The organism is Burkholderia anthina, assembly GCF_001547525.1.
In the GTDB taxonomy this organism is placed as follows: Bacteria; Pseudomonadota; Gammaproteobacteria; order Burkholderiales; family Burkholderiaceae; genus Burkholderia; species Burkholderia semiarida.
On the sequence record NZ_CM003768.1, the window covers coordinates 958,240 to 1,187,700 of the forward strand.

A 229,461-nucleotide genomic window follows, 5' to 3' on the forward strand; every position below is an offset into this window, starting at 1 on the left:
GCGTGGGCGTGTCGAGCACCGGGGCCAGGATCGCGTGCGCGGCGAGCTTGGAGATGCCGTCCGCGAGGCCGACCGCGAGCCGCACGGTCGGCCGGCTGGCCGCCGCGCGCACGTCGTCGGGAATCAGCCGGCCCATCTCGAAGATGACTTCCGCGCGCGCGAAGGCGGCCTGCCCGGCGTCGGTCATCGCGACGCCGCGCCCGGCAGGGCGCAGCAACTGGTGCCCGAGCGATTTCTCCAGCTCGCGCACCTGCGCGCTGATCGTCTGCACGGCCATGTCCAGCCGGCCGGCCGCACGCGCGAAACCGCCTTCCTTCACGACGACCCAGAAATAGTACAGATGGCGAAAATTCAGCATCGGAGCGCGATATATCGAAAAAAACGAACCTGAAGTCAGATTCTCTCTGATTTTTCCGAAGTACGGAGCGGCATATCATCGGGTTTTCCACTTTCGTATCCGCCCATCCCATGGACTATCTGCTGACGCTTGCCACCGACCCCGCCGTCTGGGCCGCGCTCCTGACGCTCGTCGTGATGGAAGTCGTGCTCGGCATCGACAACCTGATCTTCATCTCGATCCTCAGCAACAAGCTGCCCGAAGCGCAGCGCGCACGCACGCAGCGCCTCGGCATCGCGCTCGCGCTGGTGATGCGCCTCGCGCTGCTCGGCAGCGTCGCGTGGATCGCGAGCCTCACCGAACCCGTGTTCACGCTGTTCGACCATGCGTTCTCGTGGCGCGACATGATCCTGCTGTCGGGCGGCCTGTTCCTCGTGTGGAAGGCGACCACCGAGATCCATCACCACGTGTCGCATGACGGCGACGGCGCGGGCGGGGCCGCCGGCGCGGCCGGCCTGACGATGTGGGCCGCGATCGGCCAGATCGTGATGCTCGACATCGTGTTCTCGATCGACAGCATCGTGACCGCGATCGGCATGACCGAGCACGTCCCGATCATGTTCGTCGCCGTGATCGTCGCCGTGACCGTGATGCTGTTCGCCGCGCAGCCGCTCGCACGCTTCATCGACCGCAACCCGACGATCGTGATGCTCGCGCTGTCGTTCCTGGTCGTGATCGGCATGACGCTGATCGCCGAAGGGTTCGGTTCGCACGTGCCGAAGGGTTACATCTATGCGGCGATGGCCTTCTCGGCGTTCGTCGAGGGCATGAACATGCTCGCGCGGCGCGCGAAGGCGAAGCGGGCCGCGCACGCGGCGCGCGACTGACGCGGCACGCGGGATGCCGGCCGCCGCGGCGGCCGGCTCGCGCGCCTCATACGGAATCCGGATGAAATCGCACGGAAAGGAGAATCGCGATGAAATGTCCTGTCTGCAAGACGCCCGACCTGCTGATGGCCGAGCGCCAGTCGATCGAGATCGACTATTGTCCGACCTGCCGCGGCGTGTGGCTCGATCGCGGCGAACTCGACAAGCTGATCGCCCGCGAAACCGGTGACGCGCCGGTTCGCCGCGACGCCGCGCCGGCGCAACACGATGCGCCCGCGCCGCGCGGCCGCGACGACGGCTGGGGGCGCGACGGCCGCTCGCACGACGAGCGTTATCGGCACGACGGCCGGCGTCGCAAGAAGTCGGTGTTCGATCTGTTCGATTTCGATTGAAGCGGCGGTTCGCGTGCCCGAACGCGCGCGGCCCGATGTAAAAAATCCCCGCCCGGCATCGCGCCGGGGCGGGGATTTTTCTTGCGCGTCGCGTCAGCACACGCGCCGATGCTTACGCATGGCCGGCCGTCACGTCGATGCGGCGCGGACGCGTTTCCTCGCGGCGCGGAATCGTCAGCGTCAGCACGCCGTCGCGCAGGTTCGCGTCGATCCGCGACGTGTCGAGGTCGGCGCTCAGCACGAACGACCGTGCATAGCGCGTCGCGCGTACTTCCGCGTGCCGCATGCGCAGGTCGGCCGGCGCGTCGAATTGCGTCGCGGCTTCGATCGTCAGCGTATTGTCGTGCACCTTCACGTCGAGGTTGTCGCGCGGCACGCCGGGTAGGTCGGCCCGCAGCGTGACGCCGCGCGCGTCCTCGACGATGTCGACGGACGGCGTGATCGCGGGCCGGCGCGCGGCTTCGGCGGCGGCAGCGTGAACGGTGCTCGGGTGGCGTTCGGCCAGGGTCGGGTTCGTATTCATGTCGGTATCCTGAAGATTACTGAATCGTGATCGCACGCGGCTTCGATGCTTCGCGCCGGCCGACGCGAATCAGCAGGCAGCCGTTTTCGTAGCGGGCGCTGACCTGGTCGGGGTCCGCGTCGCGCGGCAATTCGACCACGCGGCGGAACGCGCCGTGAAAGCGCTCCTGCGCATACGTGCGCACGTCGTCGCCTTCGCGCGGCGCCGGCTTGCGCTCGCCGCTGATCGTCAGCAGATCCTTGTCGATCGACACGTCGAAGTCGCTCGCGGCCATGCCGGGTGCGAACGCGACGATCTCGATCGCATCGTCGGTGGCGCCGACGTTGAGTGCGGGAAACGCGCCGGCGCGCCCCGCACGGATGCCGGACGGGCGCTCGCCGAGCAGGCTCGCCATCTGCCGCTGCACGCGGGCGAATTCGTCGAACAGATCGTAGCCGTGATGGATACCGCTCATGTTGGTCCTCCTGAACAGGGAACGCGGGAGACGTGACCGCGCGACGCCTGCGGCGGGCGCGACGGGGGCTCCACGAGGTCGATAACGGGGGCGGTGCGTTGGATGCGGCACTGCCCGACGACGCTTAATTAGTGGCCGCCGCCGCGCATTTCAAGAGGGCATGGGCAATCCCCGCGTCGACGCATGCGCACGGGATTCGATGCGACAATCGCCGCGGCATATCCGCAGACCAACCACACGGGACAACCATGGACATTCGACGTATCGCGATCGTCGGCGCCGGCGTGATCGGCGCGAGCTGGGCCGCCTTCTACCTGACGCAGGGCTTCGACGTCGTCGCGACCGACCCGGCGCCGCAGGCCGACCAGCGGCTGCGCGACGCGCTCGCCGCCTTCCTCGGCGAGCGGGCCGCCGAACTTGCCGCGCGGCTGTCGTTCGACACCGATCTCGTGCGCGCGCTCGACGGCGTCGACTTCGTGCAGGAGAACGGCCCCGAGCGACTCGACCTGAAGCGCGCGCTCTATCGCCAGATGGACGACGTGCTGCCTGCGCACGTGCCGATCGCGTCGAGTTCGTCGGGCCTGAAGATGTCCGAGATCCAGACCGCGTGCGCGAAGCATCCGGAGCGCTGCCTGATCGCGCATCCGTTCAATCCGCCGCACCTGATCCCGCTCGTCGAGCTGGTCGGCGGCGATGCGACGGACCCCGACGTGATCGCGCGCGTGAAGCAGTTCTACGATGCGCTCGGCAAGCAGACGATCGTGCTGAACAAGGAGATGACCGGCCACGTCGCGAACCGGCTCGCGGCCGCGCTGTTCCGCGAGGTGTATCACCTCGTCGGCGAAGGCGTCGTGAGCGTCGCCGACGCGGACAAGGCCGTCGCGTGGGGCCCCGGCCTGCGCTGGGGGCTGATGGGGCAGTGCCTGACCTATCACCTCGGCGGCGGCGCGGGCGGGATCGCGCACTTCCTCGAACACCTGTCGGGGCCGATCGCGAGCTGGTGGGACGACCTCGGCACGCCGTCGTTCGATCCGGAGGTCGATCGCAAGCTGACCGACGAACTGCGCGCGATCCAGGGCGAGCGCTCGATGCAGGCGCTGGCGGCCGAGCGCGACCGGCTGCTCGTCGAGCTGATCGACGCGCGGCGCCGCAGCTTCCTGCCTTGATCCTGGTCCGGTCGTGCACGCGCGGCGGCGGTTATTGCTGCGACGTCGTCTGGCTGGCCGGCGGCACGTGGGCCAGCCACGCGGGGCTCACGGCCTGCACGAGTTCGCGGTTGCGTGCGCGCGTCGCGGCGTTCGGCGGATAGTTGCCGTCGTTGGTCGGCAGTTCGCCGTCGAGATAGGCCTGCTTGAGCTGCTCGATGACTTCCGCGCGCGTCAGGCCCTGTTGCGCGGGGGGCGACGCGTCGGTCTGGGCAAAGGCGGGGGACAGCAAGGCGGCTGCGGCGGTCGCGACGGCGAATCGCAGGGCGTTGTTCATGGCGGGCTCCGATCAAGGGGACGGGGTAGCGGATGCGCGCGGCGATGTGCGGTGCATTCCGTTGGGTCCCATTGTCGCGAGCGCGTGCTGCGCGGACGATGACGCGTTCCGGGCAACGCTGTCAGGTGCGGGCGCGACCGCGCCCCGTGCGGTGCCGCTACAACTCGGCCGCCGCCGCGATCAGCGTGGCTTCCAGCGCGAGCGTCGAGCGCGACGCGGCCGCCGGGCGGTCGATCACGTATTCGAGTTCGCCGAGCTCCGGCAGCCCCGCGTCGAGCCGCGCGAGCCCGGCCGGGATCACGTAGCCGGCGAACGCGCTGACGCCGAGCCCCGCGCTCGCGGCCGCCCGCAACACCGCGATGCTGCTGCTCACGACGGCGATCCGGTACGGCCGCCCGACGGCTTCGAGCGATTCGAGCACGCGCCGGCGCGACACGCTCGGCTCCGGATGCATCGCGAGCGGCAGCACGGCCTCGTGGCCGGTGATCCGCGAATCGGGGCCGGTGCACCAGTACAGCGGTTCGCTGCGGATCACGCGGCCGCGCCGGCTGCCGGCGATGCGCTTCGCGAACACGAGATCGTGCCGGCCTTCGTCGAGCGCGTCGAACAGGTCGCCGGACAGCCCGGTCGAGATCGCGAGCTCGACGTCCGGGTTGCGCTGCACGAAGCTCGCAAGCGCGGCCGTCAGGTGCGCCGACGCGAAATCCTCCGACATCGCGAGCCGCACCTTGCCCGACAGCGGCGGCCCGCATACCGACGTGACGGCCTCGTCCATCAGTTCGAGAATCCGCACCGCGTAGCGGAACAGCGCGTCGCCGTGCTGCGACAGGTGCACGTTGCGCGTGTCGCGCTCGAACAGCGGCCGGTCGAGCAGCTCCTCGAGGCGGCGGATATGCTGGCTGACGGTCGATTGCGACAGGTTCACGCGCTCGGACGCGGCGGTGAAGCTGCCGGACTGGGCGACGGCGACGAAGCTGCGCAGCAATTCGGGCGGTAACGGACGCATTGCTAAATCCACTGAATCGGTTTCGACAACTTCATAAATGGCCGGATTTTGCGGCGCTAGTATCGGATCACGCGCCCGTGCGGCCTCCGCGAAACGGGGGACACCGGACGCGTAGCCCGTGTCGCGCCGCCGGCTGCATCGATCAGTCTAAGCCATCCGGCGTCCGGCCCGAAACCGCATCATCCCATCGACCCCGAGAACGCGCTCGCACGACGAGCCGCCGGGCCGCGGCGCCCCGCCGCAGGAGACACACAGTCCGCCCGGGATCGGCGTGCGGGCCTGGCTCCCGCACGCGTCAGGCGCCCGTCACGAAGAGACTGGAGACGACTCATGATCATCTATGGAACCGCGCTGCTGGCGTTCTGCCACCTGGCCGGACTGTTCCTCGGCGACCTGCTCGGCAGCGCGATCGGCGTGAAGACCAACGTCGGCGGCGTCGGTATCGCGATGCTGCTGCTGATCTGCCTGCGCCTGTGGCTGCACCGGCGCGGCTGGCTGCCGAAGGAGACCGAGGCGGGCGTCGGCTTCTGGGGGGCGATGTACATCCCGGTCGTCGTCGCGATGGCCGCGAACCAGAACGTCGTCGCCGCGCTCAAGGGCGGGCCGGTCGCGCTGCTGGCCGCCGTCGGCGCGGTCGCGATCTGCGCATGCTGCATCGCGGTGCTCGCGCGCACGGGCCGCGACGACACGGCCTTCGCGGGCGTGCCGCAATTCGAAGAACGGTAACGGAGGCCGCCATGCTGCAGATGCTCGAAAAAACCGTCGCCCACAACGGGCTCGTCGCGTCGTTCGCGCTGGTCGGCCTGATCATGTGGCTGTCGTCGATCGCGTCGCGCAAGCTCACGTTCGGCCGCGTGCACGGCTCGGCGATCGCGATCGTGATCGGCCTCGTGCTCGCCTACGTCGGCGGCGCATTCACCGGAGGCGAGAAGGGGCTGGCCGACGTCAAGCTGTTCGCCGGCATCGGCCTGATGGGCGGCGCGATGCTGCGCGATTTCGCGATCGTCGCGACCGCGTTCGAAGTGCAGCCGACCGAGGCGCGCAAGGCCGGGCTCGTCGGCGTCGTGTCGCTGCTGCTCGGCACCGTGCTGCCGTTCATCGTCGGCGCGTGCGTCGCGCGTGCGTTCGGCTATACCGATGCGGTCAGCATGACGACGATCGGCGCGGGCGCCGTTACCTACATCGTCGGGCCCGTCACGGGCGCGGCGATCGGCGCGAGCTCCGACGTGATCGCGCTCAGCATCGCGACGGGTCTCGTGAAGGCGATCATCGTGATGGTCGGCACGCCGGTCGCGGCCAATTTCATGGGGCTGAAGACGCCGCGTTCCGCGATGATCTTCGGCGGGTTGGCCGGCACCGTCAGCGGCGTGAGCGCGGGCCTTGCCGCGACCGATCGCCGGCTCGTCCCGTACGGTGCGCTGGTCGCGACGTTCCATACCGGCGTCGGCTGCCTGCTCGGGCCGTCGGTTCTGTTCTTCACGACGCGCGCGCTGGTCGGCGCGTGAGGCCATGCGAGTGGCCCGTGCGCGCGCCGCATCCATCGCGGCGTCCTCTGAGTCGCATTCGGCAACATCATCAATCGACAGCGGCGCCAGGCTTAGAATGCCGCTGAACCCTCGAAGCGGAGAACTGTTCATGACCGGATGGAATCACGCGCGGCAAGCGCGCGATGCCCGGCTCGCGGCCGGCGCGGCTTACGCGCGGGGCAAGCGGGTCGACGCGCGCGACACCGTCGCGTTGCTCGAAGCGGTGCTGCGGCCGGGCGACCGCGTATGCCTCGAAGGCGACAACCAGAAGCAGGCCGACTTGCTCGCCGTCGCGCTCGCCGACGTCGACAGCGCGAAGATCCACGACCTGCACATGGTGCAGTCGGGCGTCGTGCTGCCCGAGCATCTCGACGTGTTCGAGCGCGGCATCGCGAAGCGGCTCGACTTCGCGTATTCGGGCCCGCAATCGCAGCGCATCGCGAAGCTGCTGTTCGGCGGCAAGATCGCGCTCGGCGCGGTGCATACCTATCTCGAACTGTTCGCCCGCTACTTCATCGATCTCACGCCGCAGGTTGCGCTGATCGCGGCCGTGAGCGCCGACGCCGACGGCAACCTGTACACCGGCCCGAATACCGAGGACACGCCGACCGTCGTCGAGGCGACCGCGTTCAAGGACGGCATCGTGATCGCGCAGGTCGACCGCATCGTCGACAAGGTGCCGCGCGTCGACATCCCGGGCGACCGCGTGCATTTCGTCGTCGAGGCCGGCCGGCCGTTCTACGTCGAGCCGCTGTTCACGCGCGACCCGGCCGCGATCACCGAGACGCAGATCCTGACCGCGATGCTCGCGATCAAGGGCCTCTACGAACCGTACGGGATCAAGCGCCTGAACCACGGGATCGGCTTCAACACGGCCGCGATCGAGCTGCTGCTGCCCACCTACGGCGCGAAGCTCGGGCTGAAGGGCAAGGTCTGCACGCACTGGGCGCTCAATCCGCATCCGACGCTGATCCCCGCGATCGAATCGGGCTGGGTCGAGCAGATCCACTGCTTCGGCTCCGAGGTCGGGATGGACGACTACATCCGTGCGCGCTCCGACGTGTGGTTCACGGGCCCCGACGGGTCGCTGCGCTCGAACCGCGCGTTCTGCCAGACGGCCGGCCTCTATGCGTGCGACATGTTCATCGGCTCGACGCTGCAGATCGACCTGTCCGGCCATTCGTCGACGGTCACGGCCGAGCGGATCGCCGGCTTCGGCGGCGCGCCGAACATGGGCAGCGACGCGCGCGGCCGGCGCCATCCGAGCGAGCCGTGGCTGAAGGCCGGCGCGGAAGCCGACCCGGACACGCCGGCGGCGCTGCGGCGCGGCCGCAAGCTGGTCGTGCAGATCGGCGAGACGTTCGGCGACAAGAACGTGCCGATGTTCGTCGAGAAGCTCGACGCGCTGAAGCTCGCCGACAAGCTGCAGCTCGACCTCGCGCCGATCATGGTCTACGGCGACGACGTCACGCACATCGTCACCGAGGAAGGGATCGCGAACCTGCTGATGTGCCGCGACAAGGACGAACGCGAGCATGCGATCCGCGGCGTCGCCGGCTACACGGACGTCGGCCGCGGCCGCGACCGGAAGCTGGTCGAGCGGCTGCGCGAGCGCGGCGTGATCCGCCGCCCGGAGGATCTCGGCATCGATCCGCTCGACGCCGACCGCCGCTGGCTCGCCGCGCGTTCGATCAAGGATCTCGTGCACTGGTCGGGCGGGCTCTATGCGCCGCCGGCCCGGTTCCGCAACTGGTGAGGAAGAGGGCATGGAACAGTTGAACTACCGCTTCACCGCGCGCGAACGCGCGAAGGGCGAGCAGGCCGCGGCGCTCGTCGGCGTGGTCGCGTCCGGCAACCTCGAGGTGCTCGTCGAGCGCGTGCTGCCGGGCAACGAATGCGAGATCGACATCCGCACCGCGGCCGTCGGCTTCGGCGCGGTCTGGCAGGCCGTCGTGTCGGATTTCGTCGAACGGCGCACGCCGGGCGGCCTGAAGCTGTCGATCAACGACGGCGGCGCGCGGCCCGACATGGTGTCGCTGCGGCTCGCGCAGGCCGTGCGCGCGATCGAGGGGGACGCATGATGAGCGACGCGATCCACGACGCGCCGGCGTTCGTCCCGAACGCGGCGAGCTGGTACGAAGCATCGGCGCGACAGCGCATCGACGGGCTGCTCGACGCGGGCACTTTCAGCGAATTCCTCGGGCCGGCCGAGCGCGTGACGAGTCCGCACCTGCCGCTGTTCGACCTGCCGCGGCAGTTCGACGACGGGATGGTGGTCGGCCATGGCCGGCTCGACGGCCGGCCGGTGTTCGTCGCCGCGCAGGAAGGCCGCTTCATGGGCGGCGCGTTCGGCGAAGTGCACGGCGCGAAGCTCGCCGGGCTGCTGCGCGCCGCACGCGACGTCGGCAAGCCGGTGCTGATCCTGTTCGATACCGGCGGCGTGCGGCTGCAGGAAGCGAACGCGGGCGAGCTCGCGATCGCCGAGATCATGCGCGCGCTCGTCGACGCGCGTGCGGCCGGCGTGCCGGTGATCGGGCTGATCGGCGGGCGCGCGGGCTGCTATGGCGGCGGCGGGCTGCTCGCCGCGTGCTGTTCGGCGCTCGCGGTGTCGGAACAGGGGCGCATCAGCGTGTCGGGCCCCGAAGTGATCGAGACCAACCGCGGCGTCGAGGAATTCGATTCGAAGGATCGCGCGCTGATCTGGCGCACGATGGGCGGCAAGCACCGGCGATTGATCGGCGGCGCCGATCGCTACGTGGCCGATACGCCGGACGCGTTTCGCGCGGCCGCGCTCGATTTGATCGGCCGCGCGCCGGCGTTCGATGCGGCAATGCTGCGCGCGGAACAGGCGCGTCTCGAAGCGCGGATCGAACGGTTCGGCGGCTGCGAGGACGCACTCGACGTGTGGCGTGCGCTCGGCGCCGACAAGCCGGAAGCGATTCCCGGCATGCCCGACGATGCATTCGCGAAGCTCGCCGACCAGTTACAGGAGGCCCGGCATGACGCTCGATGAAGTACTGAACGCGCTGTTTCCCGCTGGCCATTCGATTGCGCGTCATGGCGGCCTGCTCACGGGCCACGCGGAACTGGCCGGTACGCGCGTCGACGTGATCGGTGTGGCCGATCGCTTGCCGTTCGGCATCGACGAGGCGCTGACGCTGGCGTCGCGCGTGCTCGACACGGTCGCGCGCGGCGGCGAAACGCCGATCCTCGTGCTCGTCGACAGCGACAGCCAGCGGATGAGCAAGCGCGACGAACTGCTCGGCCTGAACGAAGGGCTGTCGCATCTCGCGAAGTGCCTGATGCACGCGGATCTCGCCGGACACCGGACGGTCGGCGTGCTGTACGGCCACACGGCGGCTGGCGCATTCATCGCGACCGCGCTCGCGACGCGCACGCTGCTCGCGGTGCCGGGCGCCGAGCCGGAGGTGATGGACCTGCCGTCGATGTCGCGCGTGACCAAGCTGCCGATCGACGTGCTGAAGGAGATGGCGCGTTCGACGCCGGTGTTCGCGCCGGGGCTCGACAACCTCGTGAAGATGGGCGCCGTCGACGCCGTGCTCGATCCGTCCCGCGCGCTCGACGCGCAGGTCGGCGAATGGCTCGGCAAGCCGGCCGAGCGCATCGATCGGCGCGCGGCGCGCGGCCGGCCGGTCGCGACCGACGTCGCCGCCCGCGTCGAGGCGCTCGCGCGTGCCGCACGCTGAGCTGCCGCTGCGCCGCCACACGCTCGTCACGCTGACGGCGGCCGGGTGGCGCGCGGCCTTTGCCCGCGACCCCGCGCTCGCGAGCGATCCGCTCGTGCGCGCCTGGGCCGAACACGGCCGACCGCTGATCGTGCGTCGCGCGTCGCCGGATGAAGCCGACGCCGGCCGCGTGCCGCTCGGCCTGCCGCTGCCGCCGTCGGCGGGCAAGCGGCGCATCGCGCTGAACGTGACCGCCGACGCGCTCGCGACGGTCGGCCCGCTTCCCACATTGACCGACGTGCTCGCCGCCGCGCCCGCGGCCTGGCATGCGCCGCTGCGCGAGCTCGATGCGCTCGGCGCGCGCTGCGGCGTGCAGGGGCGCGTGTTCGGCAGCCTTGCATGGCAGGCGCTGACGGGTGACCCTTACCTGAGCGCATCGTCCGATCTGGACATCGTGTTTCCGCTGCCGGATGCCGCGTCGCTCGCGCCGCTGCTCGACGGTCTCGCGGCGATCGACGCGCGTGCGCCGATGCGCATCGACGGCGAACTGCTGCGCGCCGACGGCGCGGGCGTCAATTGGCGCGAACTGCACGCGCGGATGCCCGACGTCGCAGTGAAGACGGCGATCGCCGTCGAACTGATGCGCGCCGACGCCTTCACCGGAGGCACGCGGTGAACGCACGAGCCGCCTGCCGCGTCGCCGCGCCGTCCGATGCCGAGCGTATCGCCGCGCTGGCCGAGCGCAGCCTCGTGCTCGAGATCGATACCTATCCGAAGCCGGGCCTCGTCAGTCACGTCGACACCGGCAGTCATACGGACATGGATGCTGCGACGTTCGCGCGCAGCGCCGCCGTGCTGCGGCCGTACTTCGCGGAACTCGCCGACGCCGGCGCACGCGATGCCGACATGGCCGTGCTGCGCAAGATCGGCCTGCGCGCCGAGCACGCGATGCTCGCCGCGACCGGCGGCGTCAATACGCATCGCGGCGCGATCTTCGGGCTCGGGCTGCTGTGCGCGGCCGCCGGCCGGCGCGCGATACCGGGCGCGGTGCCGGACGGGACGACGCTCGGCGCGTTCGTATCGCGTCGCTGGGGCGCCGAGATCCTTGGCGGCCCGCGTCTGCCGGACAGCCACGGCGAGCGCGCGAGCCGCCGCTACGGTGTCGGCGGTGCGCGTCGCGAGGCGGCCGACGGCTTCCCGACCGTGTACGCGGTCGGCTTGCCCGCGCTGCGCCGCGCCCGGCGCGACCTGCCGGACGATCCGGAAGCCGCGCGGGTCGCCGCATGCTTCGCGCTGATCGCCGCGCTCGACGACACGAATCTGCTGCACCGCGGCGGGCAGGACGGCCTCGATTTCGCCCGCGCGACAGCCCGTGCGTTCGTCGCGCGTGGCGGCGTGCGGGCGCGCGACTGGCGGCTGCGCGCGGCGGCCGCGCATCGGGCGTTCGTCGCGCGCCGGCTGAGCCCCGGCGGGGCAGCCGACCTGCTCGCGATGAGCGTGTTCGTCGATGTGCTCGAAGCCGAAGGGCACGTGCGATGACGCTGGCCATCCTGTGTTCGGGGCAAGGCGCACAGCGTGCCGACATGTTCGACCTGACCGGGGCGGCGCCGCAGGCCGACGCTTTGTTCGCGCATGCGGGCCGGCTGCTCGGCGACGATCCGCGCACGTGGGTCCGGCAGGCCGGGCCCGACGCGCTGACGGAAAACCGCGCCGCGCAGATTCTCTGCACGCTCCACGCGCTCGCGGCGGCTTCACTGCTCGACGCGGTGTGGCCGCGCCGGCGCTGTGTCGCCGGCTACAGCGTCGGCGAGGTCGGCTCGTGGAGTGTCGCGGGGATGATCGACCCGCACGACGCGCTCGATCTGGCTGATGCGCGTGCACGCGCGATGGATGCCGCGAGCGGCGGCGACGAGCGAATGGTGTTCGTGCGCGGCCTGACGCGCACACAGCTGGCGCGGCTGTGCGAGGGCCGCGACGCGGCCATCGCGATCGCGAACCCCGGCGATGCGTTCGTGGTCGCGGGGCGGCACGCCGATGTCGATGCCGTGGCCGACGCCGCGCTGCGAGCCGGTGCGCTGCGCGTCGCGCCCGTCTGCGTGCGGATCGCGTCGCACACGCGCCGGCTCGCGGCGGCCGTGCCGGCATTCCGCGCGACGCTGGCCGCGACGCGCGTGCGCCGGCCGCTGCCCGGCACGCGGCTGTTCTCGGGGATCGACGGCGCGTCGGTGCTCGACGTCGACACGGGCCTCGACAAGCTCGCGCGGCAGATCGCGGAGCCGGTCGAGTGGGCGGCCTGTCTGGCGGCGTGCGTCGAGGCCGGCGCAACCGCGTTTCTCGAACTCGGCCCGGGGCGCGCGCTGGCCGAGATGGCCGGCGGCGCATATCCCGCGCTGCCGGCGCGCAGCCTCGCGGATTTCCGTTCCGTCGACGGCGTGACGAGCTGGCTCGCGCGCGTCGCGGGCGGCTGACCGACGGGTCGACACCCGGTCGAAACCCGGCTTGAAACCCAGCCGTCGGGCACCGCTTTCGCACGGTGTGTTGCGCCGGCGCAGCAGCGTCGCGGCCGCCTCTTGCCACGCGAATTGGCGTCGCTACAATGGCGCCCGCCATGAGACCAGCCGCCATCCTGCTCGCCGCGTTCTGCTGCGCGACGAGCGTCCACGCCAGCCAGATTCCGTCCGACGCCGCATCGGTCGGCACGTACTTTTCGTATGACAACGCGGCGGCCGACGCGACCGTCGATCTGATCGAACAGGCGCAGCGCCGCGTGCTGCTGGCCGGCTACACGCAGGTGTCGCCGGCGGTCGCGAGCGCGCTGCGCGCGGCCCGCGCGCGCGGGATCGAGGTACGCGTCGTGCTGGTGCGCCCGCCCCGCGCGGGCAAGACCAGCGGCGCCGGCTATCTGAAATCCGCTGGCATCGACGTCGCGATCGATTCGCGGCACGGCGGCCCCGCGTCGCGCTTCGTGATCGTCGACGACAGCGTCGCGCTGACGACGCTGTCCGACGGCGCGGCCGAGCGGGCCGACACGGTGAACGTGTTCCGGCGCGCGCCCGACCTCGCGCAGTCCTACGCGCAGTCGTTCTGGCGGCTGTACCGGCAGGCCGCCGGCCTCTGACCTTCCTCCGGCGCGTCGCGCGCCGGTTTGACCCCGCTTGCGTCGGTGCGACCGATGAACCATGCTCGTGGACAGGCGCCGGCGCGGGGTGCGCGCATCCGGCGCAAGGGCAGGGAGCCGATCGTGACCGAACCCAGTTTTGCCGATCGCGCCGAGGCCGGCCGCCAGTTGGCCGACGCGTTGCGCGAATACGCGGGGCGCGGCGATGTCGTCGTGCTCGCGCTGCCGCGCGGCGGCGTGCCCGTCGCGTATCCGGTCGCATGCGCGCTGCGCGCGCCGCTCGACGTGCTGGTCGTGCGCAAGCTCGGCGTGCCGTTCGACCCCGAGCTCGCGATGGGCGCGATCGCGACGGGCGGCGCGACACATCTGCAACGCTCGACGATCCGCGCGATGGACGTATCGGACGCGCAACTCGCCGACGTGATCGCGCGCGAGACGGCCGAATTGCATCGCCGCGAAGCGCTGTATCGCGGCGCCGCGCCGCCGCTGGCGGTGGAAGGGCGCATCGCGATCGTCGTCGACGACGGTGTCGCGACCGGCGCATCGATGCGTGTCGCGCTGCAGGCGCTGCGCGAGCGCCACCCGGCGCGCATCGTCGCGGCGGTGCCGGTGGCGCCGGCGGGGGCCGCGCATGCGTTCGACGGTCTGGCCGACGCGTTCGTCGCGGTGTCGCAGCCGCTACGGTTCTTCGGGATCAGCCAGTTCTACGCGCGCTTCGATCAGACGAGCGACGACGAGGTGCGCGCGCTGCTCGACGCGGCGCGCCCCTGACACGGGGTCACGTCCGACGGCTTCGGCGCAGGCGCTGGCGCGGTCGGCGGGCTTCCGCCAGCGCGAACACGCGCTGCAGCGCCGGATGGACGTTGCCGTGCCAGCGAGGCCCCGTAAACAGCCCGTAGTGATCGCAATCGTCGATGTCGACGCGATGGCGCTCGTCGGCGCAGAGGCCGCTGCACAGGTCGAGCGCCGCATGCGTCTGGCCGGCGCCCGTGACCGCGTCGCAGGCGCCTTCGACGGTCAGCAGCGCGGCGTCGCGCAGCGTGGCCGGTTCGACGCGCCGGCCGCGCACGCGCCACGCGCCGGTCGCGAGCAGCATGCGCTGGAACACGACGTCGACCGTGTCGAGGAAATAGTCGGCCGGCATGTCGAGCAGCGCGGTGTATTCGCGTAGCGCCCGCCGTGCGTCGGCGAGTCCGGTCATGTCGAAGCGGGAAGCGGCGAGCGCGTAGGTCTCGATCAGCGTCAGGAAGCGTTGCGGATACAGCAGCGCGATCTCGCCCTGTTGCAGATAGGTCGGAAACACGTGGCGACCGTGCCCGGCGAAGCCGGGCGGCACGACGTCGATCAGGTGGCGCCGGCACCAGTCGAGCGAATGGGCGGCAGCCGCGGCGCCGAGCGCGCTCGGGTTCGGGCGCGCATCGATCGGGCCGCCGATCAGTGTGACGCTCGCGGGCGGCGCGAGCCCGCGCGCGGCACGCAGCGCGAGCGCGCCGAGCGCCGGCACGGTCGCCTGGCACACGGCGACGACGTGCAGCGGCCGAGCGTCGCGCTGGAGCATGCCGACGAAATCGTCGAGCATCGCGACGTACTCGTCGAGCCCGAAACGGCCCGCCGCGAGCGGCACGTCGCGCGCATTGCGCCAGTCGGTCACGCAGACGTCGCCGTCCGCGAGCAGCGTTTCCGCGGTTTCCCGCATCATCACGGCCGCGTGCCCGACGAGCGGCGCGCACAGCAGCACCGTGCGGCGCGCGTCGTCGTGCGCGAAGCGCCGCAGGTCGCAAAACGGCGTGTGCGCGACGACCTGCTCGCTGACGCCGGGCCACGCGAGGTCGAAGCCCGGTGGCGCGGCCTGGGGGCCGAGCAGCGGCTCGAACAGGTCGTCGTAGCACGACGAAGCGGCATGCGGCAGCGACGCCGCGGGCCATGCGTCGAACGCGTACCGCGTCGCCGCGCGCCATGCGCGCATCCATTCCCGCTGCTGCTCGACGACGGCATACCACATGGCGGACCCTGGGGCGGAAGGAGCGTGAATCTGCATTATGGTCACTGTGGCCGGGCAGCGGGAGCCGGATGTGCGGGCGGCTGATCTGCATCACGCGAACGGGCGCGCTAGGCGCCGCCGCGCGACGCTGCTACAGTCGCCGGTCCCATTCCCTCGAAACGGAGCGTTTGCGATGAAGCTGATCGGCATGCTGGATTCCCCGTTCGTGCGCCGTGTCGCCATTTCGGCGAAGCTGCTCGACCTGCCGTTCGAACACGAGTCGATCTCGGTGTTCCGTCATCTCGAACGGTTCAGGACGCTCAACCCGGCCGTCAAGGCGCCGACGCTCGTGACCGACGGCGGCGCGACGCTGCTCGACTCGTCGCTGATCGTCGACTATCTCGACCACCTGGCCGAGCCGGAGCGGCGCCTGTTGCCCGACGCCGTCGATGCCCGGCTGCGCGCGCTGGTGCCGATCGGGTTCGCGCTCGCCGCAGCCGAGAAAACCGTGCAGCTCGTCTACGAGCAGGCGCTGCGCCCGTCGGACAGGCAGCATGAGCCATGGATCGAACGCGTGCTGAGCCAGCTCGAAGGCGCGTACGGCGCGCTGGAGCCGCTGGCCGCCGCCACGGACGGCTGGTTCGGCGGCGCACGACCGTTGCAGTCGGACGTGACGGTCGCGGTGGCGTGGCGCTTCACGCAGTTCATGGCGGCCGACTACCCGGTGCTCGCGCGGATCGATTCGGCCCGTTATCCGGCGCTCGCCGCGCATTCCGCGCGCGCCGAAGCGCTGCCGGCTTTCGTCGAAACGCCGCTCGCATAGGGCCGGCGCAAGCCCGTTACTGGCGTGAACGGGCCCTCGGCTTCGAAGCGGCCCGCCGGGCGCTCGCATACCGCTGTCGGCCGCCGCGCGGCCTTGTCCGGCAAGCCGCTGCCGATTGTTCTCGACGGCTGACAAGTGACTTCGCATTCGCGCTGTTTATCCGGCGTCGACCGATCCCTAGAATCCACTCCATCAAATCACGCATTGCCAGATGGAGCCGATGATGAAAGCCCTGATCGAATCGAGCCTGTACCACCCGTCCGTCGTGTTGCCGCTTGCCGCGCTGACGCAACTGATGGTCGAGCGCGATTTCAATCTCGGCCAGGTCGGGCTGATCGTCGCGGCGCGCGGTGCGCAGGCGGCCGTGTCGCGGTCGCGCGCGCTGATCTTCTGCCGTGACTGCGAAGCGCGGGCATGAGCGCGTTCGCGTCGATCGAATGAAAGAAGCCCGGCCGGCGCAAGCCGGTCGGGCGGGATCGGTTTCGATCGGGCCCCGGCTTCGGCCGGGGCTTTTCATTGGGCGACGCTTACGCGCGGGCCGGCGTCGCGACGCCGTAGACCTCCGATTCGTCGTCCTCCTCGCGCAACTGGCGAGCGAGCTGATGCGCTTCGCGGCGCGTCGCGACGGCCGGCGGCGAGCCCTTCAGCGGCTGGCGCGCGGATTCGGCGAGCGCGACGACCGACACGATGCCGATCAACGCGGCGCCCATCATGTAATACGCGGGCATCATCAGGTTGTGCGTCACGTCGACGAGCCACGCGGTCACCAGCGGCGTCGTGCCGCCGAACAGCGACACCGACACGTTGAAGCCGATCGCGAGCGCGCCGTAACGGATCTCGGTCGGGAACAGCGCGGGCAGCGCCGACGGCATCACGCCGGTGAAGCACGACAGCAGCACGCCGAGGATCAGCAGGCCGCCGAACACCGACGCGGTGGTGCCCGCATGGATCAGCAGCAGCGACGGGATCGACAGCACCAGCAGGCCGACGCAGCCGGCGAGCATCACCGGCTTGCGGCCGACCTTGTCCGACAGGCGGCCGGCGTACAGCGTCATCGGCATCATCAGCACCATCACGAGCAGCACCAGCACGAGGCTGTGCGATTCGTCGAAGTGCAGCGTCGACGACATGAAGCTCGGCAGGTACGACAGCACCATGTAGTCGGTCACGTTGAAGATCAGCACGAGGCCGACGCACAGCAGCAGCGCGCGCCAGTTGGCGAACAGCGTCTCGCGAAAGCGCGCCTTCGGCACGGCCTTGTCCTGCGCTTCGCGCGCTTCGGCCTGGCGCTTGAACGCGGGCGTTTCCTCCAGCTTCATCCGGATGTAGAGACCGATCAGGCCGAGCGGGCCGGCGATCAGGAACGGCACGCGCCAGCCCCACGACAGCAGCGCTTCCTGCGACAGCGACGCGGTGAGCAGCGCGACGACGCCCGCGCCCAGCACATAGCCGATCAGCGTGCCGAACTCGAGAAAGCTGCCCATGAAGCCGCGGCGCTTGTCGGTCGAGAACTCGGCGATGAAGGTGGCGGCGCCGCCGTATTCGCCGCCGGTCGAGAAGCCCTGCACGAGGCGGGCGACGAGCAGCAGGATCGGCGCCATGATGCCGATCGACGCATAGCTCGGGATCAGGCCGATCGCGAAGGTGCCGACGGCCATCATGATCATCGTGGCGGCGAGCACGCGCTGGCGGCCGATGCGGTCGCCGAGCGGGCCGAACACCATGCCGCCGAGCGGGCGCACGAGGAACGCGGCCGCGAACGTGCCGAAGGTGGCGAGCAACTGCGCGGACGGGCTGCTGGACGGGAAGAACACCTTGCCGAGCGTGACGGCGATATAGCTGTAGACGCCGAAGTCGAACCATTCCATCGCATTGCCGATCGCCATCGCGCTGACGGCGCGCTTGAGCAGGCTCTGGTCGACGACGGTGATGTCGTCCGCGGTGAGCGGGGCGTCGCCGGACGGCGAAGCGGGGGAAGAGACAGCGGTCGGGCTGACGTGTGTTGCGGTCAAGGTCATGCACTCCTTTGACAGCGCCGGAACGGGCGGGCCGTCCGACACGGTTTGCCGGCGAGCGCGGTGTCGCATGCTGCGCGTCGGGGCAGACCATCGAGCAGTTGCTGCGCAGCGGGCAGCAAAGGGCCAAGGGGCTGCTTCGACGCGGGCCCGATGGGCCGTCGCGACAGTGCGCTCATGAAGAATGGGCCGCGTGATGCAAGCGGCGGATGCCGGTGCGGACGAGGAGTCCGGCTTCCGGCAACGCCCCGGAGGGGCAGCGAAACGAGAAAAGCGGGCCTGTCGGGCGGGCTTTCCTGTGGATGCAATTTCGATCGAGGCACCGGCCCGCGTCGTGCGGACGGACTTCTCTCAAAATCGAAAAGACAGAGATTGAATGTTGAAACGGGAGACATGATAGCACGATGACGGACGATCGTGCAAATTGCCGTGGGTCGCCCGCCTGGCGGGGCATCCGGCGCGGCCCGCTCGGGTATGATCGGCGGCGCGCGGCGCGGCCGTGCCGCCCGTCGCGACGGGGCTGATTCGCGAGGAACCGGATGACCGAACTGATGAGGATCGCGGCGCTGTTCGCCGCTACCGCGCTGGCCGAAATCGTCGGCTGCTACCTGCCGTGGCTCGTGCTGAAGGCCGGCCGCCCGGCCTGGCTGCTGGTGCCGGCCGCGCTGTCGCTCGCGCTGTTCGCGTGGCTGCTGACGCTGCACCCGAGCGCGGCGGGGCGCACGTATGCCGCGTACGGCGGCGTGTACATCGCGGTGGCGCTGATCTGGCTGCGGGTGGTCGACGGCGTCGCGCTGACCCGCTGGGACGTGGCCGGCGCGGTGCTCGCGCTCGGCGGGATGGCCGTCATCGCGCTGCAGCCGCGCGCGTGAGCGCGGCCGCGGCGCGGGCCGCGTGCGTCAGGCCGCTTCGGCGGTATCCGCGGCGGCGGACTGGCGCCATACGCAGGTGCCCTTGACCGACTTGTCGAGCTCGTCGAGCTGAGCCTGGTGCGCGGCAAGCTCGTCGTCGCTCGCGGCCACCACGGCCAGGTCGAGCGCGGCGAGCGAGACGCGCTGGCCGTTCGCGGCGCCGCCGTCGGCGCCCGCGTCGTCGAGCATGTCGATCACGAGGCTGTCCTGGCCGCGCGTCATCGCGAGATATACCTCGGCGAGCAGCTCCGAGTCGAGCAATGCGCCGTGCAGCGTGCGGTGCGCGTTGCTGATGCCGAAGCGGTCGCACAGCGCGTCGAGCGAGTTGCGCTTGCCGGGGAACATCTGCTTGGCCTGCACCAGCGTGTCGATCACGCCGCCGCAATGCTCGGAGAACGGCGGCAGGCCGAGCCGCGCGAATTCGGCATCGAGAAAGCCGAGGTCGAACGGCGCGTTGTGGATGATCAGCTCGGCGTCCTTCACGAAGTCGAGGATCTGGTGGGCGACTTCCGCGAATTTCGGCTTGTCGCTCAGGAATTCGGTCGTGAGGCCGTGCACCGCCAGTGCACCCGGATCGCTGTCGCGCTCGGGATTCACGTAGAAGTGCAGGTTGTTGCCGGTGAGCCGCCGGTTCAGCAGCTCGACGCAGCCGATTTCGATGAGGCGGTCGCCCGTGCGGGCGTTCAGGCCGGTGGTTTCGGTATCGAGAATGATCTGGCGCATGTCGGGAAAAGCAACAAAAACAGGAGAAGGCGGCCGGCCGTCAGGCGGCCAGCGATTCGACGCCGCGGTTCGCGAGCGCGTCCGCACGCTCGTTTTCGGGATGGCCGGCGTGGCCCTTGACCCAGCGCCACTCGATCTCGTGCTGCGCGACGAGCGCGTCGAGCCGCTTCCACAGGTCGGCATTCTTCACGGGCGTCTTCGCCGCGGTGACCCAGCCTTTTTTCTTCCACCCGTGAATCCATTCGCTGATGCCTTTCTGCACGTACTGCGAGTCGGTATGGACGACCACGTGGCACGGCCGCTTCAGCGCTTCGAGCGCGGCGATCACGCCCATCAGCTCCATGCGGTTGTTGGTCGTGTTCGGCTCGCCGCCGTACAGTTCCTTTTCCTTGTCGCCGTAGCGCAGCAGCGCGCCCCAGCCGCCGGGGCCGGGGTTGCCCTTGCAGGCGCCGTCGGTATAGATGTCGATGGTGTCGGTTGTCATGAACGTTCTTGATGAGTGGTCGGGGAGGCCGCCGGCGTCAGGCCCGGTGCGAGAACGGGCTTCTTCATCTTGATCGGGCCGACGAGGCGCATGCCGCGCACGCGCTTGACGGCCGTCACCATGTAGACGGCGCCGAAAATCGGCCACCAGCGGTCGCCGGCGGCCTCCATGAAGCCGTAGCGGGCCAGCCACTGGTCGGTGGCGAGCGGCGGCCGGTAGCAGCCGAAGCGGCCGCGTTCGAGGTCGAAACCGAGCAGCTTGATCCAGTCCTTCAGCCGGATGAATGCGATCTGGTCGCGCGTGGCCGGCACGAACGGGCGGTTCGCCATGCGCCCGAACGTCTGCCGCATGCCCCACAGGCTGAGCGAATTGAAGCCGGTGATCACGAGCTGGCCTTCCGGCATCAGCACGCGCTCGGCCTCGCGCAGCAGGCGGTGCGGGTCGGACGTGAATTCGAGCGTGTGCGGCATCACGATCAGGTCGACGCTTTGCGATTCGAACGGCAGGTCGAGCAGGTCGCACCACGTCGTGCTGCGATCGGCGGGCGCATGGCCCGCCGTGTGCGCTTCGCCCGCCCACGGATACTGGTACGGCGCGCTCGCGCCGCTCGCCGGGTCGAGCACCAGGCCGCGATACGGCATGCGGTTCTCGCGCAGTGCGTCGAGCTGCGGCAGGCCGAGCTGCAGCGCGTGGAATCCGAAGACGTCGGACACGATCCGGTCGAGCTGCGCCTGTTCCCAGCCCAGCACGTAGCGGCCGGGCGGCGAGTCGGTCCAGGCAGGCCAGTCTATAATTTGACGGTCAGACATAACGATGATTGCGCGCCCATGAACGAGCTGGAATACGTGCCGGTTCCGGCATTCGAAGACAACTATATCTGGCTCGTCTCGGACGGCCGCGATGCGATCGCCGTCGACCCGGGTGAAGCCGCCCCCGTACGCCGGGTTCTTGCCGAACGAGGCTGGCGGTTGACCGCTATTTTACTCACGCACCACCATGCCGACCACGTCGGCGGTGTCGAGGCGCTGCGCAATAGCCAACCGGACGATGCGCCGCTGCCCGTTTACGGCCCCGCGGCCGAAGCGATCGGCGTGGTCACGCGGCCCCTTGCAGGCGGCGATCGCGTGACGCTCGACGCGCCGGCCGTCGCGTTCGACGTGCTCGACGTGCCGGGCCATACGCGCGGTCACATCGCGTATTTTCAAGCGGCCGGCGAAGGCGCGGCAAGTCGACGCGCGGCCGGGCAGGGCAACGCGGTGCCGCACGTGTTCTGCGGCGACACGCTGTTCTCGTGCGGCTGCGGCCGCCTGTTCGAAGGCACGCCCGCGCAGATGCTCGCGTCGCTCGACGCGCTCGCGGCGCTGCCCGGCGACACCCGCGTGCACTGCGCACACGAATACACGCTGTCGAACATCCGCTTCGCGCTCGCGTGCGAGCCCGGCAATGCGGCACTGGCCGCGTGGCGCGACGACGCGCAGGCGCTGCGCGCGCGCGGCGTGCCGACGCTGCCGACCACGATCGCGCACGAGCGTGCCGTCAACCCGTTCATGCGGGCCGACAGCGCGGCGATCCACGCGACGCTCGAGGCCGAGCTGCACGAAACGGTGACGGATCGTCTGACGGCATTCACGCTGATGCGCGAATGGAAAAACCGGTTCCGATGACGTTTTCCGGAGGACGCCAAAGCTCAAGCGGTATCTGTAAAAATTGCTCCAAATGTAGGATTTCGCTGAGTTTTCGGTGTTTTTATTGACGTGAAGCACGCACTTCCGTAGTATCGCCTGCAATTTCCAGCCGTCGGAAGCCGAGATTTTCATGCGACTTATATTGAGTGCGATGGTGGTACTGCTACTCGCCGCTTGTGCGAGCCAGCCCCCTGTCGCCAACAACGCCGCCGATTCGCAGGCGACGTCCAACTACCTCCGTAAATCAGCCACCGCCAAAGAAACTGTCGACGTCGACAAGCAATCCGTCGGCGACCTGACCACTGCAGACTCCGATCTCTGGGCGCGCATCCGCCGCGGCTTCCAGATGCCCGACCTGCAGAGCGATCTCGTCGACATGCAGACGACCTGGTATACGCAGCGTCCCGATTACGTGCAGCGCATGACCGAGCGCTCGCAGAAGTACCTGTATCACATCGTCGAGGAGCTCGAGGCGCGTCACATGCCGACCGAGCTCGCGCTGCTGCCGTTCATCGAGTCCGCGTACAACCCGCAGGCGCTGTCGGTCGCGAAGGCGGCCGGCATGTGGCAGTTCATGCCCGGCACCGGCCGCACGTACAACTTGAAGCGCAACATGTGGCAGGACGAGCGCCGCGACGTGCTCGCGTCGACGAGCGCCGCGCTCGACTACCTGTCCCGCCTGCACGACATGTTCGGCGACTGGTATCTGGCGCTGGCCGCATACAACTGGGGCGAAGGCAACGTGCAGCGCGCGATCGCGCGCAACCAGGCGGCCGGCCTGCCGACCGACTACCAGAACCTGCGGATGCCGAACGAGACGCGCAACTACGTGCCGAAGCTGCAGGCGGTGAAGAACATCATCGCGAGCCCGCAGCAGTACGGCCTCGCGCTGCCGGATATTCCGAACCACCCGTATTTCGTGACGGTCACGACGTCGCGCGACATCGACGTGGCGGTGGCCGCGAAGCTCGCGAACCTGCCGCTCGACGAGTTCCGCTCGCTGAACCCGTCGTTCTCGAAGCCGGTGATGCTCGGCGCGACCGAGCCGCAGATCCTGCTGCCGTTCGACAACGCGTCCGCGTTCGAGAAGAACCTGAAAGCCTACAGCGGCCAGTTGTCGTCGTGGACCACCTACACGGTCAGCGAACGCGCGCGCCCGGCCGCGATCGCCGAGAAGATCGGCGTCGACGCCGATACGCTGATGTCGGTCAACAAGATTCCGGCCGGCATGCGCCTGAAGCCGGGCTCGACGATCGTCGTGCCGCGCGGCGATGACGATGACGAGGACATCAGCGCCGACGTCGCCGAAAACGGCGCGCTCGCGATGGAGCCGGACGTCCCCGACACGCGCAAGATGCTGATCCGCGTGCGCCGCAAGCAGTCGATGGCGGCGATCGCCGGCCGCTACGGCGTGTCGGTCGGCCAGTTGAAGGCGTGGAACCGTACGCACCGCGATCTCGCGATGCCGGGCCAGGCGCTCGTGCTGCACGTGCCGGTCGGCCGCGCGGTGCCGGCGGAACCCGGTCCGGAGCGGATCGCGACGTCGACGGGCGGTGCGCGCATCGAGCGCGCGAGCCTGGCGGTGGGCGGCAAGTCGCACGGCGGCAAGCGCGGCGGCGCCGCCAAGTCGTCGGCGAAGCCGGCGAAGGCCGCGCCCGCGAAAGCCGCGCCGGCCAAGGCCGCCGCGCACAAGGGCAAGAAGAAGTAAGCGAAGCGAGCGCGGCTGCCGCGCGACGTAACGGCCGGTGAGGCCCGCACGATTGCGCTATCATCCGACGAATTCGACGAAACGCCGTCACCGAGGTGACGGCGTTTTCGTTTGTGCGTTCGTTCGTTTGTGCGCGGCGCGGCGGCGCGGCGGCGCTGCGTCGCGCGTCTTCATATGACAAGGGGAAGCAATGTCGTCGGTGCAGGTGAGGGTGCTCGCGCTGTTTTCGGTCGGGTATTTCGTGTCGTATGTGTTTCGCGGCGTCAATCTGGGCTTCGCGCCGTTCGTCACGCACGAGCTCGGCCTGTCGGCCGCCGATCTCGGCCTGCTCACCAGTCTCTATTTCCTCGGCTTCGCGGGCGCGCAGATCCCGGCCGGCGTGATGCTCGACCACTACGGCCCGCGTCGCGTCACGGCCGGCATGCTGCTGTTCGCGGCGGCCGGCGCGGCCGTGTTCGGCACGGCGCACGGCATCGGCGCGATGATGGTCGGCCGCCTGCTGATCGGCGTCGGCGTATCGGTGTGTCTCGGCGCGGCGTTCAAGGCGCTCGCGCAGCATTTCCCGGTCGGCCGGCTGCCGCTCGTCAACGGCCTCGTGATGGCCGTGGGCGGCCTCGGCGGCGTGATGGTCGGCTCGCCGCTGACCTGGCTGCTCGGCTGGGCGAGCTGGCGTGCGATCTGTTTCGGCCTCGCGGTGCTGACGGTGGCCGTCGCGGCGTCGATCGGCATCGGCGCGCCCGACGCGCAGCAGGCGCGCCACCAGGGCGGGCTCGTCGGCCAGTTCAAGGGCACGTGGCATATCCTGGGCAGCCGCGCGTTCTGGAAGATTGCGTCGTTCTCCGTCGTCACGCAGGGCGTGTTCTACGCGATGCAGTCGCTGTGGGTCGGGCCGTATCTGCGCGATGTCGGCGGATTCGACGCGCCGCATGCCGCGCGTCTCGTGTCGGTGCTCGGCTTCGCGATGATGGCCGGCTGCGTCGGCTTCGGTGCGGCGGCGCGCGTGCTCGAGCGGCGCGGCGTGTCGGTCTACGCCACCTGCGGCATCGGCATGGCGCTGTTCGTCGCGACGCAGCTCGCGATCGTCGCGCGCGTGCCGTTGCCGCCGGCCGTGCTGTGGGCCGCCTACGGGATGTTCGGCGGCGTGGGCATCCTGACCTACGCGGTGATGGCCGGCCACTTTCCCGCTCACCTGATCGGCCGCGCGAACACGACGCTCACGCTGGTGATCTTCCTGCTGATCTTTGCGTTCCAGATCGGCGTCGGCGCCGTGCTGTCGCACTGGCCGGCCGTCGACGGCCGTTATCCGGCCGCCGCGCACTTCACCGCGTGGGGCGTGCTGCTCGCGCTGCAGCTCGCGAGCGCGGTCTGGTACGTGTGGCCCGCGCGCGGCGCTGGCCAAGCGCACTGATCCGGCGGTACGCTCACGGGTGGGGCGGCCGCGGAAACGGGACCGCAGCACGCCGCGCCGCGCCGCCGAGCGCGGCGCGGCCATGATCGGACGGCCATATCAATTGAAGATAGGCCCATTTTCAGGCTATAATTTGAAAGTTTGTGCTGATCAACCTCGCACCCTAGCGCCTACCTCATTCATCCCGTTCATCCGCCGCACGCCGCCAGCCGGGCGATGCCGCGAAGCCTCGTGCGCCACGCGCCGGGTTCGCGTCTCGACAACGCAGGCCGCGTCCAGCAAGCGACCGCGCGCGCCCACGCAGCGCGGCGCTCGCGCGGCAGGGTAAACAGGTCGGCAGCAGGGTGTTCCCCAAGGAGCCTCCCGTGTTGCCGTCTTTTTCTCCCGCCTTGCTTGCACTCGCCGACGGCACGGTCTTTCGTGGTTATTCGATCGGGGCCGAAGGCCATACGATCGGCGAAGTCGTGTTCAATACCGCGATCACCGGCTATCAGGAAATCCTGACTGATCCGAGCTACTCGCGCCAGATCGTCACGCTCACCTATCCGCATATCGGCAACGTCGGCGTCAACGCCGAAGACGTCGAAGCCACGAAAGTCCATGCCGCCGGCCTGATCATCCGCGATCTGCCGACGCTCGCATCGAACTTCCGCATGGACCGCACGCTCGGCGACTACCTGCGCGACGAAGGCGTCGTCGCGATCGCCGGCATCGACACCCGCAAGCTGACCCGCATCCTGCGCGACAAGGGCGCGCAGAACGGCTGCATCCTGACGGGTTCCGACGACGAAGCGAAGGCGATCGAGCTGGCGCGCTCGTTCCCGGGCCTCGCCGGCATGGATCTCGCGAAGGTCGTGTCAACCACCAAGCCGTTCGAGTGGAAGCAGACGGAATGGCGCCTCGAAGGCGGCTACGGCATGCAGGAAGCGCCGAAGTACCGCGTCGTCGCGTACGACTTCGGCGTCAAGTACAACATCCTGCGCATGCTCGCCGAGCGCGGCTGCCACGTGACGGTGCTGCCGGCCCAGGCCAGTGCGGAAGATGCGCTCGCGCTCAATCCGGACGGCATCTTCCTGTCGAACGGCCCCGGCGATCCGGAGCCGTGCGATTACGCGATCGCGGCCACGAAGGCCTTCATCGAGCGCGGCGTGCCGACCTTCGGCATCTGCCTCGGCCACCAGATCATGGGCCTCGCGGTCGGCGCGAAGACGCTGAAGATGAAGACGGGCCACCACGGCGCGAACCATCCGGTGAAGGATCTCGGCGACGGCCGCGTCGTGATCACGTCGCAGAACCACGGTTTCGCGGTCGACGCCGATTCGCTGCCGGCCAACGCGCGCGTGACGCACGTGTCGCTGTTCGACGGCACGCTGCAGGGCTTCGAGCTGACCGACAAGCCGGCATTCTGCTTCCAGGGTCACCCGGAAGCGTCGCCCGGCCCGCACGACATCGGCTACCTGTTCGACCGTTTCACCGCGCTGATGGACGCGGCGAAGCAGCGCACCGCTTAACGTCATCGACGCAACCGAAGGACGGGAGATTCGCATCATGTTCGGCCACGCACTCGGCATCACGGATATCTGGACCTACGTGTTCGGCGTGATCTTCATCATCCTGCTGCCGGGGCCGAACTCGATGTACGTGCTGTCGCTCGCCGCGCAGCGCGGCGTGAAGGCCGGCTATCGCGCGGCCTGCGGCGTGTTCGTCGGCGATACCGTGCTGATGGTGCTGTCCGCCGCGGGCGTCGCGTCGCTGCTGAAGGCGAACCCGCTGCTGTTCTCCGTCGTCAAGTACGGCGGCGCCGCGTACCTGCTGTACATCGGCGCCGGGATGCTGCGCAGCGCGTGGAGCAAGCTGCGCGCGCGCGGCGATGCGCCGGTCGAGGCCCGGCAGGCTGTCGACGGCGAGCGGTCTTTCGACAAACCGTTCCGGAAAGCGCTGATCGTGAGCCTGCTGAATCCGAAGGCGATCCTGTTCTTCATCTCGTTCTTCATCCAGTTCGTCGACCCGGCATTCCCGCATCCCGCGCTGTCGTTCGTCGTGCTCGGGGCGATCGCGCAATGCGCGAGCTTCCTGTACCTGAGCACGCTGATCTTCGCGGGCGCGCGGCTCGCCGAGCATTTCCGCCGCCGCCGCAAGCTCGCGGCAGGCGCGGCGAGCAGCGTGGGCGGCCTGTTCATCGGTTTCTCGGTGAAGCTGGCGCTCGCGACCATGAGCTGAGCGCCGCCGGCCGACCCACGACAACGATTACTTATTGAATTCACAAGCCATGCCAAAACGCACAGACATCAAGAGCATCCTCATCATCGGCGCCGGCCCGATCATCATCGGCCAGGCGTGCGAGTTCGACTATTCGGGCGCGCAGGCTTGCAAGGCGTTGCGTGAGGAGGGCTACAAGGTCGTTCTCGTCAACAGCAACCCGGCGACGATCATGACCGACCCGAACACGGCCGACGTGACCTACATCGAGCCGATCACGTGGGAAGTCGTCGCGCGCATCATCGAGAAGGAGCGCCCGGACGCGATCCTGCCGACGATGGGCGGCCAGACCGCGCTGAACTGCGCGCTCGACCTGCACCACCACGGCGTGCTCGAGAAGTTCGGCGTCGAGCTGATCGGCGCGTCGCCGGAAGCGATCGACAAGGCGGAGGACCGCCAGAAGTTCAAGGAGGCGATGACCAAGATCGGTCTCGGCTCCGCGAAGTCGGGCATCGCGCATTCGATGGAAGAAGCGATCCAGGTGCACGCGCAGATCATGGCGGAGACGGGCGGCAGCGGCTACCCGGTCGTGATCCGCCCGTCGTTCACGCTCGGCGGCTCGGGCGGCGGCATCGCATACAACCGCGAAGAGTTCGAGGAGATCTGCAAGCGCGGTCTCGACCTGTCGCCCACGCGCGAGCTGCTGATCGAAGAATCGCTGCTCGGCTGGAAGGAATACGAGATGGAAGTCGTGCGCGACCGCGCCGACAACTGCATCATCGTCTGCTCGATCGAGAACCTCGACCCGATGGGCGTGCACACCGGCGACTCGATCACGGTGGCTCCCGCGCAGACGCTCACCGACAAGGAATACCAGATCCTGCGTAACGCATCGCTCGCGGTGCTGCGCGAGATCGGCGTCGACACGGGCGGCTCGAACGTGCAGTTCTCGATCAACCCGAAGGACGGCCGCATGGTCGTCATCGAAATGAACCCGCGCGTGTCGCGTTCGTCGGCGCTCGCGTCGAAGGCCACCGGCTTCCCGATCGCGAAGGTCGCCGCGAAGCTGGCGGTCGGCTACACGCTCGACGAGCTGAAGAACGAAATCACCGGCGGCCAGACGCCGGCGTCGTTCGAGCCGACGATCGACTACGTCGTCACGAAGATCCCGCGTTTCGCGTTCGAGAAGTTCCGCGAAGCCGATTCGCGCCTGACCACGCAGATGAAGTCGGTCGGCGAAGTGATGGCGATCGGCCGCACGTTCCAGGAATCGTTCCAGAAGGCGCTGCGCGGCCTCGAGGTCGGCGTCGACGGGCTCGACGAGAAGTCGACCAACCGCGACGAGATCGCGATCGAGATCCACGAGCCGGGCCCGGACCGCATCTGGTACGTCGGCGATGCGTTCCGCATCGGCATGACGGCCGAGGAGATCTTCGCGGAAACCGCGATCGACCCGTGGTTCCTCGAGCAGATCGAGCAGATCATCCTAAAGGAAAAGGCGCTCGTGGGCCGCACGCTCGCGTCGCTGACGTTCGACGAGCTGCGCTACCTGAAGCAGAGCGGCTTCTCCGACCGCCGCCTCGCGAAGCTGCTCGGCGCGACGCCGGAAGACGTCCGCCGCCGCCGCGTCGAGCTGAACGTGCGCCCGGTCTACAAGCGCGTCGACACGTGCGCGGCCGAGTTCGCGACGAAAACGGCCTACATGTACTCGACCTACGAGGAAGAGTGCGAGGCGCAGCCGACCGCCAACAAGAAGATCATGGTGCTGGGCGGCGGCCCGAACCGGATCGGCCAGGGCATCGAGTTCGACTACTGCTGCGTGCACGCGGCGCTCGCGATGCGCGAGGACGGCTATGAAACGATCATGGTCAACTGCAACCCGGAAACGGTGTCGACCGACTACGACACGTCCGACCGCCTGTACTTCGAGCCGCTGACGCTCGAGGACGTGCTCGAGATCGTCGACAAGGAAAAGCCGGTCGGCGTGATCGTCCAGTACGGCGGCCAGACGCCGCTGAAGCTCGCGCTCGACCTCGAGGCGCACGGCGTGCCGATCGTCGGCACGTCGCCGGACATGATCGACGCGGCCGAAGACCGCGAACGCTTCCAGAAGCTGCTGCAGGACCTCGGCCTGCGCCAGCCGCCGAACCGCACCGCGCGCGCCGAGGACGAAGCGCTCGCGCTGGCCGACGAAATCGGCTATCCGCTGGTCGTGCGTCCGTCGTACGTGCTCGGCGGCCGCGCGATGGAAATCGTCCACGAGCCGCGCGACCTCGAGCGCTACATGCGCGAGGCCGTGAAGGTGTCGAACGATTCGCCGGTGCTGCTCGACCGCTTCCTGAACGACGCGATCGAATGCGACGTCGACTGCATCTGCGACGGCGAAGCCGTGTTCATCGGCGGCGTGATGGAGCACATCGAGCAGGCGGGCGTCCACTCGGGCGACTCGGCATGCTCGCTGCCGCCGTACTCGCTGTCGAAGGAAACCGTGGCCGAGCTGAAGCGGCAGACGGGCGCGATGGCGAAGGCGCTGAACGTGGTCGGCCTGATGAACGTGCAGTTCGCGATCCAGCAGGTGCCGCAGGCGGACGGCTCGAAGCAGGACATCATCTACGTGCTCGAAGTGAACCCGCGCGCGTCGCGCACGGTGCCGTACGTGTCGAAGGCGACCAGCCTGCCGCTCGCGAAGATCGCGGCGCGCGCGATGGTCGGCCAGAAGCTCGCGCAGCAGGGCGTGACGAAGGAAGTCGAGCCGCCGTACTTCAGCGTGAAGGAAGCGGTGTTCCCGTTCGTGAAGTTCCCGACCGTCGACCCGGTCCTCGGGCCTGAGATGCGTTCGACCGGCGAAGTGATGGGCGTCGGCCGCACGTTCGGCGAAGCGCTGTTCAAGTCGCAGCTCGCGGCCGGTTCGCGCCTGCCGGAGTCGGGCACGGTGCTGCTGACCGTGATGGACGCGGATAAACCGAAGGCCGTCGAAGTCGCGCGCATGCTGCACGACCTCGGCTACCCGATCGTCGCGACCAAGGGCACGGCTGCCGCGATCGAAGCGGCCGGCGTGCCGGTGAAGGTCGTGAACAAGGTGAAGGACGGCCGTCCGCACATCGTCGACATGATCAAGAACGGCGAGATCGCGCTCGTGTTCACGACGGTCGACGAGACGCGCCAGGCGATCGCCGATTCGCGTTCGATCCGCATGAGCGCGCAGGCGCACAAGGTCACGTACTACACGACGATGTCGGGCGCGCGCGCGGCCGTCGAGGGCTTGCGCTACCTGAAGGATCTGGAAGTCTATGATTTACAAGGTCTTCACGCTCGCCTAAACTAAGCGTTCAGTTACCTGTCGAAGCAACACGTGCCGCGATTAGGCGGTGTTTCCAGTGCATCGGAAGCGCGCTTAATCGCGGTGATTTTTTTTATAGCCGTTTTTAGCGATTGAGCCGTTTATGAGCACCATTCCGTTGACAAAGCGTGGCGCGGAGCAACTGCGCGATGAATTGCAGCGCCTCAAGTCCATCGAGCGGCCGGCCGTGATCAACGCGATCGCGGAGGCCCGCGCACAGGGCGATCTGTCCGAAAACGCCGAATACGACGCAGCGAAGGAAAAGCAGGGCTTTATCGAGGGCCGCATCGCGGAACTCGAATCCAAGCTGTCCGCCGCGCAAATCATCGATCCGACGGTGCTCGACGCCGATGGCCGCGTGGTGTTCGCCGCGACGGTCGAACTCGAGGATCTCGAGTCGGGCGACACGGTCAAGTACCAGATCGTTGGCGACGACGAAGCCGATATCGATCACGGCCTGATCTCGGTCAGCTCGCCGATCGCGCGCGCGCTGATCGGCAAGTCCGAAGGCGACGTCGCGGCCGTGCAGGCGCCAAGCGGCGTGCGCGAGTACGAAATCATCTCGGTCAGCTACATCTGAAGCGGGGCGACGTGATGCCGCATCGCGTGTTCCGTCTGCTGTCGGCCGTATGGGTCGGCAGCCTGCTGACGATCGGGTATGCGGTCGCGCCCGTCCTGTTCAAGACGCTGGAGCGGATGACGGCCGGTTCGGTCGCCGCCCAGCTGTTCCGCATCGAGGCGATCGTCGGCGTCGTGTGCGGCGTGCTGCTGCTCGCGTTGTCGAACCAGCAGGTGCGGCGCGGCAGCAACGAGTATCGCCGCGTGCGCTGGATCGTCGCCGCGATGGTCGTGTGCGTGCTCGTCGGGTATTTTGCGCTGCAGCCGTTCATGAACGCGCTGCGGGTGGCCGCGATGGACGCGGGCACCGATATCGCGAATTCGCCGTATGCGAGCCGCTTCGGGATGCTGCACGGCGTCTCGAGCGTGTTCTATCTCGTCGAGAGCGTGCTGGGGCTGATGCTGGTCTGGCGCCTGCCGGCGCGCGACGCCTGAGCGCTCGTCGTTGCGCGTTGCGCAACGACGGGGCAGGGCGGCACGGGCGTCCGTGCCGCGCAAGCGGTTTACTTGTCCTGGAACGGCCGCTTGGTGCTGGCCTGGCGCTTTTTCGCGCGCTTCACCGTGCCGCCCGCCGTCACGCGCTCGTTGCCGCGCACCGTGACCTTCACCGGCCGCGGGCGGCGCACGGGGCTCGCGTTCGGCGACACCTTGACGACCTTGACGGTGCGCGGCGCGCGGCCTTTCCTGTCGTCGGCGGCTTCCGCCGCGCTCGGCAGCGCGCCGGCACGGCGGCCGCGGGCCGGGGCCGGCGCGGCTTCCGGCCTCCAGATCACCAGCAGCTTGCCGATATGCTGAATCGGGGCCGCGTTCAGACGGTCGCAGATCTCGTCGTAGATTGCGATGCGTTCGTCGCGCTCGTCGCCGAACACGCGGATCTTGATCAACTGGTGCGCGTCGAGGTGCACCTTGATTTCCTTCAGCACGGCGTCGGTCAGCCCTTCGGCGCCGATCAGCACGACGGGCTTGAGCGCATGGGCCTGGGAGCGCAGCGCGGAGCGCTCGGCGGGAGAAAGCGAAAGGGCGGGCATGGAAATGTCCAAATCTAAATAAGGGCGCGCTGACTGAAAAGCGATCGCGGGGCGATACCGCGTCAGCCGTGCGCCGAAACCACGTAAAATCGCGGCTTGGGCCTGAAAAGGGGCCGCAGCCGCGCGAAGAAGACGCGTATTATCCGCTAAAAGCGCGGCTTCACGAAGCAATGGGCAGCAATCTCTCTCTCGAATGGCAAAAAACCGCTTCAACCAGCACTGGCTGCACGACCACATCAACGACCCGTACGTCAAAATGGCGCAGCGGGAGGGCTATCGCGCGCGCGCCGCGTACAAGCTGAAGGAAATCGACGAACAGGACAAGCTGATCCGTCCGGGCCAGGTGATCGTCGACCTCGGCGCCACGCCGGGCAGCTGGAGCCAGTATGCCCGCAACAAGCTCGCGCAGGGCAAGAAGCGCGACGCGGAGCGCGAGGGCGGCATCGACGGCACGATCGTTGCGCTCGACATCCTGCCGATGGAGCCGATCGCAGACGTCCACTTCCTGCAGGGCGACTTCCGCGAGGACGACGTCCTCCACCGGCTCGAGGAGGTACTCGAAGGCCGTGCGGTGGACCTTGTTATTTCCGACATGGCCCCCAACCTCTCAGGCGTGGCGTCGGCGGACGCGGCGCGTATCGAGCATCTCTGCGATCTGGCGCTCGAATTCGCGCAGAACCATCTGAAGCCGGACGGTGCACTGCTCGTGAAGTGTTTTCACGGCAGCGGCTACAGCCAGATCGTCGAGAAGTTCAAACAGCAGTTTAAGGTTGTCGCGCCGCGCAAGCCCAAGGCATCTCGCGACAAATCGTCCGAAACGTTCATTTTGGGTCGGCAGCTGAAGCATCCGCGCTGACGCGCAGGCGCTGCCGCAAACGGGCTCCGGCCCTTGCCGGACAAGCGAAGCGCTATCGCGGCGGTTGTCAATGCTTATGGCAGGGGTGGTCGGACTGGATTAGAATGACCGAGGGGCGCCGCAAGGAAAATGTAGGCGCTCGTCTACGAGTGAAGGAGTGGTGCTTTGAACAACAATATGTTTTCGAAGGCAGCGGTGTGGCTGGTGATCGCACTGGTGCTGTTTACGGTGTTCAAGCAGTTCGACAAGCCCCGCGTCCAGGAAGGCGTGTCCTATTCGCAGTTCATGGACGACGCCAAGAACGGCAAGGTCAAGAACGTCATCGTTCAGGGGCGCAACCTCACCGTCACTCCGGCTGATGGCCAGAAATACCAGATCGTGTCGCCCGGCGACATCTGGATGGTCGGCGATCTGATGAAGTACGGCGTGCAGGTCAGCGGCAAGGCCGACGACGAGCCGAACGCGCTGATGTCCGCGCTGTACTACCTCGGGCCGACGATCCTGATCATCGTGTTCTGGTTCTACATGATGAGGCAGATGCAGGGAGGCGGCAAAGGCGGCGCGTTCTCGTTCGGGAAATCGCGTGCGCGGCTGATCGACGAGAACAACAACGCGGTGAACTTCTCCGACGTCGCGGGCTGCGACGAAGCGAAGGAAGAAGTGTCCGAGCTCGTCGACTTCCTGCGCGATCCGCAGAAATTCCAGAAACTGGGCGGCCGCATTCCGCGCGGCGTGCTGCTGGTCGGCCCGCCGGGTACCGGCAAGACGCTGCTTGCCCGCGCGATCGCGGGTGAAGCGAAGGTGCCGTTCTTCAGCATCTCGGGTTCGGACTTCGTCGAAATGTTCGTCGGTGTCGGCGCGGCTCGTGTGCGCGACATGTTCGAGCAGGCGAAGAAGCATGCGCCGTGCATCGTGTTCATCGACGAAATCGACGCGGTCGGCCGTCATCGCGGCGCCGGCATGGGCGGCGGCAACGACGAGCGCGAACAGACGCTGAACCAGATGCTCGTCGAGATGGACGGCTTCGAGGCAAACTCGGGCGTGATCGTGATCGCCGCCACCAACCGTTCCGACGTGCTCGACAAGGCGCTGCTGCGTCCGGGCCGTTTCGACCGCCAAGTCTATGTCGGGCTGCCCGACATCCGCGGCCGCGAGCAGATCATGCGCGTGCACCTGCGCAAGGTGCCGATCGCGAACGACGTCGACGCGGCGGTCATCGCGCGCGGCACGCCGGGCTTCTCGGGCGCCGATCTCGCAAACCTCGTGAACGAGGCTGCGCTGTTCGCCGCCCGTCGCGGCAAGCGCATCGTCGAGATGCAGGATTTCGAGGACGCGAAGGACAAGATCTTCATGGGTCCGGAGCGCAAGTCGGCCGTGATCCGCGAGGAAGCGAAGCGCGCCACCGCGTATCACGAGTCGGGCCACGCGGTGATCGCGAAGCTGCTGCCGAAGGCCGACCCGGTGCACAAGGTCACGATCATCCCGCGCGGTCGCGCGCTGGGCGTCACGTGGCAGTTGCCGGAGCATGACAACGAGACGTATTCGAAGGATTACCTGCTCGACCGCCTCGCGATCCTGTTCGGTGGCCGGGTGGCCGAAGAGCTGTTCATGAACCTCGTCAGCACCGGCGCATCGGACGACTTCAACAAGGCCACGCAGACGGCGCGCGCGATGGTCGCCCGATTCGGCATGACCGACGCGCTCGGGCCGATGGTCTACGTCGACGACGAGAACGATGCGTCGCCGTTCGGCCGCGGCTTCACGCGCACGATCTCGGAAGCGACGCAGCAGAAGGTCGATTCCGAAATCCGCCGCGTGCTCGACGAACAGTACAACCTCGCGCGCCGCCTGCTCGAAGAGAACCGCGACAAGGTCGAAGCGATGACGGCCGCACTGATGGAGTGGGAGACGATCGACGCCGATCAGATCAACGACATCATGGAAGGTCGTCCGCCGCGCTCGCCGAAGAGCTCGCCGGCTGTCGGCGGCGATTCGTCGGGCGGCGGCAGCGCCGCCGCCGAGGTCAAGCCGGGCACCGCGCCGGCGCCGGCGTCGCCGGCGGCATAATCTCCGCTTTAGCGCCGTATACGGGCTGGTGTGGCTTCACACCGGCCCGTTTTGCATTCATCCACGTCCGTTGCTCGTGTCCGATTCCCCAGTGTCCCCGTTCATTCCCGCGCCGCTCCGGTGCGGCCGCTTCGAACTGACGTTCGAACGCCCGCTCGTGATGGGCATCCTCAACGCCACGCCCGATTCGTTTTCCGACGGCGGCCGCTTCCTCGCGCGCGACGATGCGCTGCGCCAGGCCGAGCGGATGATTGCCGAAGGCGCGGACCTGCTCGATATCGGCGGCGAATCGACGCGCCCCGGCGCACCACCCGTGCCGCTCGACGAGGAACTCGCGCGCGTGATTCCGCTCGTCGAGGCGCTGCGGCCGCTGAACGTGCCGCTGTCGATCGATACCTACAAGCCGGCCGTGATGCGTGCGGCGCTGGCCGCCGGCGCGGACCTGATCAACGACATCTGGGGGTTCCGCCAGCCGGGCGCGATCGACGCGGTGCGCGAGGGCAACAGCGGGCTGTGCGCGATGCACATGCTCGGCGAGCCGCAGACGATGCAGGCCGGCGAACCGGACTACGGCGACGTCGTGACCGACGTACGCGATTTTCTCGCCGCGCGCGCCCAGGCGCTGCGCGACGCGGGGGTGGCGGCGGAGCGCATCTGCGTCGATCCCGGCTTCGGGTTCGGCAAGGCGGTCGTCGACGACAACTATGCGCTGCTGGCCGCGTTGCCGGACACGGCGCCCGCGCGCCCCGACGGGCGCGCCTATCCGATTCTCGCGGGCATGTCGCGCAAGTCGATGCTCGGTGCGGTGATCGGCGGCAAGCCGCCGATGGAGCGCGTCGCGGCGAGCGTCGCGGCCGCGTTGTGCGCGGTCGAGCGCGGTGCCGCGATCGTGCGCGTGCACGACGTCGCGGCGACGGTCGATGCGCTCAAAGTCTGGAATGCCGTGCGCGTAGCCGCGCGGCAACGATAAGCAAGTCAGAAAAACGAAGGAGGAAGGACCCCATGGGACGTCGATATTTCGGCACGGACGGCATTCGCGGCACGGTGGGCGAAGCGCCCATCACGCCGGATTTCGTATTGCGTCTCGGCTATGCGGCCGGCAAGGTACTGGCCGGCTTGGCCGACGTCGCGGCGGGCTCGCGTCCGACGGTGCTGATCGGCAAGGACACGCGCGTGTCGGGCTACATGCTCGAAGCCGCGCTCGAGGCCGGATTCTCGGCGGCCGGCGTCGACGTGATGCTGGCCGGCCCGATGCCGACGCCCGGCGTCGCGTACCTGACGCGCGCGCTGCGTCTGTCGGCCGGCGTCGTGATCAGCGCGTCGCACAACCCGTATCACGACAACGGCATCAAGTTTTTCTCGGCGGACGGCAACAAGCTGCCCGACGACACTGAAGCCGCGATCGAAGCGTGGCTCGACAAGCCGCTCGAATGCGCGGCGTCCGACGGTCTCGGCAAGGCGCGCCGTCTCGACGACGCGGCCGGCCGCTACATCGAATTCTGCAAGAGCACGTTCCCGGCCGCGTTCGATCTGCGCGGGCTGAAGCTCGTGATCGATTGCGCGCATGGCGCCGCGTACCAGATCGCGCCGCACGTGTTCCACGAACTCGGCGCGGACGTCATTCCGATCGGCGTGGCGCCGAACGGCTTCAACATCAACGACGGCGTCGGCGCGACCGCGCCGGACGCGCTGGTGCGTGCGGTGCGGGCGAACCACGCCGATCTCGGCATCGCGCTCGACGGCGATGCCGACCGCCTGCAAGTGGTCGACGCGACCGGTCGGCTGTACAACGGCGACGAACTGCTCTACGTGCTCGTGAAGGATCGGATCGCGACCGACGGCAAGGTCGACGGCGCGGTCGGCACGCTGATGACGAATCTCGCCGTCGAAGTCGCGCTGCAGCGCGAGGGCGTGAAGTTCGTCCGTGCGGCGGTCGGCGACCGCTACGTGCTCGAGCAGTTGCGCGAGCACGGCTGGCAGCTCGGCGCGGAAGGGTCGGGCCACATCCTGTCGCTCGACCGGCATTCGACCGGCGACGGCATCGTGTCGGCGCTGCTCGTGCTGGCCGCGCTGAAGCGCAGCGGCCGCACGCTCGCACAGATGCTCGACGGCGTCACGCTATTCCCGCAGAAGCTGATCAACGTGCGGATGAAGCCGGGCGCCGACTGGAAGGGCAGCGCGTCGATTCGCGCCGCGATCGATGCCGCCGAAGCCGCGCTTGCCGGTAGCGGACGCGTGCTGATCCGCGCATCGGGCACGGAGCCCGTGCTGCGCGTGATGGTCGAAGCGCAGCAGGCGGCCGATGCGGCGCGCCATGCGGAGGCGATTGCCGACGCGGTGCGGGCGGCGACGACCTGATCCATGTCAGCGGCGCGCGGCGGTTCGACCGCCCGCGCGCCGGCTCTGACGAATTTGCGTGCGGCGCCTTCGGGCGCCGTGATTTTGTCGGACGCAAAGGTTTGCCGTACTGATAGAGGTGACCTTCCGCCCGCGCAGTCTTCCGCTCAAATCACGCATCCGACCCCGGAAGCCGGCCTGCCGCCGCGCCCGGCTTCCCGTCCGGCTGACGCCACGCCACGACGCGCCCGCACACCGGTGAAAACAGCGTCCGTCCCGCCCTCCGAGGCAGGCAATTCTTGCCGCCATCACCGCTGCTGCGCCGCCGGCGCGCCACCCCATACTCCCTTTCAACCAGTCATGTTACTGTCACGCCAGTTTCATCGATTGTCACATTACCGTCATGAGCAGCCCCTAACCTTCGCGGTGCCGTAGTCATCCGCTCACACACTGGAGGTCTCATGAAATTGATGCAAACCGCGATTGCCGGCCTGGCTGGCGCGCTTTTCGCCGTCGCCGCCCACGCTGCCGACATCACGGGCGCAGGTAGCACGTTCGCGATGCCGATCTATACGAAATGGGCTGCCGACTACCAGCAGTCCGGCGGTTCGAAGGTCAACTACCAGGGCATCGGTTCGTCGGGCGGCCTGAAGCAGATCGTCGCGAAGACGGTCGATTTTGCCGGTTCGGACGCTCCGCTGAAGGATGAAGAGCTCGCGAAGGAAGGCCTGTTCCAGTTCCCGACGGTGGTCGGCGGCGTGGTGCCGGTCGTCAACGTGCCGGGCGTGAAGGCCGGCGAACTGACGCTGTCGGGCCCGGTGCTCGGCGACATCTACCTCGGCAAGATCAAGAAGTGGAACGACCCGGCGATCGCCGCGCTGAACCCGAAGGTCAAGCTGCCGGATACGGACATCGCCGTGGTCCGCCGCGCCGACGGTTCGGGCACGAGCTTCATCTGGACGAACTACCTGTCGAAGGTCAACGACGAGTGGAAGTCGAAGATCGGCGAAGGCACGACGGTCAACTGGCCGACGGGCACGGGCGGCAAGGGCAACGACGGCGTCGCGGCCTTCGTGCAGCGCCTGCCGGGCGCGATCGGCTACGTCGAATGGGCGTACGCGAAGAAGAACAACATGGTCTACACGGCCCTGAAGAATTCGACGGGCACGGTGGTCGAGCCGAAGACGGAAACGTTCAAGGCCGCGGCGGCAGGCGCGAACTGGTCGAAGTCGTTCTACCAGATCCTGACGAACCAGCCGGGCAAGGAAGCCTGGCCGGTCGTCGGCGCGACGTTCGTGCTGCTGCACGCGAAGCAGGACAAGCCGGAGCAGGGCGCGGAAACGCTGAAGTTCTTCAGCTGGGCGTTCAAGAACGGCGAGAAGGCTGCCGACAGCCTCGACTACATCTCGCTGCCGGCGACGGTCGAGACGGAAATCCGCAAGCAATGGAAGACGAAGGTGACGGACGCCTCGGGCAAGCCGGTCGCCGCCGAGTAAGCGATCCAGCGGTTCGCTGCCCGGCCGCGCCGGTCGGGCAGTGTGTGCGGTAAGGCCGGGCGTCACGGCGCCCGGCGATCCAAAGCAGGCACCCATGTCTGATATTTCATACACGTCCTCACGATCGCCCGACACCGCGCAGCAGCGCGCGCCGAGCCGTCTCGGGGATGTCCTGTTCGGCGGCCTTGCGCGGCTCGCCGCGATCGTGACCCTGCTGCTGCTCGGCGGGATCATCGTTTCCCTGATCATTGCGTCGATGCCGACCATCCAGAAGTTCGGCCTCGGCTTCCTGTGGCAATCCGAGTGGGATCCCAACTCGGACGTTTACGGCGCACTCGTGCCGATCTACGGCACGCTCGTGACGTCGCTGATCGCACTCGTCATCGCGGTGCCCGTCAGCTTCGGCATCGCGCTGTTCCTCACCGAGCTGGCGCCCGTGTGGCTGCGCCGTCCGCTCGGCATCGCGATCGAGCTGCTCGCCGCGATTCCGTCGATCGTGTACGGCATGTGGGGCCTGCTCGTGTTCGCGCCGATCTTCGCCGAATACTTCCAGAAGCCGATCGGCCGCCTGCTCAAGGACGTGTGGGTGCTCGGCCCGCTGACGTCCGGCGCGCCGATCGGCATCGGCATCCTCGCGGCCGGCGTGATTCTCGCGATCATGATCATCCCGTACATCGCGTCGGTGATGCGCGACGTGTTCGAGGTCACGCCAGTGCTGCTGAAGGAATCGGCATACGGAATCGGCTGCACGACCTGGGAAGTGATGTGGAAGGTCGTGCTGCCCTATACGAAGACCGGCGTGATCGGCGGCGTGATGCTCGGCCTCGGCCGCGCGCTCGGCGAAACGATGGCTGTGACCTTCGTGATCGGCAACACGAACCTGCTCGACAGCGTATCGCTGTTCGCGCCGGGCAACAGCATCACGTCGGCGCTCGCGAACGAATTCGCGGAAGCGCAGCCGGGCCTGCATACGTCCGCGCTGATGGAACTCGGGCTGATCCTGTTCGTGATCACGTTCATCGTGCTGTCCATCTCCAAACTGCTGCTGCTTCGTCTCGAGAAGGGAGAGGGCAAGAAATGAGCGAGCCCATCATGAATTTCCCGGGGCCGGACGGCGCCGTGCTCGACGCGATGCGCAACCGCCTGCAGCGCAAGCGCAAGGCCATCAACGCGATCGCGCTCACCGCATCGCTCGCCGCGATGGCATTCGGCCTGCTGTGGCTCGTGTGGATTCTCTACACGACGGTGCACCTCGGCGTCGGCGGCCTGTCGCTGCAACTGTTCACCGAATCGACGCCGGCGCCGAACACGGAAGGCGGCGGTCTCGCGAACGCGATCGTCGGCAGCCTGCTGCTGTGCGGCTTCGGCACGCTGGTCGGCACGCCGATCGGCATCCTCGCGGGCGTCTATCTCGCCGAATACGGGCAGAAGAACCTGCTGGCGAGCACGATCCGCTTCATCAACGACATCCTGCTGTCGGCGCCGTCGATCGTCATCGGCCTGTTCGTGTACGCGATCGTCGTCGCGAAGTCGGGGCGCTTCTCGGGCTGGGCCGGCGTGATCGCGCTCGCGCTGCTGCAGATTCCGATCGTGATCCGCACGACCGAGAACATGCTGAAGCTCGTGCCGAACGCGCTGCGCGAAGCGGCCGTCGCGCTCGGCACGCCGAAGTGGCGGATGGTGCTGAAGATCACGCTGCGCGCGTCGGTCGGCGGGATCGTGACGGGCGTGCTGCTCGCGGTCGCGCGCATTGCCGGCGAAACGGCGCCGCTGCTGTTCACCGCGCTGTCGAACCAGTTCTTCTCGTGGGACATGAGCCAGCCGATGGCGAACCTGCCCGTCACGATCTACAAGTTCGCGATGAGCCCGTTCGCGGAGTGGCAGTCGCTCGCGTGGGCGGGCGTGTTCCTGATTACGCTCGGGGTGCTCGGACTGAACGTCCTGGCGCGCTCGATCTTCTCGAAAAAGTAACGGCGGAGCAATCCGATGAATATGGCAGAAAGCCACCTGAATCCCGTCGAGCGCACTGCTGCGCCCGCCGGCACGCAAGACGCGGCGCACGGCCGTCCGCTCGCGCCGCTGAACGCGAAGATCGAGGTCAACAACCTCAACTTCTTCTACAGCAAGTTCCACGCGCTGAAGAACATCAACCTGCGCATTCCCGAAGGGAAGGTGACGGCGTTCATCGGCCCGTCGGGCTGCGGCAAGTCGACGCTCCTGCGCACGTTCAACAAGATGTTCGCGCTCTATCCGGAGCAGCGCGCCGAAGGCGAAATCCTGATGGACGGCGAGAACCTGCTGACGACGAAGCGCGACATCTCGCTGCTGCGCGCGCGGATCGGCATGGTGTTCCAGAAGCCGACGCCGTTCCCGATGTCGATCTACGACAACATCGCGTTCGGCGTGAAGATGTTCGAAAAGCTCACGCGTTCGGAAATGGACGACCGCGTCGAGTGGGCGCTCACGAAGGCCGCGCTGTGGAACGAAGTGAAGGACAAGCTCGGCCAGAGCGGCTACGGGCTGTCGGGCGGCCAGCAGCAGCGCTTGTGCATCGCGCGCGGTATCGCGATCCGGCCGGAAGTGCTGCTGCTCGACGAGCCTTGCTCGGCGCTCGACCCGATCTCGACGGGCCGCATCGAGGAGCTGATCGCGGAGCTGAAGAGCGACTACACGGTCGTGATCGTCACGCACAACATGCAGCAGGCCGCGCGCTGCTCGGATTACACGGCCTACATGTACCTGGGCGAGCTGATCGAGTTCGGCGAAACCGAAAAGATCTTCATCAAGCCGGTGCGCAAGGAAACGGAAGACTACATCACCGGCCGTTTCGGCTGATGACGGAGAACAACAGTCATGTCGGATAAACATCTGTCGAGCCAGTTCGACGCGGACCTGAATGCCGTGTCGTCGAAAGTGCTGGAAATGGGCGGACTCGTGGAGTCGCAGATCGTCGGCGCGATGCACGCGCTGAACGAATTCGATCGCGAGCGGGCCGAGAAGGTGATCGCGGCCGAGGAAACGCTGAACGCGATGGAAGTGGAGATCGACCAGGAATGCGGCAACATCATCGCGCGGAGGCAGCCTGCCGCGCGTGACCTGCGTCTTTTGATGTCGATTTCGAAAACGATTACGAACCTCGAGCGCGCCGGCGACGAAGCGGAGAAGATCGCGAAACGCGTGCGCCGCCTGATCGACGAGCCGGCCGCGCGCACGGTCAACATCGCCGAGATCAAGGTGTCGGGCGAGATGGCCGTGACGATCCTGCGCCGTGCGCTCGACGCGTTCGCGCGCCTCGACACGGTGGCCGCCGCGCAGATCGTCAAGGACGACAAGGAGATCGACCAGGAATTCCGTGCGTTCGTGCGCAAGCTCGTGTCGTACATGCAGGAAGACCCGCGCACGATCTCGGTCGGCCTCGAATACCTGTTCATCGCGAAGGCGATCGAACGGATCGGCGATCACGCGAAGAACATCGCCGAATTCATCATCTACATCGTGAAGGGCACCGACGTGCGGCACCAGCCGCGCGACACGCTCGATCGCGAAGCCAACAGTTAATCGACTCCGTACAGGAAGAACAGAGGTGCCGATGCCCAGCAACATTCTCGTCGTTGAAGATGAGCCCGCGATTTCCGAACTGATCTCGGTGAATCTCCAGCACGCCGGTCACTGCCCGATCCGCGCGTACAACGCCGAACAGGCGCAGAACCTGATCAGCGACGTGCTGCCCGATCTCGTGCTGCTCGACTGGATGCTGCCGGGCAAGTCCGGTATCGCGTTCGCGCGCGACCTGCGCAACAACGAACGGACCAAGCACATCCCGATCATCATGCTCACCGCCCGCGGCGACGAGCAGGACAAGGTGCTCGGCCTCGAAATCGGCGCGGACGACTACGTGACGAAGCCGTTCTCGCCGAAGGAGCTGATGGCGCGCATCAAGGCCGTGCTGCGCCGCCGCGCGCCGCAGCTGACCGAGGACGTCGTGTCGATCAACGGGCTGCGGCTCGATCCGGCCACGCATCGCGTCGCCGCGCACGGGGACGGCAGCGAGATCAAGCTCGATCTCGGCCCGACCGAGTTCCGCCTGCTGCATTTCTTCATGACGCATCCGGAGCGCGTGCACAGCCGCACGCAATTGCTCGATCAGGTGTGGGGCGACCACGTGTTCGTCGAGGAGCGCACCGTCGACGTCCACATCAAGCGATTGCGCGCGGCCTTGAAACCGGCCGGCTGCGATGCGATGATCGAAACCGTGCGCGGCAGCGGCTACCGCCTCGCCAAGCACGCGTAACGTACTCGGGCGTGCCGTGTGCCGCGGCATGCCGTTCATTCTTTCGGACGCTGAATCATGAACATCATCTGGGCGCGCTTTCTGGTGTCGCTCGTGCTGCTCGTGCTGATCGGCGTATTGGTCGGCGTGTTCGCCGGCCCGACCGTGGGCCTCGTGTTCGTGGTCGTGATGCTGGTCGCGCAGGGCTTTTTCAGCACCTTCCATACGCAGCGTCTGTGGCGGCTGCTCGATGCGCCGGTCTACGGCGAAGTGCCGAGCGCGCCGGGCATCTGGGGCGAGATCTACTACCGGCTGCACAAGCTCGCGAAGCAATGGCATGCGCAGGTTCGGCAGGTCGAACAGCAGCACTCGCGCTTCATCCAGGCGATCCAGGCGTCGCCGAACGGCGTCGCGATGCTTGACGACCACGACCAGATCGAGTGGTGCAACGCGATCGCCGAAGTCCATTTCGGCCTCGATGCGAAGCGCGACCTGCGCCAGCACATCACGAACCTCGTGCGTCATCCCGATTTCGTCCGCTACCTGAATGCGCAGCACTACGAGGACACGCTGCTGATGCGCGGCATGGGCGACTCGCGGCAGAACGTGCTGGCCGTGCAGGTGTTTCCGTACGGCGAGAACCGCAAGCTGCTGCTCACGCAGGACATCACCGAGCTCGAGCGCACCGACGCGATGCGGCGCGACTTCGTCGCGAACGTGTCGCACGAGCTGAAGACGCCGCTTACCGTGCTGTCGGGCTTTCTGGAGACGATGCGCGAGCTGCCGCTGAACGAGGAGGATCGCGCGCGCTATCTCGACATGATGGAGCAGCAGGCGTCGCGGATGCGGCACATCGTGACCGACTTGCTGGTGCTCGCGAAGCTCGAAGGCGAGAGCAAGCCGCCGGTCGATCGCGCGATCGACATGCGGGCGGTGTTCGACCATCTGAAGGAAGACGCGCGGACGCTGTCGAACGGGCATCACGACATCACGTTCTCGATCGACGAGACGCTCGGGGTCACCGGTGCGCAGACGGAGCTGTTCAGCGCGTTCGCGAATCTCGTCACGAACGCGATCCGCTATACGCCGGACGGCGGCAAGATCGCCGTGTCGTGGCGGCGCGACGGCGCGCAGGGCGTGTTTTCCGTCACGGACAGCGGCTTCGGGATTCCGGCCGCCGATCTGCCGCGGCTCACCGAGCGCTTCTACCGGGTCGATCGCAGCCGTTCGCGCGATACGGGCGGCACGGGCCTCGGGCTCGCGATCGTCAAGCACGTGCTGCAGCGGCACGACGCGCATCTGTACGTGCAGAGCGAGGAAGGGCGCGGCAGTACGTTCACCGCGCGGTTCCCGGGCTCGCGCGTCATCGCGATCCGGCCGGCCGCTTACGAAGCATGATCGCGTAGCGGCCCGGCATTGAAAAAAGCAGCCCGCCGGCTGCTTTTTTCATTCCGGCGCGACGCGCGACCCGCATCGCGCGGGCGGCTCACGAACAGAACTTCGCGAGCAATCCGAGCTGCGCGTTGCGGATCGTCTTGCCGGTGCGGCGGCGGCGATAGTGACCGTCGCTGTGCATCTGCCATGCCGACTGGTTGTCGCCGAGGCACACCGATAGCCCTTCGGCGATCACGCGACGCTTGAGCCTGCGATCGCGGATCGGGAACGCGACTTCGACGCGGCGGAACAGGTTGCGGTCCATCCAGTCGGCGCTCGACAGATAGACGTCCTCGGCGCCGCCCGCGTGGAAATAGTAGATGCGGTGGTGCTCGAGGAAGCGGCCGACGATCGAGCGCACCGTGATGTTTTCCGACAGCCCCGGCACACCGGGCTTCAGCGCGCAGACGCCGCGCACGATCAGGTCGACCTTGACGCCGGCCTGCGACGCTTCGTACAGCGCGGCGATCACCGACGGCTCCAGCAGCGCGTTCATTTTCGCGACGATCCGCGCGCGCTTGCCGGCCTGCGCATTGTCGATCTCCGCGCGGATCGAATCGATGATGCGCGGATGCAGCGTAAACGGCGACTGCCACAGTTCGTGCAGCGTCAGTTCGCCGCCGATCCCGGTCAGTTGCTGGAATACGTGATGAACGTCCTCGCAGATCTTCTGGTCGGCCGTCATCAGCCCGAAGTCGGTGTACAGGCGTGCGGTGCGCGGATGGTAGTTGCCGGTGCCGAGGTGCACGTAGCGGCGCAGCGATGCCTTGCCGCCCTCGACGACGCGGCGCACGATCAGCATCATCTTCGCGTGGCACTTGTGACCGACCACGCCGTACACCACGTGCGCGCCGACCGCTTCGAGCTGCGATGCCCAGTTGATGTTGGTTTCCTCGTCGAAGCGCGCGAGCAGCTCGACGACCACGGTCACTTCCTTGCCGTTGCGCGCGGCTTCCATCAGCGCGTCCATCAGCGGCGAGTCGGTGCCGGTGCGGTAGATCGTCTGCTTGATCGCGACGACGCTCGGGTCTCTCGCGGCCTGCTGCAGCAGTTCGAGCACGGGCTGGAAGCTCTCGTACGGGTGGTGCAGCAGGATGTCGCCGGCGTCGATCGCGTCGAACATCGTCGGCGCGTTGGCGATTGCCGCGGGGGTCGACGCGGTGAACGGCGTGAACTTCAGGTCGGGACGATCGACGAGGTCGGGAATCTGCATCAGGCGCACGAGATTCACGGATCCCGCCACGCGATAGCAGTCCTTGTCGCCGAGCTCGCTTTCGTCGAGCAGGCGCCGCACGATGTGCGCCGGCGTGTCGGCCGACACTTCGAGGCGCACCGCATTGCCGAGGTGGCGTGCGGGCAATTCGCCCTGCAACGCGACACGCAGGTTCGTGATTTCGTCTTCGTCGACGAACAGCTCGCTGTTGCGCGTGATGCGGAACTGATTGCAGCTCTTCACGACGAGTTGCGGGAAGAGTTCGCCGACGAAGCGCTGCATGAACGAGCTCAGCAGCACGAAGCCGTGCTCGAAACCCGACAGCGCATGCGGCATGCGCACGACGCGCGGCAGCGCGCGCGGCGCCTGGACGATGCCCATCACGGCCTGGCGGCCGAACGCGTCGCGGCCTTCGAGCTCGACGACGAAGTTCAGGCTCTTGTTCAGCACGCGCGGGAATGGGTGGGCCGGATCGAGGCCGATCGGCGTCAGCACGGGCAGCAGTTCGTCGAGGAAGTAGCGCCGCGCCCATTCGAGCTGCTCGTCGTTCCACGTGTCGCTCGCGTGGAAGTAGATGCCTTCCTGTTCGAGCGCTGGCAGCACGGTTTCGTGCAGCATCGTGTACTGTCGATGGACGAGCCGCTGGGCGCGCTCGACGACGAGATCGTAAGCGTGCTGCAACGACATGCCGTCGGGCGTCAGCGCGCCGGGGTTGTCGCGAATCTGCTCCTGCAGGCCGGCCATCCGGACTTCGAAGAATTCGTCGAGATTGCTGCTGGTGATGCAGATGAAACGCAGGCGCTCGAGCAACGGGACATGCGGATCGGCAGCCTGGGCCAGCACGCGCTCGTTGAAACCGAGGATGCCGAGTTCACGATTGAGAAGCGGGTAACGGACGGACATCGGCAGGGTAGAGGGTAATTCAGGCGATGATTCGAACAGACGCTCGGAAACTCTCACGGTACGATGACGTGCTGATGACAATAATGCCTTTATATCCGGAAATTCTACGCCGTAACCCTTTCGTCGCATAAATGTTTCGGCTATATGGAATCGAGCGGCGTGCATGCCCGTCAAGCGTGGCAACGGCAAGCGTTCCACGCTTAAAATGTCGCCTTTGATTGATCGCCCTCGGTTGCCGGAACGGCTGCCGCGGAAGAACGCGCACGGAGCCCCTTCTGATGGTTACAACTCCCCACTTGCTGGCTGCCGTGGATCTCGGCTCGAACAGCTTCCGGCTGATCGTCGGGCGCGTCGAGGAAACGCCGGCCGGCAGCCAGATCTACCCCGTGGATGCGCTGCGCGAGCCGGTTCGGCTGGCCGCGGGGCTGTCGAGCGACAAGATGCTCGACCGCGCGTCGCAGGAGCGGGGCTGGGACGCGCTCAAGCGGTTCGGCGAGCGCCTGCGCGATTTCCATCCCGACCATGTGCGCGCGGTGGCGACCAACACGCTGCGCGTCGCGAAGAACGCCGCCGAATTTCTCGGCGAGGCCGAGGCGGCGCTCGGTTTCCCGATCGAAGTGATCGCGGGCCGCGAAGAAGCGCGCCTCATCTATGCGGGCGCCGCGCACTCGGTGCCGGCGAGCGCCGGCAAGCGGCTCGTCGTCGATATCGGCGGCGGCTCGACCGAATTCATCATCGGCTCGCACTACACGCCGATCGTGATGGAAAGCCTCTATATCGGCTGCGTGAGCCATAGCCGCACGTTCTTCCCGGCCGGCAACGTCGACGAATACACGATGCGGCAGGCCGAACTCGCGGCCAAGCGCGAGATCCAGATCATTTCGAGCGAGTACAAGAAGGCCGGCTGGGACCAGGCGATCGGCTCGTCCGGCACCGCGCGCGCGCTCGCGGAGCTCGTCGAGGCGAACGGCTTCAACGATCCGGGTATCACGCACGGCATTTCGCGCGGCGGCCTCGAGCGGCTCAAGCGTGCGCTGATCAAGGCGGAGAACGTCAACCGGCTGAAGCTGATCGCGCTGAAGCCCGACCGCGTGCCGGTGCTCGCGGGCGGCCTCGCGATCATGCTGGCGGTGTTCGAGGAGCTGGGTGTCGACTACGTCGATACGACCGACGGCGCGCTGCGCCTCGGCGTGCTGTACGACCTGCTTGGCCGGACGCAGCACGAGGACATGCGGGCGGTGACCGTCGAGGGTTTCACGCGCCGCTACGGCGTCGATCGCGCGCAGGCCGAGCGGATCGGTGCGCTCGCCGTGCGCTTCTACGACGAGCTGGAGGAAGGCGACGAGGAAGCGCGCGAGGAAGGGCGGATGTTCCTCGGCTGGGCGGCCGCGTTGCACGAAATCGGCCTGTCGATCTCGCACAGCGCGTATCACAAGCATTCGGCCTATATCGCGAGCAATGCGGACATGCCGGGTTTTTCGCGTACCGACCAGGCGCGGCTCGCGGCGCTCGTGCTCGGCCATGCGGGCAAGCTCGGCAAGCTGTCGCAGGCGCGCGAGGTCGAGTGGCCGCTGCTGTTCTGTCTGCGGCTCGCGGCGCTGCTGTGTCGGCGCCGGACCGATGCCGGGCTGCCCGACATCTCGGTTTCGCAGATGAAGAAGGGCGGGTACGAGGTGCGTTTGCCGAACGCATGGGTCGAGCAGAACCCGTTGACCGACTATAGCCTCAGCCAGGAGGCGGCGGAGTGGGAGAAGGTCGGTATTCCGTATCGGGTGGTGTATACCGGCGCGTGAGGGGGCGATAGCGAGCCCCGGAAGGCGCTCGAGGCCCGGTGGTCGTGGGTGATCCGCGGCGGCGCCCGTCAGGCGCGCCCGCGGGTTCGTGCTGCCGATTTGCTCAATCCGACGAGCAGACGATCGCGGTCAGGAACGGGAACGCCTGCTTGACGGTTGCGTCGCTGCCGGCCTTGCGTACGGCTTCCTCCACCGAACCCTTCGCGCCGCGCACAACGACGCCGTAGGCCCAGTCGCCGATCGGCGTGCCGTCGCCCGGACGGAAGATCGGGTCGTTCGCCTGGTAGCCGAGCACGACATAGACGCCGAAGCCGTACGCCGTCAGCGGGTGGTTCGTGCGGAATGCATTGACCGAATTCGACTCGACGTGCATCGGCTCCGACTGGATGTCGCCGGCGGCGAGCAGCGGCGCGACGAACTTGTGCCCGGTCGAATGGCAGTCGAGCGCGTCGTCGAGCGCTTTCGCCGACGCAGTGCCGGCGGTGGTCGCAAGCACGAGTAGCGACGCACACAGGGCGGTTTCGAGAATGTTGTTTTTCATGCGCGGTTGCGGGTTGTTCACACGTATTATCGCGTGTTCCAGCAAGTTCCGTGCGCGGGCCTGGGTGGGGAGGCGCGGGCGCGTCGATGCGGCGGGTGGTTCGTGCCGGGCCGTACCGCTGCGGACACGGAAAACAGGCGTGCGATTCGAGGGCCAGGAAAAAAGCGCCCGTAAACGTAAATGGGGCTACAGTGGTCAACCGGAACCCCTTGATTCCTTGGTCGGAGCGAAAGGGTTCGAACCTGCGGCTCTCTGATCCCCAATCCGGATATATGGGTGAATCCTTTTAGAATCGACCGCAGCGGTCGAGCCTGGAGGCGCACGAGTCCGTTCTTGAACGCATGCTCGCGTAGATACATGCCAGCGGGAATTCATTGCCGGGTGGCCGCACAAATTAACGGAATGGCCGATAGCTCCGTGAAGTCGAAGCCGGACGTAGCGACTGCTCGACGTTGTATTGCGATGGATAGATACAACGAGTGCGTTCGCATGTGACTGTCGGGCTTTGGAAGGCAGTGCCAACTCACGAATTTAATCTTGGTTAGCTTTTTGAAAGAAGTGCTTTTGTAAGGCCGCGAGTGAGCGCTTTTTTCACTGACGTTTGCTATGCTTTAATATCGAAATCGAATCGGTATTTATTCAAATTCGCTTTCTGATATTTTACATTAACATTATCGTCGAATTGTCTGAGAGCAATAGACGTGTTTCCCTAAACGGGGTTGTTGCATGGCATCGGACATGCTGGATAAGGTGCTGCGCGGCGGTTACGCGCAGTTTGATCGTATCGTCAAACTTGACACTCCACTCGGCGACAACTGGCTCACGCCACTGTACGTCAAGATTAAAGCGCGGCTTGGGCGCAATTTCGAGGTGACTGTCGATGCCTCATCGGTCGTCGGCGACAAGATCAAGCTCAGCGCCCTGATGCTGCAGCCCGTCACGCTCTGGATCCGCCAGACGGACGGCGGCTATCTGCCAATCCACGGCTACGTGCAACAGGCTCGCCGCTTAGGAAACGATGGCGCTTTGTCGTACTTTCAGCTCCATTTCGCTTCATGGTTAAGCTTCCTCAAGCTCAGTAGCGATCGGCGCGACTGGCAGGAGGCCAGCGGCTGGCAGATTCTCACCGACGTATTCGACAAGCATCCGCAGGCTTCCGGCAACTATGCACAGGAACTGCGCACGGCAATGCGCTCGTATTCGCACCGCGTGCAGTGGGAAACCGACTGGAATTTTGTTCACCGGAGTCTGGAGGAAGTCGGCGTATTTCCGCGCTTCGATTTCGCGAAGGATGGCAAGTCGCACAAGGTCGTCATGATGGACGACTTGTATTTCGGGCCGTCGCTGCCGAATTCGGAGATGAAGTTCAGCCACGCAGGTACCGACGAGGATTTCGACGGACTTACCCAGTTGAGTGAACAGCAGGACGCCCAAAGTGCGACGCTAACGCTGGGCACCTTTGACTACAAGAGGCCTGACCTCGACAAACAGGCGAGCACGCCAGCGGCTGACCTCGATGAATTACCCGGTCAGGGCGAAGAGTATCTCTATACCGGCTCACAGACGTGGGCCGAATCTGATGCTGGACAGCAACAGGCCCGCATCCGCACCGAGGAATGGGCTTCGCGAGCAAAACGCTATTTCGCGATCGGCAGTCCCCGCTATGCATTGCCCGGCTACTGGTTCAAGGTGTCGGGACATCCCCTCTTCGATGCATTGCCGGAGGAGGAGCGCGAGCTGTCGATCATCGCCAGCGACTGGTTGATCCAAAATAATTTGCCCGGCATGGACGCGCTCACGCGATTTCCGCGCAGCCTGCGCAGCGAGATCGAACAGGTCAAGGCGGCCGGGACCGGAGCGACCGTGAGCCACCGCGATGGCGGTGTCGGATTTTTTCACGTCGAGATCGAAGCGCAACGCCGCAAGACGCCGTTCCGCAGCCCGTTCGAGCATGAGAAGCCGGAAATGCATTTGCAGACGGCGATCGTCGTGACCGATAGTGACGAGGAAATCGTCACAGACGACAGCAATCGTGTGCGGGTCCGGACGTCGAACAGTCGAAAGGATCGAAATACGAAGTCCACGTCGTGGATTCGTGCAGCGATGCCGGACGCAGGCTCGAAGCGCGGCGGCTACTTCCCGTTACGCAAAGATGATCAGGTGCTCCTCGGGTTCGTCAATGGCGACTGCGACCGGCCGGTAATCATCTCGCGACTGCACGGTGGTGCGACGATGCCGGTGTGGCACACGCACGGCCTGCTGTCCGGCTTCCGTTCTCGCGAATACGGTGGTGATGGCTTCAACCAGCTCGTCATGGACGACGCTACCGGCCAGAACCGAGTCCACCTTTACTCGTCGAGCTACAGTTCTCACCTGCATTTGGGCTACTTGATCGAACAATCCGATAACACGCGCGGCTCGTTCGTCGGCAACGGATTCGACCTGAAGTCTGGCGCGTACGGCGCGGTACGCGCCGAGCAGGGACTCTATGTATCGACGCAGCCAGCCACCGCCCAGCCGCTGAACGTGACGGCCGCCACCGATCCGCTTGCCGGCGCGGAAGCCGTGCTCGAGACCGTGTCGAAGGCCAGTGAAACGAACCGTGCCGAAAGTCTCCAGGACGGTCAAGCCGCGCTGAAGTCGTTCACAGACGCAACGCAGCGCACCGTTGCTGGTTCTGCCAGCGGCGGCCGTACAGCCGGCGGCGGTACGGGTAATGCGAACGGTTTTGCGAAGCCGGTGATGCTGTTGTCGAGTCCTGATGGCATCGCCGCGTCGACGCAGCAATCGGTGCATGTCACGGCGAACCAGCACGCGAACGTCGTTGCGGGCAAGAACGTCAACTTGGCCGCCGGTAAGGCGTTACTGGTCAGCGTGCTCGACAAGATCAGCCTGTTCGCGCAAAACCTCGGCATCAAGATTTTCGCGTCAAAGGGATCGGTAGACATTCAGGCGCAAAGCGGCTCGGCCTCGCTGGTGGGGCTGCAGGACGTGAAAATCGAAAGCGCGGACGGGCGGCTGATTCTGACGGCCGCGAAGGAAGTGTGGATCGGCGCGGGCGGCTCATACATCAGCATCAAGGGCGGTTTGATCGAGAACGTGACGACTGGACAGATTCTCGAAAAATGCGGGAGCTGGGACAAACCGAGTGGTGGCAGCGGAATGAAGCTTGATCCGCTGAAGGCGACGCCAGTATCGACTGACGGCGGACGCGGTTCGCTCTTCTCCGGCTGACACGGAAACGTAACACGCCGACGCAACACGAAAGCAAAAACGAGAGATTCCGAGAAACATGAGCACGAACCATCATTCCGCGAAAGGTCACGCGCCCGCAAAACCGAAAGCTGCGCCAAACGCATCGGCGGCAACGCAGACGACCGCTGCACCGAGTTACAAGGCCCTCAAGTGGGCCTATCCGTTTACCCCGGTCGATACCGACGGGGCGGACAAACCAATGACGTATATGAAGGCGCTAGCGACGGCGGAGGACGGGTTTTACCCACTCGGCGCAAACGGTATGTGGCACGGAGGCGTCCACTTTGACCAGAACACAGCCGTCCAACTGAAGCAAGACGAAGGCTTCCGCGCGATCGCCGACGGCGAAGTCGTTGCATACCGGCTCGACAGCAAGTATCCGGAACAGGATTACCAGGACGGCCGACACGCGCTGTATTCGACCGGTTTCGTGCTGGTTCGCCATCGACTGCAACTACCGCCTCCGCCATCTCCGTCGCAACCGTCGAAGACGGATGCGACCACGAGCAAGAATTCGGCTGTCCAACCTGCATCGTCATCAAATTCTGCTCCGCCGCCGACGCCATCGCCAGTAGCGACTGCTCCAACGACCACAAATAAACCGGCACCAGACGAAGTATTGACCTTCTTCAGCCTGTACATGCACACGATGGATCACGACGGCTATCTATCGGCTAAAGAACAAGCGAAGGTCGCCCAAGTCGATCCGTCGAAGCTGAACATGGACGCGATGCCGTATTGGGAAGGCGATCGGTACTATCGTGTCGGTGACAAAGCCAAGGATCCGCAAGGCGTTCCACTTCCGAAAATTCCCATGCCTTCGCTGAAAGACACGATCAGTGAGGACGTGTTGGGTGATTTCATCAAGAGCAATTTCAAAACGCCACCACAACTCAAACCAGATCCCAAGGATACTCCCACCCCGACGTCTCAGCCTGCCCCGATCGTTGGCCTGCGCATCCGAGATCTGCCCAACGGCAAGGTCATCGGCATCTTGCCGAGGGGAACAGAATTAACCGTTTCAGCTACGGATGAGAAGGCAAAAGCAAGTCCTGGCTGGGTCAAGATCAGTGCGATCAAGTCGGGGAAGCCGGTGGCAGCGGTCGTCGGCGAATCCGTATCCCCGCATGCACCCTTCGGATACGTATTTGAGAAGGAGCTTGACCTCGTCGTCGATCCGAAGCCGCTGGATACGATCGTCGTGCTCAAAGAACCCAAGTGGGTGAACGCCGGCGATGTGATCGGCCGGCTCGGTCACTATCTGCGTTACCCAGACGCGAAGCTGTTGCCGGCGAAGCCAACGCGGCCGCTCCTGCACCTGGAGGTATTCGCGGGTCCTGAACTTGAGGCATTCATTGATAAAAGCCGCGAACGCGCCAAGCAGTTGCCCAAGTCCAAAGCGTTTCTGGGGATCTCACCAGGCGCTCGACTCATCGCAGATCTTCCTGATGCGGACCAAAAACTGCCGCCCGGTGTAAAGCTTGTCCCTCTCTCCCGCGACGCGAAGGGTAAATGGATCAAGGTGCAGCCTAAAACAGCCGCCCCCGTTCATGGCGGACGCCATACGAAACCCGTTTACAACGATGCCGGCGCCCCTGTTTGGGTCGAAAGTAATTTCGCCAACACGACGACCACGACAATCGTGCCTGGCTGGAAGGATTTCCCGCTGAACTTCTCAAATGCCAAAGGGCCTGGTGCGGACTTTCGCGCTGTGTTCCGCGTGAGCGAACTGGACAAGAGCGGCGCAACCAACTTCGCGAAAGATGACAAGGATCGCCGTTGGTACTATGTGAAGATTGGGGCGAAGGACGGCAGCCTTCGCGAAGGATGGGTATGTGAGCAGGACCACCCACTCGTGCAAATGTGCGGGCCGTGGGACTGGCCGGGCTTCGAACGTGTTGACAACAGCAGTATCAAGCCCGTGGACATGTTCAAACGTTACATCCACGTCGGAGAGCAGTTTCTTGCCGATGAGAGCAAGACGGAATTCGAAACAAGCGCGGCAACGGTCAATGCGAGCCCACTTATCGCAAAGCTTGAGAAGGCCCTCGATGCAAACCACGACGGCAAGGTGACTGCACAAGAATTGAAACATGCGCAAGCGGTAGATTGGTCGGCGGAAGCGCTTTCCCACCTCATCGTGCGTTGTGAAAGTGAATGGGGCGGCGGCTTGGGAAAATGGGAGGAGTTGTCACCATTAATGAAGAAGCTAATGTGGTTGTGGAAGGCCGAGATCGAACGCATCGGGAAGCTTCAATGGTGGGAGGAGATCGCTGCGAAAAAAGTGGACGGATTTCCTGACGATCCAAATCCGTGGCATTTCCATCCGATTGGGATTATCGGTAATTTCTGCGGCCTTAGCGGGATTGGCATTACTCTAGAAGAAGCCAGGGTGCGCGCATTTTTACGAATGCTTCGAGTCGGGGAAGGCACTGAGGGGCCAGAAGGATATGAGAGACTATATGGCGGCGAATCTTTCATAAAAGATTATCATCGAGATTTTAGCGACCATCCGAAGATATATATTACCCGAGAACATAACGGAAAGAGCATAACATCGTCGGCTGCCGGTGCCTATCAGATCATGGGATATAACTGGTTCCCGGAAGAGGGGCAAACCTACAGAAGATTGGCAAAGGTTAAAGATTTCTCTCCAATTTCTCAAGATAGATATATTGTTGCGATCATGAAATACAAAAGAAATTGTCTCGACGACGTGAAAAATGCTGATCTGGAGCGAGCAATCTTCACGCATCATGCTAATAACGAGTGGGCCAGCCTGCCAGGCGATCAGTATGGTCAAGGTGGCGTCAACATGAAGTCAGTGAAGGAGCATTTTGAAAAATATGTGGCGGACGAGCTAGCGGGAAATAGTGATCTTGCAGTTCCTGTTGGTGGTCTTGATGATTTGATTAAATAAAAAACGAACAATGAAGAGCGATATTTTATTGAAATTTGCCATTGTAGTTGCAGCAATGAGCCATGCCTTGTGCTGGGGGCAGGATGTCGATTTCGCAAATCATCCTTCCACTCTTTATCGAGGTGCCCTCCATATACCGAAGTATTACAAAAAAACCGATTCCGGCTGGCGGGATGATGATGGCAAGCTAGTGGGGCCTCCTGTAATAAATTTCGCGGGAAAATATCACATCGGGGTCCATAGTTGCGGCATGGAGTGTCGTTACTACACTTTATCAGACCTTTCGACGGGAAGGGATTTAAACTCCCTGGATATGTTTTCGTCAAACGGCAAAGCGCCTAACAAAACCCAGGATGGCAGATCATATATCACCGAATTGCTAAGCAAGGCAGAGAGCAAGATGCTTGTCGCAAAATACTATATCGACGCATCAAACGGAAGGCCTGCCGAGTGCCGGCAGCGGAAATTCATTCTCGACGACAATATTAAGATAGTCGCCATCCCAAATTCATTCTCCTCTTGCAAAACAGAAAATTAGAGCCATTTCTTCGTCACGACGAAATATCATGATAAATTTAATCCGCCTTCACGATGACACTGATCACGAAGGCAAGGTCATTACAGCCTCTTCGACAATGTCTTTTGACGGCCGTTACGTCGCGCGAAAAGGCGACTATGTGTCGTGCCCTCGGCATCCTGACGTATCACCCAACGTCATCGAAGAGGGTGACGGATCGATGATGGATGACGGCCTTCCAATCGCGCGTCACGGCCATCGCGCCACGTGTGGCTGCCATCTGATATCGAGTCTCGTATGACCGCTACTGCACAAGGCACGGATCCATTGGAGGTATCTCCGGGATGTGCGCGAACTAGGTAGCGCCGGGCGAGGATCCGGGCCAGAGCGATCAAGATCGACAGTTTTCGGGGTCCGTACCACCGGACGCCGTGGAAGCCGCAGATCCGTCAGGACTACGACGTGCCGATCGTCGGCTACGTAGACGACCAGTTCAAGCCGCTGATCGCCAACTTCGGCTTCCTGCCGCGCGCGATCCAGAAGGAGCGGATTGAAGCGGCCAGGGCGGCCGGCAAGACGCCAGGCGTCATGCGCACCGTGATGAACGTGCGGGACGACAACGTGGGGAAGTCGCGGCTATTCGCTCCAGCGTGGCGAGCCGGGGGCCGTCGTTTAATCCCAGCCAAGTACGTCGGCGAGCCGTCGTATCCGCAGGCGTATCAAGAGGAGAATGGTGAAGGGGCGCTCGGGCAATGCGTGTGGCGGCACATCGGCATGATCTGCGGTCAGTATCTTGGCGTCGCAGCCCCCGGACTGCACTCTGGCGGCAACCGGAGTTTCCGGCCCCATAAACGCTGGAATCGCATCGAAAACTTGGCTGGATCGTTCCGAGAGGAGGAGAGCAGGGAGGAAATTGGCCGGGCCGAAATGGATCAATGTAGATTGACCTAGGCTGGATCGGGTTACCTAGCGTGGACCGAGTAAAGAAAAAGGGGTTAGCATCAGCTAACCCCTTGATTCCTTGGTCGGAGCGAAAGGATTCGAACCTTCGACCCTCTGATCCCAAATCAGATGCGCTACCAGGCTGCGCTACGCTCCGACGAGCCAGAGATAATAACGTCGAACGGCCGATTCGGTCAATCACGATATGCGGGTAAATGCCGCGGCGGCGAATCTGCCACGATTTGCGACAATTCCCTTGATGATCGGCCGCCCCGCAGGCATTCGCGTGCGGCCGCCTGCCGATGCAAGGAGAACATCATGATGAACCTGATCCTGTGGCGCCACGCCGAAGCCGAAGACTACGCGACGAGCGATCTCGCGCGCCAGTTGACCGTGCGCGGCCGCAAGGACGCGCAGGCGATGGCCAAATGGCTGCGCGGCCGCCTCGAGACGAATACCGTGATTCTCGCGAGCCCTGCGGCGCGCACCGTGCAGACCGTCGAGGCGCTGACCGACCAGTACCGGACCGTCGACGCGCTCGCGCCGGGCGGCAGCGTCGACGACGTGCTCACGGCGGCCGGCTGGCCGGAAGGCATCGCGCCGACGGTCGTGATCGTCGGCCACCAGCCGACGCTCGGCAGCGTCGCCGCGCAGCTCGTCGCCGGCGGCGACGACGGCTGGAGCGTCAGGAAGGGCGGAATCGTGTGGCTGGCGAGCCGCACGCGCGACGGCAGCCCGCAGGCCGTGCTGCGGGCAGTACTGACGCCCGAACTGGTGTAAAGCCCGACTGAGCAGGTTTGAAGGGATTGGTCATACGGTTTTGCAAGCTTTCTGCTAAAGTCAATTCGGCGACACGTCATTGAAAGGACACGGTCGTGCCACATAACGGTCACGGCCGGTTACTACATTGGCGGGCATGTCGTCCTATTCCTTACGATCAGGAAAGCCTAATGCGAGAACTGCCGACGCCTACGCTCCCTTTTGCCTCGCTGCCCCTCGACACGTCGCGGCGCCATCTGCCGCGCGCCAGTGAAACCGTCACATCGGAGTATCGCCTGCGCGCCGCATGGGCGCGTACGGAAGACGAATTGCGCGAAGCCCAGCGCCTTCGCTACAGCGTGTTCGCCGAAGAGATGGGCGCGCAGGTCAGCGGCCCGTCCGGTCTCGACGTCGATCCGTTCGACGCGTATTGCGATCACCTGCTGGTCCGCGATCTCGACACGCTGAAAGTCGTCGGCACGTACCGCGTGCTGCCGCCGCACCAGGCGGCGCGTGTCGGCCGTTTGTACGCGGAAGGCGAATTCGACCTGTCGCGCCTTACGCATCTGCGCGGCAAGATGGTCGAGGTCGGCCGCTCGTGCGTGCACACCGACTACCGGAGCGGCGCCGTCATCATGGCGCTGTGGGGCGGCCTGGGCGCATACATGATGCAGAACGGCTACGAGACGATGCTCGGCTGCGCGAGCGTGTCGATGGCCGATGGCGGCCACTATGCGGCGAACCTGTACCAGTCGCTGTCGGCAGGCGCGCTGACGGCGCCCGAGTATCGCGCGTTCCCGCACACGGCGTTGCCGGTCGACGAACTGCAGACGGGCACCGTCGTCGCGCCGCCGCCGCTGATCAAGGGTTATCTGCGTCTCGGCGCGAAGATCTGCGGCGCCCCGGCCTGGGATCCCGACTTCAACTGCGCGGATTTCCTGACGCTGTTCCGTCTGTCGGACATCAACGCGCGCTACGCCCGCCACTTCCTGGGCTGAACGGTCCGAATCGCGTCGCGCCCGTCAGGTGCGGCGCACGCAAGCGAACGCCGTCGCACGTTAGCCGCGCGACGGCGTTCGTGTATCCGGTCCATGCATGCATGTCCGGCCCCGATAATTTCGGCGACACGCAACGATCACCGCGCCGCAGAAACCGGCACGTTCGCAACGGCCCGACGCGGGACCGGACGGCAGCGGCGCGCTCAGTGCTTGCGCCGCCAGTCGAGCAGGTGGTGTTCCGTCATCCAGTGGTGGATCATCCCTTCGCCTCCGTGGCTGCGCTTGTATTCGCGCGATTCGAAGTACGACAGGGCGACCAGCACCATCAGACCGATGATCAGGCCGATCAGGCCCGCAATTTCCTCAGACGACATGGCAGCCTCCTTTCGACGGCACAGCGCCATGCGTACATAGTAGGACATGCGCGGCGCAACCCCGAAACCGGATTTCCGCTAGACTCGGCGCGGTTCCGGCGCGCGATGGGCGCGCCGTTTTCCGGAGCCCTCCCTGATGACCCGTTTCCTGCTGGCCGTGCTGGCCGCATCCCTCCTTGCCGCCTGCAGCAGCGATCCTCGCCAGGCGCGCCGCGGCCACCCGCCGGAAGACCCGGCCGACTATCACGGCGTGCCGACCGACATGACGCCGCCCTCGATGCTCGACGCGCCGCCGCCGAAGCCGGTGCAGTAACGGCCGGCGGCCCCGCCGTCACGCACGGGCCGCGGAAGCGACCGGCGGGTCGGCGCCAATGCGCCGCACCAGCGCCGGCAGGTGGCGCGCGAGCGTCGCACCGCGCGCCGCCATGAACAACAGTAGCGCGAACCACAGGCCGTGATTGCCGAACGGTCCGACGGCGGCGAGCGTGGCCACGATGAAGATCGACAAGGACACGACCATCGCGCGCATCAGCGATTGCGTCTGCGTGGCGCCGATGAACACGCCATCGAGCAGGAAGCCCCAGACCGACACGATCGGCGAGATCGCGGCCCACGGCAGGTAGCGCAGTGCGACGGTGCGGATCTCGGCCTGATCGGTCAGGCGCGCGACGATCCAGCCGCCCGCCGCCCAGTAAACGAGCGCGAACAGCAGCGCGCCGAGTGCCGACCAGAACAGTGTGACGCGTACGGCTTGCCGAAATGCGCGGCGGTCGCGCGCGCCGGCCGCCGCGCCGACGAGCGCCTCGGCCGCATGCGCGAAGCCGTCGAGGCCATACGCCATGAACGTCTGGAAATTCAGCAGCAACGCGTTCGCGGCGAGCGTCGCGTCGCCCTGTTTCGCGCCGAGATGCGCGAACCACCCGAAGGCGCCGAGCAGGCACAGCGTGCGCAGGAAGATGTCGCGGTTGAGCGCGATCAGCCGCTTGAGCGCGACGCGGTCGGCAAGCGCGCGCATCGCGAGCGGCGCAAGGCCGCTCGGCCGCAGCCGCCACAGCATCCACGCGCCGAGCGCGAAGCCGCATGCGTCCGCGGTGGCGGTCGCGGCGCCGATGCCGGCGATACCCCAGCCGAAACCGTACACGTAGAGCAGCACGGCGCCGATGTTCACCGCGTTGATGAACACCTGCGCGACGAGCGCGAGCCGCACGCGCTGCACGCCGAGCAGGTAGCCGAGCACCACGTAGTTCGCGAGCGCGAACGGCGCGCTCCAGATCCGCGCGTGGCTGTATGCGAGCGCCGTCGCGCGGACGGCATCGCTGCCGCCGAGCGCGGACAGCGCGAACGACAGCAGCGGCACCTGCAGCGCAAGCACCGCGGCGCCGAGCGCGAACGCGACGATCAGCGCGCGCAGCAGGTTCAGGCGGATCCCGGCGGCGTCACCGGCGCCATGCGCCTGCGCGACGAGCCCGGTCGTCCCCATCCGCAGGAAGCCGAAGCCCCAGAACACGAAATTGAAGAAGAGCCCGCCGAGCGCGACGCCGCCGAGATACTGCGCGCCGTCGAGGTGGCCGGCGACGGCCGTGTCGACGGCGCCGAGGATCGGCTGGGTCAGGTTCGCGACGACGATCGGGAACGCGAGCGCGAGGACGCGTCGATGCGTGACGGCGGCCGACGCGCTGCCGGCCCCGTGCGGTACCGCGGATCCGGACATGGCGGACGCGTCAGGCGCGTTCCTGCACGCACACCCACGGCGAGACGACGACCGCCCACAGCTCCGGATTGCGCGCGGCGTAGTCGGCAGCCGTTTCGGCCGGCATGCGCGCGACGAGGCCGGACGACAGCCAGCGCGTGACCTGTTCGGCATCGTCGTTGGCGACTGCTTCGGCGACGCTCACGAGATCGAGGTCGCGCGCGATCGACAGCAGCTTGCCCTGCGCGAAGAAGCGTTCGAGATCGCACCAGTCGATCTTGGCGGTTTCGCCGAGGAGTTTGGCGTAGAGCGGGCTGTGCGACGCGCCCGTGGCGGGGTGTTGATCAGAGGACATCGGTTTCTTGGAAAGACTGCGTGGCGCCACTATAAACCATCCGGTCGGAGGGCCGAGCGCGGCCGGGCGGCTCATGCGTCGCGCAGCGCGCGGCGCACGATCTTGCCGGTCGCGGTCATCGGCAGGCTGTCGACGAACGCGATCGCGCGCGGATACTCGTGCGCGGCGAGCCGCGTGCGCACATGTGCCTGCAGCGCGCTCACGAGGGCGTCGTCGCCGACGTGGCCAGGGTTCAGCACGACGAACGCCTTGACGATCTCGGTACGCGTCGCATCGGGCACGCCGACGACGGCCGCCATTCGCACCGCCGGATGCGTGAGCAGGCAGTCCTCGATCGGCCCCGGGCCGATCCGGTAACCGGCGCTCGTGATCACGTCGTCGTCGCGGCCGACGAAGCGCACGAACCCGTCGGCGCCGATGGTGCCCGTATCGCCGGTGAGAAGGTAGTCGCCCGCGAACTTGTCGCGCGTCGCGGCGGGATTGCGCCAGTATTCGAGAAACATCACCGGGTCGGGGCGGCGCACCGCGATGCGGCCCTCGACGCCCGGAGGCAGCGGCGTGCCGTCCGCATCGACGATCGCGACCGTGTGACCCGGCACCGCCTTGCCGATCGCGCCGGGCTGCGCATCGAACAGCGCCGCGCACGACGACAGCACCATGTTGCACTCGGTTTGCCCGTAGAACTCGTTGATCGTCACGCCGAGCGCGTCGCGGCCCCACGCCGTCAGTTCGGTGCCGAGCGATTCGCCGCCGCTTGCGACCGATTTCAGCGACAGCGCGTAGCGTTCGCGCGGCGCCGCGACGGCGCGCATCAGCTTCAGCGCGGTGGGCGGCAGGAACGCATGGGTGACGCCGTGCCGCGCCATCAGCGCGAACGCCGCTTCGCCGTCGAATTTCTCGAAGCGACGTGCGAGCACCGGCACGCCGTGATGCCATGACGGCAGCAGCACGTCGAGCAGCCCGCCGATCCATGCCCAGTCGGCGGGCGTCCAGAACAGGCGTGCGTCGCGCGGGAAGCACTGCTGCGACATCTCGACGCCCGGCAAGTGGCCGAGCAGCACGCGATGCGCGTGCAGCGCGCCTTTCGGTTTGCCGGTCGTGCCGGACGTGTAGATGATCACGGCCGGATCGTCGGCGGCCGTATCCGCCGGCACGAAATCCGGCGCTTCGGCGGCGAGCGCCGCGTCGTAGCGGAGCACGCCGGGCGTGTCGGGCGCGTCGTCGCCGATGCAGTAGACGGTATGCAGCGCCGGCAGCTGCGCGCGCAGCGGCGCGATCTTCGCGTAGCCGGCCGCGTCGGTGACGAGCGCGGCCGCCTCGCTGTTCGCGAGCCGGTACTCCAGCGCGTCGACGCCGAACAGCGTGAAGAGCGGTACCGCGATCGCGCCGAACTTGTACGCGGCGAGATGGGCGACGGCCGTTTCAGGGCCTTGCGCGAGAAAGATGCCGATCCGGTCGCCGCGCCGCAGGCCCGCGCGCGCAAAACTGTTCGCGAGCCGATTAGAAGCATGCTTCAGTTCGTCGAACGTGATGCGTGAAACGTCGCCTTGCGCCGTTTCGTGGATCAGCGCGATGCGTCCGCTGCCGTCGGCCCATTTGTCGCACACGTCCACGCCGATGTTGTAGCGCGCCGGAATGTCCCACCGGAAGCGGGAGAGGAGCAGGTCGTAGCGGTCGGTGGCGGGCAGCATCGCATGGTCTCCTGGGTGTCGAACGTGGCGTTGGGTGAACGGCTTACATCAGGATTTCACTCGGACGCATCCACAATGGTGTTTGCTGATAGGGAATGTTCGGACTCGTCCAATAGGCGGGGCTCAGTGCACGATTCCACAATGACGCATAAGATCAAGACAAAACAGTGGTGTGATCATGGATTTGCTTCTGATAGCTGCGGGGTTCAGCCTGATTGGAATCGGCGGGCTGGTGGCGTTTGCCCGCCACGTCGATCCGTTGTCCGGCCGTTTCACCGGACGTCTGCGCAAGCGCTGACTCGATTTTTTCCGTTTTCGTCGTGACGACACGCGATGCGCACCGGCATCGTGTGTCGTCTGTCGTGCGCTCAACGCGGCGGCAGGTAGCGTGACGGATCGATCGAGCGGCCGCCATAGCGCAGTTCGAAATGCAGCGCGACGCGATCGCTGTCGCTGTTGCCCATCTCCGCGATCGATTGCCCTTGCGTGACCGACTGGCCTTCCTTCACCAGCAGCGCGCGGTTGTGCGCGTAGGCCGTCAGGTAATCGGCGTTGTGCTTCAGGATGATCAGGTTGCCGTAGCCGCGCAGCCCGTTACCGGCGTAGACCACGACGCCCGGCGCGGCCGCCACCACCGGCGTGCCCGGCGAGTTCGCGATGTCGATGCCCTTCGATTTCGAGCCATCGAACGTACGCACCACGTTGCCGGCTGCCGGCCAGATCAGCGCAATGCTCGTGGCCGGCTTCACCGCCGATTCGACCGGCGCGGACGGAGCCGGCCGCGCGCGGCCCGCGCTGCCGGTGCCGGTGGTCGACGGCGTCGATGCGGTGGCCGAGCCGGGCGGCGGCGCGACGCGCAGCACCTGCCCGACTTCGATCGCATCGGGGTTCGTCATCTGGTTCCAGCGCACGATGCTCTGGACCGACGTGCGGTTCGCGCGCGCGATCTTGTACAGCGTGTCGCCACGCTCGACGCGATAGAACCCGGGGCCGACGGGTGCGGAGCCGCACGCGACGAGCAGGGCGGCGCAGGCGGCTGCGAAGAGTCGCTTCGTTGTTGTTCCGAACATTGAACCTCGCAAAACCCTGCCGCGCGTGACGCGGCAGGCAACACAAAACGTCCGATTTTAACGGGTTCGACCCGCACGCCGCAGTTTCGGCTGCGGGCGCGGCCGTAGCGGCCCCGGTCCGATGCGTGTCGAATCAGCCGGCGAACGGGATCACGCGGATCCGCAGCGTCGCCGTTTCCGTCGCGCCCGGCGCGAGCAAGCGCAGCCCGCGGCCGTTGTGGATCGCGTCGGGCAGTCCGAGCCACGGCTCGACGCAATAGAAGTCCGAATCCGGCTTTTCGGTCCACGTCGTGACCGCGTACCACGGGATCGAGCCCGGCAGGTCCAGCGCGATCTCGACCGTGCGGCGGCGGCCCGGCATCACGATGCGCACCGGCGTGGACGGTTCGCCGTCGAGGCAGTGGAAGCGGTCGAGGATGTCCGCATCGTCGAGACGGTAACGGGCCTTGCCCGGTTCGAGCGGGCTGATCGAGCCGTCCGCACGCTGGTGGCAACGGTGGGTGGGCGGCAATTCGAGGAGGGTCTCGGCCCGCTCGCCGTGCGGCAGCGCAAAGTAGAAATGGTGGCCGGCGTAGTAAGGCAGCGGCGTGTCGCCGCGATTGGTCGTCGTCAGCGCGACGTCGAGCGTATGTGCGTCGGCCAGCCGGTAGGTGGTTTCGAAGCGGAAATCGAACGGGTAGCTCGCGCGCAGCGCGTCATTCGCGTCGAGCGTCATCGACAGCGCGGCGCCGTCGGCCGACGGGTGTGCATCGAACGGCAGATCGCGCGCGAAACCGTGCATCGGCAGGTCGCGGACCACGCCGGCGGCATCGCGCCAGCGGCCGATTTCACCGTCGACGCGGTGGCGGCCGAGGAACGGGAACAGCAGCGGATTGCCGCCTCGCACGCGGGCGAGATTGCTCCAGTCGGCGGTTTCCGGCCAGAAGATCACCGGCTCCCCATCGACGTGCCAGGACAGCAGGCGGCCGCCGAATTGTGGGGCGACCCGGACGAGCGACGGGCCGGCATGAAGTTCGTGAATGTCGTGTTGCTGGAAGATCGGCATGGCGAATCGGGTTGGGCGGGTGAGGGGAGCAACGTGCATTCCATTATCGGGCCGCGGGCGGTCCGGGAAAACCCTTCTCGGGAAATTGCGAGTTTTTAACGCTGTCAACCGTCGGGATAATGCCTCTAAACCGGTGATGTTGCCGGGTCATGACACTTCGTGGAGGGGGCCATGGATCTGGCAATGGCAATGGGAATCGCACTGTTCGGCATGTTTACCGGCAGCACCGTATTATTTTTCTATCAGCTCGGCCGCTGACGGCAATTTCTGCCGAAACCGACAGGCCCGCCATGCAAATGGCGGGCTTTTTGCTTTCTGAGTGCTTACAAATTGCAAGCGTTTGTGTGCATTGCCGCAATATCCTGCCAAATGCCTTGGCGCGGTAATCCTGGCTCGGCATAATCGGGGCGCGTTTTTCAGGACGCGCATCGCGTCGTCCACCTTCCTTCCCGCTTAATCTTCACTGAAAGGACCGACGCGTGAGCCTCTGGTTTCTGGTATTCCTGAGCGTCCTGCAGGGCGTCACCGAACTCTTCCCCGTCAGCAGCCTCGGCCATACGCTGCTCGTGCCGGCGCTGTTCGGCATGCACATCGACAAGCATGCGCCGCAGCTGTTGCCATTCCTCGTCGCGCTCCACCTCGGTACCGCGTTGGCGCTGCTGTGGTACTTCCGCGCGCGGTGGATCGCGCTGATCGGCGGTTTCTTCGCGCAGCTCGGCGGTCGCAAGAACGACGACGGGCACCTGATGTGGGCGCTGATCATCGGCACGATCCCGACCGGCATCGTCGGGCTGCTGCTCGAGAAGCGCATCGAACGCGTGTTTCACGACCTGCGGATCGTTGCGATCGCGCTGATCGTCAACGGCGTGTTGCTGTGGCTCGGCGATCGCATCCAGCGTAGCCGCGCGCACCAGCCGCCCGAGAAGATGACGTTCAAGCAGGCGTTCTTCGTCGGGCTCGCGCAGATCGGCGCGCTGATTCCGGGCTTCTCGCGCAGCGGGCTGACGATGATCGCCGGCAACGCGGCCGGGCTGACGGCGGAGAAGGCGGCGGAATTCTCGTTCCTGCTCGGCACGCCGATCATCTTTGCCGCGGGCGTGCTCGAACTGCCGAAGCTGTTCCATGCGCGCGACCAGCTCGCCGATGCGCTGCTCGGCGGGGTGCTGACGGCGATCGCCGCGTACCTGAGCGTGCGGTTCCTGATGCGCTATTTCGAAGGGCGCGGCCGGCTCGCGTCGTTCGGCGTGTATTGCGTGATCGCCGGGGTGGTCTGCCTCGGCTGGTTCATGCTGCATCCGCAGCCGGTTTGATGCGGCGGGCGCCGGTATCGCGTGATCCGGCGCGATGATCGGGTATAATTTCGGGCTCGGCTTCGTGCCGGGCCCGTTTTGTTTCGGGGGTTTGAGTTGTCGTGGGGTAGTGGGCGGTGTTGCTGCTGCTTCGTTACTCAAAAGCCCGATGCCGAATGCCGGTCCGTGTCCGGCCGTGTCTTTTCTCCCCGACCGCCCTTAGCTCAGTTGGATAGAGCAACGGCCTTCTAAGCCGTAGGTCACACGTTCGAATCGTGTAGGGCGGGCCAGAATTCTTCGTTTTTCAAGCACTTCCAATTTCGCATCAACCGCGTGGTTACAGATACGCGTGGCCGACGTGTCCGGTACTGTACCGTAGCGATCGTTTTGACACTGGTTAGCGCGGGATTTGACACTGGGCGGCCATGAGGAAGAAAAGACGCATTGCGGGCGATTCTGAAACAATCCGCGTCGAATGAGCACCCTCAACGAGATTATTGAAGATCGAACCATGCCTCCTATCCGGAGGGTGGAAACCCTGGCGGCGTTGATTCACAAATTTGGGACCCTACAAGTGCTGACCGATCCCCGCAACACCAAAAATTATCATTGACCGGGAAAATGCTTTGGTCGGATCAACAGCAACGGCGCTCTAACGAGCGCTTTTTTTGTGCGATTGCATCAATATTTGCAGCAATCGCGAAAGGACTGGGTTTCCGGTTGCTTTCGGTCTGCGCAAAGGATGTCGCGGGCCGTATGTGAGGCTTTTTCCTTTCTAATCATGAGCTTGCAATAAATACGAAAGCGAATGTGTCCATGCACAACATGCTTTCGTTTTCCCTCGTGAATCCCTCAAGCTGCCTCCTTCCTCGAATGCCCAATATAATGACACCCGGGTAGAACCTTGCGTACTCCCGCGGAATCCAGCACTGGCCCAGATATCAACGCTCGAACGCTGATGGGCGCGGTAGCCAACCGCCCATTGCGCGTCGGCGCGACGGCTTTCCAGACCTCTGGCATTTTCTGCCACTTCCCTTGACAAAACCCTCGCAAAATCCGTGCATTTCGCACAAGAATTTTGCAAACGTTTCGCGCGGCTTCTTTAATGTGCGCCGCCCCGAGTCCCGCCACCGTCGAGGCTTTCGGGACTTGTCCACACCCTCTCATCGTTGTGTCAAATCGAGCGCCTCCCCACAGGTATCGCCGGAGCGTGGTCGAGCGAGCACCTGACGGACGAGGGCAGCCAGTTCACCGCGAACGCATCAGCCGAGGCAAGGCAATGCGTTTTGTTGTGAATCAAATGCTGCTCGATTCTATTTTTGTGATTTTTGATGTCACAATTGTTTGAATAATTTCTTCAACTATTCCATAAAATTCGACTGTCATAAGTATCAGCTTTCGGTGCCGATGTTCGCGTTCTATGTTTGAAATGCATTGCGGGGTATGCATTCAAAAACGGCTGCGATGCGTAATCACACTTTATTGTGGATAGCGAAATGTCCGCACGAAGCACTGTTGTGAAGCTGCAAAACAACTCGGGCAGCACGTTGTTTCTGGACTCGGCATCGATCAATCTGCTGCATGGCGAATGGGTCACGTACCCGCCGGAGAAGATCCCGAATGGACAAATGGGGGAATGGGAGAGCGATTCCGACGGCTTCACGACCGGAACCGAGGGGAAGCTTCAATATCAATTTGCCGACGGTGGCGGTATCGAAAACTTGCGGATCTACTGGGACAACCCGTATTACGGCGGAAACGGATACTCGATAACCGTGAGCGCTGCCGGTTACAAAGTCGGTTACGACGGAGGCTCAGGAGACAATGCGACGGTCACTTTCTACATCAAGCAGGCTTGACTTGGTGTGATCGGCTCGCGCCCATTCCGATGGGCGCGAATGATGGCCAGGAGTCTGTATCCCAGGAGTAGGCCGACGAAGTGTAAGCGAGTCTCCAGCACCGTCTCGACGGCCTGACCAGAAATTGCCAAAGTAGTCCCCACCACTTCAAGTAGCGGGGACTACTTTGACAACAGAAGCACCAAAGAGGATTGGCCGCAAAGGCATCCCGAATCACCCGCTCGAATTCCGGCGCGAGGTGGCCAGGCTGGCATGCGAGCCCGGCGTGTCGGTCGCGCGCCTGGCAATGGAGCACGGCCTGAATGCGAATCTGGTGTTCAAATGGCGCCGTTCGTTGCGGGCCGGCGAATACGATTCGGCTGGACTGCTACCGGTGAAAGTGGAGACGCCGCTTGCCGAGACTACGCCGCTGGTGCCGGTGTCGCCGCGGACCACGATACCGACCGGCGCGATTGAGATCAACGTAGGCAACGCCCATGTCCGCATCGAAGGCGCTCCGAACGAGAGTACGTTGACGCTGGTGCTGCACATGTTGCGCGGCATGCCGGGGATGGCAGCGTGATCGGTTTGCCGAGTCGAACTCGCGTCTGGTTGGCTGCAGGCGTGACCGACATGCGCTGCGGGTTCAACACCCTGGCGGCTAAGGTCCAGACCGTGCTGGAGCGAGATCCGTTCAGCGGGCACGTGTTCGTGTTTCGTGGCCGGCGGGGCGATCTGGTCAAAGTGCTGGGGTGGAGCGGCGACGGCATGTGTCTGCTGATGAAACGCCTGGAGCGTGGGCGCTTCATCTGGCCGCGCGCCGATGGCGGCGTGGTCTGCCTGAGTCAGGCCCAGTTATCGATGCTGCTCGAAGGCATCGACTGGCGGCAGCCGGTGCGTACGACCGAGCCGAGTTCGGCGTTGTAAACCTACCGGCGCCCGCGTAAACTGCGGGCATGACCACGGCCAACGCTTATCCGGATGACATCGAAGCGCTCAAAGCCTTGTTGCTTGAGCGCGATGCGCGCATCGGTCATCTGGAAGATCTGGTCCAATCACACGAAGCCGTGGTGGCCACGGGCAAGGCCGAGATCGAGCACCTGAAGCTGTTGATCGCGAAGCTGCGCCGTATGGCATTCGGGCGCAGCTCCGAGAAACTGGATCGCCAGATCGAGCAGCTCGAACTGAAACTGGAAGATCTCGAAGCCGACGAAGGCGCTGCGCCCATCGAGATTCCCAAGGCACCGCGCACGGTACCGGAACAGATACAACGCAAGCCGCTGCCGGAGTATCTGCCGCGCGACATACGAACGTACCTGCCGGAGTCCGACGAAACCTGCAAGGCGTGCGGTGGCGCGATGACGCCGCTCGGCGAAGACGTGTCCGAGCAACTGGAGTACGTGGCGGCCAGCTTCCGCGTGATTCGCCATGTTCGACCGAAACTGGCCTGCACCTGTTGCGATCAGATCGCACAGGCGGCAGCGCCAAGCCGCCCCATCGAACGGGGTCAGGCCGGCCCGGGACTACTTGCGCATGTGCTCGTGGCGAAGTTCAACGATCACCTGCCGTTGTACCGCCAGTCGGCGATCTACGCCCGAGAAGGCGTGGAACTGGATCGCTCGTTGCTGGCGAAATGGGTGGGGCACAGTGCCAAGCTACTGCAACCGCTGGTCGATGCGCTGCGCCTGCATGTAATGGCAGCCACGAAGCTGCACGCCGACGATACGCCAGTTCCGGTGCTCGCGCCGGGCAATGGCAAGACGAAAACCTCCGCGCGGACTTACGCCGCTCGCTCGCGCCTGTGCGCCCCCGTGCGCGGGGAGGGGCCGTATCGATAGGGGGCGAAACGGAATGTCGTTTTAAAAACAGAACGACGCCGATGCTAATGAGAATTAGCACAATGGCATTGCCAATGGCAAAGGCAAGCGTGGGGTGCATGGAACCTCCTGAGCGAAGTGCGCCGATGCGGAAGTGCATCGGCGGAGCGGCCGTAGCGGGCCGTGCTCGTGGAGGTGATATGTGGGTGAATCTTTTTAGAATCGATTGCAGCGGTCGAACCAAGGGGGCGCACAAGTAGGCGACCGATGTGGTGTGACACGAGATCGTACTCTTAATCCATGTGTTGTCGGCGCTGATGGGCAGTTGGATCGGGAGATTCGGGTGCGAATTCTGTGACGCTCCCGTGGTCCACGTGATATACACGGTCTGCGACATGCAATAGCGCCTCGCGGTGCGTGACTGCGATGATTGTACGTACGCGTTGACGTATTTGTTCGAAGACTCTGATTTCACGAAGGGGATCAAGAGATGACGTGGGCTCATCAAGAACAATGATGGGTGTCCTGCGTGCAAGTGCACGACCAAGTGCAACTCGCTGCTTTTCTCCCCCAGAAAGTTCTCTGCCTTGGACGCCGAGCGTGGCATCCAGTATATTGCCCGTGCTGCTTTTGGTTAAGCTTCGCAGTTCAAGTGCGTCGACTAGGTCGAGCAACTGATCATCGCTCGGTGGTTCTTTGCAACCGAATGCGAGATTGTCCCGGAGCGTACCACTGACAATTAACGGATTCTGCGGCGCCACTGCCACGATCTTAGATATTGCGGGGGGAGACAGCGTTGAGATATCTACGCCATTCAGCCGGACATGTCCCTCGGACGGACGCAGTAGTCCTAGCATCAAATTGATGACGGTCGACTTGCCATTTCCTGACGGGCCTATTAGTACTGTCACTTCGCCGTCGTAAGCATGGAGATTGACTTTGTGAAAAATCTCGCGACCTTCTAATGTCATGGCTACATCGCAGAACTCAAAAACAGGGCTCTTCCCTGTGCTTTCTGCTATTTCCGAAAAATCTGACTCTCGTGGAAGATTGAGAATATTGAAGCCTTCACAAAGGGCGAGATGATTCCGACGTAGATCGGAGAGCGATGCAGCAAGATTGGTGAATGGTGCTGTAAGCGCAACAATATATCCGGTAACCATGACGAAATCACCGACGCTAAATTTACCCCGAGTTACTGCTGCTGCTGCGATCACGGTAAAGACCGTGAGAGCGATACCGGTGAGCAGAGCCTGTAGAGCTAGCAACAACGAGAGCCGTGCGTTACCTTGCGACACCTGAGTAACATATCTCCCTAGGATGCGATCTAATGAACGTTCTTCACGACCGTATGCGTCATTCACCTTAATGTCCGTCATGAAGCCGAGTTTTTCGATCAAGTGACTGGACAGAAGATTAGACGCACCAAATATTTCGGCGTGAGCACTTTTGGTTCTCGCGGCCAAGCTCCACGTGGCTGCGAAGAGTACAAGCATTGAAAGTACAAAGGCGAGCGCGAAGTATAGGCTTGTTAGTCGCCAAAGTACGGTCGTAGTAAATACGAGCTGAAAAATGGTCGGTGCAATGATCCAAAACAGAGTAAAAGTGAGTGCGCTGAAGGCTGCGCGACTTCGGGATATTATTGAGGCTATCGTGCCAGGGTCTAATTTTGATAATTTTGAATACTCTACGCGAATCAGGTGTGAGTAGTAAGATTTCTGAAATGCTGCGTCACATCTGGCTAGCATGGCCGCCGAAAAAGCTGTTTTTATCCATTCAGTGATTCGTGCGACTGTCCAAGAGACCCCGTACGCAGCAGCGAAAATCAAGGCTGATTGTTTGGAAAATCCATAATCTGGATGAGAGAGCGCATTGGTGCTTTCTCTCAGAAAATACGGTATCGAAGTCCCGAGCGCGGAAATTACTAGCATTCCGATCGTCGCAAAAATGAAATGAATCGGAAGGGCCTTGTAGCTGGAAATTGCGACACGGTGTGCCGAAATATAATCTCTAATTATTTCTCGCACAAACGACATTTTTCCCTCTTGAGAAATGGTGATTCACTGATGCTCGCTCGTATCTCTACTGGAAGGACTGAGCGGTACGTGCTATGCCTCTGTGTGCAGTGTGGGCCATGTTCTGCCGACTGAACATTCCCCGAACAAACGTTTCCGTCGCGTAGATACGCGTGATTTCGGCAAGACCGACAGGAAATCCATCGGCGGCACGTTTGAGTAGCTTCTCTAGACCATCTCGACGTACCATTCGTTCCGCTATACAAAATCCGTCCAGACAAACTTCTCGTACATGGTCGTAGTGCACATAAAGGCCTCGTAAGGCTGAGTGTGTTGTGTCGCCTTTGTCGGTCCGCCATAGATTTGGCAAATTCGACGAATCGAAGGCCGCTTGTCGGACGATTAGGCGGTTGTGATAACCCGTGAACAAGTCTTCTAAACGAGCGCCGAGGGCGAGTTCAACCATTGGCTGCGCGAGAAATGGCAAGATGGGGCGGCGTATGGTGGGGCGGACCTGGATCACGGTTTCGTCCAGTGTCGCCGCCAGTGCTGCCATTTGATATCTTCTTCCTGGCCGTGCCAACAATCTCCAATTGTTTAGCAAGTCGTCGTATAGACCCGCAGGCATCGCCCTCGGGCACCCATGCACGACACTCGGATCAGCGCTTTGCCCAAGCCCGCCGCGAAAGTACTGCCGCGTGTCGTGCATTAACCGTTTGAGCGCAGCCCAAATCGGTATCCGATAGTAAATCGCGAGATCCCGCAAGGCGGTGATCGCGCGTACAAATCGAAGTTTGGCCATAGCATCGACAGGTACTCCGAAGGGCGGGGGGGCCAAGAAGAGTGCATCGCCGCCGTGCCCGTTTATGAGTGTGTCGTTCCGCCCTGGAACACCAGCGTGAGCCAAATTTGCGGTCTGAGCGAGGAAGCATAGTTGTGTCGACGGCCGCGCAGTCAATGGCACTTCGTGGACCGGTGCGAATGGTAGTTGGCTTAGTAGTGGGTAAGTTTCATGTCGCAGCCGACATTTTTCTGCGACGGCGCGAGCAACCGACACTTCGTTTGATGAAGCCCGATCAGGATCGAAATGGGTTACAGCCGTAATTTGCTCGGACAGTCCTGCGCGGTGTGCGGCGATCGCCAGGGCAGTCGACTCTAAACCACCCGACAATTCGAGAACTGCGGGTCGGTCGGGCTCTATAAGCGAGTGTAGGACTGTCGACAATATCGCAATCGGATTACGATCGACTGATCGTTTCCGCCATACATTGGGAGCCCACATCCGGGACAGTGAAATATTTCCCTGTTGATAGGTAAGGAACATTCCCGGAGGCAAAAGCGAGACATTCTCGATTCCCGTCTCGTCTGCATTGCCATATCCATGTGCGAGGTAACAGTGAAGGTACGAATTATTCGGCTTCGCGTGACCTTGTTCGATGGGAGGAAGGTCGTTTACGTCTGAAGCGATATGAAGATCGCCAGATCGATCGAGTGAATAATAAATTGGAAATTGACCGCAAGAATCGCAAAGAACAATAAATGTCGAATTTATCCGGTCAAATATAATTGCAGCAAAAGGCCCCCAGAATTGAGCTGCCGCCTCACTGATATCTCGCAGAAATGCCGCGACGAAATCGCCTTGCGGCGCTGCCTTGCCGCTGTCGCGAGACAATACGCGACCTGCGATACACCAGAGCGCAATGCTGTTCTCGCCGAATATAAGAGGGGGATTGATGGTTTGGGAAGATAGTTTGAACCTTGCGAGATAGCGAGAGGCGGTCCGCCAAAATTTTTCCCGAGCGAGGCCATTAGAATTACATTGACTGGAATGGTTGAAGAGTGTTGCATTAACCATTTTTAGGAAACTCGTAGATTACCGCGAGTTGCGTACGGCGATCGGGGTGATCGCCCACGACAAATCCATTGGATTCGACCCATGCGTGTGCAAAGAAAGGGCGGCTTTGAACTCCAATGACGAGATTAAAATCGAATCCATAGCGATACCCGACAATAATGAGAGTCACGGCCCATTCCAAGCATTTTGTTTTTCGGGTATATGCCATGCAAGCCAGGTTGACCGACGCGATAAGATCTTCTTTGCTCACATTTGTTTGGAGGGGCTTGATTTTAGTTCGCTCGTTATTGATTGCTTCTATAAGACCTAACATTCGCTTTTCTCTTGAGATGCGATGAACCTGGTGGAGTGTGGTGAGCAATTTGATCCAGTCAAAGGCTGGTATGCCTAATCGCAACTGGCCTGGTGTGAGTTTCCAACAGTTAAATGGAACGCCAGTGTGTTTAGGAGTTGGGTGGCTGCGCCGGTGGTCTTTTAGGTTATATTTCGAAACTGTTGCTAGTTTTTTGGATTGTGTCGGCGATAGTACGGTGTAGCGATCTGATGTGAGATCGAGCGCGATTATCTGATCGTCGAACCACGTTATGTGAGCTTGATTGTCTCGTGCGTGCATGGTCATTCCGCCCCGTTTTTTTGACGGGGCGGTCATAAAGCTATCGATCTCGTCGATTATTCCATATAGACCCACGAAATTCCTTCGAGGATCGCGCCACCGGCGGCGCCCATCGTGCTGTCGGTCGCATTCACCGACTCAGCGTCAGTAATTTCCAGGATGTCGGTCAGATTGATTTCGAAACTCATCGGAATCTCCTTGATGTGCAGCGGAATTGCTGCCTCGTAAGGCTAGTAATTAAGAGTTTAAAAATCAACATACTTAAATGAAACGGAATGTAAAAAAGAGGGCCGTTAGCAATGTCGATAATTGTTTATTCGAATGAAATTATCAATTTTTGTTCCACTGGGTAGTCTGGTGCGAGTCAGGTGGCGGCGGAGAACTCCTTCCTGCTGGTTGAAATCATGCTTAGTCACATACGCGCGGGATGGCGGTCGGGTGGCGCAGTCAGGCTACCCCGATGCAGATGACGGCAAAACGAGGGCGGTGTCCGGCGCAAATAAAAAGCAGTCGAGATCATTCGACGTTTGCCAGTCGGATTTGGGGAAGAACAGGATTTATCTAGATCGACGGGCCACACGTCACCAATTCGAATGGCCCGTGCCTGTGAGGGCGCATCTCGAACGACGACGCATGTCGAGACGGGGTCCGTCCAACTGAATCGCGTGCAGCGCGTGACCGGGATAGGGCGCATGAGCTCGCCATCCGTCGTCGAGCGGACAGCGAACCGGAGGCGTGATGAGCGTCGGCATTGGTGCGCCAGGCGGTTAGAGAGAGGGGGCATCCCACTGAATGTCTGGCGTGAAACGAAGAAGCTTCCCGCGATACCCAATGAGAGCCTACGTGACGGCCGCACGGGCCGTGCTAGTGGAGCTGATATAGATTTGAAAGAAACTAGATCCTCGATGCGAGAAAGCGCATGTCGGAGATCGTAAGAAATCGATTGATGCGTCCGTTGGGCGTCGAGGCAGCGAATTGGCCAATCGAATTTGCAGTATCGTACTAGCGGCATGGACCGTCGCTTGCGGTGTGCTGACCCTGAACCAGAATTAGTCCCGGTCGGAAGTGGAGATTTCCGGCTTGTGACCCTGAACCAGAATTAGTCCCGGTCGGAAGTGGAGATTTCCGGCTTGTGACCCTGAACCAGAATTAGTCCCGGTCGGAAGTGGAGATTTCCGGCTTGGTTGAGTTGTCAGGCGAGGCGGATTCCCTTGCCTGACGGGCGAATTCGGCGGGCGTCATCCACTGCAATGCAGAGTGGGGGCGCACCTCGTTATAGTACGTGCGCCAGTCGTCGATTTTGCTCTGCGCGTCGGCCAATGACAAGAACCAATGTGCGTTCAGACATTCCTGCCGGAAACGCCCGTTGAAGCTTTCGACCTTGGCATTGTCAGTGGGCGTGCCCGGCCGACTGAAATCCAATTCAACGCCATGTTCGTAGGCCCAGCGATCCATTGCCTTCGAGATGAACTCGCTGCCATTGTCGACCTTGATCGTGGCGGGGTGCCCACGTGTTGCAGTAATACGCATCAGCGCTTTGACCACATGCTCTCCCTTCAGACTTTGTCCGACCTCGATGGCCAAACATTCCCGTGTGTAGTTGTCGACGACGGTCAGAGTCCGAAGGCGTCGCCCATCGAACAGGGCATCTGCAACGAAATCCATGCTCCAGATTTCGTTGATCGCGGTCACGATGTGCTTGGGCTGTCGCAGCCGAGCCGATTTGTTACGTCGTGGTCGCTTATGCCGCAGTGACAGGCCCTCCGCACGATACAGCCTGTAGACGCGCTTGCAATTATCTCGCCAGCCTTCCCGTCGCAGGACCACATGAACGCGTCGATACCCGTAGTGCACGCGCGTGGCGGTGATTTCCTTGATACGCATGAGCAGCGCCGACGAATCGCGCGCAACCGACTGATACCGATACAGCGAACGAGACATGCCAAACAACGCGCATGTCTTCGTCAAGCTGGTTCGATAGCGATCACGCAACTCATCGATCAACATGCGCCGACGGGAAGGCTTCAGAGCTTTTTTGCGAGTACGTCCTGCAGCATGGCCTTGTCCAGGCTCAGGTCTGCTACGAGCCGCTTCAACTTCGCGTTTTCCTCTTCGAGCTGGCGCAAGCGGCGCAACTCAGAAGGTCCCAGACCTCCGAATTTCTTCTTCCAGTTGTAGAAAGTCGCCTCGCTTATTCCGAGCTTGCGGCAGATCTCTTCGACCTTCGTCCCCAACTCGGCTTGCTTCAGTGCAAATGCGATCTGCTCTTCCGTAAACTTGCTTGTCTTCATGGCATGGCCTTCGTGTCCGCTTGGACACATCATGCCGAATTTCTCTACTTTTGAACCGGACTATTTCTTGGGTCAGGGTCACAAGTGCTGTGCCACCTTCCAGACACCGGTACAGATTCGGGAAACAATCATTCTTGAAAGGAAGCGCAGTGGCTGCGTTCTTCCGGCTTCAACTCATCTGAAAATCCCCATGAGAATGCGCGATGCGCCCCCTTCGTTGCCGTGGTCCCAAAGTTACTTGGCTGAGGTACCGCTATTGGGCCGGCTTGGTCGCCGGTATCCGGGCAACCTGCTCGATCCGGTTCTTAACCTACGGTAGGACAACTTGCTCATCCTGGTGGGCGACGCCTGCCGCCCGCTTGACAGAAATTGAGTACGTGAGCCCAGGCCCGTCATTGCTGGCCGTCTCCGCGCGCGTCTTTAGGCGCCTAAGAAATCACCGACCCGCCGGGCCGGGTGGTGTGTCCTTTCGATAGACGGCAAACATGGCGAGCGGAGGCGTGTGCGGTTGGAAGGCCTCGAGCCGCACCGGCAGCGTCTGCGCGAACGCGGCACCACGCCCTTGCTTGCCAAAATCGGCTCGCCTCATGGCAGTGGCCTCGGTCAACACGTAGAGGCGCGGCTCCCCGGTGAACGTGGGAGCGCTCCATCGGATTAAAGCTGCGCTGCTTCCTCGCTGACCGCCGTCGACTGGAAATGCCGCAGACGCCAGTCGTCGCCGCACAGGCGCCACGTTTCGCTCACATAGCTGTACGTGCACAGCTCGCGCGGCGGCTCCGTTTGCAACCGCGCGTGCATGCGCTGAAACAGACTGACGCACGCCATGTCGCCGCCATGCGCGAAGTGCGCGATACGGGTGTGGATGTCCAGCACGTGCAGCTTTCGTGTGAAGAAGGCGATCAGCTCGGCTTTGCCCTGTACGAGACCCGTCGAGTGCACGTAAACCAGATCGTCGTCCAGCAGGTCGGCGAGGCCGGCGAGGTCACCGGCGGCAAGCCGCCGGATGCGCTCGCCGTGCCGCTCGAGTACGGCATGCGGGGGGAGCGCCACCGGCTTCACGCGGCCTCCACGGTGAGCGCGGGCACGTCGCGCTTCCAGGCGGCCATGAGACCGTCGACGAGCATCGGCGCGTCGCCGCTGCCGAATACATAGAAGTCCGGCCGGACGAGCACGGCGCTCGTGCCCAGTTGCTCGAACCACCGTGTGTAAGTTCCGTCGACGTCGCGCGCCGCGCACGATCCGCCGATGCCGATCACCGTTGCGCCGATGCCGACGAGAAAGCGGCACTGCTCGGCGGTGAGTGAATCCGATGGATCGTGCCCGCGCCCGATCAACATGAAGCCCGCGCCGATGAGGTCGTCGAGCCGGCCGGTCCGGTCGCCAAGCTGTACGCGTCCCTGCACGCCGAGCCATCCAGCGCTCGGGTCGTCGTCGCGCACGAGCGGCGAACGGCCCAGGCGCGGGGCGGGCCATTTCTGCTCGCCGCGGCCGGTGTCATTGCGCAGTTGCTGGTCGCGTTCTTCCGCTTTTGCGGGATCGAGTACGCAGATGATCTTGCCGAGCATCACGGCGAACTCGATGAGCGCGGTGGCATGCGCCTGCCGTTCCGGCCCATAGCTGTCGAGCAGCCTCTCTTCGGCCTCGCCGCGTAACACGGCGTCGAGCCGCCACGCGAGTGCAATCACGTCGCGCAGCCCCGCACAGAGACCTTGCGCGGCGAATGGCGGCGTAAGGTGGGCGGCGTCGCCGGCAATCATCAACCGCCCGCGCCGCCACCGGTCGGCCACGGCGGCGCGGAACGTATAGACCGCATGGCGCTCCAGGATTGCGTTGGCAGGCGTCCATCCCCACCGTTCCAGCCGGGCCCAGGCGGCCTGCGGGTTGTTCTGCTCGTCCTTGTGTTCGCCCTCGAGCATCATGAATTCGAAGCGGCGGCGCCCGGGGCCGCCGGGTACCATCGTCGTCGGGCATTGCGGGTCGCATACCTGGATGACGTCCGCGCCCCAGTGCGAAGGGTCGCGTGGCTGCACGTCCACCACGAGCCAGTCCGCAACGAAGCCCAGGTCCACCAGCGAGGCGCCCATTGCGTTCCGCACGAAGCTGCCGGCGCCATCGCATCCCACCACGTAGCGTGCAGCGATCGGGCGGAGCGCCCCCTCGATCGCGCCGGTAGGCCGGGTTTGAAGCACGACCTTGTCGGGATGCTCGGCGGCGCCCACCACGGTGAGATTGCGATGCACGGTGACGCGATCCGAGTAAGCGCCGCTGATGCGCTCGTCGAGAAGGCGTTCGAGCGCGGGCTGGCTGAATCCGAATTGCCTCGGCCAGCCGGACTCCGCTGTTTCGTCGAGTCCAGGGAACGCGGCCAGCAGTTCGCCTTTGCCGTTGCGCCATTCGTAGACGTGGCTCAGGCACGTGTGAGGTTCGAATTCATCGACGATGCCGAGCGACTGCAGGATGCGCATCGCCTCGTGATCGAGGCCGACGGCTCGCGGCAGGCCGTACAGCTGCGGCCAGCGTTCGATCACCACCACGCGGTGCCCGGCCAGCGCGAGCTTCAAGGCGAGCGCTTGGCCAACCGGGCCGTAGCCGACGATCGCCACGTCAGCGACGTTGTCCGGCGCGCCGTCGTCAATGTGCTGCGATACGAATGTCACTTCGTGTCTCCAATGGAAGGTCGTGAATCGGGTGAGGGCGTTGTCTCGTGGTGGTCGCTGCTTCAGAGCAGCGTGTTGGCCGGATGCTCGTCGGCGTGTGCCGACTGGCCGGGCTCGCGCACGCCGAACGCCACGATGGCGGTGCCCACGGCGGTTGCGACGAGCGCGATGACGGGAATCACCGCGATGCCCATGGCGTGAGCCAGCGCGCCTGCGGCGGCGGGCGCGAGTGCACCGCCCGCAATTTCACCGACGCCCACCACGAGACCGGTGGCCGATGCGGCGAGGCGGGCGGGAACCGCGGCGCTGGTAAGCGGCCCCACCGTGATCGCGATCGCACCCGAGTTCATGAACGTGATGACGAACAAGGCCGCGAACAGCTTGACCGGCTCGGCGCCGATCGTGCGCAGCACCCAGAGCGCCACGAGCTGGGCGAGCAGTGCCGCGATCAGCATCGGCTTGCGCCCGAGCCGGTCGGACAGCGCGGGAATGATCACCATGCCGACCAGGCTCCCCACGCCTTGGCCCGTCAGCACCATGCCCATCTGGTCCAGATTCAGCCGGAGGTAGTCGGTGAGGTAATTGGGCATGAACGCGGAAAGCGTAATCACGCACGTGAGATAGCAAAGCATGGCTGCCGTATTCACGCGCACGGCACCGTGCAGGGCGAGCGCCCGCCACTCGTGCGCGTCGTGGCGCGGCGTTCCGGCGACACGGGCCGGGTCGCGCAACACTTTCGCCATCACGGCGGCCAGCAGCAGGCCGGGCACCGCGACCGCGGCGAACACGAAATGCCAGCTGGGCAGCACCTTGAGCAGCCCGACGGCCACGATAGGCCCCAGGCCCAGACCCACCAACGGCTGAGCCATCTGTTGCAGGCCGATGTTGAGCCCGACGCGCGAGGGCTTCGAAGCGTTCACGGTCGCCACGATGCTGGCTGGTACGTAGGCGCCTTCGGCGAGGCCCATGACCGAGCGGATCACGAGCAGGCTGCCGAGACCTGTCGCAAAGCCGGTCGTCGCCACCAGCAGCGAAAAGATGGCCATCGCGGCGATCAACACCCGGCGCGGACCCACGCGGTCCGCAAGGCGTCCGCTGACGATCGACGCCACGCCCCACGTCAGCGCCAGCGAGGCCGAAATCAGGCCGAGATCCTGGTAGCCGAGCCCGAGTTCCTTCTGCATCACGGGGAACAGCGGATTGATGATGAAGCGGTCGAGCCCGACCATGCCGAGGCCGAGCGCCAGCAGGCTGACGGCCTTGAACTCGGATGCCCGGTCGCGGACCGGCGGGGTGTGAGGTCGCATTGTGTTGTCTCCTTTTGTTCGTGAGCGGTTTGCTACGGCAAAGTCCACCCCTGCCACGTCGTACGCAGCATCTGCATCGTGATCTGGAAACGGTGCGGGCAGCGCCCGCCGCGTCAGCGGGGCGGGCTCATGCGCGCCCCGTCATGTTTCATCGCGACCGCGCGGTTTGCGGCCAGGGCCTCGTGTGGACGGGCGCGAGGTTGCGTCGTCGTTGAACACGGCCTTCAGGATGATGCCGGTGGTCTCCCAGAAGTGCCCCGCAAGCAACTGAACCGCGAGATCGGCGTCGCGCGCCATGGCGGCTTCCATCAACTCGCGATGTTCCTTCGCCGCGTCGCGGTTCTTCTCCGACGTGTACTGCTCGGCCAGGTTGCGATAGCGCTCCGACTGGTCGTACAGCAGCCGGCACAGCCGCAGCATCCACGGCGATGCGCATCCCGCGACGAGCGCCTCATGGAACTGCCGGTGCACGGCCGCCCACGGCTCGTGCAACTCGGGGGAGCTGGGCGCGGGTGTGCGTTGCAGCCGATGAAAGGCCGACAGCACGTTGGACTCCCAGTCGATGTCGCCGTGCTTGAGCGCAAGCCGCAACGCGCTGCCTTCCACTTCCACACGCGTTTGCGTGAGGTCCGTCAGGTCTTCACGCGAAACCGGGGTGACGCAGAAGCCGCGCTGGTCTTCCGAATCGACGAGACCGTCGGTCACGAGGCGCGACAGCGCTTCGCGGATGGCCGTGGCGCCGATGCCATACCGCTCGCTGAGGGCCTGGATGCGCAGCCGTTCCGCAGGGCGCAACTGCCCGGCAAGGATGTCGCCGCGCAGGCGTTCCACCGCGAGCGACGTCAGGCTCTTCGCGCCTGGAGAGATGAGGGTCGTGTCCATTCGAGCAAGCATTCGTACATGGGGGAGCTTGCTGCGATTCTCGCTTCCGCCATCCACGTTCGTCAAGATTATGGAATTCCCTATGTTTTATCGATTTTTTAGAGGTTAATCTGTTATCGTTAAATTTGTGGATTTATCAGGACGCGACGCCATGCTCGCCTGCGACGACTCGCATAACGACTGGCACAACACAAGGAGACGCTTTTGTGATGACAGTGCAAGACATCGCCTTCGTGCGGTATCAGGTCACCGACCTCGACCGCATGGAAACCTTTCTGCTGGACTTCGGCCTGCATCGCGCGGCCCGCAGCGAGCACGCGTTGTACATGCGGGCTGCGGACACCGCGCACCACGTGCATGTAAGCGAACTCGGTCCCGACAATTCCACCGTGGGGTTCGGCCTTCACGCGGCCGGCGACGCGGATCTCGAGCGGCTCGCCGCGCATCTCGGCGTTCAGGTGGAGGACAACCCGGAGCCGGGCGGCGGGCGGCGTGTGCGCTTTCGCGACCCGGACGGCTTCCTCGTGGACGTCGTGCATGGCGCGGCGCGGCACGCGCCGTTGCCGCTGCGCGAGCCGGTCGCCATGAACTGCGGCGACGCGCGCCGGCGTCTGGGCAAGACCGTGCGCCTCGAGCCCGGCCCCAGCGGCGTGCTGCGGCTGGGCCACGTTGCGCTCCAGGTGCGCGACTTCCCCGCCATGCTGGCCTTCTATCGCGACGTATTGGGCTTTCGTGTATCGGACACGTATTGGGCCGGCAGCGAGCAGAACACCATCGCCGCCTTCTTGCACTGCGGGCTGGGCGAACAATGGACCGACCACCACACGGTTGCGCTGATCTCGGCACAGGACGGCCGCCCGCGTTTCGATCACGCGGCGTTCGAAGTGCTGGACCTGGACGACGTCGTGCTGGGCGGGGAGCACTTGAAGTCGTGCGGCTACGAGCACGCGTGGGGCGTCGGACGCCACGTGCAGGGCAGCCAGATCTTCGACTACTGGCGCGACCCGTTCGGCAACAAGATCGAGCACTGGACCGACGGCGATCGGGTTAACGACGACACGCCGGCCGGGCACGCACCCATGTCGGCCGACGAACTCCGCCAATGGGCGCCGCCGCTCACGCCCGAATTCTTCGCCTGAACCGATTCCATTTTTTGCGCAGGAGCGCTCTGTATGAAACTTGCCCGCTATACCTATGACGGTACGACCACCGTCGGCGCCGTGGATGGCAATCGCGTTGTTGCGTTGAAGGCGCTCGATCCTTCGGCGCCCGCTTCGATCCGCGAGGTGCTGGCCGCCGGTCCCGCGTTGCTGAGCCGCCTCGAACAGACGCTTCGCGACGTGAAAGACGGCGTGCCGCTCGAGCACGTGAAGCTCGAAGCGCCCATTCCTGATGCGCAGAAGTACCTCGCGATCGGCATGAACTATCAGGACCACGCCGACGAAGCGGCGCGCGCCGGCATTACCGCACCGCCCCATCAATTGTGGTTCAACAAGCAGGTGAGCTGCATCACGGGGCCGTTCGATCCGATCGTCAAGCCGCGCGTGTCGGACAAGATGGACTACGAGGCCGAAATGGGCGTGGTGATCGGCAAGCGCTGCCGCTACGTCAGCGTGGAGGACGCGCCGTCCGTGGTGGGCGGCTACTTCGTCTCGAACGACGTGACTGCGCGCGACTGGCAGTTCAAGAGCCCGACGTTTACGCTCGGCAAGTCGTTCGACACGCATGGGCCTATCGGCCCGTGGATCACCACGGCCAACGACATTGCCGATCCGCACGCGCTGCAAATGAAGCTGTGGGTGAACGGCGAGCTGCGCCAGAGCGCGAGCACGGGCGGAATGATTTACAGCATCTGGGAGCAGATCCACGAGCTTTCGCAGGTGATGACGCTCGAGCCGGGCGACCTGATCGCCACGGGCACCTGCGCGAACGTCGGTATTGCGCTCGGCAAATTCCTCCAGCCGGGTGACGTGGTGAAGGTGGAGATCGAGGGCCTTGGCCATATCGAGAACACCGTCACGGCCGAACCCGCGTGAGCACGGCGCCCGGCATCGTTCGCAGTAGGCAGGAGGTCCATCCGTACGGCTGGCGAACTCAACCTGCTCGTCGGTGGAAAGGGCGTGCCGGCCGCGGCCGGCGCGACCCTCGAGCGACGCGATCCGTTCCTGGCTCCGTCCGCGGCCACGCGGGCGTACACGAATTGGCGGACCCGCGCCGGCTTACGGTGCAGACCACGCCGCGCCGCTCCCCGATCTGAATCCTTCAACCCAAACAGGAACACTGAATCATGACCGTCGAATTCAAACCAGGCGTGCGCTACCGCATGCCTGCCGTGTTCGGACCCGCGCCGGGTCCGCGTCAAAAGGCCGATGGCACGCTGTGGACGCCCGAGGAAGCGGGCACCATGAACGCCACGTGGATGACCGTCAAATACCGCACTCGCCGCGAGCAACTGGAGCGCATCCTGCCGCCCGGCTTTGAACTGCGAGGCGAGCCCGAAGTCCACGCGTCGCTCGCATTCTTCAGCGACCTGTACTGGCTGGCGGGCCGAGGGTACGGCATCGCCATGATCGAGATCCCCACGACCTATCACGGCCGAACGGAGACCATCGATGGCGCGTTCTGCCCGGTGCTTTGGGAAGGTGTTCCCGACGCGATCATGACGGGGCGCGAGGAACTCGGGTTCCCGAAGCTGTTCGCGGACATCCCGGCGCTCGACATCGACCATTCGCGCGGCACGGCCGGTGGGTCGGCATCGTGGTTCGACTTCAAGTTCTTCGAGATCGCGCTCGACGGGCTGGTTGAAGTGCACGAAGAACCCAAGCTGCCGGGCCCGGGCGGAGCGTCGCTCTTCTACAAGTACATGCCGCGCACGGGCCGCTTCGGCAGCGGCGGCTGTGACGTGGCCTACGCGACCACCTCGCAGCCCGAGGCCAGTGTGGCGGATGACACGTCGCCGATCAAGTTCGACGGTGCGCGCTTCAGGAAGTGGAAAGCCTCGGGCGGTTCGGTGAAGTGGCATCGCGCGACGTTCGAGCAGTTGCCGACGACGTTCCACGTCGTCAACGGTGTGTCGGACCTCGACATCCTCGAATACCTGGGCGCCGAAATGGTGCAGTTTTCCGCCCCGGGCCAGGCGGTGTCCGCCAACGTCATTCGCCCGGTGGAACCCGCGCTGTAAGGCAAGCCAGATCGATGCCGCGGCGGGCTCGGAGCAACGGCCCGCCGCCGTATGCAACACCGCAGTATCCATAACTCATTCATTACAACAACAGCCGGCACGTGCCGGCATGTTTGGAGACACGCATGATAATTTGCATAACGAAGTGTATTGCGAGGGCCGGGTGGCGGCTATGGGTGGCGGCATGTCTGGCGAGCACGGCTCCGGCATTCGCGCAGACAGCGCAGGGGCGCGTGCCCGCGATTTCGGAGCCGCAGGGCATCAATCTCGGCTCCACCAGCTTCTTCGACGGATATTCGGGCCCGGCCGGCTGGTCGTATCTCGGCCAAGTGCGCTACACGACGGCGGATTCGATCAAGAACGCGGACGGCAGCACGAACAGCGCATTTCGTCATCCCCGTGTCGATTCGTTTACATGGGTCAATCACCTGGCCTACGCATCTCCGTGGCAACTGGCGGGCGGGACGTTGGGTTTCAACGTGATCGTGCCGCTCACATGGCTGCATGGCAGTTTCGATCGGCCCGGGGCGAGTTTGTCGGGCGGCGGAACGGCATTGGGAGATGTGACGTTCGGACCGCAACTTCAGTACGCGCCCATTCTGGGCGCTTCGGGACAGCCTCTGTTCGTGCAGCGTTTCGAGTTCGATGTCATTGCGCCGACGGGGCAGTACAAGCACCATGCGGATCTGAATCAGAGTTCCGGTTACTTTTCCCTGAATCCGTACTGGGCGGCCTCGCTGTTTCCGCTTCCGAAGATCGAGATCAGCTGGCGGCTGCATTACCTGTACAACTTCAAGAATCACGATCCGGCGGCGAGCTATCCCCTCGCATTCGAGGGTCGGCCCGTGAGCGACACGCAAGCCGGCCAGGCCGCCTGGATCAACTTCACCACCTCGTATGCGCTCACTCCGCAATTGCACGTGGGCGTGAATGGCTATTACTTCCGCCAGCTTGCGGACAACCGCATCAACGGCACGCCGGTGGCCGGCCGTGAACAGGTGCTCGGCATCGGCCCCGGACTCTTCTGGCAGATCACTCGAACGCGCGCGCTGTGGCTCAACGCATACACGGAAACCGCGGTGCGAAACCGCACGCGCAACAGCCTCGTTCTTCAGGCGCAGCTCGCCACGTCGTTTTGATAACGGAGTGATCGCTGCGCCACCGCGCTCGTCTCCCGCCAGCCGCCGCCCAGCACCTTGTACGGCGTGATCAGGTTGGACTGCTTGGCGAGCATGTCCGTGACCCGTTGCCGTTGTGCGGCGTAGAGCGTGCGCTGCGCGTCGAGCAGGGTCAGGAAGCGGTCGGTGCCGCCGCGGTAGCGTGCCTGCGCGAGGTCGTAATACTGCTCGCTGATCGCTGCGATTTTCTTGATCAGCGGCATCGGCAAGCTGGCTGCCCCCGGCGCAACGATGGCCTATATCGCCTCGCTGGTGCTTCCGGCACCGGCGCTCGGAACGATCGGCGCGCTCGTGCTGGAACTAGCAGGCGCCGCGGCCACGTGCGCGGAAAAGTCGTCCTCGATGCGACCGCATAGAACACGGCCTACGTACCGAAGCGAACCGCCGGCGAAAGGGTGAAGGACTCGCGCATGTCGCGAGCCTCCTCGATCGGCGTTCTTCCGAACAGGCGCTTGAACTCCCGGCTGAACTGCGACGTGCTTTCGTAGCCGACGCGCCCTGCCGCAGCCGCAGCGGTGACGCCGTCGCGAATCATCATCAGGCGAGCCTGGTGAAGGCGTGTGGACTTGATGTACTGAATCGGCGACGTCCGCGTCACCGCGCGGAAGTTGGCGTGGAATGCCGGCACGCTCATGCCGGCTTCTTCGGCAAGGCGGGTCACGTTGAGCGGGGAAGCATAGTCGGCGTGAATGCGCTTGAGCGCTTTCGCCACGCGACCGAACCGACCGTGGTGCCCAAGTGCGGCACGCAGCGCGCCTCCTTGCGCACCCGACAGAACGCGGTAACAGATCTCCCGAACGAGGCTGGGTCCAAGAATCTGCGCATCCATCGGTACCGTCAATGCCTCGAGTAGACGCACGGTTGCATCGGCGAGCCGGTCGTCGAGCGGTGTGGACACGATGCCGTTTGGTGCGGCGTTCGGTAGACGTCCCAACTCACCGATCTGCGTGATCAAGTCGCTGAGCTCCAGGAGGTCGAGCCGGATGGACACCGCGAGCATCGGTTCCGCGCGCGATGCGTGCGTTTCGGTCGAGAAGGGCAGCGGTACGGAGAGTACGAGGTAGTGCTGCGCGTCGTAGATATAGACGTCGTTGCCAAGGAAGCCCAGTTTACGGCCTTGGCAAACAATCACGATGCTCGGCTCGTACAGCACTGGCGTGCGCCCGAGCGGTCGATCGGAACGCATCAGCCGCACGCTGTCCAGCGCCGACTGTGTATATCCCTCGCTCGGTGCCAGCCTCTCGATGAGGCGGACCATCTCGATGGACGCGGGAGAGCGAATCTTCGACACGTCAGTCTCCTGTTGCTCGCTATACGCGCCATTCTAACGTCGCGCCGGAAGCGCCGCCAGGTCGATCGATAGAAATAGGCAATAACTGAATCGATACGTGTATTCGCGCGACGGCACCCCGTTCCTATCATTCCATCACCGGCCGACGATCCATATCGCTTCATCCGATGCAGCAACGAACGGCGGTCGTTCGACGGATGAAAGCGAAAAGCGAAGGCCAGTTCATAGCCAACGATAGGAGTATGCAACATGGTACACATCTCCAACGAGTCGAAAATCATCCTGATTACCGGCGCGAGCAGCGGCATTGGCGAAGGCGCGGCGCGTTTGCTCGCCGCACGGGGGCACCGCGTCGTGATCGGTGCTCGCCGTACCGACAGGCTCGCTCAGCTCGCGGAATCCATCGAAGCGTCGGGCGGCGTCGTTCGCTACCGCGAACTCGACGTGACCTCGGCCGACGACGTGGCGGGGTTCGCCCGCTTCGCGCTCGACGCGTTCGGCCGCATCGACGTGCTGATCAACAATGCGGGCGTGATGCCGCTTTCGCCGCTCAACGCGCTGAAAGTCGACGAATGGAATCGGATGATCGACGTGAACATCCGTGGAGTCCTGCACGGCATCGCCGCCGTGCTGCCGACGATGGAAGCGCAAGGGCATGGCCAGATTGTCAATATCTCGTCGATCGGCGGCCTTTCCGTTTCCCCGACTGCCGCCGTTTACTGCGCGACGAAGTTCGCCGTGCGCGCCATCTCGGATGGCCTGCGCCAGGAAACCGACAAGATCCGCGTGACTGTGATTTGCCCGGGCGTCGTGGAGTCCGAGCTGGCCGACTCGATCTCGGACGGCACCGCACGCACGGCCATGCAGACGTTCCGTCGCATCGCGATCACGCCCGACGCCATCGCACGTGCGATCGCTTACGCGGTCGAGCAGCCAATTGACGTCGACGTCAGCGAGATCGTTGTCCGGCCGACGGCCAGCCCGTTCTGATCGGACCGGCACGCCACACGCAACGCATACGCATCCACATCCAGGAGAACACCATGACATCAAACAGCACTGCAAACGGCGCCTTCGCAGGCAAGGTGGCCATTGTTACAGGCGCAGCCAGCGGCATTGGCCTCGCCACGACCGAACTGCTCCATGCCGAGGGCGCAAACGTGATTGCCGTCGGCCGCGGAAGCAACGTGGAAGCGCTGGCTCGTCCCGGCATCGTACCGCTCGTCGCCGACGTGTCGCGCGAAGAGAGCGCCGTGCGCGCGGTGGCAACGGCGATGGACCGGTTCGGCAAGCTCGACGTGCTGGTCAACAACGCAGCGATCATCATCAACAAGCCGCTGATCGACATGTCGCTCGAAGACTGGAACGGGATTCAGGCCGTCAATGCGACGGGCGCGTTTCTGTTCTCGCGCGAGGCCATGCGGGCAATGGTGCCGGCAAAGAGCGGGGCCATCGTAAATGTGGGCTCCTACGCGTGCTATCAGGCGTTCCCACTGATCTCCGCGTATGCGGCATCGAAAGGGGCGCTCGCGCAGTTGACGCGTTCGCTGTCGCTCGAGGCGATCGAGCACGGCATCCGCGTCAATGCGGTCGGCTCCGGCGACGTCATTACCAACATTACCAATCATATTCATGCGGACGGGCAGGCGTTCCTTGCGGAGCACGGAAAGAAGGCACCGATCCGTCGCGCCGCGCAGCCGAAGGAAATTGCCGAGGTGATCGCGTTCCTCGCTTCGGAGAAGGCGAGTTTTATCGTCGGCGCCGTCGTCATGGCCGACGGCGGCATGAGCGTCGCACTGCCCTGAAGCAGCAATCCATCCCGCACCCTACTTGCAAATGAAGGAGGTTCATCATGAAATCGGTCTCTCGCACATGGTTTGTCACCGGAGCATCGAAAGGGCTCGGCCGGAAGCTTGTCACGCACTTGCTCGAGCAAGGCCACCGGGTCGCCGCCACCTCGCGCGCCGCGGCATCGCTGACTGATGCTTTCGGTCAGGCGTCCGACCGCTTTTTACCGCTGGAGGTCGCTCTGACGAACGATCACAGCGTCCAGCAGGCGATCGACAAGACCGTGCAACAGTTCGGCGCTCTCGACGTCGTCGTCAACAATGCAGGATATGCGCAGCAAGGGACGGTCGAGGCACTGTCCGACGAAGAGCTGCGGAGGAATTTCGACGTCAATTTCTTCGCGCCGATGACCGTCATGCGTCATGCATTGCCGCATCTTCGTCGGCAGCGAAGTGGGCACATCATCAACATCTCGTCCATCGTCGGCTACCACGGCGGATATGCGGGATGGGGAAGCTACGTCGCAAGCAAATTCGCGCTGTCGGGCGTGACTGAATCCCTGGCTGCGGAAGTTGCCGAACTGGGTATCCGCGCGACAGTCGTCTACCCTGGGCCGGTGCGCACTGATTTCCTGTCGAGCGATGCGCTCGCAGTTGCAAAACGGCAGATCGACGACTATTCGGAAGCAAAGGCCTCGCTGGACTTGCATCTCGACACCCTGCACGGCCATCAGGCCGGGGACCCCGACAAACTGGCGCTCATGATCATTCAAGCCGCAAGCGTCGAATCGGCGCCGCTGCACTTGTTCGCCGGCAAGATCGCGAACGAACTCGCCTTGGTCAAGGCCAGCGGGGTCGCAAAGGATCTCGATGCGTGGAAGGGTTCGTCCGAAGCCACCGATTTCGCAGAGTGACCCGAGCGTGAGAGCGTCCCGGCTTGGCCGGGACGCTCTTTGCGGTAGGGAACGACAAGGCCACGACGTTCACGATGCTCGCAACGAGCGAGATGATCGCCGCGCCGTGCCCTGGCGCATCGATTTCCGCAACAAATCGCCGCACTGGCGACCGGATCGAAATTCCGGAAGGCGATCCCGCCCGATCGCGTCTGCCCGCATTCCGTCGCCACAGCGAAACGATTCTCGACAAACGGCGTCGATCCGCTCCTCCGGCTTGCAGTCGCAAGGGATGCCACCTATATATATGACTAATTGACTCGTACCACGGCAGCGGTGGGGCATGCGGCGGGGCGCACCATCGAATCAGAACAACCGGTGCCGAACGGGAGCCCAACATGGACGAGGGTGTGTCAGTCGCACGGATGTGTTCCGGCATCTGGTTCTCGAACGTACTGCACGCGCTCGCGCGTCCCGGCGGCCGGCGCGTGCTGGTGCTGTTCGCGTGCTGCACCGCACTGAGCGGCCAGGGCGCCGGCTTTGCAGCGGAACCCGGCGTGACCGACGACACGATCCGCCTGGGCATGGTCAACGCGCAATCGGGCAATTCCGCCGGCCTCGGGCGCGGGCTGTTGATCGGTGCGCAAGCCGTATTCGACGACGTGAACGCTCGCGGCGGCGTGCACGGGCGGAAAATCGACCTCGTCGTCACCGACGACCGCTACGAACCCGACCGGACGGTCGACAACACGCTGGAAATGATCGAGCGGGGCAACGTCCTCGCGCTGTTCGGCTACGTCGGCACGCCGACAACCACCGCGGTGCTGCCGATGATCCGGGACGCCGGCATCCCGCTCGTCGGTACGTTCAGCGGCGCGATGGCGCTGCGCAGGCCGGTGATTCCGGAGGTCTTCAACATTCGGGCGAGCTATGACGACGAAACGCGCGCGCTGGTCGACCATTTGATCGCGCACGACCGCGCAAAGCGTTTCGCGGTGTTCTACCAGGACGACGGCTTCGGGCTCGCGGTGCTGGCCGGCACGCAACTGGCCCTGCGTCGCCATGGCCTCGACGTCGTCGCCACCGGCACGTTTCGCCGCGGCACGACGGCGGTCGACACGGGGCTCGCTGCCGTACTCGACGCGCGGCCCGACGTCGTCGTCATGGTCGGCCCGTATACGCCGGTCGCCGCATTCATTCGCGCGGCGCACCGCGAAGGCTTCGCGGCCCGTCTCGCGGCGGTGTCGTTCGTCGGCACCGACGACCTGTTGCGCCTGATCGGCGACGAAGCGAACGGCACGGTGATCTCGCAGGTCGTGCCGCTGCCGCAGAGCGAGCGCCCCGTGATCCGGGACTGTGCACGGCTGATCGCGCGGCGCTTTCCGGACGAGCACATCGGCGTGGTGCACATCGAGGGTTGTCTCGACGCGAAGGTCGCGCTGATCGGGCTGGAACGCGCGGGGCCGGCACCCACCCGGGCGACGCTGAAGCAGGCGCTCGAGTCGATCCGGCATCTCGATCTCGGCGGTCTGGTGGCCAATCTGAGCACCGACGATCACCAGGCGCTGAACGACGTGTTCCTCACCGAAATCGCGAACGGCCGCGTCACGCCGCTCGTCGTGCCGGCGCAATGAGCGGACGGATGGCCGCCGAGCCATCCCGATCCTGGAGGGCTGCATGGACATCAAGGCGAAACTCGTCACCAGCACCAGCCTGATGCTGCTGGGGGCGGTGGCGATTTCGGTGACCAGCCTGATCGCGGTGCACGGCATCGCGTCCGGCGTGCGCACGCTGACGACGGAATCGCTGCCGCTGCAGATGCGCAGCAACGAACTCCAGCGCGCCTATGCGGAACTTGCGGTGGAGTTCGGCCGGCTCCAGCACGCGCAGGATGCGTCGGAGCGACAGCAGTCGTCGTCGGAGATCGAAACGCAATTGCAGCGGATTGCCGGCATCACGGCCGCCGTGCGCGCGATCGACGGGCACGGCATCGCCGAACCGTCCACCGACCTGCGGACGATGTTCCGTTCGATGAACGAAGGGATCGACAAGCGCCTGCGCGGCGATGCGCAGCTCGTCGCCGAGCGCCGGCTGATCGAACGCCTGCAGGCACGGGGCGCCACGCTGCTGACCGAGATCGGCAAGGAAATCGAGCGGCTGGACGACGATGCCGATGCGGCGGTGAGCGGCGCGCTCGCGGCCAACACCGCCTACAACCGGACGATTCATGCACTGGATCAGGTCCGCACGAACGTCAAGGACATCATGACGATCGCCGGCCGCGTCGACGTCGCGCCGAACCGGTACCGGCTCGCGCCGCTGCGCGAGCGCATGCAGGCGTCGCTCGACGGCGCACGCAATGCGCTCGCGATCGCGGCGCCGAACCTCGATGCCGCCACCGCACAGGGGGTGACGAGCGCGCTGGGGCGCGTGGCGGCCGACATCCTCGACGGTCAGGACGGCCTCGTCGCGCTGCGCGGCGCCATGTTCGCCGAATCCTCCGTCGCGCCCCGCTACCGCGCGAAGGAGGACAGGGTGCTGCAGTCGCTCGATGCGCTGGACGCGAAGCTCGCGGAGATCGCGGACCCGTTCGCGTTGCAGATCGTCAAGGCGCGACGGCGCCTCGACGACGCGATCGAATTCCGGCGGCGAGCCGCGCGGGTTGCGTCGCTGTCGGCGGTCGTGAGCGGCGGCATCAATGCATTGGCGTTCGACTTGCGCATGATCGCGCAAAGCGACAGCGCCGACCGTCTGAAGCGCGCCGACGACGAACTGCGCAAGAGTATCGGCGCGCTGACCGCATCCGCCGGCGCGCTGCGCGAGGCGCTCGCCGCGGACGGCCCGGGCAACGCGAAGCGCGCCCAGGATGTCGTCGGGCTGACCGCGGCGCTCGGTGGATCCGCGCGCCGCATCCTCGCCGTGAAGTCCGACATGCTGTCCAACGACGTGGCCATGCAGCGCATCGTCGCGGACGTCGATACGACGGCCAATCGCCTCGCGGCCTACACGGAGCAGGAAGCCGTGCGCGTCGATCTTCAGCAGCGCGGCATCGTATCGGACGTCTACCGGGCCGTGGCGACCGCGATCCTGATGATCGTGGGCGTATCGTTCCTGCTCGCGATCGGCGGGCTGGTGATCAGCCATCGGCTCGGCACGTCGATCTCGCGGCCGCTGTCGAACCTGACGCGCACGATGGCCCGCATTCGCAGCGGCAGCGACCTGTCGTTGCGCATGACGCACAAAGGCAGCGACGAAGTCGCCGTGCTGATTGCCGGCTTCAACATGATGCTCGACGAAATCGAGCGCCGCGACGTCGCGTTGCAGGCGGCGATCGCCACGGCCGAAGCCGCGAATTCGGCGAAATCGGAGTTTCTCGCGCGGATGAGTCACGAGATCCGCACGCCGATGAACGGCGTGCTCGGCATGACCGAACTGCTGCAGCGCACGCGGCTGACGTCGAAGCAGCGCAAGTTCGTCGACACCGTGTATCGATCGGGCCAGACGCTGCTCGTCCTCATCGACGACATTCTGGATTTCTCGAAGATCGAGGCGGGCAAGCTGACGCTGGAGCGCATCGATTTCAATCTGCATCAATTGCTCGACGATGTCGTCGCGCTGCTGGAGCCCAACGCGCAACGCAAGGCGCTTGCGCTCGAGTTCCGGCGCGGCGACACCGTTCCGGAGTGGATGCGCGGCGACCCGGTGCGGTTGCGCCAGGTGCTCACGAACCTGCTGGGCAACGCGATCAAGTTCACCGAGCACGGGCACGTCGCGCTCGGCGCATCGTATTCGGACGACGGTCGCATCGTGTTCACGATCGCCGACAGCGGCATCGGCATCGCGCCCGAGGTGGCCGCGCAGTTGTTCCGGCCGTTCCAGCAGGCCGACAACTCGATCGCGCGCAAATACGGCGGAACCGGGCTCGGTCTGGTGATTTCCCGCCAGCTGGCCGAGATGATGGGCGGCGAGCTCACGCTCGAATCGACGCCCGGCAAGGGTTCGGTGTTTACCGTGACGACCCGGTTCGAGCCGGCATCCGGCGAGGTCGGCGTGGCAGCCGATGCACGACCGTCGCTCGCGGGCCTGAAGGTGCTGATCGTGGACGACAGCGAGACCGATCGCAGCGTGCTGCTCGAACACGCGATCGAATGGCAGCTGTGCGTCGCCACGGCGATCGGCGGCGACGACGCACTGTCGCAGTTGCGCGCGGCGGTCGCCGACGGCGCGCCGTTCGATCTGGCGATCGTCGACGTGCGGATGCCGGGCATGGATGGCATCTCGCTCGTGCAGCACATCCGCCGCGATCCGTCGTTGCGCGCGCTCAGGATCATCACGCTGACCGCGTTCGAGATGATGGACAGCGTCCTGGTCGCGCACGAACTCGACATCGCCGCCCGGCTGACGAAGCCGCTTCGTGGCGCCGATCTCCATACGGCCATCGCGTCGGCGATGCATGTGATGCCGCCGCGGCTGAATTCGCCGGAACCGCTATCCGACGATGCCGGCGCCGGCCCGGGCCGGCCGCTCGATGCGATTGCGGCGCGCGTGCTGCTGGTGGAGGACAACGTCGTGAATCAGCAGATCGCGCTCGCGATGCTGGAGGACACCGCCTATCAGGTGGCGGTGGCCGACGACGGCGAGCAGGCGCTGAATCGGCTGGCCGACGACGTATTCGACGTCGTGCTGATGGACTGCCAGATGCCGCGGCTCGACGGCTTCGAGGCGACGCGGCAGTTGCGCCGTCGCGAAGCCGAAGCCGGCGCGCCGCGCATGCCGGTCATCGCGTTGACGGCCAATGCGCTCAGCGGCGACCGCGAGCGCTGTCTGGCCGCCGGCATGGACGACTATCTCGGCAAGCCGTTTCGCCGCGATGCGTTGCTGCAGATGCTCGCGCGCCATGTCGGCGGCGCGGCGTGCGCGCCGGCTACCGGAACCGGTGCGGCAACGACGGGCGGCGGCGTCGAAGCGAAGCCGGAAGCGACGGGGGGCGCCGCCGTCGATCCGGATGACGAAGCAAGCGTGATCGACCATAAGGCGCTCGATGCGTTGCGCGCGCTGCAGCGGCCGGGCCGCCCGGATGTCCTGACGCGGATCATCGATCAATTCACGGCGGATGCGCCGCGGCTGATCCGCGACATGCAGGCGGCGGTCGAAGCGGGCGACGCCGATGCGCTGAAGCTGGCCGCTCATACGCTGAAATCGAGCAGCGCGAACGTCGGCGCGCACTTGCTGTCGGCGCGTTGCCGCGAGATCGAGCGGCTCGCGCGCGCCGCCGACGTGGACGCGGCGGTGGAACTGGTCGCCGGCACGGAAGCGGAATTCGGGCACGCGCATGCGGCGTTGATCGCGGAGCGCGTGGACGGTTGAAGGGACGCCGGCCGATCGCCATGGCGATCGCGCGGCAGTACAACAGGAGGACGGTCGTGAACGACGAGCATGCCGATGTACCGACGATTCTGATCATCGACGACGATGCGATGACGCGCCTGCTGGTCGTGGAAACGCTCGAACCGGAAGGCTTTCGCGTCGAGGAAGCGACGGGTCCGCAGGCGGGTATCGATGCGTTCCTGCGCCATCGTCCGGTCGTCGTGCTGCTCGACGTCGAAATGCCCGGCGGCGACGGATTCGACTGTTGCCGGGCGCTGCGCGCGTTGCCCGAGGGCCGCCGCGTGCCGATCGTCATGCTCACGGGCAACGACGACGACGCGTCGATCGCCAGCGCGTTCGACGCCGGCGCGACCGACTTCGTGTCCAAGCCGATGCGGTGGAAACTGCTCGGCTACCGGATCCGCTATCTGCTGCGCGCGGCCGCGGCGGTCGAAAAGCTGGCGACGACCGAAGTCAGCCTCACGCATGCGCAGGCGCTCGCGCACCTCGGCAACTGGGAATACCAGGCCGGGCGGACGGACGGCTACTGGTCGCCGGAGCTGTACCGGATTCTCGGGCTCGACGCCGCCCACACGCCGCCGACGTTCGAACGGCTCGTGCAGGCCGTTCCGCCCGACGAGCAGCCGCTGCTCGTGCAGTCCTACGCGAGCCTGCGCACCGAAGGCGTCGCGTTCTCGATCGAGCATCGGCTGATCCACGCGGACGGCACCGAGCGCTACGTGCTGCATCAGGCGGAGTCCGGCCGCGATCCGAATCACGCGATCATCCTGCGCGGCATCGTCCAGGACATCACCGAGCGCAAGATGCAGCAGGGCCGCATCGAATACCTCGCCAATCACGACGCGCTGACCGGCCTGCCGAACCGCAACCTGCTCGGCGACCGGATGGAGCAGGCGATGTCGCAGGCGCGGCGCACCGGGCAACTGATCGCGGTGATGGTGCTCGACCTGGACCGCTTCAAGCATATCAACGACAGCTTCGGCCACTCGGCGGGCGACGCGCTGCTGCGGGTCGTCGCCGCGCGGCTCAAGAGTTCGGTGCGCGACGGGGACACGGTCGCGCGGCTTGGCGGCGACGAGTTCGTCGTGATGCTGGTCAACCTGTCGACGGCGTCGGACGCGGACGCGATCGCCCGCAAGATCCTGGACACCTTCGTCGCGCCGTTCGTGCTCGACGGCCACGACCTGCACGTGACGACGAGCGTCGGCGTCAGCCTTTACCCGACCGACGGCACCGACGCGGAGACGCTGCTGAAGACGGCCGATGCCGCGCTGTATTGCGCGAAGGAACACGGACGCAACTGCTATAGCTTCTATACGCGCGAACTGGGCGCGCGCGTCGAGGAGCACGCCATCCTCGAAAACGCGCTGCATCAGGCCGTGTCGAATGGCGAACTCGAGCTGTACTACCAGCCGAAGGTCGATCTCAAGACCGGCCAGATCAGCGGCGTCGAAGCGCTGATTCGCTGGCGACGCCCGGGAATCGGCGTGATTCCGCCCGACCGCTTCATCCCGATCGCCGAAGAAACCGGGCTGATTCTGCCGATCGGAGAATGGGTGCTGCGCACCGCGTGCGCCCAGGCCGTCGCGTGGCGCCGGGAAGGGCATCCGCCGATCCGGATTGCCGTCAACCTGTCCGCGCGCCAGTTCCGGCAGCAGGACGTGGCCCACCTGGTGCGCACCGCGCTCGCGGAAACCGGTCTCGAGCCGGATTCGCTCGAACTGGAGCTGACCGAAAGCGTGTTGATGGAGGACTCCAATGCGATCGCCCATACGCTGCGCGAACTGAAGGCGCTCGGCGTCGTGCTGTCGCTGGACGATTTCGGCACCGGCTATTCGAGCCTGTCCTACCTGAAGGACTTGCCGATCGACGTCGTCAAGATCGATCGTTCGTTCCTCAGCGACGTCACCACCAGCGCGGAAGGCGCGTCGCTGACGCGCTCGATCATCGCGATGGCGGAGTCGCTGCACATGGAGACGGTGGCCGAGGGCGTGGAGACGGAAGCCCAGCTGTCGTTCCTGAACCGGCATCGCTGCCATGCGATGCAGGGCTACTACTTCAGCCATCCGGTCACCGGCGACGAGATCGCCGACATGCTGTCCGCCGGCTCGGAGCTGCCCGAGCACTGCCGGCAGCGCGAACTGCTGCACCGCACGCTGCTGCTGGTGGACGACGACCGCGCGGTGCTGCAGATGCTCCGGCAGGCGCTCGGCCGCGACGGCTACGAGATTCTCGACACCACTGATCCCGACGAAGCGCTCGACCTGCTGGCCCAGCATCGCGTCGGCGTGATCGTGTCGGACTTCCGGATGCCGAGCGTGTCCGGGCTCGACCTGCTGCAGCGGGTCAAGGCGCTGTACCCGGACATCGTGCGCATCCTGCTGTCCAGCTACGGCGACGGCGCGTCGATCGCCGACGCGTCCGGCAACGGGTCCGTTCAGAAGCTGCTGATCAAGCCATGGGACGTCGCGCTGCTGCGCAAGCACATTGCCGAGTCGTTCCAGCGGTTCGAGCACACGTCGCTGAGCGGCGGGGATCTCGGGGTGGCGCGTCTCGGCATTCGCCGGACTCCGCCGCGGTCGCTCGACGTGGCGGAACCGCACAACCGCCCTTGACCGGAAGGCGCCGCCGCGCGTCATTGTCCGCAGTCATGACGGCACATGAATGGACCTGGAAAGTGCAATCGTGAATCACGCCGCGCGACGCCGATCGAGCGGCACGTCGTGCCCGGATCGATCGCCAAGGATCGATACCCAGGTAATAAGGAGAATTGCGCGGCGGTCAAAAATTGAACAAATGCGTAAATTGTTCCCGATTCCGGAAATCGCCCATCCGAAGCAGTAAGGATTCTTAATCGGGCTCGCAATGACATCATGGAGGGCGCAGTAATTACCCCGCGCGTCGAGTTCCGGATTTACTTGTGCACGGGCATTTTCATAAATACATTTCGACGCTAAATTATTTGAAAACGCCGAAAAAATTGTCTATACCCTAGACGAATCAGGCTGATCCGCATCGTGCCGATGCGGGCACGCAACAAGCGGGCGCTGGCAATGGCCGACGCCAGCAACCGCGCGTTGCAGCGATCGAATGGATTCCGGGGGATGCGAACGGCCCGTTGCCCGGGCTGCCGCATGAGTCGTGAATGGGCGAACGCAGTGCGCGCCACCGAAGCAACACCGCGTCTTTACATTCAACGGTCGATCAACGACCCCGTCACACGGAGGTTGTCATGCTGCACTACGTCAAATCCCTGCTGCGTGATGAACGCGGCGTCAGCTCGCTCGAATACGCGGTTCTCGCCGGCATCGTGGTCGTCGCGCTGGCGGCGGTCGGGGTGATCCTGAGCAGCAACACCGGTGGCCTGCCGGCCGTGTTCACGTCGCTGATCAACAAGGTCACCGCGCTGATCTGACCTCCCTCAACCCGCGCGCCGCCGACGAATACACGGATCCGCAGCGGTACGACGTATCCAGCCGGGGCGCGCCGACGGACGGCTCTCCGATGCTCCATCTCGTACAGTCGGCGGCGACGCTCGTGCTGATGTCGCTCGTGCTGCAGGACGTGCGCACGCGGCGCCTGTCGAACCGCACGGTGCTCGCGTTCGCGATGCTGTATTTCGTCGCGGCCGCGCTCGCGCGCGAAGGGCTCGCGCAGTTCGCCGCTCACGTGGGGACCGCGGCGGCGATGCTGCTGCTGTTCGCCGGACTGCGTCACGCCGGCTGGGTCGGCGGCGGCGACGTGAAGCTGGCGGCGGCCGTCTTCCTGTGGGCCGGGCCGGGCCTCGCGCTGCCGGTGCTGACGATCGTCGGCGCGAGCGGCGCGGCGTGCGGCCTCGCCGTGCTCGCGGCCGTCGCATGGCAGCGCTGGCGCATCGCACCGGCGCGCACGATCGACACGCGCGGCGTGCCGTACGGCGTCGCGCTTTCGCTCGGCGGCGCACTGGCCGTCTGGGCGCCGTTTCCTCACGCGGTTTCGCTCACCTAGCGGGGACGCACGCCGCCATGCCCAAACCTCTGAGAATGGCCGTGCTGATCATCGCTGCCGCCGTCGGTGCGTTCGTCCTGCGCCAGCTCTATGTCGCCGCGTCGACGCCGGCGGCGCCCGGCGCGGCGAGCGACGTCAACGTGCGCGTCGCGGCGGCCGACCTGCCCGAAGGGCTGCTGCTGCGCGACAACGATCTCGCGTGGAAGCGCATCCCGAGTGCGCAGGTGCCGGCCGGCGCATTCGTCGAGTCCCAGCCGGGCGCGGACCTCAAGGGTGCGCTGCTGCGCAACCGCGTCGACGCCGGTACGCCGATCCGTGCGGACAACGTGATTCCGGCCGGCGCGCCGGACTTTCTCGCGGCCGCGCTGCAACCGGGCATGCGCGCGATCTCGGTGCCGGTCGACGACGTGTCGGGCAACGCAGGGCTGATCCAGCCGGGCGACTTCGTCGACGTCGTGCTCACGCAGCAGATCGGTGGCTCCGCGACGACACCCGGCACGTTCGAAGCGGAGACGGTCGTGCGCCGTGCTCGCGTGCTCGCCGTCGGCTCGGAATTCCAGCGCGCGAAGGCGCCCGCGAGCGCGCCCGATGCGCCGGTGCGCGCGCGCACGGTCACGCTCGAGGTCGCGCCGCGCACGGCGCAGGTCGTGCTGGTCGCGACGCGCCTCGGTTCGCTGTCGCTCGCGCTGCGCAGCTTCGCGACGAGCGACCGCCGCGATGCGGCGGGCGGCGCCGAACAGGAGCCCGATACGCCGCCGGTGTGGGCCGGCGACGTATCGCGCGCGTTCCGCGACGCGGCGCGCTCCCCGTCCGCGAAAGCCGACACGGGCGCGCGGCCGGCACCGCAGGGCAATACGGTGGTGATCTATCGCGGTTCGTCGGTGGATGACGGCTCGCGTGGCGGCGGCGGTGGTGTGGGTACGCCGGGCCTTCCGCCGCTGCCATCCGGCTGGCCGGGCACGCCGGTTGCGCCGGTTGTGCCGGCCGCGCCCGCAGCGGGCACTGCTGCCGCCGACGCGACGGCGCAGGTGCCGCGGGCGGCGGTCGCGCAGTGACGCGATGACGAGGTGTCGATTCGGAACCGGCCGCCCGGCGGCCGGCATTTGACGGGAACACGAATGGTGCGCATGGTTCGTTGGATCGCTTTCTGGTGCGTGGCCTGCGTCGTCGCGCCGGGCGTCGCGCTCGCGCAGCGCGCGCAGGCCGCGGACGCCGGCGCGGCGCTGTCGATCGCGACCGGCAAGGGCGAGATGCTGTCGCTGCCGGAACCGGCGACCGCGATGTTCGTCGCGGACCCGAGCATCGCGGACATCCAGGTGCCGTCGCCGCGCACCGTGTTCGTGTTCGGCAAGAAGGCCGGCACGACCTCGCTGATCGCGCTCGGCGCGAATCATCGGCCGATCCTGCGCCGGACCGTGATCGTGCAGGTCGATACCGCATCGCTGCAGACGGTGCTCGACAGCCGTTTCCCGCAATTGAAGCTGTCGGTGACCGGCGCGCCCGGCTCGCTGATGGTGTCGGGCAAGGTGCCGAGCGCGGCCGACGCGGACGCCGTGATGCAGTCGCTCGCGCCTTATGTGAGCGACAAGGAAAAGATCGTCAACCGGCTCACGCTGTCGCGCCCGATCCAGGTGAACCTGCGCGTGCGCGTGACGGAAGTGAGCCGCAACATCACGCAGCAGCTCGGCATCAACTGGAGTTCGCTCGGCGCGGCAGGCAATTTCGTCGGCGGGCTGTTCAACGGACGCACGCTGTTCGATCCGACGAACAATCTGTTCAACCTGTCGCCGAGCGGCGCGTATTCGGTACGTGGCGGCTTCCATACGGGGCGCTGGTCGATCGACGTCGTGCTCGATGCGCTCGACCAGGAAGGGCTGATCACGATGCTCGCGGAGCCGAACCTTACCGCGATGTCCGGCCAGACCGCGAGCTTCCTCGCGGGCGGCGAGATTCCGATTCCGGTCGCGCAGGCCGGCAACACGACCGGCGCGATCACGGTCGAGTACAAGCCGTTCGGCGTGTCGCTCGACTTCACGCCGACCGTGCTCGCCGACAACCGGATCAGCCTGAAGGTGCGCCCGGAAGTGAGCGAGGTCGATACGAGCAACAGCGTGACGACTGGCAGCATCACGGTGCCGGGGCTCTCCGTGCGGCGCGTGGAGACGACGGTCGAGCTGTCGAGCGGGCAGAGCTTCGCGATCGGCGGCCTGCTGCAGAGCCAGACCGCGGATACCGTGTCGCAGGTTCCGGGGCTCGGCCGGCTGCCGATCATCGGCCGGCTGTTTTCATCGAAGAACTTCCAGGACCACAAGACCGAAGTCGTCGTGATCGTGACGCCGTACATCGTGCAGCCGACGGGGCCTGGCCAGCTCGAGCAGGCGCTCGACACCGTCGCGCGGCCGAGCAGCGACCTCGAGTTCGCGATCCAGCGCAATCTCGGGCTGGACCTGTTGTCGGGCGACACGCCGCGTCTCGTCGGCGCCGCGGGCTTCGTGTACTGAGCCAAGGAGCGCGCATGCGAGTTCGAACCCTGTTCACCGCACCGTTGCCGCTGGCGCTCGCGGCGTGCCTGTCGGCGCCGCCGCCGATCAACCTGCCCGATGCGCGCGCGGTCGGCTTCGACGGCGTGCGCGCGGTGCCGCCCGATTGCGCGAAGCTGATGCAGCCGTCGCATCTCGTCGATGCAGGGTTCGGGCGGCCCGGCGTGCCGTTCGGCTGCGCGACCTACACGAATCTCGCGACGATGCTCGCGCGCCCGGAAGACCTCGTCGCGCCCGTGCCGTACGGCGGCGCCGATGCGCAAGTGGCGGCCGACGCGGTGCGCCGCTACGTCGAGGACCGCGTGAAGCAGCCCCCGCCGGGCAAGACGCTGACGACGACCGGCTCGTCCGGTCATTGACCCACTGACGATGCGATCGCGATGCCGCCCATGAACGTCCTCGACCGCCAGAACGCCAAGCGCGCCGCCTCCGCCGGAGCGGCGGATCTCCTCGCGGTCGTGTCCGATGCCGGCAGCGAGGACGTGATCCGCCGTGTCGCGCAGGATCTGTCGATCGCGCGCGCCCACGTGCATCCGGGCGACTGCGACGACGCGATCCGGTTGCTGCAGCAGCAAGAGCGCTCGCCGCGGCAACTGATCGTCGACGTGTCGGATTCGGTGCTGCCGGTGTCGGACCTGATGCGGCTCGCGGACGTGTGCGATCCGTCGGTGAGGGTCGTCGCGATCGGCACGCAGAACGACGTCGGGCTGTTCCGCAACCTGCTCGGCATCGGCGTGCAGGACTACATCGTGAAGCCGCTGACCGTCGAGCTGATGCGGCGCGCGCTGACCACGACGGAGTCGGTCGTGCAGGTGCGTACCGGCAAGATCGTGAGCTTCGTCGGCGCGCGCGGCGGCGTCGGCACGACGACGATCGCGGTCAGCCTCGCGCGCTGCCTGGCGGGGGAGAAGCGGCGGCGCGTCGCGTACGTCGATCTGAACCTGCATGGCGGCGCCGCGAACTCGATGCTCGGGCTGTCGAGCAACAACGGGCTGATCGAATTGCTGAACATGGAACGGCGCCCCGACGACGCGTTGTTCGACCGCATGTTCGTCACGAAGGGCGACCGCCTGCACGTGCTGTCGGCCGAACTCGCATACGGCGAAGACGCGCTGCTGCGCGACGATGCGATCGCGCAGCTCGTCGACATGCTGAAGGATCGTTTCCATTACGTGCTGTTCGACGTCGGCTACCGCGCCGGCAAGCTGTTCGAGGATGCACTGACGGCGTCCGATCTCGTCTATATCGTCGCCGACCGGTCGGTGCACGCCGCGTACGAGGCCGCGCGGCTTGCGCGCTTCGTGAAGGAAATGCCGGGCGAGCGGCTGCTGTCGATGGTGCTGAACAATCCGCTTGAGCCGGTCAAGGGGCGCGTCGCGCAGTCGGATTTCGAGGATGCGTTCGGCGGTGTGCAACTGCGCGAGCTGCCGCACGAGGCACAGTCGCTCGCGATCGCCGAGAACCTGGGCGAGCCGATCGAACGCTCGAAACGCCGCGGCTTCCTGGACGAGATCCGGCTGCTCGCGAACGGCATCACCGGCGAATCGATGGCCGTCGCCGAGCCGTGGTATGCGCGCTTCATCAAATGGAGGAAGGGATCGTGACGTTCGGTACCCGCAAGCAGCCGACACCGGACTCTGCGCCGGCGGGTTCTCGCACCGCGCCGCACGACACCGCGCCCGCGCCGGGGCCGGCTGTAAGCCCGGTGCCTGCGTCCATGTCGACGTCGGCGCGTGCGGCCGCGGCGGCCGATACCCAGGAGGCGCTCATCCGCTCCGGGAAGTTCGACGCGATCCGCTCGGCGGTGTTCGCGTCGATGAACATGTCGGCCGCGCTGATGAAGACGCGCGACGAAGTGCGGGCCGGCATCGAACAGGTGGCCGCGCACACGGTCGAGCGCGAGCGCCTGAAGATCACCACGGGCGAGCAGGTGCTGATCGTCGACGCGATCCTGAACGACATGTTCGGCGTCGGGCCGATCGAGCCGCTGCTTGCCGACGACACCGTGTCCGACATCCTCGTGAACGGCCCCGACCAGGTGTACGTCGAACGCGCGGGCCGGCTCGAGCTCACGCCGCTGAAGTTTCGCGACAACGCGCACGTGACGAGCGTCGCGCAGCGGATCGCGGCGGCGGTCGGGCGCCGCGTCGACGAGAGCAGCCCGATGGTCGATGCGCGTCTTGCCGACGGCAGCCGCGTGAACGTGGTGCTGCCGCCGATCGCGATGCGCGGCGCGTCGATCTCGATCCGCAAGTTCGCGAAGCGCGACATCACGCTCGCGCGGATGGCGCATCAGGGCAACATCTCGCACGGGATGCTGCAGGTCCTGAAGATCGCGTGCGCGTGCCGGCTGAACATCGTGATCTCGGGCGGCACCGGGTCGGGCAAGACGACGCTGCTCAACGCGCTGTCGCAGCACATCGAGGAGCACGAGCGGATCGTGACGATCGAGGACGCGGCCGAGCTGCAACTGCTGCAGCCGCACGTGGTGAGCCTCGAGACGCGGCCCGAGAACACGGAAGGGCTCGGCGGCATCTCGCAGCGCGATCTCGTGCGCAACGCGCTGCGGATGCGGCCCGACCGCATCATCCTCGGCGAAATCCGCGGCGCGGAGGCGTTCGACGTGTTGCAGGCGATGAACACGGGCCACGACGGCTCGATGACGACGATCCACGCGAACTCGCCGCGCGACGCGATCAGCCGGCTCGAAAGCATGGTCATGATGGCGAACGCGAACCTGCAGCTGCTGTCGATCCGGCGCCAGATCGCGAGCGCCGTGCATCTGTTCGTGCAGGTCGAGCGGATGCGCGACGGCGTGCGCCGCGTGACGCGGATCACCGAGATCGTCGGGATGGAAGGCGAAGTCGTGATCACGCAGGACCTGTTCGCGTTCCGCCAGGAAGGCGACACGACGCGCGACGCGGTGAAGGGCGTGTTCGAGGCGTCGTCGCTGCGGCCCGCCTTCGCGCCGCGCGCTGCGTATTACGGCGTCGAGGACGCGCTTAACGAGGCGTTCCGGCAATGAGGACCGCGGACCTGTTCGCGCTCGGCGCCTTCGTCGTGATCCTCGCGGTGGGGCTCGGCCTGTCGGCGTTGCTGGACCGTGCGCGCCAGACGCCGGAGCAGCGCATTCGCGCGCGGATGCAGCGCATTGCGCCATCGCTGACGGGCCGGGCCGCCGGTGCGGCAGCCGGGGCCGGTGTCGCGCTGTTCAACCTGCCGCGCCGGCAGACCCGCGTGCGGGCATGGGTGCAGCGCTACGTGACGCGCGTGCGCGCGGTCGGCGGCGAGCGCGGGCTGCGGATCGTCGTCGCGAGCACGATCGCCGGCGCGATCGCGGGGATCGTCGTGGTGAAGCTCGTGGCGCTGCCGCGCGTGGTGCATCCGGCGATTTACGTCGGACTGCCGCTGATCGCGATGCGCGCGAGCTATCGCGCGCTGGTCGAGCGCTTCCGGCTGCGCTTTCTGGAGGCGTTTCCCGACGCGATCGACCTGATCGTGCGGGCGGTGCGCGCGGGCATTCCGGTCACGCAGGCGATCAGCACGGTCGGCGACAGCGCCGCCGAGCCGGTGCGCTCGACCTTCCGCACGATGGGCGACAGCCTGCGCGTCGGCGCGGATCTGAAGGACGTGCTGACGCACGCGGCGGACCGGCTGATGATCGCGGATTTCTCGTTCTTCACCGTCTACCTGCTGCTGCAGCGCGAGACCGGCGGCAGCCTCGGCGAGACGCTCGACGAGTTGTCGAGCATCATCCGCACGCGCCGCGACATCCGCCTGAAGACGCGCGCGCTGACCGCCGAGGGGCGGATCACGACGAAGATCATCTCGGCGGTGCCGTTCGTGATGATCGGCGCGTTGTTCCTCGTGAACCGCGCATACGTGATGCTGCTGTTCGATACGCATGCCGGACGCGTGATGCTGACGATCGCCGCGACGCTGCTGACGATCGGACTGCTGACGATTCGCAAGATCTCGAAACTGGATACTGCACGATGACGATGTCGATGCTGGCCGCCCGCGGCCTCGAACTGTTGCTGCTGCTCGCGTGCGTCGCGGCGGCGCTCGCGACGCCGGGCGGCGGCACGCGCCGGCGCATCGCCATGCGCGTGCAGCAGGCCGCCGGACAGCGGTCGCCCGCGCTGGGCGCGGGGCGCCTGCAGCCGGGCGACGTGCGTCGTGACCTGACGCGGCGGCTCGCGCAGCTCGGCGAGCGGCTGCCCGTGCTCGATCCGATGCAGCGCGCGAAGCTCGCGCTGCAGCTGGCGCGCGCGGGCTTTCGCGAACGGCGCGCGGTGTCGTCGATGATCGGCATCAAGCTCAGTTGCGGCGTGTTGCTCGCCGGCGTCGCGATGGTGTTCAGCCCGTATATTCCGCGCTTCGGCGAATACTTCGTGATCCGGGCGGTGGCGATGGTCGCCGCGTTCGTGGTCGGCGTGATCGTGCCGGAATACGTGCTCGGCGCGATGATCCGGCGGCGCCGGCGGATCATCGCCGCATGCTTTCCGGATGCGCTCGACCTGCTCGTGATCTGCACGATGGCCGGCAACAGCCTGGTATCGGGCGTGCGGCGCGTCGCGCGCGAACTCAGGCGCATCTGCCCGCCGCTCGCCGACGAGCTGACGGTGTGCGCGGACGAGCTGACGCTGAGCGGCAACGTGTCCGAAGCGCTCACGCATTTCGCGATCCGCGTCGACTTCGCGTCGGCGCGCTCGCTGGCCACGACGCTCACGCAATCGCAGCGGTTCGGCACGCCGATCACGCAGGCGCTGCGAACGCTGTCGCGCAGCGAGCGCACCGAGCAGATCGTCGCGCTCGAGGAGCAGGCCGCGAAGCTCGCGCCGAAGATCACGCTGCCGATGATGCTGTTCATCCTGCCGACGGTCGGCCTGATCGCGGCAGGCCCGGCGGCCATCCGTTTGCTCGAGGTGTTCAAATGACAGGCCCCGCGCTCCGTGCGTTCGCCTTCGCGGCCGTGCTGCCGCTGCTCGCCGGCGGCTGCGCGCCGGGTATCCAGACGCGGCCGGCGCTGTCGCACAAGAGCGACGACCCGCAGGCCGAATTGCGCATCGCCGACAGCGCGCTGGCCGGCGGCAACGTCGATCTCGCGTCGACGCTGTACGCGAAGGTGCTGGCGCGGCATCCCGATTCGCTCGCCGCGCAACTGGGGCTTGCCGACGTGAACTATCGCGCCGGCGATCTGGAGCGCGCGCGTATTCTGTACGAGCAGGCGCGGCAGCTTGCGCCGGCCGAACTCGGGCCGCAGGTCGGGCTCGCGCGCGTCGCGTTGCGACAGCGGCGACTCGACGAGGCCGCGCGCCGCTATCGCGACTTGCTCGCCGCGCAGCCGAACCTGCCGCTCGCCGCCCAGGGGCTCGGCACCGTGCTTGATCTTCAGGGCCGCCACGAGGACGCACAGGCCGTGTACCGCGAAGCGCTGCGCGCGCATCCGGACGCGCAGGGGCTGCGGGTCGACCTCGGGCTCTCGCTCGTGCTGGGCAATCGTCCGCGCGAAGGCGTGAACGTGCTGCTCGACGTGGCCGGGCTGCCCGATGCGCCGTGGCAGGCGCGCCAGAACCTCGCGTTCGCGTACGGCGTGCTCGGCAACACCGATTCGGCGAAGAAGCTGCTGTCCGCGGACCTGCCCGCGTCGGCGGTGGCCGACAATCTGCGCGTGTACCAGGCGGTGCGTACGCAGCTCGCGGCGCGCCCGCTCGCCGATGCGTCGCGGCCGTCGAAGGGCGCCGCGCTCGAGCCGCGCGCCGTGCCGCCTGCCGCGGGGGCCGCAAAATGACACGCGGGGCGACGGGCGCCCGCCACGCGCGCGGCGTCGTATCCCTCGAATTCGTATTGATGCTGCCGTTCCTGCTGATGGTGCTGATCGGCATCATCGACACGAGCCTGCTGCTGTGCGACAAGGCCGTGATCACGAACGCGAGCCGCGAAGCCGCACGGGCCGGCGTCGTGCTGCGCGTGCCGATGCTGACCCCGACGCAGATCGCCAACGTCGCGCTGAGCTATACGCAGAACAGCCTGATCACCGGCGGCACGCCGACGACGCCGACCGTGACCGTGACGCAGGCGAACGGCACGACGGCGGGCACCGCGCTGACGGTCACGGTGACCTACACGTATGCGGGGCTGGTGCTCGGTTCGGCGTTCAGCGCGCTGACCGGCCCCGTGACGATCTCGGCTACCTCGGTGATGCTCTATGAATGACGCGGCCGGCACGCGATGCATCGGCGCCGCGCGCGAACGCGGTTCCGTCGCGCTGTTCTTCCTGATGTTCCTGATCCCGCTGCTGTCGTTCGGCGCGCTGGCGATCGACATCGCGTGGATCGCCACGGTGCGCAACCAGTTGCAGAATGCGGCGGACGCAGCCGCGCTCGCCGCGGCCGACGCGATGATGTCGCCGACCGGCGGGCCGCTGAACTGGTCGCAGGCCGCGCCGGCGGCGAACGGCGTGATCGCGCTGAATTCGGCGGCGGGCGCGCGGCTCGCGAGCGGCACCGTGACGACCGGCTACTGGAACGTGACGCGCACGCCCGCGTCGATGCAGCCGACCACGATCACGCCCGGCCCGTACGACGTGCCGGCGGTGCAGGTGACCGTGTCGCGCGCGCCGGGCATCAACGGCGGCTCGATTCCGCTGCTGCTCGGCGGTTTGCTCGGCATCCCCGGCGCATCCGGCGGCGCGACCGCGATCGCGGTGCTCGCCGCGCCGGGCGGCGTCGCGGCGGGCGGGCTTTTCCCGATCGCGATCGACCAGTGCGTGTACAACCAGTACTGGAACGCGCAGACCAACCAGCCGCTGATCAATCCGCTCACGGGTCTGCCGTTCCAGTTTTCGATCACGAACGGCCAGACGTATGGCGCGCTGTGCATGGGCGGTCAGTGGACGTCGTTCCAGTCGACCGCGACCGACACGACGACGATGGGCGGCCTGATGGTGACCGGCAACCCGACGACGCTCAATATCGGCGACAGCATCTATCTCGCGACCGGCGTGAAGGCGACGCTCTACACGTCGGTGCCGGTCGGCGCGACGGTCGTGCTGCCGGTCGTCACGCAGACGTCGAGCAGCACCTACGTGCCGATCGTCGCATTTGCCGCGTTCCACATCGACGTGTCGCTCGGCGGCACGTACAAGTACATCCAGGGGCACTTCGTCGCCGGGGTGAAGATGACCGGCGTCGCGACGGGCGTCGGGCCGTACTACGGCGTGTACGTGCCGCCGCGGCTTGCGTTGTGACTGTTGCGAGCATCGTGGCGGGCGCGGCGCAGCAGCACCAGCAGCGCGAAGAGCGTCACGGCCGGGCCGATCTGCGGCAGTTGCAGCCACAGGTTCAGGTATTCGACGATCGGCAGCGCCCACATCAGCGCGATCGCGGCCTGTTCGCCGCGCAGCCAGCCGTCGCGCCAGCCGATCGACAGCATGCACGCGATCGCGATGGCGAGCCATGCGAGTTCGTAGTGCCACACGTACGGGTTCGCCACGAGCGTCGCGACCGCCAGTACGGCCGCACGCACGCGAGTGTCGCGCGACTGCATCCATACGATGCAAGCGGCGGAGATCGCGATCGCGGCGATGCACGCATGCGCGGCGTACGCGGCGCCGAGCGGCACGTCCGCGAGACGAAACGCCGCGAACGGCGTGGGCGACGCGAGCCAGAACCCGACGCCATGCTCGAGGACGATCGAGCGGGCGATGCCGGCGCTGGCGACGAACAGGCGCGGCGACTCGACGCCGCAGACGAGCACGCTCGACGCGGCGAACGCGCCGGTCGCGAGCGCGGCCCACATGATCGTGCGCCATGCGCGCGCGGCGACCAGCACGAACGGGAACAGCAGCGCCAGCTGCGGCTTGACCGACAGCAGCGCGATGCAGAGGCCGGCATATATCGGCCGCCGATCGGCCCAGTAAACGGCCAGCGCCGCGCACGAGGCGGTCAGGAACGTGTTCTGCCCGAGCGTCGCGGTGACGAACACGCATGGCGCGGCAACCAGCGCGAATGCGCCGGCGTGCGATGCGCCGGGTATCGTACGGAGGCCGGATACGCGCCACGCGGCGAGGCCGAGCATGAGCACGCCGAACGCGACGAACAGCGGATAAGCAAGCGCGAACGGCAGCAGCGCCAGCGGTGTCACGAGCAGCAGATACGTGGGCGGGTACAGCCACGGTGCGAAGACGTCGCGGGGAAGGTTCGGAAACAGCCCGGTCGTCAGCCGCGAGAATGCGGAAAAATCGTATGCGTGCGAGGGCGTGCCGTGCAGCATCACGTACGACGCGGACCAGAACACCGAGAAGTCCGCCCCCGGGCGGGGTATGACGCCGCCGTTGCCGGACGCGTGACGAACGACCGCGATCCAGATCGACATGAACAGCGCGTACGACACCAGCATCAGCGCGCTGTACAGGACGACGCGTCGCGACGTGAGCCACGCGACGACGGGCCGCGCCGTCGGCCGTGTCGATTGCCGGAGGATATCCAATTCACGTGGCCCGGGCTTACTTGAACGACGCCTTGCGAGCGGCGATGCCCGCGGCCGCCGGCGTCGCGCCCCGGCGACGTGCCGGGTGCGTGCGCTTGAGCGGGAACTGCAGCAGCTTCGATGCCGGTCGCGCGGCCGCATCGCGCTCGGCGCGGTAGCGCCGCCGCACGAGATAGACGGGGCGTTGCTTGGACTCGTGATAGATGCGGCCGAGATATTCGCCGATCACGCCGATGCCGATCAACTGGATGCCGCCGACGAACAGCACGACGGAAATCAGCGACGGGTAGCCGTGCACCGGATTGCCGTACAGCAGCGTGCGCATCACGATGTACGCGCCGTAGACGAACGACAGCGCGGCGAACGCGAGGCCGACGTAGGTCCACACGCGCAGCGGCACCGTGCTGAAGCTCGTGATGCCCTCGAGCGCGAAATTCCAGCGCCGCCAGCCGGAGAATTTCGAGCGGCCGCCGCTGCGCGGCGCACGCGTGTATTCGACGATTTCGGTACGAAAGCCGACCCACGCGAAGAGCCCCTTCATGAAGCGCCGCCGCTCGGGCAGCGCGCGCAGCGCGTCGACGACTTCGCGGTCCATCAGCCGGAAATCGCCGACGTTCTCGGGCATCTCGACTTCGGAGAGCCGGTTGTGCACGCGGTAGTAGAGCGAGGCCGCCACGCGTTGCATCAGCGGATCGCACATCCGGTCGGTGCGCTTCGCGGCGACGACCTCGGCGCCCGCGTGCCAGCGTTCGAGCATCGCGGGAATCAGCGCGGGCGGGTCCTGCAGGTCGGCATCGATCAGGATCACGGCCGCGCCGGCCGCCTCGTCGATGCCGGCGGTGAGCGCCGCCTCCTTGCCGAAGCGGCGGGTGAGATCCACGACGTGCACGCGCGCGTCGCCGGCGGCGACCGAGAGCAGCCGGTCCAGCGTGCGATCGCGGCTGCCGTCGTTGACGCAGACGATCTCGAAGCGCACCGAGCCGACCGACTCCAGAACCGGCAGCGTTTCGGCAAAGAATGCGTCGATCGTTTCTTCTTCGTCGTGAAAAGGCACGACGAGCGATATCAGCGGCTTCCTGGCATGCGTCGACACGTTGCGGCCCCCGGAGAGATTCGGCCTGCGTTGCGCGGTAGGTTTCCGTTGTCGTTCGCCGGGCGGGCGTTACCCGATTCGGGCGTTATCCGATTCGGGGCGAAGGCGGTCCTGGCCAGCCTCCCCACCGTGGACGGGACGACATAGGGTTTAAGTATTGTACGAAGTATTCGGGATTCGACAAGGCGCGAATCGACGGCGAATCGTGCAGGGCGGGCCGGCTCGATCGGTTGACGATCTTCACCGGCCCGCGCGCGTCGAGCAACCGCCCGTCACTCCACCGTCACCGATTTCGCCAGATTCCTCGGCTTGTCGATATCCGCGCCCCGCAAGCACGCCGCGTGATACGCGAGCAACTGCAACGGCACGACGTGCAGAATCGGCGACAACAGCCCGTAGTAATCCGGCATCCGAAGCACCGACACGCCTTCGCCGTTGTCGATCCGCGTATCGGCATCCGCGAACACGTAGAGTTGCCCGCCGCGCGCGCGCACTTCCTGCATGTTCGACTTGAGCTTTTCGAGCAGCGCATCGTTCGGCGCGATCGTCGCAACGGGCATCGTATGCGTGACGAGCGCGAGCGGCCCGTGTTTCAGCTCGCCGGCCGGATACGCTTCCGCGTGGATATACGAGATCTCCTTCAGCTTCAACGCGCCTTCGAGCGCGATCGGGTAGTGCAGCCCGCGCCCGAGAAACAGCGCGTTTTCATGCTGCGAGAATTCCGCTGCCCAGCGCGCGATCTGCGGCTCCAGCCCGAGCACGTCTTCTAGTGCGCCAGGCAGGCGCCGCAACTGCAGCGCATAGCGCGCGAGCTGCGCGTCGTCGACGTAGCCGCGCAGCCGCCCGAGCGTCACGGCGAGGATGAACAGCGCGACGAGCTGCGTCGTGAACGCCTTGGTCGACGCGACGCCGATCTCCGGGCCCGCTCGAGTCAGGAAGCGCAGGCCGGTCTGGCGCATCATCGCGCTGGTCGGCACGTTGCAGATCGCCAGCGTGTCGACGTGGCCGAGCGCCTGCGCGTACTTCAGCGCGGCGAGCGTGTCGGCGGTCTCGCCGGATTGCGACACGCTGACCACCAGCGTGTTCGGCGTCGCGAGCGCGTCGCTGTAGCGGTATTCGCTCGCGATCTCGACCTGCGCGGGGATGCGCGCGATCGTCTCGAGCCAGCGGCGTGCGGTCAGGCCCGAGTAGTGGCTCGTGCCGCACGCGAGAATCAGCACGTTGTCGATCTGTTCGAACGCGCGCGCGGCGTCCGGGCCGAATACGGCGGGGTCGAACAGCCCGGCATCGGGAATGGTCGCGGCCACGGCCTGCGGCTGCTCGAAGATCTCCTTCTGCATGAAGTGCCGGTACGGCCCGAGCTCGACCACGCCCTGCGTGGACGAAACGGTCTGGATCGCGCGTTCGATCGGCGCGCCGTTGCGATCGAGCACTCGTACGCCGCCCGGCGTCAGCTCGACGATGTCGCCTTCCTCGAGGAAGATGAAGCGGTCGGTGATGCCGGCGAGCGCGAGCGCGTCGGACGCGAGAAAGCATTCGCCGTCCTTCACGCCGACGACGAGCGGCGAGCCGGCCCGCGCGCCGATCAGCCGCTGCGGCTCGTGCTTGCTGAACACCGCGATCGCATACGCGCCGTGCAGTTGCGAGGTCGCGTCGCGCACGGCGGCGAGCAGGTCGCCGCGATACTTGCTGTGGATCAGGTGCGCGACCACCTCGGTGTCGGTCTGTCCGTCGAACTCGTAGTGTTCATCGGCCAGTTGCCTGCGCAACGTTTCGTGGTTCTCGATGATGCCGTTGTGTACCAGCGCGATCTCGTCGCGCGAGAAGATCGGATGCGCGTTGCAGGTGGCCGGCGCGCCGTGCGTCGCCCAGCGCGTGTGCGCGATGCCGGTGCTGCCGGCCAGGCCGGCGCTGCGCACGTGGGCGTCGAGGTCGGCGACGCGCGACACGCTGCGCTCGCGGCGTGCCTGGCCGTTGACGACGGTCGCCACCCCGCATGAATCGTAGCCGCGATATTCAAGGCGGCGCAAACCTTCGATCAGAATCGGGACGATGTCCCGTTGCGCGACCGCGCCGACGATGCCACACATGACACGTCTCCTTCCCTGTAGATTCCCCCGGACCGTGCGCACGCGTGGATCAGCGTGACGCGGTCTCCGTTGTCGCCGCCGTCGTGAAGCCGCATTGAGCGGGCGCGACCGGGTCGGCCATCCGGCTTTCGAATGCCAGGTAAAGTGCTTCCTCCAGTACGTTCCAGTGTGCGCCGTGCCGGTACGGGCCCGATCGCGCATGCCAGCACGCGACCGTGTTCCTGTCGTTCATCTTGAGTGCGACCAGTGCGATCAAGCCCCATGGATAATCGGAGCCGGCGAGTTGCAGCCAAGTCTTGCCGTACTTCTGCATCCACTGCGCGTAGATCGTGTCGTTCGATTGTTCGGGAACCTGAATGCCGGACAGCAGTGGAAAGATCTGCGCGACTTTCGCGGGGTAGAACGTCGTGTCGCTGATGCGCTGCGTGCTCGCGCGAAAGCCGGACTGCGTGCCGCGCCAGAACACCTTCAGGATCGCGGACGCGAGCCGGTCGGCGCGCTGGCTCCACGGGCCGGCGTGCGTGGAGTCGGCATGCCGGACGTAGTACGCCGCGAGCGCCTGGAACGCGCTGTGCACCTCGACGTTGTCCATCAGCAGCGCGACGCGCAGCGTGGACGAGATCTGATAGACGCCCGTGGGCTTGGCGAGCAGCGTGTCCAGATGCGCACTTGCGCGATTCAGGCTGAGCTCCCATGCGGCGGGCAGGCCGTCGGGCGGCGCGAAGCGGGCGAGCAGTTCGATCCAGGTCGCCATCATCGCGTCGTCGGCATCGGCTTCGGCGCATGCGCTGTACTGGCCGCTTTTCATGCAGTAGCGATCGAAGCCGCCGTCCGGACGCTGGCGCGGCAACAGCCACGCGATCCACGCGAGCGCGGCCTGATGGGCGTCGAGCCCGGCGTCGGCGGCGGCGAGCAGCGCCTTCGACGCGAAGTAAGGATCGATGCCGGCGCCGTTCAGGCGCACGGTGATCGCGCCGTCCGGGCGTTGGTAGAGCCCGTTGAGCTGGAGTTCGGCGGCGCTCGCGTGCGGCGCGACGCCGCACGCGGCGACACAGCATGCGACGCACCACAGGCGGCATAGCCGGGCGATGGCCGTCACGCGTGCGCGTGCGGCCGGGAACAGCGCGGGCCGGTTCATGATGGGGGGCTCCTGCGCGGTGGTCCTGCGCAAATCCCGCCGGGCGCGGCGTTGGCCGCGTCGCGCGCCGGCGGGTATGTCGATGTCGCGGCTCAGTGCACCTTGGCGCTGGTGAACTTGAGACTGGTGCCGCTGTTCGCGGTCACGAGCCAGTACGTCGAGTCGGTGATGACGACGCTGCCGAAGCCTTGCGTGATGACCGGCAGCGCGAAGGTTTTCTTCGGCAGCAGCCACGTCATGTTCGCGAGGCTCGTCGGGTGGCTGGCGGCGAACGCCCAGCCGCTGCCGGTGTCGGTGGCCGACCACGTGACGTTCAGGCGTGCACGATCGAAGGTCGTGATGTCACTCATCGTGTACCACTTGAACTGACCGAGCAGCTTCAGCGTATTGGCTTGCGAGAAGATCGCGGACAGCGTCGACGTATAGGACGACGCGCCGAGCGGGTGCGCATAGATCAGCCGGCTCGTGCGGTTCGCGACGACGAAGTTCATCAGCGATGCATACCAGTTGTTCACGTCGGCCGTCGGCACCGCGAACTGCTGGAACTCCTCGAAGGTCGCGTACTTGCCGAACGGCATCACCGGGTAAGCCCACAGGCCCGGGTTCAGCATCGCGCCGTTGCGGTATGCGCGGGTCGGCGCCGAGCCGGTGTGCCCGGTGAAGTAGTAGCCGTTGAAGCCGTTGCTTTCGAGCCAGTTGACCGACCAGGTCGGCGTGTTGCCTTCCGGCGCCGCGTACTCGACATCCGGCACGGCCGTCACGGCCTGAACGGCCTGGTGATTCATCACCAGGTACTGCGTGAACGTGCTCGCGTTCGTTTCGCTCGCATTCGCGCCCCAGTAGTCGTGAATCCAGCCGCCGTGGCTGCCGACGCGATGGCCCTTGCTCACGAAATACTTGAGGAGATTCTGCGCGGGCGGGTTGTTGGCGAGATTGAGGCCGCCACCGTCGCCGAACGCCGCTTCATCGGGGCCGGCCGTGACCACGAGCGAGAACGGCCCGTTGTTCCACACGCCGAGGCTCTTCAGGTAGAGCGCCGGCTGGAGCTGATCGCCAGCGCAGAAGTGCCAGTTGAATACGAGGCCGGCCATCGCTTTCGGCAGCGGCGACAGCGACGGCAGGTTCAGCATCTGCGTGCCGAAATAATGCAGGTAGCCGTGGATCAGCATGCCGTCGGTCTGGCCGTCGAGGTAGGCGAGCGGCAGGTTGACGAACAGCACGCCGCCGTTGCCGTACGTGTTGTAGCCGGACACCAGCCCGAAGGTCGGCGAGGTCAGGATGGTCGTGCCGGTATACGTGCCTTGCGTGACGAAGCTCGGATAGGTGAGGAAGCCGTACACGTAGCCGGAGATGCCTTCGAGCGTGTCGGTGGTGGTGGCCAGCGTCGACGCGAGCGTGTTGGCCGTGTTGCCGGTCGATGTGCTCAGCAGCGAATTGGCGGTGTACGTCGTGGTCTTCTTCAGCTTGCCGGTCACGGTGCCGGTCAGCTTGGGGGCCGTCTGGTTCAGCACGCCGCTGCCCTTGGTCGACGTCGCGTACTGGAACCATGCGCCGTGGTTGTAGTTGGCGAGTCCGCCCGGGTTCGACGGGCTGGCGGCCAGAAACTGTGCCGTGCCCGACGTCGATGTCGTCGTCGTGCCCGAGGTGGCCGTCGACGCGAGTGCAGTCGCGGTCGTGGTGCTCGACGAAGCGGTGGTCCACGGCATCGACTTGCCGGGGGGCACCTGAAGCGTGCGCAGCCAGCTGCTCATGCCGGTCACATTGCCGAGGCCGATCATGTTGCCGCCATATTGGTCATACAACACGTAGTCCACCCCGACCATGCTGCTGAAGCGCGATTTCGGGCTGACGTAGAAGCCGGCCGAATTCAGCACGCCGAAATCGTAGACGAGCATCACCTTGCCGCCGTTCAGCGCATAGTTCTGGATCGCCGTTACCAGCGAGTCGGCCGCCGTCGTATGCACCTGATCGGGCAGGATCAGGCCCGGATACTGCGACAGCGACGCGCCGGCCGCCATGAACTGGCTGTCGGTCATCACCTTGATCTGCAGCCCTTCCTCCTGCGCACTGTCGAGCCATGCGGATACGCGCGGATCGGGCAGCGTCAGCGTGTCGGGCACCAACAGCAGAAGCTGGTTGGTGGCCGCCTGAGCGCCGCCCGGACTGAATGCGAACGCGAGCGCGAACAGCGCGAACAGGATCCGCAAGAACTTGCCTGACTTTGCCAACATGGTGTGCTCCTCGCTCAAGGAATGGGGGCGTGCGGCAGCGTGATCCGCGTGCCGCCAGGTCGACCAATCCAGCCCCGTAGGTGTGTGCGGCTGTCCGGTTCGTCGGGTATCGAGCGGTGCGTGTCGACGGCAGCCGGTCGCGCACATGCGGCGGTGCGCGGCGCTGCCTTCGCCGACGAGAGGACTCGATGCGACGCATTGAAAGAAGCGAACAACGTGCCATTGGCGCAGGAGGCCCGGTCCTGCTGGCTTCCTGCGACGCACGTCGCACGGCGCGGTCGCAAACGCGGCGGATTCGTTTCATCGCTGATACGGCGCGTTTGACGGCGCTATCAGCAGACGGAATCGCGATCGCGCGTCAGTGCGCCGGGCCAGCTCGCGCAGTAGGTATAGAGCGTGACGAGCAGCCCGATCAGCAGCGGCCCGCCGAGCAGGAAATAGCAGAACGGCAGAAACAGCAGCGAGCCGTGATGGATGATCGTCGCATGCAGCAGCATCACGAACGGCAGCGCGACCACGAAGTAGCCGAGCACCAGCAGCGATGCGGCGGCCTTTTGCAGCAGCGAGAAATCGAGCGGGTAGTACAGCGCGGCCATCACCAGCGGGATCAGCGCGATCGCCGCGCCGTGCAGCACGAACATGTCGCGCAGATGCAGTTGCGGGACATACGGGAACGTGCCCGGCGCGAGCCAGAAGTACGCGCAAATCAGCAACTGGGTGAAGCTCGCGATACGTAACAGATATGCAACAGGCAGCCAGTTCGCGCGCCGGATGAACGATGCGGCGAAACCGATCGCACAGAGCGCGGCGGTGGCGGCCAGCAGCATGTCGCCCGGCAGGCGGGCCGCGACGTCGATCGACAGCAGCGGCACGCGGGGCGCGTCGGGCGGATAACCGATCACGATCACGTGAAGCGCCGGATCGATCTCGCGCGCGCCCCACGCCATGACCGCGCGCCAGTAGCGCCACGCCAGCGGCAATCCGAACCACAGCGACGCGTACAGCGCGGGCGTCAGCAGCGCGATCGACCACAGCCAGCGCTGCGGATGCGCGTGGATGCGCAGCGAACGATCGACGGGAGGACGGACGGGATGCGTGTGCACGGCGTCCGCCCGCCTACCAGCGATAGAACACGCTGAGCTCGCCGCCGATCCGCGAGTAGTACGGGTTGTGGTAGTAGGCGAATTCGAGCTGCGTTCCCCACTTGCGCGTGAACCAGTAGCGCCATTTCGCGGTGATCTCGTGGCTGCGGAAATCCGCGATCTGCGTGCCTGAGCCGGTGACCTGATACGCCTCGCGGCCGACCCCGCCGCGCAGCACGATCACGCTCTTGCCGGCTTCGCCGTAGGTGACGGCGCCGTAGTAGCCGGGCGCCTTCACCGATCCGGGCGAATCGACCGTATAGTTCGCGCCCGCCTCGAAAATCCACTTCGGCAATGCGTACCAGATCACGCCGGCGTGATAGAGCTGATCGCGGTGTCCGCTGCGGTTCCATGCGTAGCCTGCGCCGAGCGATACGACCAGCGAACGATCGGGCAACAGCTTGCGGTTGATCGACGCGTCGATGCGCGCACTCGGCAGGATCGTGCCCGACGTGGTGCCCGAAAAGCCGATCCCGCCGAACCAGTCCGGCCCGAGATCCTGCACGTAGGTCAGCGCGCCGAGCTGCGTGTTCTCGCCGAAGCGGTGCAGTTGCGCCAGTTCGCCGAGGATGGTGCGGCCGCCATCCTGATAGACGCCGCGCAGGTGGACGCCGTACCAGTCGCCGTAGCCGTGCGTCAGGTGCGCGCTCGAATAGCCGAGCGTCAGTTCGGTATGCGTTTCCCGCGGCGCCTGCACATGCGCGACGACGGCATCGGGCAGCGGCGGCCGGTTCGTATCCTCGGGCGTGAATTCGGCGAGCGGCACGCCGTCCGGCAGGCCTTCCGCGTCCACACGCACAAACATCGACTCGTCGCGCATGCGTGGCGTGATGACGGTCGCGGGGGGCGGAGGCTGCACGGCGGGCACGGCGGCGGCATCGTCCGGCTGCTCCGCCAGCGCCGCAGGCGCGCCGAAGGCGACGCCGCACAGCATCGCGAGGGTGGCAACCGGCACGCGCGGGCCGCGATGGCTGGGGCGATCAGACATGAGGCGCTCCTTGACGGGATGTATGGAACCAGCCGCTGCGCCACGCGACGAGGTCACCATGCACGCAGGCATGATTGACGATCGACACGTCGCGCGCGCACGCGCTGACCGGATGACCGGCGACACCGATGCGCGCGCCCGTGAGCCGCAGCAGGCCGCCGGCCGACACGACGCCGTCGATGCAGCTCGCGCTGGCGAGCAACACGTCGTCGCGCGCGAATACCGCGCCGTGCAGCAGCGCGTGACGTTCGAGCTCGACGCGATGCGCCTTGACGCTGCCGCGCAGCACGCAACCTTCGCCGAGGACGAGCGTCCCGTCGACGATCAGGTTGCCTTGCACGACCGTATGCGCGGGCAGACGAACGTCGCACGGCAGCAGGTAACGACCGTGCAGGAAGCGATGCGGCAGCGACGCGAAGTGGCGGGTGAGCGAGATCGCGCGGCGCGGAGCGGCCGCCGTGTCCGCGGGCCGCGCGTCCGGCGCCGCGCCGAAGACGATCGGCTCGCCGTACAGGCACGCGAAGCCGCCGGCGCCGCGCAGGCGCACCGTGCCGCCGACCACGACGCCGCGCAGCACCGCGCCGTCGACGTCCACCAGCGGCGCATGCGCGAGCGTGCCGATCGTCGCGCCGGCGTGGATGTCGATGCGCTCGTCGGCGAATGCGTACGCGGCCCGCGCGCCGTCGTCGAGCGTGATCGTGCGATCGGCGTGGAGCACGTCGTCGCGATGCGCGTCGCGTGCGACGTGAATCGCTTCCGCATGCTGCACGGCCAGCCCGAGCGCTTGCCACGGTGGGGCGAAGGACGCATCCGCCGGCGGCGCGCCGGCCGCGTGCGCGCGCAGCGCGTCGTGCCAGCGCGCGGCGAGCAGCGCCTGATCGACGAACGGCCCGTCGCCGATCGGCAGCGCCGCGACGTCGCTGCGCCGGATCAGTTCATGCAGCAGCGGCAGGAACGGCAGGGTGAGCACGCCGGCCACCGGCACCATCACGTTGAAGGTCGTCATCGCTCATCGCTCCGGTTTCAGTTGCCGGCGGAAACGCTCGGTCTTGTCCCATTTCAGTTCGCGGCGCAACGCGGCGTCGAGCAGGAGCCCCCAGAGCGCGGAGACGACCGCCGCAATCGTCACGCAAAAGCCGACGACGTTGACCGGCACGAGCCGCAGGCGCGTCGCGCGGCCGTCGAGCCGCGCGGCGACGACGATCTCGAAGAACACGCCGAAGTTGCCGAAGGTGCTGAACGAGAACAGCGCGAACAGCGACAGCAGCAAACCGAGCGCGGTCGAGTTGACGCCGTTGAACAGGTAGAGCGCGAGCGCGGCGCTCCAGGCGATCGCGAGCAGCGCGGGCATCGCGAATACGCCGAGCAGCAGCGCGCCGTCGAGCCGGCAGCGCCGCGAAATCAGCGGATTGCGCAGCACCGGCAGCAGATAGCGCAGCATCGTCTGGTTGTGGCCCTTCGCCCAGCGCGTCAGTTGCCGGGCGCGGACGGCCCAGCGCTCCGGCACTTCCTCGTAACATTCCGCGTGGTTCAGATAGACCGTGCGCCAGTCGCTGAGCAGCAGGCGGTAGGTCATGTCGGTGTCTTCGGCGAGCGTGTCGTCGCACCAGCCGCCCACGGCGTCGAGCGCGCTCTTGCGGATGCCGCCGACCGTGCCGCCGTATTGCGGCACCAGGTCGAGATTGTTGCGGGCTTGCTGGTTGACCTGGTAGCCGCCCGCGCGCTCGAGATCGAGCAGCCGCGCGAGCAGGTTGCTGTCGGCGTTCTGCGGCACGACGCGGCCCATCACCGCGCCGACTTCCGGGTCGAAGAACGGCGCGACGAGTTCCTTCAGCAGCCCGGGGCGCGGCAGGTAGTCGGCGTCGAATACCACCATGATGTCGCCGCGGATGAAGCGCAGCGCATCCTTCAGCGCGGCCGCCTTGCCCGGCTTGCCGGTCTCGCGGTGAAACGGCTGGATCAGCTCGGGCGCGAGCGCCCGGACTTCCTCGATCAGCGCGCGCGTGTTGTCGGTCGAGCGGTCGTTGACCGGAATGATCGTCAGCCGGTCGCGCGGGTAGGTCGTGGCCAGCAGCGCCATCAGGCAATCGACGATGACGGTTTCCTCGTTGTGGGCGGCGACGAAGACCGTGAGCCGCGGCCAATCGCCGTGGGTCATCGTCCGGTAGGGCGCATGCTGCGGCTTGAACAGGCGGTCGATGCTGAATACGTAGTGTCGCCCGGCGTACACGCACGTCAGCAGCGTGAACAGCCACAGGTAGGCAACGCACGGCATCAGCAGCAACTCGGGATCGAACGTGAGGTCCGGCGGGGTGGCGGGCGGCGGCGCGAGCGACGCATCCGGATCGGGCGACGCCTGCGCGGAGCGGGACAGCGTCACGCTGTCGAGCGCGGCGCGCTCCACCGCGATCGCGATGTGTGCGGCGTTCGCGGCGTTGACAGCGGGCGCGCCGAACCGGGCGGGTTCGGCAATTGTCTGCGATGCGGTGTCGGTGTCGCGCACGATCAGCGAGCAGGCAAGCACGATTAGCAGCAGGATGCCTTGCTCGCAGAGTGACGCCGTGCGCGTTTTCTTCATGTCTGGTCCCCGGTCCCGCAACGACGACCGGTGAGCGCCGAAGCGCTGCGTGGATCGCGCGGATGTCAATGGAAAGCGGTGGCGCGTCCGTCGCGCAGGGGCCGTGGTCGGGTGCCCCGGACGGACGCGTTGCGTCGCCTCCCGGCTTCGTTGCCTTGGCGTCCCCGTCCGTCTGCTGCCGTGCGAGTGCTTCGGGACACCTGTCCGACATCAAGCAAGGCGTGAGCCATCTGCCCGGATGCCCCGTGCGGCAAGGCGCCGTGCCGGGGAAGCGGATCCGGGACGCGCGTGGGCGGCGCGTTTTGATTCACTGACGAATCAGCGTGCACGGATCGCATTCGGCCCGCGCGGCGCCGGCGGCAAGCGTTTCCCACTTCGCGTGGCGGCCGGTTCGTCCCGTCCGTTGGGGCGTGGGCGGCGGTATGGCGGTCGAAACGCGCGCCGGTTTCGCATGAGGAAAAAGGAACGCACTCCGATGTATTTGCCGGATTCGGCGTCGCGTTACACATTCGCAACATTTCCCGCGCACCGATTCGTGTGACGCAAGCACCGTCTTGCGCCGGAGAAATTCCGTACGCGCGACGGCGGCCGACGGCCGCGTGCGCGCCACGCGCTGCACCGACGAAAGGGGCGAATCGAGACGACGCAACGCGCGTCGAAAGATGCGCGCGCTTCGATGCGTCACGCGTGACGACAGGCATGCGCGATTCGTCGGACGACGTCGTGTGACGGATCGCGCGCGCGTCCCGCTGTTTGTCGTTGTTGCGGGGGGCGGCGATGCGGGCGCCCGTAGCAGTTGTGAAACATTCCGCAACGCGCCGCGTGCACACGATCGCCGTGAAACGAAGCGGGCCGGGATGCGGGCCGGCTGGTTTGAATATTGCTGTAGCAGGAGGACCTGACGCTCGACACGGCGAGGAGCTGCTCATGACGTGATGGATCCACCGCAACCGGCCGGTAGTACGACGATTCGCGCGGCCCGGACCGCGCGGACGAGGTGGCCCGCTCGCCCCGCAGCACCACGGCATGTCGATCGCGCGCGAGTACGGGGTGCGCCGCCCGAATACATGCTTCGCGCCACGTGCAGGATCGCCACGCGCGAAGCGGCTAAACGAGGACAACGATGAAGAAGATCTTGCTTGTGTTCGGGACTCGGCCGGAGGCCATCAAGATGGCGCCGCTGGTGCGCGCGCTGAAGGCGCAGGCGGGTGTCGACGCCCGGGTATGCGTGACCGCGCAGCATCGGCAAATGCTCGACCAGGTGCTGACGCTGTTCGACATCAAGCCCGACTACGATCTCAACCTGATGCGGCAGGGCCAGACGCTGACCGACGTGACGACCGGCATTCTTCAGGCGATCGGCATGGTCTTCGACGAATTGCGTCCGGACGTCGTGCTGGTGCACGGCGATACGACGACCACGCTCGCGGTGAGCCTCGCGGCGTTCTATCGCTATCTGCCGGTCGGACACGTGGAGGCCGGCCTGCGCAGCGGCGACATCTGGTCGCCGTGGCCGGAGGAACTGAATCGCCGCGTGACCGATGCGGTGTCGTCATGGCACTTCGCGCCGACCGGGCAGGCACGCGACAACCTGCTGAGCGAGGGCGTGCCGGGCGGGGCGGTCTCGCTGACCGGCAATACCGTGATCGACGCGCTGCACGAGGTCAAGCGCATGCTCGATCGCACCGCCGCGCTAACGGACCGGATCGCCGCGTACTTCCCGTTTCTCGAACCGTCGCGGCGCGTCGTGCTGATCACCGGCCATCGCCGCGAAAGTTTCGGCGAACCGTTCCGGAATTTCTGCGACGCGCTCTGCACGCTGGCGAAACGCTATCCGGATGCGCAGTTCGTCTATCCGCTGCACCTGAATCCTAACGTGCGGGAACCGGCGCGCGCGCGGCTCGGCGGCGTGCCCAACATCTACCTGATCGAGCCGCAGGAATATCTTTCGTTCGTATTCCTGATGTCGCGCGCGTATTTCATCATCACGGATTCGGGCGGCATTCAGGAGGAAGGGCCGGCGCTCGGCAAGCCGGTGCTCGTCACGCGCGAGACGACCGAACGGCCCGAGGCGATTCAGGCCGGCACCGCGCGGCTCGTCGGGACCGACCAGGACAGGATCGTGTGGGAGGCGTCGCGGCTGTTCGACAGCGAGAGCGCTTACGAGGAAATGTCGCGCGCGAGCAATCCGTATGGCGACGGCCATGCGAGCGAGCGGATCGTGCACGCGTTGATGCGTACGCCCGGCGTGCCCACGAAGACGACGAGTTTCGCGATGGGCGCCGCCGAAATGCCGTTCAACGCGCTCACGCTCGGGTTGCAGGCGTTGCGCTCGCCGTGAGGAAAACCATGCGGTAGCGCGTTCCGACGCGTTCGCGCGCATCCATCGAGCATCCGGTCCGGCCGCGAGGTCGGCCGGATGTTTGCACGTGTGCGCCCCGGCACGAATCGTCCCGTTGCATTCGCCAGTCATGCCGCCGACACGCCCCGTTCCCGGCCGTGTTTTCTTCCCGCTTGCCTAAAACTCCCGAATCGCCCCGATCCGACGTCGAATCCGAAATGGTTCGATAATGCCGACGGCGATCCATGCGGACGAGCGGCCGGCCGGCGTTCGGTTGAAAGGTTGCACGGGCAACCGGCCGACAGCATCGTTCGCGGCATCCGCCCGGCCGTGCCTGCACGCGACACGGCCGACGAAACGGCGCCACGCCTGCCTGATCGTTCGGAATGTGCGCCGCGCCGTTCGAATCCCCACCCGATGCCTGCCCGGCGGGCATCGCAACCAGGAGGTGAACGATGATCACGCTGACCGTCAACGGTAGCGAGCAGCACTTCGACGGCAATCCCGACATGCCGTTGCTCTGGTATCTGCGCGATGTCCTCGGCCACACCGGCACCAAGTTCGGCTGCGGCATGGCGCTGTGCGGTGCGTGCACCGTCCATCTCGACGGCGTGGCGATCCGGTCTTGCATCACGCCGGTCGCGGCGGCTTCCGGCAAACGCGTGACGACGATCGAGGGGCTGTCGACGGACCTCACGCACCCGCTGCAGCAGGCGTGGCAGGAACTGAACGTCGCGCAGTGCGGCTACTGCCAGTCCGGGCAGATCATGCAGGCCGCGTCGCTGTTGAAGACGAATCCGCATCCGAGCGACGCCGACATCGACGATGCGATGTCCGGCAACATCTGCCGCTGCGGCACCTATACGCGCATTCGCGCGGCGATCCGGCTGGCCGTGCGCCGCGGAGGTGCCGCATGAGCGCATCCGAACTCTCCGTCCACAACGAAAGCCGCCGCGCGCTGCTGCTCGGCTTCGCGTCAGGCGGGCTGCTGCTCGCGTTCGGCGTGCCGTCGCTCGCGCAGACGGCCGCGCCCGTGCAGCCGCCCGTCAGCGCGAATCCGCGGTACGGCGGCGCGGGCATGCCGCACGGCTTGCGCGACGATCCGAACCTGTTCGTTGCGATCGCAACGGACGGCACCGTCACGGTGACCTGCATCCGCTCCGAGATGGGGCAGGGCGTGCGCACGAGCGTCGCGCTCGTGGTGGCCGACGAGCTGGGCGCGGACTGGGCGCGCGTGAAGGTCGCGCAAGCGGTCGGCGACGAGCCGCGTTACGGCAACCAGAACACCGATGGGTCGCGCAGCTTGCGCCAGAGCTTCGCCGCGCTGCGCCGCGCGGGCGCGGCCGCGCGCACGATGCTCGCGCAGGCGGCCGCTGCGGAGTGGGGCGTCGACGCGCGCCAGGTCAAGGTGACGGTGCACGAGGTCGTCAACCCGAAGACCGGACGCACGCTCGGCTTCGGCGAGTTGGCGGCGAAAGCGGCCGCGCTGCCGGTGCCGGATGCGACGACGCTCGCGTTGAAGGCGCCGGCCGAATTCCGCTATATCGGCAAGGGCAGGACGGCGCTGATCGACGGACGCGACATCGTCGGCGGCCGGGCACAGTACGGGATCGATACGCGGCTCGACGGCATGCTGTATGCGGTCGTCGCGCGACCGCCGGCCTACGGCGACACGGTCGCGTCGTTCGATGCGTCGGCCGCCGAGAAGCTGCCGGGCGTCGTCAAGGTCGTGCAGCTGGCGTCGACGCCGCTGCCGTCCGGCTTCCAGCCGCTCGGCGGCGTGGCCGTCGTCGCGCGCGATACGTGGACGGCCATCCAGGCACGCGCGCAGTTGAAGATCGACTGGAAGCGCGGGCCGCATGCGGGCTACGACTCGGCCGCCTATCGCAAGACGCTCGAAGCGGCCGCCGCGCAGCCGGGCGACGTGATCCGCAACGACGGCGACGCGGCGGCCGCGCTCGCCGGCGCCGCGAAACGCGTGCGTGCGACGTACTACGTCCCGCATCTCGCGCACGCGACGATGGAGCCGCCCGCGGCCGTCGCGCGCGTGGCCGACGGCCGTTGCGAAGTGTGGACCTGCACGCAGGCGCCGCAGACCACGCGCGACGAGATCGCGAAGGCGCTCGGCTTGCCGGCCGAGCGCGTGACGGTCAACGTGACGCTGCTCGGCGGCGGCTTCGGGCGCAAGTCGAAGCCCGATTACGTGGTGGAAGCCGCGCTGCTGTCGAAGTCGGTCGGCGCGCCCGTGAAGCTGACCTTCACGCGCGAGGACGACATCGCGCACGACTACTTCCACGCGGTGTCGCTCGAGGCGTTCGACGGCGGGATCGATGCGTCGGGGAAGGTCGTCGCGTGGCAGCATCGCACGGTCGCGCCGTCGATCCAGTCGACGTTCCGGGCCGGCGTCGTGCACGAGCAGCCGGGCGAGCTCGCGCAGGGCATCGCGGATCTGCCGTTCGCGATTCCGAACGTGCGGATCGAGAATCCGGCCGCCGAAGCGCACACGCGGATCGGCTGGTTCCGTTCGGTGTACAACATCCCGCATGCGTTCGGCATCCAGAGTTTCGTGTCGGAGCTCGCGCATGCGGCCGGCCGCGATCCGAAGGATTTCCTGCTCGAACTGATCGGGCCCGCGCGGCGTTTCGAACCGCACATCACGGTGAAGAACGTGAACTACGGCGAGGATCCCGCGCTGTATCCGGTCGATACGGGGCGGCTGCGGCGCGTGGTCGAGACGGTCGCGCGCGAAGCCGGCTGGGGGCGCAAGCTGCCGAAGGGGCACGGGCTCGGGATCGCCGCGCATCGCAGCTTCGTGTCGTACACGGCCGCCGTGTGCGAGGTTCAGGTCGGCGCGGACGGCGGGATCTCGGTGCCGCGCGTCGACATCGCGATCGACTGCGGGCCGCAGGTCAATCCGGAGCGCGTGCGCTCGCAGCTCGAGGGCGCGGTGGTGATGGGGCTCGGCATCGCGCTGCACGGGGAGATCACGTTCAAGGACGGCCACCCGGAGCAGAGCAACTTCAATGGCTTCCAGGTGCTGAGGATGAACGAGGCGCCGCGCGAGATCCGCGTGCATCTCGTCGCGCCGGACGACTACTCGACGCCGCTCGGCGGCGTCGGCGAACCGGGCCTGCCGCCCGTCGCGCCGGCGCTGACCAACGCGATCTTCGCGGCGACCGGCACGCGTATCCGCAGCCTGCCGGTTGCCGATCAGCTCGCGAAACCGCGGGCGGGTTGACGCAACCACCGTTCGTGGCGGCGGCGCCGGGCCGCATCGCGCGGCCCGGCGCGCCTCCCGGTGCGCGGACTCGCGTCTGCATCGTTGTCGGTTGCGAACGACCGTGCTAAATTTCCGCCAGCCGGAATGCTGACGATCGTGCCGACGCCGAAGGCCATCGTGCGTGCGTCGCGAACCGGCCGAGCGGGCGGATCCCGCGGACCATACCGATGCCCGGCCACGCCGCGCAAGGAGAGAGAAGCGCATGAAAGCCCTGTTGTGTACCGCATTCGGCCCGATCGACCGCTTGCGCATCGAGGACGTCGCGATTCCCGAACCGGCTGCCGGGCAGGTCCGGATCCAGGTGAAGGCGGCGTCGCTCAATTTTCCCGACGCGCTGATCGTCCAGGGGCGCTATCAGGTGAAACCGGCGTTGCCGTTTTCGCCGGGTGCCGAGTTTGCCGGCGTGATCGACGCGGTCGGCGAGGGCGTCACCGCCTGGCGGCCCGGCGATTCCGTGATGGCGTTCACCGGGCACGGCGGGTTCGCGCAGCAGTGCGTGGCCGATGCGCACCAGCTCGCCGCGCTGCCGGCGGGCATGACGTTCGAGCAGGGCGCGGCGCTGGTGCTCGCGTACGGTACGTCGCTGCACGCGTTGCAGCAGCGGGCGCGGTTGCAGGCGGGCGAGACGCTGCTCGTGCTGGGCGCGGCCGGCGGCGTCGGGCTCGCCGCGATCGAGATCGCGAAAGCGCTCGGTGCGCGCGTGATCGCGGCGGCGTCGAGCGCGGACAAGCTCGCGCTGTGCCGCGAAGCGGGCGCCGACGAGACGATCGACTATGCGACCGAGGATCTGCGCCGCCGCGTGGACGAACTGACCGGCGGGCGCGGCGCCGACGTCGTCTACGATCCGGTGGGCGGCGCATGCAGCGAAGCGGCGCTGCGTGCGACCGCGTGGCGCGGCCGGTTTCTCGTGGTCGGCTTCGCGGCCGGCGAGATTCCGAAGATCGCGCTGAACCTCGCGCTGCTGAAGGAGCGCGACATTCTCGGCGTGTTCTGGGGCGATGCGGTGCGGCGCGATCCGGCGCAGCATGCCGCGAACATGCGGCTGCTCGCCGAATGGTTCGCGGCCGGCAAGGTGCGGCCCGCGATCACCGAGCGCGTGTCGCTGGACGGTGCGGCCGACGCGATCGCGCGGATGGCGAACCGGCAGGTGAAGGGCAAGGTGGTGATTTTCCCGGACGCGTGATCCGGTTTCGCCGCGCGGCGATTCAACGCGGGCCGCGCGGCGGGTTCTTCGTGACGACGGGCGCGGGGCGACCGTTGTAAAGGCATCGTCGCCATGTAGTCAGACGCACGATGTCGAGCGGCGGTGAAGCGAATCGCCGCCGCGGCTTCAATCCTTCGGCAGACGCAGCGTATCGAGCGCGTGCTGCGAAAACTCGACCCAGAACCGCTCGTTCGCGATGCCGGCCTGCAGCACCAGATGCTGCAGGCGCTTCGTGCGTGACTCGCCGGCCGCCGGAGCGCCGGCCGCCGGGTCGCCGGCCGCCGGATCGCCGGCCGCCAAAAAATCACGCGCCTCGATTTGCAGATACAGGTCGAGCTTTTCCTGATGCAGCGCGATGCGCCGCCGGATCTCGTCCTCGAGGCCGGCCGGCCCGAGCACGGCTTCCGCGCGCAGGCGCACCATCAACGCTTCGCGCAACGGCGTCGGATCTTCCGGTTCGGCGATCCAGCGCCGCAATTCCTTCTTGCCGGCCGGCAGGATCCGGTACGCGCGCTTGCGGCCGCGACCGGATTCGGCCGGCAGCGATTCGATCCAGCCCGCTTGCTCGAGACGCCCGAGTTCGCGATAGATCTGCTGATGCGTCGCCTGCCAGAAGTAGCCGATCGAGCGATCGAAACGATCGGCGAGCTCGGACCCCGAACCGGGACGTTCGGCGAGGGCGGTGAGAAGCGCGTGAGGCAGGGACATGTCGGATCGAAGGAGGCTGCGCAATGGCCTGCATCTTGCCATATCGGGGCCACGGCACAAACGACGGGACTCTGTTTATGCAACATGTTGCATAAACGAGGGCGGCGAGCTACCATCCATGCAACTTGTTGCATAAAAATTGGAGACGCTCCCGATGACCTCCCGTTATCCGCATTTGACGACCCCGCTCGAACTCGGCTTCACGTCGCTCCGGAACCGCGTGCTGATGGGGTCGATGCACGTCGGCCTCGAGGAAGCGCCGAACGGCTTCGAGCGGATGGCGGCGTTCTATGCGGAGCGCGCACGGGGCGAGGCCGGCCTGATCGTCACGGGCGGCTTCGCGCCGAACGAGCGTGGCCGCCCGGCGCCCGGCGGCGCGATGCTGACGACCGAAGCGGACGCCGAACGCCATCGCGTCGTGACGCGCGCGGTGCACGCGGAAGGCGGCAGGATCGCGTTGCAGATCCTGCATTTCGGGCGCTATGCGTATCACCCGGCGCTCGCGGCGCCCAGCGCGCTGAAGGCGCCGATCAACCGGTTCACGCCGCATGCGTTGACGAGCGACGAGGTCGACGAGACGATCGCCGATTTCGTGCGATGCGCGGCGCTCGCGCAGCATGCGGGCTACGACGGCGTCGAGATCATGGGCTCCGAGGGCTACCTGATCAACGAATTCATCGCCGCGCGCACGAACCATCGCGACGATGCGTGGGGCGGTGCGTACGACAACCGCGTCCGCTTCGCGGTCGAGATCGTGCGGCGCGTGCGCGAGCGCGTCGGCGCGAAGTTCATCGTCATCTACCGGCTGTCGATGCTCGATCTCGTCGAAGGCGGCTCGACGCTCGACGAGGTGATCCGGCTCGCGCGGGCGATCGAGGCGGCCGGCGCGACGATCCTCAACACCGGTATCGGCTGGCATGAGGCGCGCATTCCGACCATCGCGACCAAGGTGCCGCGCGCCGCGTATGCGTGGGTGACGCGGCAACTGATGGGCCAGGTCGGCATTCCGCTCGTCGCGACCAACCGGATCAACACGCCGGAAGTCGCCGAGCAACTGCTCGCCGACGGCTATTGCGACATGGTGTCGATGGCGCGGCCGTTCCTTGCCGATGCCGAATTCGTCCGCAAGGCGCGGGAAGGGCGCGCGGACGAGATCAACACGTGCATCGGCTGCAACCAGGCGTGTCTCGACCATACGTTCAGCGGCAGGATCACGTCGTGCCTCGTGAACCCGCGTGCGTGCCATGAAACCGAGCTCGTGATTCGTCCCGCGCCGCGGCGCAAGCGGATCGCGGTGGTCGGCGCGGGGCCGGCGGGCCTCGGCTTCGCGGTCACGGCGGCCGAACGCGGTCACGCGGTCACGCTGTACGAGGCCGGCGCCGAGATCGGCGGCCAGTTCAACCTCGCGAAGAAGGTGCCCGGCAAGGAAGAGTTCAACGAGACGCTGCGCTACTTCCGCCGGCAGATCGAGCTGCGCGGCATCACGCTGCACGTCAATACGCGTGCGAGCGCCGAGATGCTGTTGCAACGCGAATTCGACGAAGTGGTGATCGCGACGGGCATCGTGCCGCGTACACCGCCGATCGAAGGCATCGACCATCCGAAGGCGCTCGGCTATCTCGACGTGCTGCGCGACGGCAAGGCCGTCGGCCACAGCGTCGCGATCGTCGGCGCGGGCGGGATCGGCTTCGACGTCGCCGAATATCTCGTTCATCGCGACGGCGGCGAGCGCGTCGATGCCGACCGTTTCTTCAGCGAATGGGGTGTCGACAGTACGTATGCGACCGCGGGCGGGCTCGGCGCCGCGCGGCCCGAGCCGGCGGCGCGGCACGTGCACCTGCTGCAGCGCAAGGCGTCGAAAGTCGGCGACGGGCTCGGCAAGACCACCGGATGGATTCACCGCGCGGCGCTGAAGGCGCGCGGCGTCGGGATGTCGTCGGCGGTCACGTACCGCCGCATCGACGACGACGGTTTCCACGTGACGATCGACGGCGTCGAGCAGACGCTGCCGGTGGACAACGTCGTGATCTGCGCGGGGCAGGAGCCGTCGCGCGAGCTGGCGGAGCAACTGCAAGCCGCCGGATGCCGCGTGCATCTGATCGGCGGCGCATACGAGGCCGCCGAGCTCGATGCGAAGCGCGCGATTCACCAGGGCACGACGCTGGCCGCGACGCTTTGATACCGACTCGTTTCCATTCGATCCAACTACGTTACTGGAGACCGCGATGACGCACTCACTGCTGAATGTTCATCCCGCCGTCGCGAAATCGCTCGACGCGTGGCACGCGATGGTCGAGCGCAAGGATTTCGGCGCGCTGGAATCGATCGTCCATCCGGACGCCGTGTTCCGTTCGCCGATGGCGTTCAAGCCGTACGGGCCGGCGCCCGCGCTGCTGATGGCGCTGCGCACGGTGATCACGATCCTCGAGAATTTCACGTATTGCCGCCAGTTCTCGACCGACGACGGCAAGAGCGTCGTGCTCGAGTTCGACGCGACCGTCGGCGACAAGGCGCTGAAGGGGATCGACATGATCCGCTTCGACGACGAAGGGCGGATCGTCGAATTCGAGGTGATGATCCGGCCGTTCAATGCGCTGCAGGCGCTCGGCGCGGAAATGGGCGTACGGCTCGGGCAGCAGTTGCCGGCGTTCAAGACCGGCGGGTGAGCGGGAACACGCGCTAGCGTGCAACGGGCCGCAGGCCGACAAGCCGCGGATGCCGTTCGGTTTCCCGCCACAGACGCGCGGAGCGGCAACCCAAGCTGTCAAAATCCTGACGAATCAAGTTGATATATTGTATCATCCGAGGTTTTCGTCGCCGGCCGGGCGGGCTGCCCGGGCCGCTCGCGTGCGACGACATCCTGCGAAGATCGATACGACGTGACGAGAATCGGACACACCCCGGCGCGCGGGGCGCGGCGCCATGCCGCGCCGCGCCGGAACGCGAGCGCCTGGCGCACGCGCGCGGCACGCGGTTGCACGACCTTGGTCGGCTGCGCGATCGCGACCACCGGCGCGCTGGCCGCCGAAGCCGCCGCATCGGCGCCGGACGACCGGCACGCGCTGCCGGCGATCAGCGTCACGGCTTCGTCCGCACCGGCCGACCCGCTGACGCAACCGCTCGAAACGGGCTCGCGGCTCGGGCTCGCGAGCCTCGACACGCCCGCGAGCGTCGAAACCGTCACGGCCGATACGATCGAAGCACGCGGCGATCGCACCGTGCTCGACGCGGTCACGCGCACGGCCGGCTTTGCGAGCGCGATCGCACCGGGCACCGGTGGCACCGCATCGAGCGTGCGCGGCTTCAGCGGGCAGGAATCGGTGACGATGTTGCTCGACGGCGTGCGGCTGATGCCGGCGGCCGGCACGATCACGTTTCCGTTCGACACGTGGTCGGTCGCGCGCATCGAGGTGCTGCGCGGGCCGGCATCGGTGCTGTACGGCGAAGGGGCGATCGGCGGGGTCGTGAACGTGGTGCCGAAGCGGCCTCGGCGCGCGCGCGAGACGACGCTGCAGGCCGGCGTCGGCCCCGACGGCGCGAAGCGCTTCGCGTTCGATACGACGGGTGCGCTCGGCCCGCGGCTGTCGTACCGCTTCTACGCGAGCGATGCGCGCGCGAACGGTCTCGCCGAGCGGGCCGATACGCATACGACGGCCATCGGCGGCGCGCTGACAGTCGACGTGAGCCCCCGGCTCACGCTGACGCTCGAGTACGACTACGGGCGCCAGATGCCCGCGACGTACTATGGCGTGCCCGCGCCGAACGGCGTGCTCGATCCGTCGCTGCGCAAGCTGAACTACACGGTCGGTGACGCGACGATTTCGTACTACGACCAGTGGACGCGCCTGTCGGCCAGCTACCGGCCCGCGGCCGGCGTGACGATCGACAACCAGCTCTACTACCTGACCTCGAACCGCCACTGGCGCAATGCCGAATCGTATGTGCTGGACCGCGCGACGGGACGTGTCACGCGCGGCGACTATCTCGACATCGGCCACCATCAGCGACAGATCGGCGACCGGCTGAGCGCGCGCTTCGACGGCATGTTGTTCGGTCGCGCGAACCGTTTCGTCGTCGGCACGGAGTTCAGCCAGACCACGTTCAGCGGCATCAACAATTCGCCGTACGGCGGCGAAACGACGGTACCGGCGCACGGCTTCGATCCCGGCGTATTCACGAGCCCGGACCCGACCGTGCCGCAGTTCGGCACCAGCGCGCGGCAGGCGGCGGTATTCGCCGAGAACCGGCTCGAGGTGCTGCCGCGGCTCGCGTGGGTGAGCGGCCTGCGCTACGACCACATCGCGTTCAGCCGCGAGCAGGCCGCGACCGGCGCGCGCTTCGACAAGCGATTCGCGAACGTCGGCTGGCGCACCGGTTTCGTGTTCGACATCGCACCGACGTTCAGCGCGTATGCGCAGTACACGACGGGCGCGGAGGGTGTCGGCTCGCTGTTGACGCTGTCGGCGTCGCAGGCGGGCTACCGGCTCGCGACCGGCGAACAGTGGGAAGCCGGCCTCAAGCAGACGCTGCTCGACGGTCGCGCGTACTGGACGTTCGCCGTGTACGACATCACGAAGCGCAACCTGCTCAGCACCGATCCGTTCAATCCGGCGCTGCGCCAGCAGGTTGGCCGGCAATCGTCGCGCGGCGTCGAGCTGACGGGCGGCGCGCGGCTGCCGCACGGCTGGACGGTCGATGCGAACGTCGCGCTGCTGCGTGCGCGCTACGACGCATTCAACCAGACGGCCGGCGGCGCGACGGTGTCGCGGGCCGGCAACGTGCCGACCGGCGTGCCGCAGCGGACCGCGAACTTGTGGCTCGGCTGGGCGTTCGCCGAGCGCTGGCAGGCGAATGCGGGCGTGCGCTACGTCGGCCCGACCTACGGCGACGACGCCAATCGCATACAGGTGCCGTCGTATACGGTGTTCGATGCGTCGCTGCGCTGGCAGCCGACGTCGCGCACCGAGCTCGCGCTGACGCTGCGCAATCTCGCGAACCGCACGTACGCGGTGACGACGTCGAACGGCGGCGAGCAATGGCTGCTCGGCCCGTCGCGCTCGGCGGAGCTCGTCGCGACGATGCGCTTCTAGGCCGGCACGACATGCGTGCCGTCACCCACATGCTCGACATCGAACGCGTGCGCTGGTCTCCCGGCGGCGCGGTCGACGTGCTCGATTCGGTGACGCTGACGGTGGCCGAAGGCGAATTCGTCGGGCTGGTCGGCCCGAACGGCAGCGGCAAGACGAGCCTGCTGCGCTGCGTGTTCCGCTACGCGCGGCCCGACGCGGGTCGCGTCGCGCTCGACGCCGAGGACGTGTGGCGCATGCGGCCGCGCGCGGTCGCGCGGCGCATCGCGGTGCTGCAGCAGGAAACGCCGGACGATTTCGGGCTGACGGTCGACGAACTGGTCGGCATGGGCCGCACGCCGCACAAGCGGGCGTTCGATGCGGAATCGGCCGACGATCGCCGGATCGTCGACTCCGCGCTGCACGACGTCGGCCTCGTCGAGCGTCGCGCCCAGCGCTTCGCGTCGCTGTCGGGCGGCGAGAAGCAGCGCGCGCTGCTGGCTCGCGCGCTCGCGCAGCAGCCCGAACTGCTGTTGCTCGACGAACCGACCAACCATCTCGACCTGCGTCACCAGCTCGAACTGCTCGCGCGCGTGCGCCGCCTCGGCATCGCGACGCTCGCGACGATTCATGACCTCAATCTCGCGGCCGCGTATTGCGACCGGCTCCATGTGCTCGCGCACGGCCGCGTCGTCGCGTCCGGCGCGCCGGACGACGTGCTCACCGAAGCGCTGCTGCGCGACGTGTTCGGCGTCGCCGCGCTCGTCGATCGCCATCCCGTCACGGGCCGCCCGCGCATCACGCCGCTTCATCCGGAATGACCGCCATGCCGTTTCCCCTCTTATCCTTGGTGTCCCGCCGGCTGCTTGCCGCCGCCGTGCTCGGCTGCGCGGCCGCTCACGCGCTCGCCTATCCGGTCACCGTGCGCAGTTGCGACCGCGACGTGACGTTCGAGCGCGCGCCACGGCGTGCGGTGAGCAACGACGTGAACCTGACCGAGATGATGCTCGTGCTTGGCCTGAAGGACCGGCTCGTCGGCTATACGGGCATCGGCGGCTGGAAGACGGGCACCGCGCGCGTACGCGACGCATTGCGCGGCGTGCCCGAACTGGCGAGCCAGTATCCGTCGCTGGAAGTGCTGGCCGCCGCGCGCGCCGACTTCTATCTCGCCGGCTGGAACTACGGGATGCATGTCGGCGGGCCGGTGACGCCGGCGACGCTCGCGCCGTTCGGTATCCGCACGTACGAACTGACCGAATCGTGTTCGCACGTGATGAAGCAGTCGGCCGCATCGTTCGACGACGTGTTCCGCGACCTGACCAATCTCGGCCGGATCTTCGGCGTCGATGCGCGCGCCGCGCAGGTCGTCGCCGCGATGCGCGCGCGGCTCGCGGCGGTGTCGCGTGCGATCGGGCGCCCGGCGCCAGTGCGCGTGTTCGTGTACGACAGCGGCACCGACAAGCCGATGACGGCAGGCGGGCTCGCGATGCCGACCGCGCTGCTCGCGGCGGCGGGCGCACGCAACGTGATGGACGACCTGCCGCGCAGCTGGACGCAGGTGAGCTGGGAAAGCGTGGTCGCGCGCGATCCGCAGGTGATCGTGATCGTCGACTATTCGGCGGTCACGGCCGCGCAGAAGCAGCAGTTCCTGTCGAGCCAGCCGGCGCTCGCGCGCGTGGCCGCGATCCGCGACCGGCGCTTCGTCGTGATTCCGTACGATGCCGCGACGCCGGGCCCCGAGAACGTCGCGGCCGTCGAGACGCTCGCACGCGCGCTGTATCCGGCCGCATTTGCCGGAGCGGCGCGATGAGCGTGCGCGGGCGGGCGGCGCGGCCTCGCATGCGCATGGTGCTGCCGGCGCTGGCCGTGCTGCTGATCGCGTCGATCGTCCTGTCGGCCGCGTTCGGCCCGGCGCCGATCGCAATGCCGGCCGCGGTGCGGATCGTCGCCGCGCACGTCGCGTCGGCGTTCGGCGGCGCCGACGCGTTCGCCGCGGCAGCGGGCGACGACAGCATCGTGTGGCTGATCCGGATGCCGCGTGCGCTGCTGGCCGCGATCGTCGGCGCGACGCTGGCGACGGTCGGCGTCGCGTTGCAGGCGGCGACCGCGAACCGCCTGGCCGATCCGCATCTGCTCGGCGTGAGCGCGGGCGCGATGCTCGGCGCGGTCGCGGTCACGGTGGTGGCCGGCGCGGCGTTCGGCCCGTTCACGCTGTCGGCCGCCGCCTTTGCGGGGGCGCTCGCGGCCACCGCGTGCGTGGTCGCGCTCGCTTACCGGAGCGGCCGGCTCGAATCGGACCGGCTGCTGCTCGCGGGCGTGTCGGTGTCGTTCATGATGGCCGCGTTCGGCAACCTGCTGTTGTATCTCGGCGACCAGCGCGCCGCTTCGTCGGTGCTGTTCTGGATGCTCGGCGGCGTCGGGCTCGCGCGCTGGGACCTGCTGCCGGTGCCGGCCGTGTGCGCGGTGCTCGCCGTCGGCGCGCTCCATGCGCGCCGGCGCGAACTGAATGCGCTGATGTCGGGCGACGTCGCCGCCGCGTCGCTCGGCGTGCCGAGCGCACGGATGCGGCGCGAGGTGTTCGTCGTCGCGTCGTTCGCGACGGGCGCGATGGTCGCGGTGAGCGGCGCGATCGGCTTCGTCGGGCTCGTGACGCCGCATCTGTGCCGTCGCGTCGTCGGCGCCGAGCACGGCCGGCTGCTGCCGGTCGCCGCGCTCGCGGGCGCGATTCTGCTCGTGTGGGCCGATGTCGCCGCGCGCACGCTCGCGGCGCCGGAGGATCTGCCGATCGGCATCGTGACCGCGCTGTTCGGCAGTCTGTTCTTCGTCGCGCTGCTGCGTCAGCGCTGAGCGGCGGCGCGGTCGGGCGGGGCAGGCCGACCGCGCCGCGTGTTTTATCGAAGCGGGATGACCGCACCCGCGCCGCTGCGGCGCCGCGCGTCGGCGTGCGTGCTCGCCGCGCCCTGCGCGACGTCGAAGAGCGTGTCAGGCAGCGCGCGCACGGGCAGCGTGATCACGAAGCGCGCGCCGCCGAGCGGCGAATCCTCGAGCCGCACGTCGCCGCCGTGCACCTGCGCGACGCGCCGCACGATCGCGAGCCCGAGCCCGAAGCCGCCGGTCTGCCGGTCGCGGCTCGAGTCCAGCCGCTGGAACGGCTCGAACACGCGGGCACGTTCGGCGGCCGGAATGCCGGGGCCGTCGTCGTCGACGCTCAGCACGAGCGCGCCGGACCGGTCTCGCGTGGCGGCCAGCACGACCTTGCGCGACGCATAGCGCGCGCCGTTGCGAATCAGGTTCAGCAGCGCGCGGGCGACGAGCTTTGGATCGCAGACATGGGTCGCGGGCGCATCGAGCGTCGACACGTCGAGCGCGATGCCGCGATCGGCGATGTCGTCCGCGACGTTGCCGGCGACGCTGTCGATCAGCGCGTCGACGTCGACTTCCATCGGCGTGAGTTCGCTCGCCCCCTGTTCGAGCCGGCCGATCGTCAGCAGCTCGGTGACGAGCTCGTCGAGTTCGCGCACGTCGCGCCGCAGCGCGTCGCGGCGCTCGCGCATCCGGCCCGTTTCGTCGGCGTCGGCGAGCAGCGCGAGCCCGAATTCGAGTCGGGCGAGCGGCGTTTTCAGTTCATGCGAGATGCCGTGCATCATTTCGCGCTGCTGCTTGATCGACGCCTCGATGCGCGCGGCCATGTCGTTGAACTGCTGCGACAGCTCGTAGATGTTCGAGCGACTCGACAGCTTCACGCGCGTCGCGAGGTCGCCCGCGCCGAACGCACGTGCGGCATTCTGCAGCCGGCGCAGGTCGCGCCAGTGATACGACGTCCAGAGCGCGACCGCGAACAGCGCCGCGAGCGCGACCACTGCGTATGCGTAAATCCTGATGTCGAGGTCGGCGGGCGGGGTCGGGCTCGCATGCAGGACCGAGCCATCCCCCATCGGCATGTAGTAATGCATGCGATCGTAGCTGATCGCTATCCTGCCCGCATCGAGATCGCGTAGCGGCGCGCCGCTCAACTGGCTGCGCGCATCGGCCATCGTCACGAAACCGAATCGCTCGTTGCCGTGCTGCGCGAGTTCACGCAGCGCGAGCGTGCGTTTCGCTCCGGGATGGCGTTCGAGGTAGTCGTTCAGCACGAACGCATACGTGGTCAACGAATCGCGCTGCGCCTGGGCCACACGCTCGTAGAAGATTCGGTTGAACGAGTATTGAATCAACATGATCGATGCGGCGCAGCACACGATCACGATGAGATACAGCTTGATCAACGGGCGCAGCATTTACTCGTCCCACGCGGAAGGACTGAACAGATAGCCGCGGCCCCAGATCGTCTTGATCCGGTGCGGCTCCGACGAGGCGTCCTCGAAGCGCCGGCGCAGCTTCGAGATGCCGGAGTCGACCGAGCGGTCGAGCCCGTCGAATTCGATGCCGCGCAGCTGCTTCAGGATGTCGTCGCGGCTCAGCACGGTGCCTGCCGCTCGCGCGAGGATCAGCAGCAGGTTGAACTCGGTGGTCTTCAGGTCGACGAGTTCGCCGCGCCACGTGACCGTGCGGTTCGGCGGCGAGATCGTGAGCTCGCCGAACACGAGGGCGTGCGGCTGCGTGTCGGCCGCCGGTTCGGCCGCGGCGGGCTGTGCGCGGCGCAACAGCGCACGGGCGCGGGCGACGAGCACGCGCGGCTCGATCGGCTTGGTCACGTAGTCGTCGGCGCCGGTTTCGAGGCCCGCGACCTGGTCGTACACGTCGGCGCGCGCGGTGAGGATCAGCACGGGCACGTTGGTGAACGCGCGAATGCGCCGGCAGACCTCCATCCCGTCGAGGTTCGGCAGCATCAGGTCGAGTATCACGAGGGCCGGCCGGTGCTCGCGCACCGCCGCGACCGCGAGGTCGCCGCGCCGCACGACCGTCACCGCGAATTCATAACCGTCGAGGTATTCGCGCACGAGCTGCGCGAGGCGGTCGTCGTCCTCGATCAGAAGGACACGGTATTTAAGCGGATTGTCATTCATGGTCTCGTCGGATGCGCGCGTTCAGCGTTTTCATGCTGATGAACGCGGTCCGCGAATTCTATCCGGCGTTGCCGCCGCCGGGGCCGCGATACGACAATCGGGAACAAACGATCACAATTGAGCACACATTTGCCGCAGATTCAGGACAGTGCCGCCGCGCCGTCGTATCTAGACTTCGGGCTCCGTCACTCTTGTATCGACATCGTGAGTCCATCCCTCCGCTCGCTGCGCTCGTTGCGCTATTGCATGCCGCTTGCCGGCCTGACCCTGGCTGCCGTTGCCCACGCCGAAAACCAGTACGCGATATCGCTTGGCGGCGGTTTTTCCCCGCGCTACCAGGGCAGCAACCAGTATCGCGCCGTCGTCGCGCCGTCGTTCTCCGCGATGTTCGGCAACGGCTTCTTCATCGACACGGCGGCCGGTGCCGGCTACCGGTTGAACCTGCCGAACGGGGCGTTCGTGTCGGCGGCGCTCGGCTATTCCGCTGGCCGTTCCGACGAAAACCGTTTCGACCTGGCGGGTTCGGATCACCTGAAGGGGATGGGCCGGATCCCCGGTTCGGTGCTTGTCGGCATGCGTGCGGGCGTGCAACTGCTCGATGGCGGCGAACTGAGCGTCACTATCGATGCACCGGTCACGCATACGTCGCGCGGCTTGTCCGGCCATGTCGATCTCGCGGTGCCGGTGTTCAAGGCCGGTCGTCACGATATTGTCGTGACCGGCAGCGTGCATGCCGGCACGGGGCGCTACATGCAGACGTTCTATGGCGTGACCGACGCGCAGTCGGCGGCGAGCGGCTTCAGCCCGTATTCGACGAGCGGCGGGGTCGATAGCGCAACGCTGTCGCTCGCGTGGAACTGGAGCGTGTCGCGACACTGGTCCGCGCATGCGACCAGCGGCTTCACGCGGCTGCTCGGACGCTACGGCGACAGCCCGATCGTGCAGACGCGCAGCAACTACTACGGATTGGCCGGCGTGACGTACAAGTTCTGACCGGCCCATGATTCGCCTGCTCCCGGTACGGGCAGCATGACTGCGCCGCGGATCGGTGCGGTAACATGAAGGCGGCTTCGGCTTCGGCTTCGGCTTCGGCTTCGGCTACGGTCGAGGCGGTGGCGCGGAGCCGGTTCGACTCGAATGGGTCGCGCAATACAATGCTTGACTGGCGCGATGGCGCGCACAACCAATCATGAATCCAACGCCCGGTATGTTCGCGCATCCTGCACCTGCTGCGCCGGGCCGAGACAGGGAGAAACCGATGAAGAACACGATCGCGATGCTCGTTGCACTCGTTGCGAGCGCAACTTTTGCAGGATGTGCAGACATGAACACGCAGCACCGCAACGCCACCGCCGGCGGCGCGGCGACGATTCCCGCGCAGCCGGGCGGCGCGCCGGCGTGCAAGGCGGACGCCACGCCGGATGACGCGCTGGTCGGCAAGACCGAAACCGATGCGGCCGCGCTGCTCGACGGTTGCCTGTGGCGCGTGCTCGAGCGCGACGGCAAGTCGTTGCCGGGCACGATGGACTATCGCGAGGAGCGCCGCAATCTCGGCATTCGCGACGGCAAGGTGATCTGGGTGCGGCGCGGGTGAGGGCGTGTGACGATTCCGCAGCCGGAATCGTCGACGTCGCGTTATCTGCGCGTGTATTTCAGGCAGAACGGCACGGCCGAGCTGCAATGGGTGGACGGCATGAACGCGCCCGAACCGCGGCCGACCGCGAGCCCATGATCGCCGCGATGCGCGTGCGGTCGGACGCGCGTCACTTCGAGATGTACCACAGCGCGTCCGCGCTGGCGCGCGACGGCTGAGCGGCCGGTGCCTGAGCCGGCGCGGGCGGCGGCGTGTTCGACGTGATGGCCGTCGGCAGCGTGGCGGGAATATTCGCGGTCGAAGGCGAGGCTGCCGCCGTGCCCGACGTCGACGGCGTATTCACGTACCACAGCGCATCCGCCGAGGCCGTGCGTTTCGCGGCCGTATTGGGCGCCGCGTTCGTCGCCGCGTTCGCGGCCGCACTGGCCGATTTCTTCGATGCCCCGCCCGTTGCCGTGCCCGCCGTCCCGGCCTGCGCGGTCATGCCGGCGGCCGCCGCCCCTCGCTGCGCGCGCGCTTCGAACGGCCCGAGCTGGAAGATCAACGTTTGCGCCGGACGCGTCACGACGGCATACGGAAACTGCAGCTCCCACGACATCAGCACGCGCCCGGCCGACGTTTCGGTGAAGATCGCAGGCACGTGTTTCATGTCGCTGAACTGCACGTAGACCCGTGCGCCGTCGTCGAACACCTGGGTCGGCTTGGCCTGGTCGGCGCCGGTGACCGTCCATCCGAAGTTGTACGTACCGGCCGGGCCGGCGGGGCCGCCCTGCGGCGGCGGAGGCGGCGAGGCCGGCGATATCGTGCGTGCGCGCGTGACGGGCGGCGCCGACACGCTCAGGCTCGCGAACGGGTTGTACGTCTGCGCCTGTTGCGGCGGCGTGAAGGACGGTGGAAGGATGGGCATGGGAGTATCCGGCGAATCCGGCATGGTCCGGATTGCATCATAGACCTTGCGCGCATACGCGAGGCGCTTGTCGGGCGACGCGGAGTTGTACGCGCCGATCGCGTTCCAGTTGGGGCCGAGCTGGCGGATGTTCTGCGACAGGATCCACGCGCCGACATACGCGTTCGTGCACGCATCGAACAGGCTTTCCCGCGTGATGCCTTCGCGCGCGAGCGTCGGCAGCCACGTGCTGTTGATCTGCATCAGCCCGATGTCGACCGTGCCGTTGGTATTGGTGTTGACCGCGTTCGGATTCATTCCCGATTCGACCTGCGCGATGCCGCGCATCAGGCTGACGCTCACGTGCTGGAACGCGGCCGCGTCGTCCAGGCAGTCGGCCCGCGCGACGCCGCAGAGCGCGCAGGAGAGCGCGATCGTCGAGGCGATGGTCGGCGTGGCGCGACCGAGCGGGCGAGAAGTATGACGCGGCATGGCAGGATGGGGCGGAATCCGGCCGCCCGGTGCAAGGAAATTACGCAGACGCGAAGTGTGCCATAGCAGGCGGGCAAATGGTTCGCGTCAAACTTTCCTTTGCATTTGCCCGCGCGTTCGCCGGGCATTTTTATCGCGCCGGATCAGCGGCCGGGACGATGCATGATCGGTAAAAATGGCCGGAAATTGTGCGAATGCGTGCGCGAATGCGAATGCAACGGCGGCGATGGAAACCTGACGTGCTGCGTGAGCGCGTGGTAAAGCCGGCGATAAGCGGCGCGACAGGGACAATCGGCCGGCGGCCGTGCGATGGAAAGCGATAAAAAATTGGCGGCCGAAGCCGCCGTTTGCGCAATGCGGATTCGGCCGGTCGCGCCGCGCGCGGCCGGCCGTCCTGCCGTATCGCGATCAGAAACGGTGACGCAGGCCGAGGTTGACCATCGTCTGCGAGCTCGTGCCCGCATAACCGTACGAGCCGATCGATGCCTGCGCGGCCATCGAGCCGCCCTTGCCGTCGCCGGTCTGGCCGCTCGCGTGCTGGTACGCGGCGGTCAGGTAGACGTCGGTGCGCTTCGACAGGTTGTAGTCGGCTCCGGCCGATACCTGGTGATAGGTCGCCGACGTGTCGCCGCCCGAGCGCGTGTAGCTGTAGCCGACGCCGACGAGCAGCGCATTCGTCGCCTGGTAGTTCACGAAGCCTTGCCCCGTGTTGTAGTGCTCGTTCGAGCCGAACACCGAGCTGGCGTCGCGGCGGTACTGCGCGTTGCTGTAGCCGAGGCCGAACGTGAACGGGCCGGCGACGTACTGGCCCGCGATGCGCGCGATGCCGATCGAATGGGCGCTCGCGTAGCCGTTGTTGATCGGGCCGTCGAACGTGCCGTCCGACGAGCTCGTCCAGCCGTTGCGCACGCCGCTCGACGCGGGGCTGTTGGTCGCGTGGAAGTAGCCGCCCGCGACGCTGAACGGCCCGTTGTTGTACGACACGGCGGCCGAGTACGACTGCGCGGCGCCGGTGCTGCCGGCGATGCCGCCGAACGAATACATCGCCGCGAACTGCAGGCCCGAATAGACGGCCGACGTGTACTTCACCGCGTTGTCGACGCGGAAGCTGTTGTCGTAGTTGTCGACGTCGCCCGGCGTCGCGAACGCGCTGCCCAGATAGTTGTCGGCGGTGATGCCCTGCACGAGATCGATGAGCGGGTCGTACTGGCGGCCGAACGTGAGCGTGCCGTAGCGGTCGCTCGCCAGCCCGACGAAGGCCTGCCGGCCGAACAGGCGGTTGCCCTGGCCCAGCCGGCCGTTGCTCGGGTCGAAGCCGTTCTCGAGCTGGAACAGCGCCTTCAGCCCGCCGCCGAGATCCTCGGTGCCTTTCACGCCCCAGCGGCTGCCGGCGAGGTTGCCCGCGCTGCTGTTGCCGAGCATCCACGCGTTGTCCTTGCCTTGTGCATGGTTCACATAGGTGATCGACGTGTCGATCACGCCGTACAGCGTGACGCTCGACTGTGCATGCGCGACGGGCATCGCCGCGAACGATGCGAGCGAAATCAGCGAGAGGGTCGTGCGTTTCATTTCATTCTCCTTGCGCATTGGTGTGGGTTCGTGATCCGGAATGGCAGGAGACTACAGAGCCGCGATAAAACCGCAAAAATGAAATTCTCTATTGTGGCCTGGTGAAGACATGGCTTTTCCAGGAAATTCACCATTGAGGGATTTGGATTATTGACCGTTGTGTATCAATAGGCGGCGAATTTCGGGCGTTCGTCATTGCGTTTTGCGTGTCTCGTGATAATTCGACGCGCTTTTCGGTTGAATTTCCCCGTTGCCGACATTGTTATTTTTTCGTCAAATCGTTATTTAACGGATTGAATTGGCGTGGCCGGAATGAATGTGATAAAGGCGGGCAATTCGCGCCGGGCGGACGACATCGCGGCTTGCCCATTCGCCGCCGGGCCGCCACGCGTCGATCATGCGGCTTGCGGCGGCGAGCGTCGCCGCGACGCCGCCTCGATCAGTTGCGCCAGCGTTTGCGCGGGTTCCGACATCGTGCGCCGCGCGCGATGCACGAGGCCGATGTCGCGATGGAACGTGTGATGCCCGAGGTCGATCGCGCGCACGCCGGCCGGCCAGCGGCGATACACGGCGGTTTGCGGCACGATCGCGACGCCGATGCCGTTCTCGACCAGCTTGACGATCGCGTCGAGCTCGTCGAGTTCGCAGGTGTCGCGCACCGCGATGTGCATCTTGCGCAGAAAGCGGTCGACCTGGCGGCCGCCGAACGACGCGCGATCGTAGCGCACGAACGGCTCGCTCGCGAGCAGGGCGGCCCAGTCCTTGCCCTTCACGCCGCGCGGCACGATCAGCCGGAACGGTTCCTGTGCGAGCGTCGTCCAGTGCAGGTCGCTCTGCAGCGCAAACGGCGGCCGGATGATCGCGGCCATGTCGATCTCGCCCGCGTCGACCCGGTTGACCAGCTCGATCGACAGCCCCGGTATCACGCGCGTCCGGCATGTGGGGTGCCGGCGATGGAAATCGGCCAGCGCGGCCGGCAGCAGCGCGCTCTGCACCGATGCGATCGCGCCGATCGTCACGCGCACGGCGGCCGGCGAGCCGGGCGCGGTCGAACTCAGGTTCTCGTACAGGCCGATCAGCGTCTGCGCCTGGTCCAGCACGTGATGACCCATTTCGTTGAGCCGCGCCGATCGCCCTTGCCGGTCGAACAACGCGAAGCCGAGTTCGGCTTCGAGGCGCTGCATCTGCGCGCTCACGGCCGCCTGCGTGAGCCCGATACGGTTGCCGGCGGCGGCAAAGGTGCCTTCCCGGGCGACGGCGACGAGGGTTTTCAGTTCGCGGATCATTCATCAATTCCGTTTGTGAATCAGCCAATTTTATATTGATTTAATTTTTGTCCGGGCTTGTCTACCATGGTGCCGTCCTCGCGCCCCGCGAGCGCTCCTTCACGAGGCCATCATGAGTCTTTCCCCGTTTCACCTGGCGATTCCCGTCCACGACCTGCCGGCCGCGCGCGATTTCTACGGCCGCGTGTTCGGGCTGGAAGAGGGGCGCTCGAGCGCGCAGTGGGTCGACTTCAACTTCTACGGCCATCAGCTCGTGATCCACGAACATCCGAAAACCGCGTCGCAGGAAAGCGCGCATACGAATGCGGTCGACGGCCACGACGTGCCGGTGCCGCATTTCGGGATCGTGCTCGACTGGGCAAGCTGGGAGGCGCTGGCCCAGCGGCTGCGTTCGTTCGGCGTGACGTTCGTGATCGAGCCGTATGTGCGGTTCCAGGGGCAGGTCGGCGAACAGGCGACGATGTTCCTGTTCGATCCGTGCGGCAATGCGCTCGAGTTCAAGGCGTTTCGCGACATCGGCCAACTGTTCGCGAAGTGACCTGCCGCGGCGCCTGCGCCGACCGAAATCGGGTGCGAGAATGCGGCCTCGGATCCGGCCGCGCGCAGGTGCGACGGCCGGCGCCGCGCCGCACGGCCTCCGTCCGTGCGCGCCGTTCTCCAGGGAGCCCGTATGAACAGTCACATCGCGCCGGTGGCGCTGAACAAAGCCTACCGTCTCCTCAATCACGGCCCGACCGTGCTCGTGTCGGCCCGCCACGACGGCGTCGACAACGTGATGGCCGCCGCGTGGGCGTGCGCGCTGGACTTCCTGCCGCCGAAGCTGACGGTCGTGCTCGACAAATCCGCGAAGACACGCGAGCTCGTCGAGCGCAGCGGCACGTTCGTGATCCAGGTGCCGACGGCCGCGCAACTGCGGCTCACGCATGCGGTCGGCAGCCACAGCCTTGCCGAGCGGCCCGACAAGCTGCGCGAGGCGGGCGTCACGCTGTTCGACGTCGACGGCCACGACCTGCCGTTCGTCGCCGGCTGCTCGGGCTGGCTCGCGTGCAGGCTGATTCCGGAGCCGCACAACCAGCAGACCTACGACCTGTTCATCGGCGAGGTGGTCGCCGCGTGGTCCGACACGCGCGTGTTCCGCGACGGCCACTGGTATTTCGAATCGGCCGATCCCGCGCTGCGCAGCCTGCACTACATCGCGGGCGGCAATTTCTATGCGATCGGCGAATCGCTGCACGTCGACCCGGACGCGCGGTAAGTAAGCGACGCGCGAACCGTCCCGATGTGGGAACCGCGCGTCACGCGCGTTTTTTCAATTCCGCCAGCATGAGGTCGGCGAACGCCTGCGCGACGCGCGGCAGCGTGCGCCCGCGCTTGACGACGAGCGCGATCGGCCGCACGAACGCGGGATCGTCGATCGGCTTCGCGACCAGATCGGGCTCGGCGCGCACCTCGCGGGCGGTCGCGGGCAGGATCGTCACGCCGAGGCCGCCGCGCACCATCGCGACGGCCGTCATCATGTAGGTCGGCTCGCACGCGATGTCGGCCGTGCAGCCGGCCGCTTCCAGCGCGGCATCGACCACGCTGCGCACGCTCGTGCCCTGCGCGGTGAGCACGAGCGGCACGCCGGCGACGTCGGCGGTGCCGACGCGGCGCTTGCGCGCGAGCGGATGATCCTTCGGGCACACGGCGACGAGCCGGTCCGCGCCCACATACAGCACTTCCAACGACGCATCGAACGTGTCGCCGCCGGTCAGCCCGAGATCGGCATCCTCGTTGCGCACGAGCGCGGTGACGAGGCTCGCGACGCCGTCGCGGATCTCGAAGCCCGCGCGCGGCACGTCGCGCCGGAACGACTGGATCAGCTCCGGCAGCATGCTCGATGCGAAGGTCGGCAGGCACGCGAGCCGCACCGTGCCGCTCGCGCCTTCGCCGAGCGCGCGCGCATCGCGCAGCACGCGCTCCATGTCGTCGAGCGAGCGTTGCAACAGCGGCAGCAACTCGCGCCCGGTCTGCGTGAGCGCGACGCTGCGGCTGTTGCGGTCGAACAGGCGCGCGCCGACGATTTCCTCGAGCCGGCGGATCTGCACGGTCAGCGCCGGCTGCGACAGGTGCAGCCGCGCGGCCGCGCGCGTGAAGTTGCCGGCGTGCGCGACGGTGACGAACGCGCGAATGTCCCGAAGATTCAGATCCATAACGATTCGTGATTGCTACGATCAAATCATTTCAATTGTGCTATCGCTGCGCCGACCTTACGCTCGTCTCCAACAAAAGACAAGGTAGGAGACACGGATGCTGCCGTTACTCGGGCTTGGCACGATCGTCGTGCTGCTGGCCGCGATTCTGTCGAAGCGGATGTCACCGCTCGTCGCGCTGATCATCGTGCCGATCGCCGCGTCGCTGATCGGCGGCTTCGGGCTGCACACCAGCAAGTTCGTCATCGACGGGCTGAAGGGCCTCGCGCCCGTGGTCGGGATGTTCGTGTTCGCGATCCTCTATTTCGGGACGATCACCGATGCCGGCACGCTCGACCCGATCATCGACCGGATCCTGCGCGCGGTCGGCACGCGGCCGACGCGCATCGTGATGGGCACGACGCTGCTCGCGCTGCTGATCCACCTCGACGGCTCGGGCGCCGTCTGCTTTCTCGTGACGATTCCGGCCGTGCTGCCGCTGTACGACCGGCTGAAGATGGACCGGCGCGTGCTGGCCGCCGCCGTGTCGATGGCCGCGGGCATCAACTTCCTGCCGTGGACGGGGCCGATGATCCGCGCGTCCGCGTCGCTGCACCTGCCGGTGTCGGCGCTGTTCAATCCGCTGATTCCGGTGCAGGCGATCGGGCTCGTGTTCGTGTTCGGCGTCGCGTACTGGCTCGGGCGGCGCGAGGAGAAGCGGCTCGGCCTGTCGCGCGACGATGCGTCGATCCCGCTGCCCAGGCGCGAATTGACGGCCGACGAGCAGGCGCTGCGCCGGCCGCATCTGTTCTGGTTCAACGTCGTGCTGACGCTCGTCGTGCTCGGCACGATGGTCGTGATGGGCGAGAAGATTCCGCCCGCGATCATGTTCATGGTCGGGCTGTGCATCGCGCTGATGGTGAATTACCCCGACGTCGACATGCAGCGGAAGCGCATCGACGCACATGCGCGGGCGGCGTTGATGATGGCCGGCATCCTGCTCGCGGCCGGCGTGTTCACCGGGATCATGCAGGGCAGCGGGATGCTGAAGGCGATGGCGCAGGCGGCGGTTGGCTTCGTGCCGCCGTCGATGGCCGGCCACATTCCGGTCGCGCTCGGCCTCGCGTCGATGCCGCTCAGCATGCTGTTCGATCCCGATTCGTTCTACTTCGGCGTGCTGCCCGTGATCGCGGAAGTGGCCGGCCAGCTCGGCGTGCCGGCCGTGCAGGTCGGGCAGGCCGCGCTGCTCGGCCAGATGACGACGGGGTTCCCGGTCAGCCCGCTCACGCCGGCGACGTTCCTCGTCGTCGGCCTGTGCGGGATCGAGCTCGCCGAGCACCAGAAATTCACGTTTCCGCTGTTGTTCGGCGCGTCGATCGTGATGACGATCGCCTGCGTCGTGCTCGGCGTCTTTTGATTCTTCCCGGCGGCGTGCTCCGCCGGACGACGGTACGGACATGACAGCAAAGCCTTCACATGAACGGCGCGTGCGCATCGGCGCGGGCGCCGGCTACTCGGGCGACCGGATCGAGCCCGCGGTCGAGCTGGCCGAACACGGGCAACTCGACTACCTGGTCTTCGAATGCCTCGCCGAGCGCACGATCGCAATCGCGCAGCAGGCGCGGCGCAACGATCCGGCGCTCGGCTACGATCCGCTGCTCGACGCGCGCATGCAGGCGGTGCTGCCGGTCGCGGCGGCCAAGCGCGTGCGGATCGTGTCGAACATGGGTGCGGCGAACCCGCGCGCGGCCGCACGGCGTACCGCGCGGATCGCGCAGTCGCTCGGCATCGCGGGGCTGAAGGTCGCGGCGGTCGAAGGCGACGACGTGCTCGACGTCGTGCTGCGCGGCGCGTTCCGTTTCGAGGAATCGGGCGACGAGGTCGCCGCGTATCGCGACCGTATCGTATCCGCGAACGCGTATCTCGGCGCCGCGCCGATCGTCGACGCGCTCGCGGCCGGCGCGGACGTCGTGCTGACCGGGCGCGTCGCCGATCCGTCGCTGTTCGCCGCGCCGCTGATCCACGCATTCGGCTGGCGGATGGACGACTGGGACACGCTCGGGCAGGCGACCGTCGTCGGCCATCTGCTCGAATGCGCGGGGCAGGTGACGGGCGGCTATTTCGCCGATCCCGGCTACAAGGACGTGCCGAATCTGGCGCGGCTCGGGTTCCCGATCGGCGAGGTCGCGGCCGACGGCTCGGTCGTGATCACGAAGGTGCCGCACGCGGGCGGCCGCGTGAGCGCGGCGACCTGCAAGGAACAATTGCTCTACGAGATTCACGACCCGGCGCGGTATCTGCAGCCCGACGTCGTGGCCGATTTCACGCGCGTGGCGGTCGCGGAGGAGGCGACCGATCGCGTGCGCGTGACGGGCGGGCGCGGCGCCGCGCGGCCCGACACGCTGAAGGTGTCGGTCGCGTATGTCGACGGCTGGATCGGCGAAGGGCAGATCTCGTACGGCGGGCCGGGTGCGCTCGCGCGGGCGCGTCTTGCGCTCGACATCGTTCGCGAGCGGCTCGCGCTGACCGGTGTCGCGGCGAGCGAGTTGCGCTTCGACCTGATCGGCGTCGATGCGCTGTACGGCGACGCGACGCCGGCCGTGCGCGGCGAGCCGGCCGAGGTGCGCGTGCGGGTGGCCGGCCGCGCGGCGAACGCCGCCGAGGCCGCGCGAATCGGCAACGAAGTCGAGACGCTCTATACGAACGGGCCGGCCGGCGGCGGCGGCGCGTTCAAGTCGACGCGCGAGGTGATCGCCGTGCAGTCGGTGCTGCTGCCGCGCTCGGCCGTGACGCCGTCGTTTTCATTCGTGGAGGGCTGATGCAACTGCGTGAACTCGCGCATGCGCGCACCGGCGACAAGGGCAATACGCTGAACGTGTCGGTCATCTGCCGCGATCCGCGTCATTACGATCATCTGCGCACCCACCTCGATGCGCAGGCGGTGAAGGCATGGCTCGCGGGCATCGTGCACGGCGACGTCGTGCGCTACGAATTGCCGGCGCTCGGTGCGTTCAACTTCGTGCTGAGCGATGCGCTCGGCGGTGGCGTGACGCGCTCGCTCGCGCTCGATGCGCACGGCAAGTCGGTCAGTTCGGCGCTGCTGGCGATCGAGGTGCCGGATCCGGCGTGATGGCGGGCGTCGCGGTCGGGACGCGGCCGGGCGCGCACGGAATCGGCAGTTCGCGGCCCGTGCGCGTGCTCGATGCGCGCGCCGGCGATGTGCGCAGGCACGAGGCGATGACGTGATGGGCAACGATGCAGGGCGCGTCGTCGTCGGCAACGGGCGGTCGCCATTCTTTTCCGCCCCGGACGACGTGTGAAGGATCGACGGGGACCCGCCGATTCTGCAACAATCCGCCGCACACCCATCCGACCTGATCTCGTCATGACTGCCCAGAACCCGACCATACGTCTCAAGCCGCTCTTGGCTTCGCTCGCCGCCCTTGGCGCGCTCGCGGGACTCACGGCGCTCGCCGCACCGTCGCCCGTTCATGCCGCCGAGCCGGCCCAGCCCGACCGTCAACTGAAAACCTTCATCCACGACACGTACGGCAACTGGCGCGCGAGCCGCAAGGGCTGGCAGGCGGACGGCGACGATTTCATCCATTCGCCGTGCGGCGTGCTGCGCGTGGCGACCGCGGACGGCCCGCGCACGCTGCTCGCGATGTGCGGCGAGACCGAGGCGGCGGTGCAGAACGGGATGCCGGGCATGGATTCGGACGCGACGCCGGGCGCGATCGACCTGTACGTGCTGAAGCCTTCGCCGGACGGCAGGACGCTCGAGCCGGTCGCGAAGAAAACGGAGATCGCATCGGGCGGGCGCGGCGAACCGGGCACGGTGCACATCGAGCGGCTCGGGCCGCACCTGTTCGGGTTCGTGATCGGCGAAAGCGACACGCGGCAAGGCTATACGCAACGCTTCCGTTCTATCTGGCTGCCGGTCGGTAATGCGCTGGTGCATGCGGCGGCACGCATCGACGAGGCGCTCGACAACGCGGAGTCGACGGAATGCGCGAACGCCCGCGCGCGCTGCGAGGAACGCCGCTTCGAGATCGCGCCGGACACGGCCGGCACGGGCGACGTCTATCCGCTGACGGTCACGGAAACGGGTACGCGCGGCGACAAGGCCATCCATGCACGCTACACGGTGAAGTTCGACGCCGCGCGCGGCCGCTACGTCGTGCCGAAGGCGTTGCGCGACGGGTACTGATCCTCCGCGCGGGAACGGGCGACGTTGCACCGCCCGCGCATTCACGCGTACAGGTAGCGCACCAGGTGGAAGAACACCGGCGCGGCGAAGCAGATCGAATCGACGCGATCGAGCATGCCGCCGTGGCCGGCGATCATCGAGCCCCAGTCCTTCGTGCCGAGCGAGCGCTTGACGGCCGACAGCACGAGCCCGCCGACGAAGCCCGCGATCACGATCGCGAGCGAGATCCCGAACGCCGCGCCGAAGCCGAACGGCGTCACGCGATACAGCGACGCGCCGCACAGCGTGGCGAGCAGCCCGCCGCCGACGAAGCCCTCGACCGTCTTCGACGGCGACAACTGCGGCGCGATCTTGCGGCGTCCGAACAGTTTGCCGACGACGTATTGCAGCACGTCGCTGATCTGCACGACGAACAGGAAGAAGAACAGCAGCAGCGCGTTCTGCCCCGCGTAGCGCGGAATGTCGAGGATCAGCACGGCCGGCGCGTGGCTCAGCCCGTACACGCACACCATCAGCGCCCAGTTGATCTTCGCGTTGCGGCTCAGGAAGTCGCGCGTGTCCTGCGTGAGCGCCGACACGAGCGACATCGCGAAGAACAGGTGCACGGGCACGAAGATCGAGTACATCCCGTACCAGTTGATGCCGAGCAGCAGGTACTGCACGGGAATCGCGATGAAGAACGCGATGAAGAGCGTCGTATGGTCGCTCGCGGTGGTCGGCGTGAGCGTGATGAACTCGCGCAGCGTCAGGTACGACAGCAGCGCGAACACCAGGTACGTGACGTTGTTGCCGAGGCCGATCGCGACGGCCATGATCGCGATCATCGCCCACCATGCGCGGATGCGCTGGTTCAGGTTGACGATGGTCGGGCTCGCGCCGCCGCTGCGCGCGCCGAGGATCGCGCCGATCACGGTCGCGACGACGAGCACGCCCGTGACGCCCGCGACCAGTTCCCAGAAGAGGGTTCGCATGGTTGGTATCCGGAAAAGGGAGAAGGGGGCGCGCTCAGCCGGCCGGCCGCTGCGGCGGCGCGAGCGCGACGACCGCGGCGCGCATGCGGGCGAGGAACGTCGGCTTGTCTTCCTGCGCGCCGAGCGCTTCGTTCGCGCCGAAATGCACCTTGCAGATCAGCGGGACGGGCCAGATCGCGCCCTTCGGCATGATGCGCTGCAGGTTCTCGAGGTAGACGGGCGCGAGCGCGACGTCGGGGAATTCGGTCGCGAGATGGAACAGCCCGCTCTTGAACGGCTGCGGCAGCACGTCGGCGCCGCGCGTGCCTTCCGGGAAGATGATGATCGAGTGGCCCTGCCGCAGCGCGTCGCGCACCGGCTCCAGCGGGTCGCCGCCCGATTCGCGATGACGGTCGATCAGCACGACGTTCAGCAGCTTCTGCGCGATGTGACGCTTCAGGTCGCTGCTGTCCCAGTAGTCGCGCGCGGCGACCGGCCGCACGACCGCGCGCACGTCGCGCGGCAGCGCGGCGAGGATCGCGAGCGTGTCGATATGGCTCGTATGGTTCGAGAAATAGATCTTCTGCGTCGGGGACGGCGGCGCCTGATGCCAGACCGGATACGCGCCGGCGACGAGCCGCACGATGGACAGCAGGAAATCGCGCTGCCAGACGTTGAGGATGTTCATCGGCGCGCGGCCTCCTGCGTGCATGCCCGGCCCGCCGCGCACGCGCGGTGGGCGGAACCCCGGAATGCCGGCGCGGCAGGATGCGCGCCGGACGGCTCTTGTTTAAATTTTTTCAAAGTTCGTGGCTGCCTGTCGCAGGTCCGCGATAATCGGACGATTCGCCGTCGCACGCTGGTGCGTCGCGGCGAATGCGCCGGTCGGCGGCGTGATAATCGGCTGTTGCACGAGTGCCCGCTGCCGCTCGAATGGATCTCGCCGCGATCGGGCCAGCGGATTATCGCGAGTTTCGCCGAAAAACGCCAGATTGCCGCCGCGCGGGCGGTTCGCGCCGCCATGCTTGACGCATGGAGGCCGCTCGGCGACGATGAGGGCCGTTCAATCCAGGCCGACGAAGGCCGTTTCGCCGCCCGGGGCATGGCGGCGGGAAACTATCCGACCGTGCCGCGCGAATAATACGAATACGAAACGATGAGCCTCTACGCACTCAAACCCAAATTCCAGAACCGTCTGCGCCCGTTCGCGAATTCGCTCGCCGAACGTGGCGTCACGGCCAACCAGGTCACGCTGTTCGCGGCCGGCGGCTCGATCGTCGTCGGCGCGCTCGCCGGGCTCGGCGTGTTCGCCCGCGCGCTGTTCCTGCTGATTCCGCTGTGGCTGTTCGCGCGGATGGCGCTCAACGCGATCGACGGGATGCTCGCGCGCGAGCACGGGCAGAAGAGCACGCTCGGCGCATACCTGAACGAGCTGGGCGACATCGTGTCCGACGTCGCGCTCGTGCTGCCGTTCCTCGCCATTCCTGCGTTCGCGCCGGCGGACGTCTGGCTGTTCGCGCTGACGGCGGTGATCGTCGAATGCGCGGGGCTGATCGGCCCGCTCGTCGGCGCGACGCGCCGCTACGACGGCCCGTTCGGCAAGAGCGACCGGGCGCTGGCCCTCGGCGCGTTCGCGCTGTGGATCGGCCTCGGCTTGCCGGTCGGCGGCGCCGCCGCGTGGCTGTGGCGGCTGCTGATCGTGCTGTCGATCGTGACGGCGGTGCGGCGCGTGCAGGCCGGGATCGCCGAAGCGGGCGGCTGATCGGCCGCCGACGCGGGGGGCGGGACCGGCGCCGGAGGGCGGCGCCGCATGATTCGAATAACGAAACGAGAGAGATCGCATGAACGCACGCACGGCCCGCGAGGCCGACTTCATCACGCACGACGGCGCAACGCTGTTCTACCGCCACTGGCCCGCGACGGGCGCACGCTGCCGCGGCGCGATCGTGCTGCTGCATCGCGGGCACGAACATTCGGCGCGCGTCGCGCACCTCGTCGACGAGCTCGACCTGCCGGATTTCGCGTTCTTTGCGTGGGACGCACGCGGCCACGGCCGCTCGCCGGGCGCGCGCGGCTACAGCCCGAGCGCGGCCGCGTCGGTGCGCGACCTGCAGACCTTCGTCGAGCATATCCGCGACACGCACGGCATCGCGATCGAGGAGATGGCGGTCGTCGGCCAGAGCGTCGGCGCGGTGCTCGCGGCGGCCTGGGTGCACGACTACGCGCCGCCGATCCGCGCGCTGGTCGTCGCGTCGCCGGCATTCCACATCAAGCTCTACGTGCCGTTCGCGCGGCCGGGGCTGCGGCTGATGCACAAGCTGCGCGGGCTGTTCTACGTGAACAGCTACGTGAAGCCGAAATTCCTCACGCACGATCCCGAACGGATCGCGAGCTACGCGTCCGATCCGCTGATCACGCGGCCGATCGCGGTCAACATGCTGCTCGACCTGCACGATACCGCGCAGCGGATCGTCGCCGACGCGGCCGCGATCACCGTACCGACGCAGTTGCTGATCTCGGGCGCCGACTGGGTCGTGCATCGCGGCCCGCAGGACCGCTTCTTCGAACGGCTCGGCTCGGCGCGCAAGGAGCGTATCGTGCTGCCGGGCTTCTACCACGACACGCTCGGCGAGCGCGATCGGGCCCAGGCGCTCGCGCCGCTGCGCGCGTTCGTGCTGCGCGAGTTCGATGCGCCGAGCGCGCGCGTGTCGCTCGCCGATGCCGACCGGCGCGGCGCGTTCCACGACGAATACGCGGCGCTCGGCCGGCCGCCGGCCAACGTGTTCGCCCGGGCGTACTGGGCGCTCACGCGCGCCGGGCTGAAAGCCGGCGGCGCGCTGTCGGACGGCATCGCGCTCGGGCTGCGGCTCGGCTTCGATTCGGGCTCGACGCTCGACTACGTGTACCGCAACCGCGCGCAGGGGCGGTTCGGCATCGGCGCGCTGATCGACCGCACGTATCTCGATTCGCCGGGCTGGGTCGGCATCCGCCAGCGCAAGGTGCATCTGCAGGAACTGATCGGCGCGGCGATCGGCCGGCTGCGCGCGCACGGCACGCCGGTGCGGATCGTCGACATCGCGGCCGGTCACGGGCGCTACGTGCTCGACGCGATCGCGATGGCCGCCGAGCGCGACGGCGCGGCGCCCGACGACATCACGCTGCGCGACTACAGCCCGCCGAACGTCGAGGCCGGGCGCGTGCTGATCGCGCAGCGCGGCCTCGAGCCGATCGCGCGCTTCGAGCGCGGCGACGCGTTCGACGAGGCGTCGCTCGCAACGCTGGAGCCGCGGCCGACGCTCGCGATCGTGTCGGGCCTGTACGAGCTGTTCGGCGAGAACGCGCTGATCGAGCGCTCGCTGCGCGGGCTCGCGCAGGCCGTGCCGCCGGGCGGCTATCTCGTCTACACGGGGCAGCCGTGGCATCCGCAGCTCGAATTCATCGCGCGCGCGCTGAACAATCACCGCGGCGAGTCGACGTGGGTGATGCGCCGCCGTTCGCAGGCCGAAATGGACGAGCTCGTCGCGCGGGCGGGCTTCCGCAAGCTCGACCAGCGGATCGACGAGATGGGCATCTTCACGGTCAGTCTCGCGCAGCGGGTCGACGCGTCATGAGCGCGCTCGGCAGCGGCGCGGGTGCGGGCGGCGAGCTGGCCGAGCCGGCGGCCGGTGCGCGCGGCGCGTCGTTCGCGCTGCGTTTCGGCTGGCTCGCGGCGATGGGCACCGTGTTCTTCTCGACGTACGGCTTCGCGAACTGGCTTGCCGCGCGCCGCGCCGCGGTGCCGACGTTCGCGTTCGGCTGGGAGCATGCGATCCCGTTCGTGCCGTGGACGATCGTGCCGTACTGGTCGATCGATCTGCTGTATGCGCTGTCGTTCTTCTTCTGGACGCGCCGCGACGATCTGCTCGATCACGTGAAACGGCTGCTGACGGTGCAACTGGTGTCGGTCGCATGCTTCATCGCGTGGCCGCTGCGCTTCGGCTTCGAGCGGCCCGACGCGGGCGGCGTGGCCGGCGCGCTGTTCACGCTGCTGATGGGCTTCGACAAGCCGTTCAACCAGGCGCCGTCGCTGCATATCGGGTTGCTCGTCGTGCTGTGGGCCGTCTATGCGAAGCACCTGCGCGGCACGTTCGCGCGCGGTGTGCTGCACCTGTGGTTCGCGGCGATCGGCGTGTCGGTGCTGACGACGTACCAGCATCACGCGATCGACGTGCCGACCGGGGCGGCCGTCGGCTGTCTCGCGCTGTTCCTGTTTCCGCTGCGCGACGCCGCGGGCCGGTTGCCGGGCGCCGATGCATCGCCGAGCCAGGCCGGCCGAACGCTCGCGCGCCGCTATGCGTTCGGCGCCGCGCTGGTCGCATGCGCGGCGCTGGCCTGCGTGCCGCGTGCGCCGGCCGGGGCGCTGGCGGCGGGGTGGGGCGCGCTGGCGCTCGCCTGCGTCGCGTGGGCTTACCGGCGCGGCGCGCCCGGCGCGTTCCAGAAGGACGCGCACGGGCGGTTTCCGGTCTTCATCGGCGCGCTGCTCGCGCCGACGATCGCCGGCGCGTTCGTCAATTCGCGGCTGTGGACGTTCCGCCAGCCGGCGCCGGTGCGGATCGACGAACGCGTGTCGATCGGCCGGACGCCGACGACGCGCGACATCCGGCGCCACGGCTTCTCCGCGCTGGTCGACCTGACTGCCGAGATGCCGCGCTGGGCGGTGGCCGACGCATCGCTCGCGTATGCGTGCGTGCCGCAGCTCGACCTCGTCGCGCCGACGGCGGCGCAGCTCGCGCAGGCCGTCGCGGCGCTCGAGCGCCTGCACGGCGAAGGGCGCGACGTGCTGGTCTGCTGTGCGCTCGGCTACGGGCGCAGCGTGCTGTGCGCGGCGGCGTGGCTCGCCGCGCGGCGCGGGTTCACCGATGCGCGCGACGCGTTGGCCGCAGTGCGCGCCGTGCGGCCGCGCGCGGTTTGGTCGGATGACGGCGTGGCCGTGCTGCAGCAGTGGATCGATCGCCGGCGCGACGCGGGGCGCGTGTGATGCGCGATCCGTCCGCGCCGTTCAGGATCGCCGCCGCACGCGGCGCGCTCGATGCGGGTGCATGGGCGCTCGCGGCCGCGCTGGCCGCGGCCGGCGCGGGCGGGTGGATCGCGGCGGGCTGGGCGCCCGCGACGCTCGCCCGGGTACTGCTGGCCCTCGTCAGCACGGGATCGGGGATCGCGGCGCTGTGGTACGCGGTGCGCATCGAGATCGATCGGCGGCTGTTTGCCGCGCTGGCGCGGGCGGCGCAAGGCGACGGGGCGGTCGGCGACGGGCTCGCGGCGCTCGACCGTGCGCTTGCCGATCTGGGCTGGATCGACGCGGCGAAGGCCGGGCGCACGCTCGACGCACGCGTGCGCGGCGCGGTCGGGCTGTGCCGGGCCGCGGTGCTCGTCGCGATCGTGCAGTGGCTCGTCGTCGGGCTCGCGATCGCGGTGTCGCCAATCGGTTAGGGCCAGCGCAAGCGCGCTATCGGCGGGAACGGCCCGTCCGGCGCATGCGAGGCGTCATGCTTGCGCGGAGCGCCGCGATCGCGTGCGCTTGGCCGCGTACATCGCGTGGTCCGCGTGCTCGATCAGCGCATTCATGTCGGTGCCGTCGTCCGGCAGCACCGCGATGCCGACGCTGACGCCGAGCTGCAGCGCATGCCCGTCGAATTCGAACGGCTCGCCCACCCGCCGCGCGAGCCGCGTGCTTTGCGCATGGGCATCGTCGCGTGTGCCGATATTCGGCAGGATCACCGCGAATTCGTCGCCGCCGATGCGCGCGACCGTATCCGAGCGCCGCACCGCGGCTTGCATCCGCGTGGCGACCTCGCGCAGCGCGGCGTCGCCCGCGCGGTGGCCGAACCCGTCGTTGATCGGCTTCAGCCCGTCCATGTCGATGTTGAGAATGCCGAGCCGGCCACTTGCGCGTAGCGCCGAGTGCATCGACTGGCGCAGGCGGTCGTAGAACAGCGCGCGGTTCGGCAGGCCCGTGAGCGCGTCGTGGGTCGCGCGCAGGTAGAGCTCGTTCGCTTCGTTGCGCGCCGCGTGGAACATCGCGGCGGCGATCAGGTCGGCCATCAGCCGCAGGGTGGCCGAGTCGGCCGGCGAGAAGCCGTCGACGTCCGGCGACATCACCTTCAGCACGCCGACCGTCGTGTCGGCATGCGCGAGCGGCATCACGAGCATCGAGCGCAGGCCGACCCGGCGGCACGCATCGCGATCGACGCGCGGGTCGGTTTCGGAATCGATGCAGTGCAGCAACTCGCCTTGCTGCACGCACAGCCCCGACAGGCTGCCCGAGCGTCGCAACCGCAGGCCGAGCATGCCGGCCGCCGTGCCCGACGCGGCGCGGTACACCATGTCGTCGCCTTCGGCGAATTCGACCGCGGCGGCGCTCGCGCCGGTGAGCTTCGGCATCTGTTCGGCCACGTACGCGATCACGCTGCCGAGGTCCATGCCGAGTTTCGCGATTTCGGCTTGTGCCGCGATGATGCGCAGCAACGTGTCGGCGGACGGGGTGGCGGAGTCGGCGGTTTGATTCAAGTCAGTTTTCCATGAAGAAAGTACGTCGCGCGACACGTACTTGCGGTAGCATACGCGCCGCCTGCGGCAGCGCGCGTGGCGGGGCGGTCCGCCACGGACCGCGGCCGGTGCCCGGCCCCCGGCCAGCCGTATCGCGCCGGCAGTATGCCGTTCCAGCCGTCCCGCTGGCAACGGCGCAATTCTTGCCATTCCCTCTTCCCGCGCGGCATTTCCGACCGAATTGAGGTTTTTTCGCTTCACAGTCGCGAATCACGGTAAGTTTTGTTCTATTTTTGAGATAGTGTGACGAATGAGCGGGCGCCGGTGCCAGGCGCGCCGCAACGCGACGAACCGGCCGCTGAAGCATCCGCCGCGTCGTACCGACAAATGCAATCAGGTCATATAGATGAGAGGAAGCAGAGGGGATGTGCACTCACGGGCATAGCTGCTTTGTGCGCGTCCGTTTCGACGCGCGGATGGACCGGACGATCGTGACGATGGAGAGCGGCGCATGAGGCCGGCCGTGTCGCTGTTCGTCCTCGCGGCCGCGATGACCGGGGCTTTCCACGCGGCTGCGCTGTCGGCCGCGCCGATGCCGGCGGTGCCGGCCGTCGCTTCGACGTCCGCTGCCGATCGCGCGGCGGCGACCGATGCAGCGCCGGCCGCGACGCCCGCTACCGCGCCGACGGCGGCCAGCGCGCCGGCCGCCGGCCTGCCGGCCACGACCGTGCGCATGCCGTTCGCGTCGCTCGGCGCGTTCGATCCGCTGCGCCTGCGCGGCGCCGACGACGCGCGCACGATCAACGCCGGCGTGCGGCTCGACCGCGTGATCACGGGCGCGCGATTGCGCCTGACCTACGCGTATTCGCCGTCGCTGGTCTTTCCGCTGTCGCACCTGAAGGTGTCGGTGAACGGCGAGGTGATCGCGACCGTTCCGTTCGATGCGGCGCGCGCCGGGCGCACGGTCACGCAGGAGATCCCGATCGATCCGCGCTACTTTTCCGATTTCAACCAGATCGGCCTGCGCCTGATCGCGCACTACACGCTCGACCATTGCGAGGATCCGGCGAACTCGGCGCTGTGGGCCGACGTGAGCCCGACGAGCGAGCTGATCCTCGACGAATCGCCGGTGCGCCTGCCGAACGATCTCGCGCTGCTGCCCGCGCCGTTCTTCGACCGGCGCGACAACGGCCGCCTGCGGCTGCCGTTCGTGCTGCCGGCCACGCCCGATTCGGCGACGCTGCGCAGCGCGGGCGTGCTCGCGTCGTGGTTCGGCGCGCTGGCCGACTACCGGCATGCGCGCTTCCCGGTATCGGCCGCGCTGCCGGCCGACGACCAGGCCGTCGTGGTCGGCACGGCCGCGACGCTGCCGGCCGGTCCCGCGCTGCCCCCCATCAACGGTCCGCTGCTCGCGGTCGCCGACAATCCGGCCGCGCCGGGGCGCAAGCTGCTGATCGTCACGGGCCGCACGGCGGCCGAGGTCGACGACGCGGTCGCGACGCTCGTGCTCGGCCGCGCGGCGCTGTCCGGGCCGGCCGCGACGGTCGCGCACGTCGATCTCGGCGCGCCGCGCAAGCCGTACGACGCGCCGCGCTGGCTGCCGGTGAACCGGCCGATCGCGTTCCGCGAACTCGTGAACGACCCGCGCCAGCTCGAAGTGCGCGGCACGACGCCCGACGCGATCCGGCTGAACCTGCGCGTGCCGGCCGATCTGCATTCGTGGAACGGCGCGGGCGTGCCGATCACGCTGCGCTACCGCTACACGGCGCCGACCGTGCAGGACAATTCGACGCTCGCCGTCGAGATCAACGACCAGCTCGTGAAGTCGTACCGGCTCGGGCCGGCCCACGCGGAGGACGCGCACGGGCGCATGCAATTGCCGCTGCTGTCGGTGCCGGAAGGGCGCGTGACGAGCGACGTCGACATTCCCGCGTTTCGCGTCGGCAGCGGCAACCAGCTGCAATTCCGCTTCACGCTCGATTCGCAGAAGACGGGCCTGTGCTCGAGCACGGCCACCGAGCCGCAGCGCGCGGCGATCGATCCGGATTCGACGATCGACTTCTCGCATTTCGTCCATTACGCGCAATTGCCGAACCTCGCGTTCTTCGCGAACAGCGGCTTTCCGTTCACGCGCTTCGCGGACCTGTCGCAGACGGCCGTCGTGCTGCCCGAGCGGCCCTCGCCGCAGGAGCTCGAGGCGTACCTGACGATGCTCGGCCACATGGGGGAATGGACCGGCTTCCCGGCGCTGCGCGTGCAGGTCGCGCGGCCCGGCGACGTCGCCGCGCTGTCCGGGCACAAGGATGTGCTCGTGATCGACGGCTCCCCGGCGTCGCCGCTGCTCGCGAACTGGCGTGCGTCGCTGCCGCTCGCGATCGGCGAGCCGGGCGGCGCGGGCGGCGCGGGCGGCGGCGGCGCGACACGCGTCGCGTTCACGGTGAAGGAGCGCTGGCGCAACGGCGTGGGCGTCGCCGACGGCGGCGCGCACATCGAACAGACGGGCCCGCTCGCCGCGCTCGCCGGTTTCGAGCTGCCGGGCAGCCGCGGCCGCAGCGTCGTCGCGCTGACGGCGACCGACCAGCCGCGCCTCGGCGATCTGCTCGACGTGTTCGAGAACGCCGGGCTCGTGTCGCAACTGCAGGGCGACCTCGCGCTGGTGCGGCCGGGGCAGGTCGACAGCCTGCGGGTCGGCGAGCCTTACGTGGTCGGCTTCGTGCCGTGGTATGCGCGCGTGTGGACGGAGGCGGCGCGGCATCCGGTCGTGCTCGGCGCGGTGGGCGTCGTCGCGGGGCTGCTGCTCGCGCTCGGCGTGTTCAGCGTGCTGCAACGAATCGCCGCGCGTCGACGGGGGATGTAACGGATGGCGCGGGCAATGACGAAGCGACGGGCGACGCAGCCGGCGCGGCGTGTCGGCGCGACGCTCGCGCTGGCGGTGGCGGTGACGTGCGCGGCGGCCGGCATGGCCATGCACGCGCGGGCCGCGCCGGCCAGTGCAGCCGATGCCGCCGCCGCGGGATGCAGCGCCGCGTGGCCGCGCTGGGACGCGTTCAAGCGCGATTTCATCTCGGCCGACGGCCGCGTGATCGACGTCGGCTCGGCCGATTCCCGCACGGTATCGGAGGGGCAGGCGTATGGGCTGTTCTTCGCGCTGGTCGCGAACGACCGGCGCATGTTCGACACGATCCTCGCGTGGACCGAGAACAATCTCGCGCAGGGCGACCTGAGCGCACGCTTGCCGGCGTGGCTGTGGGGCCGCGCGCCCGACGGCGCATGGCGCGTGCTCGACGCGAACGCGGCGTCGGACGCCGACCTGTGGATCGCCTATGCGCTCGTCGAGGCCGGGCGGCTGTGGCACGAGCGCAGCTATACGGCGCGCGGCGCGCTGCTCGCGAAACGCGTGCTCGACGACGAGACGGCGACCGTGCCGGGCCTTGGCCTCACGCTGCTGCCCGGGCCGACCGGGTTCAAGCTGGCCAACGGCCAATGGCGCGTGAATCCGAGCTATTCGCCGCCGCAGGTGATTCGCGCGCTCGCGGCGCGGCTGCCCGACGACCGGCGCTGGGCCGCGCTCGCATCCAGCACCGCTCGCGTGCTGCTCGACACCGCGCCGAAGGGCTTCTCGCCCGACTGGGCGCTGTATCGCGCGGGCAAGGGGTTCGGGCCCGATCCGGATACGCACGCGGAGAGCGCGTACAACGCGATTCGCGTGTACCTGTGGGCCGGCATGCTTGACCGCGCCGATCCGCTCGCCGCGCCGCTGCTCGCGAAGTTCGCGCCGTTTGCCGACCATATCGCCGCGCATGGCGCGCCGCCGGAGAAGGTCGATACGACGACGGGCGTCGCGGGCCCGAACGACGGCAACGGCGGCTTCTCCGCGGCGGCCGTGCCGTTCCTCGACGCGCGCGGCCAGCACGCGCTCGCGGATGCGCAGGCGGCGCGCGTCGAGACGCTCGCGCGCCAGTCGGCGCCCGGCTATTACTCCAGCGTGCTGACGCTGTTCGGGCTCGGCTGGCGGGACGGCCGCTACCGGTTCGAAGCGGACGGCACGCTCGACACCCGTTGGGGAGGCCGTTCGTGCGCCGCCCGTTGAAGCGCGCCGCGCCGCACGTCGCGGGATTCGCGTGGCTCGCGTCGTCGGTGTGCGCGGCGGCGCCGGGCGCCGCTTCGGGCGCCGCGGCGGCGATCGCCGCGGTTCCGTCGACCTCGGCTGCGGCCGATGCGCGGCGCGAGCTCGACACCGCGCGGATGTGGGGCATCAAGCATCGCGACGATCTCGCGCGCGATGCGTTGCGCAAGGGCCTGCTGATCGCGCCGGGAGACACCGAGCTGCTGGCCGAACAGGTGCGCGTGCTGCTGCGGCTCGGCGACGCGAAAGGTGCGCAGGCGTCGCTGGCGCGGCTGCAGGCGCAGTCGCCGAATGCGCCGGCCACGCGGCGGGTGGCCGACGAATACCGCGTCGCGACGAGCGCGCGCGGCGAGATGGCGCAGATCCGGCTGCTCGCGCGCAGCGGCCGCGCCGACGAGGCCGCCCGGCGGATCGTCGCGCTGTTTCCGAACGGCGCGCCGTCGGGTGCGCTCGGCGCCGAGTATTACCAGATCGTGTCGAATGCGCCGGGCGGGCGCGAGCCGGCGATCGCCGCGCTGCGCCGCGCGATCGCCGCCGATCCGCGCGACACGAGCGCGTCGATCGCGCTCGCGCGGCTGTTGAACCAGCGCGACGACACGCGCGCGGAAGCGAACCGGATCGCGTCGTCGCTCGCGACGCGCGCCGACGCGGACCATACGGAAGCGATGGCGCTGTGGCGGCGCGTGCTGCAGTCGGCCGGCAGCGATCCCGCGTATCTCGATGCGCTGCACGCATATCTCGCGCTCGCGCCGGACGATACGGAATTCCGCGATCGCGCGGCCGGCCTCGATCGGCAGCGCGATGCGCAGCGCCGGCTCGAGCGCGATCCCGACTACATCGCGCAGCAGCGCGGGCTGCAGGCGCTGGCGCGCGGCGACCTGGCCGCCGCCGACCCGCTGCTCGCGCGCGCCGCGCGGGCGCGGGCGGACGACGCCGATGCGCTGGGCGGGCTCGGCCTGCTGCGCCTGCGCGAAGGCCGGCATGACGAAGCGCGCGCGCTGTTCGCACGGGCCGCGACGCGTGCGACCGACCAGCGCGGCAAATGGCAAGGCCTCGCGCGCACCGCGCAATTCTGGGGGCTGCTCGCCCAGGGCCGCGAGGCGGCCAGTGCGGGCCGCCCGCGCGATGCCGAGCGCGCCGCGCGCGCGGCGCTCGCGATGCAGCCGGACAACCCGGACGCGAAGCTTCAGCTTGCCGATGCGCTGCTCGCGCAGCGCGACTGGGCGCAGGCGGAGCCATTGCTGCGCGGTTTGCTCGCCGCGCGCTCGCCGAGCGTGTCGGCCGTGCGCGACACGGCCACGCTGTATGAAAACACCGGCCGCGCGGACCGGATCGGCCCGTTGCTCGACGCGCTGCAAGGGCGCGTGACGGGCGCCGACGATCGGCGCGCGCTCGACGGCCTGCGCGGCGACCTGCTCGCGAAGGAAGCGCGCGCGCTGGCCGACAAGGGGGCACGCGGGCCGGCCGCGCAACGCTACGAGGCGGCCGTGCGCGCGACGCCCGACGCGCCGTGGACGCGCTTCGCGCTCGCGCGCCTCTATCGCGACATGGGGCTGCCGCAGCTCGGCCGCACGGTGATGGACGACGGGCTCGCGCTGAGCGATACCCCCGAGATGCGCTACGCGAACGCGCTGTACCGCAACTCGCTCGACGATGTCGCGGGCGCGCAGGCCGCACTGGCGCCGGTCGACGATGCGCACCGTTCGGACGGGATGCGTGCGCTCGCGCGCAAGCTCGATGCCGAAAATGCGCTCGCCGACGCGCGCGGCGCGCATGCACGCGGCGACCGCGCGGCATTCGCCGCCACGCTCGCGCACGCGCAGGCGAGCGCGCCGGACGATCCCGACATGCTCGCCGCGATCGGCGCGCAGTGGATCGACGCGGGCGAACCCGAGCGCGGCCTCGCGCCGCTCCACGACTGGATCGCCGCGCATCCGCGCGAAGCCGATGCGGACGTGCGCCTGCGCTACGGTGACCTGCTCGGCCGCGCGGGGCGCGACGACGCGCTCGCCGCGTGGCTCGACACGCTGCGCCGCGACCCGGCGCTGACGCCCGCGCAGACGGCGCGACTGGAGGACCAGTCGCTGCGGCTCGTGCTGCGGCAGACCGACGACGCGATCGCGCGACAGGATTATGCGCAGGCGCGCACGCTGCTCGATCGCGCGAGCCCGGCCGGCCGCGCGGACAAGCGCCATGCGCTCGAACTCGCCGATCTCGAACGCGCGCAGGGGCATTACGACGCGGCGCGCGAGGCGCTCGCGCCGGTCGTGGCGCGCACGCCCGACGACGCCGATACGCAACTCGCGCTCGCCCGGATCGACGAGGACAGCGGCAACCGTGCGGCCGCCCGCGAGCGCGTGCAGGCGGTGCTGGCGCGCACGCCGGACGACGACGTCGACACGCAGTTGTCGGCCGTGCGCCGCCTGAACGCGCTGCGCCGGCCGGACGAAGCCGCGCAGGTGACCGGGCGGCTGCAGGCCGCGTATCCGGCGCGCGCCGACGTGACGGTCGCGGCCGGCCGCGTGGCCGAGGCGCAGGGCCGCTACGACGACGCGGCGTCGCTGTACCGGCTGTCGCAGTCGCAGGAGCGCGCGACGGGGGTAGGCCCGGGCCGCGACGGGCTGACACCCGCGCAGGCCGCGTTCGCGGAGCTGGCGCAGCGGCGCAATCCCGAGATCGAGACCGGCTGGATACCCGCGTACAAATCGGGCGACGAAGGCATCTCGTCGTATCGCGCGCAGCAGGTGCCGATCTACATGCAGATGCCGGTCCGCTACGACGGGCACGTATTCGCGCAGATCGACACCGTGCATCTCGACCCGGGCACGCTCGATACGAGCGACCCGAACGCGTATTCGCTGAAGACGTTCGGCACGTACGCGGGGCTCCGGGGGCCGAACGGGCTGCCGCCGCCATTCCAGCCGAATCCGCAGGCCGCCGCGCTGCTCGCGAATCCGTCGGGCTCGCTGCACCAGTCGGTGACGGGCGTCGCGCTCGGCGCCGGTTACCTGTCCGATGCATGGCGCTTCGATCTCGGCACGTCGCCGCTCGGCTTTCCGGTGCATTACCTGGTCGGCGGCGTGCGTTATCGCTTCGACGCCGGCCCCGCGAGCTTCTCCGTGAATGCGTCGCGCCGGCCGGAAACGAGCAGCGTGCTGTCGTACGCGGGGATGCGCGACCCGTGGACGGGCGCGGTGTGGGGCGGCGTGCGCCGCGACGGCGTGAACCTGCGCGCGTCGGTCGACGTCGGCCGCACGAACCTGTTCGCGGAACTCGGCGCGGGCGTGCTGTCCGGCCGCAACGTCGAACGCAATGCGGAAGTCACGCTGCGCACCGGCTTCACGGTGCCCGTGTACGAGCGCGCGACGATGAAGGTCAGCACCGGGCTCGTCGGCAATGCGTGGCACTACGCGCAGAACCTGCGTTACTACACGTACGGGCAGGGCGGTTACTACAGCCCGCAGCGCTACCTGTCGCTCGGCGTGCCGATCGAATGGGCGGGGCGGCACGATGCGCTGTCGTGGGACCTGACCGTCACGGGCGGGATCTCGAACAGCTACGAGAAGGATTCGCTGTATTACCCGACGCTCTCCGGACAGCGGGCCGCGCAGGTGGCGGCCGGGTTCGTGTACGCGGGCAGTTCGACGCGCGGCGTGTCGTTCTCGTACGGCGTGAACGGCATCGTCGAGTATCGCGTGAACCCGCACCTGAGCGTCGGCGCGCAGTTGCACATCGACCGGTCGCACGACTATGCGCCGAGCTCGGCGCTCGTCTACCTGCGCTATGCGTTCGATGCGCGCGCGCCGCGCAGCTGGCTCGTGACACCCACGCCCGTGCGGCTTTATTCGGATTACTAGGGGAACGCGTGACTACGGAATTCGATGCTACCCGCCTCGCGCCCGGCGCCACTGGCCTGGTCGATCGCGTGCGCGCGCTGTTGCGCATGGGGCCGGCGGGCGGCCGTGCCGGCGCATCGAGCCGGCTCGCGATCGACGGCCTGCCCGACGCCTGGACGCAACTGGACGCCGGCGGCCTTTACGCGATCTACGCGGCCGGCGGCACGCCGGGGTGCGACGCGCTCGTGTGGGAAAGCGCGCGGCAGGCGCGCACACGCGACGTCACGATCGTGCTGGCGCGCGATCCGTCGAGCGTCGCCGCGCAGATGGCGTCGCTCGGCTTCGCGGACGGCGCGCAGCCGGCCGGCTGGCCGCGCAACCTGAACGTGCTGGCGATGCCGCCGGCGGCCGAGCCGGCCGACGCCGGCGCCGATGCCGGCGTGGCCGGCAGCGCGTCGGGCCGCGCGGCGCCCGGCCCGTTCGCGCGGCTGACGGGAGGTTTGCGCGCGATGAAGCGCTACGGGCTGCATGCCCGGTCGCTGTATTTCGTCGAAGGCGCGCAGCGCTGGTTCAGCTGGGACGATCCGGTCGCGCTCGCGGAGGAAGCGCACGCGCTAGCCGGCTGGTGCCGCACCCGCCGGATCGCGCTCGTGCTGCTGCTCGACCCGGAAGCCGCCCGGGCAGGCGGCGACACGCGTGCCGACGATGCGCCGCTCGTGCGCGATGCGCAGCGCGCGCCGCGCAGCGCCTTCCACGGAATCTGCTCGGGTGTCGCGCAGTTGCAGCGCACGCACGGCGAATTGCTGTGGGTCGTCGATTTCTGGCGCGCGGGCGACACGCTCGCGGCCGGCGAGGTGCGGCCGCTGCGTTTCGCGCCCGGCGGCCGGTTGACCGCCAGCGTCGATGGCGGCCCGACCGAACCGGCGCACCGGATGAAGCTCGCGAGCGACGAGGATCGCGTGGTGGTCAGCCGCGCGGTGCTCGACGGCGCGAGCCGCGTGCCGGACGGCTGGGAGATCGTCGACGACAACGCGGCCGTCGTCGCCGCGTGCGCGAACGCGCAGGCCGCGACCGCGGTGCTGGTGTTCCGCTCGCATGCGCAGCTCGAAGCGCTGTGCGCGGACGTGCACACGTTGCGCCGGCAGTGCGGCGGCGCGCTGAAGATCGCGGTCGTCGAGCGCGGCGAGGTGCTGCGCCAGCAGTTCGAGATGCTCGTGCTGAGCGTCGGCGCGAACCGCGTCGTCGCGCGCGACCTGCCCGTGTCGCGGATGCAGGCCGCCGTGCACGCGCTGCACGGCCAGCTCTACGCGCGGCCCGTCGCGGCCGACTATCGCGCGGCGCTCGCGGCCGCGCTCGGCGATTCGGTGCTCGGCTACCTGCCGGTCGGCGCGTTCTGCCAGCGGATTCGCGCGGTGCTCGATCGCGGCGCGGTGCTCGCGCTGCCGCATACGCTCGCGAAGCTCACGCTGCTGCCGGGCGTGTCGCACGTCGACGCGTTGCGGCATTGCCGGCCGCGTCGCGCGGGCGACGTCGTGACGGCCGATGCCGGGCACCTGTTCGTGTTCCTGTTCGCGTGCGAGCCGGTTGATGCCGAAGACGCGCTCGCGCGGATCTTCGACGTGCCGGTCGATACGCTGTCCGATCGCGTCGTGTGCCTGGGGCAGGGCAGCATCGACACCGAGCTCGACGCGCTGAAGGCCGAGAACCGGCGCGCGCCGATCGCCGATTACAGCGACCTGTTCGCGGCGGCGCGGCCGCCGGGCGCCGCGCGCGCAGCGGCCACGCCCGTCGCGCCCGGCGCGGCATTGCCCGACGCGAGCGAGGTGAGCGACGCGATCGACGCGATCGATGCGATCGATACCGTCGTCGCGCTCGACGCGATCGGCGTGCCGCAGGCGTCCGCGCCGGCTGCCGACGCCGCCGCGGCGCCGGACCCCGTCATTCCCGCCGTGCGTGCGCGCGGCGCCATTCGCAGCGCGATGCCGCTGCGCAAGCAGGAGGACGCATGATCGCCGAACTCGTCATCGGCTTCATCGTCGGTATCGTGATCGCGGTGCCGGTGTGGATCGTCGCGCAGCACCTCGGCATCGGCCGCGGCTTTCATGCACCGCGCGGCATCGACCGGCGCGACGCGGTGCCGTGCGAACTCGTGCCCGTCGCGCTGCGCGGCCGCCTGCTGCCGGGCGCGGGCGGCGACGAAGGCGATGAAGGCAATGAAGGCGACCAGTGCGGCAAGCGCGACAGCAAGGCGGCACGATGAAGACGATCGCCCTCACGTCGACGACGGGCGGCGCGGGCCGCACGACGCTCGCCGCCGCGCTCGCGGTGCTGCTCGCACGCCGCGGCCGGCCGGTCGTCGCCGTCGAATTCGATGCACAGAACCTGATGGGCGCGGCGCTCGGCCTCGATACGCTGGCCGAACACGGTCTCGCGCACGGCCTGCTGGGCGGCGCCGAACCGTGGCACACGCATACGTGGGGCAACGCCGACGGCGTGCTGTTCGTGCCGTACGGGCAGGTCGACGCGGCCGGCGCGGCCGCGTGCGATGCGCGGCTCGTGGCCGATCCGGCGTGGCTCGCGCGCGCGCTCGACGAGATCGCGCTGCCGGCCGATGGCGTCGTGCTGATCGACACCGCCCGCTATCCGTCGCCGCAGGCCGATCAGGCGATCCGGTGCGCGGACCTGACGCTCGTCGTCGTGCCGCCGGAGCCGGTCGCCTGCGCGACGACGGCCGCGCGGCTCGGCGCGCTGCGGGCCGGCGGCGGCGACCTGCGGATCGTCGTGAACCGGCTGAACCCGGCGCGCGACATGCAGCGCGACGCGCTGGCGATGCTGCGCGCGGTCGCGGGGCCGGCGTCGATGCTCGAGCAGCGCATTCACGTCGACGCGGCCGTGCCCGAAGCGCTCGCGCGCGGCAGCTGGATCTTCGACGACGCGCCGTATTCGCAGGCGTCGCACGACCTGAACGGCGTCGCGAACTGGGTCGATACGTGGCTGAAGGCGGTCGTCGCCGGCCGCGCGGGAGCCATGCGATGAAGGCCGCGTTCGCGTCGCGACTGCGCGCGTTCGGCCGTCGAGCGGCCGACTGGTGCGCGCGCGGCATCGGGCTGCCGGCGCAACGCACGCGGCTGGACTGGCTCGTGCGGCTGTTCTTCCACGCGCCGCCGCCCGGGCGGCCCGATCATGTGCGCCGCTGGGTGCGCGTCGCGTTCCTGCAGCTCGCGCACGACTGGGGCGTGCTGCAGCCGCTCAGCGTGCGCGAATGGCTGTGGCGCGCGATCGTGCGCGCGCCGCGCGCGGCCGACGGCCGGCCCGCGCGCGATCCGCTCGCGTGGTTCGACAGGTTCGTGGTGCCCGTCTACGTGGCCGGGCGCGCGGTCGGCCGGCGCATCAACGCGATGCTCGAACGTCTGCCGTGGGCGCGCTGGGGCGGCTGGCTCGACGCGCGCGCGAACGGCGTCGGCCGGCGCCGCTGGCTCGCGCCGCTGCTGCTCGTGGCCGGCGCGGTGCTGTGGGCCGCGGCCGGGATGTCGCCGCTGATGCCCGGCGCGCAGTTCGCGTTCTTCGCGATCGTCGCGGTGCTCGCGCTCGCGCTGCGCCGCCTGCCGGGCCATCTGCCGACCCTCGCGCTCGCGTCGCTCGCGCTGCTCGCGGCCGTGCGTTACGTATGGTGGCGCACGACGCAGACGCTCGATTTCCGCAGCCCGATCGAGGCCGTCGCCGGCTACCTGCTGTATGGCGCCGAAGCCTATACGTGGATGATCCTGCTGCTCGGCTTCGTGCAGACCGCGTGGCCGCTCGACCGGCCGATCGTGCCGCTGCCCGACGATCCGGACACCTGGCCGAGCGTCGACGTCTATATCCCGACCTACAACGAACCGCTGTCGGTCGTGAAGCCGACCGTGTTCGCCGCGCAGAGCATCGACTGGCCCGCCGCGAAGCTGCGCGTGTACCTGCTCGACGACGGCCGGCGCCCGGAGTTCGCGGCATTCGCGGCCGAGGCCGGCATCGACTACCTGACGCGCGACGACAATCTCCACGCGAAGGCCGGCAACATCAACCGCGCGTTGCCGAAGACGCACGGCGAGTACATCGCGATCTTCGACTGCGATCACGTGCCGACGCGCTCGTTCCTGCAGACGACGATGGGCGTGTTCCTGCGCGACCCGAAGTGCGCGCTCGTGCAGACGCCGCACCATTTCTTCTCGCCCGATCCGTTCGAGCGCAACCTCGGCACGTTCCGCGAGGTGCCGAACGAGGGCAACCTGTTCTACGGCCTCGTGCAGTCGGGCAACGACCTGTGGAACGCGACGTTCTTCTGCGGATCGTGCGCGGTGCTCAAGCGCAGTGCGCTGGAGGAGGTCGGCGGCGTCGCGGTCGAGACCGTGACCGAGGATGCGCACACGGCGCTCAAGCTGCATCGGCGCGGCTATACGTCGGCGTACCTGCCGACCGTGCAGGCGGCAGGCCTCGCGACCGAAAGCCTCGCCGGCCACGTGAAGCAGCGCACGCGCTGGGCGCGCGGGATGGCGCAGATCTTCCGCATCGACAACCCGTTCCTCGGGCGCGGGCTCGGTTTCATCCAGCGGATCTGCTACGGCAACGCGATGCTGCACTTCTTCTACGGGATTCCGCGCCTGGTATTCCTGACGATCCCGCTCGCGTACCTGTTCTTCCACCTGTATTTCATCAACGCGTCGTCGCTCGCGCTCGCGAGCTACGTGATCCCGTACCTCGTGCTCGCGAACATCGCGAACTCGCGGATGCAGGGGCGCTACCGGCATTCGTTCTGGGCCGAGGTCTACGAATCGGTGCTCGCGTGGTACATCGCGCTGCCGACCACCGTCGCGTTCTTCAGCCCGAAGCACGGCAAGTTCAACGTGACCGACAAGGGCGGCAAGATCGACGAGGGCTACGTCGACTGGTCGACGTCGAAGCCGTATCTCGTGCTGTTCGCGCTGAACGTGCTCGCGATCGTCGCCGGACTGTGGCGGCTCGTGGCCGACCAGGGCGACGAGGCGTCGACGATCCTGATCACGCTCGGCTGGACCGTATACAACCTCGCGATGCTCGGCGCGGCGCTGGCCGTCGCGCGCGAAACGAAGCAGGTGCGCGTCACGCACCGGATCGCGATGCGCGTGCCGGCGATGCTGCTGCTCGCCGATGGCTCGACCGCCGCGTGCTTCACGAGCGACTACTCGACCGGCGGCCTCGGTCTTGAAGCCGTGCCGGGGCTGCCGCTCGCGGTCGGCGACACGCTGACGGTGTGCGTGACGCGCGGCGACCGCGCGTTTCCGTTCCCGGTGCGCGTGACCCGTGTGACGCCGACCCACGTCGGCGTGAGCTTCGAGGCGCTGACGCTCGAACAGGAGCGTCAGCTCGTGCAATGCACGTTCGGCCGCGCGGATGCGTGGCTCGACTGGCACGAAGGCGCGCGGCCCGACACGCCGCTCGGCGGGCTCAAGGAAGTGCTGCGGATCGGGTTGGACGGTTACGTACGAATGTGGAAGGGTGCGGCGCGCGGCGTGCAGGCCATGCTCGCGCCGAAACTCGATCGCGCGCGCGACTGACGCGGCGCGCATCATGGAGTGGGTTAGATGACGTTCTGGAATCTGTATTTCATCCTGAAGTTCGCGCTGTTCGCGACCGGGCGCCTGCAGCCGTTCTGGCTCGCGAATCTCGCGTTCGCGGTGGCGCTGGTGGCGAGCGCGCCGATCCGGTCGCGCGCGTGGCGCATCGTCCGGCAGGTCGTGGCGATCGCGATCGCGGTGCCGCTGCTCGCGCGCGAGCTGCATGCGCCGCCGCTCGCCCGTCTCGCGGAGGCCGCGCGCGAAGTCAGCACGTTCCGGCTCGACTACTGGATGGAGCTGCTGCCGCGCCTGTTGCCGCCCGTGCTCGCGCTGACGATCGTCGGCGTACTGATCGTCTATTTCATCGTCAATCGCTGGCTGCGCGTCGCAACGTTCGTGGTGGCCGTGCTCGTTGTCATGCCGTTGTGGCAGGCCGGCAGCGGGCTGATGGCGCGCGTCGTCGCGCCGGCCCAGCCGCAGGCGAACGCGGCGGGCGCCACGCGCGTCGACGCACCCGAGGATCACAACGCGGCGCTCGCGACGTTCCGCGCGCAGGAATCGCAGCGCCAGGTCGCGTTCGGTCATCTCGGCAGCGACCCGGCCGCGCAGTTCGACGTGATCGTGCTGCACGTCTGTTCGCTGTCGTGGGACGACCTCGATGCGGCGAAGGTGCGCAACCATCCGATGCTGAGCCACTTCGACTACCTGTTCACGAACTTCAGCACGGCCGCGAGCTACAGCGGCCCGGCGGCGATCCGCGTGCTGCGCGCGAGCTGCGGGCAGGAGGCGCATGCGGACCTGTACAAACCCGCGCCGCAGCAGTGCCACCTGTTCTCGCAACTGGCCGGCGCCGGCTACACGGTGCAGTCGCTGCTGAACCACGACGGCCATTTCGACAACTTCCTGCAGGTGATCCACGACAACATCGGCGTGGCCGATGCGCCGATGATCTCGAACGCGGCCGCGCCCGTTGCGATGCATGCATTCGACGGCTCGGGGATCAAGGACGACTATGCGACGCTCGCGAACTGGTACGCGCAGCGCGCGTCGGTGCCGGGGCCGGTCGCGCTGTACTACAACACGATCAGCCTGCACGACGGCAACCGCGTCGTCGGCAGCGCGCTGACGAGCATCGACTCGTATCCGCAGCGCGCGACGAAACTGATGACCGACTTCGACCGGCTCGCCGACCTGATCGCGCAATCGGGCCGCCGCGCGGTGATCGTGTTCGTGCCCGAGCACGGCGCCGCGTTGCGCGGCGACAAGAACCAGATCGCGGGGCTGCGCGAGATTCCGACGCCGCGCATCGTGCACGGGCCGGTCGGCGTGCGGCTCGTCGGCTTCACCGGCAACCACGGCGCGACGACCGTGATCGAGCAGCCGACCAGCTTCCTCGCGCTCGCGCAGTTGCTGTCGAATCTCGTGTCGAACAGTCCGTTCAAGCCGGGCGCGACGCTCGCGCAATACGCGGCCGATTTGCCGCGCACGCGGATGATCGGCGAGAACGAGGGCACGGTGACGATGCAGACGGCCGCGGGTTACGCGGTGAAAACTCCGGATGGCGTATGGATCGACGAACAGTGACGATTACCGGCGAAGGCGACGACGATCGCCTGTCGCAACCGAACGACGTGATCGGCCTCGCGCGGCATCTGCCCGCGCTCGATCCCGAGCGCTACGTCGACGAGCAGGCGCGCCGCGCGTTCGACGCGTCGCTCGATCGCTGGCCGGTGCTCGCGAAGTTGATGGGGCTGAAGCGGTAAACGCGCGACGGCCGGCATGATGGCCGGCCGTCGTCGCCTTGTCGGGGCAGGCTGCCTACTGCGCTTTGCGTTCCGGCTGCCGCGTCCATTCGTTTTCTTCGCCCGGCACCTTGCCGAAGGTCTGATCGGCCCACGCGGCCCGCGCCGCGTCGATCTTCGCGCGTTCGCTCGACACGAAGTTCCATTCGATGAATCGCTCGCCCGGCAGGTGCGCACCGCCGAGCAACATCACGCGTGCGCCGTTCGCGCTGGCGAGCGCCACGGTCGCGCCCGGTTCGAGCACGGCCATCGTCGCCGGGGCGAGCGGCGTGCCGTCGACGGTGAGGTCGCCGTCGACGAGATACACGCCGCGTTCTTCATGTTCCGCATCGAGCGTGAGCGTACCGCCCGACGCGAACTCCGCAACCGCATAGAGCGTCGGCGAGAATACGGCGACCGGCGACACGAGCCCGAACGCGGTGCCCGCGATCACGCGTACGCTCACGCCGTCGCGCGTGAACGACGGCAGCGTGTCGGCCGCATGGTGAACGAACGCGGGTGCGGTGTCTTCATGCTCGACCGGCAGTGCGACCCAGGTCTGGATTCCGTGCACCGGCTGCTCGCGCGGCCGATCCTCGTCGGGCGAGCGCTCCGAATGCACGATGCCGCGGCCGGCCGTCATCCAGTTCACGTCGCCCGGCACGATCTTCTGCCGGAAGCCGAGGCTGTCGTGATGCATCAGCGAGCCGTCGAACAGGTAGGTGACGGTCGCGAGCCCGATGTGCGGATGCGGGAGCACGTCGATGCCGCGCCCGGCCGGCAGCACGGCCGGGCCCATCTCGTCGAAGAAGATGAACGGGCCGACGAGGCGCGCGGCGCGCGCGGGCAGCACGCGGCGCACGACGAGGTTGCCGATGTCGCTTTCGCGCGGCGTGAGCAGGGTCTTGATCGAGGCGGACATGACGGGAATCTCGTGACGGGGGCGGGAATACTCAAGCGATCGCCGTGTCGATCGCGATCGGGTGCGTGAGGATCTTGTGCACCGGGCATGCATTCGCGATCTGCAGCAGGCGTTCGCGCTGTTCGTCGGTCAGCTCGCCGTCGAGCGTGATGCGGCGCACGATCGTGCTGCCCGCGCTGCCCGATTCGTGCGCGAGCTTCACGTGCACTTCGTCGAGCGGCCAGCTTTTTCGTTGCGCATACATCTTCAGCGTGATCGCGGTACACGCGCCAAGGCTCGACAGCAGCAGCGCGACGGGCGTCGGCGCCGTATCGCCGCCGCCGAGCGACGCGGGTTCGTCGGCGCGCCACTGGTGGACGCCATCGGTGAAGTGGACGAGGTAATCGACCGGGCCGATGCTCGCTTCGACGGTGAGTTCGCTCATTGCAATTCCAGGTGGGGAAAGGGGCCGGGCCGGCCGGGCATGCCGCGGGCCGGACGTTACGGTTCGAGCAGGCGCTGCAGCCGCAGCTCCTCGAAATCCAGCTCGGATTCTATGCGGTGCAGCACCGCGTCGTCGACCCGGCCGTCGCGATGCAGGTCGAGCAGCGCGTCGCGCGACACGCCGACCAGTTCGAGCTCGACGCGCAGCATCCGCGCGCGCACGTCGGCGGGCGCCGCGCCGTCGCGGTGTGCGCGCTCGTTGAACGCGACGCGGTTGCGGTATTCGGTCAGCAGCCGGTCCAGCGATTCACGCTCGAGGCCGGCGCCGCGCTGTTCGCGCGCATCGAGTTCGGCGAGCGCCGCGCCGAACGTGTGCGCGCGCACCGCGTGCTCGGACATCGTGCGGCGCGCGGCCGGGCGCAGCTTCAGCACGCGGATTAGCGGCGCGAGCGTGCCGCCCTGCACGACGAGCGTCGCGATGATCAGCAGGAACGTGCTGAACAGGATCAGGTCGCGGCCGGGGAAATTGGCCGGCAGCGCGATCGCGGCCGCGAGGCTCACGACGCCGCGCATGCCCGACCAGCCGAGCACGACCGCTTCGCGCCACGACCACGCCGCGTGGCCCGCGCGCCGCGCGCGCAGGCGGCCCGGCAGCCACATCGCGACGAACACCCACATCATGCGCGCGCCGATCGCGGCGGCCGTCGCCGGCAGCGCGACCCGCAGGCCGGCCATCAGCACCGCGCCTTCGTGGTTCACGCCCGCGAGGATCGCGTGCAGCGCGAGGCCGATCAGGATGAACACGAGCGCGTCGAGCACGAACACGATCGCTTCCCACGTCGCCTTCGCCTTGATCCGCATGTCGGCGTCGAACACGCGATGCTGGCGCACGCCGAGCACGAGGCCGCAGGTGACGACCGACAGCACGCCCGAGCCGGCGACCGCTTCCGCGATTCCGTAGCTGCCCCATGCCATCGCGAAGGTCACGACGATGCCGAGCATCGGGTCGCGCAGGCGCGGCAGCACCCAGCACATCGCGTGGCCGCACGCGAGGCCGACCGCGATGCCGATCAGCGTGAGCGAGAAGAACAGGCCGGTGGCGCTCGCCGCCGTGATCGACGCGGCGAGCGCGGCCGATACGGCCATCTGGTACAGCAGCAGGCCCGACGCGTCGTTGACGAGGCTTTCGCCTTCGAGCACCGCGACGAGCCGCGCGGGCAGCGGGTGGCGCTGCAGGATCGCCTTCGCGGCGACCGCGTCGGGCGGCGACACGATCGCGCCGAGCGTGAAGCACGCGGCCCACGGCAGTGCGGGATTCGCCGCATGCACGGCAAGCGCGACCGCGACGGTCGTGAACGCCACGGCCCCGAGCGCGAGCGACGCGATCGACGCGAGCTCCTGCCGGAATTCCTTCCAGGCGGTGTAGAACCCGCTCGACATCAGGAGCGGCGGCAGCACGGCCGCGAGCAGCAGCGCCGGGTCCATGTCGGGCACGCGCTTGCCGGCGACGGCGACCGCGCAGCCGCCGAGCAGCAGCACGACGGCCGGCGGAATCGACACGCGTTCGGCGAGCCACGTGAGCGCGCCCGCGCCGCAGATCAACAGCAACAGGTAATGGAACAGCTCGACGTTGGTCATGCGCGGCCGGCGGCGATGGGGTGGATCAAGAAGGCTTGCGGTCGTTCGCGGCGCCGCCCGGCAGCGCGCCGAACATGTGCTGGCTGCACCGCGCGTCGCGCCATGCGGTGTTCAGCCGATGGCCGGACAGCATCCGGCGCGCGACGGGCAGGATCTGTTCGCCGGCCAGCATGCCGAGCAGGCCGAGAAGCGCGATGATCGGCGGCGCGGGCGAATTCACGCCGATCGCGCCGTAGATGACGCCGGCGAGGATGCCGGCGAGCAGCGAGAGGACATACGGTTTCATGGTGGTGCGCCTCGTGAGGGCCGAGCGGCGCCGGAGCGGCGCCGCCGAAGTCTTGAGAGCGTATCGGGTTTGCGTGAAGAAAAAAAGGGCGGGCAGCCCGGAACGGCCATCCATTCGGGAATCGGATCGATTCCATTCCTTGGGTGTTCGCGCCGCGCGTTTGCGGCTTAAATGTTCGGGTCCGGACGATGACGATCCGGCGCCGACGCATTCCGGGCTCCTCCCGTTGTCACGGTCGAGGCAGGCCCCCCTTTTTCCGTTCACAGGACCCATCCGCCATGAGCAACCCGAAGCTTGAAGTACTGACGCCGCAGAACAGCCAGCTGATCTTCATCGACCAGCAGCCGCAGATGGCGTTCGGCGTGCAGTCGATCGATCGGCAGACGCTGAAGAACAACGTCGTCGGGCTCGCGAAGGCCGCGAAGGTCTTCAACATCCCGACCACGATCACGACGGTCGAAAGCGAGAGCTTCTCGGGCCACACCTATCCCGAGCTGCTCGACGTGTTCCCGAACCAGAAGACGCTCGAACGCACGTCGATGAATTCGTGGGACGACCAGAAGGTGCGCGATGCGCTCGCCGCGAACGGCCGCAAGAAGGTGGTCGTGTCGGGTCTGTGGACCGAAGTCTGCAATACGACGTTCGCGCTGTGCGCGATGCTCGAAGGCGACTACGAGATCTACATGGTGGCCGACGCGTCGGGCGGCACGACGCAGGCCGCGCACGATATCGCGATGCAGCGCATGGTGCAGGCCGGCGTGGTGCCCGTCACGTGGCAGCAGGTGCTGCTCGAATGGCAGCGCGACTGGGCGCACCGCGAGACGTACGACGCGGTGATGGCGATCGCGAAGGAGCATTCGGGCGCATACGGGATGGGCGTGGACTACGCGTACACGATGCTCCACAAGGCGCCGCAGCGCACCGCGACGCCGCACGAGTCGATTCCGCCCGTGCCGGCGAAGTAACGGGCCGCGGGCCTCGGTCGCCGCGCGGGATGCGGCGATCGCCGGCCGTCGGCCGTCGCGCGTTCAGGCGGCGGGCAGCGCCCACGGCGCGTGCGAGAAATGGTCGGCGAGGAAATCGAGCAGTACCGTCACGCGCGCGGCGCGCAGCATGCCGGGCGGCGTGACGAGGTTCACGTTGATGTCCGCGATCTTCCAGTCGCTCATCACTTCCTCGAGCTCGCCGCGCTGCAGTTCGTCCCATACCAGGAACTCGGGCTGCAGCGCGAGACCATGACCGCCGACGAGCGCGGGGAGGATCACGTCCGCGTTGTTCGTGCGAATGCGGCCGTGCACGTTCACACCGAAATCCTCGCCCGACGCCGGATGACGGAAGCGCCAGTGCTCGGGCGTCGGCAGGTTCGTGTACGTCAGACATACGTGCTGTTCGATGTCGCGCGGATGCGTGGGACGGCCGCGCCGGTCGAGATACGCGGGCGACGCGACGAGCGGCCGGCGCACCGCGCAGAGGCGGCGCGAGCGCAGCGTCGAATCGCTGAGCTCGGCGATGCGGATCGCGACGTCGAAGCCGCCGGACACGATGTCGACGATGTGGTCGGTCAGCACGAGATCGATGTCGACGCGCGGATAACGCTCGAGAAACGCGGGCAGCACCGGCGACAGGTGGCGCAGCCCGAACGACATCGGCGCATTCACGCGCACGAGGCCGTGCGGCTCGAGCGCCTGCGCGGATGCTTCGTTTTCGATCAGTTCCGCATCGGCGAGCAGCCGGATCGCGCGGTCGCGCAGCAGTTCGCCGGTCGGCGTGAGCGACAGCCTGCGCGACGTGCGGTACAGCAGCATCGCGCCGAGGCGCTTTTCGAGGCGTGCGATCGCTTTCGATACGGTGGGTTGCGATACGCCGAGCGTTTCCGCGGCTTTCGCGAACGAACCGGTCTCCGCGACGCGCGCGAAGATGGCCCAGGCTTCGAGATCAGGAAGGTGTTGCATGGTCGGACGGGATGACGGGAAAGCGAAGGGGATGCGAGGGCGGCGAAGCATGCGGCCGATGCGATGCGGGTCATTCTAATCCGGCCGGGAGAAAAATCGTTATGGAATCTTATCTACTTTCACTGAGCGCCGGCGTGCTGATCGGCGTCGTGTACAGCGTGATCAGGGTGCGCTCGCCGGCACCGCCGCTGATTGCGCTGGTGGGCCTCGCCGGCATGCTGGTCGGCGCGCAGGCCATCGCGCCGGTTCGTCACTGGCTCGGCTTCTGACCGCATCGAGGACAAAATCATGAGCGCAACCGATACTCAACCCGATCTCATCCTGCACAACGGGCGCATCACGACGCTCGACCGCGCGAACCCCGTCGCGACGGCCGTCGCGATTGCCGCCGGCCGCTTCGTCGCCGTCGGCAGCGACGCGGACGTCATGCCGCTCGCGGGCCGTGCGACGAAGGTGGTCGATCTCGGCGGCCGCGGCGTGCTGCCGGGCCTGATCGACAACCACTGCCACGTGATTCGTGGCGGCCTGAACTACAACATGGAGCTGCGCTGGGACGGCGTGCCGTCGCTCGCGGTCGCGATGGAGATGCTCAAGCGTCAGGTCGCCGTGACGCCCGCGCCGCAGTGGGTGCGGGTGGTCGGCGGTTTCACCGAACATCAGTTCGTCGAGAAACGGCTGCCGACGATCGATGAGCTCAACGCGGTTGCACCGGACACGCCCGTGTTCATCCTTCACCTGTACGACCGCGCGTTGCTGAATGCGGCCGCGCTGCGCGTGGTCGGCTATACGAAGGACACGCCGGAGCCGCCGGGCGGCACGATCCTGCGCGATGCCGCGGGCAATCCGACCGGCCTGCTGCTCGCGAACCCGAACGCGACGATCCTCTACGCGACGCTCGCGAAGGGGCCGAAGCTGCCGTTCGAGTATCAGTACAACTCGACGCGCCATTTCATGCGCGAGCTGAACCGGCTCGGCGTGACGGGCGTGATCGACGCGGGCGGCGGCTCGCAGAATTATCCCGACGATTACGAAGTGATCCGCAAGCTGCACGACGCGGGCGAGATGACGATCCGGATCGCGTACAACCTGTTCACGCAGAAGCCGAACGCGGAGAAGGAAGACTTCGTGAACTGGACGAAGAGCGTCAAGTACCACGATGGCACCGACTACTTCCGCAATAACGGCGCGGGCGAGATGCTGGCGTTTTCCGCGGCCGACTTCGAGGATTTCCGCGTCGCGCGGCCGGATTTGCCCGCGCAGATGGAGGACGACCTCGAAGGCGTCGTGCGCGTGCTCGCGGAAAACCGCTGGCCGTGGCGCATGCACGCGACCTATGACGAAACGATCAGCCGCGCGCTGGACGTGTTCGAGAAGGTCAACGAAGACATCCCGCTCGACGGTCTGAACTGGTTCTTCGATCATGCGGAAACCATCTCCGAGAAATCGATGGACCGGATCGCCGCGCTCGGCGGCGGCATCGCGGTGCAGCACCGGATGGCGTACCAGGGCGAATACTTCGTGGAGCGCTACGGCGCGCAGGCCGCCGAGGCGACGCCGCCTGTCGCGAAGATGCTCGGCAAGGGGCTCAAGGTATCGGCCGGCACGGACGCCACGCGCGTCGCATCTTACAACCCGTGGGTATCGCTTGCATGGCTCGTGACGGGCAAGACGGTCGGCGGCATGCGCCTGTATCCGCAGCGCAACCTGCTCGATCGCGAAACCGCGCTGCGGATGTGGACCGAGTACGTGACGTGGTTCTCGAACGAGGAAGGCAAGAAAGGGCGCATCGCGGTGGGGCAGCTTGCCGACCTGGTGGTCCCCGATCGCGATTTCTTCGCGTGCGCGGAAGACGATATCGCCGGCACGACCGCGTTGCTGACGGTGGTCGACGGGAAGATCGTGTGGGGCGCGGGGCCGTTCGCGTCGCACGACGCGCCGATTCCGCCGGCGATGCCGGACTGGTCGCCGGTGCGCGAGTTCGGCGGCTATGGCGGCTGGGGCGCGACGCAGCGCGCCGGCGCGCCGTTGCAGCGCGCGGCGGCCGCCGCGATGTGCGGCTGCGCGAACGAATGCAACGTTCACCAACATGCGCACGCGAGCGCATGGGCGAACGCATTGCCGACGTCGGACGCGAAGGGTTTCTGGGGCGCGTTCGGCTGTTCGTGCTGGGCGGTCTGACGTGGCGGCCCCGACCCCTCGCGGCGGCGCCGGCAACCCGGCATGGGTCCGCTTGCTGCTCCGGCAGCCGTGGGTGCCGCCGCTCGTGCGGCTCGCACTGGTGTCCGCTTATCTGCTCGGCGGCGTCGCGAAGGCGCTCGACTTTCACGGCGCGGTTGCGGAGCAGGCGCATTTCGGCCTGCGGCCGGCCGCGCTGTGGGCGGCGCTCGCGATCGCGGTCGAGATCGCCGGCTCGCTGTGCGTGGTATTTCGCCGTTTCACGTGGCTCGGCGCCGGCAGCCTCGGTATGCTGACGCTCGTCGCGATGTTCGTGGCGAACGATTTCTGGAACCGGACGGGCGCCGAGCGTTTCATGGCGCTCAACAGCTTTTTCGAGCATCTCGGGCTGATCGCGGCACTCGTGCTCGCGACGGTGCTCGACGATGCGCGGCAATCGGCCGATGATGGCCGTTCCATTCGATGACGATGCAACAATCAGGAAATCCGTTGATGAAAACCCTTCGTTCAGTACTGCTCGCCGCGATGTTCGCGGGCGGCCTTGCCTGCGCGCCGACGGCGTTCGCGAAACCGCCGGCGCCGCCCGCCGTGGTGCCGACGCTGGCGGTCGGTCCGCAGTACGACACGACGCACGTGTGCGTCGCCCCCGAAGACTTCGACCGCTTCACCGACAGCTTCGTCGCGACGTTCGGCGGCAAGAAGTCGAAGCAGGGTGTGTTCCAGGTCACGCCGACGCCGAGCCAGACGATGTCGCAGCTCGTGCTGACGCCGGTCGGCACGATCTCGGTGTTCGGCTTCAAGACGCCGATTCCGTATCCGTTCTGCGCGGAGCGCACCGGCTATCTCGTGACCGACATGGACGCGGCCGTGAAGTCGGCGCGCGAGCACGGCGCCGACGTGATCGTCGACACGTTCCCCGACCCGATCGGCCGCGACGCGATCATCGCGTGGGCGGGCGGCGTGAACATGCAGTTGTACTGGCACACGCAGGCGCCGCACTACGATGCATTGCAGACCATTCCCGAGAATCGCGTCTACGTGTCGCCGCAAAGCGTGCGCAAGTTCGTGCACGATTTCGTCAAGTTCTCGAAAGGCAAGGTGGTGTCCGACGACCCGAAGGCGCCGGGCGTCGAAATCGGCCGGCCGGGCGATACGTACCGCCGCATTCGCATCGAGTCGGGCTTCGGCAAGATGACCGTGCTGGTGACGGACGGCCACCTGCCGTACCCGTTCGGCCGCGAGATGACCGGCTACGAAGTGCCCGATCTCGCCGCGACGCTGAAGCAGGCCGAAGCCGCGGGCGTGACGGTGCTCGTGCCGCCGTTCAAGTCGGACGGGCGCGACGCGGCGCTCGTGCAGTTCCCGGGCGGCTACGTCGCCGAGATTCACGCGAGCGCGGCGCGATGAAGCACGAGGACACGATCCTTGCCGCGGTGGCCGGCTTCGTCGACACGCTGAGCTTCGTCGCGCTGTTCGGGCTGTTCACCGCGCACGTGACCGGCAACTTCGTGCTGATCGGCGCGGGCATCGCGGGCTTCGGCCAGGGCGTCGTGCTGAAGCTCAGCGTGTTTCCGGCGTTCGTGTGCGGCGTGATCGCGGCGAGCCTGATCGCGCGGTCGATGGCCGCGCGGCCCGCGTGGCACGGCATGCGCGTGCTGCACGCGGTGCAGGCCGTGCTGCTGCTCGGCTTCTGCGCGGCCGGCGTGTGGGCGACGCCGGTCACGCAGCCCGACAGCCTGCCGGCGCTCGTGGCCGGCATCGTCGGCACGTTCGCGATGGGCGTGCAGAACGCGCATCCGCGCGTGATCGCGCGCGCGGGCGGCGTGCCGAACACGGTGATGACCGGCAACGTCACGCAGGCGATCCTCGACGTCGTCGACATGCTGTCCGCCCGCACGGCCGACGGTGCGCGGGCAACGGCGCGCGCGCGCTTCGCGAAGATGCTGCCGGCGATCGTCGCGTTCGCGCTGGGTGCGGCGGGCGGTGCGCTCGGGTTCCGCTACGTCGGGTTTCTGGCGTTGCTCGCGCCCGCGGGTGCGCTGGCCGTGCTTGCGCTGTGTTCGTCGCAGGCGGCCGGTACGACCACCCCGGAGCGCGCATGATCGAGCGGAGGCGAACGCGGTCCTGCAGCCGACGCGTCGAGCGGGCCGCGCGGTTGTCGATCGTCGCCTGGCTGCTGTTCGCGGGCGCCGATGCGGTCGCGGAAACGGCAGCCGCGTCGAGCTCGACTGCGTCGTCGGCGTCGACGCTTGCATCGGCCTGCACCGTCAAACGCCCGACCGTCCTGTTCAACCGCTGGCAGGAAGACTGGTCGGTGCTCGCGAATCCGTGCGTGCCGCGCAAGCCGCTCGACGGGTTGAAGTACCTCCCGCTCGGCAACGATCCGCAATCCTATCTGTCGCTCGGCGCGAACCTGCGCGAGCGGCTCGAGACCAACGACGCGCCGCTGTTCGGCATCGGCTCCGCGCAATCGGATACGTACGTGATCCAGCGCGTCGAAGTGCATGCCGATGCGCATCTCGGCCCGCACTGGCAGTTCTTCGTGCAATTGCAGGACGCGCGCGCGTTCGGCAAGAACACGGCGTCGCCCGTCGACAGGAATCCGCTCGATCTCGAACAGGCATTCGCGACCTACACGGGCGCGCTCGGCGGCGGCACGGTCAAGTTTCGCGTCGGCCGGCAGGAGATGGCGTTTGACCTGCAGCGCTTCATCGCCGCGCGCGACGGCCCGAACGTGCGGCTCGCGTTCGATGCGGTGTGGGCCGACTACGAATACGGGAAGTGGCGCTTCATCGGCTATGCGACGCAGCCGGTGCAGAACCGCAACGCGTCCGATTTCGACGACGTGTCGAATCGCGATCTCACGTTCAGCGGCGTGCGCTTCGAGCGGCAATCGGTCGGGCCGGGCGACCTGTCCGGCTACTGGTCGCGCTACAACCGCCGTGGCGCACGCTTTCTCGACGCAAGCGGCCCCGAGCATCGCGATGTATGGGACGTTCGCTACGCGGGCACGCAGGGGCGCTTCGACTGGGATCTCGAAACGATGCTGCAGACCGGCACGGTCGGCAACGCCACGATCGGCGCGTGGGCCGTCGGATCGATCGCGGGCTACAGGTTCGATGCGCCGTGGTCGCTGCGCATCGCGCTGCAGGTCGATGCGGCATCGGGCGACCGGCATCCGCGCGACGGCCGCGTCGGCACGTTCAACCCGCTGTTTCCGAACGGCTATTACTTCACGCTGGCCGGCTACACGAGTTACGCGAACCTGATCCACGTGAAGCCGTCCGTGACGCTGAAACCGGCGGCGAACCTGTCGCTGCTCGGCGCGCTGGGCTTCCAGTGGCGCGAGACGACCGGCGACGCCGTCTATCAGCAGCCGAACATCCCCGTGCCGGGCACGGCAGGCAAGGGCGGCCTGTGGACGGGCATGTACGTGCAGTTGCGCGCGGACTGGACGATCGCCGCGAACCTGATCGGCGCGGTCGAGGCCGTGCACTTCCAGGCCGGCGACGCGATCCGGCAGGCGGGCGGGCACAACGCGGATTACGTCGGTGTCGAGCTGAAGTACGGGTGGTGACGGCCGCGCGCGGCAACCCGCACGCGGCATGAAAAAGGGCAGCCCCAGCGGGGCTGCCCTTCGTCCGGGGTCCGGGCCGGCCGTGCGACCGGCCCGTTCGCGGCGGACGCGATGCGATTACAGGTTCGGCGACAGCGCGAGCGCGTTCGTCAGGTCGCCCATCGGCTGCGCACCGTTCGCCTTCAGCGCGTCGTCGCGTTGCTGCAGGCCCGCGAGGCGCGGCAGCGAGAAGCGGCGCGTGATGAAGCGCAGGATCGAGCCCGTGTCGTACTGCGTGTGATCGACGAAGCCCTTCTTCGCGAACGGCGACACGATCAGCGCCGGAATGCGCGTGCCCGGGCCCCAGCGGTCGGCGTTCGGCGGTGTCGCATGATCCCAGAAGCCGCCGTTTTCGTCGTACGTGACGACCACGACCATGTTCTTCCATTGCGGGCTGGCCTGCAGGTGCGCGATCACGTCGGCGATGTGCTGGTCGCCGGACGTGACGTCCGTGTAGCCCGGGTGTTCGTTCAGGTTGCCTTGCGGCTTGTAGAACGTGACCTGCGGCAGCGTGCCCGCATCGATCGCCTTGATGAACTCGGCGCCGTTCGCGCCGCCGTCGAGCAGGTGCTGCGCGCGGCTCGCGGTGCCCGGCGCCTGGTTCGCGAAGTAGTTGAACGGCTGGTGGTGCGGCTGGAAGTTCGGCGTCGACAGGTCGGCGCCGTAGATCACGTTCGACGTGCCGTTCTGGCTCGCCTGCAGCGCCTGGCCCCATGCGCCCGCATACCACGCCCACGACACGCCCGCGTTGGTCATCAGGTCGCCGATGTTGGTCGCCGTCTGCGGCGGCATCGTCGACGGATTGGCCGGGTCGGCGAGCAGCGGGTCGCCGCCCGCGGCCGCCTTGTTGCCGCTCGGCTGATACGCCGGCTGCATCGTATTGATGCCGTAGAAGTCGGGCGTGAGCGCGCCGTCGTTGACGAACTTCGGCGGGCCGCTCAGCGCGGAGGCCGGCGAGTTCGTCGCCACCTTCAGCGATTTGCCGTCGGCATTGAGCACGGCGATCTTGCCGGCCGCCGGGCTCTTGTCGGCGTTCGGGTAGTACGGTGCGCACGCGCAGATCAGGTACTGGTGGTTCAGGAACGAACCGCCGAACGCGCCCATGAAGAAGTTGTCGGCCAGCACGTACTGCTGCGCGATCTTCCACAGCGGCAGCTTCGACGGATCGGCCGTGTAGTGGCCCATCGTCAGGCCGCCCGCGTCGGTCCATGCGGCGTACATGTCGTTCTTGCCGCCGTTGATCTGCATCTGGTCCTGGTAGAAGCGGTGCACGATGTCGCGCGTCGCGATGCTCATCGACTGGTTGAAGCCCTTCGGATCGTCGATCGCGAACGGCGCGTTCGGCAGGTTCGCCGTCATCGCCTCGGTCACCGCCGGCGTGATGCCGGTCGCGGTCAGGCCGCCCCAGATCTTCGGCAGCGTCGTCATCGTCGAGCCGTCCCGATCCTTCTGCACCGAGTTCGCGGCCGTCGCGTTCTGCAGGCCGTTCGCGCCAGGGAAGTTGCCGTACAGGTTGTCGAAGCTGCGGTTTTCCGCGTAAATCACGACGACGTTCTTGACGGCCGACAGACCTTGCTGCGTGACGTCGTCGCCGCCGCAGGCGGTCAGGCTGAGCGCGGCCGCGAGGGCGATCGGCGTGCAGCGAATCCAGGCGTGCTTCTTCATGCGATGTTCTCTCTCATTCGTCGTGGGGCGCGTGTGGGAACCGGGGGCGGGAGGGCCGGCGCGCGAACCTCGCGGTATCGCCCGGCTGCGCGCATTATCTGGAACCGATTTGACAGCAGGGTGTAGGGGCGCTTTCAATTGACTGTCGGTGGAACGTCATTGAGCGGTCACGGAACTGACATAAGCTCCGGCCGATTGCCCACCGCTACCAGAACAACGACGATGCACACCCTTCTGAAATCCTGCGCGTCCGCGCGATCGCTGATCTCCGCCGCGGCGACGCTCGCGGTGGTCGGCGCGCTCGCGGCGCTTGCCGGTTGCGACGCGCGGCCCGGCACGACCGCATCGGCTGCGTCCGTCGTACCGGCGGCTCAGGCGGCCCCGGCCGCCCCGGCGGTCGCGCCGGCCAGCCAGCCGCAGACGCGCGCGCAGGTGTTCGAGGGCGTGAAGCAGATGACGGCGCTCGGCAAGCAGTTGTTCTTCGATCCGTCGCTGTCCGGGTCCGGCAAGCTGGCTTGCGCGTCGTGCCACAGCGCCGAGCATGCGTTCGGGCCGCCGAATGCGCTGTCGGTGCAGCTCGGCGGCGACGACATGCACCGCACCGGCTTTCGCGCGGTGCCGTCGCTGAAGTACCTGCGCGGCATCCCGCCGTTCAGCGAGCACTTCCACGATTCGCCGGACGAAGGCGACGAAAGCGTCGACGCGGGCCCGACCGGCGGGCTCACCTGGGACGGCCGCGTCGATACGCGCGATGCGCAGGCGCGCATTCCGCTCACGTCGCCGTTCGAGATGAGCAGCTCGCCCGCGCGCGTGGCGAAGGCGGTTCGCGCCGCGCCGTATGCCGACGCGTTCCGCAAGGCGTTCGGCGACCAGGTGCTCGGTGACGATCGCGCGACGTTCGATGCGGTGCTGCGCGCGCTCGACGCATTCCAGCAGCAGCCGGCGCTGTTCGATCCGTACACGAGCAAATACGACGCGTATCTGGCCGGCCACGCGCGGCTCACGCCCGCGGAGTTGCACGGGCTGCAGCTGTTCAACGACGAGAAGAAGGGCAACTGCGCGAGTTGCCACATCAGCCAGCGCACGCTCGAAGGCGGCCCGCCGCAGTTCAGCGATTTCGGGCTGATCGCGATCGCGGTGCCGCGCAACCGCGCGTTGCCCGCCAATCGCGACCCGCGCTTTTACGATCTCGGCGCGTGCGGGCCTGAGCGCACCGACCTGAAAGGGCGTGACGAATTCTGCGGGCTGTTCCGCACGCCGTCGCTGCGCAACGTCGCGCTGCGCAAGACGTTCTTCCACAACGGCGTGTATCACTCGCTCGAGGACGTGATGCGCTTCTACGTCGAACGCGACATCCATCCGGAGAAGTTCTACCCGGTCGTGCACGGCAAGGTGCGGATCTACGACGATTTGCCGAAGCGCTACTGGACGAACATCAACCGCGAGCCGCCGTTCGACCGCAAGCGCGGCGACCAGCCGGCGCTGAATGCGGCGGAGATCAAGGACGTGATCGCGTTCCTCGGCACGCTGACTGACGGATATCAGCAAACGGGCGCACCGGCGAAGCCCTAGAAGGCCTTCATCGCAGCACGCATGCTATGCTCGCTCGCTGACGGGCGCGGCGCGTGCCGGTTCGCCGGCATGCACCGCGCCGTTCGATCGAACATCCAAGGAGAAAAACATGTCGATGCGTGCATCCCTTTCCGTCGTCACGCGCGTGCTGGCCGGCGCCGCGTGCGCAGCCGCGATGCTGCCCGCCCATGCGCAGAACAACCTGAACTTCCTGAACGACACGCCGATCAGCTATTTCAGCAAGGCCGACCGCGCGTCGCTCTCGAAGGCGGTCGTGCAGGCGCGCGACGAAGGCAAGGACGGCGAAACCACGACGTGGCAGAGCAGCGGCCGCGGCACGCAGATCGACGCGAAGCTCACGCCGAGCACGACCGAGGCGGACGGCAAGACCTGCCGCGAAATCGCGACCGAAATCACCGCGAAGGGCCAGACGATGACGCTCAAGCCCGTCTACTGCAAGACGGCCGCGGGCAAGTGGCAGTTGCAGAAGCGCTGAGCACGCGCGTGACGAAGCGGGGCGGCGCGCCGCGCACGGTGTCGTGCGGCGTCGTGATCCTCGATGCGGCCGGCCGCGTGTTCCTCGCGCACGCGACCGACACCACGCACTGGGACATCCCGAAGGGGCAGGGCGAGCCGGGCGAGACGCCGGCCGACGCCGCGCTGCGCGAACTGCTGGAGGAAACCGGCATCGAGCTGGACGCCGCGCGGCTGCTCGATCTGGGCCGCTTCGCGTACCGGCACGACAAGGACCTGCACCTGTTCGCGGTGCTGGCGGCCGAAGGCGAGATCGACCCCGCGCACTGCACGTGTACGTCGCTGTTTCCGAGCCGCCGCGACGGCTCGATGATTCCGGAGATGGATGCGTACCGCTGGACCGTGCCGGGCGACATCGATGCGTATGCGAGCCGCAGTCTCGCGCGGCTGTTTCGCACGAAGCTGTCGCTGGTGGAGCTGCATCGGCGGTTGTCGGGTGCGTGATGTGCCGGAAACGGGCGCAGGTCACTACTGGTAGTTGAGTCCGAAGGTCGCCAGTGCCTTGACCGTGCCGGGACTGACGGTCGGGCGCGTCACCACGTATTCCGCATTGAGATCGAGTACGCCGACGTTGGCCGAAACCGGCGCGACGTTGCCCTCCGTTCCTTTTGGCGGAATCACCTTGCTACCGTCGGCGTTGCGCAGATAGATGGCGACGCCTTGGGCGTTCCCGATGTTGGTGAACGCTTTCGCGTCGTTCGGATCGGGTGTACCGGAGAACATGAACGAGGCGCCCTTCACGCCGACGTCGCAATTCTGCACTTGCAGCGAGAACGGAACGCGTCCAGCAGTGCCGCCGACCCCCGGCAGTTTATGTGTCACAACGGGTGGCAGTGTGACCGTCTTACTTTCGTCACCGGCGCGCAGCGAGCACGTGCCTCGCGTGAAGTTCACGGTGCCGCTGATCAAATGCCGGAAATTTTTGCTGGGTCTCTGGTTGACGCCGCCGGTGCCATCGAGCTGAAAGACGCCATAACCGTTCAGCACGGTCGAACCTGACGTGGTGCCGGCGCCCTTTCGGAGCAGAACCAGGGAGTAACTGAGCGTGAAAACCGTTTGGCCTTTGGCCGGTACCGTTTGGCCGGTGGGAATTGATCCGCTCGATTGAGTGAAAGTTTTTCCGTTGAAGACGAGGCCCACTTCCGCGCCGGTGGCTGGTTTGGCGTTCGACGGATTGACCCAGATCTTGACGTCCTCGGTTATGCTGGAATAGCACGTGAAGGTTCGCGTAAAAGTAGGCGATTGCCAGATGACTGTCTTGTCGGGCGTTGATGCAAGAACGTACAGATCGGGCGGCAGCGTCGTCGTTACGGTGACGGAGCCTCCCTCTTCGAAGCACTCCATGGCCAAGCTCTTGAGCGGCGCGGCAAGCGTCAGGACGAGACAGAGTATCTTGGCTGCATGCATGCTGTGATTCCAGTATCGAAAGGACAGCCTGCATTTTGGTAAGTGCGTCAAAAAAGAACAATCAGTCAAGTACTAAATCAAATTTGTCCATCATAGGACAGGCCGCTGGTTTCCGGATGCCGACGTCGCTGGGATGGTCGTTCTGCCGAGCTTCGCATCCGTGTCGACGGCTAGGCGCGCCGCTCGTTCGCCGCCTTCAAAAAAGAAAATGCCGTTCAGCACTTCACTGAACGGCATCGCGGGTCGCGCTGGTCGTTACATGCGCGGAACGGGACGGCCCACGATGCGCGTCCCGGTTCGCCGATCGTCAAGCCGGCTTGCCCCAGCTGTCGCGCAACCCGACGATCCGGTTGAACACCGGCTTGCCCGGCTTCGAATCGACACGATCCGCAACGAAGTAGCCGTGGCGCTCGAACTGCACGCGCGTTTCCGGCGCGATGTCGCCGTTGCCCGGCTCGACGTACGCCTGCACGATCTTCTTCGAATCGGGGTTCAGCGCGTCGAGGAAGTTCGCGCCGCCCGCGTCCGGATGCGGCTCCTTGAACAGGCGGTCGTAGATCCGCACTTCGGCCGGCTGCGCGTGCTTCGCGCTGACCCAGTGGATGTTGCCCTTGACCTTGTAGTTGTTCGCGCCTTCGGTGCCCGACTTGCTGTCCGGGAAGTAGTTGCAGTGCACGGCCGTCACGTTGCCGTCGGCGTCCTTGTCGAAGCCCGTGCATTCGATCACGTAGCCGTAGCGCAGGCGTACCTTGTTGCCCGGGAACAGGCGGAAATAGCCCTTCGGCGGATGCTCGACGAAATCCTCGCGCTCGATCCACAGTTCGCGCGAGATCGGGAACGTGCGCACGCCGCGGTCCGGATGATGCGGATGCACGGGCGCCGTGCAGGCTTCCTCGAGGTCTTCCGGATAGTTGTCGATCACGAGCTTCAGCGGATCGAGCACCGCGACCGTACGCGCGGCCTTGTCGTCGAGGTCGTCGCGCAGCGCGCCTTCGAAGACGCTCATGTCGATCCACGAATCGATCTTCGTCACGCCGATCCGCTCGCAGAACAGGTGAATGCTCTCCGGCGTGAAGCCGCGGCGGCGCACGCCGACGATCGTCGGCATGCGCGGGTCGTCCCAGCCGTCGACGTGGCCTTCGGTGACGAGCTGCAGCAGCTTGCGCTTGCTGGTGATCGCGTACGTGAGGTTCAGCCGCGAGAATTCGATCTGCTGCGGCAGCGGGCGCGTGAACACGCCGGCTTCCGCGAGTTCGTTCAGCACCCAGTCGTACAGCGGGCGGTGATCCTCGAATTCGAGCGTGCACAGCGAATGCGTGATGCCTTCGAGCGCATCCGAGATGCAGTGCGTGTAGTCGTACATCGGATACACGCACCATGCGTCGCCGGTGCGGTAGTGGTGCGCGTAGCGGATCCGGTAGATCACCGGGTCGCGCATGTTCATGTTCGGCGAAGCCATGTCGATCTTCGCGCGCAGCACGTGCTCGCCTTCCTTGAACTCGCCGGCCTTCATCCGGCGGAACAGGTCGAGGTTTTCCTCCGGCGTGCGCTCGCGGAACGGCGACGGCTTGCCGCCTTCGGTCAGCGAGCCGCGGTTCGCGCGCATTTCGTCGGCGCTCTGGCTGTCGACGTACGCCTTGCCGCGCTTGATCAGCAGCTCGGCGAACTCGTACAGCTTGTCGTAGTAGTCGCTCGCGAAATACTGGTGATCGACCGCGTCCTTGCGCCAGTCGAAGCCGAGCCAGCGCACCGCGTCGACGATCGAGTCGACGTATTCGACGCTTTCCTTTTCCGGATTCGTGTCGTCGAAGCGCAGGTGGCACACGCCGCCGTAGTCGCGCGCGACGCTGAAGTTCAGGCAGATGCTCTTCGCGTGACCGATGTGCAGATAGCCGTTCGGCTCGGGCGGGAAGCGCGTCTCGACGCGGCCGCCCCATTTGCCGGTGCGGTTGTCGTCGTCGATGATGTTGCGGATGAAATTGGAAGCCGCGGGGGCGTCGTTGCGTTCGGTGCTCATGCGGTTGGCGTCAGGGTTGTGTCGGCGCGTCGCGCCGGTTTAATCCTGTAATTCTACCTGACCGGGGTCCGTCCCGCGCGGCCCGCCGGTCGGCCGCGGTCCAGTCGCGATGCGTGTCGCAATATATCGAGTGTGTGTCGGCTGTAACACGACGTAAATCGGATTGCCCGCGCCGTTCGGCTTTTCCTATGATGGCTCTACCGATTCAACGCCGCCGGTCGCAATTTTTGCGTGGTGGAAGGAAGCCAACAACCATGATGAAGAAGACCACTTTTCTCGTTCGTACCGCGGTGATCGTCGCGGCCCTGTCGCAACTCGGCGCATGCGCGATGACGCATACGCAGCGCAATGCCGGGATCGGCGCGGCCGCAGGCGGCGCGCTCGGCTACCTGATCACGGGCGGCCCGGTCGGCACGGTGGCCGGCGCGGCGGCAGGCGGCCTGGTCGGCGCCGGCGTACGCTGATTCACGCCGGCAGGCGCCCGCGATGCGGGCGCCCTGACCGCCGGCTGCGGTCGTGCGCCTGCCTGAACGCGTCACGATCCGCTCGAAGTTCAAGCACATCCCCCGGATTTTGACAGGCACCATCAGGGAGAGGCGGGTGTGCGACACTGCGTCGACGCTACTACATGACTCCATTCGTCGACGAATCCTTCCATGACCGACTCCGTCGTTTTCGTCTTGCCGGGTTACGCCAATTCGGGCCCGCTTCACTGGCAAAGCCGTTGGGAGCGTGCCGATCCGCGTTTCGTGCGGATTGCGATGCCGGACTGGAACCACGCGTTCCGCAACGGCTGGTGTCGCGCGCTCGATCGTGCGGTCGAAGCCGCGCGCGGGCCCGTGCTCATCGCCGCCCATAGTCTCGGCACGCTGACCACCGCATGGTGGGCGACCCGCTACGCGCGGCCGGCCGCGCTCGCGAAAGTGCGCGGCGCATTGCTGGTCGCGCTGCCCGATCCTGCCGGGCCGGCGTTTCCGGCCGACGCGCACGGCTTCGGCCCGGTGCCGCACGAGCGAGTGCCGTTTCCGACCTGCGTCGTCGCGAGCAGCGACGATCCATACGGTTCGCTCGCGTTCGCACGCGATTGCGCGAAAGCATGGGGCAGCACGTTCCATGACCTCGGCCCGCGCGGCCACATCAACGCGGACAGCGGGCTCGGGGAATGGCCGGAAGCGCGCGGCTGGCTCGAGGCGCTGGGGACGACGGACTGACTGCCGGTCGTGGTTCACCGAATCGGACACATTTTTTAACCAAGCGCGAATTTCATGCGATGCGTCGCGGCGCGACGTGCGCCTTGCTGCGCGTACGATTGTCTTGGGCGCGACGCGCAACCGACTGCGTGTTGTGACCAACCCCATGACTTTCTGATCGGCCGGGCCGATAAAGTGACGGCCTGTTCAATTCGATTGGAAGGAGGGGCCATGTCGAGCGGCTCGAGGCGAGGCCGACGCGAAGCAACTGTTCGACTGGGCTCCGATGGGAACCGCGGTGCAGGTATCGTGAAGATCGCATCGGCAACGCGATTCGCGATCCCGTGTCTGGCGATGCTGATCGGTCTGCTCGCCGGTTTCGGCTGGCGCAGCCTCGCCGACTGGACCGACAGCCCCATACGGATCGATCCCGGCACCGACCTGCTCAGCGTGCTGCCCGACGAAGTGATGTCGCTGACCTATACGACCGCTGCGCTCACGCTGACCGCGCAGCGCTCACAGCCCGCGGCGCGGTTCGCGGTGCAGGTGACTTATGCGGATGGGCGTGCCCCCCGGCAATGCGTGGCGTCGGCGGATCTGGCCGCGCACCTCGAGTCCTTTTCGACGATCGTCGCGCAACGGCAGCTCGACCCGGCCGACCTCGCGCGCGGATTTCCGCAGCAGATCGGGCGGCTGGATATCCGTGATCGCATTGCGTCCGAGCCGCCGCCGCCGGTCGTCTTCCTGGCCGCGGCGGATTCGGACGCGGTCGCCATCGCCGTCGACGGTCTGTGGGCCGGGCACGGTGGCTACGCGGCCGTCGTGCGTTCGCCATCGCGCGCGGCGCTTGCGGCGCTGGCCGGCGGCTGCGATACGCTGGCCCGGCGCTGACCGGACGGCGGGCGCCCCCGTTCCGGCCCGCCGCCGCGCCGCTCAGATCGCCTGCTTCGCCTTCAACGCGGCGATCCGCACATCGTCGTAGCCGAGCATGTCGCGCAGCACGTCTTCCGTCTGCGCGCCGAGCAGCGGCGGGGCCGTGCGCGCGTCGGGCGGCGTCGCGCTCATCCGGATCGGGTTGCGCACGAGCTTCACGTCCGCGCCGCACGGATGCGGCAGCGACACCTGCATCCCGCGCGCGACCACCTGCTCGTTGTCGAACACCTCGTCGAGATCGTTGATCGGCCCGCACGGCACGCCGGCCGCTTCGAGCGCGCCGATCCAGTCGGCCTTGTCGCGCGCCTTCACCATCTCCGCGAGGATCGGCACCAGCGTGTCGCGGTGGCGCACGCGCGACGGGTTCGTCGCGAAGCGCGCGTCGTCCGCCAGCTCGGGCCGGCCGCCCGCCTCGACGAACTTGCGGAACTGCCCGTCGTTGCCGACCGCGACGATGATCCAGCCGTCGCTCGTCTGGAACGTCTGGTACGGCACGATGTTCGGATGCGCGTTGCCCCAGCGCACCGGCGGCTTGCCGCTCGCGAGGAAGTTGGTGTTCATGTTCGCGAGCAGCGCGACCTGCACGTCGAGCAGCGCCATGTCGATGTACTGGCCTTCGCCCGTGCGGTCGCGGTGCGCGAGGGCGGCGAGCACGGCGATCGTCGAATAGAGGCCGGTCGCGAGATCGGCGATCGCGACGCCGGCCTTCTGCGGGCCGCCGCCCGGCTCGCCGTCGCGCTCGCCGGTGATGCTCATGAAGCCGCCGATCCCCTGCACGATGAAGTCGTAGCCCGCGCGATGCGCGTACGGGCCGGTCTGGCCGAAGCCGGTGACCGAGCAGTAGACGAGATCGGGCTTCACCGCGCGCAGCGAGTCGTAGTCGAGCCCGTATTTCTTCAACTGGCCGACCTTGTAGTTCTCGAGCACGACGTCGCTCTGCGCGGCAAGCTCGCGCACGATCTGCTGGCCTTCCGGCGTCGCGATGTCGACCGTCACCGAGCGCTTGTTGCGGTTCGCCGCGAGGTAGTACGCGGCCTCGGCGGTATCCGCGCCGTCCGCGTCCTTCAGGTACGGCGGCCCCCAGTGGCGCGTGTCGTCGCCGGCGCCCGGGCGCTCGACCTTGATCACGTCCGCGCCGAAATCGGCTAGGGTCTGCGCGCACCACGGGCCCGCGAGCACGCGGGTCAGGTCCAGCACGCGGATATGGCTCAGGGCACCCATCGTCGAATCGTCTCCTTTCATGGCGGGCCTGCGTTGTCGGGCAAGGCCGATTGGCATGCCGAGCATCTTAAGGCGAATCGGCCGCGCGGGTGGCCTGGAGCCTGTTCCCGCTGATAACGTGCTCAGCGCAAGCCCGTTATCAGCGGGAACAGGCTCCGACCGGTCGTCCGGATGGCCGAGCCGCCTCGCCGGCGCTTTGCCCGGAAGCCGGCCCCGATCCCGTATAATCGATCGTTTCCGAATCCATGCCGCCGCGCGCCCCGCCTGGAGCGCCGGCGTTTGAAGCCGTCTTTGCCAGACTGTCCCCGCACGCCATGAAAGCTGCCGAAATCCGCGAGAAATTCCTCAAATTCTTCGAATCGAAGGGCCACACGATCGTCCGCTCGTCGAGCCTCGTGCCCGGTAACGACCCCACGCTGATGTTCACGAACTCGGGCATGGTCCAGTTCAAGGACGTCTTCCTCGGCACGGACCCGCGCCCGTACTCGCGTGCCACCACGGCCCAGCGCAGCGTGCGCGCGGGCGGCAAGCACAACGACCTCGAGAACGTCGGCTACACGGCGCGCCACCACACGTTCTTCGAGATGCTCGGCAACTTCTCGTTCGGCGACTACTTCAAGCAGGACGCGATCAAGTTCGCGTGGGAGCTGCTGACCACGGTCTACCAGCTGCCGAAGGACAAGCTGTGGGTGACCGTCTACCAGGAAGACGACGAAGCCTACGACATCTGGGCGAAGGAGGTCGGCGTGCCGACCGAGCGGATCATCCGGATCGGCGACAACAAGGGCGCGCGCTACGCGTCTGACAACTTCTGGACGATGGGCGACACCGGCCCGTGCGGCCCGTGCACGGAAATCTTCTACGACCACGGCCCGGACGTGTGGGGCGGGCCGCCGGGGTCGCCTGAGGAAGACGGCGACCGCTACATCGAGATCTGGAACCTCGTGTTCATGCAGTTCAACCGCGACGCGCAGGGCAACATGACGCGCCTGCCGAAGCAGTCGGTCGACACCGGCATGGGCCTCGAGCGTCTCGCCGCGGTGCTGCAGCACGTGCACAGCAACTACGAGATCGACCTGTTCCAGAACCTGATCAAGGCCGCCGCGCGCGTGACCGAGACCGGCGACCTGACGAACAACTCGCTGAAGGTGATCGCCGATCACATCCGCGCGTGCTCGTTCCTGATCGTCGACGGCGTGATCCCCGGCAACGAAGGCCGCGGCTACGTGCTGCGCCGGATCGTGCGTCGCGCGATCCGCCACGGCTACAAGCTCGGCCGCAAGGGCGCGTTCTTCCACAAGCTGGTGGCCGATCTCGTCGCCGAGATGGGCACCGCGTATCCGGAGCTGAAGGAAGCCGAGCAGCGCGTGACCGACGTGCTGCGTCAGGAAGAAGAGCGCTTCTTCGAGACGATCGAGCACGGCATGTCGATCCTCGAGGCCGCGCTCGCCGACGTCGACGCGAAGGGCGGCAAGGTGCTCGACGGCGAGCTCGCATTCAAGCTGCACGACACCTACGGCTTCCCGCTGGACCTGACGGCCGACGTGTGCCGCGAGCGCGGGATGACGGTGGACGAGCCGGCATTCGACGACGCGATGGCGCGCCAGCGCGAGCAGGCGCGCGCGGCCGGCAAGTTCAAGGCCACGCAGGGCCTCGAATACTCGGGCGCGAAGACCACCTTCCACGGTTACGAGGAAATCGCGTTCGACGACGCGAAGGTCGTCGCGCTGTACGTCGACGGTTCGGCCGTCAACGAAGTGAAGGCCGGCCAGGATGCGGTCGTCGTGCTCGACCACACGCCGTTCTACGCGGAATCGGGCGGCCAGGTCGGCGACCAGGGCGTGCTCGCGAATGCCGCGACGCGCTTCTCGGTGGCCGACACGCTGAAGGTGCAGGCCGACGTGATCGGCCATCATGGCACGCTGGAGCAGGGCACGCTCAAGGTCGGCGACGTGCTGCGCGCGGAAATCGACGCGCATCGCCGCGCGCGCACGCAGCGCAACCACTCGGCCACCCACCTGATGCACAAGGCGCTGCGCGAAGTGCTCGGCGCGCACGTGCAGCAGAAGGGTTCGCTCGTCGACGCGGAAAAGACCCGTTTCGACTTCGCGCACAACGCACCGATGACCGACGACGAAATCCGTCGCGTCGAGCAGATCGTCAACGACGAAATCCTGGCCAACGCGCCGGGCATCGTGCGCGTGATGCCGTACGACGAAGCGGTGAAGGGCGGCGCGATGGCGCTGTTCGGCGAGAAGTACGGCGATGAAGTGCGCGTGCTCGATCTCGGCTTCTCGCGCGAACTGTGCGGCGGCACGCACGTGCACCGCACCGGCGACATCGGCCTGTTCAAGATCGTGATGGAAGGCGGCGTCGCGGCCGGCATCCGCCGCGTCGAGGCGATCACCGGCGACAACGCGGTGCGCTACGTGCAGGAACTCGACGCGCGCGTGAACGAAGCGGCAGCGGCGCTGAAGGCGCAGCCGTCGGAACTCACGCAGCGCATCGCGCAGGTGCAGGAGCAGGTGAAGTCGCTCGAGAAGGAGCTGGGCGCGCTGAAGTCGAAGCTCGCGTCGAGCCAGGGCGACGAGCTCGCGCAGCAGGCCGTCGAAATCGGCGGCGTGTACGTGCTGGCCGCGACGCTCGACGGCGCCGATGCGAAGACGCTGCGCGAAACGGTCGACAAGCTCAAGGACAAGCTGAAGAGCGCGGCGATCGTGCTGGCGGCCGTCGAAGGCGGCAAGGTCAGCCTGATCGCGGGCGTCACGCCGGACGCGAGCAAGAAGGTCAAGGCCGGCGAGCTCGTGAACTTCGTCGCGCAGCAAGTGGGCGGCAAGGGCGGCGGCCGTCCCGACATGGCGCAGGCGGGCGGCACCGAGCCGGCGAACCTGCCGGGCGCGCTGGCCGGCGTGAAGGGCTGGATCGAGGAACGGCTCTGATCGTTGCACGACCGACGCGATGCGGCCGCAATGACGGCATCGCGTGAATCGAAAAACGACCCGATCGGCAGATGCCGGTCGGGTCGTTTTGTTTGTGCGGCCCATGCGCGTCGCTCGAGGCGGCGACGCGTGCGCACGGGTCACGCCGGCACGGTCGGGCTCGGCTGCGCCACGTCGCCGGGCTGCCGCGCGGCGTCGGTGAGCGCATCGCGCAGCGCGGCGAGCGCCGCCGACGCATGACCGCGCCGCCACCCGAGCAGCGTGTCGATGCCTTCGAGTTCGGGAATCGTGTGCGCGGCGATGTTGCCCGTCTCGGGTTGCAGATCGAGCACCGAACGCGGCGCGACCGCGATGCCCGCGCCGGCCGCGACGCACGCGACGATCGCGTGATACGAGCCGAGCTCGAGCACGCGCGCCGGCTTCACGCCGTGCGCCGCATACCACTGCTCGACGTACTTGCGATACGCGCAGCCGCGCTCGAACGCGATCAGCGTCGGCAGGATCACGTCGCGCGGCGTACGCACCGGCGGATGGCCGCGCGGCGTGAGCAGCACGAGATCCTCACGGAAGATCGGCGCCGTCTCGAACGTGTCGGGCAGCGTGTCCGGCTCGGGCGGGCGCGCGAACAGCGCGGCGTCGATCTCGAAGTCGCGCACGCGGTCGATCAGGCACCCCGTCGTGCCCGTCACCAGTTCGAGCGACACGTCGGGCCATGCGTGGTGGTAGCGCGCGAGGATGGCCGGCAGCCGGCTCGCGGCCGTGCTTTCCATCGTGCCGAGCCGCAGCCGCCCGCGCGGCGTGTCCTCGCGCACCGCGTCGCGCGCCTCGTCGGCGAGCGCGAGCAGGCGCTCCGCATACGGCAGCAGCGTATGCCCGGCCGGCGTCAGCACGAGCCGGCGGCCGTCGCGCACGAACAGCGCCGCGCCGAGTTCCTCCTCCAGCTGCTTGATGCGCGTCGTGACGTTCGACTGCACGCGATTGAGCTTGGCCGCCGCGCGCGTCACGCCGTTCTCGCGCACGACCGCCCGGAAGATCGCCAGCGCCGACAGGTCCATGATTCTCTCCAAAGGATGAGTCGATTCTCAATTATTCATTTTTCGAGAACGTTTGGTCAAGCTAGGATAGATCCATTCCGATTTCCGATCGGCGCGGCGCGCGACGTGCCGGCCCATGCCGCCATGTCCCGCTTCGATGCTTCGACCGCCGCCGCCCGCGCGTTTTCGTCCGACCAGGCCGACCGCCGCGCCCGCGCGGCCGCGCTCGCCTGCATGGTCGGCCTGGCCGTCGTGCTCGGTGTCGGCCGTTTCGCGTTCACGCCGCTGTTGCCGCTGATGCTCGCGGACGGTTCGATCGGGCTGAAGGCTGGCAGCTGGCTCGCGTCGGCGAACTACGCGGGCTACTTTGCCGGCGCGGTCAGTTGCGCGGCGCTGCGCGTCGCGCCCGCGCGGATGGTGCGCTTCGGGCTCGCGGCGACCGTGCTGCTGACCGCCGCGATGGGCGTCGGCCACGGGTTGCCGGCATGGCTCGTCGTGCGTTTCGTCGCGGGCGTCGTCAGCGCGTGGACGTTCGTGTTCATGTCGCAATGGGGGCTGCGGCGCCTGGCCGAGCTGCATGCGCCGGAATGGAGCGGGGTGATCTACGCGGGGCCGGGCGTCGGCATCGTGGCGACCGGGCTGATCGGCAGCGCGCTGGCCGGCCAGCGCGCGGCGGTGGGCTGGCTGGGCTTCGCGGCGTTGTCGGCCGTGCTGTCGGTCGCGATCTGGCGCACGTTCGGTGCGGCGCCGGCTTCGACCGCGGCCCCGCGCGCCCAGGCCATGCCGCCGGCCGCCGCGCCACATGCGGCGCCGGCCGGCACGCGAAGCGGTCGCGCGGACGCCGCGTGGCTCGTCGTGCTGTACGGCGCGCCGGGCTTCGGCTACATCATCACCGCGACGTTCCTGCCGGTGATCGCGCGCGCCGCGCTGCCGGCCGGCTCGCCGTGGCCCGACCTGTTCTGGCCGATGTTCGGCGCGGCGCTGATCGTCGGCGCGATCACCGCCGCGCGACTGCCCGGGCACTGGGACAACCGGCTGCTGCTGGCGGCCGGCTGCGCGACGCAGGCGCTCGGCATCGCGGCCGGGATCGTGTGGCCGAACGCGGCCGGTTTCTCGATCGGCAGCGCGCTGCTCGGCCTGCCGTTCACCGCGATCACGCTGTTCGCGATGCGCGAGGCGCGGCGCCTGCACGGCGAGCGCGCGGCCGGACTGATGGGCTACGCGACCGCGTCGTATGGCGTCGGGCAGATACTCGGGCCGCTCGTCGCGGCGCCGCTGGCCGCGCGCTTCGGGTCGTTTACGCCCGCGCTGTGGGTCGCGGCGGCCGCGCTGCTGGCGGGTGCGGCCGGCTTCGGCGCGATTGCGTCATCGCGTCTGCGCCGCTGACGTCCGCCGCCGATGCGCGGGGCCCGCGCCGCATCGCGCAACATGCGGGCAATCGATCGAATGCGCGATGTGTCGTGACGGTCCGACCCGCGCGACGGCGGTCGGCCATGTGCCGTCTGCTCACTGATAGTCCAGCAGGATCACGGCGTCCGCGCGGACCAATCCGCTGCGCACGAGCGGACCGGTCTGCACGTAGGAGGCCGTGAACGGCAGCGTGTAGGAGCCCGCCTGTCCGTTGTACGGCGTGGGGCGCGATTGCCCGAGCGGCACATACTCTGACTGTTGCGCGTTGAAGAGCTGAATGCCGACGCCCGCCGCAGTCGAATCGGGATGCAATGCGAGGGTGCCGGGCAGACCTTGAACCTGGCCGTTCACTGGCACGAACTGATAGCCGATCTTGTTGAATCCGGCCGGACAATCGCGGAGCTGGACCATGAACGGCTTCGTTCCGGCGGTGCTGCCGATACCGTTGAAATTGGCCGGAGATACCGTCGGCAATACCACGGTTTGTGACGGAACCATGCAGGTGCCGGCGATGAAGGTGGTGTCCGCGGCGAGGTAGATGCTCGCCGCCTCGCTCAGCAAACCGGCTTTGTAGTTGACGATAAAGTACATGTTGAACAAGAACGGCTTCAGGCTGCCGCTCTTCGGCGTGCGGCTGTCGCGGAACAACTGGATTTCGATGCTGTTGCGCACCGTCGTCCTGGTGCTCGCGGTGGCCGGTACGCCATCGTAAAGAATGCGCGTCGACAGGCCTGCCACGCGGGTTTCGATGTCCGGGCCGTCACTCATGCCGAGCAGGCTGCCTCTCGGATAGAAAATCGTACTCGTGATTTCACAGGTATCGCTGCCGCACAGGTCCCGGGGCGTGTAGGAATCGCGCGAAACGACGGTCCCGACCGGCGTTGTCGACGGCACGGCGAGGTGGCCGTTGCCAAAGGCGGTGATGGAGGCCCGAGCGCCGCTCGGGGCGAGCGTCATCGATAAAACGAGGGCCGCGAGCAGTGCAGCGACGCCTGATGGCATTCGCCGCCGCCGCCGTGCCGGGCCGGTGCAATGATGTGACATGATGGAATTCGTCGTGACCAACTGATTGTGGCGGCGGGGCGCCGCGCAGGGTGGAGTCGGTATTTTTGGGGAGCTTGTACACGGCGGGAATAGGTCACGTACTAAAGTTGGAATCAATATTTAGGACTCGATCGCCGAGTTCCCGTGCCGATCGATGGCTCGTTTCGGCCAGATCTTGCTTGTCGTGCGGGAAATGGCGCGATGCCGCCACGCCCGGATGCGCGCTCCGTCGGCTTGGATCGAACGGAGGCAGGTGCTGCCTGAGAACGTTCGTGCCGATCGATCCGGCCGCGCCCAAACTCGCTAGAATGAGGCCTTTTCCGCGCCGAACGAGCATGCGAGTCGCCCGCGGGCGGCCGCCGCGCGCTCGCCATGCCCCATCGATGACCACCGCCGACTACCGCTTCTGCCCGCGCTGCGCGAGCCCGCTGACCGAGCGGGCCGATCCCGACCACGAAGGCGGCCGCATTCGCCAGGCCTGCCCCGACGATACCTGCGGCTATGTGCACTGGAACAACCCGCTGCCGGTCGTCGCCGCGATCGTCGAACTCGACGGCAAGATCCTGCTCGCGCGCAACGCGGCGTGGCCCGAGGGGATGTTCGCGCTGATTACCGGCTTCCTCGAAAACGGCGAGACGCCCGAGGACGGCATCGCGCGCGAGGTGTTCGAGGAAACCGCGCTGAAGGCCGAGCAGGTATCGCTCGTCGGCGTGTACGAATTCATCCGCAAGAACGAGCTGATCATCGCGTACCACGTGCGGGCGTCGGGTACGGTGTCGCTGTCGCCGGAATTGCTCGAATACAAGCTCGTCGATCCGCCGCTGCTGCGCCCGTGGCGCGCCGGCACGGGCGTCGCGCTCGCCGACTGGATGCGCGCGCGCGGCCTCGATTTCGAATTCGTCGACCGGCCGGGGCAGTGACGGGCCGGCCTGCCCGCGGCGCGCCGTTCGCCGTGCCGCGCGCGATCGCGACGCGGCACGGCGTTGCTGGCTGGCGCGCCGCGTGCTTCGGCCGCCGCGCGTCGTTCCAGTCGTCCCCATCGTCCGCATCGTTCCCTTCGCTTCCATCGTCCTGAGCGCCATCGCCATGTCCGACAAGCCGCAGCCGCGTCCGCGCGACGCCTATCGCCACTTCCTGCCGATCACGACCCGCTGGATGGACAACGACGTCTACGGGCACGTGAACAACGTCGTCTACTACAGCTACTTCGACACCGTCGTGAACGAGTACCTGATCCGCGCGGGCGTACTCGACGTCGAGCACGGGCAGACGATCGGCCTGGTCGTCGAGACGCAGTGCAACTATTTCGCGCCGCTCGTGTTCCCGCAATCGGTCGATGCGGGCCTGCGCGTCGTGAAGCTCGGCACGTCGAGCGTGCGCTACGAAGTCGGGCTGTTCGCGCAAGGCGATGCGTCGCCCGCCGCGCAGGGGCATTTCGTGCACGTGTACGTCGATCGCGGCACGCGCCGCCCGGTGCCGCTGCCCGACGCGCTGCGCGCCGCGCTCGAACCGCTCGCCGCCTGACGACGCGCGGTGCACGCGTTCGCGCTCCAGGCCTTCAACGGCCTCAGCTACGGCTTGCTGCTGTTCATGCTGTCGGCCGGCCTCACGTTGATCTTCAGCGTGCAGGGCGTACTCAACTTCGCGCATGCGAGCTTCTACATGCTCGGTGCGTACGTCGGCTACGGCATCGCGGCCCATGCGGGCTTCTGGCCCGCGCTCGTGCTGGCGCCGCTGGCGGTCGGGCTGCTCGGCGCCGGCTGCGAGCGCGTGCTGCTGCGCCGCGTGCAGGCGCGCGGCCATACGAGCGAACTGCTGCTGACCTTCGGGCTCGCGTACCTGATCGGCGAGGGCGCGAAACTCGCGTGGGGCCTCGCGCCGCTGCCGGCGCCCGTGCCGCCGCTGTTCGACGGCCCGCCCGCGAACGTGCTCGGTCTCGCGTTGCCGCGCTACCGGCTGTTCATGATGGCGATGTCCGCGACGATGCTGATCGCGCTCGGCGTGTTGCTGCGCGCGTCGCGCCTCGGGCTCGTCGTGCGCGCGGCGCTCACGCATCGCGCCGCGGTCGAGGCGCTCGGCTACGACGTGCCGCGCGTGATGACGGCGCTGTTCGGCGCGGGCACCGCGCTCGCGGCGCTGGCCGGCGTGATCGGCGCGCCGCTCGCGGTGATCGAACCGGCGCTGGCCGAGACTGTCGGGTCGGTCGTGTTCGCGATCGTCGTGATCGGCGGGCTCGGCTCGCTCGGCGGCGCGTTCGTCGCGTCGCTCGCGGTCGGCTTCGCGCAGACCTTCGCGGCCGCGAGCGACACGTCGCTGCGCGACCTCGCGCAATGGACGGGCCTCGCACTGCCCGACAGCGTGGCCGCCGTGTCGATCGCGCAACTGGCGCCGCTCGTGCCGTACCTGCTGCTCGTCGCGGTACTGGTCGCGCGGCCGCGCGGGTTGTTCGGCGAGCGTGCCGATGCGTAGCCGCGCAGTGGCCGGATGCGCGCGCTGGGCGCTGTTCGCCGCCTGCTTCGCGCTGCCCGCGTGGCTGTGGCCGCACGGCGCGGTGCTCGGCTATCTCGCGCAGACGGCCGCGCTCGTCGTGCTCGCGCTGTCGTACAACCTGCAGCTCGGCACGACCGGGCTGCTGTCGTTCGGGCATGCGGCGTTCGCGGGCCTCGGCGCGTTCGCGGCCGCGCACTGGTTCAATCGCGTCGGCGGCCCGCTGCCGCTGTTGCCGCTCGTCGGCGGCGCGGCCGGCGCGGGCTTCGGGTGCGTCGCCGGGCTGCTGGCGACGCGCCGTTCCGGCACCGCATTCGCGATGATCACGCTCGGGCTCGGCGAATGCGTCGCGGCGGCCGCATGGAGCGTGCCCGCGTGGTTCGGCGGGATCGGCGGCGTGCCGATCGACCGTGCGGGCGGCGCGCCGTGGGGCAACGGGTATTTCGGCGCGCCGGCGCACGCGTATGCGGTGATCGCCGCGTGGTGCGTCGTGTCGGCGTGGGCGATGCATGCGCTCACGCGCACGCCGCTCGCACGGCTCGCGAACGCGGTGCGCGACAACCCGGCGCGCGTCGCGGCGCTCGGCACCGATCCGCGTCGCGTGCGGCTCGCGATGGTTGTCTGCGCATCGTTCTTCGCGGGTATCGCCGGCACGCTGACGCTGATCGACGTCGAGATCGCGACGCCCGACAGCGTGTCGATGGCGCGCTCGGCGACCGTGCTGATCGCCGCGGTGATCGGCGGCACCGGCGCATTCTTCGGGCCGGCGGCCGGCGCGGCCGTGCTGACCGCGCTGAGTACCGGCGTCGCGGCCGTGTCGCGCGCGTGGGCGCTGTATCTCGGCGTGCTGTTCGTCGCGATCGTCGTGGCCGCGCCGGGCGGGATCGCGGGTGTGGCACAGGCGCTCGCGCGGGTGCTGCGGCGCGGCGCGCCGGCGGTCGAGCGGTGGCGCGCGCTGTGCGGCGTCGCCGCGTGCGCGTTCTGGAGCATCGCGATCGTCTGCGCGGCCGAGCTCGGTTATGCATGGCGCTTCGCGCAGGACGACGGCGCGCGCCTCGCGTTCGGCGCATGGGGCATCGACGCCGATACGCCGATCGGCTGGGCCGTCGCGGTTTCGGCTGCCGGCATCGGCACGCTGCTGTGGAGCTGGCGCGCGCGGCTCGTGCACGGCGCGGCGGTCGCCACGCGGGAGAACGCGCGATGAACGGCAACGCGATCGCGCTTCACGGCGTCGTGCAGCGCTTCGGCGCGCAGACCGTGCTCGACGGTGTCGACCTGAGCATCGCGGCCGGCGAGCGCCACGCGCTGATCGGGCCGAACGGCGCGGGCAAGTCGACGCTGTTCGGCGTGATCGCCGGCGCGACGCGGCCGACGCGCGGGCGCGTCGTGCTGCACGGTGTCGAACTGCGCGGGCGCGGGCCGGTCGTCGCGAGCCGCCTCGGCATCGGCCGCAGTTTCCAGCAGACGAGCGTATTCGCGCGCCTGAGCGTATTCGACAACCTGCGCTGCGCGGCGCTGCATGCGCCGGCCGAGCGGCGGCGCTGGTGGAACCGGCTGCGCGAATCGGTGTCGGTCGATCTCGCGGCCGCGCGCGTGCTGCACGACATCGGCCTCGACGCGCGGCGCGACACGCCGGCCGGCGAACTGAGCTATGCGGAACAGCGCGCGCTCGATCTCGGCATCGCGCTCGCGAGCGGCGCGCGGACGCTGCTGCTCGACGAGCCGACGGCCGGCATGAGCCGCGCGCAGGCGGCGCGGATGATCGCGCTGATCCGTGCGACGACGCAGGGCCGCACGGTGCTGATGATCGAACACGACATGGACGCGGTGTTCGGTTTCGCCGAGCGCATCACGGTGCTCGTGCGCGGTGCGGTCGTCGCGACCGGCGCGCCCGATGCGATCCGCGCCGATGCGCGCGTGCGTGCCGCGTACCTGGGCGAGGGCGCGACATGAGCGCCGTGCTCGACATTCGCGGGCTGCGCGCGTGGTACGGGATGCAGCCCGTGCTCGACGGCGTCGATCTCGCGCTGGCGCCGGGCGAGACGCTCGCGCTGCTCGGCCGCAACGGCTCGGGTCGCTCGACGCTCGCGAAGGCCGTGATGGGGCTCGTGCGTACGGCCGGCTCGGTGCGCGTCGCCGGTGCCGAATGCGTGGGGGCGCGCACGTTCGAGATCGCGCGGCGCGGCGTGGCTTACGTTGCCGAAAGCCGCGACGTGTTACCATTGCTGAGCGTGCGCGACAACCTGCGGCTCGGTTTGCGCGGCGCGAGCGGCGCAGCCGAACGCACGGCGCTCGACCGCCTGTTCGAGCGCTTTCCGCTGCTGGCCGCACGCGCGGACGTGAAAGCCGGGCGGCTGTCGGGCGGCGAGCAGCAGGTGCTCGCGCTGGTGCGGGCGCTTGCCGGCCGCCCGCGCGTGCTGATCGTCGACGAACCGGCCGAAGGGCTCGCACCGCTCGCGGTCGACGAGGTCGGCGCGTGCCTCGCCGCGCTGCAGGCCGACGGCGTCGCGATCGTGCTGATCGAGCAGCGGCTGCAGCTCGCACCGCGGCTCGCGCGGCGCGTCGCGGTGATGGGGCGGGGACGGATCGTCTACGACGGCGCGCTCGACGGGCTGGACGACGAGGTCATGCACGCATGGCTGAGCGCGGGCTGACGGCGCCCGGTCGATTGTTCGGCAAACTCCGCCAGTCAATTCGCGTCGAGCCGCTTTATCGCTGCGGTGCGGCAACGTAAATTGCCAGTCAGGCCGGTCGCCATCGCAACGCATCGACGCATCGTCGCGGCGACCGGCGCCATCCATCGAAGGTCTTCTGACTGAGGAATGAAATCATGAGCAAGCTGGCAGGCAAGGTCGCGATCGTCACGGGCGCATCGAAGGGCATCGGCGCGGCCATCGCGAAGGCACTGGCCGACGCAGGCGCGGCGGTCGTCGTCAACTACGCGAGCAGCAAGGCGGGCGCGGATGCGGTCGTGAGCGCGATCACCGAAGCGGGCGGCCGCGCGGTCGCGGTCGGCGGCGACGTGTCGAAGGCGGCCGACGTGCAACGCATCGTCGATACCGCGATCGACACGTATGGCCGTCTCGACGTGGTCGTCAACAACTCCGGCGTGTACGAATTCGCGCCGATCGAAGCGATCACCGAAGAACACTATCGCCGGCAGTTCGACACGAACGTGTTCGGCGTACTGCTGACGACGCAGGCGGCCGCCAAGCATCTCGGCGAAGGCGCGAGCATCATCAACATCAGCTCGGTCGTGACCAGCATCACGCCGCCGGCCAGCGCCGTATACAGCGGCACGAAGGGCGCGGTCGACGCGATCACCGGCGTGCTCGCGCTCGAGCTCGCGCCGCGCAAGATCCGCGTGAACGCGATCAACCCGGGGATGGTCGTGACCGAGGGCACGCACAGCGCGGGCATCATCGGCTCCGAGCTTGAAACGCAAGTGCTCGGCCAGACGCCGCTCGGCCGCCTCGGCGAGCCGAACGACATCGCGTCGGTCGCCGTGTTCCTCGCGTCGGACGATGCACGCTGGCTGACCGGCGAGCGCCTCGTCGCGAGCGGCGGGCTGCGCTGACGCGCCAGGTCGGCGCGCGCCGCTATGCGCTCATCGCCAGCGCGGTCGCGCCGACGTGCCACCGCAAGCATTCGACGACGAGCGCGTGATTGTCTTCGGAGCCGAGCCCCGCGATCGTCATCGCGCCGACGATGCCGGCGCCGGCGAGCCGCAACGGCACGCCGCCGCCGTCGAGCGCGTAATCGTCGTCCGACAGGCCTTGCGAGCGCAGCGACCAGCCGGCACGCCGAAAGCACGCGCCGACCGCGAGCGAACTCTGGCCGAAACGCAGCACCGTGTTCTGCCGGCGGCGGATCGCATCGCCGTCGCGCGCGTCGCTGCCGTCGAGCGCGCAATAGAACAGCGGCGCGTGCCCGCCGACGATGCCGACCGCAATCGGCAATCCGCGTCGCGTCGCGAGGTTGACCGCGATTTCTCCGATGCGGCGCGCGACGGCTGCATTGAAGTGCGGCAGCGCCGGGTTCGACGCATCGTCGTCGAAGGCGTGGGGTTCGAGGCGAAAGGGGGGCGTCACCATGGCGGCTCCGTCGCATTGCCGGCGCTGCACGCGCGTGCCGGGCGTTGCATCGTCACGGGCCGCGCGCGGGCCCGTCTTCCGTTCGGTGCTTCGGCGTTTCAGTGCTTCAACGATGGGGCGCCGCGTCCAGCATCCACTCGTGCGCGGGATCGTTCTTGAACGCCCACGCGCGGCTTGGGCCCGCCATCACGTTCAGGTAGTACAGGTTGTAGCCGTGAGGCGCCACCACCGGGTGATAGCCGCGCGGCACCATCACGACGTCGTGATTCTCGACCGCGCAGGCTTCGTCGAGGCTGCGGTCGTCCGTGTACACGCGCTGGAACGCGAAACCCTGCGGCGGATCGATCCGGTGATAGTAGGTTTCCTCGAGCGAGGTTTCGTCGGGCGCGGCGTCGCGGTCGTGCTTGTGCGGCGGATAGCTGCTCGAATGGCTGGCCGGCGTGACGACTTCGACGACGAGCAGCCGGTCGGCGGCCGGGTTGTCGCCCATCAGGATGTCGCATACGTAGCGCGTGTTGGTGCCTTGCCCGCGCACCGAGCGGCGCATCCGCTCGCCGTCGAGGCGCAGCACGCGCTTGTCGCCGCTCGCGTACGGCGCGGTGCACAGCGCGACTTCCGCATCGCGCGTCGCGACCAGCGTCACCGTCTTGCCGCCCGGCACGTACAGCGCGTCCGGCGACACGTCCTCGAACACGCTGTCGCGCCTGCCGAGCGCATCGTGGGTTTCGCCGTCGACTTCGGCGCGCACCGTGCCCGTCAGCACGACGACGCACAGTTCGCGCGTGCCGGTGTCGAGCGTCTCGGTGTCGCCGGCCTTCAGGCGCAGCGCGCGAAAGCCGACGTGCTTCCAGCCGGCCGATTCGGGCGTGACGTTGCAGATTTCGCGGTCGGCGGATGCCTTGACCAGCAGGGGAGAAATCGTCATGAGATGGGTCTCCGCAATAGGGTAGGGCGCGACCGCCCAGGCGCTTGCGCGCGTGCTCAAGCGCTCAACCGGTCGACGATCGCGCGCAGCGAGTCGTAGCCCTTCTTCGCATACTGATAGCTCGGCGCGACGGCCGGATCCTGCTCGGCCTCGACGACGAGCCAGCCTTCGTAGCCGGCGTCCTTCAGCGTGCGCAGCGTCGCGTCGTAATCGAGCGCGCCGTCGCCCGGCACCGTGAAGGTGCCGTTGATCACGCCGTTCAGGAAGCTCCAGCCGTCGTTGCGCGCCTGGTTGACGACTTGCGGCCGCACGTCCTTGCAATGCACGTGCGCCACGCGCGATACGTGCTTCTTCAGCAGCGCCACCGGGTCGGCCGCGCCGCCGAAATACGCATGGCCGGTGTCGAACAGCAGGAACACCTTCGCCGGATCGGTCAGCGCCATCAGCCGGTCGACGTCGGCCGGCGATTCGACGTACGCGCCCATGTGGTGATGGTAGGCGAGCTTGATGCCGTACGTGTCGAGCAGGTGCGCGCCGAACGCGTCGAGGCGCGCCGCATAGCGCCGCCACGCTTCGTCGTCGACGAAACGCGGCCGCTTCGCGACCGGCGTGTCGATGCTGCCCTGGATCGTGCCCGCGCATTCGCCGTACACGACGACCTTCACGTCGTTGAATTGCAGCTTCGTCATGTGCGCGCGGCAGCGCTCGATCTCCGCCGCCACCGCATCGGCGTCCGTCATGCCCGGCGCGACTTCCGCGAGGAAGCCCGAATACCAGCCCGACACGCACACGAGCCCGAATTCGGCGAGCTTCGCCTTCAGTTCGGGGCCCGTCTTCGGAAACTTGTTGCCGAGCTCGAAGCCCGCATAGCCGATCTCGGCGCCTTCCTTCAGCGCCGTTTCGAGCGGCGTCTCGCCGCCGAGCGACGGCAGGTCGTCGTTCATCCACGACAGGGGATTGATACCGATGCGGACGTTCCAGCTCATGACGTGCTTCCTTGGTTCGAATGTTGTTTTACCGGTGCGGCAGAGGCGCGGGGCAGGCACGCTCAACGTCGCTGGCGGGTCTTCGCGTCGAGATACGCGCGGTGCGCCGCTTCGACGCCGGCGCGTCCGGATACCTGCGGCACCGCGACTTCCCACCACGCGCCGCCGTCGTCGGTCGTGCGATGGTGCGTGGTGTCGATCACGAGCACCTGGCTCTTCGTTGCCGCACGCGCGCGCTTCATTTCATCGCGCAATTCGCCGACGTCACGCACGTGCACGGCTTCGGCGCCCATCGCGCGCGCATGCATCGCGAAGTCGATCGTCGAGCGTTCGCCGCCTTCGGGCACGCAGTCGTCGAGCATGTTGTTGAAGCTCGCGCCGCCGCAATGGCGTTGCAGCCGCTCGATGCAGCCGTAGCCGCGGTTGTCGAGGATCACGACGATCAGCTTGCGGCCGAGCATCACCGACGTCGCGAGTTCCGCGTTGAGCATCATGTACGAGCCGTCGCCGACGATCACGATCACTTCGCGCTCGGGGCGCGCGAGCTTCGCGCCGAGGCCGCCCGCGACTTCGTAGCCCATGCACGAATACGCATAGTCCATGTGGTAGTTGCCCGGTACGCCGCTGCGCCACAGTTTGTGCAGTTCGGCCGGCAGCGTGCCGGCCGCGCAGACGACGAGATCGTCGCGCGCGCTGTCGCGCCCCGCGTCGGCCGCGGAGTCGCGCACCGCGCCGATCACTTCCGCGTCGTACGGCAGCGTGTCCTTCGGAATCCGCGTGGTCAGCTCGGTCACGCGCGCGTTCCATGCGGCGGCCTGGTCACGGTTCGCGGCGGTCCACGCGGCATCGGCGCGCCAGCCGGCCAGCGCCGCCGATAGCTGCCCAAGGCCCGTGCGCGCATCGGCCACGAGTTGCCGGCCGCGCTTCTTGCCCGCGTCGAACGGCTGGACGTTCAGGCTCAGCAGCGTCGCGTCGCCGTAGAGCGCGTGCGAGCCGGTTGTGAAATCCTGCAGCCGCGTGCCGACAGCGAACACGACGTCGGCCTGCGCGGCCGCGCGGTTCGCGGCGGGCGAGCCCGTCACGCCGATCGAGCCGAGGTTCAGCGGGTGATCCCACGCGAGGCTGCCCTTGCCGGCCTGCGATTCGGCGACGGGCACGCCGTGCGTGTCGGCGAACGCGCGCAGCGCGTCCCACGCCTGGCTGTACAGCACGCCGCCGCCGGCGACGATCAGCGGCTTCTTCGCGGCTTTCAGCACGTCGAGCGCGTCGGCGAGTTCGAGCGCGTCGGCCGGCGGCCGGCGCATCCGGATCACCGGCGGCGCGAAGAAATCCTCGGGCCAGTCGTACGCGAAGGTCTGCACGTCCTGCGGCAGCGCGAGACACACGGGCCCGCACTGCGCGGGATCGGTCATGACCTGGATCGCGCGCGGCAGCGCGACGAGCAGTTGCTCGGGCGACGTGATGCGATCGAAGTAGCGCGTGACGGGCCGGAAGCAGTCGTTCGCGCTGACGTCGCCCTGTTCGAAATCCTCGATCTGCTGCAGCACCGGGTCGGGCAGCCGCGACACGAACACGTCGCCGGGCAGCAACAGCAGCGGCAAGCGGCCGACGTGCGCGAGCGCGGCGGAGGTCAGCATGTTGGTCGCGCCGGGGCCGATGCTCGACGTCGCGGCCATCATCCGCTGGCGGAAATGCGCCTTCGCGAACGCGACGGCCGCGTTGGCCATCCCTTGCTCGTTGTGCGCGCGAAACGTCGGCAGCCGGTCCTTCTCCGCATGCAGCGCTTCGCCGAGCCCGGCCACGTTGCCGTGGCCGAAGATCGCGAACACGCCGCCGCAGTACGGCAGGATCTCGGTGCGCCCGTCGGGCTGGACGACTTCGGCGCGCAGGGCGGCCAGGTAGCGCACGAGCGCCTGGCTGACGGTCAGTCTTACGGTGGTGGTCATCGTCGGTCGATAGAGAGAAGTCGGGTGGTCGTCACGAACACGGGGCATCAGGCCGCGGCGGCCCGCGCGGTGGCCCGGCGGCCGAGCCACGCGTCGACCAGTTGCGCGAAGTTGCCGGCCACTTCGTCGATCAGCGCCTGATCGTCGATCCGGCCCGCGAACCAGTTCAGCGACGCATCGGCCCACAGCGTGCGCCCGACCATGAAGCCCTTGACGATCGGGTTGGTCGCCGAGCGGAAGCTGTCGACCAGGTATTGCAGCGGCTGGTTCAGGCCGAGGATCACCGCGCCGCGGCAGTACGGGTCGCGCTCGGCGATCAGCGCGGCGAGCCGCGCCCAGCCGTCGGCGGTGAGCGGCGTGAGCTTCCACCATTCGGGCTTCACGCCGAGGTTGTAGAAGCGCGCGACCGTGCGCAGCACCGCGTCGTCCTCGGTGCCGGCCGGCGTGACCGCGCGCGGCGGGATCATTTCCAGCAGCAGCTCGTTGCCGCTCGCGCGCGTGGCTTCCCACAGTTCCAGCACGCGCTGCTCCTGCTCGACGCGCAGGTCGACGGAGTCGTCGGGGTGATAGTGAACGAGGCACTTCACGACCTGTTCGGTCGGCCAGTGCGTGAGCGACGAGCCGACCGAGCGCGTGTCGTCGAAACGCAGCGGCCGCGAGCCGGGCAGCTCGACCGGGCGGCCGACCCACCAGCCGCGCCCCGTGGCCGACGCGAGCGCGTCGCTGCCGTATGCGCCGCCGTCGATCAGCACGCCGACGTGGCCGGCGATCCCGCGATCGCGCTCGACCTGTTCGACCGCGCGCACGAGCAGGCGCTTCAACGTCTTGATCCGTGCTTCGTCCGCGCCGGCCTGCACTGCCAGCTCGTAGAACTGGCTGCGATGGTCGAACGCCATCACGCACAGGTCGTCCCAGTCGCGGCGCGGCACCGTCACGCGATGCAGGTGCGCGAGCGTGCGATCGGCATCGACCGCCGGGTTGCGGCCGCCGTCGAACCAGTGCGCGAGTTCGGCCGGCGTCGGCATCGCGGCCGAGCACGCGTGGCGCGACACGACGATCGCGCCGCACGCGTTCGCGATGCGCGTCGATTCGGCCCAGTCGCGCCCGCGCAGCAGCCCCGACAGCAGGCCCGACAGGAACGCGTCGCCCGCGCCGAGCACGTTGAGCACCTCGACCCGCTCGCCGAGAAAGGTCGGCGCATCGTCGATGCGCGCGGGAACGTCGCCTTCGATCACGCAGCAGCCGAGCGCGCCGCGCTTGACCACCAGCGTCGCGTTCGTGATCGCGCGCACCGCCTGCAACGACGCGATCAGGTCGTGCGGCACGCCGCCCGCGATCAGGAATTCCTCCTCGGTGCCGACCAGCAGGTCGAATTCGCCGAGCACCTGCTGCAACTGCCGCGTCACCTGCGCGTCCGGCACATAGCGGTTTTCGCCGGCGCCGCGCGCGGTCAGCCCCCACAGCACCGGCCGGTAGTCGATATCGAGGATGCGCACGGCGCCGTGGCGGCGCGCATACGTCAACGCGGTCAGCGACGCCTCGCGCGTGCCCGGCGTCGACAGATGCGTGCCGGTGATCGCCAGCGCGCGGCAGCCGGCGATGAAGTCCTCGCTGATCTCGTCGGCGCGCACGGCCATGTCCGCGCAGTTCTCGCGCACGAACAGCAGCGGGAACGTGTCGCGATCCTTCAGCCCGAGCAGCACCAGCGCGGTCAGGCGCTCGCGGTCGGTCTGCAACTGGCTCGTGTCGCAGCCTTCGCGCTCGAGCGTCTCGCGCAGGAAGCGGCCCATCTGCTCGTCGCCGACGCGCGAAATCATCGCGGTCTTCAGGCCCAGCCGCGCGACGCCGAACGCGACGTTGCCCGACGAACCGCCGAGATACATCTGGAAGCTGCGTGCATCCTCGAGGCGGCTGCCGTACTGCTGCGCATAGAGATCCACGGCCACGCGGCCGAGGCAGGCGAGATCGATGGGGCGGTCACTCGGAAAGTTCAGGCTCATATCACGTGTCACGCTCGCGGCCGGCGTTCGGCGCTGCCGGCGGATTGGGGGGCCGATTGGGCGGAGGCTGTCCGCGGCACGTGCCGCACGACGCGAGGCTGCCTGCCGCCGGGAATCGGGCTACGGAACGGAGTCTAGACTTTTTGGAAATCTAGTTCCCTAGGTGAAATCACGTAGAAATAAATTTCCAATTTTTCGAGGAAGTGATCTACAGTTTCATCCGGATGCTTCAGTCCCGATCGGACCAGATCGGACTCGGCCCGGCGGCGCGCAACGCGCCGTCTTCCGCCCCCGGAGATGAGGAGACAGATTGATCATGAAGACCAAGCTGATGGCCGTCGCGGCCGCCGCGATCCTGGCCGCGCCGCTCGCGCATGCCGAGAAGATCGGCGTGACGATGGCATCGTTCGACGACACGTTCCTGACCATCCTGCGCAACAGCATTGCCGATTCGGCGAAGAAGGACGGCGTGACCGTGCAGATCGAGGACGGCGGCAATGACGTCGGCAAGCAGTTGAGCCAGGTCCAGAACATGATCGCGCAGAAGGTCGACGCGATCATCGTGAACGCGGTCGATACCGACGCGACGCCGAAGATCACGAAGATGGTGACCGCCGCGAAGATCCCGCTCGTCTACGTGAACCGCAAGCCGGTCGATTTCGACAAGCTGCCGGCCGGCGTCGCGGTCGTCGCCTCCGACGAGAAGCAGTCGGGCACGCTGCAGGCGCGCCAGGTGTGCAAGCTGCTCGGCGGCAAGGGCGACATCCTCGTGCTGATGGGCGAGCTGTCCAACGAGTCGGCGCGCGCCCGCACCAAGGACATCGAGGACGTGATCGCGACGAAGGATTGCGCGGGCATGAAGATCGTCGACAAGCGCGAAGGCAAGTGGAGCCGCACGCAGGGCCAGGACATCACGATGAACTGGCTGAGCTCCGGGACGAAGTTCGACGCGATCGTGTCGAACAACGACGAAATGGCGATTGGCGCGATCAACGCGCTGAAGGCCGCGCGCAAGCTGACGCCGAAGACGGTCGTCGCCGGCATCGACGCGACGCCGGACGGGCTCGCGGCGATGAAGGCCGGCGAGCTGAAGGTGTCGGTCTACCAGAACGCGACCGGGCAGGGCGCGCAAGCGGTGGCCGCGGCGCTCAAGCTCGCGAAGAAGCAGCCGGTCGATCGCTACGTGAACGTGCCGTTCGAGCTCGTCACGCCGGAGAACATGAACCAGTACGCGAAGCACTGACCGGTTTTCCCGCTGAACTGCGCGGGCCCGGCGCGGCCGGGCTCGCGCGCGACTTTCGAGGAACGTCCATGTTTACAGCCAGGATCGCGCGCTCGATGGCCAGCGAAAGCGCGCCGGCCGCGTCGTCCGCCGCGCCGGGTTCGTCCGGTGCGCCCATGGCCGACTGCGTGCTCGAGGTGCGCGGCGTCGGCAAGTCCTTTCCCGGCGTCGTCGCGCTCGACGGCGTGCAGTTCCGCGTGCGCCGCGGCACCGTTCATGCGCTGATGGGCGAGAACGGCGCCGGCAAGTCCACGCTGATGAAGATCATCGCGGGCGTCTACACGCCCGACCAGGGCGAAATCCTGATCAACGGCGAGCCGGTCGTGCTGAACGGGCCGCTCGACGCGCTCGATCGCGGGATCGCGATGATCCATCAGGAGCTCAACCTGATGCCTTACATGACGGTCGCGGAGAACATCTGGATCCGCCGCGAACCGAAGAACCGCTTCGGCCTGATCGATCACGCCGAGCTGCGCCGCCGCACGGCCGAGCTGTTCGAGCGGCTGTCGATCGACATCGATCCGGAAACCGACGTGCGCACGCTGACGGTCGCGAGCCGCCAGATGGTCGAGATCGCGAAGGCCGTGTCGTTCGACTCGGACGTGCTGATCATGGACGAGCCGACCTCCGCGCTGACCGACAGGGAAGTCACGCACCTGTTCCGGATCATTCGCCAGCTGCGCGAGCAGGGCAAGGGCATCGTCTACATCACGCACAAGATGAACGAGCTGTTCGAGATCGCCGACGAATTCTCGGTGTTCCGCGACGGCAAGTACATCGGCACGCACGCATCGAGCGACGTCACGCGCGACGACATCATCCGCATGATGGTCGGGCGCGAGATCACGCAGATGTTCCCGAAGGAAGCGGTGCCGATCGGCGACGTCGTGCTGTCGGTGAAGGATCTCTGCGTCGACGGCGTGTTCCGCGACGTGAGCTTCGAGCTGCGCGCGGGCGAGATTCTCGGTGTCGCGGGCCTCGTCGGCTCCGGGCGCTCGAACGTCGCGGAGGCGCTGTTCGGCGTCGTGCCGGCCACGTCTGGCGAGATCCGCATCGACGGCAAGCCGGTGCGCATTTCGACGCCCGCGCAGGCGATGCGGCACGGAATGGCGTTCCTCACCGAGGACCGCAAGGACTCCGGCTGCTTCCTGAATCTCGACCTGCTCGCGAACATGGAAGCGGCGGTGCTCAGCCGTCGCTATGTGAAATTCAACTTCGTGCAGCACGCGCAATTGAAGCGCGACTGCGAGGAAATGAGCCGGATGCTGCGCGTGAAGTCGCCCGGGCTGCACGAGACCATCCAGAACCTGTCCGGCGGCAACCAGCAGAAGGTGCTGATCGGCCGGTGGCTGCTCACGCAGCCGCGCATCCTCATCCTGGACGAACCGACCCGCGGCATCGACGTCGGCGCGAAGGCCGAGATCCACCGGCTCGTCAGCGCGCTCGCCGGCAAGGGCGTCGCGGTGCTGATGATCTCGTCGGAAATGCCGGAAGTGCTGGGCATGAGCGATCGCGTGATGGTCATGCACGAAGGGCGCATGACCGGCATCGTCGATCGCAAGGACGCCGACCAGGTCCGCATCATGGATCTCGCGTCGCGCTGAGCCGAAACAAGATTGGAGACAACTGAAATGGGCAACCTGAACCCGGTCGCGGATGCGCGGACCATGACACTCAAGTCGCGGCATGCGAAGTGGCCGCCCGAACTGAGCATCTTTCTCGTGCTGGTCGGCATCAGCCTGTTCTTCGAGATCGTCGGCTGGGTCGTCGTCGGCCAGAGCTTCCTGTTCAATGCCGAGCGGCTCGAGATCATCGTGCTGCAGATGGCCGTGATCGGCATCATCGCGGTCGGCGTGAACCTCGTGATCATCACGAGCGGGATCGACCTGTCGTCGGGGTCGGTCGTGGCGGCCGCCGCCGTCGTGTCGGCGAGCCTCGCGCAGGTGTCCGACTTCCCGCGCGCGGTGTTTCCGCACCTCACCGACCTGCCGGTCATCTGGCCGGTGCTGGCCGGCGTGTGCGTCGGGCTGCTGGTCGGCCTGCTGAACGGCACGCTGATCGCGATGACGGGCATCCCGCCATTCATCGCGACGCTCGGCACGATGGTCGCCGCGCGCGGCTTCGCGAAGTGGTTCACCAACGGGATGCCGGTGTCGATGCTGACCGACCCGTTCGCGGCGATCGGCGCGGGCGCCAATCCGGTGATCATCTTCGTCGTGATCGCCGCGATCTTCCACGTCGTGCTGCGCTATACGCGCTTCGGCAAGTACACCTATGCGATCGGCGCGAACCGCCACGCGGCCGTCGTGTCGGGCATCAACGTCACGCGGCACCTGATCTTCGTCTACGCGATCGCGGGCCTCCTGAGCGGCATCGCCGGCACCGTGACGGCCGCGCGCGCGATCTCCGGGCAGTCGGGCATGGGCGTGATGTACGAGCTCGATGCGATCGCGGCCGTCGTGATCGGCGGCACGTCGCTGTCGGGCGGCCTCGGTCGCGTGACGGGCACCGTGATCGGCGTGCTGATCCTCGGCGTGATGACGTCGGGCTTCACGTTCATCCGCATCGACGCGTACTACCAGGAGATGGTGAAGGGCGCGATCATCGTCGCGGCCGTGATCGCCGACCAGTATCGCAACAAGAAGTCGCGCCGCTGAGCGCGCGGGCCGCCCGCATTCGAGAGGGAAGCGACCGGCGCGGCATGGGCCGCACCGCTGATGAACGAACCACCGGAGACAACTGCATGACCTTGCAAATCGGCGTGATCGGCTGCGGCGCGATCGGCCAGGACCACATTCGCAGACTGACCCGCACGCTGTCCGGCGCGCGCGTCGTGGCCGTCAACGACATCGATCCGCGGCAGGCGCGCGACGCGGTGACGAAATACGGGCTCGACGCCGAGATCTACGGCGACGGCCACGAAGTGGTCGCGGCCGCCGACGTGCAGGCCGTGCTCGTCACGTCGTGGGGGCCGACGCACGAAGCGTTCGTGCTCGACGCGATCGCGCACGGCAAGCCGGTGTTCTGCGAGAAGCCGCTGGCCGTCACGGCCGACGGTTGCATGCGGATCGTCGAAGCCGAGCTCGCACACGGCAAGCGGCTCGTGCAGGTCGGCTTCATGCGGCCGTACGACGAAGGCTATCGCGCGTTGAAGCGCGTGATCGACAGCGGCGAAATCGGCGCGCCGCTGATGCTGCATTGCGCGCACCGCAACCAGTCGGTCGGCGAGCGCTACACGACCGACATGGCGATCACCGACACGCTGATCCACGAACTCGACGTGCTGCGCTGGCTGCTCGGCGAGGATTACACGAGCGCGCAGGTCGTCTATCCGAAGAAGACGCGCCATGCATCCGCGCATCTCGCCGATCCGCAGATCGTGCTGCTCGAAACCGCGAGCGGCGTGCGCATCGACGTCGAGATCTTCGTGAACTGCCAGTACGGCTACGACATCCAGTGCGAGGTGGTCGGCGAGCAGGGCATCGCGAAGCTGCCCGATCCGCCGGCCGTCGGGCTCAAGCATGCGGCGCGGCAGTCGGTCGAGATCATGACCGACTGGAAGGAGCGCTTCATCGCGTCGTACGACGTCGAGCTGCAGGCGTTCATCGACGGCGTGCGGCAGGGCGTGCTGACCGGGCCGTCCGCGTGGGACGGCTACGCGGCGGCGGTCGCGGCCGACGCGTGCGTGCGGGCGCAGAAAACCGGCGCGGTCGAGCCGATCGCGATGGCCGAGCGCCCCGCGTTCTATCGCGGCTGACCAGCGCCCGCCCGCCGCTGACGTACCGGACCGACCGAGATGACGATGAAGATAGGTTGCGCCCCGTGCTGCTGGGGCGTCGACGACGTGAAGAACCCGCATCTGCCGCCGTGGCGGCACGTGCTCGCCGAGGCCGCGCAGGCCGGTTATTCGGGCATCGAGCTCGGGCCCTATGGCTATATCCCGCTCGAGCTCGACGTGGTGAGCGCCGAGCTCGAGCGCCAGCGCCTGAGCATCACGGCCGGCACGATTTTCGACGATCTCGTGTCGCCGGAGAACCTGCCGAACCTGCTGCGCCAGACGCGCGACATCTGCGCGCTGATCACGCAGTTGCCGAAGCTGCCGACGCAGGACGGCCAGCACTACGCGGCGCCGTACCTGGTCGTGATGGACTGGGGCCACGAGGAGCGCGACTACGCGGCCGGCCACGGCGATCGCGCGCCGCGGCTGTCCGACACGCGCTGGGCGCGGATGGTCGACCATATCCGGCAGATCGCGACGATCGCGCGCGACGAGTTCGGCGTGCGCGCGGTGATTCATCCGCATGCGGGCGGCTACATCGAATTCGCGGACGAGATCGACCGGATCGTTGCCGACATTCCGGCCGAGACGGCGGGCCTCTGTCTCGATACCGGCCACCTGTATTACTCGGGCATGGACCCGGAAGCGTGGTTGCGCCGCCATGCGGCACGGCTCGACTACGTGCATTTCAAAGACATTGACGCAGCCGTATACGACGCGGTGATGGGCGAGCACATCGCGTTCTTCGCCGCCTGCGCGCGCGGCGTGATGTGCCCGATCGGCGCCGGCGTGCTCGACTACCGCGCGATCCGCGAGGCGCTCGACGCCATCGGCTACGCGGGCTATATCACGATCGAGCAGGAGCGCGACCCGCGCAACGCCGGCACGAGCCTGCGCGACGTCGCCGCGAGCCGCGCGTTTCTCGCGTCGGCCGGTTTTGCATGACCCATGAACACGCACCAGGAACATCACCATCATGATTGACGGACAGATTCTGCTTGGACATTCGATTCGCTGGGGCATGGTCGGCGGCGGGCTCGGCAGCCAGATCGGCTACAGCCACCGGTCGGCCGCGCTGCGCGACGGCAGCTTCCAGCTGGTTGCCGGCGCATTCGATATCGATCCCGAACGCGGCCGCCAGTTCGGCGTGAAGCTCGGCGTCGCGGCCGAGCGCTGCTATCCCGATTACGCGACGATGTTCGACGCCGAGGCGCGTCGCCCCGACGGCATCCGCGCGGTGTCGATCGCGACGCCGAACAACACGCACTTCGAGATCTGCCGCGCCGCGCTGAACGCGGGGCTGCACGTGGTGTGCGAGAAGCCGCTGTGCTTCACGACCGAGGAGGCCGAGGCGCTGCAACGGCTGTCGGTCGAGAAGAACCGGATCGTCGGCGTCGCGTACGGTTATTCCGGACACCAGATGATCGAGCAGGCGCGCGAGATGATCGCGCGCGGCGACCTCGGCGAGATCCGCATCGTGCAGATGCAGTTCGCGCACGGCTTCCATAGCGAGGGCGTCGAGGCCGCGAGCGCGGCCGCGCGCTGGCGCGTCGATCCGAAATTCGCGGGCCCGAGCTACGTGCTCGGCGACATCGGCACGCACCCGCTGTACATCTCGGAAGTGATGGCGCCCGAGCTGAAGATCCGGCGGCTGATGTGTTCGCGGCAGAGCTTCGTGAAGAGCCGCGCGCCGCTCGAGGACAACGCGTTCACGATCATGGAATACGACACCGGCGCGATCGGCTACGTGTGGTCGAGCGCGGTGAACGCCGGCTCGATGCACGGGCAGAAGGTGCGCGTGATCGGCTCGAAGGCGAGCGTCGAATGGTGGGACGAGCATCCGAACCAGTTGCGCTACGAAATCCAGGGGCAGCCCGCGCAGATGCTCGATCGCGGGATGCCGTACCTGCATCCGCACGCATTGCGCGAAGACCGCATCGGTGCCGGGCATCCGGAAGGGCTGTTCGACGCATGGTCGAACCTGTACGCGCGCTTCGCGCTCGCGATGGACGCGGCCGATCGCGGCGACGCGACGGCATTGAAGACCATCCGCTTTCCGGACGTGCACGCGGGCGTCGAGGGCGTGCGCTGGGTCGAGAACTGCGTGCGTTCGGCCGATGCGGGCGGCGTGTGGGTCGACTATCGTTGAAGCGGGCAAGGCCGGCTGCGCCGCGTTTCGCCGCGGCAGCCGGCCTCGGTACACACCCCGATCTTTACGCCGCCGCGCGCGCGTTGGACAATCGGTTCCAGTCTTGCCGTGGAGCGTACGTCAACAGACCCTGGTGATGATCGAGCGCGTGGGAGCGAGCACGCGGCACGGGCCGTGCCGCAAACGTGATTAAATTCGCCCTTCATGCATGTATCCAGTCGAGCCCCGGGCCGCGCCCGCCAGCCACGCGCGCGCATCGGGGCCGTCAACTTCGCGCTATCCGATGAGTTCATCCGAGAAACCTCCCGCCACCGTCGAGGCGTTCCTGCAGCACCTGACGCAGGAGTACGACGGCCTCAGCAATCGCCTGAAGGTGATCGCGCGCCACGTGGAAACGCATCGGGACCAGCTTGGGCTGGAAGGCATCCAGTCGCTCGCGGAGGCCTGCGGCGTCCAGCCGTCGGCCGTTGTGCGCTTCGCGAAGCACTTCGGCTTTTCCGGCTTCTCCGAAATGCAGCGGCTGTTCCGCGAAGGGCTCGCGCAGCAGATCGCGCCGGGGCGCGCATACAACCTGCGGCTGCGCGACGTGATCGAAGCCGGTTCGTCGAGCCTGCAGCCCGAACAGATCGCCGACGAATTCATCAAGGGCAGCATCGCCGGGATGCAGCAGTTGCGGCAGACGCTCGATTCGCAGGCGCTCGCGCGGGCGGTCGACCTGCTCGCCGATACGCAGGCGATCTGGATCGCCGGGTCGCGGCGCGCGTTTCCGATCGCCGTGTATCTCGACTATGCGCTGCAGCACACCGACAAGCGCATCGGGCTGTTCAGCGCGCTCGGCAGCATGCATCTCGGCCAGATCCGGTCGGTGCGCGAGGGCGACGTGATGATCGCGATCTCGTTCATGCCGTACGCAGACGAGACCGTGCAGGTCGCGCAGCAGGCCGCGCAGCGCGGCGCGCGGCTGATCGCGATCACCGACAGCCGGATGAGCCCGCTCGCGCGGGAGGCCGAGGTGACGCTGATGGTGCAGGACAGCGCGACGTTTGGCTTTCGCGCGCTGACCGCGACGATGGGCCTCGCGCAGAGCCTGTTCGTCGCGCTCGCGTACCGGCTCGAGCTATCCTATATGCCGAGCGCCGACGGCGCGCACGGCACGAAAGCCGGTTGATCCCGACTGGCTGCGCACCGCCCGCCGAACGGCTCGACGGGCGGCGCACCGGCCGGCTTACTTCGCGGTCGGCATCGCGAATTCGGCGCCCTTGCCGATGCTCGACGACCAGCGCTGCATCACCGACTTCTGGCGCGTGTAGAAGCGCACGCCTTCCTCGCCGTACGCGTGCATGTCGCCGAACAGGCTCTTCTTCCAGCCGCCGAAGCCGTGCCACGCCATCGGCACCGGGATCGGCACGTTGATGCCGACCATGCCGACCTGGATGCGCCGCGCGAATTCGCGCGCGATCCCGCCGTCGCTCGTGAAGCACGACACGCCGTTGCCGAACTCGTGCGCGTTGATCAGGTCGACCGCTTCGCCGAAATCCTTCACGCGCACGCAGCCGAGCACCGGCCCGAAGATCTCTTCCTGGTAGATCCGCATGTCGGGGCGCACGTGGTCGAACAGCGTGCCGCCGGTGAAGAAGCCGGCCTCGCGGCCCGGCACGCGCAGCCCGCGCCCGTCCACCACCAGTTGCGCGCCTTCGTTCACGCCCTGCTCGATATAGCCTTCGATGCGCTTGAGCGCTTCGCCGGTGACGATCGGGCCCATCTCGACTTCCGGCGACATCCCGTCGCCGATCACCAGCTTGCGTGCGCGTTCGGCGACCGCCGGCACGATCTTGTCGGCCACGTCGCCGACCAGCACCGCGATGCTGATCGCCATGCAGCGCTCGCCGGCCGAGCCGTACGCGGCGCCGATCAGCGCGTCGACGGCCTGCTCGATGTTCGCGTCGGGCATCACGACGAGGTGGTTCTTCGCGCCGCCGAGCGCCTGCACGCGCTTGCCCGACTGCACCGCGCGCTGCTGCACGTACGCCGCGATCGGCGTCGAGCCGACGAAGCTGACGGCCTGCACGTCCGGGTGGTCGAGCAGCGCATCGACCGCGTCCTTGCCGCCCTGCACGACGTTGAACACGCCGGCCGGCAGCCCTGCCTGCGTGAGCAGGTCGGCGATGAACAGCGCGGCCGACGGGTCGCGCTCGCTCGGCTTCAGCACGAACGTGTTGCCCGTCGCGATCGCGACCGGGAACATCCAGCACGGCACCATGCACGGGAAGTTGAACGGCGTGATGCCCGCGACGACACCCAGCGGCTGGCGCATCGTCCAGTTGTCGATGCCGGTGCTGACCTGGTCGGTGAAGTCGCCCTTCAGCAGTTGCGGCACGCCGCATGCGAATTCGACGATGTCGATGCCGCGCGCGACTTCGCCCTGCGCGTCCGAGAACACCTTGCCGTGCTCGGCGGTGATGATCGCCGCGAGCGTGTCGCGGTGCTCGTTCATCAGTTGCAGGAAGCGGTGCAGCACGCGCGCGCGGCGGATCGGCGGCGTGTCGGCCCAGGCCGGGAACGCGGCGTGGGCGGCGGCGACGGCCTGCCGCACTTCGCTGTCGTCGGCCAGCGCCACGCGACGCACCGCGCGACCGAGCGCCGGATTGAGGACGTCCTGGAAGCGGCCGCTGCGGCCGGCGACGGGCGCGCCGTCGATGTAGTGGCCGACGTCGGCGTCGGACGTATACGCGGGAACCGTGGTCATGCGTGTCTCCTGGGGATGAAGGCGAACAGCGCCCAGTCTAGGGAAACCGGCAGGGCGGGAGAAGTCCGCCAAACTTGATTCACTGTTCAGAATTCTGAATAATCGGCGGATGAATCAGCAAAATGTCCAGGCGCTCTGGCCGCATATCCATTCGCTGACGGTGCTGGCCGCGGCGGGCAGTTTCACGGCTGCCGCGCAGCGGCTCGGCATCAGCAAGGCCGCGATGAGCCAGCGCATCGCCGATCTCGAAAAGGCGGCCGGCGTGCCGCTCGTGCGCCGCACCACGCGCAGCGTGCGGCTCACCGACGCGGGCCAGACGCTCGTCGACAGCACGCGCGACGCGTTCGAGTCGATCGGCCAGCATTTCGCGCGCGTGAAGGATCTCGCCGGCGAGCCGCGCGGGCTGCTGCGCGTGACGGTGCCGGTCGCGCTCGGGCGCCAGCAGGTCGTGCCGCACCTGCCCGATTTCCTGCGCCGGCATCCGGGCGTGCAGATCGAGCTCGACCTGTCGGATCGCCTGCATTCGCTGACGCAGGAGGGCTTCGATCTCGCGATTCGCCATACGACCACCGCGCCGCAGACCCACGTCGCGTGGAAGCTGTGCGACACGCGTTCGCTGCTGGTCGCGAGCCGCGACTATCTCGACGCGCGCGGCGCGCCGCGCCACCCGGGCGAGCTCGTCGATCACAGCTGCCTGTGCTACCTGCGCGAGAACGAGCCGGCCGCGTGGAGCTTCGAGCCGGACGGCCGCCGGCGCGAGCGCGTGAGCGTGCCGGTGCGCGGCAGTTTCGCGGCGAACAACAGCGAGGCGATGCGCGAGGCCGCGCTCGGCGGGCTCGGCATCGCGCTGCTGCCCGATTTCAGCGCGCGGCGCGATCTCGACGCCGGCCGCCTCGTCGCGCTGCTCGACGGCTGGCGGCCGTCGGGCGCGTTCGGCGACCATATTTTCGCGATCCGCCCGTACAGCCCCGTCGTGCCGAGCGCGGTGCGCGCGCTCGTGCGGCACCTGCGCGAACGGCTCGCGGGCGGTTTCTCCGGCGCATGAGCCGGATGCAGGCGGGCGCCGGGCCGTGGGCGCCCGGGCAGGCGCGGCGGCGCTGCGGTAAAATCGCGGCTTCCTCCCGCGCCAGGTGTGGCGCGTCATTCGAAGGTCGACAGCCGATGCAGATTCACAAGGAAGTGGACGCGCGCGGGCTCAATTGCCCGTTGCCGATCCTGCGTGCCAAGAAAGCGCTTGCCGATATGGAAAGCGGGCAGATCCTCAAGGTGCTCGCGACCGATCCGGGCTCGCAGCGCGATTTCGCCGCGTTCGCGAAGCAGACGGGCAACGAGATCGTCGAATCGACGACGCAGGACAAGACCTTCGTGTTCCTGATGCGCCGCCGCTGAAGGCGCGCATTCCCCATCCCGCCGCGGCAGGCTTCCGGCCGGCCGTGTCTTGCCGCTCCTTTCTGACAATTCTTAAACCTCGTCGCGCGACCGGCTGCGTATACTGAGCCGGCCGGTCGTCCGCTCCCAGCGGAGGCGCCGGCCACGGTACGTCGCACGGCGGGCTCGGGGGCCATGCCTGACGCTACCGTCGTACAACGGGGAGAGGACATGTCCTTCAGACCAGGGACCTTTGGAAGCCCGTCCGGAGCGGAAAGCATTGCGCCCGTGCGCACGTCGGAATTGAGCCGGATCGAGCTCGATCCGCAACAGGACCGCCACGCGCGTGCCGCGCTGGAGGCGTATGCGGATTCGGCCGCGGCCGAGATGCCGTGGCTGGCCGAGTGGCTCGACGAACGGCTGCGCGATGCCGCGCGGGACGACGGCTCGGGCCCGACCTACTGCGGCGCGACGATCGAACGCGTGTTCGATCTGGCGCAGGCATGGGCGGCGGGCCAGCCCGATTACGCGGCCGGCGCGTGGGAGCGTGTGCGCGACCAGCTGCAGCGGATGCTTGCGCAACGGCCGCTGGCGCAGCCGCCGTCGCCGCGCGTGCCGACAGACGACTGTGCCGAGCCGGTGGCCGGCATCGCGGGCGCCGAATAGGCGTCCGGTTGCGCAACAGAAGGGATTATTCGAAGAAAGGGCGATAGTCCGCGCAATTTCTTGGCGAATTTCATACTACTATGATGAAATCGCCGGTTCGTCCGTGCCCCGTTTTTGAGATATTTAGCCGGGGTCGCCGGGGTGCGCAGGAGGCGCGAGCGGCGAACGACGGCTCGCCGGCCGGTATCCGGAACGCCGCGCGCATGCTGCGCGGCCGGGGCAGGCGCGGGAGCCGAATGGACGAACCGACTTCGATTTGCGGGGTGCTATGAGAATTGCTGTACTGGATGACGATCCGGCCCAGACGGATTTCGTCAGTCAAACGCTGACGGCCATCGGCCACACGTGCTACGCGTTCAAGGAAGGCAAGGCCCTGAAAAAGCGCCTGCAGCGCGAGACGTTCGATCTGCTGGTGCTCGACTGGAACGTGCCCGACATGTCCGGCGAGGAAGTGCTCAAGTGGGTGCGCGCCAACCAGACCGAGCACAGCCTGCCGATCATCTTCATGACGAGCCGCGACGACGAGGCGGGTATCACGCAGATCCTCAACGCCGGCGCCGACGATTACGTGGTCAAGCCCGTGTCGGGCCCGATCCTGCGCGCGCGCATCGGTTCGCTGCTGCGCCGCGCGTATCCGGTCAACGCCGAGGCGACCGTTCGCGAATTCGACCAGTTCCGTTTCGACGTGAACCTGAAGCAGGCGTACGTCGGCGACAAGGCCGTGAGCCTCACGCAAAAGGAATTCGAGCTCGCGCTGCTGCTGTTCCAGCATCTCGACCGGCCGCTGTCGCGCGCGCACATTCTCGACCTCGTGTGGAAGCAGGCGACCGACATCCCGTCGCGCACGATGGATACGCACATTTCGATGCTGCGCACCAAGCTCGGCCTGCGGCCCGAAAACGGCTACCGTCTCGCGCCGATCTACGGGTACGGCTACCGGCTCGAACGGGTCGGCCAGGGGGAACCGGAGTGATCACGCGAATCACGCCGCGCACGGCGAGCCTGCGTACGGCGGCGCTGCACGCGGCCTGCGCGGCGGCGTTGGCGTTCGCCGTGCAGCCCGCCGTCGCGCAGCCGCCCGCCGCCGCGGGCAAGATGGTCGTCTATCGTACGCAGGCGGGCGACACGCTGTACGACGTCGCCGCGCGCTACCTGCAAGGCGCGGACGACTGGCAACTGCTCCAGCAGATCAACGGCGTGCCGGCGCCCAGGCACCTGCAGCCCGGCATCGCGCTGAAGCTGCCGGTCGCGCGGCTGCGCAAGGAAAAGCTCACCGCACGCGTGGTCGCGGTGCAGGGCACGGCCGAGCGCGCGTCCGGCGGCGCCTTCGCGCCGCTCGCGAACGATGCGACGCTCGCCGAAGGCGACCGCGTGCGCACGGGCGCGAACGGCTTCGTGACGATCGAGCTGAGCGACGGCACGCACATGAGCCTGCCGCCCGACAGCCAGCTCGACCTGAAGTCGCTGCGCCGCACGGTGCTGACCGGCACGCTCGATCGCGAGTTCGAACTCACGCGCGGCTCGGTCGACAGCGAAGTCACCCACCTGAAGAAACGCGACGACCGCTTCCAGATCCGCTCGCCGTCGGTCGTGGCCGGCGTGCGCGGCACGCGCTTTCGCGTGAACTACGACGCGGCCGGCAATGCGACGACGCGCGTCGAAGTGCTCGACGGCACCGTCGGCGTCGCGGGCGGCCGGCGGCCGGCCGACGCGACGCTCGTGCATGCGAATTTCGGCAGCGTCGCGACGTCGTCCGGCGCGGTCGGCGCGCCCGTCGAACTGCTGGGCGCGCCAACGCTCGCGCATCCCGACAAGGTGCAGGACGAGCCCGACGTCGCCTTCGACGTCACGCCGCTCGCGCAGGCGCATGCGTATCGCGTGCAGCTCGCGCACGATGCGGGGCTGCTCGACCTGTTCCGCGAGACGCGTACCGATTCGCCGCGCGCGGTGTTCCGCGACGTGCCGAACGGGAACTACTTCGTGCGGATCGCCGCGATCGATGCGAACGGCCTCGAGGGACGGCCGCGCACCTATGCGTTCGAACGCCGCGTGATGGGGCTCGACGCGAGCGCGTCGCAGGGCGCGGGCGGTTACGAGTTCCGCTGGTCGCCGAATGGCTCGGGCAAGAACGCGCGTTACCGCTTCGTGCTGTCGCGCTCGAAGGACCTGAGCGCGCCGGTCGTCGATCAGGTCGGCCTGCACGCGCGCCAGATCACCGTCGCGCACCTGCCGCCGGGCGACTATTTCTGGGCCGTGACCGTCGAGGATTTCGAAGGCGGCAAGTTCTACGAGAAGACCAGTCCGGTCAGCGCGTTCACGTTGTCGCGCTGACCCGCGGCGCATGAGACACGACTCCGTTTCTCCGCGGCGGCGCCTCGGCCGCCGCTTCCTGATCGAATGGATCGCGATCGGCTGCCTCGGGATCGCGGTGATCCTCGCGTGCGCGCTCGGCCGCCTGTCGTCGAGCGTCGACGGGCTGATCTACGACCGGCTGCTGATGCTGCGCAGCCTGCCGCTGTCGCCCGACGTGGTCGTCGTCGACATCGACAACCAGAGCGTATCCGCGCTCGGTCGCTGGCCGTGGCCGCGCGACGTGCACGCGCGGCTGCTCGACACGCTCGCGCGCGCACAGCCGGCCGCCGTCGTCTACGACGTGCTGTTTACCGAACCGTCGCCCGAGGATCGCGCGTTCGCGGACGCGATGAGCCGCGTGCCGACCTTCCTGCCGGTGCTGCTGAGCCCCGAGCAGGCGGACGGCGCGCGTTCCGTCGATCCGCCGGTCGCCGCGCTCGCCGCGCGCGCGACTGGGCTCGGCCATATCAATCTCGAAGTCGATCGCGACGGGATCGTTCGCAGCGTCGCGCTGTTCGAAAGCGACGGCCGCGTGCGCTGGCCGCAACTGATGGTGCCCGTGTACCGCGCGATCCAGGCCGGCCGGCTGCACCCCGTCGGCGGCGTGCCCGGCGCGAACGCGCACGACCTGTCGCGCGATGCGGCGGGCGAAGGGCGCTACCTGATCCCGTTCAGCCGCAA

Annotated in this window: 206 protein-coding genes, 2 tRNA genes and 3 pseudogenes (2 of these 211 cut by a window edge); 144 read left to right on the forward strand and 67 right to left on the reverse strand. The window is 67.4% G+C overall.

Annotated elements, in window-relative coordinates:
* Positions 1–358, reverse strand: partial view of a LysR family transcriptional regulator gene (locus tag WS64_RS04470; RefSeq protein WP_059644163.1) — the start only. 536 nt of this gene lie to the left of the window's left edge; only the first 358 of its 894 coding nucleotides appear in the window; it begins with the start codon at positions 356–358; its stop codon lies beyond the left edge, outside the window.
* Between the two features lie 110 nt (positions 359–468).
* Between WS64_RS04470 and WS64_RS04475 the strand changes: the two genes are divergently transcribed.
* Positions 469–1,224 (forward strand): TerC family protein, encoded by a 756-nt coding sequence (locus tag WS64_RS04475; protein WP_059573900.1) that lies wholly within the window; start codon positions 469–471, stop codon positions 1,222–1,224.
* Between the two features lie 89 nt (positions 1,225–1,313).
* Positions 1,314–1,616, forward strand: a complete 303-nt coding sequence (locus tag WS64_RS04480; RefSeq protein ID WP_060965819.1) for a TFIIB-type zinc ribbon-containing protein — start codon at positions 1,314–1,316, stop codon at positions 1,614–1,616.
* 112 nt (positions 1,617–1,728) lie between these two features.
* Here WS64_RS04480 and WS64_RS04485 read toward each other — a convergent pair whose 3' ends face one another.
* Positions 1,729–2,139 (reverse strand): Hsp20/alpha crystallin family protein, encoded by a 411-nt coding sequence (locus WS64_RS04485; RefSeq protein ID WP_059644168.1) that lies wholly within the window; start codon positions 2,137–2,139, stop codon positions 1,729–1,731.
* Positions 2,140–2,155: 16 nt separating this feature from the next.
* Entirely contained in the window at positions 2,156–2,593 is a 438-nt protein-coding gene (locus WS64_RS04490; protein ID WP_060965820.1) for an Hsp20/alpha crystallin family protein, read from the reverse strand.
* 248 nt (positions 2,594–2,841) lie between these two features.
* Between WS64_RS04490 and WS64_RS04495 the strand changes: the two genes are divergently transcribed.
* Positions 2,842–3,759 (forward strand): 3-hydroxyacyl-CoA dehydrogenase NAD-binding domain-containing protein, encoded by a 918-nt coding sequence (locus WS64_RS04495; protein WP_060965821.1) that lies wholly within the window; start codon positions 2,842–2,844, stop codon positions 3,757–3,759.
* A gap of 31 nt (positions 3,760–3,790) precedes the next feature.
* Here WS64_RS04495 and WS64_RS04500 read toward each other — a convergent pair whose 3' ends face one another.
* Together WS64_RS04500 and WS64_RS04505 are read right to left on the reverse strand one after the other, a co-directional pair.
* Positions 3,791–4,075, reverse strand: a complete 285-nt coding sequence (locus WS64_RS04500; RefSeq protein ID WP_060965822.1) for a DUF4148 domain-containing protein — start codon at positions 4,073–4,075, stop codon at positions 3,791–3,793.
* A gap of 157 nt (positions 4,076–4,232) precedes the next feature.
* On the reverse strand, positions 4,233–5,081 hold the full coding sequence (locus tag WS64_RS04505) for a LysR substrate-binding domain-containing protein (protein ID WP_059573894.1): 849 nt from the start codon (positions 5,079–5,081) through the stop codon (positions 4,233–4,235).
* A 330-nt stretch (positions 5,082–5,411) separates the two neighbouring features.
* On the opposite strand from WS64_RS04505, the gene madL reads away from it, so the two are divergent.
* The 11 genes from madL (at position 5,412) to WS64_RS04560 (ending at position 14,182) form a co-directional block, all read left to right on the forward strand.
* A complete protein-coding gene (gene madL / locus WS64_RS04510) occupies positions 5,412–5,807 on the forward strand; it encodes a malonate transporter subunit MadL (protein WP_059573893.1) in 396 nt (131 codons plus the stop codon).
* A gap of 11 nt (positions 5,808–5,818) precedes the next feature.
* Positions 5,819–6,586, forward strand: a complete 768-nt coding sequence (madM, locus tag WS64_RS04515; RefSeq protein ID WP_006476364.1) for a malonate transporter subunit MadM — start codon at positions 5,819–5,821, stop codon at positions 6,584–6,586.
* 130 nt (positions 6,587–6,716) lie between these two features.
* The gene (gene mdcA / locus WS64_RS04520; protein WP_060966886.1) at positions 6,717–8,363 is read left to right on the forward strand and encodes a malonate decarboxylase subunit alpha; all 1,647 of its coding nucleotides are present in this window, start codon (positions 6,717–6,719) and stop codon (positions 8,361–8,363) included.
* Positions 8,364–8,373: 10 nt separating this feature from the next.
* Positions 8,374–8,688 (forward strand): malonate decarboxylase acyl carrier protein, encoded by a 315-nt coding sequence (gene mdcC / locus WS64_RS04525; RefSeq protein ID WP_006485317.1) that lies wholly within the window; start codon positions 8,374–8,376, stop codon positions 8,686–8,688.
* On the forward strand, positions 8,685–9,620 hold the full coding sequence (locus tag WS64_RS04530) for a biotin-independent malonate decarboxylase subunit beta (protein ID WP_060965823.1): 936 nt from the start codon (positions 8,685–8,687) through the stop codon (positions 9,618–9,620). Before mdcC ends, WS64_RS04530 begins: the two co-directional genes overlap by 4 nt.
* Entirely contained in the window at positions 9,607–10,314 is a 708-nt protein-coding gene (gene mdcE, locus WS64_RS04535; protein WP_060965824.1) for a biotin-independent malonate decarboxylase subunit gamma, read from the forward strand. Before WS64_RS04530 ends, mdcE begins: the two co-directional genes overlap by 14 nt.
* On the forward strand, positions 10,301–10,969 hold the full coding sequence (gene mdcG, locus WS64_RS04540) for a malonate decarboxylase holo-[acyl-carrier-protein] synthase (RefSeq protein ID WP_060965825.1): 669 nt from the start codon (positions 10,301–10,303) through the stop codon (positions 10,967–10,969). The genes mdcE and mdcG overlap by 14 nt, the downstream gene beginning before the upstream one ends.
* A complete protein-coding gene (mdcB, locus tag WS64_RS04545) occupies positions 10,966–11,832 on the forward strand; it encodes a triphosphoribosyl-dephospho-CoA synthase MdcB (RefSeq protein WP_060965826.1) in 867 nt (288 codons plus the stop codon). Before mdcG ends, mdcB begins: the two co-directional genes overlap by 4 nt.
* On the forward strand, positions 11,829–12,761 hold the full coding sequence (locus WS64_RS04550) for an acyltransferase domain-containing protein (RefSeq protein WP_060965827.1): 933 nt from the start codon (positions 11,829–11,831) through the stop codon (positions 12,759–12,761). The genes mdcB and WS64_RS04550 overlap by 4 nt, the downstream gene beginning before the upstream one ends.
* A gap of 128 nt (positions 12,762–12,889) precedes the next feature.
* Positions 12,890–13,411: a phospholipase D-like domain-containing protein gene (locus WS64_RS04555; protein WP_060965828.1), complete on the forward strand. Its 522-nt coding sequence runs from the start codon at positions 12,890–12,892 to the stop codon at positions 13,409–13,411.
* A gap of 123 nt (positions 13,412–13,534) precedes the next feature.
* A complete protein-coding gene (locus WS64_RS04560; protein ID WP_060313510.1) occupies positions 13,535–14,182 on the forward strand; it encodes a phosphoribosyltransferase in 648 nt (215 codons plus the stop codon).
* A gap of 7 nt (positions 14,183–14,189) precedes the next feature.
* Here WS64_RS04560 and WS64_RS04565 read toward each other — a convergent pair whose 3' ends face one another.
* Positions 14,190–15,413, reverse strand: a complete 1,224-nt coding sequence (locus tag WS64_RS04565) for a polyhydroxyalkanoate depolymerase (RefSeq protein ID WP_060965829.1) — start codon at positions 15,411–15,413, stop codon at positions 14,190–14,192.
* Between the two features lie 172 nt (positions 15,414–15,585).
* Between WS64_RS04565 and WS64_RS04570 the strand changes: the two genes are divergently transcribed.
* On the forward strand, positions 15,586–16,215 hold the full coding sequence (locus WS64_RS04570) for a glutathione S-transferase family protein (protein ID WP_060965830.1): 630 nt from the start codon (positions 15,586–15,588) through the stop codon (positions 16,213–16,215).
* Between the two features lie 211 nt (positions 16,216–16,426).
* Positions 16,427–16,633, forward strand: coding sequence for a hypothetical protein (locus tag WS64_RS04575; RefSeq protein WP_059573884.1), 207 nt, complete (start codon positions 16,427–16,429; stop codon positions 16,631–16,633).
* 109 nt (positions 16,634–16,742) lie between these two features.
* Here WS64_RS04575 and proP read toward each other — a convergent pair whose 3' ends face one another.
* Positions 16,743–18,233 (reverse strand): glycine betaine/L-proline transporter ProP, encoded by a 1,491-nt coding sequence (gene proP / locus WS64_RS04580; RefSeq protein WP_060011506.1) that lies wholly within the window; start codon positions 18,231–18,233, stop codon positions 16,743–16,745.
* Positions 18,234–18,769: 536 nt separating this feature from the next.
* On the opposite strand from proP, the gene WS64_RS04585 reads away from it, so the two are divergent.
* Positions 18,770–19,102 carry a YnfA family protein gene (locus tag WS64_RS04585; protein WP_011545077.1) on the forward strand — a complete coding sequence of 111 codons (333 nt, stop codon included), beginning with the start codon at positions 18,770–18,772 and terminating at the stop codon, positions 19,100–19,102.
* Positions 19,103–19,129: 27 nt separating this feature from the next.
* Here WS64_RS04585 and dnaQ read toward each other — a convergent pair whose 3' ends face one another.
* From dnaQ to WS64_RS04600, 3 genes are read right to left on the reverse strand one after another with little or no spacing between them, the layout of a single operon-like run.
* On the reverse strand, positions 19,130–19,864 hold the full coding sequence (dnaQ, locus tag WS64_RS04590; RefSeq protein ID WP_059644208.1) for a DNA polymerase III subunit epsilon: 735 nt from the start codon (positions 19,862–19,864) through the stop codon (positions 19,130–19,132).
* Between the two features lie 40 nt (positions 19,865–19,904).
* Positions 19,905–20,348 (reverse strand): ribonuclease HI, encoded by a 444-nt coding sequence (gene rnhA / locus WS64_RS04595; RefSeq protein WP_060965831.1) that lies wholly within the window; start codon positions 20,346–20,348, stop codon positions 19,905–19,907.
* A complete protein-coding gene (locus WS64_RS04600; protein ID WP_059573880.1) occupies positions 20,345–21,157 on the reverse strand; it encodes a class I SAM-dependent methyltransferase in 813 nt (270 codons plus the stop codon). The genes rnhA and WS64_RS04600 overlap by 4 nt, the downstream gene beginning before the upstream one ends.
* An 18-nt stretch (positions 21,158–21,175) precedes the next feature.
* Here WS64_RS04600 and gloB point away from each other — a divergent pair, with 18 nt between their 5' ends.
* The 8 genes from gloB (at position 21,176) to WS64_RS04640 (ending at position 31,741) form a co-directional block, all read left to right on the forward strand.
* Positions 21,176–22,012 carry a hydroxyacylglutathione hydrolase gene (gene gloB / locus WS64_RS04605; RefSeq protein ID WP_059573879.1) on the forward strand — a complete coding sequence of 279 codons (837 nt, stop codon included), beginning with the start codon at positions 21,176–21,178 and terminating at the stop codon, positions 22,010–22,012.
* 151 nt (positions 22,013–22,163) lie between these two features.
* Positions 22,164–23,741, forward strand: coding sequence for a transglycosylase SLT domain-containing protein (locus WS64_RS04610; protein ID WP_060965832.1), 1,578 nt, complete (start codon positions 22,164–22,166; stop codon positions 23,739–23,741).
* Between the two features lie 190 nt (positions 23,742–23,931).
* On the forward strand, positions 23,932–25,149 hold the full coding sequence (locus WS64_RS04615; protein ID WP_059573877.1) for an MFS transporter: 1,218 nt from the start codon (positions 23,932–23,934) through the stop codon (positions 25,147–25,149).
* A gap of 365 nt (positions 25,150–25,514) precedes the next feature.
* Positions 25,515–26,660 carry a glutamine-hydrolyzing carbamoyl-phosphate synthase small subunit gene (carA, locus tag WS64_RS04620; RefSeq protein WP_059573876.1) on the forward strand — a complete coding sequence of 382 codons (1,146 nt, stop codon included), beginning with the start codon at positions 25,515–25,517 and terminating at the stop codon, positions 26,658–26,660.
* 37 nt (positions 26,661–26,697) lie between these two features.
* Entirely contained in the window at positions 26,698–27,369 is a 672-nt protein-coding gene (gene leuE, locus WS64_RS04625) for a leucine efflux protein LeuE (RefSeq protein ID WP_059573875.1), read from the forward strand.
* 49 nt (positions 27,370–27,418) lie between these two features.
* Complete coding sequence (carB, locus tag WS64_RS04630; protein WP_060965833.1) at positions 27,419–30,673, forward strand: carbamoyl-phosphate synthase large subunit; 3,255 nt, start codon at positions 27,419–27,421, stop codon at positions 30,671–30,673.
* 118 nt (positions 30,674–30,791) lie between these two features.
* The gene (greA, locus tag WS64_RS04635; RefSeq protein WP_060965834.1) at positions 30,792–31,268 is read left to right on the forward strand and encodes a transcription elongation factor GreA; all 477 of its coding nucleotides are present in this window, start codon (positions 30,792–30,794) and stop codon (positions 31,266–31,268) included.
* A gap of 14 nt (positions 31,269–31,282) precedes the next feature.
* The gene (locus WS64_RS04640) at positions 31,283–31,741 is read left to right on the forward strand and encodes a DUF4149 domain-containing protein (RefSeq protein WP_059644220.1); all 459 of its coding nucleotides are present in this window, start codon (positions 31,283–31,285) and stop codon (positions 31,739–31,741) included.
* A 68-nt stretch (positions 31,742–31,809) separates the two neighbouring features.
* Here the strand turns inward: WS64_RS04640 and WS64_RS04645 are convergent, their stop codons facing one another.
* Positions 31,810–32,334 (reverse strand): YhbY family RNA-binding protein, encoded by a 525-nt coding sequence (locus tag WS64_RS04645; protein WP_060965835.1) that lies wholly within the window; start codon positions 32,332–32,334, stop codon positions 31,810–31,812.
* A gap of 193 nt (positions 32,335–32,527) precedes the next feature.
* Here WS64_RS04645 and WS64_RS04650 point away from each other — a divergent pair, with 193 nt between their 5' ends.
* From WS64_RS04650 to phoR, 11 genes are all read left to right on the forward strand, one after another.
* A complete protein-coding gene (locus WS64_RS04650; RefSeq protein ID WP_059573872.1) occupies positions 32,528–33,190 on the forward strand; it encodes an RlmE family RNA methyltransferase in 663 nt (220 codons plus the stop codon).
* Between the two features lie 165 nt (positions 33,191–33,355).
* Entirely contained in the window at positions 33,356–35,257 is a 1,902-nt protein-coding gene (ftsH, locus tag WS64_RS04655; protein WP_059573871.1) for an ATP-dependent zinc metalloprotease FtsH, read from the forward strand.
* A gap of 28 nt (positions 35,258–35,285) precedes the next feature.
* Positions 35,286–36,227, forward strand: a complete 942-nt coding sequence (gene folP, locus WS64_RS04660; protein WP_060965836.1) for a dihydropteroate synthase — start codon at positions 35,286–35,288, stop codon at positions 36,225–36,227.
* A gap of 32 nt (positions 36,228–36,259) precedes the next feature.
* Positions 36,260–37,615, forward strand: a complete 1,356-nt coding sequence (gene glmM, locus WS64_RS04665) for a phosphoglucosamine mutase (protein ID WP_060965837.1) — start codon at positions 36,260–36,262, stop codon at positions 37,613–37,615.
* 440 nt (positions 37,616–38,055) lie between these two features.
* Positions 38,056–39,090, forward strand: a complete 1,035-nt coding sequence (gene pstS / locus WS64_RS04670) for a phosphate ABC transporter substrate-binding protein PstS (RefSeq protein ID WP_059644229.1) — start codon at positions 38,056–38,058, stop codon at positions 39,088–39,090.
* Between the two features lie 94 nt (positions 39,091–39,184).
* Positions 39,185–40,171 (forward strand): phosphate ABC transporter permease PstC, encoded by a 987-nt coding sequence (pstC, locus tag WS64_RS04675; RefSeq protein WP_060965838.1) that lies wholly within the window; start codon positions 39,185–39,187, stop codon positions 40,169–40,171.
* Positions 40,168–41,061, forward strand: a complete 894-nt coding sequence (gene pstA / locus WS64_RS04680) for a phosphate ABC transporter permease PstA (RefSeq protein WP_059644232.1) — start codon at positions 40,168–40,170, stop codon at positions 41,059–41,061. Before pstC ends, pstA begins: the two co-directional genes overlap by 4 nt.
* A gap of 15 nt (positions 41,062–41,076) precedes the next feature.
* On the forward strand, positions 41,077–41,925 hold the full coding sequence (gene pstB, locus WS64_RS04685; RefSeq protein WP_059644235.1) for a phosphate ABC transporter ATP-binding protein PstB: 849 nt from the start codon (positions 41,077–41,079) through the stop codon (positions 41,923–41,925).
* Between the two features lie 18 nt (positions 41,926–41,943).
* Positions 41,944–42,648 carry a phosphate signaling complex protein PhoU gene (gene phoU / locus WS64_RS04690; protein WP_059573864.1) on the forward strand — a complete coding sequence of 235 codons (705 nt, stop codon included), beginning with the start codon at positions 41,944–41,946 and terminating at the stop codon, positions 42,646–42,648.
* A 31-nt stretch (positions 42,649–42,679) separates the two neighbouring features.
* The gene (phoB, locus tag WS64_RS04695) at positions 42,680–43,381 is read left to right on the forward strand and encodes a phosphate regulon transcriptional regulator PhoB (protein WP_006750313.1); all 702 of its coding nucleotides are present in this window, start codon (positions 42,680–42,682) and stop codon (positions 43,379–43,381) included.
* Between the two features lie 57 nt (positions 43,382–43,438).
* Positions 43,439–44,758: a phosphate regulon sensor histidine kinase PhoR gene (phoR, locus tag WS64_RS04700; RefSeq protein WP_060965839.1), complete on the forward strand. Its 1,320-nt coding sequence runs from the start codon at positions 43,439–43,441 to the stop codon at positions 44,756–44,758.
* Positions 44,759–44,846: 88 nt separating this feature from the next.
* Here phoR and ppk1 read toward each other — a convergent pair whose 3' ends face one another.
* Positions 44,847–46,910, reverse strand: coding sequence for a polyphosphate kinase 1 (gene ppk1, locus WS64_RS04705; RefSeq protein ID WP_059573862.1), 2,064 nt, complete (start codon positions 46,908–46,910; stop codon positions 44,847–44,849).
* 278 nt (positions 46,911–47,188) lie between these two features.
* Here ppk1 and ppx point away from each other — a divergent pair, with 278 nt between their 5' ends.
* On the forward strand, positions 47,189–48,703 hold the full coding sequence (ppx, locus tag WS64_RS04710; protein ID WP_060965840.1) for an exopolyphosphatase: 1,515 nt from the start codon (positions 47,189–47,191) through the stop codon (positions 48,701–48,703).
* Positions 48,704–48,806: 103 nt separating this feature from the next.
* On the opposite strand, the gene WS64_RS04715 is transcribed toward ppx, so the two are convergent.
* Positions 48,807–49,244 (reverse strand): hypothetical protein, encoded by a 438-nt coding sequence (locus WS64_RS04715; RefSeq protein ID WP_059644296.1) that lies wholly within the window; start codon positions 49,242–49,244, stop codon positions 48,807–48,809.
* A 738-nt stretch (positions 49,245–49,982) separates the two neighbouring features.
* Here WS64_RS04715 and WS64_RS04720 point away from each other — a divergent pair.
* The 5 genes from WS64_RS04720 (at position 49,983) to WS64_RS04740 (ending at position 56,887) form a co-directional block, all read left to right on the forward strand.
* A complete protein-coding gene (locus WS64_RS04720) occupies positions 49,983–52,478 on the forward strand; it encodes a type VI secretion system Vgr family protein (protein WP_432206244.1) in 2,496 nt (831 codons plus the stop codon).
* A gap of 58 nt (positions 52,479–52,536) precedes the next feature.
* Positions 52,537–55,419 carry a glycoside hydrolase family 24 protein gene (locus WS64_RS32345; protein ID WP_081103773.1) on the forward strand — a complete coding sequence of 961 codons (2,883 nt, stop codon included), beginning with the start codon at positions 52,537–52,539 and terminating at the stop codon, positions 55,417–55,419.
* A 10-nt stretch (positions 55,420–55,429) separates the two neighbouring features.
* Positions 55,430–55,957 (forward strand): hypothetical protein, encoded by a 528-nt coding sequence (locus tag WS64_RS32350; protein ID WP_230943871.1) that lies wholly within the window; start codon positions 55,430–55,432, stop codon positions 55,955–55,957.
* A gap of 28 nt (positions 55,958–55,985) precedes the next feature.
* Entirely contained in the window at positions 55,986–56,237 is a 252-nt protein-coding gene (locus WS64_RS32355; RefSeq protein WP_081059297.1) for a PAAR domain-containing protein, read from the forward strand.
* Between the two features lie 161 nt (positions 56,238–56,398).
* Positions 56,399–56,887 carry a hypothetical protein gene (locus WS64_RS04740; RefSeq protein ID WP_060965844.1) on the forward strand — a complete coding sequence of 163 codons (489 nt, stop codon included), beginning with the start codon at positions 56,399–56,401 and terminating at the stop codon, positions 56,885–56,887.
* Between the two features lie 71 nt (positions 56,888–56,958).
* Here the strand turns inward: WS64_RS04740 and WS64_RS04745 are convergent.
* Positions 56,959–57,035 (reverse strand) — tRNA-Pro (locus WS64_RS04745).
* 161 nt (positions 57,036–57,196) lie between these two features.
* On the opposite strand from WS64_RS04745, the gene sixA reads away from it, so the two are divergent.
* Both sixA and WS64_RS04755 read left to right on the forward strand, forming a co-directional pair.
* On the forward strand, positions 57,197–57,658 hold the full coding sequence (gene sixA, locus WS64_RS04750) for a phosphohistidine phosphatase SixA (RefSeq protein WP_059644263.1): 462 nt from the start codon (positions 57,197–57,199) through the stop codon (positions 57,656–57,658).
* Between the two features lie 170 nt (positions 57,659–57,828).
* Positions 57,829–58,635: a GNAT family N-acetyltransferase gene (locus WS64_RS04755; RefSeq protein ID WP_059644266.1), complete on the forward strand. Its 807-nt coding sequence runs from the start codon at positions 57,829–57,831 to the stop codon at positions 58,633–58,635.
* Positions 58,636–58,838: 203 nt separating this feature from the next.
* On the opposite strand, the gene WS64_RS34175 is transcribed toward WS64_RS04755, so the two are convergent.
* The gene (locus tag WS64_RS34175; protein ID WP_167351607.1) at positions 58,839–59,009 is read right to left on the reverse strand and encodes a hypothetical protein; all 171 of its coding nucleotides are present in this window, start codon (positions 59,007–59,009) and stop codon (positions 58,839–58,841) included.
* Between the two features lie 136 nt (positions 59,010–59,145).
* Here WS64_RS34175 and WS64_RS34845 point away from each other — a divergent pair, with 136 nt between their 5' ends.
* Positions 59,146–59,322 (forward strand): hypothetical protein, encoded by a 177-nt coding sequence (locus WS64_RS34845; protein ID WP_089464674.1) that lies wholly within the window; start codon positions 59,146–59,148, stop codon positions 59,320–59,322.
* An 18-nt stretch (positions 59,323–59,340) separates the two neighbouring features.
* Here the strand turns inward: WS64_RS34845 and WS64_RS04760 are convergent, their stop codons facing one another.
* The 5 genes from WS64_RS04760 to WS64_RS04780 all read right to left on the reverse strand — a co-directional run bounded on the left by WS64_RS04760 (position 59,341) and on the right by WS64_RS04780 (position 64,860).
* Positions 59,341–60,720: an MATE family efflux transporter gene (locus WS64_RS04760; RefSeq protein ID WP_060965845.1), complete on the reverse strand. Its 1,380-nt coding sequence runs from the start codon at positions 60,718–60,720 to the stop codon at positions 59,341–59,343.
* A gap of 10 nt (positions 60,721–60,730) precedes the next feature.
* Positions 60,731–61,054, reverse strand: a complete 324-nt coding sequence (locus WS64_RS04765) for a DUF2288 domain-containing protein (protein WP_060318085.1) — start codon at positions 61,052–61,054, stop codon at positions 60,731–60,733.
* A gap of 71 nt (positions 61,055–61,125) precedes the next feature.
* A complete protein-coding gene (locus WS64_RS04770; RefSeq protein WP_060965846.1) occupies positions 61,126–62,745 on the reverse strand; it encodes an acyl-CoA synthetase in 1,620 nt (539 codons plus the stop codon).
* A 368-nt stretch (positions 62,746–63,113) separates the two neighbouring features.
* A complete protein-coding gene (locus tag WS64_RS04775) occupies positions 63,114–63,815 on the reverse strand; it encodes a peptidoglycan DD-metalloendopeptidase family protein (protein ID WP_060011529.1) in 702 nt (233 codons plus the stop codon).
* A gap of 133 nt (positions 63,816–63,948) precedes the next feature.
* Positions 63,949–64,860 carry an aldose epimerase family protein gene (locus WS64_RS04780; protein WP_060965847.1) on the reverse strand — a complete coding sequence of 304 codons (912 nt, stop codon included), beginning with the start codon at positions 64,858–64,860 and terminating at the stop codon, positions 63,949–63,951.
* A 479-nt stretch (positions 64,861–65,339) separates the two neighbouring features.
* On the opposite strand from WS64_RS04780, the gene WS64_RS04785 reads away from it, so the two are divergent.
* The 7 genes and pseudogenes from WS64_RS04785 to tnpC form a co-directional block, all read left to right on the forward strand.
* Positions 65,340–66,170, forward strand: a complete 831-nt coding sequence (locus WS64_RS04785; protein ID WP_059644280.1) for an undecaprenyl-diphosphate phosphatase — start codon at positions 65,340–65,342, stop codon at positions 66,168–66,170.
* A gap of 192 nt (positions 66,171–66,362) precedes the next feature.
* Positions 66,363–66,439 (forward strand) — tRNA-Arg (locus WS64_RS04790).
* A 185-nt stretch (positions 66,440–66,624) separates the two neighbouring features.
* Positions 66,625–66,762: a hypothetical protein gene (locus tag WS64_RS34180; RefSeq protein WP_155720388.1), complete on the forward strand. Its 138-nt coding sequence runs from the start codon at positions 66,625–66,627 to the stop codon at positions 66,760–66,762.
* Between the two features lie 883 nt (positions 66,763–67,645).
* Positions 67,646–68,008: an aegerolysin family protein gene (locus WS64_RS04795; RefSeq protein ID WP_060965848.1), complete on the forward strand. Its 363-nt coding sequence runs from the start codon at positions 67,646–67,648 to the stop codon at positions 68,006–68,008.
* Positions 68,009–68,174: 166 nt separating this feature from the next.
* A complete protein-coding gene (gene tnpA / locus WS64_RS04800; protein WP_060965849.1) occupies positions 68,175–68,570 on the forward strand; it encodes an IS66-like element accessory protein TnpA in 396 nt (131 codons plus the stop codon).
* 50 nt (positions 68,571–68,620) lie between these two features.
* Positions 68,621–68,914, forward strand: a complete 294-nt coding sequence (gene tnpB, locus WS64_RS04805; RefSeq protein WP_347876631.1) for an IS66 family insertion sequence element accessory protein TnpB — start codon at positions 68,621–68,623, stop codon at positions 68,912–68,914.
* Positions 68,915–68,943: 29 nt separating this feature from the next.
* Positions 68,944–69,756: pseudogene (gene tnpC / locus WS64_RS04810) on the forward strand (IS66 family transposase); the annotation flags it as partial.
* Positions 69,757–70,097: 341 nt separating this feature from the next.
* On the opposite strand, the gene WS64_RS04815 reads toward tnpC, so the two are convergent.
* The 5 genes from WS64_RS04815 to WS64_RS04820 form a co-directional block, all read right to left on the reverse strand.
* Positions 70,098–71,840 (reverse strand): ATP-binding cassette domain-containing protein, encoded by a 1,743-nt coding sequence (locus WS64_RS04815; RefSeq protein ID WP_060965851.1) that lies wholly within the window; start codon positions 71,838–71,840, stop codon positions 70,098–70,100.
* Between the two features lie 46 nt (positions 71,841–71,886).
* A complete protein-coding gene (locus WS64_RS34185; RefSeq protein ID WP_155720389.1) occupies positions 71,887–73,674 on the reverse strand; it encodes an asparagine synthase-related protein in 1,788 nt (595 codons plus the stop codon).
* A complete protein-coding gene (locus WS64_RS32360) occupies positions 73,667–74,323 on the reverse strand; it encodes a lasso peptide biosynthesis B2 protein (RefSeq protein ID WP_081103775.1) in 657 nt (218 codons plus the stop codon). The genes WS64_RS34185 and WS64_RS32360 overlap by 8 nt, the downstream gene beginning before the upstream one ends.
* Positions 74,324–74,343: 20 nt before the next feature.
* A complete protein-coding gene (locus WS64_RS35470) occupies positions 74,344–74,475 on the reverse strand; it encodes a hypothetical protein (protein WP_256975452.1) in 132 nt (43 codons plus the stop codon).
* Positions 74,476–75,436: 961 nt separating this feature from the next.
* Positions 75,437–76,578, reverse strand: a protein-coding gene (locus WS64_RS04820; RefSeq protein ID WP_155720390.1) for an IS3 family transposase whose coding sequence is annotated in 2 segments (ribosomal slippage) — positions 75,437–76,326 and positions 76,326–76,578 — 1,143 coding nt in all. Because the reading frame shifts where the segments join, the coding sequence is not laid out codon by codon here.
* A gap of 520 nt (positions 76,579–77,098) precedes the next feature.
* Here WS64_RS04820 and WS64_RS34190 point away from each other — a divergent pair.
* Positions 77,099–77,224, forward strand: a pseudogene (locus WS64_RS34190) (IS5/IS1182 family transposase); the annotation flags it as partial.
* Between the two features lie 8 nt (positions 77,225–77,232).
* On the opposite strand, the gene WS64_RS04830 reads toward WS64_RS34190, so the two are convergent.
* The 4 genes from WS64_RS04830 to WS64_RS04845 form a co-directional block, all read right to left on the reverse strand.
* Positions 77,233–77,637 (reverse strand): nuclear transport factor 2 family protein, encoded by a 405-nt coding sequence (locus tag WS64_RS04830; protein ID WP_060965852.1) that lies wholly within the window; start codon positions 77,635–77,637, stop codon positions 77,233–77,235.
* Entirely contained in the window at positions 77,634–79,235 is a 1,602-nt protein-coding gene (locus tag WS64_RS04835; RefSeq protein WP_060965853.1) for a bifunctional 3-(3-hydroxy-phenyl)propionate/3-hydroxycinnamic acid hydroxylase MhpA, read from the reverse strand. The genes WS64_RS04830 and WS64_RS04835 overlap by 4 nt, the downstream gene beginning before the upstream one ends.
* A gap of 62 nt (positions 79,236–79,297) precedes the next feature.
* Positions 79,298–80,542, reverse strand: coding sequence for an MFS transporter (locus tag WS64_RS04840; RefSeq protein WP_060965854.1), 1,245 nt, complete (start codon positions 80,540–80,542; stop codon positions 79,298–79,300).
* Positions 80,543–80,683: 141 nt separating this feature from the next.
* Positions 80,684–81,424, reverse strand: a complete 741-nt coding sequence (locus WS64_RS04845) for a GntR family transcriptional regulator (RefSeq protein ID WP_060965855.1) — start codon at positions 81,422–81,424, stop codon at positions 80,684–80,686.
* 209 nt (positions 81,425–81,633) lie between these two features.
* Here WS64_RS04845 and WS64_RS04850 point away from each other — a divergent pair, with 209 nt between their 5' ends.
* The 4 genes from WS64_RS04850 (at position 81,634) to WS64_RS04865 (ending at position 85,744) form a co-directional block, all read left to right on the forward strand.
* Positions 81,634–82,563 carry a VOC family protein gene (locus WS64_RS04850; RefSeq protein WP_060965856.1) on the forward strand — a complete coding sequence of 310 codons (930 nt, stop codon included), beginning with the start codon at positions 81,634–81,636 and terminating at the stop codon, positions 82,561–82,563.
* 33 nt (positions 82,564–82,596) lie between these two features.
* Positions 82,597–83,460, forward strand: coding sequence for a fumarylacetoacetate hydrolase family protein (locus WS64_RS04855; protein ID WP_060965857.1), 864 nt, complete (start codon positions 82,597–82,599; stop codon positions 83,458–83,460).
* Between the two features lie 251 nt (positions 83,461–83,711).
* Positions 83,712–84,605 carry an acetoacetate decarboxylase family protein gene (locus WS64_RS04860; RefSeq protein ID WP_060965858.1) on the forward strand — a complete coding sequence of 298 codons (894 nt, stop codon included), beginning with the start codon at positions 83,712–83,714 and terminating at the stop codon, positions 84,603–84,605.
* 233 nt (positions 84,606–84,838) lie between these two features.
* Complete coding sequence (locus WS64_RS04865; protein ID WP_244166567.1) at positions 84,839–85,744, forward strand: SphA family protein; 906 nt, start codon at positions 84,839–84,841, stop codon at positions 85,742–85,744.
* Here the strand turns inward: WS64_RS04865 and WS64_RS04870 are convergent.
* Positions 85,717–85,956 (reverse strand): annotated as a pseudogene (locus tag WS64_RS04870) (hypothetical protein); the annotation flags it as partial. The gene WS64_RS04865 and the pseudogene WS64_RS04870 overlap by 28 nt on opposite strands.
* Positions 85,957–86,014: 58 nt before the next feature.
* On the opposite strand from WS64_RS04870, the gene WS64_RS35575 reads away from it, so the two are divergent.
* On the forward strand, positions 86,015–86,182 hold the full coding sequence (locus WS64_RS35575; RefSeq protein WP_347876632.1) for a hypothetical protein: 168 nt from the start codon (positions 86,015–86,017) through the stop codon (positions 86,180–86,182).
* Here WS64_RS35575 and WS64_RS04875 read toward each other — a convergent pair.
* Complete coding sequence (locus WS64_RS04875; RefSeq protein WP_060965861.1) at positions 86,148–87,041, reverse strand: AraC family transcriptional regulator; 894 nt, start codon at positions 87,039–87,041, stop codon at positions 86,148–86,150. The two genes, WS64_RS35575 and WS64_RS04875, sit on opposite strands and share 35 nt — an antisense overlap.
* Positions 87,042–87,323: 282 nt before the next feature.
* Here WS64_RS04875 and WS64_RS04880 point away from each other — a divergent pair, with 282 nt between their 5' ends.
* From WS64_RS04880 to WS64_RS04965, 18 genes are all read left to right on the forward strand, one after another.
* Positions 87,324–88,064 (forward strand): SDR family oxidoreductase, encoded by a 741-nt coding sequence (locus tag WS64_RS04880; RefSeq protein ID WP_208606845.1) that lies wholly within the window; start codon positions 87,324–87,326, stop codon positions 88,062–88,064.
* 53 nt (positions 88,065–88,117) lie between these two features.
* The gene (locus WS64_RS04885) at positions 88,118–88,879 is read left to right on the forward strand and encodes an SDR family NAD(P)-dependent oxidoreductase (RefSeq protein ID WP_059640977.1); all 762 of its coding nucleotides are present in this window, start codon (positions 88,118–88,120) and stop codon (positions 88,877–88,879) included.
* A gap of 47 nt (positions 88,880–88,926) precedes the next feature.
* Complete coding sequence (locus tag WS64_RS04890; protein ID WP_060965862.1) at positions 88,927–89,775, forward strand: SDR family oxidoreductase; 849 nt, start codon at positions 88,927–88,929, stop codon at positions 89,773–89,775.
* A 377-nt stretch (positions 89,776–90,152) separates the two neighbouring features.
* Positions 90,153–91,388: an ABC transporter substrate-binding protein gene (locus WS64_RS04895; protein ID WP_060965863.1), complete on the forward strand. Its 1,236-nt coding sequence runs from the start codon at positions 90,153–90,155 to the stop codon at positions 91,386–91,388.
* Between the two features lie 43 nt (positions 91,389–91,431).
* The gene (locus tag WS64_RS04900) at positions 91,432–95,121 is read left to right on the forward strand and encodes a response regulator (RefSeq protein ID WP_060965864.1); all 3,690 of its coding nucleotides are present in this window, start codon (positions 91,432–91,434) and stop codon (positions 95,119–95,121) included.
* 56 nt (positions 95,122–95,177) lie between these two features.
* Positions 95,178–97,757: an EAL domain-containing protein gene (locus WS64_RS04905; protein ID WP_060966888.1), complete on the forward strand. Its 2,580-nt coding sequence runs from the start codon at positions 95,178–95,180 to the stop codon at positions 97,755–97,757.
* Between the two features lie 617 nt (positions 97,758–98,374).
* Positions 98,375–98,557, forward strand: coding sequence for a Flp family type IVb pilin (locus WS64_RS04910; protein ID WP_050013708.1), 183 nt, complete (start codon positions 98,375–98,377; stop codon positions 98,555–98,557).
* 89 nt (positions 98,558–98,646) lie between these two features.
* Positions 98,647–99,129, forward strand: a complete 483-nt coding sequence (locus WS64_RS04915; RefSeq protein ID WP_060965865.1) for an A24 family peptidase — start codon at positions 98,647–98,649, stop codon at positions 99,127–99,129.
* Positions 99,130–99,146: 17 nt separating this feature from the next.
* Entirely contained in the window at positions 99,147–100,184 is a 1,038-nt protein-coding gene (gene cpaB, locus WS64_RS04920) for a Flp pilus assembly protein CpaB (RefSeq protein ID WP_060965866.1), read from the forward strand.
* 63 nt (positions 100,185–100,247) lie between these two features.
* Positions 100,248–101,630 (forward strand): type II and III secretion system protein family protein, encoded by a 1,383-nt coding sequence (locus WS64_RS04925; protein WP_060965867.1) that lies wholly within the window; start codon positions 100,248–100,250, stop codon positions 101,628–101,630.
* 14 nt (positions 101,631–101,644) lie between these two features.
* Positions 101,645–102,028 (forward strand): CpaD family pilus assembly lipoprotein, encoded by a 384-nt coding sequence (locus WS64_RS04930; RefSeq protein ID WP_060965868.1) that lies wholly within the window; start codon positions 101,645–101,647, stop codon positions 102,026–102,028.
* 21 nt (positions 102,029–102,049) lie between these two features.
* Entirely contained in the window at positions 102,050–103,273 is a 1,224-nt protein-coding gene (locus tag WS64_RS04935) for an AAA family ATPase (protein ID WP_060965869.1), read from the forward strand.
* Complete coding sequence (locus WS64_RS04940; RefSeq protein ID WP_432206245.1) at positions 103,255–104,694, forward strand: CpaF family protein; 1,440 nt, start codon at positions 103,255–103,257, stop codon at positions 104,692–104,694. Before WS64_RS04935 ends, WS64_RS04940 begins: the two co-directional genes overlap by 19 nt.
* Positions 104,691–105,668: a type II secretion system F family protein gene (locus WS64_RS04945; RefSeq protein ID WP_060965870.1), complete on the forward strand. Its 978-nt coding sequence runs from the start codon at positions 104,691–104,693 to the stop codon at positions 105,666–105,668. Before WS64_RS04940 ends, WS64_RS04945 begins: the two co-directional genes overlap by 4 nt.
* Positions 105,665–106,609, forward strand: coding sequence for a type II secretion system F family protein (locus WS64_RS04950; RefSeq protein WP_060965871.1), 945 nt, complete (start codon positions 105,665–105,667; stop codon positions 106,607–106,609). Before WS64_RS04945 ends, WS64_RS04950 begins: the two co-directional genes overlap by 4 nt.
* Positions 106,606–107,463, forward strand: coding sequence for a tetratricopeptide repeat protein (locus tag WS64_RS04955; RefSeq protein ID WP_060965872.1), 858 nt, complete (start codon positions 106,606–106,608; stop codon positions 107,461–107,463). Before WS64_RS04950 ends, WS64_RS04955 begins: the two co-directional genes overlap by 4 nt.
* Complete coding sequence (locus WS64_RS04960; RefSeq protein ID WP_059573836.1) at positions 107,460–107,888, forward strand: TadE/TadG family type IV pilus assembly protein; 429 nt, start codon at positions 107,460–107,462, stop codon at positions 107,886–107,888. The genes WS64_RS04955 and WS64_RS04960 overlap by 4 nt, the downstream gene beginning before the upstream one ends.
* The gene (locus WS64_RS04965; RefSeq protein WP_060965873.1) at positions 107,881–108,921 is read left to right on the forward strand and encodes a TadG family pilus assembly protein; all 1,041 of its coding nucleotides are present in this window, start codon (positions 107,881–107,883) and stop codon (positions 108,919–108,921) included. The genes WS64_RS04960 and WS64_RS04965 overlap by 8 nt, the downstream gene beginning before the upstream one ends.
* On the opposite strand, the gene WS64_RS04970 is transcribed toward WS64_RS04965, so the two are convergent.
* From WS64_RS04970 to WS64_RS05010, 9 genes are all read right to left on the reverse strand, one after another.
* Complete coding sequence (locus tag WS64_RS04970; protein ID WP_060965874.1) at positions 108,885–110,162, reverse strand: glycosyltransferase family 87 protein; 1,278 nt, start codon at positions 110,160–110,162, stop codon at positions 108,885–108,887. The genes WS64_RS04965 and WS64_RS04970 overlap by 37 nt on opposite strands.
* Before the next feature lie 16 nt (positions 110,163–110,178).
* Positions 110,179–111,255 carry a glycosyltransferase family 2 protein gene (locus tag WS64_RS04975; protein ID WP_060965875.1) on the reverse strand — a complete coding sequence of 359 codons (1,077 nt, stop codon included), beginning with the start codon at positions 111,253–111,255 and terminating at the stop codon, positions 110,179–110,181.
* Between the two features lie 272 nt (positions 111,256–111,527).
* Entirely contained in the window at positions 111,528–113,345 is a 1,818-nt protein-coding gene (gene glmS / locus WS64_RS04980) for a glutamine--fructose-6-phosphate transaminase (isomerizing) (protein WP_060965876.1), read from the reverse strand.
* A gap of 49 nt (positions 113,346–113,394) precedes the next feature.
* Positions 113,395–114,483, reverse strand: coding sequence for a hypothetical protein (locus WS64_RS04985; protein WP_060965877.1), 1,089 nt, complete (start codon positions 114,481–114,483; stop codon positions 113,395–113,397).
* 92 nt (positions 114,484–114,575) lie between these two features.
* Positions 114,576–116,714, reverse strand: a complete 2,139-nt coding sequence (locus tag WS64_RS04990) for a polysaccharide deacetylase family protein (protein ID WP_060965878.1) — start codon at positions 116,712–116,714, stop codon at positions 114,576–114,578.
* A gap of 332 nt (positions 116,715–117,046) precedes the next feature.
* A complete protein-coding gene (locus WS64_RS04995; RefSeq protein ID WP_060965879.1) occupies positions 117,047–117,817 on the reverse strand; it encodes a hypothetical protein in 771 nt (256 codons plus the stop codon).
* A 13-nt stretch (positions 117,818–117,830) separates the two neighbouring features.
* Complete coding sequence (locus WS64_RS05000) at positions 117,831–118,844, reverse strand: YaiO family outer membrane beta-barrel protein (RefSeq protein ID WP_059640943.1); 1,014 nt, start codon at positions 118,842–118,844, stop codon at positions 117,831–117,833.
* The gene (locus WS64_RS05005; protein ID WP_060965880.1) at positions 118,837–119,850 is read right to left on the reverse strand and encodes a bactofilin family protein; all 1,014 of its coding nucleotides are present in this window, start codon (positions 119,848–119,850) and stop codon (positions 118,837–118,839) included. The genes WS64_RS05000 and WS64_RS05005 overlap by 8 nt, the downstream gene beginning before the upstream one ends.
* A 3-nt stretch (positions 119,851–119,853) precedes the next feature.
* On the reverse strand, positions 119,854–121,422 hold the full coding sequence (locus tag WS64_RS05010; protein WP_060965881.1) for a glycosyltransferase family 2 protein: 1,569 nt from the start codon (positions 121,420–121,422) through the stop codon (positions 119,854–119,856).
* A gap of 1,123 nt (positions 121,423–122,545) precedes the next feature.
* Here WS64_RS05010 and wecB point away from each other — a divergent pair.
* The 4 genes from wecB to WS64_RS05030 all read left to right on the forward strand — a co-directional run bounded on the left by wecB (position 122,546) and on the right by WS64_RS05030 (position 128,226).
* Complete coding sequence (gene wecB / locus WS64_RS05015; protein ID WP_059640937.1) at positions 122,546–123,763, forward strand: non-hydrolyzing UDP-N-acetylglucosamine 2-epimerase; 1,218 nt, start codon at positions 122,546–122,548, stop codon at positions 123,761–123,763.
* A gap of 455 nt (positions 123,764–124,218) precedes the next feature.
* Positions 124,219–124,680 (forward strand): (2Fe-2S)-binding protein, encoded by a 462-nt coding sequence (locus WS64_RS05020; RefSeq protein ID WP_059573824.1) that lies wholly within the window; start codon positions 124,219–124,221, stop codon positions 124,678–124,680.
* Complete coding sequence (locus WS64_RS05025; protein WP_060965882.1) at positions 124,677–127,001, forward strand: xanthine dehydrogenase family protein molybdopterin-binding subunit; 2,325 nt, start codon at positions 124,677–124,679, stop codon at positions 126,999–127,001. Before WS64_RS05020 ends, WS64_RS05025 begins: the two co-directional genes overlap by 4 nt.
* 244 nt (positions 127,002–127,245) lie before the next feature.
* Positions 127,246–128,226, forward strand: a complete 981-nt coding sequence (locus WS64_RS05030; RefSeq protein WP_060965883.1) for an NADPH:quinone oxidoreductase family protein — start codon at positions 127,246–127,248, stop codon at positions 128,224–128,226.
* Positions 128,227–128,373: 147 nt separating this feature from the next.
* Here the strand turns inward: WS64_RS05030 and WS64_RS05035 are convergent, their stop codons facing one another.
* Positions 128,374–128,955 (reverse strand): PadR family transcriptional regulator, encoded by a 582-nt coding sequence (locus WS64_RS05035; RefSeq protein ID WP_208606846.1) that lies wholly within the window; start codon positions 128,953–128,955, stop codon positions 128,374–128,376.
* A 154-nt stretch (positions 128,956–129,109) separates the two neighbouring features.
* Here WS64_RS05035 and WS64_RS05040 point away from each other — a divergent pair, with 154 nt between their 5' ends.
* The 6 genes from WS64_RS05040 to WS64_RS05065 all read left to right on the forward strand — a co-directional run bounded on the left by WS64_RS05040 (position 129,110) and on the right by WS64_RS05065 (position 136,868).
* Positions 129,110–131,134 (forward strand): oxidoreductase, encoded by a 2,025-nt coding sequence (locus tag WS64_RS05040; RefSeq protein ID WP_060965885.1) that lies wholly within the window; start codon positions 129,110–129,112, stop codon positions 131,132–131,134.
* A gap of 46 nt (positions 131,135–131,180) precedes the next feature.
* Complete coding sequence (locus WS64_RS05045) at positions 131,181–131,621, forward strand: nuclear transport factor 2 family protein (protein ID WP_060965886.1); 441 nt, start codon at positions 131,181–131,183, stop codon at positions 131,619–131,621.
* A gap of 333 nt (positions 131,622–131,954) precedes the next feature.
* Positions 131,955–134,045: a TonB-dependent receptor gene (locus WS64_RS05050; protein ID WP_060966890.1), complete on the forward strand. Its 2,091-nt coding sequence runs from the start codon at positions 131,955–131,957 to the stop codon at positions 134,043–134,045.
* 11 nt (positions 134,046–134,056) lie between these two features.
* Entirely contained in the window at positions 134,057–134,842 is a 786-nt protein-coding gene (locus WS64_RS05055; protein ID WP_060965887.1) for an ABC transporter ATP-binding protein, read from the forward strand.
* Complete coding sequence (locus WS64_RS05060; RefSeq protein WP_060965888.1) at positions 134,839–135,831, forward strand: ABC transporter substrate-binding protein; 993 nt, start codon at positions 134,839–134,841, stop codon at positions 135,829–135,831. The genes WS64_RS05055 and WS64_RS05060 overlap by 4 nt, the downstream gene beginning before the upstream one ends.
* A complete protein-coding gene (locus WS64_RS05065; protein ID WP_060965889.1) occupies positions 135,828–136,868 on the forward strand; it encodes a FecCD family ABC transporter permease in 1,041 nt (346 codons plus the stop codon). Before WS64_RS05060 ends, WS64_RS05065 begins: the two co-directional genes overlap by 4 nt.
* Before the next feature lie 44 nt (positions 136,869–136,912).
* Here the strand turns inward: WS64_RS05065 and WS64_RS05070 are convergent, their stop codons facing one another.
* Both WS64_RS05070 and WS64_RS05075 read right to left on the reverse strand, forming a co-directional pair.
* Positions 136,913–138,298, reverse strand: a complete 1,386-nt coding sequence (locus WS64_RS05070; RefSeq protein WP_060965890.1) for an ATP-binding protein — start codon at positions 138,296–138,298, stop codon at positions 136,913–136,915.
* Positions 138,299–139,027: a response regulator gene (locus WS64_RS05075; RefSeq protein ID WP_059640922.1), complete on the reverse strand. Its 729-nt coding sequence runs from the start codon at positions 139,025–139,027 to the stop codon at positions 138,299–138,301. It abuts the gene before it with no gap.
* Between the two features lie 246 nt (positions 139,028–139,273).
* Between WS64_RS05075 and WS64_RS05080 the strand changes: the two genes are divergently transcribed.
* The 3 genes from WS64_RS05080 (at position 139,274) to WS64_RS35475 (ending at position 140,759) form a co-directional block, all read left to right on the forward strand.
* Positions 139,274–140,020, forward strand: coding sequence for a MipA/OmpV family protein (locus WS64_RS05080; protein ID WP_060965891.1), 747 nt, complete (start codon positions 139,274–139,276; stop codon positions 140,018–140,020).
* A gap of 265 nt (positions 140,021–140,285) precedes the next feature.
* The gene (locus WS64_RS05085; protein WP_059640920.1) at positions 140,286–140,621 is read left to right on the forward strand and encodes a hypothetical protein; all 336 of its coding nucleotides are present in this window, start codon (positions 140,286–140,288) and stop codon (positions 140,619–140,621) included.
* A 6-nt stretch (positions 140,622–140,627) separates the two neighbouring features.
* The gene (locus WS64_RS35475; RefSeq protein ID WP_269138939.1) at positions 140,628–140,759 is read left to right on the forward strand and encodes a hypothetical protein; all 132 of its coding nucleotides are present in this window, start codon (positions 140,628–140,630) and stop codon (positions 140,757–140,759) included.
* A 31-nt stretch (positions 140,760–140,790) separates the two neighbouring features.
* Here WS64_RS35475 and WS64_RS05090 read toward each other — a convergent pair whose 3' ends face one another.
* From WS64_RS05090 to WS64_RS05100, 3 genes are all read right to left on the reverse strand, one after another.
* Entirely contained in the window at positions 140,791–141,999 is a 1,209-nt protein-coding gene (locus WS64_RS05090) for a lytic transglycosylase domain-containing protein (protein ID WP_060965892.1), read from the reverse strand.
* A gap of 408 nt (positions 142,000–142,407) precedes the next feature.
* On the reverse strand, positions 142,408–143,568 hold the full coding sequence (locus WS64_RS05095; RefSeq protein WP_060011690.1) for a porin: 1,161 nt from the start codon (positions 143,566–143,568) through the stop codon (positions 142,408–142,410).
* Between the two features lie 395 nt (positions 143,569–143,963).
* Positions 143,964–144,854 carry a LysR family transcriptional regulator gene (locus WS64_RS05100; RefSeq protein WP_060965893.1) on the reverse strand — a complete coding sequence of 297 codons (891 nt, stop codon included), beginning with the start codon at positions 144,852–144,854 and terminating at the stop codon, positions 143,964–143,966.
* Positions 144,855–144,966: 112 nt separating this feature from the next.
* Between WS64_RS05100 and WS64_RS05105 the strand changes: the two genes are divergently transcribed.
* Positions 144,967–145,392: a VOC family protein gene (locus WS64_RS05105; protein ID WP_060965894.1), complete on the forward strand. Its 426-nt coding sequence runs from the start codon at positions 144,967–144,969 to the stop codon at positions 145,390–145,392.
* A 132-nt stretch (positions 145,393–145,524) separates the two neighbouring features.
* Complete coding sequence (locus tag WS64_RS05110; RefSeq protein WP_059640914.1) at positions 145,525–146,109, forward strand: flavin reductase family protein; 585 nt, start codon at positions 145,525–145,527, stop codon at positions 146,107–146,109.
* 40 nt (positions 146,110–146,149) lie between these two features.
* Here the strand turns inward: WS64_RS05110 and WS64_RS05115 are convergent, their stop codons facing one another.
* On the reverse strand, positions 146,150–147,046 hold the full coding sequence (locus WS64_RS05115) for a LysR family transcriptional regulator (protein WP_060965895.1): 897 nt from the start codon (positions 147,044–147,046) through the stop codon (positions 146,150–146,152).
* Positions 147,047–147,143: 97 nt separating this feature from the next.
* On the opposite strand from WS64_RS05115, the gene WS64_RS05120 reads away from it, so the two are divergent.
* The 4 genes from WS64_RS05120 (at position 147,144) to WS64_RS05135 (ending at position 151,235) form a co-directional block, all read left to right on the forward strand.
* Entirely contained in the window at positions 147,144–148,442 is a 1,299-nt protein-coding gene (locus WS64_RS05120) for a CitMHS family transporter (RefSeq protein ID WP_060965896.1), read from the forward strand.
* 40 nt (positions 148,443–148,482) lie between these two features.
* Entirely contained in the window at positions 148,483–149,844 is a 1,362-nt protein-coding gene (locus WS64_RS05125) for an acyclic terpene utilization AtuA family protein (RefSeq protein WP_060965897.1), read from the forward strand.
* A complete protein-coding gene (locus WS64_RS05130) occupies positions 149,844–150,155 on the forward strand; it encodes an AtuA-related protein (protein ID WP_059573802.1) in 312 nt (103 codons plus the stop codon). Before WS64_RS05125 ends, WS64_RS05130 begins: the two co-directional genes overlap by 1 nt.
* 255 nt (positions 150,156–150,410) lie before the next feature.
* Complete coding sequence (locus WS64_RS05135; RefSeq protein ID WP_060965898.1) at positions 150,411–151,235, forward strand: hypothetical protein; 825 nt, start codon at positions 150,411–150,413, stop codon at positions 151,233–151,235.
* A 41-nt stretch (positions 151,236–151,276) separates the two neighbouring features.
* On the opposite strand, the gene WS64_RS05140 is transcribed toward WS64_RS05135, so the two are convergent.
* On the reverse strand, positions 151,277–152,206 hold the full coding sequence (locus WS64_RS05140) for a phosphatidate cytidylyltransferase (RefSeq protein WP_060965899.1): 930 nt from the start codon (positions 152,204–152,206) through the stop codon (positions 151,277–151,279).
* A 34-nt stretch (positions 152,207–152,240) separates the two neighbouring features.
* Positions 152,241–152,873 carry a lysophospholipid acyltransferase family protein gene (locus WS64_RS05145; protein WP_060966891.1) on the reverse strand — a complete coding sequence of 211 codons (633 nt, stop codon included), beginning with the start codon at positions 152,871–152,873 and terminating at the stop codon, positions 152,241–152,243.
* Between the two features lie 18 nt (positions 152,874–152,891).
* On the opposite strand from WS64_RS05145, the gene WS64_RS34195 reads away from it, so the two are divergent.
* The 5 genes from WS64_RS34195 to WS64_RS05170 all read left to right on the forward strand — a co-directional run bounded on the left by WS64_RS34195 (position 152,892) and on the right by WS64_RS05170 (position 157,654).
* On the forward strand, positions 152,892–153,326 hold the full coding sequence (locus WS64_RS34195) for a hypothetical protein (protein ID WP_155720391.1): 435 nt from the start codon (positions 152,892–152,894) through the stop codon (positions 153,324–153,326).
* 15 nt (positions 153,327–153,341) lie between these two features.
* Positions 153,342–153,947: a CDP-alcohol phosphatidyltransferase family protein gene (locus WS64_RS05155; protein ID WP_059573799.1), complete on the forward strand. Its 606-nt coding sequence runs from the start codon at positions 153,342–153,344 to the stop codon at positions 153,945–153,947.
* Positions 153,948–154,026: 79 nt separating this feature from the next.
* A complete protein-coding gene (locus tag WS64_RS05160) occupies positions 154,027–155,796 on the forward strand; it encodes a bifunctional alpha/beta hydrolase/class I SAM-dependent methyltransferase (protein WP_060965900.1) in 1,770 nt (589 codons plus the stop codon).
* Complete coding sequence (locus WS64_RS05165; RefSeq protein ID WP_060965901.1) at positions 155,793–157,202, forward strand: phosphatase PAP2/dual specificity phosphatase family protein; 1,410 nt, start codon at positions 155,793–155,795, stop codon at positions 157,200–157,202. Before WS64_RS05160 ends, WS64_RS05165 begins: the two co-directional genes overlap by 4 nt.
* Complete coding sequence (locus WS64_RS05170; protein ID WP_060965902.1) at positions 157,202–157,654, forward strand: hypothetical protein; 453 nt, start codon at positions 157,202–157,204, stop codon at positions 157,652–157,654. Before WS64_RS05165 ends, WS64_RS05170 begins: the two co-directional genes overlap by 1 nt.
* Before the next feature lie 54 nt (positions 157,655–157,708).
* On the opposite strand, the gene WS64_RS05175 is transcribed toward WS64_RS05170, so the two are convergent.
* The gene (locus WS64_RS05175) at positions 157,709–158,731 is read right to left on the reverse strand and encodes a sensor domain-containing diguanylate cyclase (RefSeq protein WP_060965903.1); all 1,023 of its coding nucleotides are present in this window, start codon (positions 158,729–158,731) and stop codon (positions 157,709–157,711) included.
* Positions 158,732–159,221: 490 nt separating this feature from the next.
* On the opposite strand from WS64_RS05175, the gene bcsB reads away from it, so the two are divergent.
* The 9 genes from bcsB to WS64_RS05220 are packed head-to-tail and all read left to right on the forward strand — an operon-like array spanning position 159,222 to position 174,005.
* A complete protein-coding gene (gene bcsB / locus WS64_RS05180) occupies positions 159,222–161,567 on the forward strand; it encodes a cellulose biosynthesis cyclic di-GMP-binding regulatory protein BcsB (RefSeq protein WP_060965904.1) in 2,346 nt (781 codons plus the stop codon).
* Between the two features lie 3 nt (positions 161,568–161,570).
* Positions 161,571–162,800, forward strand: a complete 1,230-nt coding sequence (gene bcsZ, locus WS64_RS05185) for a cellulose synthase complex periplasmic endoglucanase BcsZ (protein ID WP_060965905.1) — start codon at positions 161,571–161,573, stop codon at positions 162,798–162,800.
* Positions 162,785–166,693 (forward strand): cellulose synthase subunit BcsC-related outer membrane protein, encoded by a 3,909-nt coding sequence (locus tag WS64_RS05190; RefSeq protein WP_060966892.1) that lies wholly within the window; start codon positions 162,785–162,787, stop codon positions 166,691–166,693. Before bcsZ ends, WS64_RS05190 begins: the two co-directional genes overlap by 16 nt.
* 8 nt (positions 166,694–166,701) lie before the next feature.
* Entirely contained in the window at positions 166,702–168,681 is a 1,980-nt protein-coding gene (bcsE, locus tag WS64_RS05195) for a cellulose biosynthesis protein BcsE (RefSeq protein ID WP_060965906.1), read from the forward strand.
* Positions 168,678–168,932: a hypothetical protein gene (locus WS64_RS05200; RefSeq protein ID WP_060965907.1), complete on the forward strand. Its 255-nt coding sequence runs from the start codon at positions 168,678–168,680 to the stop codon at positions 168,930–168,932. The genes bcsE and WS64_RS05200 overlap by 4 nt, the downstream gene beginning before the upstream one ends.
* Complete coding sequence (gene bcsQ, locus WS64_RS05205) at positions 168,929–169,708, forward strand: cellulose biosynthesis protein BcsQ (protein ID WP_060965908.1); 780 nt, start codon at positions 168,929–168,931, stop codon at positions 169,706–169,708. The genes WS64_RS05200 and bcsQ overlap by 4 nt, the downstream gene beginning before the upstream one ends.
* On the forward strand, positions 169,705–172,242 hold the full coding sequence (gene bcsA / locus WS64_RS05210; protein ID WP_060965909.1) for a UDP-forming cellulose synthase catalytic subunit: 2,538 nt from the start codon (positions 169,705–169,707) through the stop codon (positions 172,240–172,242). The genes bcsQ and bcsA overlap by 4 nt, the downstream gene beginning before the upstream one ends.
* 27 nt (positions 172,243–172,269) lie before the next feature.
* On the forward strand, positions 172,270–173,826 hold the full coding sequence (gene bcsG / locus WS64_RS05215; RefSeq protein WP_059640891.1) for a cellulose biosynthesis protein BcsG: 1,557 nt from the start codon (positions 172,270–172,272) through the stop codon (positions 173,824–173,826).
* Positions 173,808–174,005: a hypothetical protein gene (locus WS64_RS05220; protein WP_059573787.1), complete on the forward strand. Its 198-nt coding sequence runs from the start codon at positions 173,808–173,810 to the stop codon at positions 174,003–174,005. The genes bcsG and WS64_RS05220 overlap by 19 nt, the downstream gene beginning before the upstream one ends.
* A gap of 55 nt (positions 174,006–174,060) precedes the next feature.
* Here the strand turns inward: WS64_RS05220 and WS64_RS05225 are convergent, their stop codons facing one another.
* Genes WS64_RS05225 through WS64_RS05240 form a run of 4 tightly spaced genes read right to left on the reverse strand, consistent with a single transcriptional unit; the run spans position 174,061 to position 177,292 of the window.
* The gene (locus WS64_RS05225) at positions 174,061–174,945 is read right to left on the reverse strand and encodes a pirin family protein (protein WP_060965910.1); all 885 of its coding nucleotides are present in this window, start codon (positions 174,943–174,945) and stop codon (positions 174,061–174,063) included.
* A gap of 31 nt (positions 174,946–174,976) precedes the next feature.
* The gene (locus WS64_RS05230) at positions 174,977–175,369 is read right to left on the reverse strand and encodes an OsmC family protein (RefSeq protein ID WP_060965911.1); all 393 of its coding nucleotides are present in this window, start codon (positions 175,367–175,369) and stop codon (positions 174,977–174,979) included.
* Positions 175,370–175,425: 56 nt separating this feature from the next.
* Positions 175,426–177,006: a cation:proton antiporter gene (locus tag WS64_RS05235; RefSeq protein ID WP_059640885.1), complete on the reverse strand. Its 1,581-nt coding sequence runs from the start codon at positions 177,004–177,006 to the stop codon at positions 175,426–175,428.
* A gap of 25 nt (positions 177,007–177,031) precedes the next feature.
* A complete protein-coding gene (locus WS64_RS05240; RefSeq protein ID WP_060318211.1) occupies positions 177,032–177,292 on the reverse strand; it encodes a DUF1427 family protein in 261 nt (86 codons plus the stop codon).
* A gap of 278 nt (positions 177,293–177,570) precedes the next feature.
* On the opposite strand from WS64_RS05240, the gene WS64_RS05245 reads away from it, so the two are divergent.
* The gene (locus WS64_RS05245) at positions 177,571–178,257 is read left to right on the forward strand and encodes a hydrolase (RefSeq protein ID WP_060965912.1); all 687 of its coding nucleotides are present in this window, start codon (positions 177,571–177,573) and stop codon (positions 178,255–178,257) included.
* A 63-nt stretch (positions 178,258–178,320) separates the two neighbouring features.
* On the opposite strand, the gene WS64_RS05250 is transcribed toward WS64_RS05245, so the two are convergent.
* A complete protein-coding gene (locus tag WS64_RS05250) occupies positions 178,321–179,244 on the reverse strand; it encodes a LysR family transcriptional regulator (protein ID WP_059573781.1) in 924 nt (307 codons plus the stop codon).
* A gap of 101 nt (positions 179,245–179,345) precedes the next feature.
* On the opposite strand from WS64_RS05250, the gene WS64_RS05255 reads away from it, so the two are divergent.
* From WS64_RS05255 to WS64_RS05280, 6 genes are read left to right on the forward strand one after another with little or no spacing between them, the layout of a single operon-like run.
* Positions 179,346–179,513, forward strand: a complete 168-nt coding sequence (locus tag WS64_RS05255; protein WP_059573780.1) for a DUF1427 family protein — start codon at positions 179,346–179,348, stop codon at positions 179,511–179,513.
* Between the two features lie 19 nt (positions 179,514–179,532).
* Positions 179,533–181,422, forward strand: a complete 1,890-nt coding sequence (locus tag WS64_RS05260; RefSeq protein WP_060965913.1) for an amidohydrolase — start codon at positions 179,533–179,535, stop codon at positions 181,420–181,422.
* Between the two features lies 1 nt (position 181,423).
* Positions 181,424–181,885: a DoxX family protein gene (locus tag WS64_RS05265; protein ID WP_060965914.1), complete on the forward strand. Its 462-nt coding sequence runs from the start codon at positions 181,424–181,426 to the stop codon at positions 181,883–181,885.
* 26 nt (positions 181,886–181,911) lie between these two features.
* The gene (locus WS64_RS05270) at positions 181,912–182,826 is read left to right on the forward strand and encodes a VOC family protein (RefSeq protein WP_060965915.1); all 915 of its coding nucleotides are present in this window, start codon (positions 181,912–181,914) and stop codon (positions 182,824–182,826) included.
* On the forward strand, positions 182,823–183,521 hold the full coding sequence (locus WS64_RS05275; protein WP_060965916.1) for a YoaK family protein: 699 nt from the start codon (positions 182,823–182,825) through the stop codon (positions 183,519–183,521). The genes WS64_RS05270 and WS64_RS05275 overlap by 4 nt, the downstream gene beginning before the upstream one ends.
* Positions 183,518–184,996, forward strand: a complete 1,479-nt coding sequence (locus tag WS64_RS05280) for an alginate export family protein (RefSeq protein ID WP_060965917.1) — start codon at positions 183,518–183,520, stop codon at positions 184,994–184,996. The genes WS64_RS05275 and WS64_RS05280 overlap by 4 nt, the downstream gene beginning before the upstream one ends.
* Positions 184,997–185,113: 117 nt before the next feature.
* Here WS64_RS05280 and WS64_RS05285 read toward each other — a convergent pair whose 3' ends face one another.
* A complete protein-coding gene (locus tag WS64_RS05285) occupies positions 185,114–186,700 on the reverse strand; it encodes an acid phosphatase (RefSeq protein WP_060965918.1) in 1,587 nt (528 codons plus the stop codon).
* Positions 186,701–186,922: 222 nt separating this feature from the next.
* Here WS64_RS05285 and WS64_RS05290 point away from each other — a divergent pair, with 222 nt between their 5' ends.
* The 3 genes from WS64_RS05290 to WS64_RS05300 all read left to right on the forward strand — a co-directional run bounded on the left by WS64_RS05290 (position 186,923) and on the right by WS64_RS05300 (position 189,250).
* Positions 186,923–188,272 carry a cytochrome-c peroxidase gene (locus WS64_RS05290; protein WP_060965919.1) on the forward strand — a complete coding sequence of 450 codons (1,350 nt, stop codon included), beginning with the start codon at positions 186,923–186,925 and terminating at the stop codon, positions 188,270–188,272.
* A 109-nt stretch (positions 188,273–188,381) separates the two neighbouring features.
* On the forward strand, positions 188,382–188,768 hold the full coding sequence (locus tag WS64_RS05295) for a hypothetical protein (RefSeq protein WP_059575947.1): 387 nt from the start codon (positions 188,382–188,384) through the stop codon (positions 188,766–188,768).
* A gap of 8 nt (positions 188,769–188,776) precedes the next feature.
* Positions 188,777–189,250 carry an NUDIX hydrolase gene (locus tag WS64_RS05300; protein ID WP_059575946.1) on the forward strand — a complete coding sequence of 158 codons (474 nt, stop codon included), beginning with the start codon at positions 188,777–188,779 and terminating at the stop codon, positions 189,248–189,250.
* A gap of 24 nt (positions 189,251–189,274) precedes the next feature.
* On the opposite strand, the gene WS64_RS32385 is transcribed toward WS64_RS05300, so the two are convergent.
* Both WS64_RS32385 and WS64_RS05310 read right to left on the reverse strand, forming a co-directional pair.
* Positions 189,275–190,213, reverse strand: coding sequence for a fimbrial protein (locus WS64_RS32385; protein WP_081103778.1), 939 nt, complete (start codon positions 190,211–190,213; stop codon positions 189,275–189,277).
* 307 nt (positions 190,214–190,520) lie between these two features.
* Positions 190,521–192,230, reverse strand: coding sequence for a glutamine--tRNA ligase/YqeY domain fusion protein (locus tag WS64_RS05310; RefSeq protein WP_060965920.1), 1,710 nt, complete (start codon positions 192,228–192,230; stop codon positions 190,521–190,523).
* Between the two features lie 254 nt (positions 192,231–192,484).
* Here WS64_RS05310 and WS64_RS05315 point away from each other — a divergent pair, with 254 nt between their 5' ends.
* From WS64_RS05315 to WS64_RS05325, 3 genes are all read left to right on the forward strand, one after another.
* Complete coding sequence (locus tag WS64_RS05315; protein ID WP_006497729.1) at positions 192,485–192,694, forward strand: ornithine acetyltransferase; 210 nt, start codon at positions 192,485–192,487, stop codon at positions 192,692–192,694.
* A gap of 192 nt (positions 192,695–192,886) precedes the next feature.
* Positions 192,887–193,441, forward strand: coding sequence for an RBBP9/YdeN family alpha/beta hydrolase (locus tag WS64_RS05320; protein WP_060965921.1), 555 nt, complete (start codon positions 192,887–192,889; stop codon positions 193,439–193,441).
* A gap of 288 nt (positions 193,442–193,729) precedes the next feature.
* A complete protein-coding gene (locus tag WS64_RS05325; RefSeq protein WP_244166568.1) occupies positions 193,730–194,311 on the forward strand; it encodes a hypothetical protein in 582 nt (193 codons plus the stop codon).
* Positions 194,312–194,353: 42 nt separating this feature from the next.
* Here the strand turns inward: WS64_RS05325 and WS64_RS05330 are convergent, their stop codons facing one another.
* Positions 194,354–195,574: a CaiB/BaiF CoA transferase family protein gene (locus WS64_RS05330; RefSeq protein WP_060965922.1), complete on the reverse strand. Its 1,221-nt coding sequence runs from the start codon at positions 195,572–195,574 to the stop codon at positions 194,354–194,356.
* Between the two features lie 314 nt (positions 195,575–195,888).
* Here WS64_RS05330 and alaS point away from each other — a divergent pair, with 314 nt between their 5' ends.
* Entirely contained in the window at positions 195,889–198,513 is a 2,625-nt protein-coding gene (gene alaS, locus WS64_RS05335; protein WP_060010098.1) for an alanine--tRNA ligase, read from the forward strand.
* Positions 198,514–198,653: 140 nt separating this feature from the next.
* Here alaS and WS64_RS05340 read toward each other — a convergent pair whose 3' ends face one another.
* Positions 198,654–199,568, reverse strand: coding sequence for a LysR family transcriptional regulator (locus tag WS64_RS05340; RefSeq protein ID WP_060965923.1), 915 nt, complete (start codon positions 199,566–199,568; stop codon positions 198,654–198,656).
* Positions 199,569–199,691: 123 nt separating this feature from the next.
* Between WS64_RS05340 and WS64_RS05345 the strand changes: the two genes are divergently transcribed.
* Complete coding sequence (locus tag WS64_RS05345) at positions 199,692–200,933, forward strand: YbfB/YjiJ family MFS transporter (protein ID WP_060965924.1); 1,242 nt, start codon at positions 199,692–199,694, stop codon at positions 200,931–200,933.
* A gap of 120 nt (positions 200,934–201,053) precedes the next feature.
* On the opposite strand, the gene WS64_RS05350 is transcribed toward WS64_RS05345, so the two are convergent.
* Entirely contained in the window at positions 201,054–202,001 is a 948-nt protein-coding gene (locus WS64_RS05350; RefSeq protein ID WP_244166569.1) for a fimbrial protein, read from the reverse strand.
* A 383-nt stretch (positions 202,002–202,384) separates the two neighbouring features.
* Here WS64_RS05350 and WS64_RS05355 point away from each other — a divergent pair, with 383 nt between their 5' ends.
* The 7 genes from WS64_RS05355 (at position 202,385) to WS64_RS05385 (ending at position 208,065) form a co-directional block, all read left to right on the forward strand.
* On the forward strand, positions 202,385–202,921 hold the full coding sequence (locus tag WS64_RS05355) for an NUDIX domain-containing protein (RefSeq protein WP_059575932.1): 537 nt from the start codon (positions 202,385–202,387) through the stop codon (positions 202,919–202,921).
* 166 nt (positions 202,922–203,087) lie between these two features.
* Positions 203,088–203,525, forward strand: a complete 438-nt coding sequence (locus WS64_RS05360) for an acyl-CoA thioesterase (protein WP_027787751.1) — start codon at positions 203,088–203,090, stop codon at positions 203,523–203,525.
* Positions 203,526–203,534: 9 nt separating this feature from the next.
* Positions 203,535–204,470 carry a branched-chain amino acid ABC transporter permease gene (locus WS64_RS05365; RefSeq protein WP_060965926.1) on the forward strand — a complete coding sequence of 312 codons (936 nt, stop codon included), beginning with the start codon at positions 203,535–203,537 and terminating at the stop codon, positions 204,468–204,470.
* Positions 204,463–205,692, forward strand: a complete 1,230-nt coding sequence (locus tag WS64_RS05370) for a branched-chain amino acid ABC transporter permease (RefSeq protein WP_060965927.1) — start codon at positions 204,463–204,465, stop codon at positions 205,690–205,692. Before WS64_RS05365 ends, WS64_RS05370 begins: the two co-directional genes overlap by 8 nt.
* Complete coding sequence (locus tag WS64_RS05375; RefSeq protein ID WP_060965928.1) at positions 205,689–206,441, forward strand: ABC transporter ATP-binding protein; 753 nt, start codon at positions 205,689–205,691, stop codon at positions 206,439–206,441. Before WS64_RS05370 ends, WS64_RS05375 begins: the two co-directional genes overlap by 4 nt.
* Positions 206,438–207,142: an ABC transporter ATP-binding protein gene (locus WS64_RS05380; protein ID WP_060965929.1), complete on the forward strand. Its 705-nt coding sequence runs from the start codon at positions 206,438–206,440 to the stop codon at positions 207,140–207,142. The genes WS64_RS05375 and WS64_RS05380 overlap by 4 nt, the downstream gene beginning before the upstream one ends.
* 176 nt (positions 207,143–207,318) lie before the next feature.
* Positions 207,319–208,065: a glucose 1-dehydrogenase gene (locus WS64_RS05385; protein WP_059575924.1), complete on the forward strand. Its 747-nt coding sequence runs from the start codon at positions 207,319–207,321 to the stop codon at positions 208,063–208,065.
* A 22-nt stretch (positions 208,066–208,087) separates the two neighbouring features.
* Here the strand turns inward: WS64_RS05385 and WS64_RS05390 are convergent, their stop codons facing one another.
* The 5 genes from WS64_RS05390 to WS64_RS05410 all read right to left on the reverse strand — a co-directional run bounded on the left by WS64_RS05390 (position 208,088) and on the right by WS64_RS05410 (position 214,439).
* Positions 208,088–208,582, reverse strand: a complete 495-nt coding sequence (locus WS64_RS05390; protein ID WP_059575896.1) for a heme-degrading domain-containing protein — start codon at positions 208,580–208,582, stop codon at positions 208,088–208,090.
* A 106-nt stretch (positions 208,583–208,688) separates the two neighbouring features.
* Positions 208,689–209,507: a 5-deoxy-glucuronate isomerase gene (gene iolB / locus WS64_RS05395; RefSeq protein ID WP_059575895.1), complete on the reverse strand. Its 819-nt coding sequence runs from the start codon at positions 209,505–209,507 to the stop codon at positions 208,689–208,691.
* A 56-nt stretch (positions 209,508–209,563) separates the two neighbouring features.
* Positions 209,564–210,493, reverse strand: a complete 930-nt coding sequence (gene iolE, locus WS64_RS05400) for a myo-inosose-2 dehydratase (protein ID WP_060965930.1) — start codon at positions 210,491–210,493, stop codon at positions 209,564–209,566.
* A 62-nt stretch (positions 210,494–210,555) separates the two neighbouring features.
* Positions 210,556–212,439, reverse strand: coding sequence for a 3D-(3,5/4)-trihydroxycyclohexane-1,2-dione acylhydrolase (decyclizing) (gene iolD, locus WS64_RS05405; protein WP_060965931.1), 1,884 nt, complete (start codon positions 212,437–212,439; stop codon positions 210,556–210,558).
* A 47-nt stretch (positions 212,440–212,486) separates the two neighbouring features.
* Positions 212,487–214,439 (reverse strand): bifunctional 5-dehydro-2-deoxygluconokinase/5-dehydro-2-deoxyphosphogluconate aldolase, encoded by a 1,953-nt coding sequence (locus WS64_RS05410; protein ID WP_060965932.1) that lies wholly within the window; start codon positions 214,437–214,439, stop codon positions 212,487–212,489.
* 316 nt (positions 214,440–214,755) lie between these two features.
* Here WS64_RS05410 and WS64_RS05415 point away from each other — a divergent pair, with 316 nt between their 5' ends.
* The 7 genes from WS64_RS05415 to WS64_RS05445 all read left to right on the forward strand — a co-directional run bounded on the left by WS64_RS05415 (position 214,756) and on the right by WS64_RS05445 (position 222,816).
* A complete protein-coding gene (locus tag WS64_RS05415) occupies positions 214,756–215,682 on the forward strand; it encodes a sugar ABC transporter substrate-binding protein (protein WP_059575888.1) in 927 nt (308 codons plus the stop codon).
* A gap of 68 nt (positions 215,683–215,750) precedes the next feature.
* Positions 215,751–217,325, forward strand: coding sequence for a sugar ABC transporter ATP-binding protein (locus WS64_RS05420; RefSeq protein ID WP_059640657.1), 1,575 nt, complete (start codon positions 215,751–215,753; stop codon positions 217,323–217,325).
* Positions 217,326–217,352: 27 nt separating this feature from the next.
* A complete protein-coding gene (locus tag WS64_RS05425) occupies positions 217,353–218,378 on the forward strand; it encodes an ABC transporter permease (RefSeq protein ID WP_060965933.1) in 1,026 nt (341 codons plus the stop codon).
* Between the two features lie 86 nt (positions 218,379–218,464).
* Complete coding sequence (locus WS64_RS05430) at positions 218,465–219,478, forward strand: bifunctional inositol 2-dehydrogenase/D-chiro-inositol 1-dehydrogenase (RefSeq protein WP_059575882.1); 1,014 nt, start codon at positions 218,465–218,467, stop codon at positions 219,476–219,478.
* 39 nt (positions 219,479–219,517) lie between these two features.
* On the forward strand, positions 219,518–220,444 hold the full coding sequence (locus WS64_RS05435) for a TIM barrel protein (RefSeq protein WP_060965934.1): 927 nt from the start codon (positions 219,518–219,520) through the stop codon (positions 220,442–220,444).
* Between the two features lie 31 nt (positions 220,445–220,475).
* Positions 220,476–221,648, forward strand: a complete 1,173-nt coding sequence (locus WS64_RS05440) for a Gfo/Idh/MocA family protein (protein ID WP_060965935.1) — start codon at positions 220,476–220,478, stop codon at positions 221,646–221,648.
* Positions 221,649–221,931: 283 nt separating this feature from the next.
* Entirely contained in the window at positions 221,932–222,816 is an 885-nt protein-coding gene (locus tag WS64_RS05445; RefSeq protein WP_059640667.1) for a MurR/RpiR family transcriptional regulator, read from the forward strand.
* Positions 222,817–222,873: 57 nt separating this feature from the next.
* Here the strand turns inward: WS64_RS05445 and WS64_RS05450 are convergent, their stop codons facing one another.
* Complete coding sequence (locus tag WS64_RS05450) at positions 222,874–224,394, reverse strand: CoA-acylating methylmalonate-semialdehyde dehydrogenase (RefSeq protein WP_060316271.1); 1,521 nt, start codon at positions 224,392–224,394, stop codon at positions 222,874–222,876.
* A 109-nt stretch (positions 224,395–224,503) separates the two neighbouring features.
* On the opposite strand from WS64_RS05450, the gene WS64_RS05455 reads away from it, so the two are divergent.
* The 6 genes from WS64_RS05455 to WS64_RS05480 all read left to right on the forward strand — a co-directional run.
* Entirely contained in the window at positions 224,504–225,439 is a 936-nt protein-coding gene (locus tag WS64_RS05455) for a LysR family transcriptional regulator (protein ID WP_060965936.1), read from the forward strand.
* A 116-nt stretch (positions 225,440–225,555) separates the two neighbouring features.
* On the forward strand, positions 225,556–225,783 hold the full coding sequence (locus tag WS64_RS05460; protein ID WP_006402122.1) for a sulfurtransferase TusA family protein: 228 nt from the start codon (positions 225,556–225,558) through the stop codon (positions 225,781–225,783).
* 210 nt (positions 225,784–225,993) lie between these two features.
* Positions 225,994–226,428 (forward strand): hypothetical protein, encoded by a 435-nt coding sequence (locus WS64_RS05465; RefSeq protein ID WP_060965937.1) that lies wholly within the window; start codon positions 225,994–225,996, stop codon positions 226,426–226,428.
* Between the two features lie 268 nt (positions 226,429–226,696).
* Positions 226,697–227,401: a response regulator transcription factor gene (locus WS64_RS05470; protein ID WP_027784223.1), complete on the forward strand. Its 705-nt coding sequence runs from the start codon at positions 226,697–226,699 to the stop codon at positions 227,399–227,401.
* Positions 227,398–228,759: a FecR family protein gene (locus tag WS64_RS05475; RefSeq protein ID WP_060965938.1), complete on the forward strand. Its 1,362-nt coding sequence runs from the start codon at positions 227,398–227,400 to the stop codon at positions 228,757–228,759. Before WS64_RS05470 ends, WS64_RS05475 begins: the two co-directional genes overlap by 4 nt.
* Before the next feature lie 10 nt (positions 228,760–228,769).
* On the forward strand, positions 228,770–229,461 hold the 5' portion of the coding sequence (locus WS64_RS05480) for a CHASE2 domain-containing protein (RefSeq protein ID WP_060965939.1). 1,696 nt of this gene lie beyond the right edge of the window; only the first 692 of its 2,388 coding nucleotides appear in the window; it begins with the start codon at positions 228,770–228,772; the stop codon falls past the right edge of the window.

Coding starts and splice junctions, on each gene's coding strand:
- WS64_RS04475 (WP_059573900.1), top strand. CDS start 469: ATGGACTATCTGCTGACGCTTGCCACCGACCCCGCCGTCTGGGCCGCG.
- WS64_RS04480 (WP_060965819.1), top strand. CDS start 1,314: ATGAAATGTCCTGTCTGCAAGACGCCCGACCTGCTGATGGCCGAGCGC.
- WS64_RS04485 (WP_059644168.1), bottom strand. CDS start 2,139: ATGAATACGAACCCGACCCTGGCCGAACGCCACCCGAGCACCGTTCAC.
- WS64_RS04490 (WP_060965820.1), bottom strand. CDS start 2,593: ATGAGCGGTATCCATCACGGCTACGATCTGTTCGACGAATTCGCCCGC.
- WS64_RS04495 (WP_060965821.1), top strand. CDS start 2,842: ATGGACATTCGACGTATCGCGATCGTCGGCGCCGGCGTGATCGGCGCG.
- WS64_RS04500 (WP_060965822.1), bottom strand. CDS start 4,075: ATGAACAACGCCCTGCGATTCGCCGTCGCGACCGCCGCAGCCGCCTTG.
- WS64_RS04505 (WP_059573894.1), bottom strand. CDS start 5,081: ATGCGTCCGTTACCGCCCGAATTGCTGCGCAGCTTCGTCGCCGTCGCC.
- madL (WP_059573893.1), top strand. CDS start 5,412: ATGATCATCTATGGAACCGCGCTGCTGGCGTTCTGCCACCTGGCCGGA.
- madM (WP_006476364.1), top strand. CDS start 5,819: ATGCTGCAGATGCTCGAAAAAACCGTCGCCCACAACGGGCTCGTCGCG.
- mdcA (WP_060966886.1), top strand. CDS start 6,717: ATGACCGGATGGAATCACGCGCGGCAAGCGCGCGATGCCCGGCTCGCG.
- mdcC (WP_006485317.1), top strand. CDS start 8,374: ATGGAACAGTTGAACTACCGCTTCACCGCGCGCGAACGCGCGAAGGGC.
- WS64_RS04530 (WP_060965823.1), top strand. CDS start 8,685: ATGATGAGCGACGCGATCCACGACGCGCCGGCGTTCGTCCCGAACGCG.
- mdcE (WP_060965824.1), top strand. CDS start 9,607: ATGACGCTCGATGAAGTACTGAACGCGCTGTTTCCCGCTGGCCATTCG.
- WS64_RS04550 (WP_060965827.1), top strand. CDS start 11,829: ATGACGCTGGCCATCCTGTGTTCGGGGCAAGGCGCACAGCGTGCCGAC.
- WS64_RS04555 (WP_060965828.1), top strand. CDS start 12,890: ATGGCGCCCGCCATGAGACCAGCCGCCATCCTGCTCGCCGCGTTCTGC.
- WS64_RS04565 (WP_060965829.1), bottom strand. CDS start 15,413: ATGTGGTATGCCGTCGTCGAGCAGCAGCGGGAATGGATGCGCGCATGG.
- WS64_RS04570 (WP_060965830.1), top strand. CDS start 15,586: ATGAAGCTGATCGGCATGCTGGATTCCCCGTTCGTGCGCCGTGTCGCC.
- WS64_RS04575 (WP_059573884.1), top strand. CDS start 16,427: ATGGAGCCGATGATGAAAGCCCTGATCGAATCGAGCCTGTACCACCCG.
- proP (WP_060011506.1), bottom strand. CDS start 18,233: ATGACCTTGACCGCAACACACGTCAGCCCGACCGCTGTCTCTTCCCCC.
- WS64_RS04585 (WP_011545077.1), top strand. CDS start 18,770: ATGACCGAACTGATGAGGATCGCGGCGCTGTTCGCCGCTACCGCGCTG.
- dnaQ (WP_059644208.1), bottom strand. CDS start 19,864: ATGCGCCAGATCATTCTCGATACCGAAACCACCGGCCTGAACGCCCGC.
- rnhA (WP_060965831.1), bottom strand. CDS start 20,348: ATGACAACCGACACCATCGACATCTATACCGACGGCGCCTGCAAGGGC.
- WS64_RS04600 (WP_059573880.1), bottom strand. CDS start 21,157: ATGTCTGACCGTCAAATTATAGACTGGCCTGCCTGGACCGACTCGCCG.
- gloB (WP_059573879.1), top strand. CDS start 21,176: ATGAACGAGCTGGAATACGTGCCGGTTCCGGCATTCGAAGACAACTAT.
- WS64_RS04610 (WP_060965832.1), top strand. CDS start 22,164: ATGCGACTTATATTGAGTGCGATGGTGGTACTGCTACTCGCCGCTTGT.
- WS64_RS04615 (WP_059573877.1), top strand. CDS start 23,932: ATGTCGTCGGTGCAGGTGAGGGTGCTCGCGCTGTTTTCGGTCGGGTAT.
- leuE (WP_059573875.1), top strand. CDS start 26,698: ATGTTCGGCCACGCACTCGGCATCACGGATATCTGGACCTACGTGTTC.
- carB (WP_060965833.1), top strand. CDS start 27,419: ATGCCAAAACGCACAGACATCAAGAGCATCCTCATCATCGGCGCCGGC.
- greA (WP_060965834.1), top strand. CDS start 30,792: ATGAGCACCATTCCGTTGACAAAGCGTGGCGCGGAGCAACTGCGCGAT.
- WS64_RS04640 (WP_059644220.1), top strand. CDS start 31,283: ATGCCGCATCGCGTGTTCCGTCTGCTGTCGGCCGTATGGGTCGGCAGC.
- WS64_RS04645 (WP_060965835.1), bottom strand. CDS start 32,334: ATGCCCGCCCTTTCGCTTTCTCCCGCCGAGCGCTCCGCGCTGCGCTCC.
- WS64_RS04650 (WP_059573872.1), top strand. CDS start 32,528: ATGGCAAAAAACCGCTTCAACCAGCACTGGCTGCACGACCACATCAAC.
- glmM (WP_060965837.1), top strand. CDS start 36,260: ATGGGACGTCGATATTTCGGCACGGACGGCATTCGCGGCACGGTGGGC.
- pstS (WP_059644229.1), top strand. CDS start 38,056: ATGAAATTGATGCAAACCGCGATTGCCGGCCTGGCTGGCGCGCTTTTC.
- pstC (WP_060965838.1), top strand. CDS start 39,185: ATGTCTGATATTTCATACACGTCCTCACGATCGCCCGACACCGCGCAG.
- pstA (WP_059644232.1), top strand. CDS start 40,168: ATGAGCGAGCCCATCATGAATTTCCCGGGGCCGGACGGCGCCGTGCTC.
- pstB (WP_059644235.1), top strand. CDS start 41,077: ATGAATATGGCAGAAAGCCACCTGAATCCCGTCGAGCGCACTGCTGCG.
- phoU (WP_059573864.1), top strand. CDS start 41,944: ATGTCGGATAAACATCTGTCGAGCCAGTTCGACGCGGACCTGAATGCC.
- phoB (WP_006750313.1), top strand. CDS start 42,680: ATGCCCAGCAACATTCTCGTCGTTGAAGATGAGCCCGCGATTTCCGAA.
- phoR (WP_060965839.1), top strand. CDS start 43,439: ATGAACATCATCTGGGCGCGCTTTCTGGTGTCGCTCGTGCTGCTCGTG.
- ppk1 (WP_059573862.1), bottom strand. CDS start 46,910: ATGTCCGTCCGTTACCCGCTTCTCAATCGTGAACTCGGCATCCTCGGT.
- ppx (WP_060965840.1), top strand. CDS start 47,189: ATGGTTACAACTCCCCACTTGCTGGCTGCCGTGGATCTCGGCTCGAAC.
- WS64_RS04715 (WP_059644296.1), bottom strand. CDS start 49,244: ATGAAAAACAACATTCTCGAAACCGCCCTGTGTGCGTCGCTACTCGTG.
- WS64_RS04720 (WP_432206244.1), top strand. CDS start 49,983: ATGCTGGATAAGGTGCTGCGCGGCGGTTACGCGCAGTTTGATCGTATC.
- WS64_RS32345 (WP_081103773.1), top strand. CDS start 52,537: ATGAGCACGAACCATCATTCCGCGAAAGGTCACGCGCCCGCAAAACCG.
- WS64_RS32350 (WP_230943871.1), top strand. CDS start 55,430: ATGAAGAGCGATATTTTATTGAAATTTGCCATTGTAGTTGCAGCAATG.
- WS64_RS32355 (WP_081059297.1), top strand. CDS start 55,986: ATGATAAATTTAATCCGCCTTCACGATGACACTGATCACGAAGGCAAG.
- sixA (WP_059644263.1), top strand. CDS start 57,197: ATGATGAACCTGATCCTGTGGCGCCACGCCGAAGCCGAAGACTACGCG.
- WS64_RS04755 (WP_059644266.1), top strand. CDS start 57,829: ATGCGAGAACTGCCGACGCCTACGCTCCCTTTTGCCTCGCTGCCCCTC.
- WS64_RS34175 (WP_167351607.1), bottom strand. CDS start 59,009: ATGTCGTCTGAGGAAATTGCGGGCCTGATCGGCCTGATCATCGGTCTG.
- WS64_RS34845 (WP_089464674.1), top strand. CDS start 59,146: ATGACCCGTTTCCTGCTGGCCGTGCTGGCCGCATCCCTCCTTGCCGCC.
- WS64_RS04760 (WP_060965845.1), bottom strand. CDS start 60,720: ATGTCCGGATCCGCGGTACCGCACGGGGCCGGCAGCGCGTCGGCCGCC.
- WS64_RS04765 (WP_060318085.1), bottom strand. CDS start 61,054: ATGTCCTCTGATCAACACCCCGCCACGGGCGCGTCGCACAGCCCGCTC.
- WS64_RS04770 (WP_060965846.1), bottom strand. CDS start 62,745: ATGCTGCCCGCCACCGACCGCTACGACCTGCTCCTCTCCCGCTTCCGG.
- WS64_RS04775 (WP_060011529.1), bottom strand. CDS start 63,815: ATGTTCGGAACAACAACGAAGCGACTCTTCGCAGCCGCCTGCGCCGCC.
- WS64_RS04780 (WP_060965847.1), bottom strand. CDS start 64,860: ATGCCGATCTTCCAGCAACACGACATTCACGAACTTCATGCCGGCCCG.
- WS64_RS34180 (WP_155720388.1), top strand. CDS start 66,625: ATGAGCACCCTCAACGAGATTATTGAAGATCGAACCATGCCTCCTATC.
- WS64_RS04795 (WP_060965848.1), top strand. CDS start 67,646: ATGTCCGCACGAAGCACTGTTGTGAAGCTGCAAAACAACTCGGGCAGC.
- tnpB (WP_347876631.1), top strand. CDS start 68,621: ATGCGCTGCGGGTTCAACACCCTGGCGGCTAAGGTCCAGACCGTGCTG.
- WS64_RS04815 (WP_060965851.1), bottom strand. CDS start 71,840: ATGTCGTTTGTGCGAGAAATAATTAGAGATTATATTTCGGCACACCGT.
- WS64_RS34185 (WP_155720389.1), bottom strand. CDS start 73,674: ATGGTTAATGCAACACTCTTCAACCATTCCAGTCAATGTAATTCTAAT.
- WS64_RS32360 (WP_081103775.1), bottom strand. CDS start 74,323: ATGACCGCCCCGTCAAAAAAACGGGGCGGAATGACCATGCACGCACGA.
- WS64_RS35470 (WP_256975452.1), bottom strand. CDS start 74,475: ATGAGTTTCGAAATCAATCTGACCGACATCCTGGAAATTACTGACGCT.
- WS64_RS04840 (WP_060965854.1), bottom strand. CDS start 80,542: ATGCGACCTCACACCCCGCCGGTCCGCGACCGGGCATCCGAGTTCAAG.
- WS64_RS04845 (WP_060965855.1), bottom strand. CDS start 81,424: ATGGACACGACCCTCATCTCTCCAGGCGCGAAGAGCCTGACGTCGCTC.
- WS64_RS04850 (WP_060965856.1), top strand. CDS start 81,634: ATGACAGTGCAAGACATCGCCTTCGTGCGGTATCAGGTCACCGACCTC.
- WS64_RS04855 (WP_060965857.1), top strand. CDS start 82,597: ATGAAACTTGCCCGCTATACCTATGACGGTACGACCACCGTCGGCGCC.
- WS64_RS04860 (WP_060965858.1), top strand. CDS start 83,712: ATGACCGTCGAATTCAAACCAGGCGTGCGCTACCGCATGCCTGCCGTG.
- WS64_RS35575 (WP_347876632.1), top strand. CDS start 86,015: ATGGCCTATATCGCCTCGCTGGTGCTTCCGGCACCGGCGCTCGGAACG.
- WS64_RS04875 (WP_060965861.1), bottom strand. CDS start 87,041: ATGGTCCGCCTCATCGAGAGGCTGGCACCGAGCGAGGGATATACACAG.
- WS64_RS04880 (WP_208606845.1), top strand. CDS start 87,324: ATGGTACACATCTCCAACGAGTCGAAAATCATCCTGATTACCGGCGCG.
- WS64_RS04885 (WP_059640977.1), top strand. CDS start 88,118: ATGACATCAAACAGCACTGCAAACGGCGCCTTCGCAGGCAAGGTGGCC.
- WS64_RS04890 (WP_060965862.1), top strand. CDS start 88,927: ATGAAATCGGTCTCTCGCACATGGTTTGTCACCGGAGCATCGAAAGGG.
- WS64_RS04895 (WP_060965863.1), top strand. CDS start 90,153: ATGGACGAGGGTGTGTCAGTCGCACGGATGTGTTCCGGCATCTGGTTC.
- WS64_RS04900 (WP_060965864.1), top strand. CDS start 91,432: ATGGACATCAAGGCGAAACTCGTCACCAGCACCAGCCTGATGCTGCTG.
- WS64_RS04910 (WP_050013708.1), top strand. CDS start 98,375: ATGCTGCACTACGTCAAATCCCTGCTGCGTGATGAACGCGGCGTCAGC.
- WS64_RS04915 (WP_060965865.1), top strand. CDS start 98,647: ATGCTCCATCTCGTACAGTCGGCGGCGACGCTCGTGCTGATGTCGCTC.
- cpaB (WP_060965866.1), top strand. CDS start 99,147: ATGCCCAAACCTCTGAGAATGGCCGTGCTGATCATCGCTGCCGCCGTC.
- WS64_RS04925 (WP_060965867.1), top strand. CDS start 100,248: ATGGTGCGCATGGTTCGTTGGATCGCTTTCTGGTGCGTGGCCTGCGTC.
- WS64_RS04930 (WP_060965868.1), top strand. CDS start 101,645: ATGCGAGTTCGAACCCTGTTCACCGCACCGTTGCCGCTGGCGCTCGCG.
- WS64_RS04935 (WP_060965869.1), top strand. CDS start 102,050: ATGCCGCCCATGAACGTCCTCGACCGCCAGAACGCCAAGCGCGCCGCC.
- WS64_RS04940 (WP_432206245.1), top strand. CDS start 103,255: ATGGAGGAAGGGATCGTGACGTTCGGTACCCGCAAGCAGCCGACACCG.
- WS64_RS04945 (WP_060965870.1), top strand. CDS start 104,691: ATGAGGACCGCGGACCTGTTCGCGCTCGGCGCCTTCGTCGTGATCCTC.
- WS64_RS04950 (WP_060965871.1), top strand. CDS start 105,665: ATGACGATGTCGATGCTGGCCGCCCGCGGCCTCGAACTGTTGCTGCTG.
- WS64_RS04955 (WP_060965872.1), top strand. CDS start 106,606: ATGACAGGCCCCGCGCTCCGTGCGTTCGCCTTCGCGGCCGTGCTGCCG.
- WS64_RS04960 (WP_059573836.1), top strand. CDS start 107,460: ATGACACGCGGGGCGACGGGCGCCCGCCACGCGCGCGGCGTCGTATCC.
- WS64_RS04965 (WP_060965873.1), top strand. CDS start 107,881: ATGAATGACGCGGCCGGCACGCGATGCATCGGCGCCGCGCGCGAACGC.
- glmS (WP_060965876.1), bottom strand. CDS start 113,345: ATGTGTGGCATCGTCGGCGCGGTCGCGCAACGGGACATCGTCCCGATT.
- WS64_RS04985 (WP_060965877.1), bottom strand. CDS start 114,483: ATGAACCGGCCCGCGCTGTTCCCGGCCGCACGCGCACGCGTGACGGCC.
- WS64_RS04990 (WP_060965878.1), bottom strand. CDS start 116,714: ATGTTGGCAAAGTCAGGCAAGTTCTTGCGGATCCTGTTCGCGCTGTTC.
- WS64_RS05000 (WP_059640943.1), bottom strand. CDS start 118,844: ATGTCTGATCGCCCCAGCCATCGCGGCCCGCGCGTGCCGGTTGCCACC.
- WS64_RS05005 (WP_060965880.1), bottom strand. CDS start 119,850: ATGACGACCTTCAACGTGATGGTGCCGGTGGCCGGCGTGCTCACCCTG.
- WS64_RS05010 (WP_060965881.1), bottom strand. CDS start 121,422: ATGAAGAAAACGCGCACGGCGTCACTCTGCGAGCAAGGCATCCTGCTG.
- wecB (WP_059640937.1), top strand. CDS start 122,546: ATGAAGAAGATCTTGCTTGTGTTCGGGACTCGGCCGGAGGCCATCAAG.
- WS64_RS05020 (WP_059573824.1), top strand. CDS start 124,219: ATGATCACGCTGACCGTCAACGGTAGCGAGCAGCACTTCGACGGCAAT.
- WS64_RS05025 (WP_060965882.1), top strand. CDS start 124,677: ATGAGCGCATCCGAACTCTCCGTCCACAACGAAAGCCGCCGCGCGCTG.
- WS64_RS05030 (WP_060965883.1), top strand. CDS start 127,246: ATGAAAGCCCTGTTGTGTACCGCATTCGGCCCGATCGACCGCTTGCGC.
- WS64_RS05035 (WP_208606846.1), bottom strand. CDS start 128,955: ATGTCCCTGCCTCACGCGCTTCTCACCGCCCTCGCCGAACGTCCCGGT.
- WS64_RS05040 (WP_060965885.1), top strand. CDS start 129,110: ATGACCTCCCGTTATCCGCATTTGACGACCCCGCTCGAACTCGGCTTC.
- WS64_RS05045 (WP_060965886.1), top strand. CDS start 131,181: ATGACGCACTCACTGCTGAATGTTCATCCCGCCGTCGCGAAATCGCTC.
- WS64_RS05055 (WP_060965887.1), top strand. CDS start 134,057: ATGCGTGCCGTCACCCACATGCTCGACATCGAACGCGTGCGCTGGTCT.
- WS64_RS05060 (WP_060965888.1), top strand. CDS start 134,839: ATGACCGCCATGCCGTTTCCCCTCTTATCCTTGGTGTCCCGCCGGCTG.
- WS64_RS05065 (WP_060965889.1), top strand. CDS start 135,828: ATGAGCGTGCGCGGGCGGGCGGCGCGGCCTCGCATGCGCATGGTGCTG.
- WS64_RS05070 (WP_060965890.1), bottom strand. CDS start 138,298: ATGCTGCGCCCGTTGATCAAGCTGTATCTCATCGTGATCGTGTGCTGC.
- WS64_RS05075 (WP_059640922.1), bottom strand. CDS start 139,027: ATGAATGACAATCCGCTTAAATACCGTGTCCTTCTGATCGAGGACGAC.
- WS64_RS05080 (WP_060965891.1), top strand. CDS start 139,274: ATGCCGCTTGCCGGCCTGACCCTGGCTGCCGTTGCCCACGCCGAAAAC.
- WS64_RS05085 (WP_059640920.1), top strand. CDS start 140,286: ATGAAGAACACGATCGCGATGCTCGTTGCACTCGTTGCGAGCGCAACT.
- WS64_RS05090 (WP_060965892.1), bottom strand. CDS start 141,999: ATGCCGCGTCATACTTCTCGCCCGCTCGGTCGCGCCACGCCGACCATC.
- WS64_RS05095 (WP_060011690.1), bottom strand. CDS start 143,568: ATGAAACGCACGACCCTCTCGCTGATTTCGCTCGCATCGTTCGCGGCG.
- WS64_RS05100 (WP_060965893.1), bottom strand. CDS start 144,854: ATGATCCGCGAACTGAAAACCCTCGTCGCCGTCGCCCGGGAAGGCACC.
- WS64_RS05105 (WP_060965894.1), top strand. CDS start 144,967: ATGAGTCTTTCCCCGTTTCACCTGGCGATTCCCGTCCACGACCTGCCG.
- WS64_RS05110 (WP_059640914.1), top strand. CDS start 145,525: ATGAACAGTCACATCGCGCCGGTGGCGCTGAACAAAGCCTACCGTCTC.
- WS64_RS05115 (WP_060965895.1), bottom strand. CDS start 147,046: ATGGATCTGAATCTTCGGGACATTCGCGCGTTCGTCACCGTCGCGCAC.
- WS64_RS05120 (WP_060965896.1), top strand. CDS start 147,144: ATGCTGCCGTTACTCGGGCTTGGCACGATCGTCGTGCTGCTGGCCGCG.
- WS64_RS05125 (WP_060965897.1), top strand. CDS start 148,483: ATGACAGCAAAGCCTTCACATGAACGGCGCGTGCGCATCGGCGCGGGC.
- WS64_RS05130 (WP_059573802.1), top strand. CDS start 149,844: ATGCAACTGCGTGAACTCGCGCATGCGCGCACCGGCGACAAGGGCAAT.
- WS64_RS05135 (WP_060965898.1), top strand. CDS start 150,411: ATGACTGCCCAGAACCCGACCATACGTCTCAAGCCGCTCTTGGCTTCG.
- WS64_RS05140 (WP_060965899.1), bottom strand. CDS start 152,206: ATGCGAACCCTCTTCTGGGAACTGGTCGCGGGCGTCACGGGCGTGCTC.
- WS64_RS05145 (WP_060966891.1), bottom strand. CDS start 152,873: ATGAACATCCTCAACGTCTGGCAGCGCGATTTCCTGCTGTCCATCGTG.
- WS64_RS05155 (WP_059573799.1), top strand. CDS start 153,342: ATGAGCCTCTACGCACTCAAACCCAAATTCCAGAACCGTCTGCGCCCG.
- WS64_RS05160 (WP_060965900.1), top strand. CDS start 154,027: ATGAACGCACGCACGGCCCGCGAGGCCGACTTCATCACGCACGACGGC.
- WS64_RS05165 (WP_060965901.1), top strand. CDS start 155,793: ATGAGCGCGCTCGGCAGCGGCGCGGGTGCGGGCGGCGAGCTGGCCGAG.
- WS64_RS05170 (WP_060965902.1), top strand. CDS start 157,202: ATGCGCGATCCGTCCGCGCCGTTCAGGATCGCCGCCGCACGCGGCGCG.
- bcsB (WP_060965904.1), top strand. CDS start 159,222: ATGAGGCCGGCCGTGTCGCTGTTCGTCCTCGCGGCCGCGATGACCGGG.
- bcsZ (WP_060965905.1), top strand. CDS start 161,571: ATGGCGCGGGCAATGACGAAGCGACGGGCGACGCAGCCGGCGCGGCGT.
- WS64_RS05200 (WP_060965907.1), top strand. CDS start 168,678: ATGATCGCCGAACTCGTCATCGGCTTCATCGTCGGTATCGTGATCGCG.
- bcsQ (WP_060965908.1), top strand. CDS start 168,929: ATGAAGACGATCGCCCTCACGTCGACGACGGGCGGCGCGGGCCGCACG.
- bcsA (WP_060965909.1), top strand. CDS start 169,705: ATGAAGGCCGCGTTCGCGTCGCGACTGCGCGCGTTCGGCCGTCGAGCG.
- bcsG (WP_059640891.1), top strand. CDS start 172,270: ATGACGTTCTGGAATCTGTATTTCATCCTGAAGTTCGCGCTGTTCGCG.
- WS64_RS05220 (WP_059573787.1), top strand. CDS start 173,808: ATGGATCGACGAACAGTGACGATTACCGGCGAAGGCGACGACGATCGC.
- WS64_RS05225 (WP_060965910.1), bottom strand. CDS start 174,945: ATGTCCGCCTCGATCAAGACCCTGCTCACGCCGCGCGAAAGCGACATC.
- WS64_RS05230 (WP_060965911.1), bottom strand. CDS start 175,369: ATGAGCGAACTCACCGTCGAAGCGAGCATCGGCCCGGTCGATTACCTC.
- WS64_RS05235 (WP_059640885.1), bottom strand. CDS start 177,006: ATGACCAACGTCGAGCTGTTCCATTACCTGTTGCTGTTGATCTGCGGC.
- WS64_RS05240 (WP_060318211.1), bottom strand. CDS start 177,292: ATGAAACCGTATGTCCTCTCGCTGCTCGCCGGCATCCTCGCCGGCGTC.
- WS64_RS05245 (WP_060965912.1), top strand. CDS start 177,571: ATGAGCAACCCGAAGCTTGAAGTACTGACGCCGCAGAACAGCCAGCTG.
- WS64_RS05250 (WP_059573781.1), bottom strand. CDS start 179,244: ATGCAACACCTTCCTGATCTCGAAGCCTGGGCCATCTTCGCGCGCGTC.
- WS64_RS05255 (WP_059573780.1), top strand. CDS start 179,346: ATGGAATCTTATCTACTTTCACTGAGCGCCGGCGTGCTGATCGGCGTC.
- WS64_RS05260 (WP_060965913.1), top strand. CDS start 179,533: ATGAGCGCAACCGATACTCAACCCGATCTCATCCTGCACAACGGGCGC.
- WS64_RS05270 (WP_060965915.1), top strand. CDS start 181,912: ATGAAAACCCTTCGTTCAGTACTGCTCGCCGCGATGTTCGCGGGCGGC.
- WS64_RS05275 (WP_060965916.1), top strand. CDS start 182,823: ATGAAGCACGAGGACACGATCCTTGCCGCGGTGGCCGGCTTCGTCGAC.
- WS64_RS05280 (WP_060965917.1), top strand. CDS start 183,518: ATGATCGAGCGGAGGCGAACGCGGTCCTGCAGCCGACGCGTCGAGCGG.
- WS64_RS05285 (WP_060965918.1), bottom strand. CDS start 186,700: ATGAAGAAGCACGCCTGGATTCGCTGCACGCCGATCGCCCTCGCGGCC.
- WS64_RS05290 (WP_060965919.1), top strand. CDS start 186,923: ATGCACACCCTTCTGAAATCCTGCGCGTCCGCGCGATCGCTGATCTCC.
- WS64_RS05295 (WP_059575947.1), top strand. CDS start 188,382: ATGTCGATGCGTGCATCCCTTTCCGTCGTCACGCGCGTGCTGGCCGGC.
- WS64_RS32385 (WP_081103778.1), bottom strand. CDS start 190,213: ATGCATGCAGCCAAGATACTCTGTCTCGTCCTGACGCTTGCCGCGCCG.
- WS64_RS05310 (WP_060965920.1), bottom strand. CDS start 192,230: ATGAGCACCGAACGCAACGACGCCCCCGCGGCTTCCAATTTCATCCGC.
- WS64_RS05315 (WP_006497729.1), top strand. CDS start 192,485: ATGATGAAGAAGACCACTTTTCTCGTTCGTACCGCGGTGATCGTCGCG.
- WS64_RS05320 (WP_060965921.1), top strand. CDS start 192,887: ATGACCGACTCCGTCGTTTTCGTCTTGCCGGGTTACGCCAATTCGGGC.
- WS64_RS05330 (WP_060965922.1), bottom strand. CDS start 195,574: ATGGGTGCCCTGAGCCATATCCGCGTGCTGGACCTGACCCGCGTGCTC.
- alaS (WP_060010098.1), top strand. CDS start 195,889: ATGAAAGCTGCCGAAATCCGCGAGAAATTCCTCAAATTCTTCGAATCG.
- WS64_RS05340 (WP_060965923.1), bottom strand. CDS start 199,568: ATGGACCTGTCGGCGCTGGCGATCTTCCGGGCGGTCGTGCGCGAGAAC.
- WS64_RS05345 (WP_060965924.1), top strand. CDS start 199,692: ATGTCCCGCTTCGATGCTTCGACCGCCGCCGCCCGCGCGTTTTCGTCC.
- WS64_RS05350 (WP_244166569.1), bottom strand. CDS start 202,001: ATGTCACATCATTGCACCGGCCCGGCACGGCGGCGGCGGCGAATGCCA.
- WS64_RS05355 (WP_059575932.1), top strand. CDS start 202,385: ATGACCACCGCCGACTACCGCTTCTGCCCGCGCTGCGCGAGCCCGCTG.
- WS64_RS05360 (WP_027787751.1), top strand. CDS start 203,088: ATGTCCGACAAGCCGCAGCCGCGTCCGCGCGACGCCTATCGCCACTTC.
- WS64_RS05370 (WP_060965927.1), top strand. CDS start 204,463: ATGCGTAGCCGCGCAGTGGCCGGATGCGCGCGCTGGGCGCTGTTCGCC.
- WS64_RS05375 (WP_060965928.1), top strand. CDS start 205,689: ATGAACGGCAACGCGATCGCGCTTCACGGCGTCGTGCAGCGCTTCGGC.
- WS64_RS05380 (WP_060965929.1), top strand. CDS start 206,438: ATGAGCGCCGTGCTCGACATTCGCGGGCTGCGCGCGTGGTACGGGATG.
- WS64_RS05385 (WP_059575924.1), top strand. CDS start 207,319: ATGAGCAAGCTGGCAGGCAAGGTCGCGATCGTCACGGGCGCATCGAAG.
- WS64_RS05390 (WP_059575896.1), bottom strand. CDS start 208,582: ATGGTGACGCCCCCCTTTCGCCTCGAACCCCACGCCTTCGACGACGAT.
- iolB (WP_059575895.1), bottom strand. CDS start 209,507: ATGACGATTTCTCCCCTGCTGGTCAAGGCATCCGCCGACCGCGAAATC.
- iolE (WP_060965930.1), bottom strand. CDS start 210,493: ATGAGCTGGAACGTCCGCATCGGTATCAATCCCCTGTCGTGGATGAAC.
- iolD (WP_060965931.1), bottom strand. CDS start 212,439: ATGACCACCACCGTAAGACTGACCGTCAGCCAGGCGCTCGTGCGCTAC.
- WS64_RS05410 (WP_060965932.1), bottom strand. CDS start 214,439: ATGAGCCTGAACTTTCCGAGTGACCGCCCCATCGATCTCGCCTGCCTC.
- WS64_RS05415 (WP_059575888.1), top strand. CDS start 214,756: ATGAAGACCAAGCTGATGGCCGTCGCGGCCGCCGCGATCCTGGCCGCG.
- WS64_RS05420 (WP_059640657.1), top strand. CDS start 215,751: ATGTTTACAGCCAGGATCGCGCGCTCGATGGCCAGCGAAAGCGCGCCG.
- WS64_RS05425 (WP_060965933.1), top strand. CDS start 217,353: ATGGGCAACCTGAACCCGGTCGCGGATGCGCGGACCATGACACTCAAG.
- WS64_RS05430 (WP_059575882.1), top strand. CDS start 218,465: ATGACCTTGCAAATCGGCGTGATCGGCTGCGGCGCGATCGGCCAGGAC.
- WS64_RS05435 (WP_060965934.1), top strand. CDS start 219,518: ATGACGATGAAGATAGGTTGCGCCCCGTGCTGCTGGGGCGTCGACGAC.
- WS64_RS05440 (WP_060965935.1), top strand. CDS start 220,476: ATGATTGACGGACAGATTCTGCTTGGACATTCGATTCGCTGGGGCATG.
- WS64_RS05445 (WP_059640667.1), top strand. CDS start 221,932: ATGAGTTCATCCGAGAAACCTCCCGCCACCGTCGAGGCGTTCCTGCAG.
- WS64_RS05450 (WP_060316271.1), bottom strand. CDS start 224,394: ATGACCACGGTTCCCGCGTATACGTCCGACGCCGACGTCGGCCACTAC.
- WS64_RS05455 (WP_060965936.1), top strand. CDS start 224,504: ATGAATCAGCAAAATGTCCAGGCGCTCTGGCCGCATATCCATTCGCTG.
- WS64_RS05460 (WP_006402122.1), top strand. CDS start 225,556: ATGCAGATTCACAAGGAAGTGGACGCGCGCGGGCTCAATTGCCCGTTG.
- WS64_RS05465 (WP_060965937.1), top strand. CDS start 225,994: ATGTCCTTCAGACCAGGGACCTTTGGAAGCCCGTCCGGAGCGGAAAGC.
- WS64_RS05470 (WP_027784223.1), top strand. CDS start 226,697: ATGAGAATTGCTGTACTGGATGACGATCCGGCCCAGACGGATTTCGTC.